This window comes from Streptomyces sp. M41 (assembly GCF_043673425.1).
GTDB lineage: Bacteria > Actinomycetota > Actinomycetes > Streptomycetales > Streptomycetaceae > Streptomyces.
In genome coordinates, this window is the sequence record NZ_JBIMKE010000003.1 from 225,794 (window position 1) to 451,619 (window position 225,826).

207 protein-coding genes, 2 pseudogenes and 1 riboswitch (2 of these 210 cut by a window edge) are annotated in these 225,826 nt (G+C 71.0%); of the genes and pseudogenes, 145 read left to right on the forward strand and 64 right to left on the reverse strand.

Annotation, left to right across the window (positions count from 1 at the left end; genetic code table 11):
* The 37 genes from ACHBTE_RS05445 to truA form a co-directional block, all read left to right on the forward strand.
* Positions 1–1,041: the 3' portion of a PQQ-dependent sugar dehydrogenase gene (locus ACHBTE_RS05445; RefSeq protein ID WP_394722229.1), read on the forward strand. Its footprint begins 78 nt before the window's first position; 1,041 of the gene's 1,119 nt are visible here — the last part of the coding sequence; its start codon lies beyond the left edge, outside the window; the stop codon is at positions 1,039–1,041.
* Positions 1,042–1,098: 57 nt separating this feature from the next.
* Positions 1,099–1,239: a pyrroloquinoline quinone precursor peptide PqqA gene (gene pqqA, locus ACHBTE_RS05450; protein WP_394722230.1), complete on the forward strand. Its 141-nt coding sequence runs from the start codon at positions 1,099–1,101 to the stop codon at positions 1,237–1,239.
* An 8-nt stretch (positions 1,240–1,247) separates the two neighbouring features.
* Complete coding sequence (pqqB, locus tag ACHBTE_RS05455; protein ID WP_394722231.1) at positions 1,248–2,165, forward strand: pyrroloquinoline quinone biosynthesis protein PqqB; 918 nt, start codon at positions 1,248–1,250, stop codon at positions 2,163–2,165.
* Positions 2,162–2,914 (forward strand): pyrroloquinoline-quinone synthase PqqC, encoded by a 753-nt coding sequence (pqqC, locus tag ACHBTE_RS05460; protein ID WP_394722233.1) that lies wholly within the window; start codon positions 2,162–2,164, stop codon positions 2,912–2,914. Before pqqB ends, pqqC begins: the two co-directional genes overlap by 4 nt.
* Positions 2,911–3,186: a pyrroloquinoline quinone biosynthesis peptide chaperone PqqD gene (gene pqqD, locus ACHBTE_RS05465; RefSeq protein ID WP_394722234.1), complete on the forward strand. Its 276-nt coding sequence runs from the start codon at positions 2,911–2,913 to the stop codon at positions 3,184–3,186. Before pqqC ends, pqqD begins: the two co-directional genes overlap by 4 nt.
* Positions 3,183–4,325 (forward strand): pyrroloquinoline quinone biosynthesis protein PqqE, encoded by a 1,143-nt coding sequence (gene pqqE, locus ACHBTE_RS05470; RefSeq protein ID WP_394722235.1) that lies wholly within the window; start codon positions 3,183–3,185, stop codon positions 4,323–4,325. Before pqqD ends, pqqE begins: the two co-directional genes overlap by 4 nt.
* Positions 4,326–4,729: 404 nt before the next feature.
* Complete coding sequence (rpsJ, locus tag ACHBTE_RS05475) at positions 4,730–5,038, forward strand: 30S ribosomal protein S10 (RefSeq protein ID WP_003948644.1); 309 nt, start codon at positions 4,730–4,732, stop codon at positions 5,036–5,038.
* Positions 5,039–5,055: 17 nt separating this feature from the next.
* Positions 5,056–5,700 carry a 50S ribosomal protein L3 gene (rplC, locus tag ACHBTE_RS05480; protein ID WP_394722236.1) on the forward strand — a complete coding sequence of 215 codons (645 nt, stop codon included), beginning with the start codon at positions 5,056–5,058 and terminating at the stop codon, positions 5,698–5,700.
* An 8-nt stretch (positions 5,701–5,708) separates the two neighbouring features.
* Positions 5,709–6,365 (forward strand): 50S ribosomal protein L4, encoded by a 657-nt coding sequence (gene rplD, locus ACHBTE_RS05485; RefSeq protein WP_394722237.1) that lies wholly within the window; start codon positions 5,709–5,711, stop codon positions 6,363–6,365.
* A complete protein-coding gene (gene rplW / locus ACHBTE_RS05490) occupies positions 6,365–6,784 on the forward strand; it encodes a 50S ribosomal protein L23 (protein ID WP_394722238.1) in 420 nt (139 codons plus the stop codon). The genes rplD and rplW overlap by 1 nt, the downstream gene beginning before the upstream one ends.
* 40 nt (positions 6,785–6,824) lie before the next feature.
* A complete protein-coding gene (gene rplB / locus ACHBTE_RS05495) occupies positions 6,825–7,661 on the forward strand; it encodes a 50S ribosomal protein L2 (RefSeq protein WP_030046376.1) in 837 nt (278 codons plus the stop codon).
* 12 nt (positions 7,662–7,673) lie between these two features.
* Positions 7,674–7,955: a 30S ribosomal protein S19 gene (gene rpsS, locus ACHBTE_RS05500; RefSeq protein ID WP_019753092.1), complete on the forward strand. Its 282-nt coding sequence runs from the start codon at positions 7,674–7,676 to the stop codon at positions 7,953–7,955.
* A 44-nt stretch (positions 7,956–7,999) separates the two neighbouring features.
* Positions 8,000–8,347, forward strand: a complete 348-nt coding sequence (rplV, locus tag ACHBTE_RS05505; RefSeq protein ID WP_053759515.1) for a 50S ribosomal protein L22 — start codon at positions 8,000–8,002, stop codon at positions 8,345–8,347.
* On the forward strand, positions 8,347–9,168 hold the full coding sequence (gene rpsC, locus ACHBTE_RS05510) for a 30S ribosomal protein S3 (protein ID WP_031477835.1): 822 nt from the start codon (positions 8,347–8,349) through the stop codon (positions 9,166–9,168). The genes rplV and rpsC overlap by 1 nt, the downstream gene beginning before the upstream one ends.
* 5 nt (positions 9,169–9,173) lie before the next feature.
* On the forward strand, positions 9,174–9,593 hold the full coding sequence (gene rplP, locus ACHBTE_RS05515; RefSeq protein WP_009190136.1) for a 50S ribosomal protein L16: 420 nt from the start codon (positions 9,174–9,176) through the stop codon (positions 9,591–9,593).
* Positions 9,593–9,817, forward strand: coding sequence for a 50S ribosomal protein L29 (gene rpmC / locus ACHBTE_RS05520; protein ID WP_007494763.1), 225 nt, complete (start codon positions 9,593–9,595; stop codon positions 9,815–9,817). Before rplP ends, rpmC begins: the two co-directional genes overlap by 1 nt.
* Positions 9,817–10,101 carry a 30S ribosomal protein S17 gene (gene rpsQ, locus ACHBTE_RS05525; RefSeq protein WP_018543912.1) on the forward strand — a complete coding sequence of 95 codons (285 nt, stop codon included), beginning with the start codon at positions 9,817–9,819 and terminating at the stop codon, positions 10,099–10,101. The genes rpmC and rpsQ overlap by 1 nt, the downstream gene beginning before the upstream one ends.
* A 107-nt stretch (positions 10,102–10,208) precedes the next feature.
* Positions 10,209–10,577, forward strand: a complete 369-nt coding sequence (gene rplN / locus ACHBTE_RS05530) for a 50S ribosomal protein L14 (RefSeq protein WP_003998823.1) — start codon at positions 10,209–10,211, stop codon at positions 10,575–10,577.
* Between the two features lie 2 nt (positions 10,578–10,579).
* Positions 10,580–10,903, forward strand: a complete 324-nt coding sequence (gene rplX / locus ACHBTE_RS05535) for a 50S ribosomal protein L24 (RefSeq protein WP_053674523.1) — start codon at positions 10,580–10,582, stop codon at positions 10,901–10,903.
* Positions 10,903–11,460, forward strand: coding sequence for a 50S ribosomal protein L5 (gene rplE, locus ACHBTE_RS05540; RefSeq protein ID WP_016434630.1), 558 nt, complete (start codon positions 10,903–10,905; stop codon positions 11,458–11,460). The genes rplX and rplE overlap by 1 nt, the downstream gene beginning before the upstream one ends.
* A 5-nt stretch (positions 11,461–11,465) precedes the next feature.
* Entirely contained in the window at positions 11,466–11,651 is a 186-nt protein-coding gene (locus ACHBTE_RS05545) for a type Z 30S ribosomal protein S14 (RefSeq protein WP_003948630.1), read from the forward strand.
* A 211-nt stretch (positions 11,652–11,862) separates the two neighbouring features.
* A complete protein-coding gene (rpsH, locus tag ACHBTE_RS05550) occupies positions 11,863–12,261 on the forward strand; it encodes a 30S ribosomal protein S8 (protein WP_015658459.1) in 399 nt (132 codons plus the stop codon).
* 24 nt (positions 12,262–12,285) lie between these two features.
* Positions 12,286–12,825, forward strand: coding sequence for a 50S ribosomal protein L6 (gene rplF / locus ACHBTE_RS05555; RefSeq protein WP_394722240.1), 540 nt, complete (start codon positions 12,286–12,288; stop codon positions 12,823–12,825).
* A 3-nt stretch (positions 12,826–12,828) separates the two neighbouring features.
* Entirely contained in the window at positions 12,829–13,212 is a 384-nt protein-coding gene (rplR, locus tag ACHBTE_RS05560; protein WP_134040835.1) for a 50S ribosomal protein L18, read from the forward strand.
* A gap of 36 nt (positions 13,213–13,248) precedes the next feature.
* Positions 13,249–13,854, forward strand: coding sequence for a 30S ribosomal protein S5 (gene rpsE / locus ACHBTE_RS05565; RefSeq protein WP_019753099.1), 606 nt, complete (start codon positions 13,249–13,251; stop codon positions 13,852–13,854).
* 3 nt (positions 13,855–13,857) lie between these two features.
* On the forward strand, positions 13,858–14,040 hold the full coding sequence (gene rpmD, locus ACHBTE_RS05570) for a 50S ribosomal protein L30 (protein WP_003974250.1): 183 nt from the start codon (positions 13,858–13,860) through the stop codon (positions 14,038–14,040).
* 2 nt (positions 14,041–14,042) lie between these two features.
* A complete protein-coding gene (gene rplO, locus ACHBTE_RS05575; protein ID WP_019753100.1) occupies positions 14,043–14,498 on the forward strand; it encodes a 50S ribosomal protein L15 in 456 nt (151 codons plus the stop codon).
* A gap of 245 nt (positions 14,499–14,743) precedes the next feature.
* Entirely contained in the window at positions 14,744–16,057 is a 1,314-nt protein-coding gene (secY, locus tag ACHBTE_RS05580; protein WP_394722241.1) for a preprotein translocase subunit SecY, read from the forward strand.
* Positions 16,057–16,719, forward strand: a complete 663-nt coding sequence (locus tag ACHBTE_RS05585) for an adenylate kinase (protein WP_394722242.1) — start codon at positions 16,057–16,059, stop codon at positions 16,717–16,719. The genes secY and ACHBTE_RS05585 overlap by 1 nt, the downstream gene beginning before the upstream one ends.
* A 215-nt stretch (positions 16,720–16,934) precedes the next feature.
* Positions 16,935–17,771: a type I methionyl aminopeptidase gene (gene map / locus ACHBTE_RS05590; protein WP_394722243.1), complete on the forward strand. Its 837-nt coding sequence runs from the start codon at positions 16,935–16,937 to the stop codon at positions 17,769–17,771.
* A 247-nt stretch (positions 17,772–18,018) separates the two neighbouring features.
* Positions 18,019–18,240 (forward strand): translation initiation factor IF-1, encoded by a 222-nt coding sequence (gene infA / locus ACHBTE_RS05595; RefSeq protein WP_003948620.1) that lies wholly within the window; start codon positions 18,019–18,021, stop codon positions 18,238–18,240.
* Positions 18,241–18,299: 59 nt separating this feature from the next.
* A complete protein-coding gene (rpmJ, locus tag ACHBTE_RS05600; protein WP_003998809.1) occupies positions 18,300–18,413 on the forward strand; it encodes a 50S ribosomal protein L36 in 114 nt (37 codons plus the stop codon).
* A gap of 195 nt (positions 18,414–18,608) precedes the next feature.
* Positions 18,609–18,989, forward strand: a complete 381-nt coding sequence (gene rpsM / locus ACHBTE_RS05605; protein ID WP_019753104.1) for a 30S ribosomal protein S13 — start codon at positions 18,609–18,611, stop codon at positions 18,987–18,989.
* A 65-nt stretch (positions 18,990–19,054) separates the two neighbouring features.
* Positions 19,055–19,459 carry a 30S ribosomal protein S11 gene (gene rpsK / locus ACHBTE_RS05610; RefSeq protein WP_003956432.1) on the forward strand — a complete coding sequence of 135 codons (405 nt, stop codon included), beginning with the start codon at positions 19,055–19,057 and terminating at the stop codon, positions 19,457–19,459.
* 146 nt (positions 19,460–19,605) lie between these two features.
* Complete coding sequence (locus ACHBTE_RS05615) at positions 19,606–20,628, forward strand: DNA-directed RNA polymerase subunit alpha (protein WP_003966937.1); 1,023 nt, start codon at positions 19,606–19,608, stop codon at positions 20,626–20,628.
* A gap of 177 nt (positions 20,629–20,805) precedes the next feature.
* Positions 20,806–21,297: a 50S ribosomal protein L17 gene (rplQ, locus tag ACHBTE_RS05620; RefSeq protein WP_394722244.1), complete on the forward strand. Its 492-nt coding sequence runs from the start codon at positions 20,806–20,808 to the stop codon at positions 21,295–21,297.
* A gap of 141 nt (positions 21,298–21,438) precedes the next feature.
* Positions 21,439–22,299 (forward strand): tRNA pseudouridine(38-40) synthase TruA, encoded by an 861-nt coding sequence (truA, locus tag ACHBTE_RS05625; protein WP_394722245.1) that lies wholly within the window; start codon positions 21,439–21,441, stop codon positions 22,297–22,299.
* 3 nt (positions 22,300–22,302) lie between these two features.
* Here the strand turns inward: truA and ACHBTE_RS05630 are convergent, their stop codons facing one another.
* Positions 22,303–23,181, reverse strand: a complete 879-nt coding sequence (locus ACHBTE_RS05630) for a hypothetical protein (RefSeq protein ID WP_394722247.1) — start codon at positions 23,179–23,181, stop codon at positions 22,303–22,305.
* 125 nt (positions 23,182–23,306) lie between these two features.
* Between ACHBTE_RS05630 and ACHBTE_RS05635 the strand changes: the two genes are divergently transcribed.
* The 5 genes from ACHBTE_RS05635 to ACHBTE_RS05655 all read left to right on the forward strand — a co-directional run bounded on the left by ACHBTE_RS05635 (position 23,307) and on the right by ACHBTE_RS05655 (position 30,533).
* Entirely contained in the window at positions 23,307–24,485 is a 1,179-nt protein-coding gene (locus ACHBTE_RS05635) for a CapA family protein (RefSeq protein ID WP_394722248.1), read from the forward strand.
* Between the two features lie 211 nt (positions 24,486–24,696).
* Positions 24,697–26,997, forward strand: coding sequence for a HAMP domain-containing protein (locus tag ACHBTE_RS05640; RefSeq protein ID WP_394722479.1), 2,301 nt, complete (start codon positions 24,697–24,699; stop codon positions 26,995–26,997).
* Positions 26,998–27,003: 6 nt separating this feature from the next.
* Positions 27,004–28,857 carry a poly-gamma-glutamate synthase PgsB gene (gene pgsB / locus ACHBTE_RS05645; protein WP_394722249.1) on the forward strand — a complete coding sequence of 618 codons (1,854 nt, stop codon included), beginning with the start codon at positions 27,004–27,006 and terminating at the stop codon, positions 28,855–28,857.
* 99 nt (positions 28,858–28,956) lie between these two features.
* Positions 28,957–29,439 (forward strand): poly-gamma-glutamate biosynthesis protein PgsC/CapC, encoded by a 483-nt coding sequence (locus ACHBTE_RS05650; RefSeq protein WP_030950648.1) that lies wholly within the window; start codon positions 28,957–28,959, stop codon positions 29,437–29,439.
* Between the two features lie 17 nt (positions 29,440–29,456).
* Positions 29,457–30,533: a C40 family peptidase gene (locus tag ACHBTE_RS05655; RefSeq protein ID WP_394722250.1), complete on the forward strand. Its 1,077-nt coding sequence runs from the start codon at positions 29,457–29,459 to the stop codon at positions 30,531–30,533.
* Between the two features lie 230 nt (positions 30,534–30,763).
* Here ACHBTE_RS05655 and ACHBTE_RS05660 read toward each other — a convergent pair whose 3' ends face one another.
* A complete protein-coding gene (locus ACHBTE_RS05660) occupies positions 30,764–31,651 on the reverse strand; it encodes a hypothetical protein (RefSeq protein ID WP_394722251.1) in 888 nt (295 codons plus the stop codon).
* 73 nt (positions 31,652–31,724) lie between these two features.
* Here ACHBTE_RS05660 and ACHBTE_RS05665 point away from each other — a divergent pair, with 73 nt between their 5' ends.
* The 4 genes from ACHBTE_RS05665 to glmM all read left to right on the forward strand — a co-directional run bounded on the left by ACHBTE_RS05665 (position 31,725) and on the right by glmM (position 35,809).
* Positions 31,725–32,948 carry a glycosyltransferase family 87 protein gene (locus ACHBTE_RS05665; protein WP_394722252.1) on the forward strand — a complete coding sequence of 408 codons (1,224 nt, stop codon included), beginning with the start codon at positions 31,725–31,727 and terminating at the stop codon, positions 32,946–32,948.
* Positions 32,949–33,223: 275 nt separating this feature from the next.
* On the forward strand, positions 33,224–33,667 hold the full coding sequence (gene rplM / locus ACHBTE_RS05670) for a 50S ribosomal protein L13 (RefSeq protein ID WP_356583574.1): 444 nt from the start codon (positions 33,224–33,226) through the stop codon (positions 33,665–33,667).
* Between the two features lie 42 nt (positions 33,668–33,709).
* Entirely contained in the window at positions 33,710–34,222 is a 513-nt protein-coding gene (rpsI, locus tag ACHBTE_RS05675; RefSeq protein WP_020276276.1) for a 30S ribosomal protein S9, read from the forward strand.
* Positions 34,223–34,450: 228 nt separating this feature from the next.
* The gene (gene glmM, locus ACHBTE_RS05680; protein WP_394722253.1) at positions 34,451–35,809 is read left to right on the forward strand and encodes a phosphoglucosamine mutase; all 1,359 of its coding nucleotides are present in this window, start codon (positions 34,451–34,453) and stop codon (positions 35,807–35,809) included.
* Positions 35,810–35,901: 92 nt separating this feature from the next.
* Here glmM and ACHBTE_RS05685 read toward each other — a convergent pair whose 3' ends face one another.
* Together ACHBTE_RS05685 and coaA are read right to left on the reverse strand one after the other, a co-directional pair.
* A complete protein-coding gene (locus tag ACHBTE_RS05685) occupies positions 35,902–36,855 on the reverse strand; it encodes a DUF389 domain-containing protein (protein WP_394722254.1) in 954 nt (317 codons plus the stop codon).
* A 31-nt stretch (positions 36,856–36,886) separates the two neighbouring features.
* A complete protein-coding gene (gene coaA, locus ACHBTE_RS05690; protein WP_394722255.1) occupies positions 36,887–37,855 on the reverse strand; it encodes a type I pantothenate kinase in 969 nt (322 codons plus the stop codon).
* 184 nt (positions 37,856–38,039) lie between these two features.
* On the opposite strand from coaA, the gene ACHBTE_RS05695 reads away from it, so the two are divergent.
* The 3 genes from ACHBTE_RS05695 to glmS all read left to right on the forward strand — a co-directional run bounded on the left by ACHBTE_RS05695 (position 38,040) and on the right by glmS (position 41,921).
* The gene (locus ACHBTE_RS05695; RefSeq protein WP_394722257.1) at positions 38,040–39,059 is read left to right on the forward strand and encodes an ATP-binding cassette domain-containing protein; all 1,020 of its coding nucleotides are present in this window, start codon (positions 38,040–38,042) and stop codon (positions 39,057–39,059) included.
* A complete protein-coding gene (locus ACHBTE_RS05700) occupies positions 39,056–39,871 on the forward strand; it encodes an ABC transporter permease (RefSeq protein ID WP_394722258.1) in 816 nt (271 codons plus the stop codon). The genes ACHBTE_RS05695 and ACHBTE_RS05700 overlap by 4 nt, the downstream gene beginning before the upstream one ends.
* Before the next feature lie 202 nt (positions 39,872–40,073).
* A complete protein-coding gene (glmS, locus tag ACHBTE_RS05705; protein ID WP_394722260.1) occupies positions 40,074–41,921 on the forward strand; it encodes a glutamine--fructose-6-phosphate transaminase (isomerizing) in 1,848 nt (615 codons plus the stop codon).
* Between the two features lie 111 nt (positions 41,922–42,032).
* Here glmS and ACHBTE_RS05710 read toward each other — a convergent pair whose 3' ends face one another.
* The 3 genes from ACHBTE_RS05710 to ACHBTE_RS05720 form a co-directional block, all read right to left on the reverse strand.
* Entirely contained in the window at positions 42,033–42,791 is a 759-nt protein-coding gene (locus ACHBTE_RS05710; RefSeq protein ID WP_394722261.1) for a DUF6193 family natural product biosynthesis protein, read from the reverse strand.
* A 63-nt stretch (positions 42,792–42,854) separates the two neighbouring features.
* Positions 42,855–44,288, reverse strand: a complete 1,434-nt coding sequence (locus tag ACHBTE_RS05715) for an NAD(P)H-hydrate dehydratase (RefSeq protein WP_394722263.1) — start codon at positions 44,286–44,288, stop codon at positions 42,855–42,857.
* A gap of 80 nt (positions 44,289–44,368) precedes the next feature.
* Positions 44,369–44,740 (reverse strand): holo-ACP synthase, encoded by a 372-nt coding sequence (locus ACHBTE_RS05720; protein WP_394722265.1) that lies wholly within the window; start codon positions 44,738–44,740, stop codon positions 44,369–44,371.
* A 158-nt stretch (positions 44,741–44,898) separates the two neighbouring features.
* Here ACHBTE_RS05720 and ACHBTE_RS05725 point away from each other — a divergent pair, with 158 nt between their 5' ends.
* The 5 genes from ACHBTE_RS05725 (at position 44,899) to ACHBTE_RS05745 (ending at position 49,305) form a co-directional block, all read left to right on the forward strand.
* On the forward strand, positions 44,899–45,786 hold the full coding sequence (locus tag ACHBTE_RS05725; protein ID WP_394722266.1) for a L,D-transpeptidase family protein: 888 nt from the start codon (positions 44,899–44,901) through the stop codon (positions 45,784–45,786).
* 70 nt (positions 45,787–45,856) lie between these two features.
* A complete protein-coding gene (gene alr, locus ACHBTE_RS05730; RefSeq protein WP_394722268.1) occupies positions 45,857–47,023 on the forward strand; it encodes an alanine racemase in 1,167 nt (388 codons plus the stop codon).
* A 186-nt stretch (positions 47,024–47,209) separates the two neighbouring features.
* Positions 47,210–48,451, forward strand: a complete 1,242-nt coding sequence (locus ACHBTE_RS05735; RefSeq protein ID WP_394722269.1) for an alpha/beta fold hydrolase — start codon at positions 47,210–47,212, stop codon at positions 48,449–48,451.
* On the forward strand, positions 48,417–48,929 hold the full coding sequence (gene tsaE, locus ACHBTE_RS05740) for a tRNA (adenosine(37)-N6)-threonylcarbamoyltransferase complex ATPase subunit type 1 TsaE (RefSeq protein WP_394722270.1): 513 nt from the start codon (positions 48,417–48,419) through the stop codon (positions 48,927–48,929). Before ACHBTE_RS05735 ends, tsaE begins: the two co-directional genes overlap by 35 nt.
* Positions 48,930–49,098: 169 nt before the next feature.
* Positions 49,099–49,305: a hypothetical protein gene (locus ACHBTE_RS05745; protein ID WP_394722271.1), complete on the forward strand. Its 207-nt coding sequence runs from the start codon at positions 49,099–49,101 to the stop codon at positions 49,303–49,305.
* Positions 49,306–49,322: 17 nt separating this feature from the next.
* Here the strand turns inward: ACHBTE_RS05745 and ACHBTE_RS05750 are convergent, their stop codons facing one another.
* The gene (locus ACHBTE_RS05750; RefSeq protein WP_394722273.1) at positions 49,323–49,877 is read right to left on the reverse strand and encodes a hypothetical protein; all 555 of its coding nucleotides are present in this window, start codon (positions 49,875–49,877) and stop codon (positions 49,323–49,325) included.
* 113 nt (positions 49,878–49,990) lie between these two features.
* On the opposite strand from ACHBTE_RS05750, the gene tsaB reads away from it, so the two are divergent.
* From tsaB to ACHBTE_RS05780, 6 genes are all read left to right on the forward strand, one after another.
* Positions 49,991–50,647 carry a tRNA (adenosine(37)-N6)-threonylcarbamoyltransferase complex dimerization subunit type 1 TsaB gene (gene tsaB / locus ACHBTE_RS05755; RefSeq protein WP_394722274.1) on the forward strand — a complete coding sequence of 219 codons (657 nt, stop codon included), beginning with the start codon at positions 49,991–49,993 and terminating at the stop codon, positions 50,645–50,647.
* A gap of 68 nt (positions 50,648–50,715) precedes the next feature.
* Positions 50,716–51,204, forward strand: coding sequence for a ribosomal protein S18-alanine N-acetyltransferase (gene rimI / locus ACHBTE_RS05760; protein WP_394722480.1), 489 nt, complete (start codon positions 50,716–50,718; stop codon positions 51,202–51,204).
* Positions 51,197–52,351 carry a tRNA (adenosine(37)-N6)-threonylcarbamoyltransferase complex transferase subunit TsaD gene (gene tsaD / locus ACHBTE_RS05765; protein ID WP_394722275.1) on the forward strand — a complete coding sequence of 385 codons (1,155 nt, stop codon included), beginning with the start codon at positions 51,197–51,199 and terminating at the stop codon, positions 52,349–52,351. The genes rimI and tsaD overlap by 8 nt, the downstream gene beginning before the upstream one ends.
* Complete coding sequence (locus ACHBTE_RS05770; RefSeq protein WP_394722276.1) at positions 52,348–52,611, forward strand: hypothetical protein; 264 nt, start codon at positions 52,348–52,350, stop codon at positions 52,609–52,611. The genes tsaD and ACHBTE_RS05770 overlap by 4 nt, the downstream gene beginning before the upstream one ends.
* 552 nt (positions 52,612–53,163) lie before the next feature.
* Entirely contained in the window at positions 53,164–53,517 is a 354-nt protein-coding gene (locus ACHBTE_RS05775) for a YciI family protein (RefSeq protein WP_394722277.1), read from the forward strand.
* A gap of 303 nt (positions 53,518–53,820) precedes the next feature.
* Complete coding sequence (locus ACHBTE_RS05780; RefSeq protein ID WP_394722278.1) at positions 53,821–55,035, forward strand: RNA polymerase sigma factor; 1,215 nt, start codon at positions 53,821–53,823, stop codon at positions 55,033–55,035.
* Between the two features lie 199 nt (positions 55,036–55,234).
* Here the strand turns inward: ACHBTE_RS05780 and ACHBTE_RS05785 are convergent, their stop codons facing one another.
* Entirely contained in the window at positions 55,235–56,404 is a 1,170-nt protein-coding gene (locus tag ACHBTE_RS05785; protein ID WP_394722280.1) for a methyltransferase domain-containing protein, read from the reverse strand.
* A 90-nt stretch (positions 56,405–56,494) separates the two neighbouring features.
* On the opposite strand from ACHBTE_RS05785, the gene ACHBTE_RS05790 reads away from it, so the two are divergent.
* The 4 genes from ACHBTE_RS05790 to groL all read left to right on the forward strand — a co-directional run bounded on the left by ACHBTE_RS05790 (position 56,495) and on the right by groL (position 60,728).
* Complete coding sequence (locus ACHBTE_RS05790) at positions 56,495–57,565, forward strand: polysaccharide deacetylase family protein (RefSeq protein ID WP_394722281.1); 1,071 nt, start codon at positions 56,495–56,497, stop codon at positions 57,563–57,565.
* Positions 57,562–58,416, forward strand: a complete 855-nt coding sequence (locus ACHBTE_RS05795) for a polysaccharide deacetylase family protein (protein ID WP_394722282.1) — start codon at positions 57,562–57,564, stop codon at positions 58,414–58,416. The genes ACHBTE_RS05790 and ACHBTE_RS05795 overlap by 4 nt, the downstream gene beginning before the upstream one ends.
* A 254-nt stretch (positions 58,417–58,670) precedes the next feature.
* Entirely contained in the window at positions 58,671–58,979 is a 309-nt protein-coding gene (gene groES / locus ACHBTE_RS05800; RefSeq protein WP_013001368.1) for a co-chaperone GroES, read from the forward strand.
* Between the two features lie 123 nt (positions 58,980–59,102).
* Positions 59,103–60,728 (forward strand): chaperonin GroEL, encoded by a 1,626-nt coding sequence (groL, locus tag ACHBTE_RS05805; protein ID WP_394722283.1) that lies wholly within the window; start codon positions 59,103–59,105, stop codon positions 60,726–60,728.
* A gap of 87 nt (positions 60,729–60,815) precedes the next feature.
* On the opposite strand, the gene ACHBTE_RS05810 is transcribed toward groL, so the two are convergent.
* The 4 genes from ACHBTE_RS05810 to ACHBTE_RS05825 form a co-directional block, all read right to left on the reverse strand.
* Positions 60,816–61,508 (reverse strand): ester cyclase, encoded by a 693-nt coding sequence (locus tag ACHBTE_RS05810; protein ID WP_394722284.1) that lies wholly within the window; start codon positions 61,506–61,508, stop codon positions 60,816–60,818.
* A 585-nt stretch (positions 61,509–62,093) separates the two neighbouring features.
* Positions 62,094–62,867 carry an SDR family NAD(P)-dependent oxidoreductase gene (locus ACHBTE_RS05815; RefSeq protein ID WP_394722285.1) on the reverse strand — a complete coding sequence of 258 codons (774 nt, stop codon included), beginning with the start codon at positions 62,865–62,867 and terminating at the stop codon, positions 62,094–62,096.
* A gap of 49 nt (positions 62,868–62,916) precedes the next feature.
* A complete protein-coding gene (locus ACHBTE_RS05820) occupies positions 62,917–64,470 on the reverse strand; it encodes a multicopper oxidase family protein (RefSeq protein ID WP_394722286.1) in 1,554 nt (517 codons plus the stop codon).
* 229 nt (positions 64,471–64,699) lie between these two features.
* The gene (locus tag ACHBTE_RS05825) at positions 64,700–65,368 is read right to left on the reverse strand and encodes an MOSC domain-containing protein (protein ID WP_394722288.1); all 669 of its coding nucleotides are present in this window, start codon (positions 65,366–65,368) and stop codon (positions 64,700–64,702) included.
* 80 nt (positions 65,369–65,448) lie between these two features.
* On the opposite strand from ACHBTE_RS05825, the gene ACHBTE_RS05830 reads away from it, so the two are divergent.
* Positions 65,449–66,351 (forward strand): LysR family transcriptional regulator, encoded by a 903-nt coding sequence (locus ACHBTE_RS05830; RefSeq protein ID WP_394722289.1) that lies wholly within the window; start codon positions 65,449–65,451, stop codon positions 66,349–66,351.
* 60 nt (positions 66,352–66,411) lie between these two features.
* Here the strand turns inward: ACHBTE_RS05830 and ACHBTE_RS05835 are convergent, their stop codons facing one another.
* On the reverse strand, positions 66,412–66,741 hold the full coding sequence (locus ACHBTE_RS05835; protein ID WP_394722290.1) for a WhiB family transcriptional regulator: 330 nt from the start codon (positions 66,739–66,741) through the stop codon (positions 66,412–66,414).
* 381 nt (positions 66,742–67,122) lie between these two features.
* Here ACHBTE_RS05835 and ACHBTE_RS05840 point away from each other — a divergent pair, with 381 nt between their 5' ends.
* The 4 genes from ACHBTE_RS05840 (at position 67,123) to ACHBTE_RS05855 (ending at position 71,616) form a co-directional block, all read left to right on the forward strand.
* On the forward strand, positions 67,123–67,734 hold the full coding sequence (locus ACHBTE_RS05840; protein ID WP_003948568.1) for a response regulator transcription factor: 612 nt from the start codon (positions 67,123–67,125) through the stop codon (positions 67,732–67,734).
* A gap of 306 nt (positions 67,735–68,040) precedes the next feature.
* Positions 68,041–68,628: a sigma-70 family RNA polymerase sigma factor gene (locus ACHBTE_RS05845; RefSeq protein ID WP_030946246.1), complete on the forward strand. Its 588-nt coding sequence runs from the start codon at positions 68,041–68,043 to the stop codon at positions 68,626–68,628.
* 257 nt (positions 68,629–68,885) lie between these two features.
* The gene (gene guaB, locus ACHBTE_RS05850) at positions 68,886–70,388 is read left to right on the forward strand and encodes an IMP dehydrogenase (RefSeq protein WP_394722291.1); all 1,503 of its coding nucleotides are present in this window, start codon (positions 68,886–68,888) and stop codon (positions 70,386–70,388) included.
* A 103-nt stretch (positions 70,389–70,491) separates the two neighbouring features.
* Entirely contained in the window at positions 70,492–71,616 is a 1,125-nt protein-coding gene (locus tag ACHBTE_RS05855) for a GuaB3 family IMP dehydrogenase-related protein (RefSeq protein ID WP_394722292.1), read from the forward strand.
* 539 nt (positions 71,617–72,155) lie between these two features.
* On the opposite strand, the gene ACHBTE_RS05860 is transcribed toward ACHBTE_RS05855, so the two are convergent.
* Positions 72,156–73,364 carry a nucleotide sugar dehydrogenase gene (locus ACHBTE_RS05860; RefSeq protein ID WP_394722293.1) on the reverse strand — a complete coding sequence of 403 codons (1,209 nt, stop codon included), beginning with the start codon at positions 73,362–73,364 and terminating at the stop codon, positions 72,156–72,158.
* Between the two features lie 262 nt (positions 73,365–73,626).
* Here ACHBTE_RS05860 and ACHBTE_RS05865 point away from each other — a divergent pair, with 262 nt between their 5' ends.
* On the forward strand, positions 73,627–75,333 hold the full coding sequence (locus ACHBTE_RS05865; RefSeq protein ID WP_394722294.1) for a glycerol-3-phosphate dehydrogenase/oxidase: 1,707 nt from the start codon (positions 73,627–73,629) through the stop codon (positions 75,331–75,333).
* A gap of 102 nt (positions 75,334–75,435) precedes the next feature.
* Here ACHBTE_RS05865 and ACHBTE_RS05870 read toward each other — a convergent pair whose 3' ends face one another.
* On the reverse strand, positions 75,436–76,518 hold the full coding sequence (locus ACHBTE_RS05870) for a serine hydrolase domain-containing protein (protein ID WP_394722295.1): 1,083 nt from the start codon (positions 76,516–76,518) through the stop codon (positions 75,436–75,438).
* Positions 76,519–76,712: 194 nt separating this feature from the next.
* Between ACHBTE_RS05870 and ACHBTE_RS05875 the strand changes: the two genes are divergently transcribed.
* From ACHBTE_RS05875 to ACHBTE_RS05910, 8 genes are all read left to right on the forward strand, one after another.
* Positions 76,713–78,905: a protein kinase gene (locus ACHBTE_RS05875; RefSeq protein WP_394722296.1), complete on the forward strand. Its 2,193-nt coding sequence runs from the start codon at positions 76,713–76,715 to the stop codon at positions 78,903–78,905.
* A gap of 185 nt (positions 78,906–79,090) precedes the next feature.
* On the forward strand, positions 79,091–81,736 hold the full coding sequence (locus tag ACHBTE_RS05880) for a protein kinase (protein ID WP_394722297.1): 2,646 nt from the start codon (positions 79,091–79,093) through the stop codon (positions 81,734–81,736).
* Positions 81,737–82,097: 361 nt separating this feature from the next.
* On the forward strand, positions 82,098–83,900 hold the full coding sequence (locus tag ACHBTE_RS05885) for a serine/threonine-protein kinase (protein WP_394722481.1): 1,803 nt from the start codon (positions 82,098–82,100) through the stop codon (positions 83,898–83,900).
* Positions 83,901–84,062: 162 nt separating this feature from the next.
* A complete protein-coding gene (locus tag ACHBTE_RS05890; RefSeq protein WP_394722298.1) occupies positions 84,063–85,352 on the forward strand; it encodes a protein kinase in 1,290 nt (429 codons plus the stop codon).
* Between the two features lie 92 nt (positions 85,353–85,444).
* Positions 85,445–87,175: a serine/threonine-protein kinase gene (locus tag ACHBTE_RS05895; RefSeq protein WP_394722300.1), complete on the forward strand. Its 1,731-nt coding sequence runs from the start codon at positions 85,445–85,447 to the stop codon at positions 87,173–87,175.
* Between the two features lie 38 nt (positions 87,176–87,213).
* Entirely contained in the window at positions 87,214–89,037 is a 1,824-nt protein-coding gene (locus ACHBTE_RS05900; protein ID WP_394722302.1) for a serine/threonine-protein kinase, read from the forward strand.
* Positions 89,038–89,179: 142 nt separating this feature from the next.
* Positions 89,180–90,793 (forward strand): succinic semialdehyde dehydrogenase, encoded by a 1,614-nt coding sequence (locus tag ACHBTE_RS05905; RefSeq protein ID WP_394722304.1) that lies wholly within the window; start codon positions 89,180–89,182, stop codon positions 90,791–90,793.
* A gap of 49 nt (positions 90,794–90,842) precedes the next feature.
* The gene (locus tag ACHBTE_RS05910; protein WP_394722305.1) at positions 90,843–92,651 is read left to right on the forward strand and encodes a GMC oxidoreductase; all 1,809 of its coding nucleotides are present in this window, start codon (positions 90,843–90,845) and stop codon (positions 92,649–92,651) included.
* A 110-nt stretch (positions 92,652–92,761) separates the two neighbouring features.
* Here ACHBTE_RS05910 and ACHBTE_RS05915 read toward each other — a convergent pair whose 3' ends face one another.
* Together ACHBTE_RS05915 and ACHBTE_RS05920 are read right to left on the reverse strand one after the other, a co-directional pair.
* Positions 92,762–93,832 carry an LPXTG cell wall anchor domain-containing protein gene (locus ACHBTE_RS05915; protein ID WP_394722306.1) on the reverse strand — a complete coding sequence of 357 codons (1,071 nt, stop codon included), beginning with the start codon at positions 93,830–93,832 and terminating at the stop codon, positions 92,762–92,764.
* Between the two features lie 803 nt (positions 93,833–94,635).
* Positions 94,636–94,926: pseudogene (locus ACHBTE_RS05920) on the reverse strand (chorismate mutase); the annotation flags it as partial.
* Positions 94,927–95,248: 322 nt separating this feature from the next.
* Between ACHBTE_RS05920 and guaA the strand changes: the two are divergent.
* Entirely contained in the window at positions 95,249–96,832 is a 1,584-nt protein-coding gene (guaA, locus tag ACHBTE_RS05925; protein ID WP_394722307.1) for a glutamine-hydrolyzing GMP synthase, read from the forward strand.
* Between the two features lie 9 nt (positions 96,833–96,841).
* Here the strand turns inward: guaA and ACHBTE_RS05930 are convergent, their stop codons facing one another.
* A complete protein-coding gene (locus tag ACHBTE_RS05930) occupies positions 96,842–97,315 on the reverse strand; it encodes a pyridoxamine 5'-phosphate oxidase family protein (RefSeq protein WP_394722309.1) in 474 nt (157 codons plus the stop codon).
* A gap of 174 nt (positions 97,316–97,489) precedes the next feature.
* Here ACHBTE_RS05930 and ACHBTE_RS05935 point away from each other — a divergent pair, with 174 nt between their 5' ends.
* Entirely contained in the window at positions 97,490–98,296 is an 807-nt protein-coding gene (locus ACHBTE_RS05935) for a class II aldolase/adducin family protein (RefSeq protein ID WP_394722310.1), read from the forward strand.
* A gap of 15 nt (positions 98,297–98,311) precedes the next feature.
* Here ACHBTE_RS05935 and ACHBTE_RS05940 read toward each other — a convergent pair whose 3' ends face one another.
* Positions 98,312–99,196, reverse strand: coding sequence for a DUF4429 domain-containing protein (locus ACHBTE_RS05940; RefSeq protein ID WP_394722311.1), 885 nt, complete (start codon positions 99,194–99,196; stop codon positions 98,312–98,314).
* Between the two features lie 359 nt (positions 99,197–99,555).
* Here ACHBTE_RS05940 and ACHBTE_RS05945 point away from each other — a divergent pair, with 359 nt between their 5' ends.
* Positions 99,556–100,836 carry a hypothetical protein gene (locus ACHBTE_RS05945; protein WP_394722313.1) on the forward strand — a complete coding sequence of 427 codons (1,281 nt, stop codon included), beginning with the start codon at positions 99,556–99,558 and terminating at the stop codon, positions 100,834–100,836.
* A 207-nt stretch (positions 100,837–101,043) separates the two neighbouring features.
* Positions 101,044–101,574 carry a DoxX family protein gene (locus ACHBTE_RS05950; RefSeq protein WP_394722314.1) on the forward strand — a complete coding sequence of 177 codons (531 nt, stop codon included), beginning with the start codon at positions 101,044–101,046 and terminating at the stop codon, positions 101,572–101,574.
* A gap of 47 nt (positions 101,575–101,621) precedes the next feature.
* Here ACHBTE_RS05950 and ACHBTE_RS05955 read toward each other — a convergent pair whose 3' ends face one another.
* Both ACHBTE_RS05955 and ACHBTE_RS05960 read right to left on the reverse strand, forming a co-directional pair.
* Entirely contained in the window at positions 101,622–101,867 is a 246-nt protein-coding gene (locus ACHBTE_RS05955) for a hypothetical protein (protein ID WP_394722315.1), read from the reverse strand.
* Positions 101,854–103,287 carry a PspC domain-containing protein gene (locus ACHBTE_RS05960; RefSeq protein WP_394722316.1) on the reverse strand — a complete coding sequence of 478 codons (1,434 nt, stop codon included), beginning with the start codon at positions 103,285–103,287 and terminating at the stop codon, positions 101,854–101,856. The genes ACHBTE_RS05955 and ACHBTE_RS05960 overlap by 14 nt, the downstream gene beginning before the upstream one ends.
* A 142-nt stretch (positions 103,288–103,429) precedes the next feature.
* Here ACHBTE_RS05960 and ACHBTE_RS05965 point away from each other — a divergent pair, with 142 nt between their 5' ends.
* The gene (locus tag ACHBTE_RS05965) at positions 103,430–104,755 is read left to right on the forward strand and encodes a PspC domain-containing protein (protein ID WP_394722317.1); all 1,326 of its coding nucleotides are present in this window, start codon (positions 103,430–103,432) and stop codon (positions 104,753–104,755) included.
* Positions 104,752–105,471 (forward strand): LuxR C-terminal-related transcriptional regulator, encoded by a 720-nt coding sequence (locus tag ACHBTE_RS05970; RefSeq protein WP_394722319.1) that lies wholly within the window; start codon positions 104,752–104,754, stop codon positions 105,469–105,471. The genes ACHBTE_RS05965 and ACHBTE_RS05970 overlap by 4 nt, the downstream gene beginning before the upstream one ends.
* A 25-nt stretch (positions 105,472–105,496) precedes the next feature.
* Here ACHBTE_RS05970 and ACHBTE_RS05975 read toward each other — a convergent pair whose 3' ends face one another.
* Positions 105,497–106,561, reverse strand: coding sequence for an NlpC/P60 family protein (locus ACHBTE_RS05975; protein ID WP_394722320.1), 1,065 nt, complete (start codon positions 106,559–106,561; stop codon positions 105,497–105,499).
* A gap of 612 nt (positions 106,562–107,173) precedes the next feature.
* Here ACHBTE_RS05975 and ACHBTE_RS05980 point away from each other — a divergent pair.
* Positions 107,174–107,527: a hypothetical protein gene (locus ACHBTE_RS05980; protein WP_394722321.1), complete on the forward strand. Its 354-nt coding sequence runs from the start codon at positions 107,174–107,176 to the stop codon at positions 107,525–107,527.
* Here the strand turns inward: ACHBTE_RS05980 and ACHBTE_RS05985 are convergent.
* Together ACHBTE_RS05985 and ACHBTE_RS05990 are read right to left on the reverse strand one after the other, a co-directional pair.
* A complete protein-coding gene (locus ACHBTE_RS05985; RefSeq protein ID WP_394722322.1) occupies positions 107,505–108,497 on the reverse strand; it encodes a tellurite resistance/C4-dicarboxylate transporter family protein in 993 nt (330 codons plus the stop codon). The two genes, ACHBTE_RS05980 and ACHBTE_RS05985, sit on opposite strands and share 23 nt — an antisense overlap.
* 417 nt (positions 108,498–108,914) lie before the next feature.
* A complete protein-coding gene (locus ACHBTE_RS05990) occupies positions 108,915–110,063 on the reverse strand; it encodes an NlpC/P60 family protein (protein WP_394722324.1) in 1,149 nt (382 codons plus the stop codon).
* Between the two features lie 7 nt (positions 110,064–110,070).
* Positions 110,071–110,240: riboswitch (cyclic di-AMP (ydaO/yuaA leader) on the reverse strand.
* Positions 110,241–110,585: 345 nt separating this feature from the next.
* Here ACHBTE_RS05990 and pcrA point away from each other — a divergent pair.
* Positions 110,586–113,072, forward strand: a complete 2,487-nt coding sequence (gene pcrA, locus ACHBTE_RS05995) for a DNA helicase PcrA (protein ID WP_394722325.1) — start codon at positions 110,586–110,588, stop codon at positions 113,070–113,072.
* 186 nt (positions 113,073–113,258) lie between these two features.
* On the opposite strand, the gene ACHBTE_RS06000 is transcribed toward pcrA, so the two are convergent.
* The 3 genes from ACHBTE_RS06000 to ACHBTE_RS06010 form a co-directional block, all read right to left on the reverse strand.
* A complete protein-coding gene (locus tag ACHBTE_RS06000) occupies positions 113,259–114,755 on the reverse strand; it encodes a M23 family metallopeptidase (protein ID WP_394722326.1) in 1,497 nt (498 codons plus the stop codon).
* Positions 114,756–115,282: 527 nt separating this feature from the next.
* Entirely contained in the window at positions 115,283–116,143 is an 861-nt protein-coding gene (locus ACHBTE_RS06005; RefSeq protein WP_394722327.1) for an esterase/lipase family protein, read from the reverse strand.
* 219 nt (positions 116,144–116,362) lie between these two features.
* Positions 116,363–116,617, reverse strand: a complete 255-nt coding sequence (locus ACHBTE_RS06010; RefSeq protein ID WP_394722328.1) for a hypothetical protein — start codon at positions 116,615–116,617, stop codon at positions 116,363–116,365.
* 173 nt (positions 116,618–116,790) lie between these two features.
* Between ACHBTE_RS06010 and ACHBTE_RS06015 the strand changes: the two genes are divergently transcribed.
* On the forward strand, positions 116,791–117,213 hold the full coding sequence (locus ACHBTE_RS06015) for a cobalamin B12-binding domain-containing protein (protein WP_394722482.1): 423 nt from the start codon (positions 116,791–116,793) through the stop codon (positions 117,211–117,213).
* Between the two features lie 293 nt (positions 117,214–117,506).
* Here the strand turns inward: ACHBTE_RS06015 and ACHBTE_RS06020 are convergent, their stop codons facing one another.
* Positions 117,507–119,144, reverse strand: coding sequence for a DUF5691 domain-containing protein (locus ACHBTE_RS06020; protein ID WP_394722329.1), 1,638 nt, complete (start codon positions 119,142–119,144; stop codon positions 117,507–117,509).
* 334 nt (positions 119,145–119,478) lie between these two features.
* Complete coding sequence (locus tag ACHBTE_RS06025; RefSeq protein WP_394722331.1) at positions 119,479–120,834, reverse strand: SWIM zinc finger family protein; 1,356 nt, start codon at positions 120,832–120,834, stop codon at positions 119,479–119,481.
* A gap of 166 nt (positions 120,835–121,000) precedes the next feature.
* Between ACHBTE_RS06025 and ACHBTE_RS06030 the strand changes: the two genes are divergently transcribed.
* From ACHBTE_RS06030 to sucD, 8 genes are all read left to right on the forward strand, one after another.
* Complete coding sequence (locus tag ACHBTE_RS06030; protein WP_394722332.1) at positions 121,001–122,131, forward strand: AAA family ATPase; 1,131 nt, start codon at positions 121,001–121,003, stop codon at positions 122,129–122,131.
* A 388-nt stretch (positions 122,132–122,519) separates the two neighbouring features.
* Positions 122,520–125,078 (forward strand): DUF5682 family protein, encoded by a 2,559-nt coding sequence (locus tag ACHBTE_RS06035; protein ID WP_394722483.1) that lies wholly within the window; start codon positions 122,520–122,522, stop codon positions 125,076–125,078.
* Complete coding sequence (locus ACHBTE_RS06040) at positions 125,075–125,284, forward strand: hypothetical protein (protein ID WP_394722333.1); 210 nt, start codon at positions 125,075–125,077, stop codon at positions 125,282–125,284. Before ACHBTE_RS06035 ends, ACHBTE_RS06040 begins: the two co-directional genes overlap by 4 nt.
* Positions 125,281–126,444 carry a VWA domain-containing protein gene (locus ACHBTE_RS06045; RefSeq protein ID WP_394722334.1) on the forward strand — a complete coding sequence of 388 codons (1,164 nt, stop codon included), beginning with the start codon at positions 125,281–125,283 and terminating at the stop codon, positions 126,442–126,444. The genes ACHBTE_RS06040 and ACHBTE_RS06045 overlap by 4 nt, the downstream gene beginning before the upstream one ends.
* 350 nt (positions 126,445–126,794) lie before the next feature.
* Positions 126,795–127,832: a hypothetical protein gene (locus ACHBTE_RS06050; RefSeq protein ID WP_394722335.1), complete on the forward strand. Its 1,038-nt coding sequence runs from the start codon at positions 126,795–126,797 to the stop codon at positions 127,830–127,832.
* A 182-nt stretch (positions 127,833–128,014) separates the two neighbouring features.
* Positions 128,015–130,297, forward strand: coding sequence for a hypothetical protein (locus tag ACHBTE_RS06055; protein ID WP_394722336.1), 2,283 nt, complete (start codon positions 128,015–128,017; stop codon positions 130,295–130,297).
* Between the two features lie 565 nt (positions 130,298–130,862).
* A complete protein-coding gene (gene sucC / locus ACHBTE_RS06060) occupies positions 130,863–132,044 on the forward strand; it encodes an ADP-forming succinate--CoA ligase subunit beta (protein WP_394722338.1) in 1,182 nt (393 codons plus the stop codon).
* A gap of 27 nt (positions 132,045–132,071) precedes the next feature.
* Entirely contained in the window at positions 132,072–132,956 is an 885-nt protein-coding gene (gene sucD / locus ACHBTE_RS06065; protein WP_394722341.1) for a succinate--CoA ligase subunit alpha, read from the forward strand.
* 123 nt (positions 132,957–133,079) lie between these two features.
* On the opposite strand, the gene ACHBTE_RS06070 is transcribed toward sucD, so the two are convergent.
* Positions 133,080–134,300: a helix-turn-helix domain-containing protein gene (locus tag ACHBTE_RS06070; RefSeq protein WP_394722342.1), complete on the reverse strand. Its 1,221-nt coding sequence runs from the start codon at positions 134,298–134,300 to the stop codon at positions 133,080–133,082.
* A 96-nt stretch (positions 134,301–134,396) separates the two neighbouring features.
* Here ACHBTE_RS06070 and ACHBTE_RS06075 point away from each other — a divergent pair, with 96 nt between their 5' ends.
* Entirely contained in the window at positions 134,397–137,174 is a 2,778-nt protein-coding gene (locus ACHBTE_RS06075; RefSeq protein ID WP_394722343.1) for a DUF6350 family protein, read from the forward strand.
* Positions 137,175–137,283: 109 nt separating this feature from the next.
* Here the strand turns inward: ACHBTE_RS06075 and ACHBTE_RS06080 are convergent, their stop codons facing one another.
* Complete coding sequence (locus tag ACHBTE_RS06080) at positions 137,284–138,075, reverse strand: hypothetical protein (protein ID WP_394722345.1); 792 nt, start codon at positions 138,073–138,075, stop codon at positions 137,284–137,286.
* A gap of 352 nt (positions 138,076–138,427) precedes the next feature.
* Here ACHBTE_RS06080 and purN point away from each other — a divergent pair, with 352 nt between their 5' ends.
* Both purN and purH read left to right on the forward strand, forming a co-directional pair.
* Entirely contained in the window at positions 138,428–139,066 is a 639-nt protein-coding gene (gene purN / locus ACHBTE_RS06085; protein WP_394722347.1) for a phosphoribosylglycinamide formyltransferase, read from the forward strand.
* Complete coding sequence (gene purH, locus ACHBTE_RS06090) at positions 139,063–140,634, forward strand: bifunctional phosphoribosylaminoimidazolecarboxamide formyltransferase/IMP cyclohydrolase (protein WP_394722349.1); 1,572 nt, start codon at positions 139,063–139,065, stop codon at positions 140,632–140,634. The genes purN and purH overlap by 4 nt, the downstream gene beginning before the upstream one ends.
* Positions 140,635–140,865: 231 nt before the next feature.
* Here the strand turns inward: purH and ACHBTE_RS06095 are convergent, their stop codons facing one another.
* From ACHBTE_RS06095 to ACHBTE_RS06110, 4 genes are all read right to left on the reverse strand, one after another.
* Positions 140,866–141,252, reverse strand: coding sequence for a hypothetical protein (locus ACHBTE_RS06095; protein WP_394722351.1), 387 nt, complete (start codon positions 141,250–141,252; stop codon positions 140,866–140,868).
* A 93-nt stretch (positions 141,253–141,345) separates the two neighbouring features.
* Positions 141,346–142,989: a protein kinase gene (locus tag ACHBTE_RS06100; protein ID WP_394722352.1), complete on the reverse strand. Its 1,644-nt coding sequence runs from the start codon at positions 142,987–142,989 to the stop codon at positions 141,346–141,348.
* Positions 142,986–143,747: an FHA domain-containing protein gene (locus tag ACHBTE_RS06105; protein WP_394722353.1), complete on the reverse strand. Its 762-nt coding sequence runs from the start codon at positions 143,745–143,747 to the stop codon at positions 142,986–142,988. Before ACHBTE_RS06105 ends, ACHBTE_RS06100 begins: the two co-directional genes overlap by 4 nt.
* 152 nt (positions 143,748–143,899) lie before the next feature.
* Entirely contained in the window at positions 143,900–144,526 is a 627-nt protein-coding gene (locus ACHBTE_RS06110) for a hypothetical protein (RefSeq protein ID WP_394722354.1), read from the reverse strand.
* A gap of 272 nt (positions 144,527–144,798) precedes the next feature.
* On the opposite strand from ACHBTE_RS06110, the gene ACHBTE_RS06115 reads away from it, so the two are divergent.
* The 6 genes from ACHBTE_RS06115 (at position 144,799) to ACHBTE_RS06140 (ending at position 151,325) form a co-directional block, all read left to right on the forward strand.
* Positions 144,799–145,653, forward strand: coding sequence for a bifunctional methylenetetrahydrofolate dehydrogenase/methenyltetrahydrofolate cyclohydrolase (locus ACHBTE_RS06115; RefSeq protein WP_394722355.1), 855 nt, complete (start codon positions 144,799–144,801; stop codon positions 145,651–145,653).
* Positions 145,643–146,119 (forward strand): DUF3017 domain-containing protein, encoded by a 477-nt coding sequence (locus tag ACHBTE_RS06120; RefSeq protein ID WP_394722356.1) that lies wholly within the window; start codon positions 145,643–145,645, stop codon positions 146,117–146,119. Before ACHBTE_RS06115 ends, ACHBTE_RS06120 begins: the two co-directional genes overlap by 11 nt.
* A gap of 214 nt (positions 146,120–146,333) precedes the next feature.
* Positions 146,334–146,924, forward strand: a complete 591-nt coding sequence (locus tag ACHBTE_RS06125; protein ID WP_394722357.1) for a helix-turn-helix domain-containing protein — start codon at positions 146,334–146,336, stop codon at positions 146,922–146,924.
* Positions 146,925–147,358: 434 nt separating this feature from the next.
* Positions 147,359–148,717 carry a DUF2690 domain-containing protein gene (locus ACHBTE_RS06130; RefSeq protein ID WP_394722358.1) on the forward strand — a complete coding sequence of 453 codons (1,359 nt, stop codon included), beginning with the start codon at positions 147,359–147,361 and terminating at the stop codon, positions 148,715–148,717.
* Between the two features lie 449 nt (positions 148,718–149,166).
* Positions 149,167–150,156, forward strand: coding sequence for a malate dehydrogenase (locus ACHBTE_RS06135; RefSeq protein WP_394722359.1), 990 nt, complete (start codon positions 149,167–149,169; stop codon positions 150,154–150,156).
* Between the two features lie 158 nt (positions 150,157–150,314).
* On the forward strand, positions 150,315–151,325 hold the full coding sequence (locus tag ACHBTE_RS06140) for a hypothetical protein (RefSeq protein WP_394722360.1): 1,011 nt from the start codon (positions 150,315–150,317) through the stop codon (positions 151,323–151,325).
* A gap of 58 nt (positions 151,326–151,383) precedes the next feature.
* On the opposite strand, the gene ACHBTE_RS06145 is transcribed toward ACHBTE_RS06140, so the two are convergent.
* Entirely contained in the window at positions 151,384–152,286 is a 903-nt protein-coding gene (locus ACHBTE_RS06145; protein WP_394722361.1) for a GNAT family N-acetyltransferase, read from the reverse strand.
* A gap of 209 nt (positions 152,287–152,495) precedes the next feature.
* Here ACHBTE_RS06145 and ACHBTE_RS06150 point away from each other — a divergent pair, with 209 nt between their 5' ends.
* From ACHBTE_RS06150 to ACHBTE_RS06170, 5 genes are all read left to right on the forward strand, one after another.
* The gene (locus tag ACHBTE_RS06150; RefSeq protein ID WP_394722363.1) at positions 152,496–154,022 is read left to right on the forward strand and encodes an aldehyde dehydrogenase family protein; all 1,527 of its coding nucleotides are present in this window, start codon (positions 152,496–152,498) and stop codon (positions 154,020–154,022) included.
* Positions 154,023–154,086: 64 nt separating this feature from the next.
* The gene (locus ACHBTE_RS06155; protein WP_394722364.1) at positions 154,087–155,616 is read left to right on the forward strand and encodes a GMC family oxidoreductase; all 1,530 of its coding nucleotides are present in this window, start codon (positions 154,087–154,089) and stop codon (positions 155,614–155,616) included.
* Between the two features lie 17 nt (positions 155,617–155,633).
* Positions 155,634–156,767, forward strand: coding sequence for a glycine betaine/L-proline ABC transporter ATP-binding protein (locus ACHBTE_RS06160; RefSeq protein WP_394722484.1), 1,134 nt, complete (start codon positions 155,634–155,636; stop codon positions 156,765–156,767).
* Positions 156,767–158,716: an ABC transporter permease gene (locus ACHBTE_RS06165; protein WP_394722366.1), complete on the forward strand. Its 1,950-nt coding sequence runs from the start codon at positions 156,767–156,769 to the stop codon at positions 158,714–158,716. The genes ACHBTE_RS06160 and ACHBTE_RS06165 overlap by 1 nt, the downstream gene beginning before the upstream one ends.
* Position 158,717: 1 nt before the next feature.
* Positions 158,718–159,689, forward strand: a complete 972-nt coding sequence (locus ACHBTE_RS06170) for an ABC transporter substrate-binding protein (RefSeq protein ID WP_394722368.1) — start codon at positions 158,718–158,720, stop codon at positions 159,687–159,689.
* A gap of 33 nt (positions 159,690–159,722) precedes the next feature.
* Here ACHBTE_RS06170 and ACHBTE_RS06175 read toward each other — a convergent pair whose 3' ends face one another.
* From ACHBTE_RS06175 to ACHBTE_RS06185, 3 genes are read right to left on the reverse strand one after another with little or no spacing between them, the layout of a single operon-like run.
* Positions 159,723–160,475, reverse strand: coding sequence for an isocitrate lyase/phosphoenolpyruvate mutase family protein (locus ACHBTE_RS06175; protein ID WP_394722485.1), 753 nt, complete (start codon positions 160,473–160,475; stop codon positions 159,723–159,725).
* A gap of 8 nt (positions 160,476–160,483) precedes the next feature.
* Positions 160,484–160,957, reverse strand: a complete 474-nt coding sequence (locus tag ACHBTE_RS06180; RefSeq protein ID WP_394722370.1) for a carboxymuconolactone decarboxylase family protein — start codon at positions 160,955–160,957, stop codon at positions 160,484–160,486.
* On the reverse strand, positions 160,954–161,523 hold the full coding sequence (locus ACHBTE_RS06185) for a carboxymuconolactone decarboxylase family protein (RefSeq protein ID WP_394722372.1): 570 nt from the start codon (positions 161,521–161,523) through the stop codon (positions 160,954–160,956). The genes ACHBTE_RS06180 and ACHBTE_RS06185 overlap by 4 nt, the downstream gene beginning before the upstream one ends.
* 47 nt (positions 161,524–161,570) lie before the next feature.
* Between ACHBTE_RS06185 and ACHBTE_RS06190 the strand changes: the two are divergent.
* Positions 161,571–163,094: pseudogene (locus ACHBTE_RS06190) on the forward strand (PLP-dependent aminotransferase family protein).
* A gap of 46 nt (positions 163,095–163,140) precedes the next feature.
* Here ACHBTE_RS06190 and ACHBTE_RS06195 read toward each other — a convergent pair.
* Positions 163,141–163,992 carry a hypothetical protein gene (locus ACHBTE_RS06195; protein ID WP_394722487.1) on the reverse strand — a complete coding sequence of 284 codons (852 nt, stop codon included), beginning with the start codon at positions 163,990–163,992 and terminating at the stop codon, positions 163,141–163,143.
* 252 nt (positions 163,993–164,244) lie between these two features.
* On the opposite strand from ACHBTE_RS06195, the gene ACHBTE_RS06200 reads away from it, so the two are divergent.
* Together ACHBTE_RS06200 and ACHBTE_RS06205 are read left to right on the forward strand one after the other, a co-directional pair.
* On the forward strand, positions 164,245–164,592 hold the full coding sequence (locus ACHBTE_RS06200) for a hypothetical protein (RefSeq protein WP_394722374.1): 348 nt from the start codon (positions 164,245–164,247) through the stop codon (positions 164,590–164,592).
* 12 nt (positions 164,593–164,604) lie between these two features.
* Positions 164,605–165,789: a glutathionylspermidine synthase family protein gene (locus tag ACHBTE_RS06205; RefSeq protein WP_394722377.1), complete on the forward strand. Its 1,185-nt coding sequence runs from the start codon at positions 164,605–164,607 to the stop codon at positions 165,787–165,789.
* Between the two features lie 64 nt (positions 165,790–165,853).
* On the opposite strand, the gene rocD is transcribed toward ACHBTE_RS06205, so the two are convergent.
* Positions 165,854–167,068, reverse strand: coding sequence for an ornithine--oxo-acid transaminase (gene rocD, locus ACHBTE_RS06210; protein ID WP_394722378.1), 1,215 nt, complete (start codon positions 167,066–167,068; stop codon positions 165,854–165,856).
* 296 nt (positions 167,069–167,364) lie between these two features.
* Here rocD and ACHBTE_RS06215 point away from each other — a divergent pair, with 296 nt between their 5' ends.
* The 3 genes from ACHBTE_RS06215 (at position 167,365) to ACHBTE_RS06225 (ending at position 170,779) form a co-directional block, all read left to right on the forward strand.
* Entirely contained in the window at positions 167,365–168,813 is a 1,449-nt protein-coding gene (locus ACHBTE_RS06215; protein WP_394722381.1) for a glycine hydroxymethyltransferase, read from the forward strand.
* 157 nt (positions 168,814–168,970) lie between these two features.
* A complete protein-coding gene (trpS, locus tag ACHBTE_RS06220; protein ID WP_394722384.1) occupies positions 168,971–169,981 on the forward strand; it encodes a tryptophan--tRNA ligase in 1,011 nt (336 codons plus the stop codon).
* Between the two features lie 219 nt (positions 169,982–170,200).
* On the forward strand, positions 170,201–170,779 hold the full coding sequence (locus ACHBTE_RS06225) for a 2'-5' RNA ligase family protein (RefSeq protein WP_394722385.1): 579 nt from the start codon (positions 170,201–170,203) through the stop codon (positions 170,777–170,779).
* Between the two features lie 139 nt (positions 170,780–170,918).
* Here ACHBTE_RS06225 and ACHBTE_RS06230 read toward each other — a convergent pair whose 3' ends face one another.
* Both ACHBTE_RS06230 and ACHBTE_RS06235 read right to left on the reverse strand, forming a co-directional pair.
* Positions 170,919–171,674 (reverse strand): decaprenylphospho-beta-D-erythro-pentofuranosid-2-ulose 2-reductase, encoded by a 756-nt coding sequence (locus ACHBTE_RS06230; protein WP_394722387.1) that lies wholly within the window; start codon positions 171,672–171,674, stop codon positions 170,919–170,921.
* A gap of 23 nt (positions 171,675–171,697) precedes the next feature.
* Entirely contained in the window at positions 171,698–173,053 is a 1,356-nt protein-coding gene (locus ACHBTE_RS06235) for an FAD-binding protein (protein ID WP_394722388.1), read from the reverse strand.
* Between the two features lie 133 nt (positions 173,054–173,186).
* Between ACHBTE_RS06235 and ACHBTE_RS06240 the strand changes: the two genes are divergently transcribed.
* The 4 genes from ACHBTE_RS06240 to ACHBTE_RS06255 are packed head-to-tail and all read left to right on the forward strand — an operon-like array spanning position 173,187 to position 176,248.
* Complete coding sequence (locus tag ACHBTE_RS06240) at positions 173,187–173,723, forward strand: phosphatase PAP2 family protein (RefSeq protein WP_394722389.1); 537 nt, start codon at positions 173,187–173,189, stop codon at positions 173,721–173,723.
* The gene (locus tag ACHBTE_RS06245; RefSeq protein WP_394722390.1) at positions 173,716–174,705 is read left to right on the forward strand and encodes a decaprenyl-phosphate phosphoribosyltransferase; all 990 of its coding nucleotides are present in this window, start codon (positions 173,716–173,718) and stop codon (positions 174,703–174,705) included. Before ACHBTE_RS06240 ends, ACHBTE_RS06245 begins: the two co-directional genes overlap by 8 nt.
* Before the next feature lie 44 nt (positions 174,706–174,749).
* Positions 174,750–175,187, forward strand: a complete 438-nt coding sequence (locus tag ACHBTE_RS06250) for a GtrA family protein (RefSeq protein ID WP_394722392.1) — start codon at positions 174,750–174,752, stop codon at positions 175,185–175,187.
* A complete protein-coding gene (locus ACHBTE_RS06255) occupies positions 175,175–176,248 on the forward strand; it encodes a YhjD/YihY/BrkB family envelope integrity protein (protein WP_394722393.1) in 1,074 nt (357 codons plus the stop codon). The genes ACHBTE_RS06250 and ACHBTE_RS06255 overlap by 13 nt, the downstream gene beginning before the upstream one ends.
* Here the strand turns inward: ACHBTE_RS06255 and ACHBTE_RS06260 are convergent.
* Complete coding sequence (locus ACHBTE_RS06260) at positions 176,196–177,479, reverse strand: D-alanyl-D-alanine carboxypeptidase family protein (protein WP_394722395.1); 1,284 nt, start codon at positions 177,477–177,479, stop codon at positions 176,196–176,198. The two genes, ACHBTE_RS06255 and ACHBTE_RS06260, sit on opposite strands and share 53 nt — an antisense overlap.
* Before the next feature lie 91 nt (positions 177,480–177,570).
* Between ACHBTE_RS06260 and ACHBTE_RS06265 the strand changes: the two genes are divergently transcribed.
* Both ACHBTE_RS06265 and ACHBTE_RS06270 read left to right on the forward strand, forming a co-directional pair.
* Positions 177,571–177,810: an SCO4848 family membrane protein gene (locus ACHBTE_RS06265; RefSeq protein WP_394722396.1), complete on the forward strand. Its 240-nt coding sequence runs from the start codon at positions 177,571–177,573 to the stop codon at positions 177,808–177,810.
* Between the two features lie 57 nt (positions 177,811–177,867).
* Positions 177,868–179,397 carry a metallophosphoesterase gene (locus ACHBTE_RS06270; RefSeq protein ID WP_394722397.1) on the forward strand — a complete coding sequence of 510 codons (1,530 nt, stop codon included), beginning with the start codon at positions 177,868–177,870 and terminating at the stop codon, positions 179,395–179,397.
* Between the two features lie 48 nt (positions 179,398–179,445).
* Here the strand turns inward: ACHBTE_RS06270 and ACHBTE_RS06275 are convergent, their stop codons facing one another.
* Both ACHBTE_RS06275 and ACHBTE_RS06280 read right to left on the reverse strand, forming a co-directional pair.
* Positions 179,446–180,876 (reverse strand): ATP-binding protein, encoded by a 1,431-nt coding sequence (locus tag ACHBTE_RS06275; protein ID WP_394722398.1) that lies wholly within the window; start codon positions 180,874–180,876, stop codon positions 179,446–179,448.
* A gap of 74 nt (positions 180,877–180,950) precedes the next feature.
* A complete protein-coding gene (locus ACHBTE_RS06280) occupies positions 180,951–181,643 on the reverse strand; it encodes a response regulator transcription factor (protein WP_394722399.1) in 693 nt (230 codons plus the stop codon).
* 164 nt (positions 181,644–181,807) lie between these two features.
* On the opposite strand from ACHBTE_RS06280, the gene ACHBTE_RS06285 reads away from it, so the two are divergent.
* The gene (locus ACHBTE_RS06285) at positions 181,808–184,225 is read left to right on the forward strand and encodes an MMPL family transporter (RefSeq protein ID WP_394722488.1); all 2,418 of its coding nucleotides are present in this window, start codon (positions 181,808–181,810) and stop codon (positions 184,223–184,225) included.
* A gap of 18 nt (positions 184,226–184,243) precedes the next feature.
* Here the strand turns inward: ACHBTE_RS06285 and ACHBTE_RS06290 are convergent, their stop codons facing one another.
* The 10 genes from ACHBTE_RS06290 to ACHBTE_RS06335 form a co-directional block, all read right to left on the reverse strand.
* Complete coding sequence (locus tag ACHBTE_RS06290) at positions 184,244–185,035, reverse strand: TetR family transcriptional regulator (RefSeq protein WP_394722400.1); 792 nt, start codon at positions 185,033–185,035, stop codon at positions 184,244–184,246.
* Positions 185,036–185,072: 37 nt separating this feature from the next.
* A complete protein-coding gene (locus tag ACHBTE_RS06295; RefSeq protein ID WP_394722402.1) occupies positions 185,073–186,098 on the reverse strand; it encodes a trypsin-like serine peptidase in 1,026 nt (341 codons plus the stop codon).
* A gap of 191 nt (positions 186,099–186,289) precedes the next feature.
* On the reverse strand, positions 186,290–186,829 hold the full coding sequence (locus tag ACHBTE_RS06300; protein WP_394722403.1) for a thiol-disulfide oxidoreductase DCC family protein: 540 nt from the start codon (positions 186,827–186,829) through the stop codon (positions 186,290–186,292).
* 11 nt (positions 186,830–186,840) lie between these two features.
* On the reverse strand, positions 186,841–187,248 hold the full coding sequence (locus tag ACHBTE_RS06305) for a hypothetical protein (protein WP_394722404.1): 408 nt from the start codon (positions 187,246–187,248) through the stop codon (positions 186,841–186,843).
* 118 nt (positions 187,249–187,366) lie between these two features.
* A complete protein-coding gene (locus tag ACHBTE_RS06310; protein ID WP_394722405.1) occupies positions 187,367–187,777 on the reverse strand; it encodes a VOC family protein in 411 nt (136 codons plus the stop codon).
* Positions 187,778–187,923: 146 nt separating this feature from the next.
* Complete coding sequence (locus tag ACHBTE_RS06315; RefSeq protein ID WP_394722406.1) at positions 187,924–188,685, reverse strand: succinate dehydrogenase iron-sulfur subunit; 762 nt, start codon at positions 188,683–188,685, stop codon at positions 187,924–187,926.
* Positions 188,685–190,439 carry a succinate dehydrogenase flavoprotein subunit gene (gene sdhA / locus ACHBTE_RS06320; protein WP_394722407.1) on the reverse strand — a complete coding sequence of 585 codons (1,755 nt, stop codon included), beginning with the start codon at positions 190,437–190,439 and terminating at the stop codon, positions 188,685–188,687. The genes ACHBTE_RS06315 and sdhA overlap by 1 nt, the downstream gene beginning before the upstream one ends.
* Positions 190,440–190,458: 19 nt before the next feature.
* The gene (locus ACHBTE_RS06325) at positions 190,459–190,941 is read right to left on the reverse strand and encodes a succinate dehydrogenase hydrophobic membrane anchor subunit (protein ID WP_394722409.1); all 483 of its coding nucleotides are present in this window, start codon (positions 190,939–190,941) and stop codon (positions 190,459–190,461) included.
* A gap of 5 nt (positions 190,942–190,946) precedes the next feature.
* Positions 190,947–191,327: a succinate dehydrogenase, cytochrome b556 subunit gene (sdhC, locus tag ACHBTE_RS06330; protein WP_394722410.1), complete on the reverse strand. Its 381-nt coding sequence runs from the start codon at positions 191,325–191,327 to the stop codon at positions 190,947–190,949.
* A gap of 265 nt (positions 191,328–191,592) precedes the next feature.
* Complete coding sequence (locus tag ACHBTE_RS06335; RefSeq protein WP_394722411.1) at positions 191,593–192,132, reverse strand: 2-oxo-4-hydroxy-4-carboxy-5-ureidoimidazoline decarboxylase; 540 nt, start codon at positions 192,130–192,132, stop codon at positions 191,593–191,595.
* A 155-nt stretch (positions 192,133–192,287) separates the two neighbouring features.
* On the opposite strand from ACHBTE_RS06335, the gene ACHBTE_RS06340 reads away from it, so the two are divergent.
* From ACHBTE_RS06340 to ACHBTE_RS06350, 3 genes are all read left to right on the forward strand, one after another.
* Complete coding sequence (locus tag ACHBTE_RS06340) at positions 192,288–193,952, forward strand: glycoside hydrolase family 20 protein (protein WP_394722412.1); 1,665 nt, start codon at positions 192,288–192,290, stop codon at positions 193,950–193,952.
* 87 nt (positions 193,953–194,039) lie between these two features.
* On the forward strand, positions 194,040–194,588 hold the full coding sequence (locus ACHBTE_RS06345; RefSeq protein WP_394722413.1) for a hypothetical protein: 549 nt from the start codon (positions 194,040–194,042) through the stop codon (positions 194,586–194,588).
* A 117-nt stretch (positions 194,589–194,705) separates the two neighbouring features.
* On the forward strand, positions 194,706–195,317 hold the full coding sequence (locus ACHBTE_RS06350; RefSeq protein ID WP_394722414.1) for a hypothetical protein: 612 nt from the start codon (positions 194,706–194,708) through the stop codon (positions 195,315–195,317).
* 35 nt (positions 195,318–195,352) lie between these two features.
* Here ACHBTE_RS06350 and ACHBTE_RS06355 read toward each other — a convergent pair whose 3' ends face one another.
* Positions 195,353–195,841: a DUF1877 family protein gene (locus ACHBTE_RS06355; RefSeq protein ID WP_394722415.1), complete on the reverse strand. Its 489-nt coding sequence runs from the start codon at positions 195,839–195,841 to the stop codon at positions 195,353–195,355.
* Positions 195,842–196,013: 172 nt separating this feature from the next.
* Between ACHBTE_RS06355 and ACHBTE_RS06360 the strand changes: the two genes are divergently transcribed.
* Positions 196,014–196,409: a hypothetical protein gene (locus ACHBTE_RS06360; RefSeq protein WP_394722416.1), complete on the forward strand. Its 396-nt coding sequence runs from the start codon at positions 196,014–196,016 to the stop codon at positions 196,407–196,409.
* A 110-nt stretch (positions 196,410–196,519) separates the two neighbouring features.
* Here the strand turns inward: ACHBTE_RS06360 and ACHBTE_RS06365 are convergent, their stop codons facing one another.
* Positions 196,520–197,404: a septum formation family protein gene (locus tag ACHBTE_RS06365; RefSeq protein ID WP_394722417.1), complete on the reverse strand. Its 885-nt coding sequence runs from the start codon at positions 197,402–197,404 to the stop codon at positions 196,520–196,522.
* Between the two features lie 275 nt (positions 197,405–197,679).
* Here ACHBTE_RS06365 and ACHBTE_RS06370 point away from each other — a divergent pair, with 275 nt between their 5' ends.
* The 5 genes from ACHBTE_RS06370 to ACHBTE_RS06390 all read left to right on the forward strand — a co-directional run bounded on the left by ACHBTE_RS06370 (position 197,680) and on the right by ACHBTE_RS06390 (position 201,649).
* Positions 197,680–198,297 carry an RNA polymerase sigma factor gene (locus tag ACHBTE_RS06370; RefSeq protein WP_394722418.1) on the forward strand — a complete coding sequence of 206 codons (618 nt, stop codon included), beginning with the start codon at positions 197,680–197,682 and terminating at the stop codon, positions 198,295–198,297.
* A gap of 410 nt (positions 198,298–198,707) precedes the next feature.
* A complete protein-coding gene (locus tag ACHBTE_RS06375; protein WP_394722420.1) occupies positions 198,708–199,223 on the forward strand; it encodes a hypothetical protein in 516 nt (171 codons plus the stop codon).
* 48 nt (positions 199,224–199,271) lie between these two features.
* Complete coding sequence (locus ACHBTE_RS06380; protein ID WP_394722421.1) at positions 199,272–199,421, forward strand: hypothetical protein; 150 nt, start codon at positions 199,272–199,274, stop codon at positions 199,419–199,421.
* Between the two features lie 354 nt (positions 199,422–199,775).
* Positions 199,776–200,438: an RNA polymerase sigma factor gene (locus tag ACHBTE_RS06385; RefSeq protein WP_394722423.1), complete on the forward strand. Its 663-nt coding sequence runs from the start codon at positions 199,776–199,778 to the stop codon at positions 200,436–200,438.
* Positions 200,438–201,649: a hypothetical protein gene (locus ACHBTE_RS06390; RefSeq protein ID WP_394722424.1), complete on the forward strand. Its 1,212-nt coding sequence runs from the start codon at positions 200,438–200,440 to the stop codon at positions 201,647–201,649. Before ACHBTE_RS06385 ends, ACHBTE_RS06390 begins: the two co-directional genes overlap by 1 nt.
* Positions 201,650–201,970: 321 nt before the next feature.
* On the opposite strand, the gene ACHBTE_RS06395 is transcribed toward ACHBTE_RS06390, so the two are convergent.
* A complete protein-coding gene (locus tag ACHBTE_RS06395; RefSeq protein WP_394722425.1) occupies positions 201,971–202,843 on the reverse strand; it encodes a L,D-transpeptidase family protein in 873 nt (290 codons plus the stop codon).
* Positions 202,844–202,978: 135 nt separating this feature from the next.
* Here ACHBTE_RS06395 and ACHBTE_RS06400 point away from each other — a divergent pair, with 135 nt between their 5' ends.
* The 4 genes from ACHBTE_RS06400 (at position 202,979) to ACHBTE_RS06415 (ending at position 207,755) form a co-directional block, all read left to right on the forward strand.
* Positions 202,979–204,559 (forward strand): methylmalonyl-CoA mutase, encoded by a 1,581-nt coding sequence (locus ACHBTE_RS06400; protein WP_394722426.1) that lies wholly within the window; start codon positions 202,979–202,981, stop codon positions 204,557–204,559.
* Positions 204,560–204,640: 81 nt separating this feature from the next.
* Entirely contained in the window at positions 204,641–205,291 is a 651-nt protein-coding gene (gene leuE / locus ACHBTE_RS06405) for a leucine efflux protein LeuE (protein WP_394722489.1), read from the forward strand.
* A gap of 137 nt (positions 205,292–205,428) precedes the next feature.
* Positions 205,429–206,415, forward strand: coding sequence for a glycosyltransferase family 2 protein (locus ACHBTE_RS06410; protein ID WP_394722427.1), 987 nt, complete (start codon positions 205,429–205,431; stop codon positions 206,413–206,415).
* Positions 206,412–207,755 (forward strand): alpha-2,8-polysialyltransferase family protein, encoded by a 1,344-nt coding sequence (locus tag ACHBTE_RS06415; RefSeq protein WP_394722429.1) that lies wholly within the window; start codon positions 206,412–206,414, stop codon positions 207,753–207,755. The genes ACHBTE_RS06410 and ACHBTE_RS06415 overlap by 4 nt, the downstream gene beginning before the upstream one ends.
* 92 nt (positions 207,756–207,847) lie before the next feature.
* Here ACHBTE_RS06415 and ACHBTE_RS06420 read toward each other — a convergent pair whose 3' ends face one another.
* The 3 genes from ACHBTE_RS06420 to ACHBTE_RS06430 form a co-directional block, all read right to left on the reverse strand.
* A complete protein-coding gene (locus tag ACHBTE_RS06420; protein WP_394722430.1) occupies positions 207,848–209,065 on the reverse strand; it encodes an acyltransferase family protein in 1,218 nt (405 codons plus the stop codon).
* Between the two features lie 190 nt (positions 209,066–209,255).
* Positions 209,256–210,614, reverse strand: coding sequence for a polysialyltransferase family glycosyltransferase (locus ACHBTE_RS06425; RefSeq protein ID WP_394722431.1), 1,359 nt, complete (start codon positions 210,612–210,614; stop codon positions 209,256–209,258).
* Entirely contained in the window at positions 210,614–211,594 is a 981-nt protein-coding gene (locus ACHBTE_RS06430; RefSeq protein ID WP_394722433.1) for a glycosyltransferase family 2 protein, read from the reverse strand. The genes ACHBTE_RS06425 and ACHBTE_RS06430 overlap by 1 nt, the downstream gene beginning before the upstream one ends.
* A gap of 198 nt (positions 211,595–211,792) precedes the next feature.
* On the opposite strand from ACHBTE_RS06430, the gene ACHBTE_RS06435 reads away from it, so the two are divergent.
* The 4 genes from ACHBTE_RS06435 to ACHBTE_RS06450 all read left to right on the forward strand — a co-directional run bounded on the left by ACHBTE_RS06435 (position 211,793) and on the right by ACHBTE_RS06450 (position 216,615).
* Positions 211,793–213,133 carry a DUF6716 putative glycosyltransferase gene (locus ACHBTE_RS06435; protein ID WP_394722434.1) on the forward strand — a complete coding sequence of 447 codons (1,341 nt, stop codon included), beginning with the start codon at positions 211,793–211,795 and terminating at the stop codon, positions 213,131–213,133.
* A 41-nt stretch (positions 213,134–213,174) separates the two neighbouring features.
* Positions 213,175–214,440, forward strand: coding sequence for a cytidylyltransferase domain-containing protein (locus ACHBTE_RS06440; protein ID WP_394722436.1), 1,266 nt, complete (start codon positions 213,175–213,177; stop codon positions 214,438–214,440).
* Between the two features lie 13 nt (positions 214,441–214,453).
* Positions 214,454–215,392: an N-acetylneuraminate synthase family protein gene (locus ACHBTE_RS06445; RefSeq protein ID WP_394722437.1), complete on the forward strand. Its 939-nt coding sequence runs from the start codon at positions 214,454–214,456 to the stop codon at positions 215,390–215,392.
* A 152-nt stretch (positions 215,393–215,544) separates the two neighbouring features.
* The gene (locus ACHBTE_RS06450) at positions 215,545–216,615 is read left to right on the forward strand and encodes a hypothetical protein (RefSeq protein WP_394722438.1); all 1,071 of its coding nucleotides are present in this window, start codon (positions 215,545–215,547) and stop codon (positions 216,613–216,615) included.
* Here ACHBTE_RS06450 and ACHBTE_RS06455 read toward each other — a convergent pair.
* A complete protein-coding gene (locus ACHBTE_RS06455) occupies positions 216,602–217,285 on the reverse strand; it encodes a class I SAM-dependent DNA methyltransferase (RefSeq protein WP_394722439.1) in 684 nt (227 codons plus the stop codon). The two genes, ACHBTE_RS06450 and ACHBTE_RS06455, sit on opposite strands and share 14 nt — an antisense overlap.
* A 250-nt stretch (positions 217,286–217,535) precedes the next feature.
* Here ACHBTE_RS06455 and ACHBTE_RS06460 point away from each other — a divergent pair, with 250 nt between their 5' ends.
* The 6 genes from ACHBTE_RS06460 to ACHBTE_RS06485 form a co-directional block, all read left to right on the forward strand.
* The gene (locus ACHBTE_RS06460; protein WP_394722440.1) at positions 217,536–218,756 is read left to right on the forward strand and encodes a M20 family metallopeptidase; all 1,221 of its coding nucleotides are present in this window, start codon (positions 217,536–217,538) and stop codon (positions 218,754–218,756) included.
* A 475-nt stretch (positions 218,757–219,231) separates the two neighbouring features.
* A complete protein-coding gene (locus tag ACHBTE_RS06465; RefSeq protein ID WP_394722442.1) occupies positions 219,232–220,287 on the forward strand; it encodes a BMP family protein in 1,056 nt (351 codons plus the stop codon).
* 455 nt (positions 220,288–220,742) lie between these two features.
* Positions 220,743–221,789 carry a BMP family protein gene (locus ACHBTE_RS06470; protein WP_394722443.1) on the forward strand — a complete coding sequence of 349 codons (1,047 nt, stop codon included), beginning with the start codon at positions 220,743–220,745 and terminating at the stop codon, positions 221,787–221,789.
* A 284-nt stretch (positions 221,790–222,073) separates the two neighbouring features.
* Positions 222,074–223,660 (forward strand): ABC transporter ATP-binding protein, encoded by a 1,587-nt coding sequence (locus ACHBTE_RS06475; protein WP_394722444.1) that lies wholly within the window; start codon positions 222,074–222,076, stop codon positions 223,658–223,660.
* Complete coding sequence (locus tag ACHBTE_RS06480; protein WP_394722445.1) at positions 223,660–224,784, forward strand: ABC transporter permease; 1,125 nt, start codon at positions 223,660–223,662, stop codon at positions 224,782–224,784. The genes ACHBTE_RS06475 and ACHBTE_RS06480 overlap by 1 nt, the downstream gene beginning before the upstream one ends.
* Positions 224,781–225,826 carry the 5' portion of an ABC transporter permease gene (locus ACHBTE_RS06485; protein ID WP_394722447.1) on the forward strand. It continues 232 nt past the right edge of the window, so the window shows 1,046 of its 1,278 coding nt (coding positions 1–1,046); it begins with the start codon at positions 224,781–224,783; the stop codon falls past the right edge of the window. The genes ACHBTE_RS06480 and ACHBTE_RS06485 overlap by 4 nt, the downstream gene beginning before the upstream one ends.

Here is a 225,826-nt window from a genome sequence, read left to right on the forward strand (position 1 = left end):
GTCGCGCTGCTGGCGACGGCTCTGACCCAGCCGGTGACCGCCGCCCCGGCTGCCGCCGACGGTGGCGCACCGGCCGGCGTCAAGACGCTGTCGAAGGGCTGGCACACCCCCTGGGGCATCTCCTTCCTGCCGAACGGCAGGACCGCCCTGGTGACCGAGCGACTGTCCTACCAGGTCTACCGCCTGGACCGGGACGGCGCCAAGAAGTGGGTCGGCGAGGTGCCGTACACCGTCCCGGAACCGTACGACGAGGGCGCCGGCGGACTGCTGGGCGTCGCTGCGTCGCCGACGTGGGACGGCAGGAAGGACAAGCGGGTGTTCTTCATGCACACCACGAAGGACGAAACCCGCGTCGTCCGGATGGACTTCGACGGCAGCTCGCTCGGCGCGTACACCCCGATCCTCACGGGAATCCGACGCGGCGGCGACCACAACGGCGGCCGGATCGCCTTCGGCCCGGACGGCTACCTGTACGTCTCGACCGGCGAGGCCCTCCAGCCGAAGCTCGCGCAGGACAAGAAGTCCCTCAACGGCAAGATCCTGCGGATCACCAAGACCGGGAAGCCGGCTCCCGGCAACCCCTTCCGCAACCGCGTCTACAGCTACGGCCACCGCAATCCGCAGGGCCTGGCCTGGGACCGCAAGGGCCGGCTCTGGTCGGTGGAGATCGGGCAGCAGACGCACGACGAGCTCAACCTGATCAAGCGGGGCGCCAACTACGGCTGGCCCGACTGCGAGGGCACCTGCGCCCGCAAGGGCATGACCGACCCCAAGGCCACCTTCAGCCCGGAGAAGGGCGTCCCCGCACAGCTCGCCGTCGTGCGCAACGTCCTGTACGTGTCCTCGCTGCGCGGCCAGCGGCTGTGGCGCGTCCCGATCGACGGCACCCACGAGCGCGTCGGCACGAAGACCGCCTACTACCCCGGCACCTACGGCCGACTGCGCGCCATCGCCAAGGTCCCCGGCGCCGACGAGCTGTGGGTCGGCACCAGCGACCTGGGCTACGGCAAGGACAGAATCCTCCGCGTCCCCATCAAGTAGCCCTCGGCCGCCGGTGCCCCAAGTGTCAACTCCCCCTGACAGAAAGGACGTTCCGCCATGCACGAGACCGACGAACAGCTGAGGCCGGTCGAGCAGACCCCCTCGAAGCCGGCCGCCCACGCCACCTGGCAGGCCCCCGGCTACGAGGTCGTCGACACCGCGCTGGAGGTCACCGCCTACTCCCTCAGCTCCCGCTAGCGGTCGCCATGCTGCTGCTGGTACTCGGCACCGCCGCGGGCGGCGGCATCCCCCAGTGGAACTGCGCGTGCCCCGGCTGCTCCGGGGCACGCGCCCACCCGCACCGACGCCGCCGGCACGCCTCGCTCGCCGTACGGACGGGCGAGGGACGCTGGTACGTCGTCAACGCGACCCCCGACATCGGCGACCAGATCGAGGAGCGGCCCGAACTCCACCCCGGTCCCGGCCCCCGGCAGACCCCCGTCGCCGGCGTGGTCCTCACCGACGCCGAACTCGACCACACCCTGGGCATCGCCCGCCTGCGCGAGGCGGACGTCCTCCAGGTGACGGCGACGGAGCCGGTCCGCCGGGCGCTGCTGGAGCACCTGCGCCTCGGCGAGGTGCTGACGCCGTACACCGACCTGACCTGGCGGGAGCTGCCCGCGCACGGCGCAGAGCCGCTGGACGGCACCCCCGAGGGTCCGCACGGCACGCACGGTCTGCACATCAGCGGCATCCCGGTGTCCGGCAAGCGCCCGCGCTACGCCGCCGACGCCCCGGACGACGAGGCATGGGTGGTCGCCCTGCGCCTGTACGACCCCGCCTCCGGTGCCAGTGCCCTCTACGCCCCGGCGCTGGCCGCCTGGCCGGACCGCCTCCAGCAGGCCGCCGCCGAGGCCGACTGCGTCATCGTCGACGGCACCTTCTGGGACGACGAGGAGCCCCGCCGCACCGGTATCTCCTCCCGCACCGCCACCGGCATGGGCCACCTGCCCATCGAGGGGCCCGGCGGCACCGCCGACCGCCTCGCCGGGCTGACCGCGCGATGCCTCTACACCCACCTCAACAACACCAACCCCCTCGTCGACCCGGCGGCACCCCAGCACAAGCGGCTCGCCCGGCTGGGCCTCGAGGTGGCACAGGACGGCATGGTGATCGAGCTGTGACGACGACACTCGCCCCGCTCACGGAGCCCTGGAGCCCCGCGGAGTTCGAGGCACGACTGCGCGCGGTGGGGGAGGACCACTACCACCACCGGCACCCCTTCAACATCCGGATGCACAGCGGCGACCTCACCCCCGGGGAACTGCGCCGCTGGATCGTCAACCGCTTCCACTACCAGCGCCACATCCCCGTCAAGGACGCCCTGATCACCGCCAAGCTGGACACCGCCGCGCTGCGCCGGATGTGGCTGCGCCGCATCCAGGACCACGACGGGCTCCAGGAGGGCGAGGGCGGCATCGAGCGCTGGCTGCGCCTCGGCGAGGCGGCCGGCCTGAACCGCGAGACCCTGCTGCAGGGCACCGCCGTCCTGCCCGGCGTACGGCTGGCGGTCGACGGATACGTCAACTTCTGCCGGCTGCGCTCGCCCCTCGAAGCCGTCGCCGCCTCACTCACCGAGCTGTCCGCCCCGGACCTGATGCGCACCCGCATCGACGCCTTCGAACGCCACTACGCCTGGATCGACGCCGAGGGCCTCGCCTACTTCCGCGCCCGGGTCTCCCAAGGCCGGCGCGACAGCCGGGAGGCCCTCGACCTGGTGCTGGGCTGGGCCCGCGGCCGGGACGACCAGGAACGAGCCGTGGCCGCCCTGCGCTTCAAATGCGACGTCCTGTGGTCGCTGCTGGACGCCGTGGACCGGGCCGGACGCCGGGAGCCGGAAGTGGACCGGGCCGGCCGCCGGGAGCCGGAATGAGGCCGGCCCCGCCCGCGACCGGCTGGCGCCCCGCGCTGGCCCCCGCGATCGTGCGCCGGCGCGACCCGGTGCGCGAGGTGGACCTGCTGGTCCTGCCCGAACGCGTCGTCGTCCTGTCGGGCCGGGCCGAAGCCGTCGTCGCCCTGTGCGACGGCACCCGCAGCGTGCCCGGGATCATCGACGAGCTGATCATGCGCTTCCCCGGCGCCCCCGTCGCCACCGACGTCCCGCCGTTCCTGGAACGGCTGCGCAAGGAGGGCTGGCTGCGATGACCGCCGTGGAGGCGACGCCCCCCGCCGCCGCACCCCCCGCGCCCAACCGGCCCTGGGCCCTGCTGGCCGAACTCACCCATGCCTGCCCCCTGCACTGCGGCTACTGCTCCAACCCGCTGGAGCTGACCCGCCGCTCGCGCGAACTGACCACCGCGCAGTGGGCCGATGTGCTGCGCCAGGCGGCCCGGCTGGGCGTCGTCCACACGCATCTGTCGGGCGGTGAGCCGCTGCTGCGCCAGGACCTGGAAGAGATTGTCACCGCCGCCGAGAGCGCGGGCATCTACACCCAGCTGGTCACCAGCGGCGTCGGCCTGGACGAGGCCCGGCTCCGGGCGCTCGCCGCCGCGGGCCTGAGGAGTGTCCAGCTGTCCGTCCAGCACGCCGATCCGGACGCCTCCGACCGGATCGGTGGACGCCGGTCCTTCGCGGAGAAGGAACGCGCCGCCGAGCTCGTCCGGGCCGCCGGCCTGCCGCTCGGCCTCAATGTCGTCCTGCACCGCGAGAACCTGGACGCCGTCGACGCCCTGGTCGAGCTCGGCGTGAACTGGGGCGTGGACCGCATCGAGCTGGCCAACGCGCAGTTCTACGGCTGGGGGCTGCTCAACCGGGCCGCGCTGCTGCCCACGCGCGAGCAGCTCGCCGGTGCGCGGGACGCCGTCGAGCGGTGGCGGGACAGGCTGCCGACGGGTCCCGAGCTGGTCTGGGTGGTCCCCGACTACTTCGACGGGGTCGCCAAGCCGTGCATGGGCGGCTGGGGCGCGGTCTCCCTCACCGTCGCCCCGGACGGCACCGCCCTGCCCTGTCCGGCCGCGGCCGGCATGCCCGACCTGGACCCGCCGAACGTCCGGGACCATTCCCTGAGCTGGATCTGGGGCCGCTCCCAGGCGTTCACCCGCTACCGCGGCACCGACTGGATGGCCGAGCCCTGCCGCAGCTGCTCCCGCCGTGAGGAGGACTTCGGCGGCTGCCGCTGCCAGGCGTACGCGCTCACCGGGGACGCCGACCGGGCGGACCCCGCGTGCCGGCTGTCCCCGGACCACGGGCTGGTCCGGGCGCTGGTGGACGACGGTACGGACGCATCACCGCAAATCAGGCGGCGGGCACCCGGTCGGCGGGAGGGTGGCGCGGCCCGGGTTTGACCTGCGTCACCCTCGGGGTATTCTCTCCCGCTCGATTGGCCAGGCCCCTGCCCCATATGGCAGACTGTCCGAGTTGCTCGGTCGAGTGTTGATGCTGCGCGCCTCCCGCCGGGAGGACCGGAAGCGAGTCCCACAGTACTCGTCGCCCTAACTGCCGTAAGGCAGCGCTGGGGCGGACGTACGGGAATCTTCCGGGAAGTGTCAGCGCGGCACCGGCCAGGCACCCGGTGGGCCTCCTAGCTCCCGGCTTGCGGTTCCGGAAGGGCCGTGTTCCCACGCAGGGATGTTCGAACAAGGGACATCTATGTCAGCGGGAACGCGACACGCCCGACCGCGTGGGTCGGAGGAGAGGGCGCGGAACACCGGGTTCCAGAGCGTTAGAGAGACAGGACTACTGAGTAGCCATGGCGGGACAGAAGATCCGCATCCGGCTCAAGGCCTACGACCACGAGGTCATCGACTCCTCGGCGAAGAAGATCGTCGAGACGGTGACCCGCACTGGTGCGTCGGTCGCGGGCCCGGTGCCGCTGCCCACTGAGAAGAACGTGTACTGCGTCATCAAGTCGCCGCACAAGTACAAGGACTCGCGCGAGCACTTCGAGATGCGCACGCACAAGCGCCTGATCGACATCCTCGACCCGACCCCCAAGACCGTTGACTCTCTGATGCGACTCGACCTCCCGGCCGGTGTCGACATCGAGATCAAGCTCTGAGGCCGGTGATCTGAGAGATGGCTAAGCAGATCAAGGGCATCCTGGGCGAGAAGCTCGGCATGACGCAGGTGTGGGACGCGAACAACCGTGTTGTTCCGGTCACCGTCGTCAAGGCCGGCCCCAACGTCGTCACCCAGGTTCGTACCAACGACGTCGACGGCTACGAGTCCGTCCAGCTCGCCTTCGGCGAGATCGACCCGCGCAAGGTGAACAAGCCCCTCAAGGGCCACTTCGCGAAGGCCGACGTCACCCCCCGTCGTCACCTCGTCGAGATCCGCACCGCTGACGCCTCCGAGTACACGCTCGGCCAGGAAGTCACCGCCGAGGTCTTCGAGGCCGGCGTGAAGGTCGACGTCACCGGCAAGAGCAAGGGCAAGGGCTTCGCCGGTGTCATGAAGCGTCACAACTTCAAGGGCCTCGGCGCCGGACACGGCACCCAGCGCAAGCACCGCTCTCCCGGTTCCATCGGTGGCTGCGCCACCCCGGGCCGTGTGTTCAAGGGCCTCCGCATGGCGGGTCGTATGGGCAACGAGCGGGTCACCACCCAGAACCTGACCGTCCACGCCGTTGACGCGGAGAAGGGTCTGCTGCTCATCAAGGGCGCGGTTCCCGGTCCGAACGGCGGCCTCGTCCTGGTCCGCACCGCGGCCAAGGGGGCCTGAGGTAACCGATGAGCACTGTTGACATCCTTTCGCCGGCGGGCGACAAGGCCGGTTCCGTCGAGCTCCCCGCGGAGATCTTCGACGTAGAGAAGATCAGCGTTCCGCTGCTCCACCAGGTCGTCGTCGCGCAGCTGGCCGCTGCCCGTCAGGGCACGCACAAGACCAAGACCCGCGGTGAAGTCCGTGGTGGTGGCAAGAAGCCTTACCGCCAGAAGGGCACCGGTCGCGCCCGTCAGGGTTCGACCCGCGCGCCGCAGTTCGCCGGTGGTGGCGTCGTGCACGGTCCCGTGCCGCGTGACTACTCGCAGCGGACCCCGAAGAAGATGAAGGCCGCGGCCCTGCGCCACGCCCTCACCGACCGGGCCCGCAACAACCGCATCCACGTCGTCTCCGGCGTGATCGAGGGCGACAACCCGTCCACGAAGGCCGCCAAGAGCCTGTTCGGCAAGATCTCGGAGCGCAAGAACCTGCTCCTGGTCGTCGAGCGCGCCGACGAGGCCGCGTGGCTGTCCGCCCGCAACCTGCCCCAGGTCCACATCCTGGAGCCGGGCCAGCTGAACACGTACGACGTTCTCGTCTCGGACGACGTGGTCTTCACCCAGGCCGCGTTCGAGTCCTTCGTGTCGGGCCCGAAGGCCACTGACACCGAAGGGAGCGAGGCCTGATGGCTATCCGTCACCCCGCCATTGCCTCCAAGGCCGCGAAGAAGGCCAAGGCCGCTCGCGTCGCCAAGGCGCGTCGCCACGCCGCCGAGGGCAAGAACACCGTCGTCACTCCGGCGAGCAAGGCTTTCACGGACCTCCGTGACATCCTGATCAAGCCGGTCGTGTCCGAGAAGAGCTACGCGCTTCTCGACGAGAACAAGTACACGTTCATCGTCGCGCCGAGCTCCAACAAGACCCAGATCAAGCAGGCCGTCGAGGCGGTCTTCGAGGTCAAGGTCACCGGGGTCAACACGATCAACCGCCAGGGCAAGCGCAAGCGGACCCGCACGGGCTTCGGCCAGCGTGCCGGCACCAAGCGCGCGATCGTGACCCTCGCCGAGGGCGACCGTATCGACATCTTCGGCGGTCCGACCGCCTGAGGGCGGTCCGGATCGTCCGATATCGGACGAGGACTGAGAAATGGGAATCCGCAAGTACAAGCCGACTACGCCGGGCCGTCGTGGCTCCAGCGTCGCCGACTTCGTCGAGGTCACGCGGTCCACGCCGGAGAAGTCGTTGGTCCGCCCCCTGCACAGCAAGGGTGGCCGTAACAACTCCGGTCGTGTGACCGTCCGCCACCAGGGTGGTGGCCACAAGCGCGCCTACCGTGTGATCGACTTCCGTCGTCACGACAAGGACGGCGTGCCGGCGAAGGTCGCGCACATCGAGTACGACCCCAACCGCACCGCGCGCATCGCGCTGCTGCACTACGCCGACGGCGAGAAGCGCTACATCCTCGCCCCGCGCAACCTGCAGCAGGGTGACCGCGTGGAGAACGGTCCCGGGGCCGACATCAAGCCGGGCAACAACCTGGCGCTGCGCAACATCCCGGTCGGTACCACGATCCACGCGATCGAGCTCCGTCCCGGTGGCGGCGCCAAGTTCGCCCGCTCCGCCGGTGCCTCCGTGCAGCTGCTCGCGAAGGAGGGCCAGATGGCCCACCTGCGCATGCCCTCCGGTGAGATCCGCCTGGTCGACGTGCGCTGCCGCGCCACCGTCGGCGAGGTCGGCAACGCCGAGCAGAGCAACATCAACTGGGGTAAGGCCGGCCGTAAGCGCTGGCTGGGCGTTCGCCCGACCGTTCGCGGTGTGGCGATGAACCCGGTTGACCACCCGCACGGTGGTGGTGAGGGCAAGACCTCCGGTGGTCGCCACCCGGTCTCCCCGTGGGGTCAGAAGGAGGGTCGTACTCGTTCGCCCAAGAAGGCGTCGAACAAGTACATCGTCCGCCGCCGCAAGACGAACAAGAAGCGCTAGGAGCGGGTTTAGATGCCGCGCAGTCTCAAGAAGGGGCCCTTCGTCGACGACCACCTGATCAAGAAGGTGGAAGCCCAGAACGAAGCCGGCACCAAGAACGTCATCAAGACCTGGTCCCGTCGCTCCATGATCGTGCCGGCCATGCTCGGCCACACGCTCGCGGTGCACAACGGCAAGACCCACATCCCGGTGTTCGTCACCGAGTCGATGGTCGGCCACAAGCTCGGCGAGTTCTCGCCGACGCGCACCTTCCGGGGCCACGTCAAGGACGACCGGAAGTCGAAGCGCCGCTAGTAGCGGATCGCATTCAGACACGTAAGTAACTGAGAGGGACAACCATGGAAGCCAGGGCCCAGGCGCGGTACATCCGCGTTACGCCCATGAAGGCCCGCCGCGTGGTGGACCTTATCCGTGGCATGGATGCCACGGAGGCTCAGGCTGTTCTGCGATTCGCTCCGCAGGCAGCCTCCGTGCCCGTCGGCAAGGTGCTCGACAGCGCCATCGCCAACGCCGCGCACAACTACGACCACCCGGACGCCTCCTCGCTGTTCATCAGCGAGGCGTACGTTGACGAGGGTCCGACCCTGAAGCGGTTCCGTCCGCGTGCCCAGGGCCGTGCCTACCGGATCCGCAAGCGGACCAGCCACATCACCGTGGTCGTCAGCAGCAAGGAAGGAACCCGGTAATGGGCCAGAAGGTTAACCCGCATGGGTTCCGGCTCGGTGTCACCACGGACTTCAAGTCCCGGTGGTACGCCGACAAGCTGTACAAGGACTACGTCAAGGAAGACGTCGCCATCCGTCGGATGATGACGTCCGGCATGGAGCGCGCCGGTATCTCGAAGGTTGAGATCGAGCGCACCCGTGACCGCGTGCGGGTGGACATCCACACGGCGCGTCCGGGCATCGTCATCGGCCGCCGTGGCGCCGAGGCCGACCGCATCCGCGGTGACCTCGAGAAGCTCACGGGCAAGCAGGTCCAGCTGAACATCCTCGAGGTCAAGAACCCCGAGACCGACGCTCAGCTGGTTGCCCAGGCCGTTGCCGAGCAGCTCTCCTCCCGCGTCTCCTTCCGCCGCGCCATGCGTAAGAGCATGCAGTCGGCGATGAAGGCCGGCGCCAAGGGCATCAAGATCCAGTGCGGTGGCCGCCTCGGTGGCGCCGAGATGTCCCGCTCGGAGTTCTACCGCGAGGGCCGCGTGCCCCTGCACACGCTCCGTGCGAACGTGGACTACGGCTTCTTCGAGGCCAAGACGACCTTCGGCCGCATCGGTGTGAAGGTCTGGATCTACAAGGGCGACGTCAAGAACATCGCCGAGGTCCGCGCCGAGAACGCTGCGGCCCGTGCGGGTAACCGCCCGGCCCGTGGTGGTGCCGACCGCCCGGCCCGTGGTGGCCGTGGTGGCGAGCGGCGCGGTCGCAAGCCGCAGCAGGCTGCCGGTTCCGAGGCCCCCAAGGCCGAGGCTCCCGCGTCCGCTCCGGCTGAGAGCACCGGAACGGAGGCCTGACCGACATGCTGATCCCCCGTAGGGTCAAGCACCGCAAGCAGCACCACCCGAAGCGCAACGGTATGTCCAAGGGTGGAACGCAGGTTGCGTTCGGCGAGTACGGCATCCAGGCGCTCACCCCGGCGTATGTGACGAACCGCCAGATCGAGGCCGCTCGTATCGCCATGACGCGTCACATCAAGCGTGGTGGCAAGGTCTGGATCAACATCTACCCGGACCGTCCCCTCACCAAGAAGCCTGCCGAGACCCGCATGGGTTCCGGTAAGGGTTCTCCGGAGTGGTGGATCGCCAACGTCAAGCCCGGACGCGTGATGTTCGAGCTGTCGTACCCCAACGAGAAGATCGCCCGTGAGGCTCTGACTCGCGCCGCCCACAAGCTGCCGATGAAGTGCCGGATCGTCAAGCGCGAGGCAGGTGAAGCGTGATGTCGGCCGGTACCAAGGCGTCCGAGCTGCGCGAGCTGGGCAACGAGGAGCTTCTGGCGAAGCTCCGCGAGGCCAAGGAAGAGCTGTTCAACCTCCGCTTCCAGGCGGCGACCGGTCAGCTCGAGAACCACGGCCGTCTCAAGGCGGTCCGCAAGGACATCGCGCGGATCTACACCCTGATGCGCGAGCGTGAGCTGGGCATCGAAACGGTGGAGAACGCCTGATGAGCGAGAAGAACGTGACTGAGAACGCAGAGGCGCGCGGTTTCCGCAAGACCCGTGAGGGTCTCGTCGTCAGCGACAAGATGGACAAGACCGTCGTCGTCGCCGTCGAGGACCGTGTGAAGCACGCGCTGTACGGCAAGGTCATCCGCCGTACCAACAAGCTCAAGGCGCACGACGAGCAGAACGCCGCGGGTGTCGGCGACCGCGTCCTCCTCATGGAGACCCGGCCGCTGTCCGCGACGAAGCGCTGGCGCGTCGTCGAGATCCTCGAGAAGGCCAAGTAATTTCCTGCGGGGGTAATCCCGCAGGTCAGTTCCGCCAGGCTCGGCAGGGGTCCACCTCGTAACGGGGCGGCCCCTGCCGGGAACCGGCAGACAATCAGGAGATAGACGTGATCCAGCAGGAGTCGCGACTGCGGGTCGCCGACAACACTGGTGCGAAGGAGATCCTTTGCATCCGTGTGCTCGGTGGCTCCGGTCGCCGCTACGCGGGCATCGGTGACGTCATCGTCGCCACCGTCAAGGACGCGATCCCCGGTGGCAACGTGAAGAAGGGTGACGTCGTCAAGGCGGTCATCGTTCGCACCGTCAAGGAGCGCCGCCGTCCGGACGGCTCGTACATCCGCTTCGACGAGAACGCCGCCGTCATTCTGAAGAACGACGGCGACCCTCGCGGCACCCGTATCTTCGGCCCCGTCGGCCGTGAGCTGCGCGAGAAGAAGTTCATGAAGATCATCTCGCTCGCGCCGGAGGTGCTGTAAGCATGAAGATCAAGAAGGGCGACCTGGTCCAGGTCATCACCGGCAAGGACAAGGGCAAGCAGGGCAAGGTCATTGCCGCTTACCCGCGCGACGAGCGTGTCCTGGTCGAGGGTGTCAACCGGGTCAAGAAGCACACCAAGGCCGGTCCGACCGCTCGCGGTTCGCAGGCCGGCGGCATCGTCACGACCGAGGCGCCGATCCACGTCTCCAACGTCCAGCTGGTCGTTGAGAAGGACGGCAACAAGGTCGTCACGCGTGTCGGCTACCGCTTCGACGACGAAGGCAACAAGATCCGCGTTGCCAAGCGGACGGGTGAGGACATCTGATGGCTACCACCACCACTCCGCGTCTGAAGCAGAAGTACCGCGAGGAGATCGCGGGCAAGCTGCGTGACGAGTTCAAGTACGAGAACGTCATGCAGATCCCCGGTCTCGTCAAGATCGTGGTCAACATGGGTGTCGGCGACGCCGCCCGTGACTCGAAGCTGATCGAGGGCGCGATCCGCGACCTGACCACCATCACCGGTCAGAAGCCGGCCGTCACCAAGGCCCGCAAGTCCATCGCGCAGTTCAAGCTGCGTGAGGGCCAGCCGATCGGTGCCCACGTCACGCTTCGTGGCGACCGCATGTGGGAGTTCCTGGACCGCACCCTGTCGCTCGCGCTGCCGCGCATCCGCGACTTCCGTGGTCTGTCCCCCAAGCAGTTCGACGGCCGTGGCAACTACACCTTCGGTCTCACGGAGCAGGTCATGTTCCACGAGATCGACCAGGACAAGATCGACCGCGTCCGGGGTATGGACATCACCGTGGTCACCACGGCGACCAACGACGCTGAGGGCCGCGCGCTCCTTCGTCACCTCGGCTTCCCCTTCAAGGAGGCGTGAGCGAGATGGCGAAGAAGGCTCTGATCGCTAAGGCTGCTCGCAAGCCCAAGTTCGGTGTGCGTGGCTACACCCGCTGCCAGCGCTGCGGCCGCCCGCACTCCGTGTACCGCAAGTTCGGCCTGTGCCGCGTGTGCCTTCGTGAGATGGCTCACCGTGGCGAGCTGCCGGGCGTGACCAAGAGCTCCTGGTAATCCCCTCTTTCAGGGATTCCGGAAGCTCTCGGTAAGCATCTGGGTGGACAGGGCCCATCCCCGCATGGCTTAGGCTTGTGGGGTTGGGCGCCTGTCACGCCCGTACGACTTACTACGCCGTAGGTCCACCGCGCCGCACCCGTCCCGTCTCGGATCGGGGAGAGGGATGGCGCATCAGGAAACCCCGGCGAGAGAGGCCGAAGGCCAATTCATGACCATGACTGATCCGATCGCAGACATGCTTACGCGTCTGCGGAACGCGAACTCGGCGTACCACGACACCGTGGCGATGCCGCACTCGAAGATCAAGTCGCACATCGCGGAGATCCTCCAGCAGGAGGGCTTCATCACGGGCTGGAAGGTCGAGGACGCCGAGGTCGGCAAGAACCTCGTCCTGGAGCTGAAGTTCGGCCCCAACCGTGAGCGCTCCATCGCGGGCATCAAGCGGATCTCCAAGCCCGGTCTGCGGGTTTACGCGAAGTCCACCAACCTGCCCAAGGTTCTCGGTGGCCTCGGCGTGGCGATCATCTCCACGTCGCACGGTCTCCTGACCGACAAGCAGGCCGGCAAGAAGGGCGTAGGCGGAGAAGTTCTCGCCTACGTCTGGTAACGGAAGGGAACGGAGGAAACAGCTATGTCGCGTATTGGCAAGCTCCCCATCACGGTTCCCGCCGGCGTGGACGTCACCATCGACGGCCAGACGGTCACGGTGAAGGGTTCCAAGGGCACCCTGACCCACACCGTCGCGGCTCCGATCGAGATCGCTAAGGACGAGGACGGCGTTCTGAACGTCACCCGTCCGAACGACGAGCGTCAGAACAAGGCCCTGCACGGCCTGTCCCGCACGCTGGTGGCGAACATGATCACCGGCGTGACCCAGGGTTACGTGAAGAAGCTCGAAATCAGCGGTGTCGGTTACCGCGTTGTCGCCAAGGGCTCGAACCTGGAGTTCTCCCTCGGTTACAGCCACCCGATCCTGGTCGAGGCGCCCGAGGGCATCACCTTCAAGGTGGAGGCCCCCACGCGCTTCTCGGTCGAGGGCATCGACAAGCAGAAGGTCGGCGAGGTTGCGGCCAACATCCGCAAGCTGCGCAAGCCCGACCCGTACAAGGCCAAGGGCGTCAAGTACGAGGGCGAAGTCATCCGCCGCAAGGTCGGAAAGGCGGGTAAGTAAGCCATGGCATACGGGCAGAAGATCCTCAAGGGCGACGCCTACAAGCGCGCCGCGATCAAGCGCCGTCACATCCGGATCCGCAAGCGGATCAACGGTACGGCGGAGCGCCCCCGTCTGGTCGTGACCCGCTCCAACCGCCACATCGTGGCGCAGGTGATCGACGACCTGAAGGGCCACACCCTGGCGTCGGCGTCCACCCTGGACGCCTCCGTCCGCGGTGGCGAGGGCGACAAGTCCGCGCAGGCCAAGCAGGTCGGCGCCCTGGTCGCCGAGCGTGCCAAGGCCGCCGGTGTCGAGGCCGTCGTGTTCGACCGTGGTGGCAACCAGTACGCCGGGCGCATCGCCGCCCTGGCGGACGCCGCCCGCGAAGCCGGGCTCAAGTTCTGAGCCGCTTGTAGCTAGCGGAAAGAGAGAGGTAATCCAATGGCTGGACCCCAGCGCCGCGGAAGCGGTGCCGGTGGCGGCGAGCGGCGGGACCGGAAGGGCCGTGACGGCGGCGCTGCTGCCGCCGAGAAGACCGCGTACGTTGAGCGCGTCGTCGCGATCAACCGCGTCGCCAAGGTTGTGAAGGGTGGTCGTCGCTTCAGCTTCACCGCGCTGGTCGTGGTGGGCGACGGTGACGGCACCGTGGGTGTCGGTTACGGCAAGGCCAAGGAGGTGCCGGCCGCCATCGCCAAGGGCGTTGAGGAGGCCAAGAAGCACTTCTTCAAGGTCCCCCGTATCCAGGGCACCATCCCGCACCCCATCCAGGGTGAGAAGGCTGCCGGCGTCGTGCTGCTCAAGCCCGCGTCCCCGGGTACCGGTGTTATCGCCGGTGGTCCGGTGCGTGCCGTGCTCGAGTGCGCCGGTATTCACGACGTGCTGTCGAAGTCGCTCGGCTCCGACAACGCCATCAACATCGTGCACGCGACCGTGGAGGCCCTGAAGGGTCTGCAGCGTCCCGAGGAGATCGCGGCCCGCCGTGGTCTGCCCCTCGAGGACGTCGCCCCCGCGGCTCTTCTCCGTGCGCGTGCCGGGGCGGGTGCGTAGGTCATGGCGCAGCTCAAGATCACGCAGGTCAAGTCCTACATCGGCAGCAAGCAGAACCACCGTGACACCCTGCGCTCCCTTGGTCTCAAGGGCATCAACACGCAGGTCGTCAAGGAGGACCGCCCCGAGTTCCGCGGCATGGTGCACACCGTCCGCCACCTCGTGACGGTCGAGGAGGTCGACTGATCATGGCGGAGCAGAACCCGCTGAAGATCCACAACCTCCGTCCCGCCCCGGGCGCCAAGACCGCCAAGACCCGTGTGGGTCGTGGTGAGGCGTCCAAGGGTAAGACGGCCGGTCGTGGTACCAAGGGTACGAAGGCTCGTTACCAGGTTCCGGAGCGCTTCGAGGGTGGCCAGATGCCCCTCCACATGCGTCTTCCGAAGCTGAAGGGCTTCAAGAACCCGTTCAAGACCGAGTACCAGGTCGTGAACCTCGACAAGCTGGCGGCGCTGTACCCCGAGGGTGGCGAGGTCACCGTCGAGGGTCTGGTCGCCAAGGGTGCCGTTCGCAAGAACAGCCTCGTCAAGGTCCTCGGCCAGGGCGAGATCTCCGTGGCGCTGCAGGTGACGGTCGACGCCGTCTCCGGCTCCGCCAAGGAGAAGATCACCGCCGCCGGCGGCAGCGTCACCGAGCTCGTCTGAATCCATCAGGCGTCTCGATGACTTGAGCGATCCCGACCGGGGATACCCCACAAATGGGGTATCCCCGGTTGGTCGTTCCAAGGGCGGCGGTCTCGCCGGTAAGGTGGCCTGCACTGCCCACTTTTACTGAGTGCGTCGTGTGGGGCACTCTGAGCGGCAGTCGACCGTTAGCTAAGTCGTTCCTATTAGTCGAACCTCAAGACCGTCACCCTTGACGCAGTAGCGCGGGGGTCGCAGGAGGCACCGTGCTCACCGCGTTCGCCCGGGCGTTCAAGACGCCCGACCTGCGCAAGAAGCTGCTCTTCACGCTCGGCATCATCGTGATCTACCGGATCGGTACGCATATCCCGATCCCCGGCGTCGACTACAGGGCCGTCCAGGTCTGCATCGATCAGCAGAACACGAACCAGGGTCTGTTCGGCCTGGTCAACATGTTCAGTGGTGGCGCGCTGCTCCAGATCACGATCTTCGCGCTCGGCATCATGCCGTACATCACGGCGAGCATCATCCTTCAGCTGCTGACCGTGGTGATCCCGCGTCTGGAAGCCCTCAAGAAGGAGGGCCAGGCCGGTACGGCGAAGATCACGCAGTACACCCGCTACCTGACCGTGGCACTCGCGATCCTTCAGGGCACCGGCCTGGTGGCCACCGCCCGCAGCGGCTCGCTGTTCCCGAACTGCCAGGTGGCCGGCCAGATCGTCCCGGACCGCTCGATCTTCACCACCATCGTCATGGTCATCACCATGACGGCCGGTACCGCCACCGTCATGTGGCTCGGTGAGCTCATCACCGACCGCGGCATCGGCAACGGCATGTCGATCCTGATGTTCATCTCGATCGCCGCGACCTTCCCGTCCGCGCTGTGGGCCATCAAGAACCAGGGCTCGCTCGCCGACGGCTGGATCGAGTTCGGCACCGTCATCGCCGTCGGCCTCGTGGTGATCGCCCTGGTGGTCTTCGTCGAGCAGGCTCAGCGCCGTATCCCGGTCCAGTACGCGAAGCGGATGATCGGCCGCCGGTCCTACGGCGGTACGTCGACGTACATTCCGCTGAAGGTCAACCAGGCGGGCATCATCCCTGTGATCTTTGCCTCGTCGCTGCTCTACATTCCGGCATTGATCGCGCAGTTCGCCGGTGGAAGCTCCGAGTGGAAGACCTGGATCGAAAAGAATCTCGCCCAGCCGAGCGCCCCGACGCACATCGTCCTTTATTTCTTCCTGATCATCTTCTTCGCGTTCTTCTACGTGGCCATCTCGTTCAACCCCGAGGAAGTCGCGGACAACATGAAGAAGTATGGTGGCTTCATCCCGGGCATCCGGGCTGGCCGACCGACCGCTGAGTACCTCTCCTACGTGCTCAACCGGATCACCTGGCCGGGCTCGCTGTACTTGGGTCTGATCGCTCTCGTGCCGACGATGGCGTTGGCTGGTTTCGGGGCAGACCAAAACTTCCCGTTCGGCGGGACCAGCATCCTGATCATCGTGGGTGTGGGTCTTGAGACGGTGAAGCAGATCGAGAGCCAGCTCCAGCAGCGCAATTACGAAGGGTTCCTCCGCTGATGCGAATCGTCCTCGTCGGGCCGCCGGGTGCCGGGAAGGGAACGCAGGCCGCGTTCCTGGCCAAGAACCTGTCGATCCCGCACATCTCCACGGGCGACCTGTTCCGCGCCAACATCAGCCGGCAGACCGAACTCGGGAAGCTCGCGAAGTCCTACATGGACGCGGGCAACCTGGTGCCGGACGAGGTCACCATCGGGATGGCCAAGGACCGCATGGAGCAGCAGGACGCCGAGGGCGGCTTCCTGCTGGACGGCTTCCCGCGCAATGTGTCCCAGGCCGAGGCGCTCGACGAGATGCTCCAGTCCGAGAGCATGAAGCTGGACGCGGTGCTCGACCTCGAGGTCCCCGAGGAAGAGGTCGTCAAGCGGATCGCCGGGCGCCGGATCTGCCGCAAGGACTCCAGCCACGTCTTCCACGTCACCTACAGCCGGCCGAAGCAGGAAGGCGTCTGCGACGCCTGCGGCGGCGAGCTGTACCAGCGGGACGACGACTCGGAGGAGACGGTCCGCAAGCGGCTCGAGGTCTACCACACGCAGACCGAGCCGATCATCGACTACTACAAGGCGCAGGGACTGGTCGTGACCATCTCCGCGCTCGGCAAGGTCGAGGACGTCACGGCTCGCGCCATGGAGGCGCTTCAGCGTGACGAGGCCGCCAAGTAGCAGCGTTCGAGATTTCGCAGCGAAGCCCCCGTCGTCCACCAGGGACGACGGGGGCTTCTTCGTATTCCCGGGCACCGGGACGGCCCTGACGTGTCTGCGTCGACCTGGCACAGCCCGCCGTGCCCGAGGGGCGCCTCCACCGCTTCGGCGTACGTCTGTGCGTACGCGTATCCTGGTGTGCCGCGATACCAGTGGCCAGGAGGCGCGTTCCCATCATGGTGCAGATCAAGACCCCCGAGCAGATCGCCAAGATGCGTGAGGCGGGGTTGGTCGTCGCCGCCATTCACGCGGCCACGCGCGAGGCCGCGGTACCGGGGGCCAGCACCAAGGATCTGGACGAGGTCGCCCGCAAGGTGCTCGCCGAGCACGGGGCGAAGTCGAACTTCCTCGGTTACGGCGGATTCCCGGCGACGATCTGCACCTCCGTGAACGACGTCGTGGTGCACGGCATCCCGTCCGAGGACGTCATCCTCAAGGACGGGGACGTCATCTCCATCGACTGCGGCGCGATCATCGACGGCTGGCACGGCGACGCGGCCTACACCGCCTTCGTCGGCTCTGGTCACGCCCCGGAACTGGTCGAGCTCTCCCGGGTGACCGAGGAGTCGATGTGGGCCGGTATCGCGGCCATGAAGCAGGGCAACCGCCTCGTCGACGTCTCCAGGGCGATCGAGACGTACATCCGCCGCCAGCCCAAGCCGGGCGGCGGGCGCTACGGGATCATCGAGGACTACGGCGGCCACGGCATCGGCACCGAGATGCACATGGACCCGCACCTGCTGAACTACGTCGAGCGCAAGCGCGGCAAGGGCCCGAAGCTGGTCCCCGGCTTCTGCCTGGCGATCGAGCCGATGGTGTCCCTGGGCACCCCGAAGACCGAGGTCCTCGAGGACGACTGGACGGTCATCACCACGGACGGCACATGGTCCTCGCACTGGGAGCACTCGGTCGCGCTGACCGAGGAGGGTCCGCTGGTGCTGACGTCTCCCGACGGGGGTAAGGCGAAGCTGGCGGAGCACGGGATCGTTGCCGCGCCGGATCCGTTGGTCTGAGGACGCCTTCTGGGGAGGGTGGCTCCTGCCGGATGGGGGCTGGGGGTGCGTGGGGGTTTGTCGGGCAGTTCCTCGCGCCCCTGGGGGCGCTTAACGATCTGTCCTCCGGGGCAGGATCTCTCGATTCGTGTTTCCGGGTGCGCTGACGTAGACTGACTCGTCGGCTCTCGTGTACCCGCATGTCCGCATGCGCCCGCAAGGGACATACATGGGAGTCGATCAAGGTAGTCGATTCGAAGGGCGAAGCGTGGCCAAGAAGCAAGGTGCCATCGAGATCGAGGGCACTGTCGTCGAGTCTCTGCCGAACGCCATGTTCAAGGTCGAGCTCCAGAACGGCCACCAGGTCCTGGCACACATCAGCGGCAAGATGCGTATGCACTACATCCGCATCCTCCCTGACGACCGGGTCGTGGTGGAGCTGTCTCCGTACGACCTGACTCGTGGCCGGATCGTCTACCGGTACAAGTAGATCTTGCCCGCGCCCCGGTTCCCCCGAGGCGATGGCACTGACCCGGAGAACCTCACCCAATGAAGGTCAAGCCGAGCGTCAAGAAGATCTGCGACAAGTGCAGGGTGATCCGCCGTCACGGTCGGGTCATGGTCATCTGCGAGAACCCGCGCCACAAGCAGCGCCAGGGCTGACGCACGATCGTCCAATCCCTCTGCATCGATATCGCAGAGTCTTCGCGCGACGCGAGCTGAATATGTTCATACGCAGAACCCAGACCTTCGGGTCTGACACCCCCGGCTCGGAGGCCGGGGACCCAGTTCGTACCTGGTACGGCGGCTGGGAGTCGGTTCTGCGGAAGACCTCCGAAGATCACCAGGAGCCATTGAATGGCACGCGTTTCCGGTGTTGACATCCCGCGCGACAAGCGCGTGGAGGTCGCCCTCACCTACGTGTTCGGCATCGGCCGGACCCTTTCGCAGCAGACGCTGGCCGCCACCGGCGTCGACCCGAACACCCGCGTTCGCGACCTCTCCGAGGAGCAGCTCGTCGCGATCCGCGAGTACGTCGACAACAACATCAGGACCGAGGGTGACCTCCGTCGTGAGATCCAGGCCGACATCCGCCGCAAGGTCGAGATCGGCTGCTACCAGGGTCTGCGTCACCGTCGCGGTCTGCCCGTCCGCGGTCAGCGCACCAGCACCAACGCTCGCACCCGCAAGGGCCCGCGTCGCGCCATCGCCGGCAAGAAGAAGCCGGGCAAGAAGTAGTCCGCAGCGGACACCTGTCCACGGTCTTCGCTGTAGGACCGACCACCTCCCGTAGGAGTTAGTAGATGCCCCCCAAGGGACGTCAGGGCGCTGCCAAGAAGGTGCGCCGCAAGGAAAAGAAGAACGTCGCTCACGGCCACGCGCACATCAAGAGCACGTTCAACAACACGATCGTCTCCATCACGGACCCGTCCGGCAACGTGATCTCCTGGGCCTCCGCCGGCCACGTCGGTTTCAAGGGCTCCCGGAAGTCCACGCCGTTCGCCGCGCAGATGGCCGCCGAGTCGGCTGCCCGCCGCGCCCAGGAGCACGGCATGCGCAAGGTCGACGTGTTCGTGAAGGGCCCGGGTTCCGGTCGTGAGACCGCGATCCGTTCGCTTCAGGCCACGGGCCTCGAGGTCGGCTCCATCCAGGACGTCACCCCGACCCCGCACAACGGCTGCCGTCCGCCGAAGCGTCGTCGCGTCTGACGCACGGTTGCTTGTCGGATTCGGGCGGTACAGCTCCGTAAGGGGTTGTATCGCCCGTACCCTTGCAGTACCCGCACTTCTCACGGGTGCGGTTTCCGTCGGGCGTCAAATAGCGGGCGTCCACGAAAGAAGGATCTGATCCACACATGCTGATCGCTCAGCGTCCCTCGTTGACCGAAGAGGTCGTCGACGAGTTCCGCTCCCGGTTCGTGATCGAGCCGCTGGAGCCGGGCTTCGGTTACACCCTCGGCAACTCCCTGCGCCGGACCCTCCTCTCCTCGATCCCGGGTGCGGCGGTCACGTCCATCCGTATCGACGGTGTCCTGCACGAGTTCACCACCGTGCCGGGCGTCAAGGAGGACGTCACCGACCTGATCCTCAACATCAAGCAGCTGGTCGTGTCGTCCGAGCACGACGAGCCCGTTGTGATGTACCTGCGCAAGCAGGGTCCGGGTCTGGTCACCGCCGCCGACATCGCGCCGCCGGCCGGTGTCGAGGTGCACAACCCCGACCTCGTCCTCGCCACGCTCAACGGCAAGGGCAAGCTGGAGATGGAGCTCACGGTCGAGCGTGGCCGTGGCTATGTCTCCGCCGTGCAGAACAAGCAGGTGGGCCAGGAGATCGGCCGTATCCCAGTCGACTCCATCTACTCGCCGGTTCTCAAGGTCACGTACAAGGTCGAGGCCACGCGTGTCGAGCAGCGCACCGACTTCGACAAGCTGATCGTCGACGTCGAGACCAAGCAGGCCATGCGTCCGCGTGACGCCATGGCGTCGGCCGGTAAGACGCTGGTCGAGCTGTTCGGTCTCGCCCGTGAGCTCAACATCGACGCCGAGGGCATCGACATGGGTCCGTCCCCGACGGACGCCGCGCTCGCCGCCGATCTGGCGCTGCCGATCGAGGAGCTCGAGCTCACCGTTCGGTCGTACAACTGCCTCAAGCGTGAGGGCATCCACTCCGTGGGTGAGCTCGTGGCGCGTTCCGAGGCCGACCTGCTCGACATCCGCAACTTCGGTGCGAAGTCGATCGACGAGGTCAAGGCGAAGCTGGCGGGTATGGGCCTGGCGCTCAAGGACTCCCCGCCCGGATTCGACCCGACCGCTGCGGCGGACGCCTTCGGGGCGGACGACGACGCGGACGCCGGTTTCGTCGAGACCGAGCAGTACTAAGCGCTCCGCGGGGAGGCCGTACTGCATCTGCGGGCCGGTTGTGGCTGGTCGCGCAGTTCCCCGCGCCCCTTCCGGGGTGCCCCTTCGGGGACACCCCGGATCTCCGACAGGCGACCGCCTGCTCGGATACTGACCCCGGTACCTGATACGGCCGGGGCAGACACACAGGAGAAAGAAATGCCGAAGCCCACCAAGGGTGCCCGTCTGGGCGGCAGTGCCGCGCACGAGAAGCTCCTCCTCGCCAACCTCGCGAAGGCGCTGTTCGAGCACGGCCGGATCACCACCACCGAGGCGAAGGCCCGCCGTCTGCGGCCGTACGCCGAGCGTCTGGTGACCAAGGCGAAGAAGGGCGACCTTCACAACCGCCGTCAGGTGCTCCAGGTCATCACGGACAAGAGCGTCGTCCACACGCTCTTCACCGAGATCGGCCCGCGGTACGAGAACCGTCCGGGTGGCTACACGCGTATCACCAAGATCGGTAACCGCCGTGGCGACAACGCGCCCATGGCTGTCATCGAGCTGGTCGAGGCGCTGACGGTCGCTCAGGAGGCCACCGGCGAGGCCGAGGCCGCCACCAAGCGTGCCGCCAAGGACGCCGAGGTCGCCGAGACCAAGGTCGACACGACCAAGGCGGACGAGGCTCCCGCTGAGGAGTCGAAGGACGCGTAGGCGTTCTGCCGGGGGCTGTTCGGTTGCGGCTGCGGCCTTCGTCGTGGCTGGTCGCGCAGTTCCCCGCGCCCCTTGAGGGCGTTGCGGGCCCGTTCCTTTCGAGGAGCGGGCCCGCTTCTGTGTTCCTGAGAGGATCTCGTTGTGAGTGATGAAGCAGCACCCGGCTATGTCCGTGTCCGTCTCGATCTGTCCTATGACGGTGCCGCGTTTCACGGCTGGGCCAAGCAGGCCGGCGGTAGGCGGACCGTGCAGGGGGAGATCGAGGACGCGCTGCGGACCGTCACGCGGTCGGGGAGTACGTCGTATGAACTGACCGTGGCGGGGCGTACCGATGCCGGTGTGCATGCGCGGGGGCAGGTCGCTCATGTCGATCTGCCGGAGGCGGTCTGGCGCGAGCATCACGAGAAGCTGCTCAAGCGGCTCGCCGGGCGGCTGCCCAAGGATGTGCGGGTGTGGGCGCTCAGGGAGGCGCCCGGGGGGTTCAACGCGCGGTTCTCCGCTGTCTGGCGGCGGTATGCGTATCGGGTCACCGACAATCCCGGGGGCGTCGATCCGCTGCTGCGCAGTCATGTGCTCTGGCACGACTGGCCGCTCGACGTCGACGCGATGAACGAGGCCGCGCGCGGGCTGCTCGGGGAACACGACTTCGCCGCGTACTGCAAGAAGCGGGAGGGCGCCACCACCATCCGTACCTTGCAGGAGCTGAGCCTGGTGCGGGGGGACGACGGGATCATCACCGCGACCGTGCGTGCCGACGCCTTCTGCCACAACATGGTGCGCTCGCTCATCGGGGCCCTGCTGTTCGTGGGGGACGGGCACCGGCCCGCCGACTGGCCCGGCAAGGTGCTGGCCGCCGGTGTCAGGGACTCCGCCGTGCATGTCGTACGGCCTCATGGGCTGACCCTTGAGGAAGTCGGGTATCCGGCCGACGAGTTGCTCGCCGCGCGGAGCAAGGAGGCGCGCAACAGGCGGACGTTGCCGGGGGCGGCCGGCTGCTGCTGAGGCTCAGTCGTCCGACCAGGTGCTGAGGAGTTCGCCGAGGGCGTCGGTGGCTTCGTCGGCGTCGGGGCCGTCGCCGCGGGCGTCGGGGGCGAGTTCCACGTGCAGGAAGGTGGCGTGTTGGCGCTCCGCCGACCTGCCCTGGACGTTGGTGGTGCCCTCCAGCGGGCAGCGCGCCGACCAGCCCCGGCAGACCCGCAGCCCGTCCGCCGCCATGCGGTCGGCCAGCGCCGCCGCCTCGCCGGACGCGGTCTGTGCGGCGCCGCCGGAGACGACCGCCTCGTAGGGGCGCTCGGAATCCTCGGCGAAGCCGTGCACCTGGAGGCCGGGCACCCCGCGTTTCTGGAGCTCGACGACGATGGTGTGGAAGGCGCTGGCCTCCTGATGGGCGACGTCGGCCTCGTCGTCGCGGCCGGCGCGGCGGTGGGCGCCGGCCAGGACCAGTGCGCCCGACGGGACGTCCTCCAGCAGCTGGACGCCGAGTGACTCGGTGTCCCGGTCGGACACGGGGTGCGGCACCTGGACGTTCCAGCGCAGCGCGGAGTCCGCGTTGAGGTAGAGGCGGCCCCAGCGGGCGGCGTCGCTGTCGCGGCGGGTGGCGGCGACCTCGTCGTAGCGGCGGCCGGAGTCGGTGTCGGTGAGCCGGGTGACGCCCAGGCCCAACGGTGCGAGCAGGCGTTCCGCCTCGGCCGCGTCGCCGTCGAGGAGCTGACCGACACCGCGCGCCAGTTGCTCGCGCTCGTCGTCGCCGGGCGGGGTGTAGGAGTCGTCGGGTCCGAGGCGGGCCGTGTGGGCGAGGATGCGGCTGCGCAGGTCCACCAGTTCCCGGGCCTGCGGAACCGACTGTTCCGTACCTTCGGGTGATGTCGTGTCACAACCGGCCAAGGCGAGGATCAAAACCGTTTGAGCAAAAATGCGAGCGAACCGTGACTGTCTTGTGACGAGAGTTGACCGTTGTGTTGTGAGGCGCGTGTGAATATGTCGCGGTGACATTCCGTAAGTCTCTCCGTATGGGTCGCTCGCTGGCGGTTCTGGTGGCTTTGGGCGGCCTGGTCGCCGGCTGCACCTCCGAGCCCACCGAGGCGCAGGTGAAGCCGGGCGGCCGGTCGTTCACGGTCGCCGCAGCGGGCGATGTGCTCATCCACCCCGAACTGGTCGAACAGGCGGCCAAGGACGCCGAGAAGACCGGTGAGGGGCAGGCCGGGCTGGACTTCGGACCGCTCATGGCCGGGGTGAAGCCGGTCATCAGCGAGGCGGATCTGGCCATCTGTCACATGGAGACGCCGGTAGGGACGCCCAAGGGCCCCTTCGAGGGGTACCCGGAGTTCCTCGTACCCCCGCAGATCCTCACGACCCTCAAGGATGTGGGCTACGACACCTGCTCGACGGCCTCCAATCACACCTACGACCACGGTCTGAAGGCGGTCAGGCGCACCCTGGACGCGATGGACGAGGTGGGTCTCGGGCACACCGGGTCCGCGCGCACGCGTGAGGAAGCAGAACAGATCAACATCCGGGACGTCAACGGCGTCAAGGTGGCCCACCTGTCCTACTCCTGGGAGTCCTTCCTCAACCCCACGCCCGAGAAGGAGCGCTGGGCCTTCAACCGGCTCAGCACCGACGACATCAAGAAGGCCGAGTCGCGGGCCCGGGGCAAGGGCGCCGAGGTCGTCATCCTCTCCGTCCACTGGGGTCTGGAGCACTACAACGAGCCGAGCGTCCCGCAGCTGGCGCTGGCGGAGCGGCTCACCAAGGAGACCGGGATCGACCTGGTGATCGGGCATCACGCCCATGTGGTGCAGCCCATCCAGAAGCTCAACGGCAGATGGATCGCCTACAGCCTCGGCAACCAGGTGGCCCGCCACTCCTCGCCGACCGGCCTCACCGAGGAGGGCGCGATCGGCTGGTTCGAGTTCCGGGAGACGGCCGACGGCTGGGACGTGCGCGCCCGCTACCGGACCACGCTGGTCGACATCCCGCCGGAGCTGGAGCCCGGGAAGAAGGCGCCCGAGGGCGCGGTCGAGGACCACCGGCTCGTGGACGTGCAGCAGGCGCTCGACAACCCCGGAGACCTGTCGAAGGAGCGGCTCGCCCGCTACCAGCTGGCGGCGGACCGGACGCGGGGCTTCCTCTACAACCGGGGCGCCCCGGGCGGCGACGGTCTGGAGGAGTTCTCGCCGGGGACGTGACGAGAGCCACAGGCAGTTGTTGTGCGTCGGAGCCCAACCCCGTCGCCGGTCAACAGTCTTCTAAGAGTGACGGCGTCTCATGCCCGCGACAGCGGTGGGTTCTGCGAGCGCCTTGGTAGTGAAGAGGCGAAGGAAACCACCGGTGAGTTCAACCCAAGGTGCACCGCGTCCCGGACGGGGCGGGCGGCGGCGCATCCGCAGACGCGCGGACATGCCGCTTCTGGGCGGCATACGACCCCCGATCGCGCTGCTGTGCCTGCTGATCCTGGCCTTGGCCGGGCTCACGGCCAAGGTGCTGGGCCCCGCCGGCGAGCCGGTCGTGCCGAAGGCGGTGCTGAACTCCCAGCAGCACTTCGCACAGGACGGCGCCATCGCCCTACGCGCGTCGATCGACGAGCGGGTCACCGACCTGAACCGCACCGCGGCGGCCCTGAACGCGGGCAAGGCGACGCCCCCAGAGCGCGTGCTGTCGGACCTGAGCAGCACGTACCAGAAGTGGACCGGCACCACGGTGCTGGACCTGGAGAGCGGTGAGGTGCTCGCCGCGCGGGGTGAAACGATTCCGCTTGGCTGGCTCGACAAGGACGTCCTCACCGGGGAGCACGCCCTGACGCCCCGCATGGTGCGGCTGAAGACCGGTGACGTACGGCTGATGACCATGGCGGTCCTCGACTTCGGGGATCGGCCGCAGCAGCTGCTCATCGCCGCGGGCAGCCTCTCCGTGCCCGCGATCAACCTGGGGCCGTTCCGCTCCATGGCGGTGGTGGCCCGGGGCGGCGAGGTCCTCGCCACGGCCGGTTTCGAACAGGCCGAGGCCCTCAACTCCGACGCCGAGCGCGACGAACTCACCTTCCTGCACAAGCAGATGAGCCGGCTGTCCGAACAGGCCGCCGAGGAAACCGAGCAGGACCCGGTCAGCGCCAGGGAGCCCGGCTCGCGCGGCTATCCGGGGGTCAGCGGAACGCTGCTGGGCGACGCCTACAACGGCCGTGTCGCCACCGCCGGCTACGCCTCTCTCGCCTCCGCCGACCCCGACGACAAGAAGAGCGTCGGCGCGGGCCTCGGGCTGACGGTCGTGGCCATGCTGCCCGTGGTGCAGGAGCAGGCCGTCGGGCAGGAACGAGAGCTGTACGGGCTGGTGGCGGCCGGCGCCCTGGTCGCGTTCGGGCTGCTGGCCGCGGCCCTGCTGTGGATGTCGGTGCAGCGGCCCCTGCTGGCGCTGTTCCTGGAGGCCCGCCGGCTGGCCCGCGGTGATCTGACCCGCCCCGTCGACGTGCCCCGCTGGGGCGAGACCGCGCGTGTCGGTGCCGCGCTGGAACGGCTGCGGGGGCAGTTGTCCGGCGAGGGAGACGAGGCCCGCTCCGGGGCCGGCGGGGGGGAGCAGGCCCGCTCCGGGGCCGGCGGTGGCCGCAGGAGCCGGCTCGGGCTGCGGGCGCCGCTGGCGCTGACCGCCGTTCTGCTGCTGCTGTGGTGCGTGCCGGTCGGGCTGCTGCTCAACCGCACCGACGCCTCGGTGAGCGTGCCCAGCACCATGGTCAACGACCAGCGCGACCGCACCGACCTCGTCGCCGACCGGGTCCGCCGGGCCCTCAACGAGGCCCAGGCGGACCTCGTCTCCACCTCCCGCCTGATCGACGTGGGCGACGCCGACGCCACGACCGGCGTCCTCGACGACGCCCTGCGCAAGCACACGCGTTACGGCTCCCTGTACGTCGTCGACGACGACGGCGAGGTCGTCGCCCGCGCCGGTGCCGAGCCGAACGCCGACTGGAGCGCGGACGGCGAGACGGGCGAGCGGGACGTCCCGGCGCTCATCCGGGTCTCCGGCGAGGGCGGCAAGAAGCCGGTGATCCAGGCCGGTGCGGCCGTACCCGGTGGCAAGGACATGACCCTGGTCGGCGAGATCCGGGTGGAGTTCCTGAACTCGCTGCTCGCCCGGCCGGGCCTCGGCGAGGTCCGGGTCGTCGATGCCGAGGCCCGGACCCTCGCCGCCAGCGACGGCTTCCTCGCCTTCGAGGACCTGCCGCGCGACGCGCTCACCGACCTCGTGCGGGCGGGCAGCGTCCATGTCGGGGCCGGGCCGGTGGAGAACGGGCTGCTGATCCGCGAGGGGCGCTCGGTCACCGTCGCCGCCGCGGCGCCCTTCTCCGGTGGCGGAGTGGCCGCCGACATCGGCTGGACCGTCGTCAGCTGGCAGAACGCCAAGCACTTCGAGATCGCGCCGTACGAGCGTGAGGACCGCAGTGTGCTCGCCGGGATGCTCGGGCTCGCGCTGATCGTCGTCTGCCTGGGCTGGATCCATCTGGTCGTGGTCCGGCCGCTGCGCGCCCTCGCGAGCAGCGCCGAGAAGCTGGCCGACGGCGACCTCAAGACCGTGCTGTACCCCCGCTACCACGACGAGGTGGGGGCCGTCGTCCGCAGCCTCGAACTGGTCCGGCAGCAGTTGCAGGCCCGCAGGCAGAACCAGGCGCGCCGAAGTGCCGAACCCCGGCTCGGCGCCGGAGGAAGGTGACCGGACGTGCTCTACCTCTACTTCGTCCTGCTGATCGGCGGGGTGTGCCTGTTCGTCGCGGGCATCGTCGAGCAGCGCAGGCACTACGCCGCGCTGCACACGATCCCCTCCCGGGTGCTGGTCAACGGCATCCGCGGCAAGTCCTCCATCACCCGGCTGTGCGCGGGTGCCCTGCGCGGTGGCGACCTGGTCACGGTGGCCAAGACGACGGGCACCGCGGCGCGCTTCATCCACCCGGACGCCACGGAGGAACCGGTCTACCGCAAGTTCGGCATCGCTAACGTCGTCGAGCAGATCGGCATCGTCCGCCGGGCCGCGACCTACCGTCCCGACGCCCTCGTCATCGAGTGCATGGCGGTCATGCCGGCGCTCCAGGAGGTCAACCAGAGCAAGCTGATCCGCTCGACGATCGGTGTGCTGTGCAACGTCCGTGAGGACCACCTTGCCGAGATGGGCCCCACGCTGGACGACGTGGCGCGCTCGCTGTGCCGTTCGATGCCGGAGGACGGCATCTGTGTGACGGCCGAGAAGGAGCGCTTCCACATCCTCCAGGAGGAGGCGGACGCCCGTAACTGCAAGCTGATCTACGCCGACCCGGAGACGGTCACCGACGAGGAGCTGCGCGGCTTCAGCTGGTTCACGTTCAAGGAGAACGTGGCGATCGCGCTGGTCGTGGCCGACCTGCTCGGCGTGGAGCGCAAGGTCGCGCTCCAGGGCATGTACGACGCCCCGCCGGACCCGGGTGTGCTGTCGGTGGAGCGTTACCTCGCCCCCGACGGCAAGCGGCTCGCCTTCGCCAATGTGTTCGCGGCCAACGACCCCGAGTCGACGCTGATGAACATCAACCAGCTGCTCGACCTGGGCGCGATCCGCCGCCCCCTGAACGTCGTGATCAACTGCCGCCCCGACCGGGTGGAGCGCAACGGGCAGATGGGCGAGATCATCCCCGACCTCCAGCCGGACAACGTCTTCGTCATCGGCCACCCGGCCAAGAGCGCCATCGACGCCGTTCCCGCCGACTGGCGCGACCGCGCGGTCGACCTCGGCGGCGAGCGGCGCTCGGCGGACGAGTTCATGCCGACCCTGCTCGGCCGGATGTCCGACGGCTCCTCCCTGGTCGCCATCGGCAACATCCACGGGCAGGGCGAGGAACTCCTCGAGTACCTCGCCGAGCTCCCGGCGGACGAGAGCGGTACGGACGAGGCCGGGCACCCGCCCACCGTCGCCGACGCGCCACACCAGCCGCAGCGCCTGGACCCGTACGCCTCGTACCCGACGGCCTACGAGGAGCGGTACCAGGCCTCGCAGACCCAGGAGATCCCGGTGATCACGATCCCGGCCCCGCAGGTGGGCCGGTACGCCGAGGCGCCCGGCGCGTATGCCGGGGCCGACGGGGCGTACGCCGCGGCCGTGCCGGGAGGCCGGCACGGCGGCACGCAGTCCTACGGCGAGCCCCGGCAGCACGGCGGCGAGCCCCGGCAGTACGGCAGTGACACGCAGCAGTACGGCAGCGACATCCAGCCGTACGGCAGCGACGCCCAGCCGTACGGCAGCGACGCCCAGCCGTACGGCAGCGACGCCCAGCCGTACGGCAGTGACAGCCAGCAGTACGGCGGCGGCACTCAGCACTACGGCAGCGACGCCCAGCACTACGGCAACCAGGACCGGCAGTACCCGTACGGCGGCCAGGACCGGACGCACGCCGGTGAGGAGCCCTATGCGTCCGGTCGGCAGCAGGGGGCGGGGCAGACGCCGTACGAGGACGGGCAGTCGGAGGTCTCGCAGTGGTTCCGGGCCCCGCGTCAGCCGGTCCGGCGGCCGGTGGACGACGACCGAGGGGACACCCCGCCGCGTGTCTGACGCCCGCCGTGTGACCGACCTCCGCGAGGTGGGCGGCCCTGGCCCGACGGCCGCTGCCCGCCTCGCCCCCGAACCCGCATCCTCTGCCCGGAGACCCCGTTGACCACCGCCGCCCTGACCCCCGAGATGGCCGCCCTGGGCATCGCCATCGGCCTGTTCTTCTCGTTGCTGTGCTATCTCACGACCAACCTGTCGCCCGGCGGCATGATCACGCCCGGCTGGCTCGCGCTCACCCTCATCGAGGACCTCCAGCGCGCGGCCATGGTGGTGGGCGTGACCGCCCTGACCTACGGCGGCACCAAGATCATGCAGCGGCTGGTGATCCTGTACGGCAAGCGGCTGTTCGCCGCCGTGGTGCTGCTGGGCGTGCTGTTGCAGGCCACGGTGATGATCGTGCTCTCGCTCGAGTTCCCGCTGCTGTACGGCAACCAGACGCTCGGCTTCATCGTGCCGGGTCTGATCGCCTACCAGATGGTGCGTCAGCCCAAGGGGGCCACGCTGCTGGCCACCGGCACCGTCTCCCTGATGGCCTACATCGTCGTCGCCGCCGGCCTGCTGCTCGGCGTCATGCCGACCGTCTGAGAACCGAGGAGCAAACGATGGCAGGGAAGAAGAAGTCGCGTCCGGTCGTCTCCGGTCTGGTGCTGCTCACGCTCGTCGCGGCCTCGGGCTACCTCACGGTGGAGCTGCGGGAGAAGGAGGAGCCGGGCGTCACCGAGGTCCGCAACGTCGGTGTCCTGGAGGGGGGCCGCAGCTCCGCCGCCTCGCAGGACCCGGGCAAGGAGACCTGGTCCCGGCTGGAGAACCCGGCGCGGTCGGTGCTGCGCGGTGCGGACGGCCAGATCAAGGCCGTGTTCACGGACGGGGCGCGCACCGCGACGCTGACCGGGTCGGCAAGGACCTTCCAGGAGCCGACCTCGACCTCCTCCAAGGTGTCCACCACGGACTGGGTGCGGCTGATGCCGGAGGTCTGGGGCGCGGGCGCGGAGAAGAAGAAGTGGTTCAAGCAGTGGTACGCCGAGAACAAGGACAGCAAGAAGGACGACATCTTCGCCTTCGCCTTCCAGTACGTGGCGGGCGCCCCGCAGAAGAAGGACGCGCAGGGCAACGTCTACGCCGGTGACGCGAACTTCGGGCCGCTGAACACGTCCGGCGCCGAGGGCGGCGACCTGCGGCTGGAGCAGTCCGACTTCTACGACTACCTCGGTGTGCCGTACCCCTTCCGGGACGGTGTGGTGGGGCAGCCGGAGACCGCACGGGCCCGGTCGATCGACTGCTCCGGGTTCATCCGGATGGTGCTGGGCTATCGCGCCCGCTACCCCCTGATGTCCTCGGACGCCTCCGGTGACGGCCTGCCGCGCACGGCCAACGGGATGGCCCGCTCCAAGGAGGGGGCGGACATCCTGCCGCTCACCGGGATCACGGCGAAGGACCGGCCCTCGGCGATCGACCAGCTTCAGCCGGGGGACCTGGTCTTCTTCAAGCTGGACGCGCGTACGAAGCAGCGGCTGGACCACGTCGGCATGGTGCTCGGACATGACACGGAGGGGCATCTGATCTTCGTGTCCAGCCGTGAGGAGGTCAACGGGCCGACCATCGGGGACGTGGGCGGGGTCTCGCGGCTGGACGGGAACGGCTACTACGCGAAGACGCTGCGCAGCGCCAAGCGGCTGTGAGGGCGGCTCGGCGCCGGGCGGGGTGACGGCGCTCCGCTCGGGAGAAGGCGGGCAACCCGCACTTCGGGTTCGGGCGGTCCGACGGCCAGTACATCCTGATCCTGGACGCCGACTTCACCCCGCGCGCCGACCTGCTCCAGGAAACGGTGCCGCCGTCGATGGGAAGCGAGCGGCGGCCGACCGCCGTCGACCGCCGCTGTACGTCTGCCGCCTTACGTCGTCCCGCGTGGCTACTCGTTGGCCGCCGCGGACGCCTGGACCTGACCCCGCTTGAGGATCTGGCGGAACGTGAACTCCTCCAGGTTGTTGCCGATCTGGAAGACGGGGGTGTCCTTTTCCGTCACGTCCTTGCCGTTGAGGAACCCGGCGATGGTGAAGTAGGAGTAACGCCCCACCGAGTTGGAGGTCGTGCGGCAGATCGAGGCGGTGCAGAAATCCTTGATGCCTTTGCCGGAGAGCGACCTGATGATGTCCTTCTCGGTGTCGACCTGCGACTTCACCTTGCTCGCCTGCGCCTGGGTGTCGAAGACGGCGACACCGACCGTCACCGCGATGCCGTCCTTGACGTAGGAGACGCGCAGGAAGCGGGTGCAGTCGTTCTTCGTGAGGATCTTCGGCAGCCCGCCCTTGGTGACGGCGGAGCAGCTCTTGGTGTCGTCCGTCGCGCCCTTCTTGTAGACCGTCTCGCCCATGGTCAGCTGGGTACCGGGGAAGAGGATCTGGGCGCCGAGCGGAGCGGTGTCCTTGCGCTTGGTGGCGATGAAGTCCCGCGGGTCCAGCGGCGGCGGGGCGCTGGTCGACTCGAACGACGGTGCCGGGCCGGTGCTCTGACCAGGAAGGCCACCCGTTCCGGGCAGTCCCGAAGCCGGTTTGTCCGAAGCGGAGTTGCCGTCGTTCGCCGACACCACGGCGACGGCGACGGCGGCACCGATCGCCACGGTGGCGAGGGCGCCACCGCCGATGAACAGCAGCCGACGCCGCTTGTTGCGTGACTCGGAGGCCTCGGCGAGGGCCGCCCAGTCCGGGGTGTCGTCCGCGCCGCCGTTCCACGGCTGCTGGGAATGCGGTTTCCAGGGATCCCACTGGGACTGGGATCCCCCCTGCTGCCCGTAGCTCATGGGGCGCATCTTAGACGGGTCGTGGGTGTGCCGGTCCGCCCCAAGAGACGCACAGGCCCCTAGCGTTCAGTCGATGAGCGAGCACAAAAGCGACATCTCCGGGTGGTTGGTGCGACGGGCGACCTGGCATCTGTGGGTGGTGCTCGGGGCCGTGCTCGGGGCGCTGGTCGCGCGTACCGCGCGTGTGACCTCGGACGGAGGGATGGACAACGCCATCGTCGGGCGGGCGGCGCGGGTGTGGCTGGACGGGGGCTCGCCGTATGACGACGACCACTTCCTCTATCTGCCGAGCGCGGTGCTCGCGGCGGCTCCTCAGGCGCTGCTGCCGCGGGAGGTGCTGTGCGTCCTCGTGCCGGCCGTGGTGACCGGGTGCCTGGTGGGCGGGTGGGTGTGCGCCCTGCGGCTGCACGAAGTCCCCTTGCGCAGCCGCTTCGCGGTGCTGGGACTGATCGGGCTCGCGGTGGGTTTCGCGCCCTTCGCCCACCTTGTCCTGCTGGGCAACTGGACGGCGACGGCCGCGCTCGCTCTTCCGGCCGCCCTGCTGCTCGCCGGGCGGGGGCGCTGGGTGGCGGCGGGGGTGGTGATCGGGGCGGCGGTCGCGCTGAAGCCGCTGCTGGCTCCGCTGGGGTTGCTGTTCGCCTTCGCGGGGCGGTGGCGGGGCCTGGCGGTGCTGGTCGCGGTGGCGGTGGGGGCCTCAGCGGGGGCGGCGCTGCTGCTGCCGGATCCCGCGGGCTTCTTCACGCGGACCCTGCCGTTCCTGCTGCGGGGCGACGACGGCTTCGTCCGGCTGTACGAGGCTTCGCCGGTCGCGGTGCTGCCGCGGGCGGGGGTGCCGCAAGCGGCGGCTCAGGGCGTCGCGGTCACGGCCGCGGCGGCGGGGGTGGGGTGCGCGTACCGGCGGTGGCGGCGTGGTGGCGCGGGGGAGGGTGGGGGGCCGCTGAGGCTCGCGGAGGTCGCGGCGACGCTGATGCTCTCGGCGTTCCTCGTCTCACGGCCGTCCTACGACCACTATCTGCTGGTCGTCGTGCCCCTGGTGCTGGCCGGGGTGCCGTGTGCCGGGGCGGTGGCGCGCGGGCCGTGGTTCTGGCTGGCGCTGGTGCCGCAGCTGCCCGGTGTGACCTGGCCCTATCTGGAGAGCGTGCAACGCCGGGCGATCAAGGACGCGGTGACGCTGTGCGGTCTCGCGGTGACGCTGGCGGTGCACTGCTTCAGGGCCGTGGGCGGCTCCCCGTCCCCGCTTCACCTGCCCGTACCGTCCTCCAGGGCCGCCGCCCCCTCGCCCCCCGTGAGGGAGTGACCCCCTCCGGCCGTGCACCGTCTACGCTGGGTACGGAGCAGCGGGAGCGGCCCGAGCCGAGCCATTTTGACCCGGCCGTGGCGCCGCAGGTATCCTGCATGTTCGTTGTGTATTGGCTTGCTCATTCTCACGGGACGGGCCCTTACACCGGTCCACCGGGCCGATGACCAGCGACCCCACGTACGCGGTATGCGTCGCCGCAGTGCGGTCCAGGCTGTCGTGATCGTTTCGGTGACCTGTTCAGGACCATTCACTCGAAGCGAAGGCTACGAACCGTGCGTACGTACAGCCCCAAGCCCGGCGATGTGACGCGCCAGTGGCACGTCATTGACGCTCAGGACGTCGTCCTGGGCCGTCTCGCCAGCACCGCCGCCTCCATCCTGCGGGGCAAGCACAAGCCGATCTACGCGCCCCACGTCGACACCGGTGACTTCGTCATCATCATCAACGCCGACAAGGTGCACCTGTCCGGCAACAAGCGGACCCAGAAGATGGCGTACCGCCACTCCGGCTACCCGGGTGGTCTGCGCTCCGTCCGCTACGACGAGCTGCTGGACAAGAACCCCGAGAAGGCCATCGAGAAGGCCGTCAAGGGCATGCTCCCGAAGAACTCGCTGGGCCGTCAGATGCTCTCGAAGCTGAAGGTCTACAAGGGTGACCAGCACCCGCACGGCGCGCAGCAGCCGCAGCCGTACGAGATCACCCAGGTCGCGCAGTAAGTCCGGCCACCCCCTAAGCCTGAAGAGAATCTGAGGAGAATCGTGGCCGAGACCACTGCCGAGCAGCCGCTCGAAGAGCTTGACATCGACAGCTACACCACCGAGTCCGAGGTTCCCGTCGAGGGCGAGTACACCTCGGAGTCCATGGCGTCCCGCTTCGGTGAGCCCCAGCCGGCCGCCGGCCTGGGCCGTCGCAAGAACGCCATCGCGCGCGTTCGCATCGTGCCGGGCACCGGCAAGTGGAAGATCAACGGGCGTACGCTCGAGGACTACTTCCCGAACAAGGTGCACCAGCAGGAGGTCAACGAGCCGTTCAAGGTTCTTGAGCTCGAAGGTCGCTACGACGTCGTCGCCCGCATCGCCGGTGGCGGTGTCTCCGGTCAGGCCGGTGCGCTCCGTCTCGGTGTCGCCCGCGCCCTGAACGAGGCCGACGTCGACAACAACCGCGGCCCGCTGAAGAAGGCCGGCTTCCTCAAGCGCGACGACCGTGCGGTCGAGCGCAAGAAGGCCGGTCTGAAGAAGGCCCGCAAGGCCCCGCAGTACAGCAAGCGCTAAGCGCAAGCTGCCTCTGCTCGTACTCCGGTACTCCGAACGCCCCGGCGGCACGCCACAGTGCCACCGGGGCGTTCGTTTTATCACCGGCCTCGGGCGTATAACGGCACAAGACGTTCAAAGGCTTGTGTGATCCGACGCCCAGGCATGGAATGCCGGGAAGCGGGAGCCTCCGGCCGCAGACCGCGGGCCGGCTCCGCTTCCGGATCTGAAGTTTCCTCAGGAGGACAAGTGGGACGACTCTTCGGCACGGACGGCGTGCGCGGCGTCGCCAACGCGGATCTGACCGCCGAGATGGCGCTCGGGCTGTCCGTGGCGGCGGCGCACGTACTGGCCGAGGCGGGCACCTTCGAGGGCCACCGGGCCACCGCGGTGGTCGGACGGGACCCGCGTGCGTCCGGGGAGTTCCTGGAGGCCGCCGTGGTCGCGGGCCTCGCCAGCGCGGGTGTCGATGTGCTGCGGGTCGGCGTGCTGCCGACGCCCGCCGTGGCCCACCTGACCGGCTCGCTCGGCGCCGACCTCGGTGTGATGCTCTCCGCGAGCCACAACGCCATGCCCGACAACGGCATCAAGTTCTTCGCCCGGGGCGGCCACAAGCTCGCCGACGAGCTGGAGGACCGGATCGAGGCCGTCTACGACGAGCACCGGCACGGCGAGCCGTGGCAGCGCCCCACCGGCGCCGCCGTCGGGCGGGTGCGGTCCTACGACGAAGGGTTCGACGAGTACGTCGCCCACCTCCTCGGCGTACTGCCCAACCGCCTGGACGGGCTGAAGGTCGTCCTCGACGAGGCGCACGGCGCCGCTGCGGGCGTCTCGCCGAAGGCGTTCGAGCAGGCCGGGGCCGAGGTCGTCACCATCGGTGCCGAGCCGGACGGGCTCAACATCAACGACGGCTGCGGCTCGACCCACCTGGAGCTGCTGAAGGCCGCCGTACGCGAGCACGGCGCCGATCTCGGCATCGCGCACGACGGCGACGCCGACCGTTGCCTCGCCGTGGACCACACCGGTGAGGAGGTCGACGGCGACCAGATCCTGGCGGTGCTCGCGCTCGCCATGCGGGAGCGCTCCGCGCTGCGTGCCGACACCGTCGTGGCGACCGTGATGTCCAACCTCGGCTTCAAGCTGGCGCTGGAGCGCGAGGGGCTGACGCTGGTGCAGACCGCCGTCGGGGATCGGTATGTGCTGGAGGAGATGAAGGAGCACGACTACGCCCTCGGTGGCGAGCAGTCCGGGCATGTCATCATCCTCGACCACGCCACCACCGGTGACGGCACGCTGACCGGGCTGCTGCTGGCGGCCCGGGTCGCCGAGACCGGGCGTACGCTGCGGGACCTCGCCGCGGTGATGGAGCGGCTGCCCCAGGTGCTGATCAATGTGCCGGACGTGGACCGGTCCCGGGCCGGGGAGTCGGCCGAGCTGGCCGCCGCCGTCGCCGAGGCCGAGCGGGAACTCGGTTCCACGGGGCGGGTGTTGCTCCGGCCGTCGGGCACCGAGCCGCTGGTGCGGGTGATGGTCGAGGCCGCGGACATCGAGCAGGCCCGTTCGGTGGCGGGGCGGCTGGCCGACGCGGTGAAGTCCGCGCTGGGGTAGTCGATCCCGCCCGGGGGCGGGGGCTTCGTCCTTGCCGGCCGGCCGCTGTGTGCGGTGGCTCGCGCGGATCCCCACGCCCCTCGGGCGCTTGCCTACAGGGCGCTTGCCTGCGAGGCGCTTCGGCGTTGGCGCTGCTTGGCCCAGAGCCACTTCTGGAGCAGGAGCGTGAGCGTCCCGGCCAGGATGATGCCCAGCAGGTTCAGCAGGAGCTGTTCGGTGGAGCCCCAGGCCTGGTTGTACTTGTCGTAGCTGAAGGCCACCGCCGCGTTCGCGGCGGCCGGAACCGTGGTCACCGAGATGGCGACGCCCACCAGCGCGCCCGACTTGGCCGAGGTCAGCGACAAGGTGCCCGCGCAGCCGGCGAGTACGGCCACGACGAACGAGAACCAGTCGGGGCGGTAGATGAAGTTCGTGTTGGGGCGCTCGGCACTCAGCTGATCGGCGCTGAACAGGTTCACGGAGTCCATGAAATAGCTGAAGCCCACCGTGGCCACCATGGCCACCGCGAAGCCGACCAGCAGTGCGATGAGCGAGCGCAGCGCCAGGCGCGGGGCCCGCTGGACGATCGCCGTGTTGAGGCCGGCCAGGGGGCCGAATTCCGGGCCGACCGCCATGGCGCCCACGATCAGGATCGCGTTGTCCAGCACGACGCCGCAGGCCGCGATCATCGTGGCCAGCGTGATGAAGGCGAGGTAGGTGGCTGAGAGGGTCGACTCCTCGTGCGTGGCGTCCGCGAGGTGCTCCCACAGCACCGCGTCCGCGCCCGCGCCCGGCGCGTCGTCCTTGGCCTGCTCGGCCCGTTCGGACAGCGACAGGTCGATGTTCTCGACCGAGATGGAACCGGTTTCTTCCAGTTCCAACTTCTTCAGCGCGCCGATGAGTTCGTCGCCCGCCTCGCGGGCCACATCGCACATGACGACGTCCCCGGAAGGATTGCGGGCTGCACCCGGCACCACGACCAGGTGCGTGGTGCCGACCGTGTTCTCGATCAGGCGGATCACGTCATCGGTCCTGGCCGCGGGTGTGATCAGGCGCAGATGCAGCATGACGCCTTTCTAACAGGCCCGCCTCGCCGCGTCACAGCTTGCGCAGGCTCAGCCGTTGCACCTTGTGGTCCGGGCCCTTGCGTACGACGAGGGTGGCCCGGCCGCGGGTGGGGGCGATGTTCTCGACCAGGTTCGGTTTGTTGATCGTGCGCCACATCGTGCGGGCGTAGTCGAGAGCCTCCTCCTCGGAGACCTGGGTGTACTTGCGGAAGTACGAGGAGGGGTTCTGGAAGGCCGTTTCGCGCAGCCGCTTGAAGCGGTTGAGGTACCAGCGCTCGATGTCCTCGGTGCGGGCGTCGACGTACACGCTGAAGTCGAAGTAGTCGGCGAGACCGACCCGGGTGCGGCCGTCCTTGCCGGGCAGGGCGGGCTGGAGGACGTTCAGGCCCTCGACGATGAGGATGTCGGGGCGCCGGACCGTGAGCTTCTGGCCGGGGACGATGTCGTAGATCAGATGGGAGTAGACGGGGGCCGTGACCTCGTTCTTGCCCGCCTTGATGTCGGCGACGAAACGGGTCAGCGCGCGGCGGTCGTAGGACTCGGGGAAACCCTTGCGCGACATCAGGCCGCGGGTCTCCAGCTCCTCGGTGGGCAGCAGGAAACCGTCCGTGGTGACCAGCTCGACACGCGGGTGCTCGGGCCAGCGGGAGAGCAGGGCCTGGAGGAGACGGGCGACCGTGGACTTGCCCACCGCGACCGAGCCGGCGACGCCTATGACGAAGGGGGTGCCGGACTGGGAGCCCTGTTCGCCGAGGAAGGTGTTCAGCGCTCCTCTGAGGCCGTCGGTGGCGCCGACGTAGAGGTTCAGCAGGCGGGAGAGCGGGAGGTAGATGTCCCGCACCTCGTCGAGGTCGATGACGTCGCCGAGGCCGCGCAGCTTCTCGACCTCCTCCGCGCTGAGCGGCAGCGGGGTCTTGTCGCGCAGCGCGCTCCACTCCGAGCGGGTGAGGTCGACGTAGGGAGTCGCCTCCGGCCTGGGCCGGTGGGCGCTCCGGGGCATCGAGGAGACCGGAGAGATCACAGTCCATTGTTACGGGAGTACGAACGGACGGCGGCGTGGGATCCGTCACGCAGGGTCGATAGCGGGAGAAATCCGGGCAAGAAGCGGAATGTCAGTGGCGTGCGTCACAGTTGTCGGAGAGGTGGGCCCAGGCCGGGGTCCACCGACCCCGAGGCGGTGACCCATGACGTATGCGATCGAGGCGGAAGGCCTGGTCAAGCGGTTCAAGGAGACCCAGGCGCTGGCCGGGGTCGATCTGGGCGCCCGCAAAGGCTCGGTCCTCGGACTGCTGGGCCCCAATGGCGCGGGGAAGACGACCGCGGTCCGGATCTTCGCGACGTTGCTCGAGCCGGACGCGGGCAGCGCCCGGGTGGCCGGGCACGACGTGGTCCGGGAAGCCGGGATCGTCCGGTCCATGGTCGGGCTGACCGGGCAGTACGCCGCGGTGGACGAGAACCTCACCGGCACGGAGAACCTGCTGCTCATCGGCCGGCTGCTCGGTCTGCCGCGCAGGGAGGCGAAGGCGCGCGCGGCGGAGCTGCTGGAGCGCTTTCAGCTGACCGACGCTGCCGGGCGGGCCGCGAAGACCTTCTCCGGGGGCATGCGCAGGCGCCTGGACCTGGCGGCCAGCCTGGTGGGCCGCCCCAGCATCCTCTTCCTCGACGAACCGACCACCGGACTGGACCCGCACAGCCGCGGTGAGCTGTGGGACCTGCTGCGCGGCCTGGTCGCGGACGGCGCGACCGCCTTGCTGACCACGCAGTATCTGAACGAGGCCGATGTGCTCGCCGACGACATCGTGGTGATCGACAAGGGCCGGGTGATCGCCGAGGGCACCCCGGACCAGCTGAAGTCGCAGGTCGGCGGGCAGGTGCTGGAGCTGCGGCCGTTGGCGGCGCAGGACCTCGCGCGCGTGCACGCGGTCGTCGCCGGAGCGGCCGGGGCGGCGGGGGCACAGGCCCAGATCGAGGGCGAGACGATCACCGCCCCGGTGAAGGACCCCGAGCTGATGCCGGCCGTGGTGCGCGCGCTCGACCGTGAGGGGATAGCGGTGGGGGAGCTCGCCCTGCGCCGCTCGTCCCTCGACGAGGTCTTCCTCGCCCTGACCGGTCACCGCGCCGAGCCGGGCGAGCCCGAGGGCGACGGGGGAGCGGCCGTCCGGGACGACGACGGCGAGTTCCGGAAGGCGGTGATGCGGCCATGACGGCGACGGCCACGACCATCACGGCCTCGGTCACCAAGTCGGGCCGGGTACGACCCCTGGACGGACTCCGCCAGACCTTCACGATGGCTTGGCGCAGCCTGGTCGCGGTCAAGCACAACCCGCTGGAACTGGTCGACTACAGCATTACGCCGATCATGTTCGTGTTCCTGTTCACCTATGTGCTGGGCGGGCAGATGGCCGGATCCCCCGAGGCGTATCTGAAGTACGCGTTGCCCGGGATCATCGTGCAGAACACCCTGTTCATGACGATGTACACGGCGATGGCGCTCAACACCGACCTCACCAAGGGCGTCTTCGACCGTCTGCGCAGCCTGCCGATCGCCCGCTCCGCCCCGCTCATCGGCCGGATCACCGCGGACCTGGCCAAGCATCTGTGGGCCCTGCTGCTGATGATCGGCCTCGGCCTGCTGCTCGGCTTCCGGGTCACCGGGGGGCTGGACGGGTTCCTGCTCGGCACCCTGCTGGTGATCGTGTTCGCGGCGGCCGTGTCATGGGCCGCGGTGCTGATCGGGATGCTCGCGGGCGACGCCGAGAAGGTCCAGGCGTTCGCCTTCACCCTCATCTTCCCGATCACCTTCACCAGCAGCGCCTTCGTCATGGTCGACACCATGCCGGGCTGGCTCCAGGCCTGGAGCGACGTCAATCCGGTCACCCACCTGTCCGACGCCTTCCGCGGCCTGCTGCTGGGCGGGCCGGTGGCGGAGCCGGTGCTGTGGTCGCTGGTGTGGGCGGCGGGGATCGCGGTGGTGTTCTATCCGATGGCTATGCGGGCTTATCGGAAGAAGACGTGATCGCTCAAGAACGTGCCGTTGGGAATGAGGATTTCCGAGGCGAGCCGATCCGCCGGCTCAATGAGCAGCGGCACGGATGCGGACGGCGTCATTCTCCGCCTTGGCCGGCTGCTCGTCGGGGCGTTCGTGCCCCGGTGGGAATTTCCGATTTCGGGCACGCTCTGGCCGTTTCCGGTGGGGGTTCGGCCGTAGGCTGCCGCGCATGTGCGGAATCGTGGGATACGTGGGGTCGCAGTCGGCGCTCGAGATCGTGATGGCCGGGCTGAAGCGGCTGGAGTACCGGGGGTACGACTCGGCAGGGGTCGCCGTGCCGGCGGACGGGGGGCTGGCGGCTGCCAAGAGGGCCGGGAAGCTCGTCAATCTGGAGAAGGAGCTGACGGAGCGTCCGCTGCCGACGGGGACGACGGGCATCGGGCATACCCGGTGGGCCACCCACGGAGGGCCCACGGACGCCAACGCGCATCCGCATCTCGACAACGCGGGGCGGGTCGCCGTCGTGCACAACGGGATCATCGAGAACTTCGCCGCGCTGCGGGCCGAGTTGGCGGAGCGAGGGCACGAGCTGGCCTCCGAGACCGACACCGAGGTGGTCGCGCATCTGCTCGCCGAGGAGTTCTCGGTGACCGCCGACCTCGCGGAGGCCATGCGGCTGGTGTGCCGCCGGCTGGAGGGGGCGTTCACGCTGGTCGCTGTGCATGGCGACGACCCCGACGTGGTGGTCGGCGCACGGCGCAACTCGCCGCTCGTGGTGGGCGTCGGAGAGGGCGAGGCCTTCCTCGCCTCGGACGTCGCCGCGTTCATCGCCCATACGCGCTCCGCGATCGAGCTGGGCCAGGACCAGGTCGTGGAGCTGCGGCGGGACGGCGTCACCGTCACCGGGTTCGACGGGCAGCCGGCGCAGGTGCGTTCGTACCACGTCGACTGGGACGCCTCGGCCGCGGAGAAGGGCGGCTACGACTACTTCATGCTCAAGGAGATCGCCGAGCAGCCCAAGGCGGTCGCCGACACCCTGCTGGGGCGTATCGACGCGTCCGGTTCGCTGACCCTGGACGAGGTGCGCATCCCCGCGGCGGTGCTGCGGGAGATCGACAAGATCGTCGTCGTGGCCTGCGGTACGGCCTTCCACGCCGGGCTGATCGCCAAGTACGCCATCGAGCACTGGACCCGGATCCCGTGCGAGGTGGAGCTGGCGAGCGAGTTCCGCTACCGGGATCCGATCCTGGACCAGCAGACCCTGGTCATCGCCATCTCGCAGTCCGGCGAGACCATGGACACCCTCATGGCGCTGCGGCACGCCCGCGAGCAGGGCTCCAAGGTGCTGGCGATCTGCAACACCAACGGGTCGACGATCCCGCGCGAGTCGGACGCGGTGCTGTACACGCACGCCGGTCCGGAGGTCGCGGTCGCCTCGACGAAGGCGTTCCTCACCCAGCTGGTCGCCTGCTACCTGGTGGCGCTGTACCTGGGGCAGACGCGGGGCACCAAGTGGGGCGACGAGATCCGGGCCGTGATCCGGGACCTGTCGCAGATCTCCGGCGCGGTCGAGCGCGTCCTGGAGACCATGGAGCCGGTACGGGCGCTGGCGCGCAGCCTGGCCGGGAAGAACACGGTCCTCTTCCTCGGCCGGCACGTCGGATACCCCGTGGCGCTGGAAGGCGCGCTGAAGCTGAAGGAACTCGCCTACATGCACGCCGAGGGCTTCGCGGCGGGCGAGCTGAAGCACGGCCCCATCGCCCTGATCGAGGACGACCTGCCGGTGGTCGTGGTCGTGCCGTCACCGCGGGGCCGTTCGGTCCTGCACGACAAGATCGTGTCCAACATCCAGGAGATCCGTGCTCGCGGCGCACGCACCATCGTGATCGCGGAGGAGGGCGACGAGGCGGTGGTCCCGTACGCCGACCATCTGATCCGCATCCCCGTGACCCCGACACTGCTCCAGCCGCTGGTGGCGACCGTGCCGCTCCAGGTCTTCGCCTGCGAGCTGGCCACCGCCCGCGGCAACGAGGTGGACCAGCCGCGCAACCTGGCGAAGTCGGTGACGGTGGAGTAGGCCCGCTCAGGCGTGAAGAGGCAGCCGCGACGAAGAGCGGCCGTACGAAGTGAAGGGCAGCCGTGACGAAGGGCGGCCGTGAGAAGGCGGCACAGGGCCGCGGCCGGAGGGTCAGCCGCGGCCTCCGTCGCCCACGAACGCGCCGGACGTGACAGGGCCGAGGCCGTCGGGCAGATGACGTACGGCCGCCGTCACCGCCTCCCGGGCCGTGGTGGCACGGGCGAGCACCCCGGCGCCGGTGAACCCCGTGCTGACCGTGTAGTCGTCGGTGTCACGGGCGATCAGACACGGCCCGGTGATGGTCAGGCGCGGGCGGGTGGTCGACGAGAAACGCAGCGTCCAGTGGCTGGTGAACGGGTACAGGCGTCGAAGGGTCGGCTCGGCGTAGGCCGCCTCGATCAGCGCGTGATACTCGGGCCGGTCCCTCTCGCCCGCCTCCAGACGCAGGTGCTGCCACTCGGATTCGGCCAGGCGCACCGGGTCGCCGTCGGGCACCTCGAAGCGGCCCGTCGGACGCACGAAGGGCGCGGCCCGGCTGATGTCGGCGAGCGGCAGCCCGGCCTGCCACGTCTGTGCGACCCTCGCGAGCTGAGTCAGATCGTCCGTGACCCCCTCGATGAGGGCCAAGCCCTGGAGGGACTCCTCACCACGGATCGACCACCGCCGTTCGTGCGCGTAGGCGCTGACGATCAGTGCGTTGCGATACGGCAGTTCGCTGTCGACGACGGTGCTCTGCAAGGGACTTGAGCCGGCGTCCGTGACTGCGACGAAGAGGCCGGCTTCGTCCGCCGCGGCCCGGATCGCCGCCCCGAGGCTGCCTCGTGCCGCGACGTCGGGAAAGGGAACGGCTGGGTCAGGGTGCTCGGTCATGACTGCTGATTGTGCCGATGGCCTTCGAACAGTGCGAACTGCCCGTCATCGTTGCCCATTTCCTCACCCCCGCACATCCCGCCAAGCCTCCGGAATCCCCTCCGCCACGTCGTGCGCCCCCAGCGGCGCCCCGTCCGCCGCGAACCTCGCCGAGAGGCCGTGGAGATACGCCCCCACGCTGCCCGCGTCCAGTGCCGTGAGCCCTGCCGCCAGCAGTGATCCCGCCAGCCCCGACAGCACGTCCCCGCTCCCGGCCGTGGCCAGCCAGGACGTCCCCGTCGGGTTCACCCGGACCGGGCCGTCACCCCCGGCGCCGGCCACCAGCGTCGTCGACCCCTTCAGCAGCACCGTCGCCGCATACCGCGCCGCGAGCTCCCGTACCGAGGCCAGCCGGGCCCCCTCGACCTCCTCGCGCCAGACGCCGAGCAGCGCCGCCGCCTCCCCGGCGTGCGGGGTCATCAGGGTCGGCGCCGAACGCCTCCGTACCGCCTCCGCGTCCGCCAGCCGCAGCCCGTCCGCGTCGATCAGCACCGGTACGTCCGTCGCCAGCACCTCCGCCACCGTCGCCGCGTCGTCCCCGGCGCCCGGGCCGACCACCCAGGCCTGGACGCGCCCGGCCTTCTTCGGTCCCCCGTCCGACACCAGCGTCTCGGGGAACCGGGCGATCACCGCGTCCCCGGCCGGACCGACGTACCGTACGGCTCCGGCGCCGCCCCGCAGCGCCCCCGCGACCGCGAGCACCGCGGCGCCCGGGTAGCGGGCCGAGCCCGCCGCGATGCCCACGACACCGCGCCGGTACTTGTCCGTCTCCGCCGCCGGAGCCGGCAACAACCGGGCCACGTCCGCGTGTTGCAGCGCCTCCAGCTCGGCCGGGGACGTCAGGTCCAGCCCGATGTCCACCAGCCGCACCACCCCGGCGTACTCCCGTGCCGGGTCGATCAGCAGCCCCGGCTTGTGCGTGCCGAAGGTGACGGTGAGGTCGGCCCGCAGTGCCGTGCCGCGCACCTCGCCCGTGTCCGCGTCCACGCCGCTCGGCAGGTCCACGGCGACCACGGCGGCCCGGGACCGCTCGGCCGCGGCGGCCAGCGGTGCCGCCTGCGGACGCAGCCCGCCCTTGCCGCCGATGCCGACGATGCCGTCCACGACGAGGTCCGCGCGCTCGATCAGGTCCTCGGCCGTCTCGGTGCCGACCGCCCGTCCGCCCGCCCGCCGCAGCGCCGCGAGGCCGCCGGAGTGGGCGCGCTCCGGCGCCGTCAGCACCGCGGTGACGCCCGCTCCGCGCCGGGCCAGCCGGGCCCCGGCGTACAGGGCGTCGCCGCCGTTGTCGCCGCTGCCGACCAGCAGGACGACCCGGCTGCCGTACACCCGGCCCAGCAGATCCGCGCAGGCGGCGGCGAGTCCGGCCGCCGCCCGCTGCATCAGCGCCCCGTCCGGAAGCCGTGCCATCAGCTCCCGTTCGGCCGCCCTTACCGTCTCCACGCCGTACGCAGTCCGCATGCGACCGAGTCTCCCGTACCGGGCGAAGCACGTCGCATCCATTCCGGCCGGAGTCTTGGGGAAGGGGGACCGGCTGAGGCTCAGCCCTCCGCCACCACCACCGCCGAGGCCACCCCGGCGTCATGGCTCAGCGAGACATGCCAGGAACGCACGCCCAGTTCGGCCGCCCGGGCCGCCACCGTCCCCGTCACCCGCAACAGAGGCCGGCCGCTGTCCTCGACGCACACCTCGGCGTCAGTCCACAGCAGACCGGGGGGCGCGCCCAGCGCCTTGGCGAGGGCCTCCTTCGCCGCGAAGCGGGCCGCGAGCGAGGCCATGCCCCGGCGTTCACCACTCGGCAGCAGCAACTCGCTCTCCAGGAAGAGCCGTTGGGCCAGCCCGGGGGTGCGCTTGAGCGCCGCCTCGAACCTGTCGATCTCCGCCACGTCGATTCCGACCCCGATGATGCTCATGCCGAGCACCCTAGAGTCGGCGCGCCGCTCTCCGGGACGGGCCTCGCGGTCGTGGAATCGGCGCCGCCGCCTGAAACACCCGTGCCACACTCCTCGTTAGGGTGACCCGCCAGCGCGGCACCTCCCGCACGGCCCCGCCCTCGCGCTTGTCTGAGCGCATGATCAGCGGACGTATCGCAGGCCGGAGCATCGCCGTTGTGCTCGCCACGGCCTCCCTGCTGCCCGTGGGCAGCGCTTCGGCCGACCCGGTGCCCCCGGTCTCCGGATCGCATGCCGAACTCGTACCGGGCGTGCCTTTGAACCCCCTCCAGCTCGTGCGGCTCGACACGCCCGACCAGGCGCTGCCGCCGAAGGTGTACAAGCCGAGCCCCGAGGAGGACGCGGTCGAGCCGCGGGAGGCGCCGGACGGGACGTACGACCTCGTGGAGTACGTCACCCCCATGGACGCCCTCGAGAAGCCGAAGTGCAGCGAGGAGACCGGCCCCCATCAGCGCCAGGTCGAGCGGTGGCTGAAGCGGCCGGTGGACGGGGAGCAGTCCGAGGCCGACTGCCGGGCCATCCGCTCCTTCCAGACCAAGCACAGGATCAAGCCCGCCATGGGCTTCGCCGGTCCGGTGACCTGGGCCACCATGCGGCTGGAGGGCGCCCGCAAGAACCCCAACGCCGCCAGGCGGTGCCCGGTGCGGTCGTACACCGTCGCCTGTGTCGACCTCGACCGGCAGATGGCGTGGGTGCAGCGGGGGAAGCGAGTCGTGTACGGGCCCGTGCACATCCGCAGCGGACGCAAGGGGTACGGCACCCGGGCCGGCTGGCACCGGGTCTACTGGCGGCACAAGAACCATGTCTCCTCGCTCTACAAGAGCCCCATGCCGTACTCCCAGTTCTTCAGCGGCGGCCAGGCCTTCCACGGTGTCTACGGCAGCCTGTTCACCGAGGTCGGCTCCATGGGCTGCGTCAATCTGCGGCTGGACGACGCCCGCAGGCTGTGGCGCGTGCTGAAGAAGAACGACCGGGTGTACGTGTGGGGGCACCGGACGGAGAAGTAGGCACCCGGGAGCGGTGTCGGGGGTCCGGCTCGGCGGCGCCGCCGGACCCCTCTGAGACACTGGGGGCGCCATGACACAAACAGCAGCTCTGCGGACCGCGCCCCTGCGTGCCCGCGCCGAGATCGACCTGGCCGCCCTGCGGGCCAACGTGCGGACCCTGCGCGCCCTCGCGCCGGGCGCGGCTCTGATGGCCGTCGTGAAGTCCGACGCGTACGGCCACGGGGCGGTGCCGTGTGCCCGCGCGGCCGTCGAGGCGGGCGCCGGCTGGCTCGGCACCGCCACGCCGCAGGAGGCGCTCGTGCTGCGGGCCGCCGGGGTGGACGGCGTACGGATCATGTGCTGGCTGTGGACGCCGGGCGGCCCCTGGCGGGAGGCCATCGAGGCCGATCTGGACGTCTCCGTGAGCGGGATGTGGGCGCTGCGGGAGGTCACCGAGGCCGCCCGGCAGGCCGGCCGCCCCGCTCGGGTGCAGCTCAAGGCCGACACCGGGCTCGGACGCAACGGCTGCCAGCCGGGTGACGACTGGGCCGAACTGGTGCGCGAGGCCCTGCGGGCCGAGGCCGACGGGCTGATCCGGATCACCGGGCTCTGGTCGCACTTCGCCTGCGCCGACGAGCCCGGGCATCCCTCCATCGCCGCCCAGCTCTCCCTGTTCCAGGAGATGGTCGCGCACGCCGAAGGGCAGGGCGCGCGGCCCGAGGTACGGCACATCGCCAACTCGCCGGCCACGCTCACCGTCCCCGACAGCCACTTCGACCTGGTGCGCACCGGCATCGCGACCTACGGCATCTCGCCCAGCCCCGAGCTCGGCAGCCCCGCCGACTTCGGGCTGCGGCCCGTGATGACGCTGTCGGCGTCCCTCGCCCTGGTGAAGCACGTGCCGGGGGGCCATGGCGTCAGTTACGGGCATCACTACGTCACCCCGGGCGAGACCACCCTCGGCCTGGTCCCCCTCGGCTACGCCGACGGCATCCCCCGGCACGCCTCCGGCGCCGGTCCGGTCCTGGTCGGCGGCAAGTGGCGGACGGTCGCGGGGCGGATCGCGATGGACCAGTTCGTCGTCGACCTGGGCGGCGACGAGCCCGCCGCGGGCGCCGAGGCGCTGCTGTTCGGGCCCGGCGACCGCGGTGAGCCCACCGCCGAGGACTGGGCGCAGGCGGCAGGCACCATCGCGTACGAGATCGTCACCCGGATCGGAACGCGCGTTCCCCGCGTCTATGTGAACGAGTCCCTGTAGATGCGGCTGGACCGGTAGGTGCCGACATGGTGGGTGCGTGCGGCCACGTGATTGCTACCAGTGAGTACATTCATGTGAACGAGGAACGAGAGAGGTAACCCGTAGCGGGACCCCGCTACGAGCACCGGCACCGTCCACCACCGACGTCACACCGGCACCACCCGACTCAGCGAAGAGGAGCGGTACGTGAGCGAGAGCAGCGCGGAGGCCGTCGCGGCCGTCGCCTCCGCCACGGGGGTGGCCGCGAACTGGCGCAGGGCGACCGGGTTCGCCGGTGCGGCGATAGGCGTGATCGCGGCGGGCGCGGCGGCCGGCGTCGCCATAGAGCGGATGACCGTGGGACGGGGCATGCGGCAGAAGGCCCGCCTCGCCCTGGACTGGGCGGGACCCTACGGCTCGCTGCGCGGCCAGCCCGGCAAGGCGTACGCCGACGACGGCACCGAGCTGTACTACGAGGTCGACGACCTCGACCCGGAGGCCGCGCCCACCCTCACCCCGCGGCGCCGCCGCCTCTTCGGGCGCAAGGCTCCGGCCCCCGTCACCGTCGTCTTCAGCCACGGCTACTGCCTCCACCAGGACTCCTGGCACTTCCAGCGCGCCGCGCTGCGGGGCGTCGTACGCACCGTGCACTGGGACCAGCGCAGCCACGGCAGGTCCGGGCGGGGCGTCGCCCAGACGGAAGCCGGCACGCACGTCGACATCGAGCAGCTCGGACGCGACCTGAAGGCCGTGATCGACGCCGCCGCGCCCGAGGGGCCGCTCGTGCTGGTCGGGCACTCCATGGGCGGGATGACGGTCATGGCCCTGGCCGACCAGTATCCGGAGCTGATCCGTGACCGGGTCGTCGCCACCGCTTTCGTCGGTACTTCCTCCGGGCGGCTCGGCGAGGTCAACTTCGGGCTGCCCGTCGCGGGGGTGAACGCGGTCCGGCGCGTTCTGCCGGGCGTCCTCAAGGTGCTGGGGCAGCGGGCCGAGCTGGTGGAGAAGGGGCGCCGGGCCACGGCCGACCTCTTCGCCGGGATCATCAAGCGGTACTCCTTCTCGTCCCGGGACGTGGACCCGGCCGTCGCCCGGTTCGCCGAGCGGATGATCGAGGGGACGCCGATCGACGTGGTCGCCGAGTTCTACCCGGCCTTCAGTGACCACGACAAGACCGAGGCGCTCGCCCTCTTCACCGACATGCCGGTGCTGGTCCTGGCCGGGGTGGGCGACCTCGTCACGCCCAGCGAGCACAGCGAGGCGATCGCCGATCTGCTGCCGGAGGCCGAGCTGGTCCTGGTGCCGGACGCCGGGCATCTGGTGATGCTGGAGCACCCGGAAGCGGTCACCGACCGTCTCGCCGACCTGCTCACCCGGGCGGGTGCCGTGCCGGCAGGAGCTACCGTAAGTGGCTATGGAAGCACCAGCAGCACCGCACAACGCGGGTGACCTCGAGCTGACCGTCACATCTCCCGACCAGATGCGGGAACTGGGCCGCCGCCTGGCCAAGCTGCTGCGCGCGGGCGACCTCCTGATGCTCAGCGGGGAGCTCGGCGCGGGCAAGACGACGCTGACCCGGGGCCTCGGCGAGGGCATGGGGGTCAGGGGAGCGGTGACGTCCCCGACCTTCGTGATCGCCCGGGTGCACCCCTCGCTCGCCGACGGGCCGCCGCTCGTCCATGTCGACGCCTACCGGCTGTCCGGCGGCCTGGACGAGATGGAGGACCTCGACCTCGACGTCTCGCTGCCGGAGTCGGTGATCGTCGTGGAGTGGGGCGAGGGCAAGGTCGAGGAACTGACCGACGAACGTCTCCAGGTCGTCATCCACCGCGCCGTCGGCGACACCACCGACGAGGTACGGCATGTGACGGTGACCGGGCTCGGGGCACGCTGGGCGACGGTGGACCTGAGCGTGCTGTCCGCCTGAGCCGCGGAACGGGCCGGACGTCGGACCAGCCGCGGAACGCGGGCCGGATGAACATTCCGACAAGACGTCGGCAAGATATTGCGTTCGCGGTCTTGTGCGTGGTCACATGGTACCCAGTCCGTAGTTAGGTGTACCTAACTACATCCGCCCCCGGCCCCAGGAGGCGTCCATGCCGGCACCGCAGAACAGGACCCACCACGAGGTGCCGCCGCGGTCGTACGCGCCGGTGGCCGGGGTATCCATGCGCGATCTGCTGGCGGCCGGCGCCGCCGCCGACGCGATCTCCACCCCGCCACGCCTCCCCGACCCGGGGACGGCCGGCGCACCCGCAGGCATCGAGCACGGGCAGCGGCACGGGCACCGCGAGGCCGCTTAGGGGAGCGCCGGGACCCCTCAGGGGATCACCGCGACGGTCCGGCCGATCGTCGCGAAGTCCCACATCGCGGCGCCGTCCTCGCGTGACTCGCGGATGCCGCCCGTCTTCAGCGCCGGGTCGGGCGCGGGCGTCGAGCCGTCCACGGCCGCGCTGAAGCCGATGGTGATGTTCTCCACCGTGGTGAAGCGGACGACGTGCTCGACGGGGGCCCCGTCGGAGCCGGTGACCGTGTTGGAGCGGGACGTGACCAGGTAGACGCCCGGCGCCGGGTCGACCGATCCGGGGGTGACCCGGAACGTGCGCTTGACCTGATCCCCCTCGCCGACCAGCCACACCCGGTCGTCCTCCACGGAGTACACCACCCGTACACCCGTTCCCGATCCGGCGGGCAGCGCGGCCGGATCCTTGCGGTCACGGGGCGCCTTGGAGGTACTCACCTCGGGTGAGCCGACCGTACGCGGCTTGCCGAGCTCACCCGGCACGGTGGCGGAGGCCTGGTAGGCGAGGAAACCGACGGTCGCGAGGGCCGCCGCGGTGAGCGCTGCCACGAATGAGGAGCTGCTGCCTGCCACCGTCGCCCACCTCGGCCTTCGCCTCGTACGTCGTGATCCAGCCGACCGTAGCAGCCGTCAAGGGCCCGGCCGGGGCGGCGCTTCCCGGGGCGTGGGCGCCGTAGGCTGTTTGCGTGCTCTTGCTCGCTCTGGATACCGCCACCCCCGCCGTCACCGTCGCCCTGCACGACGGCACGGACGTCATCGCCTCCTCCAGCCAGGTGGACGCCCGCCGGCACGGAGAGCTGTTGCTGCCGTCCGTCGACCGCGTCCTCGCCCAGGCCGCTGTGAAGCTCGACGCCGTCACCGGCATCGTCGTGGGCATCGGCCCCGGCCCCTACACCGGGCTGCGCGTCGGCCTGATGACGGCCGACACCTTCGGCCTCGCCCTCGGCGTCCCCGTGCACGGCGTGTGCACGCTCGACGGCCTCGCGTACGCCGCCGACATCGAACAGGGCCCGTTCGTCGTCGCGACCGACGCCCGCCGCAAGGAGGTCTACTGGGCGCGGTACGCCGATTCCCGAACCCGCCTGACCGACCCGGCCGTCGACCGCCCCGCGGACATCGCCGAGCAGGTCGCCGGGCTGCCCGCCGTCGGCGCGGGCGCGCTGCTGTACCCCGACACCTTCCCCAGCGCCCACGAGCCCGAGCATGTGTCGGCGGCGGCCCTCGCGGCGCTGGCCGCCGAGCGGCTGGCGGCGGGCGAGGAGCTTCCCGCGCCCCGGCCGCTTTATCTGCGCCGGCCCGACGCCCAGGTCCCCAAGAACTACAAGGTGGTCACCCCCAAGTGACAGGACAGCCGACCGGACCGGGGACGGGACCTCAGACCGGGCCGCCCGTGCCCCATGTGCTGCGCGAGATGCGCTGGTGGGACATCGACTCGGTGCTGGAGCTGGAGAAGGACCTCTTCCCCGAGGACGCCTGGTCCCGGGGCATGTTCTGGTCCGAGCTGGCGCATGCGCGCGGGCCCGGGGCGACCCGGCGCTATCTCGTCGCCGAGGACGGCGGGCGGCTCGTGGGATACGCGGGGCTCGCCTCCTCCGGCGACCTCGCCGACGTCCAGACCATCGCCGTGGCCCGCGACCACCAGGGCACCGGTCTCGGCAGCCGGCTGCTCACCGAACTGCTGCGGGCCGCGACCGCCTTCGAGTGCGCCCAAGTGATGCTGGAGTGCCGGGTGGACAACGTCCGGGCGCAGAAGCTCTACGAGCGCTTCGGCTTCGAGGCCATCGGCTTCAGGCGCGGCTACTACCAGCCGGGGAACGTGGACGCCCTGGTGATGCGACTGACCGACCCTTCCACCTCCGTACCCGGAACACCCGTACAAGGAACCGAGATCAATGGCTGACTCACGCGACGAGCCGCTCGTACTCGGCATCGAGACCTCCTGCGACGAGACCGGCGTCGGCATCGTCCGCGGTACCACCCTGCTCGCCGACGCCATCGCCTCCAGCGTCGACGAGCACGCCCGCTTCGGCGGTGTCGTGCCGGAGGTCGCCTCCCGGGCGCACCTGGAGGCGATGGTCCCGACCATCGACCGGGCGCTGAAGGAGGCGGGTGTCTCCGCCCGCGACCTGGACGGCATCGCGGTGACCGCGGGGCCGGGTCTCGCGGGGGCGCTGCTGGTCGGTGTCTCGGCGGCGAAGGCGTACGCCTACGCGCTGGGCAAGCCGCTCTACGGCGTCAACCACCTCGCCTCCCACATCTGCGTGGACCAGCTGGAGCACGGCGCGCTGCCGGAGCCGACGATGGCCCTGCTGGTGTCCGGCGGTCACAGCTCGCTGCTGCTGTCGACGGACATCACCTCCGACGTCCGGCCGATGGGCGCGACCATCGACGACGCGGCGGGCGAGGCATTCGACAAGATCGCCCGCGTGCTGAACCTGGGCTTCCCCGGCGGCCCGGTCATCGACCGGTACGCGCGCGAGGGCGACCCGGAGGCGATCGCGTTCCCGCGCGGTCTGACGGGGCCGCGCGATCCGGCGTACGACTTCTCCTTCTCCGGTCTCAAGACGGCGGTCGCCCGCTGGATCGAGGCCAAGCGGGCGGCGGGCGAGGAGGTCCCGGTGCGCGATGTCTCGGCCTCCTTCCAGGAGGCGGTCGTGGACGTGCTGACCCGTAAGGCCGTGCGTGCCTGCAAGGACGAGGGCGTCGACCATCTGATGATCGGCGGCGGTGTGGCCGCCAACTCCCGGCTGCGGGCCCTCGCCCAGGAGCGCTGCGAGGCGGCCGGGATCCGGCTGCGGGTGCCCCGGCCCAAGCTGTGCACGGACAACGGGGCGATGGTGGCCGCGCTGGGCGCGGAGATGGTGGCGCGCAACCGGCCCGCGTCCAGCTGGGACCTGTCGGCGGACTCCTCGCTGCCGGTGACGGACCCTCATGTGCCGGGGGACTTCGGGGACGAGGGCCTGGGCCACGGTTCCGGTCACGGGCACGGCCACCATCACGGTCACGACCATGTGCACGAGGTCAGCAAGGAGAACCTCTACTCGTGACGGTCGCGCTGATGTGGGAGGCACGGGCGGTGCCCGGGCGAGGGGAGGACCTGCTCGCCTGGGCCCGGGCGCAGGAGCCGGCCGGACAGCCCCTGCGCCGGGAAGTCCTCCGGGCGCCGCAGGACCGGGTGCTCGTCATCACCTGGTGGGACGCGCCGTACGACGCCGACCTCCCCGAACTGCCGGAGCCGGACGGGGAGCTGATCACCCGGGCGGTGCACCGGTGGCGGTTCGAGTCGGTCGACGTACGGCCGGCCTGAGCGCGGCGGCGTTCTCCGGCGCCCGGGTCACACCGGCGCCGCCAGCGGTGCCGACGTGCCGTCCATAGGCGCGGGCGCCATGGGGGGCGGGCTCGCGGCCACCGGCACGCACCTGGTCGAGCTGTGGCACTGCAGGGATCCGCGCGATCACCGGACCGTCCCGCGTGATGTGCAGCCGCGCCCGCCTCGACGGCTTCCGTGCCGCCCTGAAGACCGCCGGACCGCCGGGGCCGCGGGATGCCGGAGGTCCGAAGCGTGGGCGGCTTCGACGATCTGCCGGTGCGCGCTGGGGCAGGCCGCCGCTGACGACCGTACGGCGGCCGGGAGCGGCACCCACAGCGCCGCGAAGGTGATCGGTTGTCGTGTCGAACTCCAGGCGACAGCCGCGACGCGGCCCGGCCCCGCCGTGTCGCCGACGCGGTGACGGGTCGCTGTGCCGAGCGGAGAAGGTCTTCGAAGAAAATCCGGGAAGCGTGTCGATCCGGGGACCTCCCGTTCGACGCAGGGGTGATAGGCCGGGACGGACCCGGTCGCCGATCCTGAGGAGTCACCATGCCGCGCTATCTCTCCCTGATCCGTGTCGACGAGTCGGACGCCGCCAAGGGCCCCAGCCCCGAGTTGATGCAGCGGATGGGCGAGCTGATCGAGGAGATGACCAAGGCCGGCGTCCTGCTCGACACCGCCGGGCTCGCCCCCACCGCCCAGGGCACGCGGGTGCAGTGGTCGGGCGGGCAGCTGTCCGTGACCGACGGGCCGTTCACCGAGGCCAAGGAGGTCGTCGGCGGATACGCGATCTCGCAGTGCAAGGACAAGGCCGAGGCGATCGAGTGGACCAAGCGGTTCCTGAAGATCCACGAGGAGCACTGGACCGTGACCTGCGAGGTGCGGGAGATCATGGAGGGCTGAGCCCCTGCCCGCGCTGCCGGGCGTTCCCGGAGATCGCCGGCTACCCGGCCGGAGCTTCCTTGGCTGTGCGCCCGTACGGGTGTCTGATGGTGGGCTGTGGAACCGCAGCAGCCCCAGCCCACCGCAGCGTCCTCCGAGACCCCTGCGCGCCCCGCGAACCCTGTGACCGAGGCGAGTCGTGCGGGCGATGCGCCCGGCGCGACCGACACGGCCTCCGTGACTGCCGGGGCCGGCGCGGCTGCCGCGACCGCCGAGGGCGGCTCGACAGCATCGGCAGCAGCGACCGTCGAGACCGTCTTTCGCATGGAATCCCCGCGCATCATCGCCGCCGTTGCCCGCACGGTCCGCGACGTCGCTATCGCCGAGGAACTCGCGCAGGACGCGCTGGTCGCCGCGCTGGAGCAGTGGCCCCGCGACGGCGTCCCCGACAACCCCGGGGCCTGGCTGATGGCCACGGCCAGACATCGCGCCGTGGACCTGATCCGGCGCCGCGAGAACTACGCCCGCAAGCTCCAGGAGATCGGCCGCGACCTGGAGACGACGGCACCGCCCGAGGAGCCGTCCGCCCTCCGCGATCCCGACGACATCGACGACGACCTGCTCCGCCTGGTCTTCACCGCCTGCCACCCGATCCTGTCACCCGAGGCCCGCATCGCCCTCACCCTGCGCCTCCTCGGCGGCCTGACGACCCCGGAGATCGCCCGGGCGTTCCTGGTCCCGGAACCGACCGTCGCCCAGCGCATCGTCCGCGCGAAGCGCACGCTCGCCACGAAGAACGTCGCCTTCGAGGTGCCGTACGGCCCCGACCGCGAGGCCCGCCTGGGCTCGGTCCTCGACGTCATCTACCTGATCTTCAACGAGGGTTACGCCGCCACGGCCGGCGACGACTGGCTGCGCCCCGGTCTGTGCGAGGACGCGCTGCGCCTGGCCCGGGTGCTGTCGGCCCTCATGCCGAAGGAGCCGGAGGTGCACGGTCTGACCGCCCTGCTGGAGTTCCAGGCGTCCCGGGCGGCGGCCCGCACCGGCCCGTCCGGCGAACCGGTCCTCCTCGAGGACCAGGACCGCCGCCGCTGGAACCGCATGCTCATCGCGCGCGGCATCAAGGCACTCGGCCGCGCGGACGCCACGGCCACGGGCGCGCCGGGCCCCTACGCCCTCCAGGCGGCCATCGCGGCCTGCCACGCCCACGCCTACACCTACGAGGACACGGACTGGCGGACCATCGCCACCCTGTACGGACTGCTGTCCGTCCGATCCCCGTCCCCCGTGGTCGAGTTGAACCGCGCGGTCGCCGTGTCGATGACCGACGGGCCGCGGGCCGCGCTGGACATCGTCGACGCGATCGCCGCCGAACCCGCGCTGCGGGACTACCACTTGCTGCCGAGCGTGCGCGGCGACCTGCTCGCCCGCCTCGGCCGTACGGAACAGGCGCGGGCGGAGTTCGCGAGGGCGGCGGAGCTGACGCGGAACGAGCGGGAGCGGGAGATGCTGCGGCGCCGGGCGACGGAGACCCGGTGATTCGGGTGGCAGGGTGGCAGGGTGGCTCGGGTGGCTCAGGTGGCGCGGGTGAGACTCGTGGCTCCCGCCGGCCGCGGGTCCGGGTCGGGTGACCCCGGTGGCTCGGGTGACTCGGGTGACTCGGGTGACTCGGTGGCGCGGGTGAGACTCAGGCGGGTCCGGGTCGGGTGACCCCGGTGGTTTGAGTGACGCGGACGGCTCAGGCGGGTCGGCCCACCAGCATCGTCGGTGCCCCCGCCACCCTGGTCAGGAACACGGTCGCCGAGCCCGGCCCCTGCGGCTTGACCTTCTTGCGCAGCTCCTCCGGCTCGACGGCCGACCCCCGCTTCTTCACGGTCAGCGTCCCTACCTCACGCTCACGCAGCAGCGCTTTCAACTTCTTCACGTTGAAGGGCAGTTGATCGGTGATCTCGTACGCCGTCGCATACGGCGTCGGGCGCAGCTCGTCCGCCGTGACGTACGCGATGGTCGGATCGACGAGCCCGCCGTCCAGCCGCTCGGCGACCTCGGCGACCAGGTGCGACCGGATGACGGCGCCGTCGGGCTCGTAGAGATACCGCCCGACCGGCCGGACCGCCGGGTCGGGCAGCCCCCGGGAGAGCAGCGAGCGCGGCCCCGGCAACAGCGTGGCCCGCACGGTACCGGGGTCCGTCCCGAACCACAGCACCGCCTCCTTCACGTCCCCGCCGTCCGAGATCCACTCGGCCTCGGCCTCGTCGGGCACGGCCTCGTGCGGAATGCCCGGCGCGATCTTCAGCGCCGCCCGTGGAGCCTTCCGCGCCGCCTCCACGGCCCAGGACAGCGGCGGTGAGTACGCCTCCGGATCGAACACCCGGCCGCGTCCGCCTCGCCGGGCCGGGTCGACGAACACGGCGTCGTAGCCGCGCGTGTCCACCGCGGTGACATCCGCCTCGCGCACCTCGACCAGATCGGCCAGACCGAGGCTCGCCACGTTCGCCCGCGCCACCGCCGCGGTCACCGGGTCCCGGTCCACCGCCAGCACCCGGATCCCGGCCCGCGCCAGCGCGAGGGCGTCGCCCCCGATCCCGCAGCACAGGTCGGCGACCGAGCCGATCCCCAGCTCCTTCATCCGCCCGGCCCGGTACGCCGCCACGCTCGCCCGCGTCGACTGCTCGACCCCGTTGGGCGTGAAGTACATCCGCCCCGCGTCCGCCGGCCCGAACTTCGCCACCGCCCGCTGCCGCAGCCGCGCCTGTCCGAGCGCGGCCGACACCAGCTCGGCGGGGTGCTCGCGGCGCAGCCTGGTGGCGACGGCGAGTTCGTCGGCCGGGTCGGTGTCCCGCACGGCGTCGAGGAGGGCGGTGCCCTCGGGGGTGAGCAGGGAGGAGAAGGAGGCGAGGTCGTTCACCGGGTCATTGTCGGCCACATGGTTGACGGATCGCCTCCCGCGGCGGTGTCGTCCGGGGATCGGGGTGGGGGCCTGCGAAGATCCCGCTCCATGCGAGTAGTAGTACAAAATGACAAAAGTCGCTCCAATGGGGCGCAGGCTGCTCGTCGTCGTCGGGCGGCGGCGCGGCGCTCGCGACTCCGCGGCGGGCTCGCGGCCCTCGCCGTCGCCGCCATCGCCTCGGGTTGTGCGCCAGCCGGGGGAGCGGGGACCGGGGGAGCCGCGCCGGTGATGGCGTCGCCGGGGGCGGGTTCCGAGTCGCTGCGTCCCGTCGGCGGCCCCACCCCGAGCCGGGAGTTCCGCAAGACGCCACCCTCCGCCGACGATCCGGGTCCGCACACCGGGCGTCCCCACGCCGAGGGTGCCCGGCCCAAGAAGTTCCCGTCCGCCCAGGCCGCCCATGCCGCGCGGGTCGCCGCCGCGCGACGCTGGCGGCTGGCGAGGGTCCCGCTGACGCCCCCGCCGCCCCCTGCCGGAAAGCCGAAGATCACCACCCGCGAGGGCTTCGAGGTGGCCGGACACGACAAGCTCGGCCTCCCGCCGGTCTTCACCACCGTTCCGACCAGGCAGAAGGTCGTCTTTCTCACCATCGACGACGGCGCCGAGAAGGACCCGGCGTTCCTGCGGATGATGAGCGATCTCCAGGTGCCGTACACCGCGTTCCTCAGCAACTACCTGATCAAGGAGAACTACGGCTACTTCAAGCGGATGCAGGACGCCGGCGTGGTCCTGAACAACCACACCCTGAACCACCCCTACCTCCCGGCCCTGTCCTACCTCCGCCAGAAGCGGGAGATCTGCGGCATGCAGGCGGTGATCGAACGGCGCTACGGCAAGCGCCCGGTGCTCTTCCGGCCGCCCTTCGGCAACTACGACCGCAACACCCTGCGCGCCGCGAAGTCCTGCGGGCTCGAGTACGTCCCCCTGTGGAACGAGGAGGTCTTCGTGGACCGCTGGGACTACCGCGAGTGGGACCGGAAGATCCGCCCGGGCGACATCGTCCTCACGCATTTCCGGGGCCGGGACGACTGGAAGGGCACAATGCCCGACATGATCCGCCGATTCCTGAACAAGGTGACGGCTGAGGGATACGCGGTGGCCCGACTCGAGGACTACCTGTGAGGTCCAGGTCCGTGCGGGCCCTGACGGCGGCTGTGGCGGTGGCTGTGGCCGTGGCTGTGGCGGCCGTCCTGCTCGCCGGGTGCGACCGGCCGGCCGCGACCGTCGGACCCGGCGGCGGAGTGCCGGGGCGCGAGGCGGCGCAGGAGGCGCGCTCGGCGAAGGGGCCGACGCCCACGGCGCAACCGTACCGCCGCTGGGGCCTCACCGCTCCGCTCCCCGCGCCGCCGTCCCCACCCGCGCGGCGGCACCTGCCCGCCGGGGACGGTCCGCTGCCGGTCGTGGACCGCGTCCCCACCCGCGACAAGGTCGTCTTCCTCACCTACGACGACGGCGCCGAGAAGGACCCCCGCTTCGTCGACCTGGTCCGTGAACTACGGCTGCCGGTCAGCATGTTCCTCACCGACAGCGTGGTCGGCCCCGGCTACGGTCACTTCGCACGCCTGCGCTCGGTGGGCGCGTCGATGCAGAACCACACCCTCGACCACGCCGCCCTGCGCGGTCTGCCCTACGCCGGCCAGCGCGCCGAGATCTGCGGCCAGCAGAACAAGCTCCGTGCCCGCTTCGGCATCCGCCCGCACCTCTTCCGCCCGCCCTACGGCACGTACGACACCGTCACACTCCGCGCGGCGGCCGACTGTGGAGTGCGCGCCGTGGTGCTGTGGCGAGCGGCGATGGAGGGCGACGGCGAACTCACCTACGCACAGGGCCCGCGCCGCCTGCGCCCAGGCGACATCGTCTCCGTCCCCTCGGGCGAACCGACCGGCATGACCCTGCGCGACCGCACCACCCGACTGCTGCGCGAGATCCAGAGACGAGGGCTGACGGTGGGCCGCCTGGAGGACTACGTCTGACGGGACCCGCGTACGGCAGCCCCCGGACCGAGCCACATGGGACCGGTGGTGGGGCCGAATGCGGCGCCGCGCCGTGGGGAATTAGCAGTCCGCTTGACCGAGTGCTAATCGCGGTCATAGTCTCGGGTCTGGCACTCCCCACTGGAGAGTGCCAACTACGCGACGGGCAGGTCCGGCACCCGCGACGACGGATCCACCTGGTCGCCACCTCAGACAGTTAACCCCGTGAGATCTCCGAAGGGGGAGGTCGGATCGTGACGACCACCAGCTCCAAGGTTGCCATCAAGCCGCTCGAGGACCGCATTGTGGTCCAGCCGCTCGACGCCGAGCAGACCACCGCCTCTGGCCTGGTCATCCCGGACACCGCGAAGGAGAAGCCCCAGGAGGGCGTCATCCTCGCTGTGGGCCCGGGCCGCTTCGAGAACGGCGAGCGCCTTCCGCTCGACGTGAAGGTCGGCGACATCGTGCTGTACAGCAAGTACGGCGGCACCGAGGTGAAGTACAACGGCGAGGAGTACCTCGTCCTCTCGTCCCGCGACGTGCTCGCGGTCATCGAGAAGTAAGACCACCTCGAGCATTTTGCTTCCAGCTGCGCCCCTGGCCCCCGCGACCACATAAGAAGCCGGGCGCCCGGGGCGCAGTGTTTTTTTCGAGAACCCACAGATTTCGAGAGGGCTCCCGCTGTCATGGCGAAGATCCTGAAGTTCGACGAGGACGCCCGTCGCGCCCTCGAGCGCGGCGTCAACAAGCTGGCCGACACGGTCAAGGTGACGATCGGCCCCAAGGGCCGCAACGTCGTCATCGACAAGAAGTTCGGCGCGCCCACCATCACCAACGACGGTGTCACCATCGCCCGCGAGGTCGAGGTCGAGGACCCGTACGAGAACCTCGGCGCCCAGCTGGTGAAGGAGGTGGCGACCAAGACCAACGACATCGCGGGTGACGGTACGACCACCGCCACCGTGCTCGCCCAGGCGCTCGTGCGCGAGGGCCTGAAGAACGTCGCCGCCGGTGCCTCCCCGGCCCTGCTGAAGAAGGGCATCGACGCGGCCGTCGCCGCCGTCTCCGAGGACCTGCTCGCGACCGCGCGCCCGATCGACGAGAAGTCCGACATCGCCGCCGTGGCCGCGCTGTCCGCCCAGGACCAGCAGGTCGGCGAGCTCATCGCCGAGGCGATGGACAAGGTCGGCAAGGACGGTGTCATCACCGTCGAGGAGTCCAACACCTTCGGTCTGGAGCTGGACTTCACCGAGGGCATGGCCTTCGACAAGGGCTACCTGTCGCCGTACTTCGTGACGGACCAGGAGCGCATGGAGGCCGTCCTGGAGGACCCCTACATCCTCATCAACCAGGGCAAGATCTCCTCCATCCAGGACCTGCTGCCGCTGCTGGAGAAGGTCATCCAGGCCGGCTCCTCCAAGCCGCTGCTGATCATCGCCGAGGACGTCGAGGGCGAGGCCCTGTCGACCCTGGTCGTCAACAAGATCCGCGGCACCTTCAACGCGGTCGCGGTCAAGGCCCCCGGCTTCGGTGACCGTCGCAAGGCGATGCTCCAGGACATGGCGGTCCTCACCGGCGCCACGGTCATCTCCGAGGAGGTCGGCCTCAAGCTCGACCAGGCCGGCCTGGACGTGCTGGGCTCCGCCCGCCGCATCACGGTCACCAAGGACGACACGACCATCGTCGACGGCGCCGGCAAGTCCGACGACGTCCAGGGCCGTGTCGCCCAGATCAAGGCCGAGATCGAGAACACCGACTCCGACTGGGACCGCGAGAAGCTCCAGGAGCGCCTCGCGAAGCTGGCCGGCGGCGTGTGCGTGATCAAGGTCGGCGCCGCCACCGAGGTGGAGCTGAAGGAGAAGAAGCACCGTCTGGAGGACGCCATCTCCGCGACCCGCGCCGCGGTCGAGGAGGGCATCGTCTCCGGTGGTGGCTCCGCGCTGGTCCACGCCGTCAAGGTCCTCGAGGGCAACCTCGACAAGACCGGCGACGAGGCCACGGGTGTCGCGGTCGTCCGCCGCGCCGCCGTCGAGCCGCTGCGCTGGATCGCCGAGAACGCCGGTCTCGAGGGCTACGTCATCGTCTCCAAGGTGGCCGAGCTCGAGAAGGGCAACGGCTACAACGCCGCCACCGGTGAGTACGGCGACCTGGTGAAGGCCGGCGTCATCGACCCGGTCAAGGTCACCCGCTCCGCCCTGGAGAACGCCGCCTCCATCGCCTCCCTGCTTCTCACGACCGAGACCCTGGTCGTCGAGAAGAAGGAAGAGGAGGAGCCGGCTGCCGCGGGCCATGGCCACGGCCACGCCCACTGAGCCAGGCCACCGCGCCCAGCAGCTCGTAGCGAGAAGGCCCCGCTTCCGCACTCAGGTGCGAAAGCGGGGCCTTCCCCTTCGCGGGCGTCATTCACCGAGTACCCCGAGTTGCTCCAACAGCCCCGCCCGGTCGTAGAGCCAGTGGCTCTCGCAGATCCGGCCCTCCCGGAACCGCTGCCAGGTCATGCCCCGCATGGTCACCTCCTGCCCGGTCGCCGGAATCCCCAGATACTCCCCCTTGTGCCGGGCGACCCACGTCCAGCGGGTGCACACCTGGTCGTCCTGGGCCAGCTGGTCGTCGATCCGGAAGGTGAAGTCGAAGGCGGCACGCCAGTCGGCGTACTGCTCGCGCACCCCCGCCACGCCCCGCACGGGCCGCGGATACGAGGGATCGTCGTCCACGTAGTCGTCGGTGAGATGCTCGCCGATCCGCTCCGGCGCCATCCTGCCCATCGCCTCGAAGAAGGCCCGCGCGGCCAGCACGTTCAGCTGCTCGTCGCGTACCACGTCCAGATCGGTGAACGTGGGCCTCTCGTCACAGAGCGCCACCATCTCCTCGAAGATCCGGCCCGTCTCGGGCAGGTCCGAGTTGCGCATGGCCTCCTCGTACGACGGAAACTCCACGATCTCGATGAAGTGCGCGGAGTCCGACCGGTCCTTCCCGATGATGTCGTGCGTCGCCGTCCGCTTTCCCCTGGTCTGCTCGACCCACCTGTCCATCAGCCGGTTCATCTCGTCGAAGCGACTGGTCCTGCAGTCGATGAGCTGCACGAAGGTCATGTCGTCATCGCCTCCCGGGTGCGTGGGCGCGGCTGGACAGCACCATTCTCGCCACTGGGACGGCCCGTCGCCTGTTTGCCGGTGCGGTCTCGTGAGGCCATGCGCTCACGGCGGGGGACCACTCCGTCCAGGCGGCGGCGACACCGACGTGTCCGCCACCGGGAACGACGAGCGGATCGTGCTATCGCCGGCGGCGCGCTCGTCGTACCGGGAGCATGTGCGTCGTATCGCGTCGCCGCCGGAGCAGCCCCGGACGATGGGGGTCGGCGCCGACGACCCGCGTACGCCTGGTGACGGGCGGCGGCATGGGCGACCCGGCCCCCGCGTGCGCCTGCTCATGGGCGGTGGCGCGGCGGGCAAGACGGCGCTGCGGGCCTCGCCCCACCATCCATCCCCGGCTCGGCGGGCGTCCGCATCGCCGCCGCCACCTCCGCTCCCGCCAGGCCGACGACTGACCGCCGCCCTGAACGGCGGAGGCTGGGCGCACACACTGCCGCCCTGCTCAGAAACGCGCCCGACACGGCCCCGCTCGTCGGGCCGAGGCCCACGTGCTGAGGAAAGCCTGCCGACGCGCCCTCGACGCGCCTACTGCGGCCCGTACTTCCGCCCCGTCCGCGAGGTGATCCCCCCGAGCACCGCACGCGGCATCACCTTCACCACCCCCATCAACGCCTTGTACCGGGGGTCCGGGATCGACAACGACTTTCCCTTCGCCAGATCCCCGAGCGCCGCCGCCACCAGCTTGTCCGCGTCCAGCCACATCCACCCCGGGATGTTGTCCGTCCCCATCCCGGCCCGCGCATGGAACTCGGTCCGCACGAACCCCGGACACAGCGCCATCAACCGCACCCCGCTCCCGGCCAGGTCCCGCGCCGCCCCCTGCGTGAACTGCACGACCCACGCCTTGGACGCGCCGTACGTCCCGCGCGGCACGAACGCGGCGACCGACGCGACGTTGACCACGCCCCCGCGCCCCCGCTCCCGCATCGCCTCCGTCGCCGCCGACGTCAGACGCAGTACCGCCTCGCAGTGCACCTTGAGCATCGTCAGCTCGTCGGCCATGGGGACCTCGAGGTAGCGGCCCTTGTTGCCGAAGCCGGCGTTGTTGATCAGCAGGTCGACGGGGTTCTTGCGGTCGCCCAGGCGGGCGGTGACGGTCTCGATGCCCTTGTCCTCCGCCAGGTCGGCCGTCAGCACCTCCGCCTCGATGCCGTGCCGGTCGTGCAACTCGGTCGCCTGCTCCCGCAGCCGCTTGGTGTCCCGGGCCACCAGGACCAGGTCATGCCCGTCAGCCGCCAGCCGCCGCGCGAACGCGGCGCCGATGCCCGCGGTCGATCCCGTAATCAATGCCGTTGTCATGGCGCAAGATTAGTGACCCGGACTGAGAGCTTCCGCTCCCTCTCGGCCGTCAGCCGCGCAGGTGGTCCAAGTGAGCGCCGTGCTCGCGGCCCGAGTGAGCCGACGGCGGTGCCTTGGTCCGCTGCCCTTTCCCCATCCCCCTTTCCACCACCACGAACTGACCCATCATCCCTTCGTCCTCGTGATACAGCAGATGACAGTGGTACATGTACGGCGTGTGGGGATCGGCCGGTCCGGTGAAGCGCAGCGCCAGCCTCATGGTCGTCCCGTTCGGCAGGAACACCGTGTCCTTCGGCCCGCGCAAGGCCGGCGGCGGTGCCTCGCCGTTCACCTCCAGCACACGGAACTGCACGTCGTGCACATGGAAGTTGTGCGGCATGCCGTTGCTGTTGCGGACCGTCCACACCTCCGTCGTCCCGCGCGTGACCGTCTCGTCGACGCGCCCCATGTCCATCGCCCGCCCGTTGATCCCCGACCGCTTCAGATCGAAGTGTCTTCCCCGCACCGCGTCGCCGCCGTCGGGTGTCTCCAACTCGCCCAGCTCGGCGGGTATGCGGGGCGAGGGCCGCAGCTCATCGGCCGCCCTCAGCTCCAGGACGTCGAAGGAGTCGTCGCCCCCACCGAACCGCCGCTGCCAGGCGTCCCCGTAGTTGTCCTGCGGGAAGCTGCGCAGCATCACACGCTCACCCGCCCGTATCCGTACGGCGATCTCGGCGCGCTCTCCCGGCGACAGCTGCACCCGGTCCATGGACTCGGGCCGTTCCAGCAGTCCTCCGTCCGTCGCCAGCAGCGAGAAGGCACGGTCGTCCGGGAAGCCGAAGGAGTAGGTCCGGGCCGTCGACGCGTTGAGCAGCCGCAGACGTATGAGCTCGTCGCCGACCTCCCGGTACGGACGCAGCGTGCCGTTGACCATGGTCCGGTCGCCCAGGAAACCGACGTTCTGCATGATTCTGCGGCCGTCGTCGAGCTCCGCGCCGTCGAAGCGCACGTCCTGCACGATGACGGGCAGGTCGTCGATGCCGTACCGCTTCGGCAGGGCGAGCTGCTTGGACTTCTCGTCGTCCAGGATGAACATGCCGGCCAGCCCCCGCCGCACATGTCGTTCCGTCGCGCCGTGCGGATGCGGGTGGTACCAGAGCGTCGCGGCCGGCTGGTCCACGGTCCAGTGGGGAGTCCAGGTGTCGCCGGGCGCGATCATCTGGTGGGGGCCGCCGTCCATCCGTGCGGGCAGATGCATGCCGTGCCAGTGCACGCCGGACGCTTCCTTGATGCCGTTCGTTATCCGCACGCGTACCTTCTCGCCACGGGCTGCGCGGAGCGTCGGGCCGAGATAGGAGCCGTTGAAGCCCCAGGTCGGGGTCTTCGTCCCGTCCTTGAACTCCGTCTCACCCGCGCGCATGCGCAGATCGAAGACGCGGGTGCCGTCCTTGTCCACGGACGACTGGGCCAGGGGCGGTATCACCAGTGCGTTGTCGAACCGTTCCTTGCCGACCGTGCTGACGTCGGCGCCGGTCCACAGCCAGGTGAGCAGACCACCGACCGCCGCCACGAGGACCGTGACGACGCAACCGAGAACGATGAGGACGCGCCTGAAGCGAGACATGCTTCGAGCGTCCTTGATCGGCACCCGCCGGACATCCGGGTCGTCCCCCGCCCCACCCCGAGCCAACCCCCGCCGCACTTACGGGGTTTACCCCTAGGAGCCGTGCGGCGCCTGCGCCTCCGGTAGCCGATCGGCCCCCGACCGACCACGGGCCGCACCCTTGACGATCTCGCCGAGCGCCGCCGACACCGGACGCCCCGTCAGCCCCGTGCCACAAGCTCCCGCACCGTCAGCTCCCGTACTTCTCCACATACTTACGAGCCGTCTCCATCCACTCCGGATGCAGCGCCTCACCCGCCTCCAGCAACCGCGGCAGCAGCTTCCGCTCCACCGTGACCGCCCGGAACTGAAGGGCGACGGTCACTTCGTGATCCGGGCGATGGACGACCTCTATCGCGTCCCCCGCCCGGATCTCCCCGGGCTCGATCACCCGCAGGTACGCACCCGGCGCCCCCTTCGCCGTGAACCGCTTCACCCACTGCTTCTCGCCCACGTGCCCCTGGAAGGTGGCACAGGGGATCCGCCCGGATGTGACCTCCAGCACCACCTCGGGTCCGACCCGCCACCGCTCGCCGATCAGCGCACCGGAGACATCCAGGCCCTCCGTCGTGAGGTTCTCGCCGAAGTGGCCGTTGGCCAGCGGCCGACCGAGCTCGCGCTCCCAGTCGTCGAGGTCCTCCCGCGCCACCGCGTACACGGCCTGGTCGTCGCCGCCGTGATAGCGGGTGCTGCACACATCGTCCCCGGCCACCCCGCTCGCCCCGATCCCCTTGGGCCCGGGAGCCGCCACCCGCACCGGCCCCTCGGCCGGCCGTTTGTCGATCCCGGTCATGCCCTCCGGGTGGTCCGTGTACGGAACGAACGTCCGGCGGCCCAGGTTCACAGACAGAAGCTTCATGGCCGCACGGTAGGCGACCGCTAGTCAAAGCGTCCACGCGATATTCGGCACGTCGCCCAAGGGTCGCTTATGCTCGGCATGTGATCGAGGCCCGTCATCTCCGTGTGCTGCGTGCCGTCGCCGCCACCGGTTCCTTCTCCGCGGCGGGGCGCGAACTGGGCTGCACCCAACCCGCCGTCAGCCAGCAGATGAAGGCTCTGGAGACGTCCGTGGGCACGCCCCTGCTGGTCCGCAGCGGGCGCGAGATGCGGCTGACCCAGGCCGGCGAGGCGCTGGTGCGGCATGCCGCCGGGATCCTGGCGGGGCTCACCGCGGCCGAGGAGGAGGTCGCCGCCATCGCCGGGCTGCGAGCCGGACGCGTCCGCCTCGTCTCCTTCCCCAGCGGCAGCTCCACCCTCGTCCCGACCGCCCTCGCCGCCCTGCGCGCCGCGCACCCCGGCACCCGGGTCTCCCTGGAGGAGGCCGAGCCGCCGCGGTCCGTCGAGATGCTGCGCGAGGGCGACTGCGACCTCTCCCTCGCCTTCCGGTACGAGGGGGCCACGGGCGCACCGGAAGGAGAGTGGGACGACCTCGTCGTACGCCCGCTGCTCAACGATCGCCTCGTCGCCCTCGTGCCCGAGCGGCACCGGCTCGCACGCACGCGTGCCGTCGCCATCGAGGACCTCGCGGCCGAGTCGTGGATCGCCGGATGTCCTCGCTGCCGCGGTCAGTTGGTCGAGGTGTGCGAGGGCGCCGGTTTCACGCCCCGTATCGACTTCGCCACCGACGACTACCCGGCGGTCGTCGGCCTGGTCGGCGCCGGCCTGGGCGTGGCCGTCCTGCCTCAGCTCGCGGTCGAGTCCGTACGTCCGCGGGGGGCGCGCATGGTGACGCTGGAGCCGGCGGTGCGGCGGGAGATCGTCGGCCTCACGCTGCCCGACCTGGCACAGGTGCCGGCGGTGGCGGCCACGCTCGATCAGCTGGCGCGCGCCGCGACGCGCTAGAGAGCCCACGGCGAAAACGAAGGGCACGCGTGCGCGTGCCCTCCTCGCAGAAACGTTCCTTCAGCTGTTCGAGGCGCTCTCCCCGCTGGTCGTCGAAGCCGACACCAGCCGGTTGCGCGCCCGCCCCATGAGCTCCTCACGCTCGTCCTCGGTCAAGCCGCCCCAGACGCCGTACGGTTCGCGCACCGCCAGCGCGTGCGCCGCGCACTGCGCGCGTACCGGGCACCTCATGCAGACCTCCTTGGCCGAGTTCTCACGAGCGCTCCGAGCCGCACCGCGCTCGCCCTCCGGATGAAAGAAGAGCGAGCTGTCCACCCCGCGACAGGCAGCCAGCAGCTGCCAGTCCCACAGGTCCGCGTTCGGTCCGGGAAGGCGGGAGAAATCTGCCATTGCGTGACCCCTTGTAGCCGTTCTGGGCGGATACGGTGTCCACGACCGTACATCTACGATCTAAGGAGATGAAAATATGACTCATTGCGAATCTAGCTCCAAACGCCAACAAACGGGAAGAAAAAGGGCTGAATGGGGCATGGGATGTGATGAAACGTTGTGGGTACGCCGTGCATGTCTGCCCCGTGTCCACCCCCTCACGTAGAGTGCCGAAGTTGGCACACGGCCCCGTAACTCTTTCGAGTGACCGTCGTTGAGAGGGCGGAGGCGGTTGAAAGAACAAGCGCTCGGGCAGGTGTCCGAGACGGTCGACCGCACAGGTGACGATTTCGTACCAGCCTGGAGGCTCAAGGTGACGTGCATCAGCTGCGGAGGGCGGCCATGACATCCGTCCTCGTCTGCGACGACTCCCCGCTTGCCCGAGAGGCGCTCCGCCGCGCGGTCGCGACCGTGCCCGGCGTCGAGCGCGTGACGACGGCGGCCAACGGCGAGGAAGTCCTCCGCCGCTGGGGCGCCGACCGCTCGGACCTGATCCTGATGGACGTACGCATGCCCGGTCTGGGCGGCGTCGAGACCGTGCGGCGGCTGCTGTCCGCCGACCCCGGTGCGCGCATCATCATGCTCACCGTCGCCGAGGACCTGGACGGCGTGGCCCTCGCGGTCGCCGCCGGTGCCCGCGGCTATCTGCACAAGGACGCCTCGCGCGCGGAACTGCGCGCCACGGTGACGCAGGCCCTGGCCGACCCGACCTGGCGGCTGGCCCCGCGTCGACTGCGCTCCGCGGAGATGGGCGCCGCGCCCACGCTCACCGCGCGTGAGATCCAGGTGCTCGAGGGGATGAGCCACGGTCGTTCCAACGCGGAGATCGGGCGTGAGCTGTTCCTGTCCGAGGACACCGTGAAGACGCATGCCCGCCGGTTGTTCAAGAAGCTGGGTGCTTCGGACCGGGCGCATGCCGTGGCTCTCGGCTTCCGGTGGGGTCTGGTTCGATAACCGCCGCACCGAGGGTGCCGCATCGTGTCGTATGGCGGCTGCGGGTGCTTCGTGGCTGGTCGCGCAGTTCCCCGCGCCCCTGAAGGGGCGCGGGAGCCAGGTCGGCCAATCAGCTGTGGTTGGTGCCCGCTGCTCGTTTCGCGGCGGATGCCGCATCCTTGAGATGTGGAGTCTCTCGGGGACGAGTCGGTCGAGCGGAAGGGGAGGGCGCAGGGGATGAGTTCCGGCGCACCTGCTCATAACGCTTCGGTGCACAACATCGGGCGCGATGCCATGGACGGTAAGGCCGCAAGGCACCATGGACCGATGCGCGACGACGAGGCGGCCAAAGCCGCAGGGGCGATCGGTGCACTCGTCCATCGCGCCGTGGACGGGGACGAGCAGGCCACGCACGATCTGCTCGCGCATGTCCACCCGCTGGCGCTGCGCTATTGCCGCACCCGGCTGTCCCGCCTCCCGGGTGACGCCCGCCACTTCGTCGAGGACCTCGCCCAGGAGGTCTGCGTCGCCGTCCTGCTCGCGCTGCCGCGCTACAAGGACACCGGCCGTCCCTTCGAGGCGTTCGTCTTCGCCATCGCCGCGCACAAGGTCGCGGACCTCCAGCGGGCGGCGATGCGGCACCCGGGTTCCACGGCCGTCCCCTCGGACGAGATGCCCGAGCGCCCGGACGACTCACTGGGCCCGGAGGAGCGCGCGCTGCTGAGCAGCGACGCCGAATGGGCCAAGAAGCTGCTGGCCAACCTGCCCGAGAACCAGCGGGAGCTGCTGCTGCTGAGGATCGCGGTGGGGTTGACCGCGGAAGAGACGGGCCAGATGTTGGGAATGTCACCCGGCGCGGTGCGGGTGGCCCAGCACAGGGCGCTCAGTCGGCTGCGCGCCCTGGCCGAACAGTAGAAAGCGATCTTCCCGCCGCGCCGGTGACCGGCCGCCAGGCCGTAGCCGCAGAGGCCGTACAGGCCGTACACCGGCGGTGCCGAGCCCCTCGCGGATCCGCCGTGGCTCCTCACGCGCCGACCTCATCTGAACAGGCGGGCCGACGGTTCCGTACGAACATACGAAGCCCACAGAGGCCCAGAACCGTGGAATGAGACAGCCATGCTTCCCGTTAGCATGGACATCCGCACCGATCAAGGCCATTTGGGGAAGGTGTCATGACTGCCAACGTCGACGGAGTGCCCGAGAAATTCGCGACACTCGGGCTGACCTACGACGACGTGCTGCTGCTGCCGGGCGCATCCGAGGTGCTCCCCAACGCGGTCGACACCTCGTCCCGCATCTCCCGCAACGTCCGGGTGAACATCCCCCTGCTCTCGGCCGCGATGGACAAGGTCACCGAGTCCCGCATGGCGATCGCCATGGCCCGTCAGGGCGGCGTCGGTGTGCTCCACCGCAACCTCTCCGTCGAGGACCAGGTCAACCAGGTCGACCTGGTCAAGCGCTCCGAGTCCGGCATGGTCACCGACCCGATCACGGTGAACCCGGACGCCACGCTCGCCGAGGCCGACGCGCTGTGCGCCAAGTTCCGCATCAGCGGTGTCCCGGTCACCGACGGAGCCGGCAAACTGCTCGGCATCGTCACCAACCGCGACATGGCCTTCGAGAGCGACCGCTCCCGTCGGGTGCGTGAGGTCATGACCCCGATGCCGCTGGTCACCGGGCACGTGGGGATCTCCGGTGTGGAGGCCATGGAGCTGCTGCGCCGCCACAAGATCGAGAAGCTTCCCCTGGTCGACGACGGGGGCATCCTCAAGGGCCTCATCACCGTCAAGGACTTCGTCAAGGCCGAGCAGTACCCCAACGCGGCCAAGGACGCGGAGGGCCGTCTGATCGTCGGCGCCGCCGTGGGCGCCAGCCCCGAGGCCCTGGAGCGGGCCCAGGCGCTCGCCGAGGCCGGTGTGGACTTCCTGGTCGTCGACACCTCGCACGGCCACAACAGCAACGCGCTCAGCTGGATGTCGAAGATCAAGTCCAGCGTCGGCGTCGATGTGATCGGCGGCAACGTCGCCACCCGCGACGGCGCCCAAGCGCTGATCGACGCCGGCGTGGACGGCATCAAGGTGGGCGTCGGCCCCGGCTCCATCTGCACCACCCGCGTAGTCGCCGGCATCGGTGTCCCGCAGGTCACGGCCATCTACGAGGCGTCCCTCGCGGCCCGCGCCGCAGGCGTCCCGCTGATCGGCGACGGCGGCCTCCAGTACTCCGGCGACATCGGCAAGGCCCTCGCCGCCGGCGCCGACACCGTGATGCTGGGCAGCCTCCTCGCGGGCTGTGAGGAGTCCCCGGGCGAGCTCCAGTTCATCAACGGCAAGCAGTTCAAGTCGTACCGCGGCATGGGATCGCTGGGTGCCATGCAGTCCCGCGGCCAGGGCCGGTCGTACTCGAAGGACCGCTACTTCCAGGCCGAGGTCGCCGCCGACGACAAGCTCGTGCCCGAGGGCATCGAGGGCCAGGTGCCCTACCGCGGCCCGCTCGCCAACGTGCTGCACCAGCTCGTCGGCGGTCTGCGCCAGACCATGGGCTACGTGGGGGCCGCCACCATCGAGGAGATGGAGTCCAAGGGCCGCTTCGTCCGCATCACGTCGGCCGGTCTCAAGGAGAGCCACCCGCACGACATCCAGATGACGGTCGAGGCGCCGAACTACAGCCGTAAGTAGTCGCCAGGTCCCGAGGGCGGCCCCGGAACCTCCGGGGCCGCCCTCGTCGTGCCCGTCGGCGATACTGGAAGACGCTGAAACGCATCAGGGAAAGGCCACAGACGTGACTGAGATCGAGATCGGGCGCGGCAAGCGCGGCCGCCGGGCGTACGCCTTCGACGACATCGCCGTCGTCCCGAGCCGTCGTACGCGGGACCCGAAGGAGGTCTCGATCGCCTGGCAGATCGACGCCTACCGCTTCGAGCTGCCCTTCCTGGCCGCCCCCATGGACTCGGTCGTCTCCCCGGCCACCGCGATCCGTATCGGCGAGCTCGGCGGCCTCGGCGTGCTGAACCTCGAGGGGCTGTGGACGCGCTACGAGGACCCGCAGCCGCTGCTGGACGAGATCGTCGGCCTGGACGCCGAGAGGGCGACCCGTCGCCTCCAGGAGATCTACGCCGCTCCCATCAAGGAGGAGCTGATCGGGCAGCGCATCAAGGAGGTGCGCGACTCGGGCGTGGTCACCGCGGCAGCGCTCTCCCCGCAGCGCACGGCCCAGTTCTCCAAGGCGGTCGTCGACGCGGGCGTGGACATCTTCGTCATCCGCGGCACGACGGTCTCCGCGGAGCACGTCTCGTCCTCGCACGAGCCGCTGAACCTGAAGCAGTTCATCTACGAACTCGACGTCCCGGTGATCGTCGGCGGCTGCGCCACCTACACCGCGGCGCTGCACCTGATGCGCACCGGCGCGGCGGGCGTCCTGGTCGGCTTCGGCGGCGGTGCCGCGCACACCACCCGCAACGTGCTGGGCATCCGCGTCCCGATGGCCACGGCGGTCGCGGACGTGGCGGCGGCCCGCCGTGACTACATGGACGAGTCCGGCGGCCGGTACGTCCACGTGATCGCGGACGGCGGCGTCGGCTGGTCCGGTGACCTCCCCAAGGCCATCGCCTGCGGCGCCGACGCCGTGATGATGGGCTCCCCGCTCGCGCGCGCCACCGACGCGCCGGGCCAGGGCAACCACTGGGGCATGGAGGCCGTGAACGAGGAACTGCCGCGCGGCATGAAGGTGAACCTCGGCACGGTCGGCACGGTCGAGGAGGTCCTCACCGGCCCCTCGCACACCCCCGACGGCTCCATGAACTTCTTCGGCGCCCTGCGCCGGGCCATGGCCACCACCGGCTACAGCGAGCTCAAGGAGTTCCAGCGGGTCGAGGTGACGGTGGCGGACTCGCAGCACATGCGGTAGTCCGTACGGCGTGATGGGGGCCGGTCGCCTGTGAGGCGGCCGGCTCCTTTCGCGTGCCGTGGGCGCCCCGCGGGGCGTGTGGCGTGGCGCGGGGGCGCGCGGTTGCACTCGGGCCGGATACGGCCTGGTCAGCCCGGCCGAGAGCGATGACGTCCGTGTCGGCGCCCCGGGTTGCTGGAGCGCCCCCTTCCAAGGACCTGGTCCGGACCCCGCCCTCGGGGCCCGGCCCGATTCCGACGGACCGTCCACCGGGCTGCTGGGCGGTGCGTGGAAGGGGGCGCCGATGGGTCGCCACCGCAAGCCCACCCGCTGGGACCGGATCCGTCTGTGGATGGAGAAGTGCCGCAGGAGGTGGGTCTTGCGTCTTTTCGGATGGTGAGCGGCCGCCCCCACAGCAACTAGGGGCGGACACTCCGTGATCCATCCAGGAGCCTGCCGCAGTAGCCGCTGCGGTGGGCTCCATCTGTCTCCGTAAGGTACCGGCGCCGTGCCCCGCATGCCACCAGCCCCGGGTGCCCTCCGCGCTCACGCGCCCCTCTTCACAACCTGTGCGCCGCCCCCGTGGGCGCGGCTCCCCGCGTGTCCAGCAACAGCTGGGCCTTCACCGACAGCCCTTGCAGGTCGTACGTCCGGTGCTGCTGGAGCAGGATGGTCAGGTCGGCGTCCGCCACCGCCTCGTACAGCGCGTCCGCGCGCGGTACCGGCCGGTCCAGGACACTCCAGGACGGGACATAGGGGTCGTGGTAGCTGATGGAGGCGCCCAGCTGAAGGAGGCGGACCGCGACCTCCTCGGCGGGCGTGGACTGAAGGTCGGCGAGGTCGGGCTTGTAGGTGACGCCGAGGAGGAGGACGCGGGCGCCGCGGGCGGACTTGCCGTGCTCGTTGAGGAGGGTGGCGGCGCGCTGGATGACGTAGCGGGGCATCTGGCCGTTGACCTGCTGGGCCAGTTCGACCATGCGCAGGGTGCGGCCGGCGGACCCGGTGAGGTCCTGCGGCGCGGCATGACCGCCGACGCCGGGGCCCGGACGGAAGGCGTGGAAGCCGAACGGCTTGGTCTCCGCGCAGCGGATGACGTCCCACAGGTCGACGCCCAAGTCGTGGCACAGGACGGCCATTTCGTTGACGAGGGCGACGTTGACGTGCCGGAAGTTGATCTCCAGGACCTGCACGGTCTCCGCCTCGCGCAGGCCACGCGCGCGTACCACCTTGTCGGTGAGCCGGCCGTAGAACGCGGCGGCCGACTCGGTGCATGCGGGCGTGAGGCCCCCGATCACCTTGGGGGTGTTGGTGGGCGTGAAGTCGCGGTTGCCGGGGTCGACGCGGCTGGGGGAGTAGGCCAGGTGGAAGTCGCGCCCGGCGCGCAGCCCGGAGCCCTCTTCGAGGATTGGGAGCAGGACGTTCTCGGTGGTGCCGGGCGGGACCGGGGACTCCAGGATGACGGTGGTGTGCGGGCGCAGCTGTGCGGCCAGGGCGCGGGCAGCCGCTTCGACCTGGCCGAGGTCGAGCCCGCCGTCGGCGCCGCGCGGGGTGGGCGGGCAGATGACGGCGGTGCGGACCCGGCCGAGCTCGGCGGGGCTGGTGGCGTGCCGGAAGCCCCCCGAGAGCATCCGGCGCAGCTCGGCTGGGCTGAGGGAGCCGGCGTCGGGCCCGGTCCGGTAACCGAGCGTGGCGATGCCGGCGGCGACTGCGGCCTTGGCCAGCGGCAGGCCGTACGGGCCCAGTCCGATGACGGCGAGATCTGCGGGCATGGCGTGGGCCGTCCTTCCCAGTAACCGAAGCGGAGCAGGTGCGCAAGCCCTGTGGACAGAACGAGGGAGCGCAATGTCAGACTAGGAGTAAATATGACCGATTTGCGGGATTGGATGATCGCGTTTCCCGGAGTGTTGTCCACAGGCTGGGGGCGAGTAGTGGCTGAAGTCGGGCAACCCGGTCAGAATTTTGGGCAGGGGTGGTAGCAACCGGGCTTCGCCCGACGGGTGCGGCCTACGCGACCGATGAGCGGGAGGCAGCGTGAGGACAGCGACACTGGGGCCGGCGGAGCGCGCCGAATCACTCGCCGCCATGGCCGAGCGCGAGCTGGACCTACTGGTCGTGGGCGCCGGCGTCGTGGGCGCCGGTACCGCCCTCGACGCGGTGACCCGCGGACTGTCCACCGGCCTGGTCGAGGCCCGTGACTGGGCGTCGGGCACGTCCAGCAGGTCCAGCAAGCTGATCCACGGCGGACTGCGCTATCTGGAGATGCTCGACTTCGCGCTCGTCCGGGAGGCATTGAAGGAGCGCGGTCTGCTGCTGGAGCGGCTCGCCCCGCACCTGGTCAAGCCGGTGCCGTTCCTGTACCCGTTGCAGCACAAGGGCTGGGAGCGTCTGTACGCCGGCTCGGGAGTCGCGCTCTACGACGCCATGTCGATGGCCCGAGGCCATGGCCGCGGCCTGCCCATGCACCGGCACCTGAGCCGCGGTCACGCCCTACGCGTGGCCCCCGCCCTGAAGAAGGACGCACTGGTCGGCGCCCTTCAGTACTACGACGCGCAGATGGACGACGCCCGCTATGTGGCCACCCTCGTGCGGACGGCGGCGGCCTACGGCGCGCAGGTGGCCAACCGCGCGCGCGTGACCGGTTTCCTGCGCGAGGGCGAGCGTGTCGTCGGCGCCCGGGTGCAGGACGTCGAGGGGGGCGGGGAGTACGAGATCCGCGCGAAGCAGATCGTCAACGCGACCGGGGTGTGGACCGACGACACCCAGTCCATGGTGGGAGAGCGCGGACAGTTCCATGTACGCGCTTCCAAGGGCATCCACCTCGTCGTGCCCAAGGACCGCATCCACTCCTCGACCGGGCTCATCCTGCGCACCGAGAAGTCCGTGCTGTTCGTCATCCCCTGGGGCCGGCACTGGATCGTCGGCACCACGGACACCGACTGGGACCTCGACAAGGCCCACCCGGCAGCGTCCAGCGCGGACATCGACTACCTGCTGGAACATGTGAACTCGGTGCTCGCGGTGCCACTGACCCGGGACGACGTCGAGGGCGTCTACGCGGGCCTTCGGCCGCTGCTCGCCGGGGAGTCGGACGCCACCAGCAAGCTGTCGCGCGAGCACACCGTGGCGCACCCCGTACCCGGTCTCGTCGTCGTCGCCGGAGGCAAGTACACGACGTACCGGGTCATGGCCAAGGACGCGGTGGACGCGGCGGTGCACGGGCTCGACATGCGCGTCGCCGAGTGCGTGACGGAAGACGTCCCGCTCCTGGGCGCCGAGGGCTACCGGGCACTGTGGAACGCGCGAGCGCGCATCGCCGCCCGGACGGGCCTTCATGTGGTGCGCGTGGAGCATCTGTTGAACCGGTACGGGGCGCTGGCCGAGGAGGTGCTGGAGCTCATCGCCGCCGATCCCGCCCTGGGCGAACCCTTGCAGTCCGCCGACGACTATCTGCGCGCCGAGATCGTCTACGCCGCCTCGCACGAGGGGGCAAGGCACCTGGACGACGTGCTGACCCGGCGAACACGCATCTCCATCGAGACGTTCGACCGCGGCACGCGGTGCGCACGCGACGCGGCCGAGCTGATGGCGCCGGTGCTGGGCTGGGACAAGGACCACATCGAGCGCGAGGTCGAGCACTACCGGAAGCGGGTGGAGGCCGAACGGGAGTCGCAGCGACAGCCGGACGACCTGACGGCGGACGCGGCGCGCTTGGGAGCGCCGGACATCGTGCCGTTGTGACCTCCGTTGTCCTCCCCGGCCACGCCGCCTGGCAGAACGTCACTCAGAGCGTCACCCGAACGAGTGGCGGATGACGGGATCGCACCTCCCGCCTCGACCGTTCTACAAGGAGCGAGGGCAGAACTCGGCAGCGAGCAACCGGGGTTCGAGGCCGAGGTCTGCGATCGCCGTCGTGTTCACCCGGAAAGTGAGGACGCGACGTCCGCCGACGGTGGCCGCGGAGCGCACGTAGCTGCCGGCGATGCGCCCGTTGTGCCCCCATACGACGGTGCCGCAGGGCAACTTCGAGGGGAAGAGTCCCATGCCGTACGAGCCATGCGCGGCACGGGTGTCGAGCATCTCGCGCAGCCGGTGCGGGGGCAGCAGCCGGCCGCCGAGCAGCGCGGCGTAGAAGCGGTCGAGGTCGGCGAGCGTGGTCACCAGCTCGCCGGCCGCGCCGGCCACCCGTGGGTCGAGTTCGGTGACATCGGTCCCGTCGGAGGTGTAGGCGCGGCCGTGCGGTGCGGGAAGCGAGGTGCGTGAGCCAGGGAAGGAGGTGCCGGTCAGACCCAGCGGAGCAATGATGCGGCGTTCGGCTTCGGCGGCGTAGGAGCGGCCGGTGACCCGCTCGATGACGAGGCCGAGCAGGACGTAGTTGGTGTTCGAGTAGACATGGCTGCCATGGGCGGCAGGAGGGTGGGTGAGCGCGATGCGAACGGCCTGAAGCGGTGTCACAGGGACGATGCCCCGGGTCCGGGCGGTGAAGTCGTACAGGCCGCTGGTGTGGGTCAGCAGGGAACGAAGGGTCAGCGCGCGCCCGTCGTTGCCCGCCCCGCGCACCAGACCCGGCAGGTGCTGCTCCACGGTGTCGGACAGGGACAGTCGTCGCTCGGTGGCCAGTTGCAGCACGACCGTCGCGATGAAGGTCTTGGTGATGCTGCCGGCGCGGAAGTGGTCGGCACCGGAGACGCCCTCGCCGGCTTGGGCGTATCGGGTGCCGGTCTCGTCGCGGGCCAGCAGCGCCGCGGCCGGGGCCTTGCCCCGGGTGACGAGCAGCGGCAGCAGCGCACCCGTCGCCCGTACCGGAGGTGCCGGTGACGCGGCCGGTGCCAGAGAGAGGAGCGAGGCGGAGACCAGAGCGAGGAGGGCCAGGCACACAGGAACGCCCACCAGTGCCCTGAACAGCGGCGTGGCCGGTTGTGCCATGCGGGTTCCTTCCCTTGTCGCGGCCCATCATGCCGGGTAGCGGAATCTGTGATTCAGCGGGGCTTGGGCGTGTCGCGGCCGGGAGGCCGCTCCCGTGCGGTGGTGTGGTGGGGCGACGGGCACCCGGGGCGTCGGGCACTTGTCGGGTGAGAGACAATGGAGGCTCTGTCAGGGCGGGTTGTATGAGGGGACGCATGTCGGAGGCGGAGCGGGCGGGGACATCCCGTCAGGACACTCGTCAGGACGACCGCGAGCGTCTCCTCGCGGATCGGTACCGGCTGGGCGCCGTGCTCGGCCGAGGCGGCATGGGCACGGTGTGGCGGGCCGAGGACGAGACCCTCGGGCGGACGGTCGCCGTCAAGGAGCTGCGGTTCCCGTCGAACATCGACGAGGAGGAGAAGCGGCGGCTGATCACGCGCACCTTGCGTGAGGCCAAGGCGATCGCACGGATCCGCAACAACAGCGCGGTGACGGTCTTCGACGTCGTCGAGGAGGACGACCGGCCGTGGATCGTGATGGAGCTCGTCGAGGGCAAGTCGCTCGCCGAGGTCATCCGGGAGGACGGCCTGCTGGAGCCCAAGCGGGCGGCCGAGGTCGGTCTGGCCATCCTCGACGTGCTGCGGTCCGCGCACCGAGAGGGCATCCTGCACCGTGATGTGAAGCCGTCGAACGTCCTGCTGGAGTCCGACACCGACCGGGTCGTGCTCACCGACTTCGGCATCGCCCAGGTCGAGGGCGACCCGTCCATCACCTCGACCGGCATGCTCGTCGGCGCGCCCTCCTACATCTCCCCGGAGCGGGCCCGCGGCCACAAGCCGGGCCCCGCGGCCGACCTCTGGTCGCTGGGCGGGCTGTTGTACGCGTCGGTGGAGGGTGTGCCGCCGTACGACAAGGGCTCCGCGATCGCCACGCTCACGGCGGTGATGACCGAGCCGTTGGAGGAGCCGAAGAACGCGGGGCCGTTGAGGGACGTCATCTACGGCCTGCTGACCAAGGACCCGGCCAAGCGGCTCGACGACGCCGGGGCGCGGGTGCTGCTCAACGATGTCATTCACGCGCCCGAGCCGAAGGACGAGCCGGACCTCGGTCTGGACGCGACGACGGTCGTGCCGTTGCCGCCGCAGCCCGACAGGGGCGGAGACAAGGGGCGTTCGGGTTCCGGCGCCGGGTCCGGGGCCGGGAGCAAGCGGGGCGAGGAGGCTGCCGAGCGGTTGCGTGGCGCGCTGCGTTCCGTGCGCAAGGCCGCGGTGAGCGCGGGGGCGGCCGGGACCGCGGGGCGCACCAAGTCCGGGGGTGACACGGCCCTTTCGGGGGCCGAGGCGCCAGGCCGTGACGGGGCGGGCGGTGCGTCGACCGGTACTTCGACCAGTGGGGCGACCGGTGGGGTGTCCGCCAAGGGGGGCGGGAGCGAGGCGTCGGCTGTGGCCGGGGGCTCGGGTCGGCCTTCCGGCGCCGGCTCCGAATCGGCCGGGGGCTCTGCTGCCGATGCCGTTGCTGCTCGTGCCGGGGCGAATGCCGGTGAGCCGGAGGGCAAGGCGGGCAACGGCGCGAGTGCCGCGAGCAGTTCCGGGTGGCCCGTGGTGCCGCCGCCGGATCTGCCGGCTCGTCCCGTGCCGAGGGCGCCTCTCACGGATGTGGTGTCGAAGCGGACGCTGGCGATCATCGCGGTGGTCGTGGTGCTCGCCGTGATCGGCGTCGTGCTGGCCCTCGCGTTGGGGGGCGGCGCAGGGTCGAAGGCGTCGTCGAAGGGCGATGGGGGCAAGGCTGCCACCGGCGCGAGCGCGAGTGCCGAGACCAAGAAGGACAAGAAGGGCGGCGCCCGTACGGACGAGGCGGGGTCCGGGTCCGGCAAGGGCGGGGCGGACACCGGTTCCGGGGAGACCGAGCGGGACCAGAGTGCCGGGGCCGACGCGACCGGCGGCAGTGGTGCCGGTGCCGGATCCGAGGGCGACAGCGGCGATACGGCGACCCACAAGGGGAGCCAGGGGTACTCGATCGGGTTGCCCGACGGGTGGAAGTTCCAGTCCACGGGGTCGGCGGGGGACCGGTTCACCGGGCCCGAGGGGCAGAAGCTGCTCATCGCCTGGACGACCACGCCGAAGGGCGACCCGGTGGCGGACTGGAAGGACCAGGAGCAGTACATGCGTCGATCGCAGTACAAGCCGATCCGCATAGAGGCGGTGGACTACCGAGGCTGGAACACGGCGGACTGGGAGTTCACCTATGTCGAGGGCGGGACGAAGTACCGGACGATCGACCGTGGGTTCGTCGTGCACGACGATCTCGGATACGCGCTGATGTACACGGCGAAGGATGCCGAGTGGGACAGCGATCTGCGCAAGAGCACGTGGAAGACGCTGAGGGACACCTTCGAGCCGAAGTCGTGAAGTGAGCGGCTTCCAGGTCGGGGGCGTGAGGGCCGGCTTCGAGCCGTGAGATACGGCAACCGCTCTTTGCAGGTTGCCTCCGGCACGTATCGTGAGTGCTTGCGGACCGTACGCATCCACACGTGCGTCCGGAACGGGACGCAAGGCGAGCGGAATTGACCATCCGGGCGGCCGGGGGAGGCAACGTGGAGGACTACGCGGGCCGAGTGCTCGCCGACCGCTACCGCCTGCCGCTGCCGCCCTCCGACGAGTACGAACTCACCGAGACCCGGGCCTTCGACACCTACAGCGGTCAGGAAGTACTGGTCCGCCAGGTGCCGTTGCCGGAGGTCGTCGAAGCGGAGGTGCTCGACGCCGAGGGGTTGCCGGACGGATTCACCGCGCGGGACGTGCGGGGCGTGGGGGGCGGCCGGGACCATGGGGCGGGGCGACGGGCCCCGGCTCGTCCGAGTGAGCGCCGGTCCGGCGATCCGGCGGTGCGGCGGGCGGTCGAGGCGGCGCAGGCCGCGGCGCGCATTCCCGACCATCCCCGGCTGGACCAGGTCTTCGACGTGTTCGCCGACGGCGGTTCGCTGTGGATAGTGAGCGAATTGGTGGCCGCGCGTCCGCTGGCCGCACTGCTCGCCGAGAAGCCGCTGACGCCGTATCGGGCGGCGGAGGTCGCCTCCGATGTCCTCATGGCGTTGCGGGTGCTGCACGCCCATGGCTGGGTCCACCGGAACATCACCGCGCGCACGGTGCTGGTCTGCGACGACGGCCGCGTGATGCTGACGGGGCTCGCGGTCGGGGCGGCCGAGGAGGCGCTGTGCGGGTATGACCCGGTGCCGGCCGAGGACGGTGAGGGGGCCGGTGAAGCCGGGACGTTCGGGGGCGGCCCGACCGCGGGCGGGCCCGGCGCCGAGGGCACCGACCCCGAGGCCGCCCGGCGTGCCGCCATCGAGGCGCGTGCCGCGGGCGGGCTGCCGGGACCCGGGGGCGAGCCGGGCGGCGGGGGAGGGGCACCCCGCCCCGCACCGCGCGGCGCTCTGGAAACCGGCGGGGACGTCAGGGCCGCGCGTGCCGGAGCGATCGCCGCGTATCGGGCGGGGGCGCGTGCGGCGGCCCGGGTGCAGGAGGCCCAGCAGAGCGGGCGGGCGACGTTGCCCGGGGCCCGTTCGGCGCCCGAGGACGGCCCCGCGGCTCTGGCCAATGGTGCGGCGCAGCAGCCGTATCCCTCCGGCGGCGGCACCACCACCTCGCCCCCCGGCCGGATAGCCGACCCGTACGGCGTGCAGGCCACGGCCTGGCATGGCGCCGGGCCCCGGAGCGGGGTCGGCGGCGCGCCGACGGACGAGAACCAGGACCATGCGGGCCTGCCCCGGACCGGGCCACGCCAACCGCCGTCCGGCCTGGGCGCACCACGGCCTGACGCGGACAGTGCCGCCACCGTCAACGCCCCCCACCCGCCGACCCGCTGGAACGACCTCGTGACCGGGTCCGGGCCCGGGTCCGGAGTCGGAACCGGAGCCGAGGTCGGTGGCGGCGTCGGCGCCGGAGCCCGAGTCGGTGCTTCCGCTCACCGTGGTCCCACCACCGCGCTCGCCGCGGAGCGGGCCCGGCAGGCCCGGATGGCCGTGGTGGGGCCCGTGACCGAGCGGTGGGCGCCGGAGCAGGCCGGTCCGGTGCATGAGAACTGGCAGTTGGCCGCGCCGATCGGGCCGGCGACCGACCTGTGGGCCCTGGGGGCGTTGCTGTTCCGGGCCGTGCAGGGGCATGCGCCGTATCCGGAGGACTCGACGGCCGAGCTGGTGCAGATGGTGTGTGCCGAGCCGCCCGCCTTCGCCGAGGAGTGCGGGCCGCTGAGGCCGGTCGTGGAGTCGTTGCTGCGTCAGGACCCCACCGAGCGGCTCGACTTCGAGGAACTGCGCGGCTGGCTGCGCTCCCTCGTGCGGTCGGCACCCGAGCCGGAAGCCGGTGCGCATGTCGTCGCCGCCCCGCCGGTCGACCCCAACCGGCTGCCGATCGTGCGGCGTCGCGGCGAGTTGGTGCGACGGCGCCGGGCCGGGCTGCCCGCGCATCACGGGCGGCACAAGCGGGCCAAGCGGGAAGCGGCACCATCGCCCCGCAGGCTCGGACGTACGTTGCTGGTGCTCGTGCTGCTCGGCATGGCCGCCGCAATCGCCTACGCCATGCTGTTCATGCCGAAGGCGGACCAGAGCGACGGCGCCACGGCCGACGCCGATCGCACCGGCGCCGCTGGTCAGGCCGAGCAGGCGACGCCAGAGCAGACCGCCGACGCCAGCAGCGAACCGCGGCCCGACCAGACGTCTCCGGGGTCGGGCAACAGCCCCTCGGAGGAGGCAGGTTCGGACGAGACGCAGACCACCGGACCCGACCTCCCCGACGGCTTCACCCTGCGCGATGACGCGGCCGGATTCCAGGTGGCCGTGGCCAACGGCTGGGACCGCACCGGGAAGAACGGCCGTGGGCAGGTCGTGTACTCGCACGGCGACTTCGACCTCATCGTCGTACCGGGACGGGACACCGCGGACGAGTACGGCAGCGATCCCATGGTCTACCAGCGGGAGCACGAGCGTGAACTACAGCCCTACCGGGACTCCAGCTGGGCCTCCTCCGGCGGGCTGAAGACCATCAAGGTCGGTCAGCGGTCCATGGCCGAGGGGCAGTTCACCTGGACCGACGACCAGGGGCGCGAGCTGTTCGTACGCAATGTCGCGATGCTGATCGAGGGGCGGTACCACGTGGTGCAGCTGCGTGGGCCGGAGGCGGAGCGGGACGAGGTGACGCGGTTGTTCGAACAGGCGTCGGCGACTTACCAGTTCACCGACTAATTGAATTCCGTGCAATTCACCGGCTGAACCAATTCCGTGTCATTCCACGGCTGGACACCGGCAGAAACGGGCAGAGACCGGCAGAACCACCTGCAGAACCACCTGCAGAACACCGGTCCCCGGATTCACCGCTGAGCCGATTTCGGTTCGTATTGCGGGCGCACTCGCGGAACAACCGGGTCTTCGGCTGATTGCAGGTCACCGAACGGTTTCCCTTACGGACGCTGCGTGATGGTTGCTTCGCGGCAGAGAAAGCGACAACCATCACAGTGCGGTCTCCTTGGCACCCCCGTGGTTCCGGTGACGTCGGCCGGTCCCTAATCTGACTCTGTCAAGAACATTGCGGGGCGACGTGAATCAGATGCAGGGCCAGCTCGTTTCGGGGCGCTATCGCCTCGCCGACGCGATCGGCAGCGGCGGTATGGGCCGCGTATGGCGTGCGCATGACGAGGTGCTGCACCGAGCAGTGGCGATCAAGGAGTTGACCGCCGCGCTCTATGTCTCGGAGAGCGAGCTGGAGCGGTTGCTCGCGCGTACCCGCGCCGAGGCGCGCGCCGCCGCGCGCATCAATCACTCCGCCGTCGTCACCGTGCACGACGTGCTGGAGCACGATGGCCGGCCGTGGATCGTGATGGAGCTGGTCGAGGGGAACTCGCTGGCCGACACGGTCAAGGAGCGCGGACGCGTCGAACCGACCGAGGCCGCACGCATCGGCCTTTGGGTGCTGCGGGCCCTGCGCGCCGCGCACTCCGCCGGAGTTCTGCACCGCGACGTCAAGCCCGGCAACGTCCTGCTCTCCGAGGACGACGGCCGCGTCCTGCTCACCGACTTCGGCATCGCCCAGATCGAGGGCGACACCACCATCACCCGCACCGGAGAGGTGGTCGGCTCGGTCGACTACCTCGCCCCCGAGCGGGTCCGGGGCCATGACCCGGGCCCCGCCTCCGACTTGTGGGCGCTCGGCGCGACCCTCTACACCGCCGTGGAGGGCCGCTCGCCCTTCCGCCGTACCTCGCCGCTGGGCACCATGCAGGCCGTGGTCGAGGAGGAGGCCGCCGAGCTTCAGCACTCCGGCCCGCTCGCACCCGTGATCACCGCGCTGCTCCGCAAGGATCCGGCCACCCGGCCCGACGCGGCCGAGGCCGAGCAGATGCTGGCCGAGGCGGCGGAGGGCCGGCGACCGAACGAGGCGCAGGCGTACGTGCCGACACAGCACAACCGGTACGAGCCGGAGGCGCGCACGGGGCCGGAGCACACCGGGCCGGCCGCGCGCACCGGGCCCACCGCGCGCACCGGCTCCGAGACGGTGGTGACCGGCACGCCGTATCACCCGCGGACCGGGCCGACGGCCATCGGCTTCTCTTACGACACCCCCGGCAGGGGCACCGGCAACGGCACCGGCAGCAGCGCAGGCGCCGACACAGGCGTGGGCGCGGGCGCAGGGACGCGCACAGACACAGGCGCCGACATCGGCACCGGCACCGGCGCCATGCCGACCCCGTCGCGCAAGCGGCGGCGGCTGCGCACGGTCGCCCTGGTCGTCGCCTTCGCCGCCATCGTGGGCGGGGGCACGGCGGTGGTGTTGCAGAAGTGGGGGCCTGGAAGCGGTGGTTCCGCCGGCTCCGCGTCCGCCTCGACGGCGCCTTCGCCGACCGACACGGCCAAGGACGACCAGGACGGGCTCGGTGCACCGGCCTCCTGGAAGAAGGTCGAGGACCCCGAGGGCTTCAGCCTGTACCTCCCCGAGGGCTGGAAGCGGGTGCCCCTGGACGATGACGACAGCGATGGCCTCGTACAGATCGACTACTCGCCCGACGGCGGCCGGCACCTGCTTCGCATAGCCGTGGACAGCGCGCCGGACTTCGACGACTCGTACGCGCATCAGGAGGATCTCGACCAGCAGTTGGGTGAGCGCCTGGTGGACTACGAGCGGGTGCGGCTGGAGCGGAACCTCTACCGTGACCGGCCGGGTGCCCGGCTGGAGTACAGGTGGACCGCGCTGGCGAAGGACTCGGACGCCCCCGGGCCGTATCGGGCCGTCGACCAGATGTACATGTCCAGGAACGGTGTCGAGTACGCGATCTACATGGCCGCCCCCGCTGCCGACTGGCCCAGCACCCGCAAGCAGTTCGAACTCGTGTTGCAGGGCTGGCGGGAGCGGTAGCGGCGCGTGGGGTACGCGGGCAGCACGCGGGCAGCACGCGGGCAGCACGCGGTGCGGGACGGGGTGCGGGGCGCGCCAGGCCGACCGAGGCCGTGCCGGCCGCTGAGTCGGCGGTGACCGGAACTCGATGGCTCGCCAAATCCCTGGGGCATCATGGTGCGCATGGCGACCCATGGGGACCAGGGGGACGACTTCCGGATCATCGCGGGCCGTTACCGTCTGGAGGTCCGCGTCGGTCGCGGCGGCATGGGCGTCGTATGGCAGGCGACCGACCAGCTGCTCGGACGCCGGGTGGCCGTCAAGGAACTCCCCATCGACGAGACGCTCTCCGCGTCCGAAGCCCGGCGGCAGCGCGAACTCACCTTGCGTGAAGCCCAGGCGGTGGCGCAGCTGAGCCACCCGAACATCGTCGTCGTCCATGATGTCGTCGAGGACGACGAACGCCCCTGCATCGTGATGGAGTTGGTCGACGGCGACTCCCTCGCCGACCGGCTCGCGGCGCACGGGCCGGTCGACGCGCACGAGGCCGCCCGTATCGGCGCCGATCTGCTGGGCGCGCTGCGCACGGCCCACGCCGCCGGAGTGCTGCACCGCGACATCACCCCGGCCAACGTGCTCATCGAGAACGGCACCGACCGTGTCGTCCTCACCGACTTCGGCATCGCCCGCTTGCCCGGCACGAGCACGCTCACCGAGTCCGGTTCCTTCGTCGGCTCGCCCGAATACACCGCGCCCGAGCGGATGTCGGGGGCGAGGACCGGCCCCGCCTCCGATCTGTGGTCGGTGGGGGCCCTGCTGTGTGCGGCCCTGAGCGGTGAATCGCCGTTCCGGCGCGACTCGTTGAGCGGCATCGTGCTCGCCGTGGTCTCCGCCGAGATACGTCCGCCCGCGCAGGCGGAGCCGATCCTGCCCGTCGTGCAGGGGCTGTTGGAGCGCGATCCGGGCCGGCGGCTGGACGCGGCGGGCGCGGAGCACATGCTGCGCACCTTCCTCGAGACGGGGTCCACGGTCCTGGTGAAACGGTTCGGCAGTGCGGAGCACCGCTACTCCACACGCACCAAGCTGGCCATGGCGGTGCTGGTCGCCGCGATGGCAGTGGCGGGGATCTCGGCGGCGGCACTGCTGGTCAACGGGGGCGGCGACGGAGGCGTGGTGCCGACGGGCTCGGCACCGGAGAACTCCGGCGAGCCTACGGGACCGGGTGCTTCCACGTCCCCGGGTGCTTCCACGGCCTCGGGCACTCCTGCGCCCTCGGGCACTCCTACGGCCTCAGGTGCTGCCACGGCCTCGGGCACTCCCACGGCCTCAGGTGCTGCCACGCCCTCGGCCACCTCCACAGCCTCAGGTGCTGCCACGCCCTCGGCTACTTCCACGGCCCCGCCACCCGGCGTCACTACGGAAGCGGCCCCTCAACCCGCTCCTCCCGCCCCCATGTCCGCCAACCCCGGATAAAGGGGAGATAAGTGACGAGGTGAGTCACGGCTCTGTGACCGGAAAGCATTCCCGCTGGATGCCGAACCGCTTGCCGCGATAAGGATGGAGCCATGAGCAGCAACGGGGGACACCCTTACCGGCCCGACGAGCCGACGAGTTTTGAACTGCAACCTCCGCAGCCGAACCCGCACGCGCCCGTGCCGCATCCGGACAACCCGTACGCGGTGCCCACCGGGGCCGTACCCCCGCAGGTCGCGCCCGCCGCGGCGCCGGCCTCGCCGCCCGCTCACCCCTCTGCACCGCCGGTCACGCCCCCTGGCCGGCAGCCCGCCCCCTCCGCCCAGCCCACCGAACCGGCTCCCGGCACCGGACGGGTGATCGCCGGCCGCTACCGGCTGCTCGCCAAACTCGGCCACGGCGGCATGGGCACGGTCTGGCGTGCCAAGGACGAGACGGTGGACCGGGAGGTCGCCGTCAAGGAGCCTCGCGTACCGGACCACCTTCCCGAACGCGAACGCGCCAATGCCTACGAGCGGATGCGCCGCGAGGCACGCGCCGCGGCCAGGCTCGATCACCCGGCGGTCGTGAACGTGCACGATGTCGCCGTTGTGGACGACCGTCCATGGATCGTGATGGAGCTGGTGCAGGGCCGTTCGCTGGGCGACCTGCTCCAGGAAGGCACGCTCGACGCCCGCGAGGCGGCGAAAATCGGCCTGGAGGTGCTCGGCGCCCTGGAGGCCGCGCACGCCGCCGGCATCCTGCACCGCGACGTCAAGCCGGACAACGTCCTCCTCGGCCGGCACGACCGCGTCGTCCTCACCGACTTCGGCATCGCCCAGATCGAGGGCGAGACCAACCTCACCGACACGGGCGGCTTCGTCGGCTCGCCCGAGTACATCGCGCCCGAGCGGGTGCTGGGCCAGCGGCCCGGCCCGGCGAGCGACCTGTGGTCCCTCGGCGTCGTCCTCTACGCGGCGTCGGAGGGCGTCTCGCCGTTCCGGCGCAGCAACACCCCCGCGACCCTCCAGTCCGTCCTCAACGCCATGCCGGCGCCCCCCGCCTCCGCGCAGGGCCCGCTCGCCGAGGCCATCAACGGCCTCCTCCAGAAGGACCCGGCGCGCCGCCCGAACGCCGCGCAGACCCGTGCGCTGCTGGAACAGGCGGCCACCCCGCCGACGCCGGTCACCACGCAGGTCGTCCGGATCCCCGACGTCGTCAGGGGCGGCGTCCGGCTGGGCCGCAAGGCGCTGCTCGGGCTCGGTGCGGCGGTCGTCGCGGCGGCGGTGGCGGCGTATCTGGTGATCGCCGACCCGTTCGCGGGGCCGCTGCCGGACACCTGGGACACCCACCACGAGAAGGCGCTCGGCGCGACGCTGGCGGTGCCCAAGGGCTACAAGCAGAGCCTGCCCGAGGGCACGGACGACGGCCACTGGGTCACGTACACCGACGCGAGCGGTGCCATCGTGATCACCCTGTCGCTCGAAAAGAAGGCCGAGGACTCCGGCAACGAGATCGCCGGGTCCGCGGCGGCCGAGATGTACGACGACGACGGCGACTTCAAGCAGAACGGCATGTACGAGGTCCGCATGCCGGCGAACCCGAAGACGCAGCCCGAGCAGACGACCTACCAGGGCAAGAAGTCCGCAGAGAACACGATCGTCTACACCACCGACGACACCGAGAACCCCCGCCCCCGCGAGATGCGGATCTTCTACTACAAGTCCTCGGCGGGCGACATGTACAAGCTCACCGTCGGCTACCCGGGCGCGGGTGACTTCAGGGACCGGGGGCGCGAGGTGGCGCGTACCGCCATCGCGAACGTGGGCATCGACAAACTCTGAACTGGCCAACGTCCGGCCTCGCAAGGTAGTCATGGGGCATGAGCAACGACGGCGGCGGCACCGGCTCCAACTCCCGGGTGATCGGCGGGCGTTACCGGCTGATCGAGCGCATCGGCTCCGGCGGGATGGGCACGGTCTGGCGGGCGTTCGACGAACTCGTGGAGCGTGAGGTCGCCGTCAAGCAGCCCCGGCTGCCCGGCGACCCGGAGGAGGCGGCCCATCAGCGGGCCGCCCACCGGCTCTACCGCGAGGCCCGCGCCGCTTCCCGCGTCGACCATCCGGCCGCCGTCTCCATCCACGACGTCGTCGCCGAGGACGGACTGCCCTGGATCGTCATGGAGTTGGTCCGTGGCGAGTCCCTGCACGAGGTCCTCCGGCGCGGGCCGGTCGACGCGCCCGAGGCCGCCCGTATCGGGCTCGCCGTCCTCGGCGCCCTGCGCGCCGCGCACGCCGTCGGCATCGTGCACCGCGACGTCAAGCCCGCCAACGTCCTGCTCGGCCCCCATCGCCGTGTCGTCCTCACCGACTTCGGCATCGCCCATGTCCAGGGCGAGGAGTCCCTCACGGCCAGCGGCGAGTTCGTGGGCTCGCTGGAGTTCATCGCCCCCGAGCGGATGTCCGGCAGCGGCGCCGGCCCTGCCTCCGACCTGTGGTCGCTGGGCGTGCTCCTTTACGCCGCCGTGGAGGGCTGGTCCCCGTTTCGCCGTACGACGCTGGAGTCCACGCTCGCCGCGATCCTCGCCGCCGACCCGCCGCAGCCGAAACAGGCGGGGGCGCTGGGGCCGTTGCTCGTGCGGCTGCTGGCGAAGGAGCCCGAGGAGCGGCCCGGCGCGGAGGAGGCCGAGGCACATCTGGTGGCGGTGGCCGAGGGCCGGGCGGTGCCGGGTCCGTCCGGCGAGCCGGCGGCTGCGCAGCCGCAGGACGTCTCGGGGCTGCGGGAGTTCAGGGAGGACGCGGGGACGCTACGGCTCCAGGGCGCGGTGGCGTCCGAAGGGCCGGGCGGACATGGTTCGCCCGGGTCGCCGGCCGGGGCGTCGGCGGAGCCGATACCGGGGCGGACTCCTGGGCCTGGCTCCGAGGGCACTTCCGAGCCCGTCCCCGCGGGGACCCCCGCGCAGGACTACCCAGCGACGTCCCCCGAAACGCTCGCCACGCCGCCCGCCGCCACCTCCTCCTCTTCCACCGCCTCGTCCTCCGCCACCCCCGCCACCCCCACCACCACCGCCCCCCGCCCCCGCCCCCTCCTGCGCCCGATCCCCGTCGCTGTCCTGGGCGTCCTGCTCGTCGGCGGCACCTGGTTCGCCACCTCCTCCTTCCTCGTCGGCGGGGGCGACGGCCCGAGGAAGGCGCCGTCCGCCCACAGCGCGCCCACGAAGAGCCCGGAGCGCACCTCCACCCCCTCTCCCGCCCCCGGCGCCTGGACCGAGCACCGGGAGAAGGAGATGGCCGCCACCCTCTCCCTCCCCGCCGAGTACAAGGAGGCCGCCCGGGAAGGCGGCGCCACCGACCAGCCGCGGCTCGTCGTCTACGACATCGGCCTCGTCCAGGTACGCCTCACCCAGTGGGACGAGGCACCCCGCCCGCTGCTCGACCAGGCGCAGGCGGCGCACGACACCTGGGACAGCTACAACCACGACGCGAGCACCCAGTCCACCCGCACCACCTTCAAGGGCTACGACGCCGTCCTCTCCGACACGACGTACGACAAGGAGGTGTCGCCGACCCGCGTGATGCAGCTCTTCGTCGTCACCGGAGACGACCGCATGTACGAACTGCGCGTAGATATGCCCAAGGGCACACCCACGGAGAAGAAGGGCACCGCGGTCTTCAAGGGCGCCCGTGACCGACTCGAGATCGGATGATCCGGTATCGCCCCGCGAATGTAGCGGCAACGCCCTGATCAGCGGGTTTGTTGCCAGTGGACACTGGCAGCATGTGAGCACTCGGTGAATCCCCATTACCGACGGGTACACAAAGCCCTCGTCGCGGCATACCCTGCGCCTCATGACGGACGCGCAGGCCCCGGCCAAGACCGGCACCAACCCCCTCGCCCCCGCCCCGGCGGGCGCCCGTACCGCTGCCGACGTGGTCACCCCCGAGCTGGTGGCCCAGCTCACCAAGGGCGTGGTCGGCTCCGGCCGTACCGCCAACCACACCCCGTTCACCGGCGAGAAGCTGGCCGACCTGCCCGAGTCCACGCCCGAGGACGTGCAGAAGGCATTCGAGGCGGCCCGCGCGGCCCAGGCGGTCTGGGCGCAGGTCCCCGTACGGCAGCGTGCCGCCGTCCTGCTCCGCTTCCACGACCTGGTTCTGGAACGCCAGGCCGAGGTCCTCGACCTCATCCAGCTGGAGACCGGCAAGGCCCGGCTGCACGCCCACGAGGAGGTGCAGGCCGTAGCCGTCGCGGCCCGCCACTACGGCCGTAAGGCCCACGCCTACCTCAAGCCGAAGCGGCACACGGGCGCCATCCCCGCCCTCACGCGCGTCACCGAACTGCGCCACCCGCGAGGCGTCGTCGGCCAGATCGCCCCCTGGAACTACCCCCTGGAGCTGTCCGTCGGCGACGCGCTCCCGGCGTTCGTCGCGGGCAACGCCGTAGTCATGAAGCCGGACACCGAGACCTGCCTGACCGCCCTGTGGGCCCGTGACCTGCTCATCGAGGCCGGTCTGCCCGCCGATGTCTTCCAGGTCGTCCTCGGCGAGGGCCCCGTCATCGGCCCCGAGGTCGTCAAGCGCGCCGACTACGTCTCCTTCACCGGCTCCACCCGCACCGGCCGCGAGGTCGCACAGGGCGCCGCCGCCCGCCTGGTCGGCGTCTCCCTCGAACTCGGCGGCAAGAACGCCATGCTGGTACTCGAGGACGCCGACGTGGAGAAGGCCGCCGCCGGCGCCGTCCGCGCCTGCTTCTCCTCCGCCGGGCAACTGTGCATCTCCATCGAGCGGCTGTACGTCCACGAGTCGATCGCGGACACCTTCGTGGAGCGCTTCGCCGCCCGCACCAAGGCGATGCGCCTCGGCAAGTCCCTCGCCTACGGCGCCGACATGGGCTCCCTCGTCGGCGAGCGCCAGCTGGAGACGGTCACTCGCCACGTGGAGGAGGCCGTCGCCAAGGGCGCCAAGCTCGTCGCCGGCGGCACCGCCCGTCCCGACATCGGCCCGTACTTCTTCGAGCCGACGATCCTCGACGGCGTCGAGGCGCCGATGGCCGTCTGCTCCGAGGAGACCTTCGGCCCGGTCGTCTCCATCTACCGTTTCAAGACCGAGGACGAGGCGATCACGCACGCCAACTCCACGCCGTACGGCCTGAACTCCTCCGTCTGGACGAAGGACGGCAGCCGCGGTCGCGCGGTCGCCGCCCGTCTGCGCACCGGCACGGTGAACGTCAACGAGGGCTACGCCCCCGCCTACGGCAGCGTCCAATCGCCCATGGGCGGCATGAAGGACTCCGGCCTCGGCCGCCGCCATGGCTCCGAGGGCATCCTCAAGTACACCGAGGCCCAGACGGTCGCCCAGCAGCGGCTGCTGCCGATGGCGCCCTCGCTGGGCATGGACGACGAGAAGTACGCCCAGTTCATGAGCCGGAGCCTGCGGGTGATGAAGGCGTTCCGTTTCCGCTAGGGCCCCGTTTCCGAGGCCGCCGCACCACCGCTTTCAACGAGGAGAGCACGTGTCACAGGAGAACTCTGCCCACCGACAGGACGACGGCTCCGAGTACGACTATGACGTCATCGTCGTCGGGTCGGGGTTCGGCGGATCCGTAACGGCGCTCCGCCTGACCGAGAAGGGCTACCGCGTAGGCGTACTGGAAGCGGGCCGCCGCTGGAGCCGCGCGTCCCTCCCGAAGAACTCCTGGGACCTGAAGAACTACCTCTGGGCCCCCAAGCTCGGCATGTACGGCATCCAGCGCATCCACCTGCTGGGCAACGTCATGGTGCTGGCGGGAGCGGGCGTCGGCGGCGGCTCCCTCAACTACGCCAACACCCTCTACGTACCGCCGAAGCCCTTCTTCGAGGACCCGCAGTGGCGTGACATCACCGACTGGCACGAGGAGTTGAAGCCGTACTACGACCAGGCCCAGCGCATGCTCGGCGTCCGGCTCAACCCGACGATGACCCCGTCCGACGTCCACCTGAAGGCAGCCGCCGAGAAGATGGGCGTCGGCGACACCTTCCACATGGCGCCGGTCGGCGTGTTCTTCGGCGACGGCAAGGACGCCGAGGGAACGGCGAAGGCCAGGCCGGGCGAGGAGGTGGCGGACCCCTACTTCGGCGGGGCGGGCCCGTCGCGCAAGGCATGCTCCGAGTGCGGCGAATGCATGACGGGCTGCCGGCACGGTGCGAAGAACACGCTGAACGAGAACTACCTCTACCTGGCCGAGAAGGCCGGCGCGGTCGTCCACCCCATGACCACGGTCGCCTCCGTCACCGGCGACTCGCAGGGCGGGTACGCGGTGGCGACACTGCCGACCGACCGCAAGAAGAAGGGCGAGGCCCGGCTGTTCAGGGCGCGCCGGGTGGTGCTGGCCGCGGGCACGTACGGCACCCAGACCCTGCTGCACCGGATGAAGGCCGGCGGGCAGCTGCCGTACATCTCGGCGAAGCTGGGCGAGCTGACCCGTACGAACTCCGAGGCCCTGGTCGGCGCGCAGACCGACAACCGGCGCTACCGCAAGGCCACGGGCGAGGCGAAGGTCGACTTCACGCGCGGCGTCGCCATCACGTCGTCGATCCACCCCGACGAGAACACCCACATCGAGCCGGTCCGCTACGGCCGGGGCTCCAACTCCATGGGCGGCCTGTCGATCCTCCAGGTCCCGTACGCGGGCGGCCGGTCGCGCGCCGGCGCCTGGCTGGCGAACGCGGCCCGCCACCCCCTGCTCCTGCTGCGCTCACTGTCCAACCGCCGCTGGTCGGAGCGGACGATCATCGGCCTGGTGATGCAGTCGCTGGACAACTCCCTGACGACGTATCTGAAGCAGGACGGCGTCGGAAAGGGCCTGCTGACGGCACGCCAGGGCCATGGCTCTGCGAACCCCAAGCAGATCAAGGCGGCTTCGGAGGGCGCGTCGGCGATCGCCGAGTCGATCAACGGCTTCGCCGGCTCCAACGTCGGCGAGCTGATGGGCACCCCGCTCACCGCCCACTTCCTCGGCGGCTGCCCCATCGGCTCCTCCCCCGATACCGGCGTCATCGACCCGTACCACCGCCTGTACGGTCACCCCGGCATCTCGGTCGTCGACGGGTCGGCGGTCTCGGCCAACCTCGGCGTGAACCCCTCCCTGACGATCACCGCACAGGCCGAGCGGGCGATGTCGTACTGGCCCAACAAGGGCGAGGCGGACCCGCGTCCGGACCAGGCGGCGGCGTACGAACGCCTCAAGCCGGTCGAGCCGAAGAACCCGGCGGTCCCGGCGGAGGCGTTCGGCGCGCTGCGGCTGCCTTTCCTGGGGATACCGGCGGTGCCGCCGAAGAAGTGACGCCGGCCGGGTGCGCCCGGCCGCCCCCGGACAGAGAGACAGAGAGAAGGACCTGCACCCCCCTCCGAGCGCAGGTCCTTCTCCGTCTTGCGTAGAGCTTTTGGCGAGGCTTACGCCTCCGCACCCACCTTGCGGCGCTTCATGGCGAACACGACACCGGCACCGGCGACGATGGCGATACCGCCGATGGTCCCGAGGACCGGGAGGTTCGAGTCGGAACCGGTGTGGGCGAGCTCGCCGTCGACGTCGACCTCGTTGACGTCGGAGATCGGCTTGCTGCCACCGGTCTGCGGCTCGGCGTCACCCGGGTTACCCGGGTCGGAGCCCGCGGCGAGGATGTCGAAGTAGTAGACCCAGCCGTTCGGGTCGTCGGCCATCCAGCAGCCGTCCCCGTCCGAGTACTGCGCGAAGCCACCGGTGATGCCGATGGCGTCGGGCACCTTGCCGCTGACGCTCAGCCGCAGCTGGAACGAGGTCGACTCACCGGCGCCGAGCGAGAACGCGGTGAACGTCGCGCCTTCCCCGGCGGCGTCGGCGAGCGTCTGCCAGGAACCCGCGTCCTTGTTGAAGACCTGGACCGTGATCCGGCCGGAGTAGTCCTGCTCGTCCCAGCCGAACGCGGCGACGCCGATGAGCGGCTTGATGTTCTTGATGTCCTGGTCGCCGGAGTTGGAGACGTTGAACGAGAAGTTGGTCCAGCCGCTGCCGGCGACGATCGTCTCGGGCAGGCCCGACAGACCGCTGCGCAGCTCATCGCTGAGGCCGACCGCCTCGTTCTCGGCGTCCTCGCAGAAGTCGACCTCCTCGGGGGCGCTCTCGCTCGCGCTCGGCGACGGCGAGGCGGCGGGGCTGCTCTCCTCCTCGCCCGGGGTCGTCTCGTCGTCGGTCGGCGTGGTCTCGTCGTCCTCGGGCGCGGTCTCGTCGTCGCCCGGGGTGTCGTCACCCGGGGTGTCGTCACCCGGGGTGGTCTCCTCGTCGGTGGGAGCGGTGGTCTCGTCCTCGACCGGGGCGGTGGTCTCGTCCTCGGCCGGGGCCGTCGTCTCGTCGGCGGCCGGCGAGCTCTCCGCCGTCGTCGGCGCGGTGCTCTCGTCCGTGGCGAACGCCGACGGCGCCGACAGCAGCGCGATCGGAGCTATGACAGCCGTCGTGGCTGCGGCAGCCAGTGCACGGCGAAGCTTCATGAAGACCTCGGAAAGTCCGGAGTGCTGCGACGTCCGCAACACGCGTAGGGAGGCCTCCGCGTGTGGGGCGCGGGTGTGGCCCTTGGTTCGCAGGGTTTGATCAGTGACAGCTGTGAATGGTTGTGCATTCACTAACGGATTACTTATGTGGGCTGCATCACATGGATGCCGCTCCTGGCTCCGGACTCCGCCGGCGCGGCGGTGCTGAGAAGTCCCTCGATCGGCCGTAGCTCGATCGGCCGTAGCTCGGCCGGCGCATCCCGCTTCGGCGCGGCCCGCTCACCCCGCGCATGAGAAGGGCCCCGCAGGCGCAGGTGCCGCGGGGCCCTTCTTTCGTCAGCACCGACGTCAGGGCAGCGTCGGTGCCTGGGAAGCGGCGCCGGGGGATTGCGCCGCTGGTCTGTGAGCTTCCGGGTCCCGGCAATGCGGGGGTCCAGGGCGGGACTTGACTGGCGGGACTCGGTGCTTTCTACGCATCGTGCTGGACGGACGCGGCCACCGCAACCGCTTGACCCCGCCTTGTACACCTTCTCGCGCTACGTACGTCTTGTCATGGTTTTGCCGGTCGGCCCCGGGCGTCCCCGGAGCCGACCTTCTCTTGAGTGACCGGGCTGCTGTCCCCTGCCGTCCGGTCACTTGCCTGGAGCGAGGTCCCACGGCGCACGGCATGATCCGTGACGCCTCATCGCTCCAGAGAGCCACGCGTGGTTCTTTCGGGCCCGCCCCTGGCTGGCACGGACACCGGTACCAACGAAGCGGGCCGGGCGGCGTCACGCTCCGTACGGGTGAGAGGAGGCCCGAACTCAGATGCGACCGCGGCACAGTTCGAGCAGCGTCATGGCGAGCGCCGTGCCGGGCTTGCCCAGGGCCTCGCTGTAGTGGCTGAGGACCTCCATCTCGCGGGAGAGGTTCACCCGACGGCCGCCGGAGTTGATTCGGGCCTCCTGGATGACGGCCGACACCGCCATGCGTTCCTGGATCAGCCCGATGATCCGGTCGTCCAGGGCGTCGATGCGTTCACGGGCACCCGTGATCACGTCCGCGGCCTCGGTGGTACGGGCGCCGGTCACGTCGATGGCGGTCATTGCGGAGCTCCTCGTGGATGGGGGAGGTGCCCCGGAGCGACAGGACCCGGAAGAACGACAGGCGCCCCGGGCCTTGTCGGCCCGGGGCGCCTGGGAAGTCGCTTGTCAGTAGCTCAAGCGGCACGACCATGGCAGCCGGCGGGCCGGGTGCCATAGGTAAAGACGAAGGTCGAGTGCGTGAGCATGCGCCCAGTATGCCGGGGCGGCGAACCGGGTCCAAGCCGGTTCGCATGATGAGACGGGGCTCTCCTCCCGCGACGGGAGGCCCCTCCCGGTCACCCCGGTAGAATTGGCCAGCACAGAGACCCCGCCCCACCGCCGGAAGGCTCCCGTGTCACCAGCGACTCCCGCTGCCGCCCCCGCCCCCGACACCGTCCTGGTCGTCGACTTCGGTGCGCAGTACGCCCAGCTCATCGCCCGTCGCGTCCGCGAGGCCCGGGTCTACAGCGAGATCGTGCCGAGCACCATGCCGGTCGACGAGATGCTCGCCAAGAACCCGGCGGCGATCATCCTCTCCGGCGGCCCCTCGTCCGTGTACGAGGAGGGCGCCCCCCGCCTCGACCGCGCGCTGTTCGAGGCCGGCGTCCCCGTCTTCGGCATGTGCTACGGCTTCCAGCTGATGGCACAGGTCCTCGGCGGCACCGTCGACAACACCGGCGCCCGCGAGTACGGCCGTACCGATCTGCACGTGTCGAAGACCTCCTCCACCCTCTTCGAAGGCACCCCGGCCGAGCAGCATGTGTGGATGTCGCACGGCGACGCCTGCTCCGCCGCCCCCGAGGGCTTCTCCGTGACGGCCTCCACCGACGTCGTCCCGGTCGCCGCCTTCGAGAACGACGAGAAGAAGCTGTACGGCGTCCAGTACCACCCCGAGGTCATGCACTCCACGCACGGCCAGCAGGTGCTGGAGCACTTCCTGTACCGGGGCGCGGGCCTGAAGCCCGACTGGACCACCGGCAACGTCATCGAGGAGCAGGTCGCGGCCATCCGCGAGCAGGTCGGCGACAAGCGCGCCATCTGCGGTCTGTCCGGCGGTGTGGACTCCGCCGTGGCCGCCGCGCTGGTCCAGAAGGCCATCGGAGCCCAGCTGACCTGCGTGTACGTCGATCACGGCCTGATGCGCAAGGGCGAGACCGAGCAGGTCGAGAAGGACTTCGTGGCCGCGACCGGCGTACAGCTGAAGGTCGTGGACGCCGAGGAGCGGTTCCTCAAGGCGCTCGCCGGGGTCTCCGACCCCGAGGAGAAGCGGAAGATCATCGGCCGTGAGTTCATCCGGGTCTTCGAGCAGGCCCAGGCGGAGATCATTGCGGACGAGGGCCCGGCGGTGGAGTTCCTCGTCCAGGGCACCCTCTACCCGGACGTCGTCGAGTCCGGCGGCGGCACCGGCACCGCCAACATCAAGTCCCACCACAACGTCGGCGGCCTCCCCGAGGACCTCGAGTTCAAGCTGATCGAACCGCTGCGCAAGCTGTTCAAGGACGAGGTCCGGATGGTCGGCCAGGAGCTCGGCCTGCCCGAGGAGATCGTCCAGCGCCAGCCGTTCCCGGGCCCCGGCCTCGGCATCCGCATCGTCGGCGAGGTGACCAAGGAGCGTCTCGACCTCCTGCGCGAGGCCGACGCCATCGCCCGCGAGGAGCTCACGGCCGCCGGCCTCGACCGCGAGATCTGGCAGTGCCCGGTGGTCCTGCTCGCGGACGTCCGCAGCGTCGGCGTCCAGGGCGACGGCCGGACCTACGGCCACCCGATCGTCCTGCGGCCCGTCTCCTCCGAGGACGCGATGACCGCCGACTGGTCACGACTGCCGTACGACGTCCTGTCGCGGATCTCCACCCGGATCACCAACGAGGTGCGGGACGTCAACCGCGTCGTCCTCGACGTGACCAGCAAGCCGCCGGGCACCATCGAGTGGGAGTAGTCCCGCCCGTCAGGTCCGCTTGAGCGTGCGCACCGGCGCTCCGGGCTGCCAGACCTGGACGACCAGGTAGGTGTCGTCCTCGACGTAGGTCCGCACGACCTCCGTCAGCTCGGTGCGAAAGAGGTGGAACGGCTCCGGCGGTTCCACCTCTTTCGTGTACGCCTTCTTCGTCTCCAAGTCCTCGACCTCGACCGCCCGCCCGCTGATCCGGACGTCCCCGCCGCCCATCGTGGTGCCCTCGCCGGGGTTCGCCTGGAGCGCGAAGCGGGGGTCTCGGCGCAGGTCGAGTGCCTTGAGGGAGTTCGGCATCATGCCGAGCCACAGCTCGCCGTCGAGGAAGCGCACCTCCAGACCGGTGGTGCGCGGGGAGCCGTCCTTGCGGAGGGTGGCGAGAATGTGGTGGGTGAAGCCGCCGAAGCGGTCCTCGACGGTGCGGGCGAGGTCGGGTTCCGCCTCGGCGAAGGTTGCCCAGTTCGCTGTCATACGGTGAGTGTCGCGCCGATACCCGACATCTGCTGTCGGGTATGCGGCCATGCGGGCGCCGAGTGGTCCACGGTCGGCGTCTTCGCGCCGCATCTTTACAGAACTGCTCTGTTCTCCTGCGCTGACCGCCGGTAACTTCCGCCCCGTAAGCAAGCCAGTGCTGGAGGACGACGCATGCACGGGACGCCCCTGGGCTCCACTCCGCCCTCGCCCCTGCCCACCGACCGGCTCCAGTTCGCCATGCCGCCGATGCACGAGTCGCTCGAGGACGAACGCCGGCACCGCAAGGAACGGCTCGCCGGCGCGCTGCGGATCTTCGGGCGGCTCGGCTTCGAGGACGGCGTCTCGGGGCACATCACCGCCCGGGATCCCGAGTTCAGCGACTGCTTCTGGGTGAACCCCTTCGGGATGCCGTTCCGGCATGTCACCGTGAGCGACCTGGTGCTGGCCAACTCCGACGGCCAGGTGATCGACGGCCGCTACCACGTGAACCAGGCGGCGTTCACCGTGCACTCCCAGGTCCACGCCGCCCGCCCCGACGTCGTCGCCGTAGCCCACTGCCACTCGGTGCACGGGCGGGCGCTGGCGGCGCTGGCCGAGCTGCTCGACCCGATCACACAGGAGAGCTACGCCTTCTACGAGGACCACGCGCTCTACGACGCCTACTCGGGCGTGGCCGTCGACGCCCAGGAGGGCCGCCGGATCGCGAGCGCCCTCGGCTCGCACAAAGCGCTCGTGCTGCGCAACCACGGCCTACTGACCGTCGGCGACTCGGTGGACGCCGCCGCCTGGTGGTTCCTGTCGATGGAACGGTCCTGCCAGGTCCAGCTGAGCGCCAGGGCCGCGGGTCGCCCGGTGCTCATCGAGCATCGGCAGGCGGTGGCCACCCGGGAGCAGCTGGGCGGTGACCTGGTGGCCTGGATCAACTACCAGCCGCTGTGGCAGGACGTCAGCCGGAGCGAACCGGATCTGCTGAGCTGAGCGGGGTCACCGACGTCAGAAACCGCGTAGTACCACCGCCTTCGTCATCGCGAACTCCTCGTCCGTGAGGACCCCGTCGCGATGCAGTTCGCCCAACTCCCGCAGTCTGCGCAGGAGTACGTCGTGGTGGTCGGCCGGGGGCGGCACGGTTGCCGCGAGCCGGGGGCGGTCGGCGCCGTTCACGGCGGGGCGGCTGGACGGGTGCGGCAGACGGGCGGTGACTGCCGTGGCGACCAGGGCCGTGAGCAGATCACGACGGGCGCTGCCCCACAGGTCCAGGGCGTACGGGTCCTTTTCCGCGGGCAGTTCGGAGAACACCGTCTCGCGGGTCACGAAGCGCAGGAAGCCGTCCTCGTAGGACGTGTTGGGCAGCCACTCGACCTGGACGAGGTCGCCGATACCGATGATGCGCGGGCCGGTCGCCCGTTTGATCCGGTCGGAGGTCTCGGACCAGTCGATCCGAATCCGCGTGCCGTCGAACGAGACGGTGCCGTCGGAGGAGCGGACGGAGACGGGGACCGGCGGGCCCGGGAGCAGATAGGTCTTGGTCGGCTCCGTGGGGATCTGGTCCAGCAGCAGTGCCTGGCGGATCTCCTCGGCGACATACTCGGCGACCCCCGCACGGTCGGTGTCCACCGCCAGCCGGTACGGATTCGCCGCGTCCGGGAGCCGGCCGCCGGTCGCCTGGAGCAGCGGGTCGGCGCCCTCGCGCAGACGCATGCGCAGCCGCCCGCGCCTGCGTTCGGTTTCGAAGACGATGCTCGCGACCGCCTCGAGGGGGACGGCGATCTCCCCGTAGGTCTGCCGGAACAGTGGCACGGAGCGGTGGAGTCCCGGCGTGATCCGGACCGTCGTGCCGTCGAAGGCCCAGGTCCCGTCGCGCTGGATGATCTCGGCCATGGGGAAATTCTCGCAGCCGGGTCAACACGGTGGATTCCTCATCACTCGCCCCTCCCGGGCCCGCCGACCGGGAGGCGGGTGCGATACGGCACAATCCCCTCTCGTCGCAGGGGAGTTGTGGGCCGCCTGTGCGGTGACCGAAATCCTGGGTGGCCGATATCTGAGATGGGGCTGCCGGGCGCGGGGCCGGCGGGCTATAAGGCCTTGAGGCCATTGGGGCTCCGGGGCTTCGGGAGTCCGGGTAGTTGGGTCGCCGAGGCTCGGATCAGTGGGTTCTGGTCAGTCGGTTCTGGTCAGTGGGTTTGGTCAGCGGATCGTGGTCGGTGGGTCGTGAGGCATCGGGAAGGCGGGCGTCGGGCGTGGCGGTGCAGGAGGCTGGGCGGGGCAGCGCGGTGACGGGCGCGCACGGGGGCGGCTGCACCTGTGGGGACTGTCCGCACGGGGCGCGTGCGGGGCATCGGCGGGCTGTCGCCGCATTCCTGCAGAAACGGGACGAATTCGCGGCCGGACAGGGACTTCCGGCCGCCGTCGCCCACTCGGCCTCCGCCTCCCGGCAGTGGGTCTCCGAGGAGTTGACGCAGTCGGCGGAACTGGTCGCCGACCGCGGACGGGCCGAGGGCGCGGCATGGCTGGCACGGCTGTGGTGGCGTACGGCGACCGTGGTCTGGATCCTGGTCGTGGCGCTGCTGCTGGTGCAGGCGTTCACGGCGATCGGGGCCGGGTGGACGGCGGCCCGTACGGCCGGGCTGCTGGCGGCGCTGGTGACGGCCGGTGCGTTGACCGCGGCGTCGTGGTTCCACCGGGCGCGCGGTGGCGTGCTGGCACCGGTCATCGGTGAGGACAACCGGCTCTCCACATCGCGCGCGGTGGCCGGGGCCTGGGTGCTGTTCGTGGTGTACGCCGTACTCGTGCTGGTGGGCCGGCTGGCGGCGGCGTCCGGGCACGAGGAGCGCGACGCGCTGATCGCCGGGCTCGAACTGGGGCGGGCCGCCGGCGTGGTGACCGTACTCGCGGTGGTGTGCGGGATCGCCGTGCTGGTGCGGCGGGTGGTCGGGGTGCGGGTGCTCGGGCAGCGGTTGCAGAAGGTACGGGCGGACCGCCCTCGCGCGGCGGATCTGCTGACGGACGACTCGGGCCGGGGGACGTTCGCGGACATCCAGTACGTCGTGATCGGCGGGGTCGCCTTGCTGTTCGCGGCGGTGCGGTTGGGGCGGCGACCGGATCAGCTGCCCGACCTGCCGTGGGGACTGGCGGTGGTGGTACTTGTCTCGGCGGCGACATATCTGGCCGGGAAGTACGCGGAGGGCGGCCGGCCGGTGATCCTCTCGGTGGTGCGGGCGCGCGAGGCGGGGGATCTGGACGCGCCGATCCGAACCGGGGAGGACATCGAGATCCGGGGAGCCGGATTCGTGCCGCCCGGGGCGCAGGGGGCGGACCGGTTGTCGCGGCTGGTGGTGCGGATCGGGGCGGTGCATGTGCATGTGCCGCTGGTGCCGGTGGCCGGAGGGTTCAGCAACCCGACGGATGCGGTACTGAAGGTGCCGGTGCCGGCGGATGTGGAGTCGGGGCGGATGGAGGTGCGGGTGGTCACCGCGGCGGGCGTGGAGACGAACGGGTACGCGATCGATGTGACCGAGTGACAGTCCCTCCGCCCGCACGGCCGGAGAGGCACGTCCTGCCGCCGGCGACCGGCTCGCTGGTTGCGGAGATCCGGCGCTCGCACGGGGGTTCTCCTCCGCTTGGGCCGGTTGGACAATACAACTCTCAACTGTTGAGCGGCGCAGCCACTGCGTACGTATCGTTTTTCGAGGGGTCACGGCACGGCGGGCGAGAGGCGGCTACGGGCGATGACTCACGGTATGCACACGGACACGCACATCCCGCATCCCGGTCCCGGCCGGGGCTGGCGGGACACCGCCTCCCGATACGCCCTGCTTCCGCTGCGCATCTTTCTCGGCGTCACCTTCATCTACGCCGGCCTGGACAAACTCACCGACAGCGCCTTCATGAAGGACGCCGGTTCGGGCTCGATCGGCGACATGATGCGTGCCGTCCGGGACTCCGCGGCCATTCCGGCGCTGGTGGACATGTCGCTGGAGAACCCTGTCGCCTTCGGCTATGCCATCGCCTTCGGCGAGCTCGCCGTCGGTATCGGCACCCTCATCGGGCTGTTCGCCCGTTTGGCGGCGCTGGGCGGTGCGCTCATCTCGCTCAGTCTGTGGCTGACCGTGAGCTGGGCCTCCGATCCTTACTACTACGGCAATGACCTGGCTTATCTGATGGCTTGGCTGCCTCTGGTGCTGGCGGGCGCCCCCATGTTGTCCGTCGACGCCGCACTCCACTACCGGCGACGGCAGCGGGCGGGGGACTACCGCTAGCTCCAGCCGGTGGGGCTACGGGTGCCGGGCGTGAGCGCGCTCCCCGGTCAGCGGGGTTCGTGCGGGTGGTGCGAGGCCGGTGGTGGCGTGCGGGCCGGAGTGCGATGTCTGCGCATGCCCCGGGCCACCGTGCCGATCGCGCCTGCCAGGCACAGGCCACCGACGACCAGCGGGATCACCACGAACCACGGCGTATGCCAGGCGTCGGCCGCGTCGCCGATGAACAGGGCGCCGGTGGCGGTCAGCGCGGCGCCGGCCATCAGCCTTCCGGGCTGGAACTCATGACGCAGCACGGCTCACCTCCGCCTGTCCGACGCCGACGCTGAGATCGAGGTCCAGCGTGCCCGCCTCCTTGGTGCCCGCGGGCGGTGTCAGCGTCAGCTCCTTGTGCTTGCCCGGTGCCACGTCCACGTCCCGCTCGTCGTCGCCCGGCAACTGGATGTCCCCCACTCCCACGTCGATGCTCAGCTTCACGGTCACATCCTTGGGGACGATCACCTTCAGTCGGCCCACGCCCACATCGGCGCGCGTGGTCACCGTCCCGTCCCCGGTGAACCGCACCTCGGTCAGGTCCAGGGTGCCTACGCCCGTGCCGAGGTCGTACTGCTGCCGTACGTCCGCCACGGCCGCCGGCTGCCAGGTCCGCTCGATCCAGCGGGTGCCGATGTCCTTGGGCAGCGCCGCCGAGGCGGCCAGGAGGCCCGCGGTGATGACGGCCAGGAATATGGAGCCCGCTCCTGTGCGGCCCAGGAACGCGCTCACGGCTATGCCCAGGCCGATGACGAGCAGCGCGCAGGCCAGGCCGGTCTGAAGACTGGTGCCCAGGGCGTCGTCCTCCCAGGTCGCGCCGGTGCCGAGGGCGCCCGCCAGCAGGGCCAGCAGGAACACCCAGCCGCCTATCCATCGCGGGCCACGTGGCTTCGGCGGCGGGGGCCGGCGGGCTCGCAGGTCCTCGCGGCTGCTCCAGGTGGCGCCCTGGCCGATGTTGACCGCCGCAGCGATGTCGCGGTCGCGGGAGTCGCGAGGCCCCCACAGATAGCCCGTGCCGCCCTCGTGCGTGCCGTCCTTGACGATCGGGTCACGCCACCAGGAGGGGTAGGCGGCAGGCACCGGCGGTGCCTGGGCCTCCGGTGGGGCGTCGGCGACGGCCTGGGCGGCGAGCGGGTCCGGGTCGGGGGCACCGCGGTGCCGTGACCAGTACCCGGCGCCCGCGAGGAGGACGGAGAGGACCACGCCGAAGGCCAGCACCCCGCCGTTGCTCAGCAAGGTCAGGAACACGCCGCAGCCGATCAGCGCGAACAGCACCGCCGTCAGCGCCTGGCCGTCCACGCGGCCGGTCAGCAGCTTGCGCACCTCGTTCTCGTCCTCGTCGTCGTAGGGGACGAAGAGCCAGGCGAAGCCGTAGAACAGGAGGCCGAGGCCACCGGTCGCGGAGAGCACGGCGAGGGTGATCCGGAAGATCACCGGGTCCATGTCGCACTGCCGGCCGAGCCCGGCGCACACACCGGCCAGCATCTTGTGCCGCCGGTCGCGCCGGAAGCTGTGGGGCGGGCCGAGTACGCCCGCTTCGGCGGGCGCTTCCGTCTCCGCGCCCGGGTGTGCGCGCGGTTCCTCACCCGCGGCGCTCGCGGGTGCCGGGCCGGACGCGGGGCCCGCGGTGGGCACGCCGTCCGGCTCGGGCACGGAGCCCGCGGCGGGCTGGTGATCAGTCATGTGTCCATGGTGACGGGCGGGTCGGCGTGAGGGGAGTCGGAATGACCCTGGTCGGACCCTGATATCCGCCCTGAGGCCGGTGCGGGGAAACGTTCGAGAGGGTGTGCGCCGAAGATCAGGGGAGTCTAGGGGGTCGACCCTGATGCCTCGGTGGGCCGGTCGTGTGAACATCGATGGCATGCCGGAAGCCGCAGCAGCGCCACTCGCCGCACCGCGGCCGCCGCGCAAGCTCTACCGCAGCAGTGACGGACGCTGGCTCGGGGGCGTGGCGCGGGGGCTCGCCGGGCATCTCGGCCTGCCCGTCATCTGGGTGCGCCTGGTGTTCGTCGGCCTGTTCATGGCGGACGGCCTCGGTGCACTGCTGTATGCCGCGTTCTGGTTCTTCGTACCGCTCGGCGTCGGCGGTGTCGACGCGCAGCGGCCGTCCCCCTTCGCCACCGAGACCGCGGCCGACGGCCGTCGCAGACTCGTCGCCCGCAAGCCGGACAAGGGGCAGATCGTCGCGCTGCTCCTCATGGTCGTCGTGGCGATGGTCTTCGTCGGAAGCGTGGACCTGGGCAACGGCGCCAGGGCCTACCTCCTGCCCGCCGTCCTCGTCGGCGCCGGCGTCGCCCTGGTCTGGCGCCAGGCGGACAACGCCCGCCGGGCCCGCTGGATGGAGGTCGGCCGGCGCCGCCGCACCCTCACCCTGCTGCGCGCCGCGGCCGGCGTCGTCCTCGTCACCGCCGGCGTCTCCGGCATCTTCGTCCTCCAGGGCTCCGCCGCCCACCTCGGCTCCGTCCTCCAGGCGGCCCTGGCGGTCCTCGTCGGGATAACGCTCCTCGCGGGTCCCTACCTCGTGCGGATGACCCAGGACCTGTCCGAGGAGCGCCTGATGCGCATCCGGGCCCAGGAGCGCGCCGAGGTCGCCGCCCACGTCCACGACTCGGTGCTGCACACCCTGACCCTGATACAGCGCAACGCGGAGAACGCGAACGAGGTCCGCCGCCTCGCCCGAGCCCAGGAGCGCGACCTGCGCACCTGGCTCTACAAACCCGAGGGCACCGGCAAGGACGAGGCCGACGAGCCCGCCAACCTCGCCGACGCGGTCCGGCGCAACGCCGCCGAGATCGAGGACAAGCACGGCGTCCCCATAGAGGTCGTGGTGGTCGGCGACTGCCCGCTCGACGAGAAGACCGGCGCACAGATGCAGGCCGCGCGCGAGGCGATGGTGAACGCCGCGAAGTACGGTGGCGAGGGCGGCGCCGTTCAGGTCTACGCCGAGGTGGAGGGGAAGACCGTCTTCGTCTCCGTCCGGGACCGCGGTCCGGGCTTCGACCTCGACTCGATACCCGCCGACCGCATGGGCGTCAGAGAATCGATCATCGGCCGCATGGAGCGCCACGGCGGTACGGCCCGGCTGCGGGCGGTACCGGGCGGCGGCACGGAGGTCGAGCTGGAGATGGAGAGGGCGGAGAACACGTCATGAGCGAGCCGACCGAGGCGAACGAGCCCGTGGAGCCGACCGGCGGGAGCGCGGGTGAGCGGCATGTGCGTGTGGTCCTCGTCGACGACCACCGCATGTTCCGCACCGGAGTCCAGGCCGAGATCGGCCGCACCGAGCAGACCGGCGTCGAGGTCGTCGGGGAGGCCGACGACGTCGACCAGGCGGTCACGGTCATCACCGCCACCAGGCCCGAGGTCGTCCTCCTCGACGTGCATCTGCCCGGTGGCGGCGGGGTCGAAGTCCTGCGCCGCTGCGCCCCGTTGATGGCGGACGCCGAGCAGCCCGTCCGCTTCCTCGCGCTGTCCGTCTCGGACGCGGCGGAGGATGTGATCGGGGTGATCCGGGGCGGCGCCAGGGGATATGTGACGAAGACGATCACCGGCACCGACCTGGTCGACTCCATCTTCCGGGTCCAGGACGGCGACGCGGTGTTCTCGCCCCGCCTCGCCGGATTCGTGCTGGACGCCTTCGCGTCGACGGACGCGCCGCCGGTCGACGAGGATCTCGACCGGCTGACCCAGCGCGAGCGGGAGGTTCTGCGGCTGATCGCGCGGGGGTATGCGTACAAGGAGATCGCCAAGCAGCTCTTCATCTCCGTCAAGACGGTCGAGTCCCATGTCTCGGCGGTCCTGAGGAAGCTCCAGCTGTCCAACCGGCACGAGCTGACGCGGTGGGCGACGGCGCGCCGTCTCGTCTGATCCTGGCGTCGGCCGCCGCGCTCGCTCACGCCACCCGCGTGGCCCCCGCGAACGGCATCTCGTCGAGTGGTGCCACCCGGACCGGCGCCGAGGGGTTCGGGGCGTGGATCATCCGGCCGTTGCCGATGTACAGGCCGACGTGGCTGATACCGGAGTAGAAGAACACCAGGTCGCCCGGGAGCAGTTCGGAGCGGGAGACGCGGCGGCCGGCGTCGATCTGGGCGTAGGTCGTCCGCGGCAGGGAGAGGCCCGCCGAGCGGTAGGCGGCCTGGGTGAGGCCGGAGCAGTCGAAGGCGTCCGGGCCGGTCGCGCCCCAGACATAGGGGCTGCCGAGCTTGGAGTAGGCGTACGAGACGGCGGACGCGGCACGGGAGTTGGGGGCCTGTGCGGCGGCGGAGCCGGAAGGCGTGAGGGTGTCCCGGGGGCCGGTCGAGGAGCGGGCGGCACGGTCCGTGCCGTCGGCACCCAGCTGGGCGCGCTCCTCGGCGGTGAGTCGGGCGAGCAGGTCACGGGCCGCGTCCAGCTTGCCCGTGATGGTGTTCTTGTGCCGGCGCAGTTCGGACTGGCGGGACTTGAGGGAGTCCAGTTCGACGCGGGCGGCCCCGCGCAGTTGCTCGATCTCGCGTAGCTGTTTGCGGACGCCGGCCGCGGAGGTCGCCTGACGGTTGCCGGCCCGTTCGGCGAACTCGGCACCGTCCAGATAGCGGTCGGGGTCGTCGGAGAGCGCGAGCTGGAGGGCCGGGTCGAGGCCGCCGTCGCGGTACTGGGCCGCGGCCATCGAACCCAGTGCGTCCCGCGCCGCGTTGAGCTTCCCCGTCTTCCGTGCGGCCTCGTCCTGGAGCGTCCTGATCCGTCGCCGCGCCGTGTCCGCCTGCTCCTTCGCGCCGTTGTACTTCTCGGTGGCGACCTCCGCCTCCTGGTACAGCTTGTCCACCTTCGCCTTGACCTGCGCCGGCGTCAGCTGCGGCTCGGCGTGTCCGGTGCCGTCGAAGCCCGTCGCCGTCGCCGCGCCCGCGAGGGCGATCGTCCATGCCGTGCGGGCCGTAGTGCCGCCGGCCGAGCGTCGGCGGGGCTTTCGGTGCGCTGCCACGTGGACTGCACGTCCTTTCGTACGACCGCCTCGTCCCGTACGTCCGCCGGGCGGTGGACGCATGACGCCCCGGGGGAAGCGGCGGACCTACGGGCGCGTGGGGATGCGGGCACAGGGCCGCCCGGGGGCGGGTTACGCGTCCGGCGACGGCCCACACAGGGGGAGCGGGTCGCCGCCGGACTTTCTCGGCGGTGGTGTCCGACTGCCGCCCCTGGCCCGGGCGGCGGTGGGGAGCCGGTCACCTGGTGGAGGACGCTAAACCTCACTGTGACGGGTCGGTAACGCGTTGTGCGGAAGTGCGCTGAGCGGATCGGGGGTGACCGTAAGTGAGCGTGATTCCGAGGCGGAGGTGGCGGGTTCGCGCTGCGGGCTGACCGATGTGGGGCTTTCGGGGGTGGGCGGGGGCCGTGGGGTGCTATGGGGCGCATATATGCATGAACGGGCGCCGGGTGCGGGGAGGTGTCCGCGGTCCGGGGTAACCCTGGGTGACGGACTGGGGGACCTGGGCGGCGGGAGTGGGGCGGGCCTGGGTGACGGGGAGTGAGGCGGGCCTGGGGGACGGGAGTGGGGCGGTGTCGGGTGGTTGTCGCGCGCTGATTAGGCTCCGGCAGCATGGACGTACTCATCCATCTCTTCGTCGGCCTGCACATCGTCGGTATCGCCGCGCTGCTCGGTGGTTTCCTCACCCAGATGAAGGCGATGGGCCAGGGCGCCGCCCGGTTCGTCCCCGCGATGCTGCACGGGGCGCTGACCATGCTGGTCACCGGGGTGATCCTCGTCGGCCTCAATCAGGCGGACGATCAGTCCGTCGACAACATCAAGATCGGTGTGAAGCTGGCGCTGCTGATCGTGATCCTCGGGCTCGTCTATGTGAAGCGGGACGAGGAGAAGGTCGACAAGAGCCTGTTCGGGCTGGTGGGGCTGCTGACCGTGGCGAACGTCTTCATCGCCGTCCTGTGGACGTGACCTCGGCGTAGGACCGCACCGCGCCCACGGCGACCGCCAGCCAGGCCGACACGGCGATCCACATCAGTACCTCTCCCGGGGCCTCGAGCCACGGGACGTCGACGGCGGCGGCCACGGAGAGGGTCGCCGCCGCGGTCATGCCCATGGGGAACGCGGTCGCCCAGCGGCGTACGTCGTAGTGCGGCCTCGGCCAGGCGATCTCGGCGGCGAGCAGGATCACGTACCAGGCCAGGTCGAGGATCAGCAGGGCGACGGTCACCGTGTGCAGGACACCGCTGTCGTCGTCGTTCCACAGGTACAGACGGGCGCTGTCGGCGGCGATCAGCTTCGAACCGGCGAGCGCCGAGATGGCGAGGGCGCCGCCGGCCACCCAGTGATCGCCGGCGCCCCGGGCGATCTGCCATGGCTCGAAGCGGGTCAGCGCCACGGCATAGAGCAGCAGGCCGAGCCAGAACAGCACGAGGGCCGCGTGCGCGAGCCATGCCGTGTTGCCGGTGGCGGCGAGCGTCGCGGCCAGCACGGCCAGGCCCTCCGTGGCCACACAGCCGAGGAACACGGCGCCCGGCATACCGCGGTGCCAGTGCCGTACGACGGCGATGAGCAGGCCGGGCCAGAGCACGGCCGCCAGGGCCAGGAGGGCCTCGGCGAGGGTCTGCCAGCCGAGGGTGCTGAAGCGGGTGCCCAGTACGGCCGTTGCGGCGATGGCGGTGAGCGCGGCCGGGGTGGCCGCCTCCTGCATCCACCTCTGGCGGTCCCAGAGGAGGCGGGCGGCGAAGTCACCGGCCAGTGCGATCCAGGCTGCGCTTGCCAGGGCGAGGGTGATGCGGGACAGGGTCTCGTAGCCCGTGAGGTGCAGGGCCACCGAGACGATGCCGGTGGCCATGACCGCGGCGCCGGCTGTGGGGGGACGGTGCGACCACCAGGTGTGGAAGGGGGATGTGGGGGCGGTCGGGGTGGTGGTGGCGGGCATGGGGCGATGCTAGGGAGCGGGGTGGGGGTTGGGGGTGGGGCGCGCTCGGGGGTGGGGAAATTGGGCTGGGGTGGGGGTGGGGGTGGGGGTGGAGGTGAGGGCGGGGGGCGTGGGTTTGGGTTGCGGTTGCCCGTGCGGCTGCGGTTGTGGTGTTGGTGGGTATCTGTGCCGGGTGCCGGGTGCCGGGTGCCGGGTGCCGGGTGCCGGGTGTGGTGGGTGCTGTGCCTGCGGCGGCCCGTGGCTCTTCGGTGGGGGTGCGCGTAGCGCCTGCGGGTGAGTTGTGGGGCGGGGCCGTGCCGGGGGTGTCCATCCTCGGACCGGCGGTCGAGCGGCGATCAGAGGTTCTGTTTCTTGACGCCGGCACTGTGGGCGGACACCCCCCGGCACGTCTCCTTGCCGCCGTACGCCGCTGCGCCCTCAGGCCGGGCGGACCACGCTGTGGATCGACGACTCGCCGTCGTAGTAGACCGACTCCTCGCGGACGTACGTGCCCGGCTTGGGGGCGTGGATCATCATGCCGTTGCCGATGTAGATGCCCACGTGGGTGACGTCGTCGTAGAAGAAGACCAGGTCGCCGGGCTGGGCGTTGGCGATGGAGACGGTGGTGCCGGCGTTGACCTGGTCGTAGGTGACGCGGGGGATGTCCACGCCGGCGGCCTTCCAGGCGGCCTGGGTGAGGCCGGAGCAGTCGTAGGAGTCGGGGCCGGTGGCGCCCCAGACGTACGGCTTGCCTATCTGGGCGCGGGCGAAGGCGAGTGTCTTCTCGGCCTTGGTGGCGTACGAGGAGTCCGAGGCGCTGGAGTCGGACGACGACTCGCTGCTTTCCTGCTGGGCGGCCTCCTGGCGCTGACGTTCGGCCTCCGCCTGCTGCCGGGCCAGTTCCTCGGCCTTGCGCGCCGCCTCCTGCTGCTTGCGCTTCTCGATCGCGGCGAGGTGGGCCTTTTCCTGCGCCGTCAGCTTGGAGAGGAGTTCGCGGGCGTCGGACAGTTTCTTCTGGACCGTCGTCTTGGCCGTCTGGAGGTCGTTCTGCGACTCGGTGAGCGTTTCGAGGCTTTTGGTGGCCTCCTGGCGCTTCTTCATCGTCGCGGACTGCTGGGTGAAGTATTCGTCGACCGACTCCTCCTGACGGTCGGTCATACGACCCATCAGTTGGGACTGGTCGAAGTAGTCCTGCGGTGTGTCCGCGAGGAGGAAGGTCGCGGTGTCGGGGGCCACGGTTCCCGTGCGGTACTGGGCGGCGGCGTTGCGGCCCAGTTCCTCGCGCGCCTCGTTGAGCTTCTGGGTGCGCTTGGCGACGGCGTCCAGGAGGGTGTCGACGTTCTTGCGCTGCTTGGCGGTCCTGTCCTTGGCCGCGTTGTACTTCTCGGTCGCCGACTCCGCCTGGCGGTAGAGGTCGTCGACCTTCTTCTCGACCTCTTCGAGGCTCGGCTTGTCGTCCGTCGACGGGCTCGCGTTCGCCGACTGGGACAGCAGGGCTACGGAGGTGAGGGCCGCCGTGGCGAGGGCGGGGGTCCGTATGCCTGCTACGCGCGAACCAGCGGGGCGCGACTTGCGGTGCGACGCCAAGGGAGGCGACTCCTTCCACGTTCCGCCTACCGAGTTAGCTGTCGGGTTCGGGCGGGTGGTTCGGAAGGGTTGCCCTACGGCCGTTCCCGGGGAAGGGAAGTCGGGCCGATTCACCCCAAGTTCGGTGGGTCCCCGGCTCCGGTCGCTGTGGCGGACCGGACTCGGCGGAGGCCGTGCGGCCCGGCGTCGTTCGCCGGTGGGGGTCGTACGGCCTGTCCGGCACGGTAGCCAACTCGTGTGGCGCCTGTGAAGGTTGATGTTCGATATGCCCGATACATTTTCGTGACCTTCGGTCAGGGTGACGCAGATCATGGTTATTGGGGGTGGAGTTGCCAGCTTTTGTCCTGCTGTGAGGTGATCGGCGGAATGGGGTGGGCTGGTGTAACGGATCGTGATCGGGCGGTGCTGGAGGGTGGGGGGTGGGGCTCTTGGCTGATTGGGGAAGATCATCCGGATCTCGGAGGGGCGATGTTCTCGGGGTGGCGGCGGGCTGTCAGTGGGGCGCCCTAGACTCGGAGAGCGATGAGCAGCCTCTTTGACGACAGCTTCCTGGCGGACCTCAAGGCCCCTCGGGCCCACGAGGAAGAACACCCGCCACCGCCCGAGGACGATCACGCTCCGGAGTCGGTTCCGGACGATCTGTTCGGCGGGAAGTTCGACGTGCCGCCGGACCGGGACGACTACTACCGCGACGGCGCCCCGCGTCCCGCGCTCGACGCCGCCGCGCTGCTGGAGGGGCTCAACGAGAACCAGCGTGCGGCCGTCGTCCACTCCGGCACCCCGCTGCTCATCGTGGCCGGAGCGGGGTCGGGCAAGACGCGTGTGCTCACGCATCGCATCGCGCATCTGCTGGCCGAGCGGAAGGTGCATCCGGGGCAGATCCTGGCGATCACCTTCACGAACAAGGCCGCGGGCGAGATGAAGGAGCGGGTCGAGCAGCTGGTCGGCCCGCGCGCGAACGCGATGTGGGTGATGACCTTCCACAGTGCGTGCGTACGCATCCTGCGCAGGGAGAGCAAGAAGCTCGGGTTCACGTCATCGTTCTCGATCTACGACGCCGCCGACAGCAAGCGGCTGATGGCGCTCGTCTGCCGTGATCTGGACCTCGACCCGAAGCGGTTCCCGCCCAAGTCCTTCAGCGCCAAGATCAGCAACCTGAAGAACGAGCTGATCGACGAGGAGGACTTCGCCGCCCAGGCGACGGACGGCTTCGAGAAGACGCTCGCTCAGGCGTACGCCCTGTACCAGTCACGGCTGCGCGAGGCGAACGCCCTGGACTTCGACGACCTGATCATGACGACGGTCAATCTGCTGCGCGCCTTCCCGGACGTGGCCGAGCACTACCGCCGCCGGTTCCGGCATGTCCTCGTCGACGAGTACCAGGACACCAACCACGCCCAGTACGCGCTGGTGCGCGAGCTCGTCGGCACGCGTGAGCACCCCGTCGACGTGCCGCCCAGCGATTACGACGTCCCGCCCGCCGAGCTGTGCGTGGTGGGCGACGCCGACCAGTCGATCTACGCCTTCCGCGGCGCGACCATTCGCAACATCCTCCAGTTCGAGGAGGACTACCCGGACGCGACGACGATCCTGCTCGAGCAGAACTACCGGTCGACGCAGACGATCCTCACCGTCGCCAACGCGGTCATCGAGCGCAACGAGTCCCGCCGCCCCAAGAACCTGTGGACCAACGCGGGCGCGGGCGCCCGTATCACCGGCTATGTCGCGGACACCGAGCACGACGAGGCGCAGTTCGTCGCCGACGAGATAGACCGACTCACGGACGCGGGTGACGCGAAGGCGGGCGATGTGGCCGTCTTCTACCGGACGAACGCCCAGTCCCGAGTCTTCGAGGAAGTCTTCATCCGCGTCGGCCTGCCGTACAAGGTCGTCGGCGGGGTTCGGTTCTACGAGCGCAAGGAGGTCCGGGACGTCCTCGCGTACCTGCGGGTGCTGGCCAACCCCGAGGACACCGTGCCGCTGCGCCGGATCCTGAACGTACCCAAGCGAGGCATCGGTGATCGCGCCGAGGCGATGATCGACGCCCTCGCGCAACGGGAGAAGATCAGCTTCCCGCAGGCGCTGCGCCGCGTGGACGAGGCGTACGGCATGGCCGCGCGGTCGACCAACGCCGTCAAGCGGTTCAACACGCTGATGGAGGAGCTCCGTACGATCGTCGAGTCCGGCGCGGGACCGGCGACCGTGCTGGAAGCGGTCCTCGAACGGACCGGCTATCTCGCCGAGTTGCAGGCGTCCACGGATCCTCAGGACGAGACCCGGATCGAGAACCTTCAGGAACTAGCCGCCGTCGCCCTGGAGTTCGAGCAGGAGACGGGCGAGGGCGAGGCCTCCGGCGGGCTCGCGGACTTTCTGGAGCGGGTCGCGCTCGTCGCCGACTCCGACCAGATCCCCGACGAGGAGGAGGACGGCTCCGGCGTCATCACCCTCATGACCCTGCACACCGCCAAGGGCCTGGAGTTCCCGGTCGTCTTCCTCACCGGCATGGAGGACGGCGTCTTCCCCCATATGCGCGCCCTCGGACAGACCAAGGAGCTGGAGGAGGAGCGGCGGCTCGCGTACGTCGGCATCACGCGCGCGCGTGAGCGGCTGTATCTGACGCGGTCGTCGATGCGCAGTGCGTGGGGGCAGCCTTCGTACAACCCGCCCTCCCGCTTCCTGGAGGAGATCCCGGCGGCGCATGTGGACTGGAAGCGGACGGGGGCGACCGCGCCCGTGTCGTCCGGTCCGGCGGCCGGCGTGGCCGCCTCGCTGTCCTCGTCGCGCTCGCGCTCCTCGGCGTCGGGCGCGTCGGGCTTCGCCACTCGGCGGACCTCCGAGAAGCCGGTGGTCCAACTGGCGGTCGGCGACCGGGTCACCCACGACCAGTTCGGCCTGGGCACCGTGACGGCGGTCAAGGGGACGGGCGCGAACGCCGAGGCGACGATCGACTTCGGCGACACCAAGCCGAAGCGGTTGCTGCTGCGGTATGCGCCGGTGGAGAAGCTCTAGCCGGTTGCCGGTTGCCGGTTGCCGGTTGCCGGTTGCCGGTGCCCGTAGCCCGGTTATGTGTGCGCCTCCGCTGAGGGGTGGGGGCGCATGAGGAAGTCGATGGGGCGAACGGGGAATGGGGTACGCGCGGGGCGGTCGCGTATGGCAGGGAGTTGTACGACGTAACGGCCGCCGGGTCTTACGGGTTTACGACGGGTCGATCCCGTGGCTGCGCAGCCAGGACAGGGGGTCTATGGCCTCGCCACCTCCGGGGCGGACCTCGAAGTGCAGGTGCGGGCCGGTGGAGTTGCCGGAGTTGCCGGAGTACGCGATGGAGTCGCCGGCCTTGACCGTCGTACCCGAGGCGACGCGGTAGCTGGAGAGGTGGCAGTACCACGTCTCCGTGCCGTCCTTCGCGGTCACGATCATCATGTTGCCGTAGGCGCTGTTCCACTGGGTGCGGACGGTGCCGTCGGTCGCGGCCATGACTGTCGTGCCGTAGGAAACGGGGAAGTCGATGCCGGTGTGCAGGGACATCCAGTTGATGCCGGACTGGCCGTAGTACGCGCTGAGCCCGTGCTGCGCGACCGGAAGGGCGAACTTCGGACGCAGCCGCTCTTTACGGGCCGCCTCCTCGGCGGCCTTCCGCTTCTCGGCCGCCTGCTGGGCCTTGAGGTCGATGCGCTCCTGCGTACGGCTGGCCCGGTCGGCGAAGTCGTCGGCGCCGGCGGCGAGGGTCTCCAGCTGGGCGTCCAGCTTGTTGTTCGCGGTGGACGGCTTCACGGCCTCGCCGTCCGCAGCGGTCGCCGTCGTCTCAGGATCGTCGGTCAGGGTGCCTACCGAGGCGGCGGCGATGCCCGCGACGCCCATCACACACACCGACGGAACAGCGATCGTCAGCAGCGCGGAGCGCTTGGGGGGCGTACGGCGGCGGGAGCGCGCCCCGCTGCGGGAGGCGGCGCGGGGGGAGGGGGCGCGGGGGGAGGGGGCCGGGGCCGTCTCCTCCTGCTCGTCGAGGAGGGGGGTCACTTCGGGCAGTTGACCGGTGGCGGTCAGCTCGCTGTCGTCCCCGTCGGGGTCCTCGTAGCCGGTTTGGGCGGCGTGCTCGACCTGCTCGAAGTGGGCCGTGGCCTGCTGATCGAAGGATTCTGCTGACTGCTCGTACTCGTCGGCCGGCTGCGCGGTGGGGGTGGCGCCGCCGTCGGAGTTCCACTGGGTCGCGTCGTACGTCCCGGTCTCGAAGGTCTGCGTGCCCCATTCCCAGTGCTGGGTCTGGTCGGCCGGGGTGCCGGACTGGTCCGGCTGGGTCCAGGCGCTCGCATCCCACTGCCCGGAGGTGTCGTGACCGGTGGCCTGCTGCGGGACGAACGACAGCTGCTGATGGCCGGTTGTCCACGCCGTGGCGTCGTACGCGCCGGTGTCGTAGGCGGCGTGGTGCTGCGCCGCGTAGGCGTCGTAGTTCAGGGTGTGCTGGCTGCCCGTGGACCACTGTGTGGCGTCGTACCCGCCCGTGTTCTCGCCGGGAAGGCTGCCGAACAGGGGGTCCGCGTCGAAGGACGGGGTGGCGTGGCCGTGGCCTGTGGTGTCGAAATGAGTGGCGTCGTAGGCACCGTACGTGGTGGAGTCACCGTAATGGGCGTCCTGTGCGCCGTACGGCGCGTAGTGCGCCGAGGCGGCATCGGAAGCCGGAGTCGGGGAGGTCATGATCCCCGACGGGTGACGATCGTTCACCAACTTCTCTCTCGCCTCGACAACAGGGGCTGCCAGAGCAGTGCGGCGACTGTACCCGGCGGTATGCGGGCACGACAATCTTCGGCAGGTTTCGCGCGCGAAGGAAACGGGCATTCGGCCGTGTTTTGGCGGACTGCGGGCGCGAGTTTGGCCTTGTGTTCGAAGGCTGTTCGACGTCGCTCGGCTGTTCCGGGGGTGTGCGGCGAGGTGGTGTGCCCGGTGGGGGCGCGAGCCGTATGCGTATTCCGTGGGCGGGGCGTGGGTGGCGCATGGGCAGGGCGTGGGTGCGGCGTGGTGGCTCTGGGTGGTTCGTGGGGCGCGGGTGGAGGCCGCCGACGGTGGGTGGGCCTCGCCTTCTGGGGTGGGTGGTCCCTGTCGTGAGTCCTGCCTGCCGGCGCTCGTCGGTGGCCTCAGACCGGCGCCGGATCCGGCGCCGGGCCGGTGGGCCGGGGCCAGTGTGCCGGGGCCTGTCGTCGGGGCTCGTGGTCGGGCAGTAGCCGTTACGCCACGGTCAGGCCGTCGGCCTTCCTGGCTGCTTCCGCCTGCGGCCCCGCGGTGTCGAGTGCCTGCCGTATGCCGGTCGCCACGGCGGGGTGCACCGGCAGGGCGAGGTGGCCGATGCCGCTCACCCGGACGTTGTGCGCCAGCAGGTCCGGGTGGTCGATGCAGGCCGTTTCCAGCGGAACCATCAGGTGGTCGAGGTCGCTCCAGAAGCTCACGAAGTGCGTACGGCAACCGGGTGCCGGGCCGGCCAGTTCTTCCAGGACCGCTGAACCCGGGCGCATCTGACGCACGATCGGATGCGCGTTGGCCAGCGGGACGACCCGGGTGCCGGAGTGCGGAGTGCCGAGCGTGACGAGTGTGCGGACCCTGAGGTCGCCGCCCAAACACTGCACGTAATAGCGCGCTATCAGCCCGCCGAGGCTGTGTCCGACCATGTCCACCTGGTGGCTGCCGGTGCGCTCGCAGATCTCCTCTATGTGGCGGCCGAGCAGCTCGGCGGCGGCGCGGATGTCACAGGTCAGCGGTGAGTAGTTGAGCGACGCGACCTGGTGCCTGCCGTGCTGGGCGAGACTGCGGCGCAGCAGGACGAAGACCGAGCGGTTGTCGATGAAGCCATGCAGCAGGACGACGGGGGTTTTGGTCTCCGTCGGCAGTTGCGCGGTGTCGTGTGGGGGGAGCGCGGGGGCGGCCCGGCGCTCCTGCGCGATACCGGACGGATACAGGAGCAGATGTCCGGCGAGGATCGCGATCTCCAGGGCGGTCGCCTTCAGCAGGGCCAGGGAGAGGCCGGCCAGTCTGCTCGGGAGCAGGCGCCGACAGAGCGGAAGAAAGGGAAGTGCTGCCCCGGTGACCTTCATGGCCGACCTCCTTGTGGCACGCAGGAGGACGGCTCCGGCCCCCGTGTGCCCTCGTTTAAGTCGCGGCGGAGGTGGTCGGCGGGGGGTGTGGAGGGGCGCGTGGGGGCAAGCGAGGCGCGTGGCGTGCGCCGGCCCGGGTGGCCGTGGTGCGTCGATCGCCTGACGAGGCTCCCTGTCGGTGTCGGCGACGAGGCTCCCCGCTGTCGTGCCTTACCTGCCCTACGTGCCCTGCCTGCCACCGTCGATGCGCAGCACCGCCACGTCGCGCGGCTTGTGGCGCGGTGGTGCGGCGACCTCGTTGCGGCTCCCGTTGCGCATGGTCCCGCTGCGGCGCGTGTGCCGCAGACTGTTGCGGCCCGTGTGCCGCAATGATGTGGAACGGTGCGCGGCGAACGTGTCCCACCGTGTGATTTCCCCCTCGGTCTGCACCGCGAAACTGCCGGTTGCGGGATGCTGGAGATAACGTTCGTTCACTTCCCGGGCAGTGAGGCTCGGGGCGTCCGTGCCGGGATGGTCCGTCCGGCGCCGTGAGCGGCGGACAATGCGATACGTGCACCATGTATGGCATGTGCGCCAAGTGCGGCATAACTCATATATGAGCGGTACTTGTCGGTACGGATGTATGTAGTCGCTTCATGGAGGCAGTGATGGGTGTGGCAGCCGGTCCGATCCGCGTGGTGGTGGCCAAGCCGGGGCTCGACGGCCACGATCGAGGAGCCAAGGTCATCGCGCGGGCGTTGCGCGATGCCGGCATGGAGGTCATCTACACCGGGCTTCACCAGACGCCCGAGCAGATCGTCGACACCGCCATTCAGGAGGACGCCGACGCCATCGGCCTCTCCATCCTCTCCGGTGCCCACAACACGCTCTTCGCCGCGGTGATCGACCTCCTCAAGGAGCGCGACGCGGAGGACATCCAGGTCTTCGGTGGCGGAATCATTCCTGAAGCGGATATTCCGCCGCTGAAGGAGAAGGGCGTCGCGGAGATCTTCACCCCGGGGGCCACGACACAGGCGATCGTGGACTGGGTGCGGGCGAATGTCCGGCAGCCTGCTGCCTCCGGCGGTTGAGCCGACTTCGGTGTGTGCGGTGCGGTGCACTGCGGTGCACAGCGGCCGTGGGGTGGCGTGGCGTGGTCCGGCGGGGGCGGCGGCTGTTCCCCGGCCTGCGGCTCCGTTCACACCCGCGCCGGGCTGAAGCGGCGCTACTTGCCGCGGCCCTGAGCGGCACCGCACGCCTCGGCCCTGACGAGGGACTGCGCGCCGAGCCCCTGACGGGGCACTGCGCACCTCGGCCCTGAGGGGCACTGCGCACCTCGGCCCTGACGCGGCACTGCTCGCCTGGGCCCTGAACAGGCCGGACCTCAAGCGTCGGGCGGACCGGGTGGCATCAGCTCGTCGATCATGGCTGCCCGCAACCGTAGCGTCGTGACCAGGCGCTGGAACGCCTCCGCCCAGTACCCGCCGGCTCCCGGTGACGCGTCCTCCAATTCGTCCGGTATCGCCAGCAGAGCGTCGAGCCGGTTTGCCTCCACCGGGTCGAGACAGCGCTCGGCCAGCCCCATCACTCCGCTGAAACTCCATGGATAACTCCCCGCGTCCCGCGCGATGTTGAGCGCGTCCACGACCGCCCGCCCGAGCGGCGGAGCCCACGGCACCGCACACACCCCGAGCAGCTGAAACGCCTCGGACAGGCCATGCGTCGCTATGAACCCGGCGACCCACTCGGCCCGCTCGGCGGAGCCCAAGGTCCCGAGCAGTTTCGCGCGCTCGGCCAGCGAGACCGCGCCCGGACCGCCGGCCTCCGGTGCCGACGGCGACCCGAGCAGCGCCCTCGCCCACTCGCCGTCCCGCTGTCGGACCGCCGCACGGCACCATGCCGCGTGCAGCTCGCCCTGCCAGTCGTCCGCCACGGGGAGCGCGACGATCTCCTGAGGTGTACGGCCGCCGAGCCGGCCCGGCCACGCCCCGAGCGGCGCCGCCTCCACCAACTGACCGAACCACCAGGACCGCTCACCCCGCCCCGGCGGCGCCTTGGACACCACGCCGTCGCGTTCCACACCCGCGTCGCACTCGTGCGGTGCCTCGACGCTGATCGTCGGCAGGTCCTGTGTGCGGTCCAGCGCCACGCACGCCCCGGCGCGCACGGCCATCCTCGCGGCGAGCGCCGAGCCGGGCAGCGCCGAGAGCAGCTCGGCCGCCGTCGCCCGGACATTGCGGCTCCGGTCTGCCAGCGCCTGCTCCAGGAACGGCTCGTCCTGCGGGCTCAACCCGGTCCGCAGCGAGTCCAGGAACATCAGCCGGTCCTCGGCCCGCTCAGTCGCCCAGGTCGTGGTGAGCAGCTCGCGTGCGGCGGCGGGCTTGCGTGCACGGATCGCGGCGAGCAGGGCGACGCGCTCGGCGAACAGGCCCTCCTGCCAAAGCTGTTGCACCTCGGCCGCATCGTCGAGGTGGGGCAGCGCCGCGCCCCCGCCGGGTGCCGCACGCAGGGCGAAGCGCCAGTCGGGGTTCAGCCGGGCCAGCCACACCGCCCGGGAGCCCGCGAACCGCAATGCCGCCGGCCGCAGATCCGTCCGTCCCCTCGCCGCGTCCAAGAGCGCGGGCAGCGCCTGAGGAGGGGGCGCGAAACCGTGGTCGTTGGCTGTGGCGAGCCACTGCGGCAGCAGCTCCATGAGGTCGGGTGCGGTGCCTCTGCGGCCACCGCCCCCCGCGCCGGGGCGGTCCGCCAGCAGCATCGCAAGCCTGCGGGCTGCCGCCGGGGGCAGCGCCGGTCGCGGGTCGTCCGGGGCCGGCTGTGGCCGCCGCGCCGCCGGCGCCGGGCGCAGACCGGCCCGCCTCCGCACCGTCTCCATGGCAGCCGCGTCCAGCAGTGCCACGGGGGCCTCGCGGCCCGGTGGGCGGTCCGGGGGCGGGCGGCGGTCCGTCCCCAGCAGTGCCGTGGTGACGAGGTCCTCCCAGGCGGGCGGTGCCGACGACGCGGCGGGAGCGGTAGGGCTGGTCATCGGTTCATTCCTCTCTGTCGATCTGGCATCTGGCATCTGGCGATCTGTCGATCTGGCGATCTGCTGAGCGTGGGGGCGGCCCGCCGCCGGGTGTGTCGATCCGCCCTCGGATGAGGGCGGTCCGCCCTGGTTGGCCCGGTCTCTCGTGCCGAGGCGGCGGCGGTCCGCCACGTCCCGACGGCCGTGGACGCGGTCGCCGGGTGCTGCGGCGGGTATCCGTCGGTGGCCGGCGATCCGGCCCCGGCCGTCGGGGGCCTGCCGCGCCGGGACGGACGTTTCGCCCGAGTGATGGGCGAGCGGCTGCCCACCCGGACTTCGCAGCGCGACGCGTCGCTCAGCACAGCTGCACCGCCTCTCCCGCGCCCTCCGGCCAGGCGGTCAGCGGCGTGAAGCCGCGGTGGCCGCACTCGCCGAACACCTTGACCGGCGCGCCACCCGACAGCGCGATCAGACGCCACAGGCCCGGGCGGGCACGGGCGGCCGGGGAGAGCGGCAACGCCGTGTCCGTGTCGGCGTCCGCCAGCTGCCAGGAGTCGCCGTCCGGGGTCGGTACGACCCGGTTCAGCGTCACCGGCACGGAGTCCAGCCAGGGATCGCCGCGCAGTGCCTCGCCGTACCGGGCCGTCGCCTCGGTCGTCGTCACACCGGGTGGTCGTATCGCCGCCGGCGCGGGCGGTGCGAACTGCTCGCCCAAGGAGGCCCGCAGCTGTCCCGCCCCCGGATACGCCGACACCTCGGCTTCCAGGGTCAGCCCCACCGGCAGAGCCAGCTCCGGGGCGCGGCCGGCGGCGCCGTAGGAGAGGAGCAGCGCGGTACGGTCCGAGTCGGCGCCGTACAGCCATATCCGGCGCGTCGTGAGCTTTGTGTCAGCCGTGTCGTACTGGGCCAGCACCAGCCAGCGGTCCCGCACGGGCTTGCCGTCCGCTGACGCGGGAAGGCCGACGCGGGAGCGGACCGTGTCCGCCAGGTCCGCGGGCAGCTCCTCGCGGCGCAGCCAGCCCTGGTCGAGGAGGTGGAGCAGGGCGCACTCCTCGAGCAGACGCACCGGCCAGCCGGGACCGGACGCCGGGATGGTCCCCAACTCCCGTACCCGCGCGGCCAGGCCGGGGGCCTGCGCGTCGACCATGCGGGCCGCCATCTCTTCCCATTGGCCGTACCCGGCCTGTTCCGCACCGGCCAGACCGGCGCGCAGCAGGTCGGCCAGGCGCTGCTCCAGCTCCGTCGCACCCGCGGTGACCCGCATGGCCCGGCGCTCCGCCCTCCGCCGAGCTGCCTCCGGGTCACCTACCCCGGAGGCGGAACCGGACGCGTCCGCAGCCCGCTTCTCCTCTGCCCGCTGCCTTCTCCCCCTTATCCACTGCTCCGCCCAGTCCGGCGGCGACCCGGGCGGTACCGCGTCCTCTACGCCCGCCCAGAGCAGCAGCAGCCCGAGCGCGTGCTTGCACGGGAACTTCCGGCTCGGGCAACTGCACTTGTACGCGGGCCCTGTCGCGTCCGCGATGTCGACGACCGTCTGATACGGCTTGCTGCCACTGCCCTTGCACAGCCCCCACACCGTCCCCTCGTCACAACTGCCCGCCTCGGACCATGGCCCGGCCCCACCGAGTTTGCTTCCCGCTTTGCGTGACGCGGGGTCAGGCGCCAGTGCCAGCACCTGGTCCGCGGTCCAGCGCACCCCCTGCTGAGTCATGCCATCGAAGGTAGATCCCCCCACTGACAATCGCCCTCGACCAAGGTCCCGCGGTCGGCCCGGCGAGGGCGTTTTCGCAGGTCGGATCGCGTTGTCAGTGGCGTGGTGCAACGTGGATGCCAGATCCGAAGCGGCTGAACCGGTCGAGCTGGAGGGGGACTTTGCCATGCCTGTGTCCGTAGATCCGACAACCGCCGCAGCAGGGGAGACGGCGGCGGCCGAGGCGTTGCGGCCGCATGCCGAGGACGCCTTTGCCGAGGAACTCGCCGCACTGGCCGCGCAGGACGACCGTCCGCGCCCGGCCCGCTGGAGGATGTCGCCCTGGGCCGTGGCCACCTATCTGCTCGGTGGCACGCTGCCGGACGGCACGGTGATCACACCGAAGTACGTGGGTCCGCGCCGCATCGTCGAGGTCGCCGTCACCACACTCGCCACCGACCGTGCCCTGCTGCTGCTCGGGGTGCCCGGCACCGCGAAGACCTGGGTCTCCGAGCATTTGGCGGCGGCCGTCAGCGGCGACTCCACACTGCTGGTGCAGGGCACGGCCGGCACACCGGAGGAAGCGATCCGGTACGGCTGGAACTACGCGCAGCTGCTCGCGCACGGCCCCAGCCGTGACGCCCTGGTGCCGAGCCCTGTCATGCGGGCCATGGCGGACGGGATGACCGCACGCGTCGAGGAGCTGACCCGTATCCCGGCCGACGTGCAGGACACGCTGATCACGATTCTGTCCGAGAAGACACTGCCCATACCGGAGTTGGGGCAGGAGGTGCAGGCGGTTCGCGGGTTCAACCTGATCGCCACGGCCAACGACCGCGACCGCGGCGTCAACGACCTCTCCAGCGCCCTGCGCCGCCGGTTCAACGCGGTCGTGCTGCCGTTGCCGGAGAGCGTCGAGGCCGAGGTGGACATCGTCTCGCGCCGCGTCGACCAGATCGGCCGCTCGCTCGACCTGCCGACGGCGCCCGACGGCATCGATGAGATCCGCCGCGTCGTGACCGTGTTCCGTGAGCTGCGCGACGGGATCACCGCCGACGGCCGCACGAAGGTGAAGACGCCGAGCGGCACGCTCTCGACCGCCGAGGCGATATCCGTCGTCACCAACGGCCTGGCACTGGCCGCTCACTTCGGTGACGGTGTGCTGCGCTCCGGGGATGTCGCCGCGGGCATCCTCGGCGCCGTGGTCCGCGACCCGGCAGCCGACCGGGTCGTCTGGCAGGAGTACCTGGAGGCGGTCGTGCGTGAACGGGACGGCTGGACGGACTTCTACCGAGCGTGCCGGGAGGTGAGCGCGTGAGCGACGACCTGGGGTGGGGCCGCCCGAGCGGCGGATCGAAGACGGGCGGCGGATCCATGGCAGGCGGTGGATCCATGGCAGGCGGTGCTTCCGGACGGCAGGGGGCGGGCCGGGCGGCGCGAGCACGGAGGCTGTCAGCGCGGAGGCTGTGAATGGGATCGGTGCGACGAGCCTGAGGGCGGGCGCAGAGGGGGAGCGCTGGGGGTGCGCGCAGAAGGGGAGCGCCGAGGCGTGAGCACGGGTGAGCGAGGGGGCGCGAGGGCGGCGGTGTGAGCACGGGCGGCGGGAGCGGGGATACACGTGGGTGCAAGGCGAGGGGGTCGATGTGACAGGCGTTGAGAGGGCGGGGAGCCAGGTGGCGGACACGGGCTCGGGCGAGGCGAGGGCAGTGCCGGCCGGGCCGGGTACGTCGATCGCACCGGCTCCCGTGTCCAGGCCGGCGGGGCCGCTGCTGCTCGGCGTACGGCACCACGGGCCTGGGTCGGCCAGGGCGGTGCGCGCCGCGCTGGACACGGTCCGGCCGCGCGCCGTACTGATCGAAGGGCCGCCCGAGGCCGATGCCCTGGTCCCGCTCGCCGAGGACGAGGCCATGCGCCCGCCGGTCGCCCTCCTCGCCCACGCCGTGGACGAGCCCGGCCGGTCGGCCTTCTGGCCACTGGCCGAGTTCTCCCCGGAGTGGGTTGCCATCCGCTGGGCCCTGGAGCACCGGGTTCCGGCCCGCTTCATCGACCTTCCGGCGACGCACACGCTGGCGTGGGGCAGGGACGAGGCGGAGCTGGGGCCCACCGACAAGCCCGGTGACAAGCCCGGTGACAAGCCCGGTGACGAGCCCGGTGATACGCCTGGTGACGAGCCCAGGGGAGCGCGGGCCGGCGAGGAGGACGTCCGGGCCGATGTCCGGGCCGATGTCCGCGTCGACCCGCTTGCCGTGCTCGCCGAGACCGCCGGGTACGACGATCCCGAGCGGTGGTGGGAGGACGTCGTGGAGCACCGGGGAGGGGGCGACGGGGATGTGCTCGCGCCGTTCGCCGGGCTCGAGGAGGCCATGGGGGCACTGCGGGAGGTGTACGGAAGCGGGGGGCACGAGCGGGATCTCGTGCGCGAGGCTTACATGCGGCTCCAAGTGCGGGCGGCGCAGCGGGAGTTCGGTGACGCGGTCGCCGTGGTGTGCGGGGCGTGGCATGCGCCTGCCTTGCGGCAGCGGAGCACCGTGGCCGCCGACAAGGCACTGCTGAAGGGGTTGCCGAAGGTCAAGGTCGAGATGACCTGGGTGCCCTGGACTCATCGCCGGTTGGGCCGGGCCAGTGGATACGGGGCGGGGATCGACTCGCCGGGGTGGTACGGGCACCTCTTCGGCGCGCCGGACCGGCCGGTCGAGCGGTGGATGACCAAGGTGGCGGGGCTGCTGCGCGACGAGGACCGGATCGTGTCCTCGGCGCATGTGATCGAGGCGGTGCGGCTGGCGGAGACGCTCGCCGCGATGCGCGGGCGGCCGTTGCCCGGGCTGAGCGAGACGACCGACGCGGTGCGGGCCGTGATGTGCGAGGGCTCGGACGTGCCGTTGGCGCTGGTGCGGGACCGGCTCGTCGTGGGGGACGTACTGGGGGAGGTGCCTCGGACGGCGCCGGCGGTGCCGTTGCAGCGGGACCTCGACCGGATCCAGCGTCGGCTGCGGATCAAACCGGAGGCGCTGGAGAGGGAGTTGGAGCTCGACCTGCGCAAGGAGAACGACGCCGGGCGCAGCAGGCTGTTGCACCGGCTGCGGCTGCTCGGCGTGGAGTGGGGCGAGGCGGTCGCGTCGCGGGGGAGCACGGGGACGTTTCGGGAGACGTGGCGGCTGCGATGGGAGCCGGAGCTGGCGGTGCGGGTCGCCGAGGCCGGGGTGTGGGGGACCACCGTGGTCGGCGCGGCGACCGCCAAGGCGGAGGCCGACGCTGTGGCCGCACAGGGCCTCGCCGACGTCACCGCTCTCGCCGAACGCTGTCTGCTGGCCGAACTGCCGGACGCGCTGCCCGCGGTGATGAGCATCCTGGCCGACCGGGCGGCCCTCGACGCCGACGTAGGCCATCTCGCCCAGGCACTGCCCGCGTTGGTCCGTTCCCTGCGGTACGGCGATGTGCGCGGCACGGACACCGGGGCGCTCGCGGAGGTCGCCGCGGGCCTCGCCGAGCGCGTCTTCGTCGGGCTGCCTCCGGCCTGCGCCGCACTGGACGCGGACGCCGCGCAGGAGATGCGGCGGCATGTGGAGGCGGTGCACACGGCGGTGGGGTTGCTTGGGGACGTGGCCGCCTCGGGAGAGGCGGGCGGCGTCTCGGGTGGCGAGGGCGCCCAGGGAGTGCGCGCGGCCCCGAACCCGTCCGTGATGGCCCTGGGCCACGGCGATCTGCGCGACCGATGGCACGGGGTGCTGCGGGTGCTGTCCGGGCGGGACACCGTGCCCGGTGTCATCAGGGGGCGGGTCGTGCGACTGCTGCTGGATGACGGGGAGTTGACGCAGGGTGAGGCGGCACGGTTGATGGGGCGCGCGTTGTCGCCAGGGACGCCGCCGGGGGATGCGGCGGCTTGGATCGAGGGGTTCGTCGGTGGGGGCGGCGGCGGAGGGATGCTGCTCGTGCACGACGAGCGGCTGCTCGGCCTGGTCGACGCGTGGCTGACCGGGGTGTCGGCGCAGGCGTTCACGGATGTGCTGCCGCTGTTACGGCGCACCTTCTCGGCCTACGAGCCGGGGGTCCGGCGGACCTTGGGCGAGCTGGTCCGGAGGGGACCGGGGGAGCGAAGAGACGGGGGGATCGGCGGTTCGGGCATACCCGGCTTCGCCGCCGAGCTCGACTTCGGGCGGGCGGACGCCGTGGTGCCGGTGGTGCGGCTGCTGCTTGGCCTGGACCGGGTGGGGGCGGGCACGGGGCACGCCCGCTATGACAACGACCTTGTGGGGGCGACGGGATGACGACTGACCTGGTGATGGAGGCGAGGGAACGGGCCGGAGCCGTGGGCGGGGTGGAGCAGTCGTACGGCTTCACCGCGCAGGGCCGGCCGACGACGAGGACCGTTTCCGTGATCCCGCTGTGGGAGCGGCAGGAGGGGCAGGAGCCGCAGGAGTGGCAGAAGCGGGGGCAGCGGTGGGAACGGGCTCGTGGCGGAGTGAGCCGATGACGACCGACGCAACGGACCCCGCTCAGGAGCGGCTGCGGCGGTGGCGGATGGTGCTGGGAGGGGAGAACGCCGACGGCACCGGGTACGCGCTCTCCGGGCGGGACGCGGCGATGGACGGGGCGTTGTCCGCTCTCTACGGCAAGAAGGACAAAGGGCAGCCGGGGAAGGACCGTTCGGCCGGGCTCGGGGCTTCGGCGCCGTCGGTGGCACGGTGGCTGGGGGACATCCGGACATACTTCCCGTCCTCCGTCGTCCAGGTCATGCAGCGGGACGCCATAGACAGGCTCGGGCTGTCCACGCTGCTGCTGGAGCCGGAGATGCTGGAGGCGGTCGAGGCGGACGTGCACCTGGTGGGCACGTTGCTGTCGCTGAACAGGGCGATGCCGGAGACCACGAAGGAGACGGCACGTGCCGTAGTGCGCAAGGTCGTCCAGGACCTGGAGAAGCGGCTCGCCACTCGCACCCGGGCCACCCTCACCGGGGCACTGGATCGTAGTGCCCGTATCAACCGGCCACGCCACCACGACATCGACTGGAACCGCACCATCGCGGCCAACCTCAAGCACTACCTCCCGGAGTACCGGACGATCGTGCCTGAGCGGCTCATCGGGTACGGGCGGGCGTCGCAGTCCGTGAAGAAGGAAGTCGTCCTCTGCATCGACCAGTCGGGGTCGATGGCGGCCTCGGTGGTGTACGCGTCGGTTTTCGGGGCCGTGTTGGCGTCCATGCGGTCCATCGACACGCGGCTCGTCGTCTTCGACACCTCCGTCGTCGACCTCACCGACCAACTCGATGATCCCGTCGACGTCCTGTTCGGCACCCAGCTCGGCGGTGGTACGGACATCAACCGGGCGCTCGCCTATTGCCAGTCGCAGATCACCCGGCCCTCGGAGACGGTGGTGGTGCTGATCAGTGACCTGTACGAGGGAGGCATACGGGACGAGATGCTCAAGCGAGTCGCCGCGATGAAGGCGTCGGGGGTGCAGTTCGTGGCGTTGCTGGCGCTGTCGGACGAGGGGGCGCCCGCGTACGACCGGGAGCACGCTGCCGCGCTCGCTGCGCTGGGCGCACCGGCGTTCGCCTGCACGCCCGATCTGTTCCCGGAGGTGATGGCGGCGGCCATCGAGAAGCGGCCCATCCCGGTCCCGGACGCCGGCTGAGGGACCGGGCGAGGGCGTCGAGGAGGGGCCAAAGAGGGGGGGTGAGGAGGGGCCAAAGCGGAGGAGTGATCAGGCGGGGCGATGAGTAGGGGTCATGAGGTGGGGTGACGAGGTGGGGAATGGCGAGTAGTTGCCGGTGATTTGTCGACCTGGTGACGACCGACTTGGTGCAGCAAAACGGACATGCGTACCCATCGGTAGCAGGGGGCTTGCGCGACCTCGGGAGGGGCGTGCAAGGATCGATGCCGCTTCAGCGGTGCGCCCCGCGCGCCGCTCGTCCGTACCGCGTCGCGCCGACTGGCTGCTCGTCACGCGTACTTCGTTCCGCCGCACGGGAGGACCACCTCGCCTTGACCTGGCCAGCCGCTCTGCCTGTTGCCGCTCTGCGCGTCGTGCGCACGGCGGCCGGGCGGCGTGCGCTTCAGGTGGCGTTGCTGGTGAGTGGTTTGTTCGCGCTCGGGTTCCTCTGCGGGGAGCGGGCGCATGCGGCGGATGGGGTGCCGGTGGGTCCCGGTGCCGACCTGGTTTCGTCATCGGCCTCGGTCTCGGCGCCCTTCGGCTCCGATGAGCTTCCTGCGACGAGGGGTGCGGTCGAGCGGACGGTGAGCGGCCTGGGCGGAACGGGCACACACAGCCCGGCCGAGCCTGGCCCTGACGCGAACGTAGAGATCCAGGAGTCTCACGGCGCCGTTCGCAACGACGGTGCTGACAGCCCCGTCGACCTGGCCGACCCGGCTCGCCGTCCCGTCACCGAGCGGGTCGTCCAGGGTGTGCCGGACCTACCTGCGCTGCCATCCTTGCCCGCGCTGTCGTCCCCGCCTCGGCTGCCGGAGTTGCCCGTGCTGCCGGCGGTGCCGGAAGCTCCGAACTGGCCGGGGATGCCGGGCGTTGAGGATCCGGCTCTGCCCGCCACTCCTGGGCTTCCTGATGTCCCACGTCTCCCCGGCACGCCGTTCTTCCCCGCTGTTCCCGGTCACACCCCGCCCGCGACCGTCACCACCACTCCGCAGCCTGGGCAGGGAGCGTCCGGCGAAAGCAGCGGGCGTGAGCGTGCCGACGAAAGCTTTGCCCGCGGCTCCGTGACCGTCACCTACGGTCCGCAGTACGTCGCCCATGCCGAGGCCGACGCGCCTCATACCTCCGCAGCCACCGACGCGCGCCGCACCGCGCCCATAGCCCACCTCCCCCTGCGGTGGGTGTCGGTTGATCAGCCCGGTGTGGTGGGCAACCGTTCGGCGGGCGACGGAGGCGGGTCGCGGCACGGGGACGCGCAGGCCGTTTCGGTCGACCAGCGGGCGCTGCTGCTGTTGGTGCCGGGTGCCGCCGCCCCCGTCGAGGCGGACGACATCCAGGACAGGCACGGGGACATACCGGTTTCCCCCGCGTAGGCCAGTAGGCAGGCGGCCCCTCGTCGCAGATCTGCGACGCGGGGCGGAAACAGCATTGCCTGTCCTTCTGTCCGGACCTCCCCGTTCCGGATGTCCCCAACCGTCCGAAGCCCCGGAGCCTTTCGCATCTCTGTTCCTCCGCTGGCCTTCGGAGCACCAAGATCTAGGGATCCGACGTATCCATGAACAAGAACATTCGCCGTTCGATCGTCATAGCCGCCGGTGTCACCGGCGCCTGGGCGCTCGGCTCCACCGCCGCCAGTGCGGACGAGCTGCCCGCCTCCGCCCTGTCCGTGCCGGACGCGACCGCCGACACGACTGACACAACCGACATCGCCGGCAGCACCACTGACGTGACCGACGCGACCGCAGCAGCGGCCGACCGCGCCGCCGCCCCCGGCCTCCTCGGTGCGGTCACCGGCACCGGCACCCGGACGAGCCTCGACGGCACCGTCTCCGACGTGACGGGCGCCGTTTCCGGCATCACCCACGGCGCCACCGGCAAGGCCACCTACCCGACGGGCACGACCGACCCGACCGGCGACACCGGCACGGCCGAGCAGGCCCGCCGCTACGTCAACGGCGACTTCGGCGTCCCGAGCTCGCCCCGCACCACAGCCGGCGAGGCGGCCAAGGTCCACAACGCGGCCCAAGCCATCCAGGGCGCCAAGACCGCTCGCGCGCACACGGCCGCGGCACAGGTCGGAGCGCAGGCCGAGGCCCGCCTCTCCGCGGGCGGCGCCGACGCCGCCTCCGAGCTCGGGCAGACCACCCGGAACGCCCCTCGCCCCTCCGACACGATCGACTACCTCTTCGGTCCGCTCGCCGCCTTCGCCCCCGAGCTGGAGCGGGCGCTCGCCGCGGCGCAGACGAAGCTCCAGGGGACGCAGACGGCGGCCCGTGCCCAGGCGCAGGGTGTCGAGGGCGTCGTACGGACCAAGGCGCAGTACGCCGTTGCCGGTGCCGGACGCACGGCAGCGGGCGTGCGGGGTGTCGCCCACTCCGGGGTCGCCGCCGCCCAGGGCACGGCCACCGCCTCGGCAACGGACGCGCAGGCCACCGCCGTCGACCGGGTCACCGCCGTGCAGGGCGCGGCCATGGGGTCCGTCTCCGCCGTGCCGAGCCACATCACCGGCACTGTCACGGGCACCGCTCGCAGCACCGTCGGCAGCCTGCCCGGCACGGTCGCGCCGGTCGTGCCGGTCGTCGAGCAGACCGCCGACGCCGTCGTCCCACCGATCGCTGGTCAGGCCGTGAACGGCGTTCTGCCCGTCGCCGGGCGTGCGGTCGAGGGTGTCGCCCCGGCCGCCGGGCACGCCGTGGCCGGGGTCCGCCCGGCCGCCGGCCACGCCGTTGCCGGGGTGAACCCGGTCGCCGCGCATGCGGTGGACCGCGTCCAGTCGGTGGCCGGCGACACCGCGGCCGGTGTGCGGCCGGTGGCCGGCCAGGCGCTGGACGGCGTCGTTCCGGTCACCCACGGCGCCGTCGTGGGGGTTGCCGGGACCGCCGGGCACACCGTCGACGCCGCGAATGCGCTGGCGTACGGCGTCGCCGCCGACGTACAGCCGGTGGCCGGGCAGGCCGTCGAGGGGACGCACTCGACGGCTGCCGGTGCGGTCCAGGGCATCAAGCCGGTGGCCCACGGCGCGGTCGACGACGTCCGGCGCCTGGCGCAGGGCACCGCGGCCGACGTCCGTCCCACCGTCTCCAGCACCGTCGCCGACACCCGTCCCGTCGTCTCCGGCACCGTCGCCGACGTGCGGCCGATCGCCGACGGCACCGTCGCCGACGTCCGCCCCGTCGCGCAGCGCGCCGCCGCCGACGTGCCCCCGTACGCCACCGGCCTGGTCGGTCACGCGGCTGCGGACGTCAGTGGGGCCGTCGTGCCGCCCGTCGTCGGTACGGCCGTCGACGGGGTCGTGCCGGTGGCCGGGCAGGCCGTCGGGGATGTGGGCGGGCTGGCGTACGGCGTCGCCGGTGACGTGCGGCCGTTCGCGGGCGGGGTCGTGGGCGAGGCCGACCCGTTCGTGCGCGGGGTGGCCGGACAGGCCGGTCCGTTCGCCGAGGGTGTCACGGAGGAGGTGCAGCCGTTCGCGTACGGCGTCACCGGCGCAGTGCGGCCCCTCGCGCACGAGGCGGTGGAGACGGTGCGGCCGGTCGCGGACCGGGCCGTGGATACGGTACGGCCGGTCGTGGACGGCGTCGGTGGCAGCGCGACCGCGCTGGCGTACGGCGTCGCCGGTGACGTCCGGCCCTTCGCCGGCGGGGTCGTCGGCCAGGTCGGCCCCTTCGCCCACGGTGTCGTGGCCCAGGCCGCGCCCTTCGCCGGGGATCTGACCGGGACCGTCCAGGACTCGGCGGTCCCGGCGGCGGGGCACGCCGGTTCCGGTGTCCGGCAGGTGGCCCACTCGATCACGCCGGACTACGTGCAGGACGTCCACCCGGGTGGCGCCCACCGCATCTGACTCCGACGGCGCCACCCGACGTCGTACGACGCCCCCCGGCGCAGCCACGTACGACTCACCAGCCGCCCGGCGAGCGTGACCACCGTGCTCCCGCTCCCGAGGCGGCCGACCGACTCCGCGAGGCAGACGGCCCCGGACGGCCGAAAGCCGTCGGACTGTCCGGCCGGAGCCCCGCGGAAGGGCCCGAGTGATCCCCATTGGGGTGGGGATCACTCGGGTCAGAGCCCTCAGGGCGGCGCGTCGGTGCCGCCGCGGGCTGTGCAAGGGACCTCACCGGGTCAACCCCAACCCGGTGAGGTCCTCACCCGTTGTGCGGCCGGAACCTCACAGTCGGCACGGAGTGCCAGAGATCTTTGCTGATCGCGGCATCATGTGACAGGTATCACCGCTCAGGTGTGACCCTCGATTTAGGGGCCTCCTTCAAGCAGCGATAACCTGCGAGACGGACATGCCGCGCGCTCGGTCACCGTGTGCGCCTCCCCTGTGACAGCGGACGTCACGTTGCCCTTCGCGGCACGCCCACGCATCCAACGAACCGCGAGATCACTGATAGGGACGGAAGCGCGTGGACCTGTTCGAGTACCAGGCGAGGGACCTCTTCGCCAAGCACGATGTACCGGTGCTGGCCGGTGAAGTCATCGACACGCCTGAGGCGGCCCGCGCAGCCACTGAGCGTCTCGGTGGCAAGTCCGTCGTCAAGGCCCAGGTGAAGGTCGGCGGCCGTGGCAAGGCCGGCGGCGTCAAGCTCGCCGCGACCGCGGACGAGGCCGTCGCCCGCGCGACGGACATCCTCGGCATGGACATCAAGGGCCACACGGTCCACAAGGTGATGATCGCCGAGACGGCCCCGGAGATCCTGGAGGAGTACTACGTCTCCTTCCTCCTCGACCGTGCCAACCGCACCTTCCTCTCCATCGCCTCCGTCGAGGGCGGCATGGAGATCGAGGAGGTGGCGGCCACCCGCCCGGAGGCCGTCGCCAAGATCGCGATCGACGCCATCGACGGCGTGGACGAGGCCAAGGCCCGCGAGATCGTCGCGGCGGCCAAGTTCCCGGCCGAGGTCGCGGACAAGGTCGCGAACGTCCTGATCAAGCTGTGGGACACCTTCATCAAGTCGGACGCCCTCCTCGTCGAGGTCAACCCGCTCGCGAAGGTCGCCTCCGGTGACGTCATCGCCCTCGACGGCAAGGTGTCGCTCGACGAGAACGCCGAGTTCCGCCACCCCGAGTACGAGGAGCTCCACGACAAGGACGCGGCCAACCCGCTCGAGGCCGCCGCCAAGGAGAAGAACCTCAACTACGTCAAGCTCGACGGTGAGGTCGGCATCATCGGCAACGGCGCGGGTCTCGTCATGAGCACCCTGGACGTCGTCGCGTACGCCGGTGAGAAGCACGGCAACGTCAAGCCGGCCAACTTCCTGGACATCGGCGGTGGCGCCTCCGCCCAGGTCATGGCCAACGGTCTGGAGATCATCCTCGGCGACCCGGACGTCAAGTCCGTCTTCGTCAACGTCTTCGGTGGCATCACCGCCTGTGACGAGGTCGCCAACGGCATCGTCCAGGCCCTGAAGCTCCTGGAGGACCGCGGCGAGGAGGTCACCAAGCCGCTCGTCGTCCGCCTCGACGGCAACAACGCCGAGCTCGGCCGGCAGATCCTCACCGACGCGAGCCACCCGCTGGTCCAGCGCGTCGACACCATGGACGGCGCGGCCGACAAGGCCGCCGAACTGGCTCACGCCGCCAAGTAAGCACTCAGGACGAGGACACAACACACCATGGCTATCTGGCTCAACAAGGACAGCAAGGTCATCGTCCAGGGCATGACGGGCGCCACCGGCATGAAGCACACCAAGCTCATGCTCGGTGACGGCACGAACGTCGTGGGCGGCGTGAACCCGCGCAAGGCGGGTCAGTCCGTGGACTTCGACGGCACCGAGGTACCCGTCTTCGGGACCGTCAAGGAGGCCATCGAGAAGACCGGCGCCAACGTCTCCGTCATCTTCGTGCCGGAGAAGTTCACCAAGGACGCCGTCGTCGAGGCCATCGACGCCGAGATCCCGCTGGCCGTCGTGATCACCGAGGGCATCGCCGTGCACGACACGGCCGCCTTCTGGGCGTACGCCGGCAAGAAGGGCAACAAGACCCGCATCATCGGCCCGAACTGCCCCGGCATCATCACCCCGGGCGGCTCGAACGTCGGCATCATCCCGGGCGACATCACCAAGCCGGGCCGTATCGGCCTGGTCTCGAAGTCCGGCACGCTGACGTACCAGATGATGTACGAGCTGCGTGACATCGGCTTCTCCACCGCCGTCGGCATCGGTGGCGACCCGATCATCGGCACCACGCACATCGACGCGCTCGCCGCGTTCGAGGCCGACGCCGACACCGACCTGATCGTCATGATCGGTGAGATCGGTGGCGACGCCGAGGAGCGGGCCGCGGACTTCATCGCGAAGAACGTGACCAAGCCGGTCGTCGGCTACGTCGCCGGCTTCACCGCGCCCGAGGGCAAGACCATGGGTCACGCGGGCGCCATCGTCTCCGGTTCGTCGGGCACCGCCCAGGCGAAGAAGGAGGCCCTGGAGGCCGCGGGCGTCAAGGTCGGCAAGACGCCGACCGAGACGGCCAAGCTGGCGCGCGAGATCCTCGGCGGCTGACCTTTCGAGGCACCCGTCCGAACGTATCGGTGGGCCCGTTCCCTGAGTGGGGACGGGCCCACCGGTCGTTTCCCTCCCCCGTCCGGGTCCCTCGCCCGCGCCCCTCTCCCGCGACGCGGCGGCTCAACCGATCTGCGGTACGAGTTTCTCCGGGCCGTGCTGCATCTCCGCGCGGAGCTTCTTGCGCAGCTTCTGCTGCTTGTGGGACAGCGGCCCCGGTGCCACCTTCGGCGGTACGCCGAGCACGGTCTCTCCCGGGGGTACCGGGGGTTCGTAGTGCGTGGGGGCCGTGCGCAGGGTCAGCGCGGTGGTGCCGATGAGCGCCACCGTGAACGCGATCGCCGCCCGGGTCCAGAACCGGGCCCGGCGTTCGCTGCCGTCGCGTACCGTCGCCGGCTTTGCCGCGCGCAGGCGCTCGGTGGCGGCCAGTTCGGCCAGCCGATGGTGGAGTTCGGCGGGGTCGGACAGGGCCGGGAGGCGTTCGGCGACGGTGGCGCGGGCATGCATGAGCCGGTTCGCGGTCGCCGGAGTGCTCGCCTCCGTCTCGGCCGCCGTCTCCGGCAGGTCGAGGCCCACGCCGTCGTAGAGCAGAAGCGTGCGGCGCTGGGGCGGCGGGAGGGTCAGAAGTACGTCCAGCAGGGCGCGGTCGGAGGCGTCGGCGGGCGGCGGTTCGGGGTGCCGGTAGCGGGGGCGGAACCGGTGCCAGGGGGAGAGGGCGCAGTCGTACGCCGTCGCCCGCACCCAGCCCGCCGGGTCCCGGTCCCGGGCCACCTCCGGCCAACGCTGCCACGCCAGTTGAAAAGCCTGCTCGACCGACTCGCGCGCGAGCTCGCGACGCCCGGTGAGCAGATAGGTCTGCCGTACGAGAGCGGGGGCGCAAAAGGCGTAGAGCGCGTCGAACGCCTGGGCGGGGGTGAGGGGGTGTTCGTGGCGGTGCTCGGGGGTGACTGCGGCCCTCTCGACCACCGCCCTCTGCCGCCCCTCATCCGCCTCCCCTTCCGCCTCCTCTTCCGCCCCCCGCTTCGCCTCCCCTTCCACCTCCTCTTCCGCCCCCCGTTTGGCCTCCCTTCTCACCTTCACCACCTCCCTCTTCACCTCCGCGTTCACGTCCGCCTCCGGCTTGCGCCGCTGACTCGCCGTCTTCTCCGCCAGGGAACCGAGCAGTTGTGCGTATGCCTGCCTTTTCCGTCCGCGCGGTGACGTACGGCCTGCTTCCCACGCGCGTACCGTCTCGCGGCTCACTCCCACCCGTGCCGCGAGCTGAGCCTGCGTCAATGCGGCGGCCTCACGCAGGCGTCGGCGTTCCTCGGGCGGAGGGAGCGGGGTTGCGGGGCTCTGCGTCACCGGGCACCCTTCCGTACGAAAAAGTACATAAACATATATTGAGCGACACATCGGAGCTTTGCCCGTTACAGCGGAAAAGCGCGTGTCGTTGGGAGCATGGCGGTCGTGATCGAGATGACCGCTCGCCGTACGTCCCTGCTCACGCGCCTGCGCCACCGCTCGCCCGGACTGGCCGCCAGTCTTCTGAGCGGCGCGGTGGCCGCGGGGCTCGGGCTCGGTGTCTTCGCCGTACTGGTGATGGTGTTGTGGGTCAGTTCGCCGTACCCGGACAGCGGGCCGGGTGGCGCGCTGCGGATCGCCGCCGTGCTGTGGCTGCTCGCGCACGGCGCCGAACTGGTCCGTCCCGACACGCTCTCCGGCGTCCCCGCCCCGGTGGGTGTCACGCCGTTGCTGCTGCTCATGCTGCCGCTGTGGCTGGTCCACCGGGCGGCGCGGGACCAGGCGGCGGACGGCGGTGACGGGGAGCCGCTGGTGTCGGGGCGTACGGCGTGGGCGGGCGTCGTGCTCGGGTACCTCGGGGTCGGGGTGGCGGCGGCGGTGTACGCCACCGGGGGCGAGTTGCAGCCGGCGTGGCTGTGGACCGGGGCGTTCGTGCCGTTGGTCGTGATGGGGGCGGCCGGGGCGGGGGTGTGGACGGCGTGCGGGAGGCCGCCCGAGGTCGTGGAGGGCGTGCTCCTCGCCCTGCCGAGGCGGGTGCGGCGACTGGTTCCCGGGGCTCGGGCGCGGATCCGGCTCGGGGCCGCCTCGCGGGCAGCGGGGGCGGGCGTGGCGGCGCTCGTCGGGGGCGGGGCCGTGCTCGTCGCCGGCTCGTTGGTGTGGCACGGGGGTGCGACGCAGGCGTCCTTCCTCAAGCTCACCGAGGGGTGGTCGGGGCGGTTGGCGGTGCTGCTGCTGTGCGTGTCGCTCGTGCCGAACGCGGCGGTGTGGGCGGCGTCGTACGCCCTGGGCCCCGGCTTCGTGCTCGGGGTCGGCCATGTGGTGGGGCCGACGTCCGCCGCCCCCGCGCCGCTGCTGCCGCCGTTTCCGCTGCTCGAGGCGGTGCCGGGGGCCGAGGTCGCGGGGCCGGTGCAGTGGGGGGTGGGCGCGGTGCCGGTGGTGGCCGGGGTGGTGGTGGGCTGGTTCGTCGCGGGGATGGCGGTGCGCGGGGGGCTTCGGTCGGCGGACGGGCCGGCGTCCGAGGGGCCCTGGACGAAGGAGGGCTCGGTGCTCGAAGGGGCTCGGGCGAAGGGGGGTTCGGCGGTCGAGGGGCCCCGGACCGTAGGCGGACGAGGGCCGGGCGGACCTCGCTCGAAGGGCGGGGGGACGTATGGCGAGCCTCGCGGGAAGGGCGGGGGAGCGGCTGACGGGACCAGGACGAAGGGTGGCCGGGCGTCCGAGGGGCCTTGGACCGAGGGTGGCCGTGGAGCTGCCAAGCCCCGCCCACACGACACGCACCCGCTCCCCGACCCCTGGTCCAGCGGACGGACCGCCGTGGTCGCCGTGCAGGCTGCCGCGTGCTGCGCGGTCTTCGTCGCCGTGCTGGCGGGCCTGTCGGGCGGGCCGCTGGGCGTCGGGGCGCTGGCGCAGTTCGGCCCGGTGTGGTGGCAGGCCGGAGGGGCGACGCTGGGGTGGGTCGTCGTGGTGGCGGTTCCGGTGGCCGTGGTGGCGCGATGGTGGCGGTCCCGGGTGGTACGTGCGCTGCGCGCGGCCCGGCCGACCGGGACACAGGAGGCTCGGATCGGCCGGCCTCGGCTGGAGGTGCCGGCGGGGACGGCGACCGGGGCCTCGGTGGAGGGCGGCTCGGGCGGGGGCCGACGCCGGTTGCGGGAACGGCTGCCGCTGATCGGCGGGTGGCTGGCGCGGGGGGCGGAGCGGGAGACGGGCTGTGCGGGGGCGCCGTCCGCCGAGTCGCGGACGAGCGGCTCGATCTACGACCAGGAGTCGTCGGCCAGTGCGTCGGCGCAGAAGCGGGCGGTGCCGTCGGAGGGCGACGCCGAGGAGGCTCGCCCCGCCGTGCCCGGCAAGGACGGGCGGCTCGCGCGGCAGGTCCAGGGCGCTTCGGTGGGGGATGCCGAGCAGGAGATCCCGTATCTGGAGTACGACCACGACACCACGTTCGAGCCACACGACTTCGCACCCACCGCCCCTCCACCCCAGCCGCCCGCTCCGTCGCAGGCCCCCTCGAACCCGCCGTCACCCTGGCGCGACGACGCCGCGCGCGAGGTCGGGTGGGCGGCGATGAAGAAGGCTACGGACCCGGCGGAAGCCCTGGGCGCGGGGGACGCGTCGAACCCGCCGGGCGCGGACGCGCCGGACGCGTCAGGGGTAGGGGGCTCCGGGGAGGCGCGCGAGAGGTTGGGGGTGTCGGACGCCTCGGGGGTCCGGGACGGCTCCGGGGTGCGGGATGCCTCGGGGGTCCGGGACGGTTCCGGGGTGCGGGATGCCTTGGCGGTGCGGGACGCGTCGGGGTCTTCGGGGGTGGAGGGAGTCGCGGGGGCGCCGGGGCTGTCGAAGACGGAGGAAGCCTCGGGGGCGCGGGAGCTCTCGAAGGCCGGGGAAGTCTCCGTGCCGGAGCTCTCGAAGGCGCCGGGTGTGTCAGGAGCGGGGGGCGGCGCCTCGCGGACTGGGGACCGCGCCGCACTACCGATGCCGCAGGCGGGGGATGTGTCGGAGGTGGGAGGTCTCTCGAAAGGCACGGATGTGACGGGGGTGCCGGATGCGTCAGTGGCAGCGGACGACACTAAGGTGCCGGACGCCTCGAAGGCCCCGGATGCCGCGGCCGTACCGGAGACCCCGGCCGAACCGGAACGCCCGGACCGGGCGGACGCACCTGCCGGCTCCGAGCCTCCCTGCGACGCAGACGCCCCGAACGCGGAAGAGGACACTGCACGGTAGTGGCCACGGCAGCCGGCCCCGCCGGGCGCCCGGCCCTGCTGAGGGCGGCGGCGCTGCCGCGGCCTCGCGGGCGAGCCGTGGCCCACCCCGGTCAGGGGTCCCCGGAACCTCAGTCGGTCGTCCCCAGAACGCCCCGCAGTTCCTTCGGCAGCAGTTCATTGCAGGCCTGCTCGGCCTCATTGGTCAGTGCGTCGTTCGTGCACGTGTAGTAGTCGCTGTAGACCATCTGCGCGGTGAAGCCGGCGGCGACCACCGCGATCGCCAGGGACGCTGTGACCAGGCCGCTGATCGCCGCTGTGGTCTGGGGGCGGCCGGTGGGGCGGGCGGACGCCGGGGTGTTCGGGTCGGGGGTGCGGGGCTTGGCGCGGAGGGCGCTGATGGCCCAGTACAGGGCCAGCGCACCCAGCAGCAGGGCCACGTACGGCCAGCTGAACAGGGCGAAGAAGAAGGCCCACATGCCGGAGAGCAGTGCGAAGCGAGCCCGGCGCTGTGCCGGGTCGGTGGGGTCCCAGCGCATGCCCGTGTTGGGGCCGCCGGTGCCGGGGCCCTCCTGGTTGCCGCGGGGGCGCTCGCCGAAGCCGTCGGGGGAGCGGCCCGGCTGGCGGTCGCTCCACTGGTTGCCCCACGGCGCATTGCCGTCCCCGTCGCCCGCGCCCTGTGAGCCGTCCTCGCCCGAGGGGCGGCGCGGCTGCCAGGGGCGGTCCGGGGTGCCCTCCGGCGGCGGGGCGAAGGGGTTGTCCTCCTGCGCCGGGCCGCCGCGGCCTCCCGCGTCGCCGTTCTGCCCGCCCGAGGGCGCGTCGGGCGGCGAGGCGGGGCGCTCCCGCAGCAGTACGCCGCTGTGCGCCGCTCCCTGCACCGAATGCGGGCGGAGCGTGAGGAGTCGCAGGCTGCGGTCCGGCATCAAGTGAGCGTCTTCCCCTTGTGGAAACGGCTGGATACGACTGCATCCGGCCGTGAACCCGGCTGCCTCAGGCAGCCGGCCCCGGCCGTATCGCGTTGAGCTGTCACCTCGTGAACGCACCGCACACCGACCGCGTTCCCGAGCCCCGCTCCCGGCAGACGGTACCTTCCGGCCACGCCCCCGTCCCATGGGGGCTGCCCGGTGTGCCGGTATCGTTGCTGACGGTCGGCTGCTTCGTAGACTTCCCCGTATCCCGGGGCGCGACGCATTCGTATGAACGTACAAGTGGTGACACCGTGGACGTGCATGCTGCCGCCCCACGAAGAACGCACCCCCGAGAAAGGGCCCCACCGTGGCCGCCAAGCCCGTGGCCGAGCGTGCCAAGCGCCTCGTCGTGCTGGTCTCCGGATCCGGCACCAACCTTCAGGCGCTCCTCGACGAGATCGCCGCCGTCGGCCCCGAGGCGTACGGCGCCGAGATCGTGGCCGTGGGCGCCGACCGCGAGAACATCGAGGGGCTCGCGCGGGCCGAGCGCGCCGGGCTGCCGACCTTCGTGCGGAAGGTCAAGGACTACGGCGGCCGGGACGAATGGGACGAGGCCCTCGCCGAGGCCGTCTCCGCCCATGAGCCCGATCTCGTCGTCTCCGCCGGGTTCATGAAGATCGTGGGCAAGGAGTTCCTCGCGCGCTTCGGCGGCCGGTTCGTCAACACCCACCCGGCCCTGCTCCCCAGTTTTCCCGGCGCCCACGGCGTCCGCGACGCCCTCGCGTACGGCGCCAAGGTCACCGGCTGCACCGTCCACTTCGTCGACGACGGCGTCGACACCGGGCCGATCATCGCTCAGGGCGTGGTCGAGATCCGGGACGAGGACGACGAGAGCGCTCTGCACGAGCGCATCAAGGAAGTCGAGCGAAGGCTGCTCGTCGAGGTCGTGGGGCGGCTCGCCCGCAACGGCTATCGCATTGAGGGACGAAAGGTAGTTATCCAGTGACCGCCACCGCCGAGAGCAACAAGCGGGCCATCCGTCGCGCGCTCGTCAGCGTCTACGACAAGACCGGTTTGGAAGACCTCGCGCGCGGGCTGCACGAGGCGGGCGTGGAGCTCGTCTCCACCGGGTCCACCGCCTCGAAGATCGCCGCGGCCGGCGTCCCCGTCACCAAGGTCGAGGAGCTCACCGGCTTCCCCGAGTGCCTGGACGGCCGGGTCAAGACGCTGCACCCGCGCGTGCACGCCGGCATCCTCGCCGACCTGCGCCTGGAGGACCACCAGCGGCAGCTGGCAGAGCTGGGTGTCGAGCCGTTCGACCTGGTCGTCGTCAACCTCTACCCGTTCCGCGAGACCGTCGCCTCCGGCGCCACCCCCGACGAGTGCGTCGAGCAGATCGACATCGGCGGCCCGTCGATGGTGCGCGCCGCCGCCAAGAACCACCCGTCGGTCGCGGTCGTCACCAGCCCGGCCCGGTACGCCGACGTCCTCGCGGCCGTCCGTGACGGCGGCTTCGACCTCACCACCCGCAAGCGGCTCGCGGCCGAGGCCTTCCAGCACACGGCGGCCTACGACGTGGCCGTCGCGAGCTGGTTCGCCTCCTCCTACGCCCCCGTCGACGAGTCGCGGTTCCCCGACTTCCTCGGCGCCACCTGGGAGCGCGAGAACACCCTGCGCTACGGCGAGAACCCGCACCAGCCGGCCGCGCTCTACGTCGACGGCACGGGCACCGGCCTGGCCAAGGCCGAGCAGCTGCACGGCAAGGAGATGTCGTACAACAACTACACGGACACGGACGCCGCCCGCCGTGCCGCGTACGACCATGCCGAGCCCTGTGTCGCGATCATCAAGCACGCCAACCCCTGCGGTATCGCGGTCGGCGCGGACGTCGCCGAGGCGCACCGCAAGGCGCACGCCTGTGACCCGATGTCGGCGTTCGGCGGCGTCATCGCCGTGAACCGCCCGGTCAGCAAGGAGATGGCGGAGCAGGTCGCCGAGATCTTCACCGAGGTCATCGTCGCGCCCGCATACGAGGACGGCGCGCTGGACGCCCTCACCAAGAAGAAGAACATCCGGGTGCTGCGCTGCCCCGAGGGCCCCGGCAACCCGGTCGAGGTCAAGCCGGTCGACGGCGGCGTCCTCCTCCAGGTCACCGACCGCCTCCAGGCCGACGGCGACGACCCGGCCAACTGGACCCTCGCGACCGGTGAGGCGCTCGGCGCCGAGGAACTGGCGGAGCTCGCCTTCGCCTGGAAGGCCTGCCGGGCCGTGAAGTCCAACGCCATCCTGCTCGCCAAGGACGGCGCCTCGGTCGGCGTCGGCATGGGGCAGGTCAACCGGGTCGACTCCGCGAAGCTGGCCGTGGAACGGGCCGGCGCCGAGCGCGCGCAGGGGTCGTACGCCGCGTCCGACGCCTTCTTCCCCTTCCCCGACGGCCTGGAGATCCTGACCGAGGCCGGCGTGAAGGCCGTGGTCCAGCCCGGCGGTTCGGTCCGCGACGAGCTGGTGGTCGAGGCGGCGCAGAAGGCCGGCGTCACGATGTACTTCACGGGGACGCGGCACTTCTTCCACTGACGGCGGCGTCCCGCGACGCGGCAGAGTGGGGCGGCGGAGTGGACCGCTGGTCCGTTCGTGGCGCGGGAGCCGTGCACGGCCACGAGGGCCGGGGAGGTACGGCCCGGCTCCCGCACGGCACGCGCCGCGGTCTCCGGCCCTCCCCCGAGGGAGCCGGAAACCGTGACGCGGCCGGTCGGTGGGCTGTCAGCAGTCTCGCTCAGCCCGTGTCAGCAGTCGCTCGGCTCCGCGTCAGCAGGTGCGCAGCCCCGGGATCGCCCCGTAGTTCACGCCCCCGGAGACCTTGTTGGCGGGGAACCAGCCCCAGCCGCCGTTGCTGACGTTGGTGTCGGCCTGGGTCCACAGCCACCAGTCGTTGCGGGCGTCGCCGACCGGCGGGTTCTCCTGACCCGGGAACTTCTTCTGGCAGACGAACCAGTTGTCGCCCGCGTTGAGGTAGCCCGCGACGGCGCCGTTGAACAGGACGTTGCCGCCCTGGTAGTTGTGGCAGTAGCGGGAGTTGTTGGGCCCACTGCCCCAGCAGCCGTTCGGTGCCGCGGAGGCGGCCGTCGGCGTCAGGGCGACGGCGCCCGTGGCGAGTACGGCCGCCGCACCCAGCGAGGCGAGCATGCGCTTCATGGTCGGTGTCCTTCCGGTCTTGCCACCCCCGTTGGTGGACATGACCAACCATGGCGCCGGCGTCCCGCGCGCGGTACCTGAGAACTCCGAGGGTCACCTCGCCCGGGGCGGGGTGTACTCCTTGAGGTACCGAGTGACACGGGCGGTGTAGTCGAGGTCCTGCGGCGAGTACTTCTTCAGGAAGTGGGCGACGCGGTCGACGTAGACGCGGTTGTCCGGGGGAACACCGCCCGCGTCGTTCACCTTCCGGTACGACGTGCGGTACGCGGCGGCGAGCAGCACCCGGCGGTCGCCGGACAGGCCGGCCTTCAGACGGGGCTCGATGAAGCAGAGGTAGCGGCTCACGGCCGGAATGGACTCGGCGGGGGAGAGCGGCGGACGAGGGGTCTCCTTCGCGGGCACGCCGTCGTCGCGGATCCACCAGCGCAGCACGGAAGGGGTCCAGCGGGCGATGCCGTACTCATTCTTGGCGGGGTCGGAGAGGTCGGGGTCGAAGTCGCTCTCGGCCTTCAGCAGCGCGGCGATCAGCGCCGGGGTCACCTCCGGCTGGACACAGTCATGGGCGGAGTCGACGATCAGACGCCGGTACGCCACCGGGATGCCCTGGTCGGTTCGCAGCTCGTCGGCACCATAGGTCGCGGGCGTCACCTTCTCGCGCCCGCCGCCGCTGCCGCCGGTGTCGGCCCAGCCGCTGATGCCGTAGCCGAGGGCGGCGGCCACGACGGTGGAGACGGCCGTGGCCAGGATCCGCGTACGGCGGGAGCGGCGGCGTGGGAGCAGCCTGCGGGGCAGCCGGGGGGAGCGGCCGGTGCCCGCCGCCGCCTCGACCCGCCGCAGCAGTTCCCCGGCGGCGATCCGGTCCGCGTGCGTCCGGGTGAGGCAGTCCCGCACGATCTCCCGCCAGACGGCCGGGAGTTCGGGCGACAGCCGTAGCTCGTCGGTGCCGCGTGCGTAGGCGGCAGCCGCGTCCCGGCGGGCCGCCGGGGTGGCGCCGGGCAGCGGGAAGGAGCCGGTCAGCAGCAGATGGGCGAGGACCCCGAAGGCCCACACGTCCGCCGAGGGCCGGATACGGCGGCCCCGCTCGCCGATCTCCGCCCAGAGCAGCTCCGGCGGTGTGTAGTCGGGCGTGGAGAAGGCGGGGGTGTAGGCGTGGGTGCCCTCCAGCTCCGCAGCCATGTTGAAGTCCGCGAGCCGGGCCGAACCGTCCCGCATCAGCAGCACATTGGCCGGTTTCAGATCCCCGTGCACCCACCCGGCCCGGTGCAGCTGCGCCAGCCCCTCGCAGATCTGCGCGAGCAGAGCGGGCCCGGCGGCGGGACGCGGCTCGGCCCGGAGCAGGGCGGCCAGCGAGCCCTCGGCCTTCTCCAGTACGAGGATGGTGGCGCCGTCGAGGGCGGGGTGGGCGGGGTCGTCGACGGTGAGGGTGGCGTACATCCGGATCAACCGCGGCTGCTTCAGCCGTCGGAGCACCTCGACCTCGCGGTCGATGAGCTCGCGCAGATGGGTCAGCTGGCGGGGGGTGCCGGTGCCGGTGGGCAGGAACTTCAACGCCACCGTCCGCGGGAGGTCCGCGCCGCGCTCCTGCGTCCGCGGGAGGTCCGCGCCGGGCTCGCCGTCGGCAGCGACGCGCCTGCCCTCGTAGACGCTCCCGAACGCCCCCGTGGCGAGGGGCTCCCGCACCTCCCACGCGCCCACCCGGTACCCCAGCGGCACCGGCACGGCGTACGGCTCGGTCACCGGACCGGCCGGCCGGACGACGCCGACGGCAGGGGCTCGCGCAGCACGACGAGGTCGTCCTCCCGCACGAGATCGAACCGGAGCGCCAGCGAGACCAGCGACTCCTTCTTGCCGTTGAGACGAGGACCCGTGTCCGCCGTCTCCGGGCCGGGCTTGAGCCGCAGCTTCACGGCGAGGTAGTCGATGTTCCACTGCACCGATGTGCGCGACGCGGCGGGCCAGTTGGGGCGGAGCCGGTCCACGACCTGGTCGACCGTGGGCAGCGCGGCATGCGGTTCGCCGCGCAGCCGGGGTTCGCACAGGGCGGCCAGCACCGCGAAGTAGCGCTTGGTGCGGTCGACGGAGAAGGCGGGGGCGGTGGTCGCGCCGTCCAGTCCGCCCGCGGAGCCCATGTAGTCGTGACGCGGCGCCCACACCTCGATCGCGAGCAGATCACCGGCCGCCGGCAGCACGATCCGCGAGAACTCGAAGGGCACCGGCGCGTCGAGGCGCCCCGGCCCGACCTTGATGTGCTCGCCCGCGCCTTCCGGGTTCTCCACGACGTAGGTCTGTTCGCGGCTGAGGTTGCTCAGTATCCAGAACGCGCCCTGCGCGGTGATCTCCCCGGCTCTGCGGGAGACCCCGTCGTGCGCGATGGTGAGGTCGTTGTCGGAGGCGGAACGCCCGAATCCGAGTCGCTCACCGGGCGCCAGCCGGAGCTGGGCGCGGTGGTTGTCGTCCTCCGAGGTCGGCGGAGGTACCACGATGATGCTGTACAAGGTGCGTCTCCCCGTGCCTGACGGCTATGCCGTCAGAGTAGGGCGACGCAGCGGGGCCGTGCCCCCCTCTAACGGGTGAGACACGGCCCCGGCTGCTGATTGGCGCGAACTCTTCGAAGCCCCGTGGACGTCCGGTGAGTTCGGTGAAGGGTTCAGTACCGCGGGCGGTTGAACCAGGCCGACGCGGCGCTGTTGACCATCGAGGCGAGGATGATGCCGGCGATGGCGAGGGAGATGAGGCCGCCGAAGGTGGTGGAGCCGCCGCCTCCGGTCACCAGGTTGTAGACGCCGCCGAGGATCATCAGTGCCGCGTAGACGATCGTCGTGATGCGGATGCCGCTGCCGCCGTTCTTGAACTTGACGCCCAGGAAGATGGACAGCGCGCCCACGGCGAGCATGAAGCCGGCCATCACGAAACCGAGGCCGGCCAGGGCGTCGGTGTCGTCGCCGCTGCCCACGCCGTTGGACACGTCCTGGACCGCGCCGACGGCGATACCGGCGATGAGGCCGAACAGGATCTGGAAACCGGCGAGGATGAAGAGCAGCACGCGCGAGGTCTTCATCAGACCCGGCATCTCCATCGCCATCGCGTTGCCGCCCGGGTAGCCCGGGTAACCGGGGTAGGCGGGCTGCTGGCTCTGCGGGTAGCCGTAGCCGGGCTGCTGCGGAGCGCCCTGGGGGTAGCCGTAGCCCGGCTGGGCAGGGGGCTGCTGCGGCGGGTAGCCGGGCTGCTGGCCCTGGGGCGGGCCGTAGGGGTTGTTCGGGTCGCCGAAGCTCATCGGGCGGTCCTTCCTCCGTTTTGATCCAGTGCGGGGACGACGTGGGCACGGCTCGGAGGAAGTTCTACGGATGCGGTTGTCCCCCCGGTACTGCCCGCGGCACTAGCGTCTCATCGTTCTTTAGACGCCTCTTACTTGTCCAGCCGCATTCCCTATGTGTTGTGCAAGTGCAACATCGCTGATCATGGGCGGATACGGGCGGAGATACCGTGGTCAAGGTCACTGCGGACCCGGATTGGAACCGGGAGGGCGTCATCCGGGAGGATGGGGCCATGACCGCCCAGATTCTCGATGGCAAGGCCACCGCAGCCGCGATCAAGTCCGACCTGACCGCCCGCGTGGCGGCGCTGAAGGAGAAGGGCGTCACGCCCGGCCTCGGCACGATCCTGGTCGGGGAGGACCCCGGCAGCCAGAAGTACGTCGCCGGCAAGCACCGCGACTGCGCCCAGGTGGGCATCGCCTCCATCCAGCGCGAGCTGCCGGCCACCGCGACCCAGGAGGAGATCGAGGCGGTGGTCCGCGAGCTGAACGAGGACCCGGCCTGCACCGGCTACATCGTCCAGCTGCCGCTGCCCAAGGGCATCGACGAGAACCGCATCCTCGAGCTGATGGACCCGGACAAGGACGCCGACGGACTGCACCCGATGAACCTCGGCCGGCTGGTCCTCAACGAGCCGGCGCCGTTGCCCTGCACCCCCAACGGCGTGCTGACCCTGCTCCGGCAGTACGGCGTGGAGACCAAGGGCGCCGAGGTCGTGGTCGTCGGCCGCGGCGTGACCATCGGCCGCCCGATGCCGCTGCTGCTGACCCGGCGCAGCGAGAACGCGACCGTGACCCAGTGCCACACGGGGACGCGTGATCTGGCCGCGCACCTGAAGCGCGCGGACATCATCGTGGCCGCCGCCGGCTCCGCCCATCTGATCCGCCCCGAGGACGTGAAGCCGGGCGCGGCCGTCCTCGACGTCGGTGTCTCGCGCAGCGCCGAGGGCAAGATCGTGGGCGACGTCCACCCCGGCGTCGCCGAGGTGGCCGGCTTCATCTCCCCCAACCCCGGTGGCGTGGGCCCGATGACCCGGGCGCAGCTGCTGGTCAACGTGGTCGAGGCGGCGGAGCGCAGTGTCGGCTGAGGGCCGCGCCGACAGCGCGGAGGAGATCGAGGTCCGGGATCCGGTCAGCGCACCGGACGCGAAGGGCAGGCCCCGGCGGACCACCCGACGCTTTCCGCTGTTCACCAGGGACACCGCCCGCCCCGAGGGCGGCGGCCGGGCCGCGCCCGGTGACGCGCCGGCGCCCGCCCGGCAGTGGCCCGTCCTGCTCGTCCTCGGCCTGGTCGCGGTCGGGCTGCTGATCACCGCGCTCGACGTCTTCCGGGTCGGCACGCTGCTGATCGGCGCCGCCCTGCTCACCGGCGCGGTGCTGCGCTGGCTGCTGCCCGGCGTCGGCATGCTCGCGGTGCGCTCGCGCTTCACGGACATCGTGACGTACGGCGCGCTGGGCCTGGTGATCGTGCTGCTGGCGCTGATGGCACAGCCGGACCCGCTGCTGAAGATCCCGTTCCTGAAGGACGCGCTGCACTTCACCGTCGAGAACTGACGCACTCGGCCACGGCCGACGGCGGCCCGTCCTCACCCCCGAGGAAGGACGGGCCGCCGTCGGTGTTTCCAGCCTCGGGCACGGCGAAGGAGCTGTTCAACGCCTGTCAGTGCGCTGTGGCACGGAAGTGACCGTTCCGGTACGTCCGGGGCCGTCGGGAACCAAGGCGCCGCTGCGGATCGTCACCCGATCGGGCCTGGTTCGGAGGTGAGCGATGGGTGCCTGGCAGCCGCTGCCCGACGATCTGCCGCCGGAGGTGCGGCACTTCGTGGAGCAGTTGCGGCAGCTCAAGGACCGTACGGCCCTGAGCCTGGTCGCGCTGGGCGCGCGCACCGCGTACAGCAAGTCCTCCTGGCAGCGCTACCTCAACGCCACCCAGCCACCGCCCCGCGAGGCGGTCGCCGCGCTGTGCCGGGTGGCGGGGATCGAGAGGGACGAGGCGGAACGCTTCGGCGTCCGGTGGGAACTGGCCGTGCGGGCCTGGCCGAAGCCAGCGACGGCACCGGCGAGACCCGAGCGCGGACGGGGGGCGGGGCAGGATCGGGGCGAGGAGTCCGCCCAGGGGGAGATCCCCGGGGAGTCCGGCGCGGGCGGGGTGAGCGGGGTGAGCGGGGTGAGCCGGACACGCGGGACGTGCGGGGACGTCGAGGAGCTCGAGGAGTATGAGGACGAACCCACGCTTCCGTGGTGGGACGTGCCGCCGCAGGAGCCGCAGCCCCCTTCACGGCGGCTGTTGGTCGTCACGCTCGCGCTCGTCGTGGCCCTGGCGCTCACCGGGGTGATCGGGGCTCTTGCGCTGGGCTGAGGCCCGTGGGGACGCCGCGGCCGACTTGCCCCTTTGCGGCACCTGTGGCGCGAGTGATCGTTTGTGTGCCTTCCATGTGTCGATGTGTTGACAAGTTCGCGGATTTGCAAGGAAGCCGTTCGAGAAGCGGGCTAGCGTGGTCGATCGGGACTGCTCGGGGGTCCCACGTGTCCGCAAGAGCTGTCTGCAAGGGCTTACTGCCAGGGTTGTGTCGGCCGGCAAGGGGAGCCGGTGGAACACTGGACGCAGTTGGCAGGGCGTGCAACGGTGCATGCCCACTGTCCCAATGCTCCCGTGCGCCCCCACCCCGGGAACTGAGATCCTTGCCGGGCGCATCCCTGTGGGTAGCCAGAACGAGGACTCGGCAGAGGGCACCACGCGCGAGGGAAACGCGAGAAACACCAGCACGAACCGGGGGGAAGAGGGGGGAAGCAATGCCTCGTTGGAGGGCCTTGCCGGATGAACTGGATCCGCAGGTCAGGGAGTTCGCGAGCCAGCTGCGGCGGCTCGTGGACCGCAGCGGTCTGAGCATCGCGGCGGTCGCCGACCGCACGGGATACAGCAAGACGTCCTGGGAGCGGTATCTGAACGGGCGGCTCCTCGCGCCCAAGGGCGCGATCGTGGCGCTCGCCGAGGTCACGGGGACGAACCCGGTTCACCTGACGACGATGTGGGAGCTGGCCGAGCGGGCCTGGAGCCGTTCGGAGATGCGCCACGACATGACCATGGAGGCGATCCGGATCTCTCAGGCCCGCGCGGCACTGAGCGAGTTCGGGGCACCGCCGGCGAACGCCAAGGGGAGCGCGAAGGCGGGCAAGTCCGCCCGCAGAGGCGGCAGCGCGACGGCGACGCCCGGCGTGGCGGGCCCGGCGGGTGTGGCACCCACCGTGCCGCCGTCAGTGCCGGCCCAGCCGACGGCGCCGGAGGTGCGGGACTCGTCGGTCCGCGACTCGCCGGTCCGCGACTCGCCGGTACGGGACTCCTCGGCCCGTGACTCCTCCGTCCGGGACGATTCCGTCCCGGACTCCGCGGCCCGGGGGTCCTCCGGGGCCGACGTCCGTGACGGGGGTACCGCCGAGGGCAACTCGTGGGGCCTCGCCGGGTATCGGGGCCCGTCGCCGACGGGTGGTCGTCCGTCGGGAACGGCGTCGTCCGGGGCGGCGGGAGCGTCGGCGACGGCCGGCGTGTCCGGCGGTGTGCCCGGCGACTCGGGGACGTCCGCGGCGGTGTCCGGGGCGCCGAGCTCGTACGGCGAGCCTCCGCGGGGGCCGCGTCCGGCGCGCGAGGTGTCCGGTGGCGCCGGCAAGCGGAAGCTGACGATGTTCCTCGCGGGCGTCGTCGGTGTGCTGGTCGTGATCGCGGCGGTGTTCTACTTCACCGGCCCCGGCAGCGGAGGGAAGGGCGACGAGGCCGGCAAGTCGCCCTCGCCGTCCGTGACCACCGACCCCGATCTGCCGCCCGGCGTGAAGTGCAGCGGTGACTCCTGCACCGGCAAGGACGCGGAGAGCATGGGGTGCAGCGGCGACCTGGTGACGACCGCCAAGACCGCGACCGTCGGCACCGCCGTGGTCGAGGTGCGCTACAGCGAGACCTGCGGCGCGGCGTGGGGGCGTATCACCCAGGCCGCCCAGGGTGACGAGGTCGTGGTGACGGTCGGCAAGGCCGAGCAGTCCGGCACGATCACCGCTGCCGGCGACACGATCGCGTACACACCGATGGTGGCCGTGAAGGACGCGGGCGAGGCCAAGGCCTGCGCGACGCTGGCGGCGGGTCAGGACGGCTGCACGCAGTAGGCGCCGGTTGCTTCCATCGGGCAACCGGAGGCCGGCGGCGCCCGGGTGACCGGGCGGCCGTCGGCGTCCTCACCCCGGCCGCGAAAAGTTTTCGAGGTCGGCAGGAATGGCCGTCGGCAAAGCGGGCACGCGCAACGTACCCCCACGGGAGTCCGGCAATCGGTACCCCCACCCGGCGGCCGTTCAGGTCCACCCTCTCCCGGACCGGACGGCCGCCCCCCTTTTTTCTCGGTCCGCAGTGAGAGCCCCTTCTCCCGGTCCGTAGCGAGAGCCCCTGCCGCGAATGAGGGCCCCTTCTGTGGGGTGGGCCACACGGACCCGGACGTCCGGGATCCCGGAGGCGCGATAGCCTGACCGCTGGATCTATCTTGACGCCAAGAGATCGATCATCTGTACGTCCCCTCCCTCGGGCAGGGACGCCCACCGCCAGCTGTCATACGGAGAACGCCATGACCCGCACTCCCGTGAACGTCACCGTCACCGGCGCGGCCGGCCAGATCGGTTACGCCCTGCTCTTCCGCATCGCCTCCGGCCAGCTGCTCGGCGCGGACGTGCCGGTCAAGCTGCGGCTTCTCGAGATCACCCCGGCGCTCAAGGCCGCCGAGGGCACCGCCATGGAGCTCGACGACTGCGCGTTCCCGCTGCTCGCGGGCATCGACATCACCGACGACCCGAACGTCGCTTTCGACGGCACCAACGTCGGTCTCCTCGTCGGCGCCCGCCCCCGCACCAAGGGCATGGAGCGCGGCGACCTCCTGGAGGCCAACGGCGGCATCTTCAAGCCGCAGGGCCAGGCCATCAACGACCACGCCGCGGACGACGTCAAGATCCTGGTCGTCGGCAACCCGGCCAACACCAACGCGCTCATCGCGCAGGCCGCCGCCCCCGACGTACCGGCCGAGCGGTTCACCGCCATGACCCGCCTCGACCACAACCGCGCCCTGACCCAGCTCGCGAAGAAGACCGGCTCCACGGTCTCCGACATCAAGCGGCTCACCATCTGGGGCAACCACTCGGCCACCCAGTACCCGGACATCTTCCACGCCACCATCGCCGGCAAGAACGCCGCCGAGGTCGTGAACGACGAGAAGTGGCTGGCCGAGGACTTCATCCCGACCGTCGCCAAGCGCGGCGCGGCGATCATCGAGGCCCGTGGCGCGTCGTCCGCCGCCTCCGCCGCCAACGCCGCCATCGACCACGTCCACACCTGGGTGAACGGCACCGCCGACGGTGACTGGGTGTCGATGGGTATCCCGTCCGACGGTTCCTACGGCGTGCCGGAGGGCCTCATCTCCTCCTTCCCCGTCACCACCAGGGACGGCAAGTACGAGATCGTCCAGGGCCTGGAGATCAACGAGTTCTCCCGGGCCCGTATCGACGCCTCCGTCAAGGAGCTCGAGGAGGAGCGCGAGGCGGTCCGCTCCCTCGGCCTGATCTGAGCCCCGCTCACCAGCGCCCGCCCAGGCGCGCCGCGTTCTCGCGGTTCTGTCACGAACCTGCGCAGGCCCCGTTCCGGTTCGCACCGGAACGGGGCCTGCGGCCGTTTTCGCCGCTAGCGTCGAAAGAGGTAAGCATCGGGTGATTCGGGGGACTTGCCATGAGCGGTTGGGGCGGTCACGCGCAGGGCCACAGCTCCGGTTCCTGGTCGGAGCACGAGCCCAGCGAGGAGAGAGGCGAGGCGGCCTGGGCCGCGCAGGAGCACCCCGCGCCGGGTGAGGAGCCCGTCACCGCGCCGCCCTGGGCCTCCGCCCGGACGCAGACCTTCTCGGCGCCTTCGTACGCCCCGGCCCCGACTCCCTTGCCTCCCCCGGTCCCGGCCGCCCCGGCCGCCGCGCCTCCTCCCGCCCCGGCCCCGACTGCCGGCCCTCCTCCCGTCCCGGCCCCGGCCCCCGTGCCCGGTTCGGCCGCTGTCCCCGCCCGGGCCACGGATCCCGCCTCCGTCCGGCCCTCGCCCCGGGGCGCCCGCCGGCTGCTGCTCGTCCTCACCGCCGCCGCCGTCCTCGGTGCCGGCGTGGGTACCGGCGTCTGGTTCCTCATCCGCGACGGCGCCGCCACCGCCGCGAACGGGACCACCCCCATACCGAACGTCGTCGTCAGCACCCCGACGGCCACCACCCTCGACTCCCCGTCCCCGTCCCCGACACCCGCACCGGTCCCGGGCTATCGCCGCGCCCAGGATCCCGTCGGGTACACCCTCCACGTCCCCGAGGGCTGGACCCGCACACAGCGGCAGGGCGAGAAGGCCCCGGTGGTCTCCTACACCTCCCCGGACGGCAGCCGCAGCCTCCAGATCTTCGCGCTCGCTGAGGACACCCCGGCCGATTCCCTCGACCTCGCCGAGAACGACCCCGGCTACGGCTACTCCCAGCAGCCCGGCTACCAGGCCCTGGACCGCTCCTTTGGCGCCTCCTGGTCCGAGCTGACGTACCGCTACGACGACGAGGACAAAGGGGCGCGCCAGGTGATCGACCATCGCTTCGAGGCCGCCGACGGCACGCTCTACGCGATCCGCGCCGCCGGTCCCGACGCCCTCGCCCCCGACCAGATCCGCGGACCGCTCACCGCCGCACTGGAGTCCTTCTGCCCGGCGGGCGCGTCGTGCGGGTGAGGCGGCGGTCAGGCGCGGTCGGCCGCGGTCGGAGGCGTGGCGTGGCGCACGGCGGTGCTCAGGGGCGGCCGTCCTCGGGGCGGAGCCGCTTCTCGAACCAGTGACTGGCGTAGACGTTGTCGTCGTAGGCCGGGATCGCCGTGTAGCCGCACGCCCGGTACATCGCCTGAGCCTCCGTGAGCGCGGCGTGCGTGTCGAGGCGTACGACGGTGAAGTGCCGTGCGCCGGCCTCCTGTTCGAGGGCGTCGAGCAGTCGCCGGGCGAGGCCGAGTCGGCGGGCCTCGGGGTGCACCCAGACATGGCGGATCTCGCCCACGCCGGGTGCCAGGCGCCGTAGCGCCCCGCAGCCCACGGGGCGGCCCTCCTCGCGGGCGACGAAGAACGCGCCGGCGTCGCCGGACACCTCCTCGGGCCGTACCAGGTCGGCCTTGTCGAAGCCCTCGGGGAAGCGCTCGTCGATGTCGGCCGCGTACGCGTCCAGGCAGGCGCGGGCGTGGGGAGCGGCGCCGTCGACGAGGTCCACGGTGATGCCCGCGAGGCGCAGCAGACGCTGGGTGGTGGTCATCGCCCGGACCAGTTCGGCGCGCTGGGTCTCGCTGAGGCCCTCGATGAGCCCGGCGGCCGTCGCGCCCGCCCGCCGGTTCTGCTCCTCGACCTCCACCCGCCCGGCCGGGGTCAGCTCGATCATGCGCACCCGGCTGTCGTGCGGGTGGGCGCCGAGCCGGACCATGCCCTGGCCCTCCAGCGCCTTGGCCATCCGGCTCAGATACCCGGCGTCCAGGCCGAGCCGGCTTCTCAGCTCGCGCAGGGAGGCGCCGTCCCCGATCTCGAACAGCAGCCGGGCCTCGCCCAGCGGGCGGTCCTGGCCGAGGTAGTGGTCGTCCAGGACGCCGACGCGGCGGGTGAAGTAGCGGTTGAAGCGGCGGAAGGCCGTCACGTGCTCCGCTGAGACTGGCTCCATATTTCTTTGACTTTAGTCAAAGGTTGGGTTGGGGTCCACTATCGGACGGACCCATTCCGCCCGGTTCGTCCGCTTTCGTAGTGACGCAGCGCACTTTCGTTCGCAGTCCGCGCATGCATCCGGGGCCAGGGGGCAGGCGCACTCGGTCCCGTGCGTGGCGCATATGTGACACAGGGACTCTGAACAGGAACGGAAGGCAACACTCGATCATGGCGGAACGAACGGAACTCCAGGCGCGCGGCACCATCCACGCGGGAGGGGAATGGCGTGCGGCCGTCTCCGGAGCCACACGCGAGATCCTCGACCCCGCGGACGCGACGCCCTTCGCCGTGGTCGCGGAGGGCGACGAGAAGGACACCGATCTGGCCGTGGCGGCGGCCCACCGCGCCTTCGACGGCGGCCAGGGAGAGTGGCCCCGGACCCCCGTCGCCGAGCGCGCCGCCCTGCTGCGCCGCGTCGCCGATCTGCTCGTGCGCGACCGCGAGGAGCTCGGCCTGCTGGAGAGCCGTGACGCCGGCAAGACCGTCGAGGAGGGCCGCGTCGACATCGACTGCGTCGCGGACGCCTTCCGCTACTTCGCCGACCTCGTCGCCGGCGAGGCCCCGGGCCGGGTCGTCGACGCCGGCTCGCCCGACATCCACAGTGTCGTCGTCCATGAGCCGGTCGGCGTGTGCGCGCTGATCACCCCCTGGAACTACCCGCTGCTCCAGGCGAGTTGGAAGATCGCCCCGGCTCTCGCCGCCGGGAACACCTTCGTCGTCAAGCCCAGCGAGATCACCCCGCTGACGACGGTCGCGCTGATCGAGCTGCTCGTCGAGGCGGGGCTGCCGGCCGGGGTCGCCAACATCGTCACCGGGCCCGGCCACTCCGTCGGCGCCCGGCTCGCCGAGCACCCCGACGTCGACCTCGTCTCCTTCACCGGCGGCCTGGTCAGCGGCACCAAGGTCGCCCAGGCCGCCGCACCCACCGTCAAGAAGGTCGCGCTCGAACTCGGCGGCAAGAACCCCAACGTCGTCTTCGCCGACGCCTGCGCCACCGACGAGGACTTCGACACCGCCGTCGACCAGGCCCTCAACGCCGCCTTCATCCACAGCGGCCAGGTCTGCTCGGCCGGCGCCCGGCTCATCGTCGAGGAGTCCGTCCGGGACCGCTTCGTCACCGAACTCGCCCGCAGGGCCCAGAAGATCCGCCTCGGCCGCGGCACCGCCGACGGCGTCGAGTGCGGGCCGCTCGTCTCCGAGCAGCAGCGCGCCAAGGTCGAGGCGTACGTCGAGTCCGCCCTCAAGGAGGGCGCGGTGCTGCGCTCCGGCGGCAAGCGGCCCGAGCCGTCCGCCGAGCGTCCGCGGAACGGCTACTTCTACGAGCCGACCCTCCTCGACCACTGCCACCGCGAGATGCGCGTCGTGCGCGAGGAGGTCTTCGGCCCGGTCCTGACCGTCGAGACCTTCCGCACCGAGGACGAGGCGATCGCCCTGGCCAACGACACCGAGTACGGCCTCGCCGGCGCCGTGTGGACCACCGACGCCGGGCGCGCGCGCAGGGTGGCGGGCCGGCTGCGGCACGGCACCGTCTGGATCAACGACTTCCACCCCTACCTCCCGCAGGCGGAGTGGGGCGGCTTCGGCAAGAGCGGGGTGGGCCGCGAACTCGGCCCCGCCGGACTCGCCGAGTACCGCGAGTCCAAGCACGTCTACCAGAACCTTGCCCCGAAGCCGGTCCGCTGGTTCACCGGCTGACACCGGCTGACACACCGCCCCCGCTCGCCGCACAAGACTTCGCAAGCCCTGGAGTACCCCCCTCATGTCCGAGAACACCCCTGTCTACGACTACGTCGTCGTCGGAGGCGGCACGGCAGGCTCCGTCATCGCCTCCCGCCTCACCGAGAACCCCGACGTGACGGTCGCCGTCATCGAAGGCGGCCCCAGCGACATCGGCCGCGACGACGTCCTGACCCTGCGCCGGTGGATGGGTCTGCTCGGCGGCGAGCTGGACTACGACTACCCGACCACCGAACAGCCGCGCGGCAACTCGCACATCCGGCACAGCCGGGCCCGCGTCCTGGGCGGCTGCTCCTCCCACAACACGCTGATCGCCTTCAAGCCGCTGCCGTCCGACTGGGACGAGTGGGAGGAGGCCGGCGCCAAGGGCTGGGGCGCGGTGCCGATGGAGGCGTACTACGCCCGGCTGAAGAACAACATCGTCCCGGTCGACGAGAAGGACCGCAACGCCATCGCCCGCGACTTCGTCGACGCCGCGCAGGGCGCGCTCGGCGTCCCGCGCGTCGAGGGCTTCAACAAGCAGCCCTTCACCGAAGGCGTCGGCTTCTTCGACCTCGCCTACCACCCCGAGAACAACAAGCGGTCCTCGGCGTCGGTGGCGTATCTGCACCCCGTCATGGACGAGCGCGAGAACCTGACGATCCTGCTGGAGACCTGGGCGTACAAGCTGGAGTTCGACGGGACCCGCGCCGAGGGCGTCCATGTGCGCACCAAGGACGGCGAGGAACTGCTGATCCGCGCCCGCCGCGAGGTCGTCCTGAGCACCGGCGCCGTCGACACGCCCCGACTGCTGATGCACTCCGGTATCGGCCCCGCCCAGGACCTCACCCGGCTCGGCATCCCGGTGCTGCACGATCTGCCGGGCGTCGGCGAGAACCTGCTCGACCACCCCGAGTCGGTGATCGTCTGGGAGACCGACGGCCCGATCCCGGACAACTCCGCGATGGACTCCGACGCGGGCCTGTTCGTGCGCCGCGACCCCGAACACCAGGGCCCCGACCTGATGTTCCACTTCTACCAGATCCCGTTCACGGACAACCCGGAGCGACTGGGCTACGAGCGCCCGGAGTTCGGCGTCTCGATGACCCCGAACATCCCCAAGCCGAAGAGCCGCGGCCGGCTGTACCTGACCAGCGCCGACCCGGAGGTCAAGCCCGCGCTCGACTTCCGCTACTTCACCGACGAGGACGACTACGACGGCCGCACCCTCGTCGACGGCATCCGCATCGCCCGCGAGATCGCCAGGACCGAGCCGCTGGCGGGCTGGCTCAAGCGCGAGGTGTGCCCCGGCCCGGACGTCACCGGCGACGAGGAGCTGAGCGAGTACGCGCGCAAGGTCGCGCACACCGTGTACCACCCGGCGGGCACCTGCCGTATGGGAGCCGCCGACGATGAACTGGCCGTGGTGGACCCGCAGTTGCGGATCCGCGGCCTGGACGGAATCCGAATCGCCGACGCCTCCGTCTTCCCGACGATGACCGCAGTGAACCCGATGATCGGGGTGCTCATGGTCGGAGAGAAGGCGGCGGACCTGATGGGAGGTGAGGCGTGATGAGCACGACTCCTCAGATGACGCCTCAGAACACGACACCCGAGACCCGTAAGCCGCCGACCGGGACGCCGGTCTTCTCCGTCGAGGGCCTGTGGAAGGTCTTCGGCCCGAAGGCACACCGCGTCCCCGACGACCCGGAGCTGACCGCCCTCGCACCCGCCGAGCTGCGCGCCCGCACCGGCTGCACGGCGGCCGTCAGGGACGTCTCCTTCGACGTCCGCAAGGGCGAGGTCTTCGTCGTCATGGGCCTGTCCGGCTCCGGCAAGTCCACCCTGGTGCGCTGTCTGACCCGGCTCATCGAGCCGACCGCCGGCACCATCGCCATCGACGGCGAGGACGTGCGGGCCATGGACAAGACCCGGCTGCGCGAACTGCGCCGTCACCGCGCCGCCATGGTCTTCCAGCACTTCGGCCTGCTGCCGCACCGCACCGTCCTGGACAACGTGGCGTACGGCCTGGAGATCCAGGGCGTCGGCAAGGCCGAGCGCCGTGAGCGGGCCGCCGAGGTCGTGGCCAAGGTCGGCCTGGAGGGCATGGAGCACCGCAGGCCCGGCCAGCTGTCCGGCGGTCAGCGTCAGCGCGTGGGCCTCGCGCGGGCGCTCGCGGTGGACCCCGAAGTCCTGCTGTTCGACGAGCCGTTCAGCGCGCTCGACCCGCTGATCCGGCGGGACATGCAGGAGGAGGTCGTCCGCCTGCACCGCGAAGAGGGCCGCACGATGGTCTTCATCACCCATGACCTCAGCGAGGCGCTGAAGCTGGGCGACCGTATCGCCCTCATGCGCGACGGGCGTGTGGTCCAGCTCGGCACCCCCGAGGAGATCGTGGGCTCCCCGGCCGACGACTACGTCCGCGAGTTCGTCCGCGACGTCCCGCGCGAACAGGTCTTGACGGTCCGTAGCGCCATGCGCCCCGCCTCGGCCGACGAGGCCGGCAGCGGCCCGGCGATCGCGCCGGGCGCGACGGTGTCGGAGGCCATCGAGGCCGTGGCCCGCACCGGCTCCCCGGCTCGCGTCATGGACGGCGCCCGCTGCCTGGGCGTCGTCGACCACGAGCGGCTCCTCGAGGTCGTGGCGGGGACCGGACACGGCGATACGGCGGGCCCCGAGCCGGGCGTCGTAGCGGGGGCGGAGAAGAGCAAGGAGGTGGCTTGATGGCCACCGTCACCGCTCCCGCCCCCAGAGTCACCCTGCCCGGCGTTCTCAAACGCCCCGCCCTGCGCAAGCTGGTGCTGCTCGCCCTCGTCGCCGCGATCCTCGTCCCGCTGGCCAACGCCCGCTGGGCGAGCGGCAGCTGGCCGGCCGCGCTGACCGTCGACGTCTCCGAGCCGCTGACCGACGCCAGCACCTGGATCATCGACAACCGGGACACCCACCCGGTCTTCCTCTACTTCTTCGGGCACATCAGCAACGCGGTGGTGCTGTCCGTACGCGCCGTGTACCTCGTGCTGCTCGCCGCGGGCTGGGCCGGCGTCACCGCCGCCGCGTCCCTCATCGCCTGGCGGGTCGCCGGGTGGCGGCTCGCCGCCGGGACCGGGGTCGCGTTCCTGGCCTGCGGGCTTCTCGGCATGTGGATCCCGACCATGCAGACCCTCGCGCTCATGGTGGTGGCCGTGCTCGCCTCGGCCGTCGTGGGCGCGCTGCTGGGCCTCGCCGCCGGGCTGTCCGACCGTATGGACAAGCTCCTGCGGCCCGTGCTGGACACCATGCAGGTGCTCCCGGCCTTCGCCTACCTGCTGCCCGTCGTCCTGGTCTTCGGCATCGGCGTCCCCGCCGCCGTCCTGGCCACCGTCGTCTACGCCGCCCCGCCGATGGCCCGCCTCACCGCCCTCGGCCTGCGCGGCGCCGACAAGGAGGTGCTGGAGGCGGTCGAGTCGCTCGGCGCCACCGGCCGGCAGCGGCTGCTGACCGCCCGCATCCCGCTGGCCCGGGCCGAGCTTCTCCTCGGCCTCAACCAGACGATCATGATGGCGCTGTCCATGGCGGTCATCGCCTCCGTGATCGGTGCCGCCGGCCTCGGTGACCGCGTCTACCAGGCGCTCGCCACGGTCGACGTCGGCGCCGCCCTCGCGGCCGGCATCCCGATCGTGCTGCTCGCCGTCGTCCTGGACCGGGTGACCGGCGCCGCGGGGGCGAGCCTCGCCGACGAGCCGCACCCGAACGGCCGGGCACGCTGGCTGTACGCCCTGATCGCCGCGGTGGCCGTCGCCGTCGCCGGACGTCTCGCGGGCCGCCTCGACTGGCCCGACGCCTGGACCCTGAACATCGCCGAGCCGGTCAACCGCGCCGTCGACTGGATGACCGCGCACCTCTACTCGGGTGTTCCCGTCGTCGGCGGCACCGCCGACTGGGCGGCCCACTTCACCACCTGGGTCCTCAACCCCCTGCGCGACGGCCTCCAGTGGCTGCCCTGGTGGTCGGTCCTGCTGATCGTCGCCACCCTGGCCTGGCTGATCGGCACCTGGCGCACCGCGCTCACCGCCGTGCTCGCCATGGCCGCGATCGGCGCGCTCGGAGTGTGGAAGCCGTCGCTGGACACCCTCTCCCAGGTGCTGGCGGCCGTCGCCGTCACCCTGGTGCTGGGCTTCGCCACCGGCATCGCGGCGGCCCGCAGCGACCGCGTCGAACGGCTGCTGCGCCCCGTCCTGGACGTCTTCCAGACGATGCCGCAGTTCGTGTACCTGATCCCGGTCGTCGCGCTGTTCGGCGTGGGCCGCGCCCCCGCGGTCGCCGCCGCCGTCGTCTACGCGCTGCCCGCCGTCGTCCGCATCACCACCCAGGGACTGCGCCAGGTCGACCCGGCCGCCCTGGAATCGGCCCGCTCGCTCGGCGCGACCCCGGCGCAGCAGCTGCGCCAGGTCCAGCTCCCGCTCGCCCGGCCGGCCCTGCTGCTCGCCGTCAACCAGGGCGTGGTCCTGGTCCTCGCCGTCGTCATCATCGGCGGTCTGGTCGGCGGCGGCGCCCTCGGCTACGACGTCGTCTTCGGCCTCGCGCAGGGCGACCTCGCGACCGGTCTGGTGGCCGGCGCCGCGATCGTCTGCCTCGGCCTGATGCTCGACCGGGTGACCCAGCCGACGGAACGCCGCGCGAAGAAGGGAGCGTGACATGCGACTTCGTACCCGACGTATGCGTACGACCGCCGTCGTGGCCGGTGTGTCCTCGCTGGCCCTGCTCACCGGCTGCGGCGCCGCCGACATGACCAAGCAGGCCTCGCCCTTCGCCAACGCCCAGGGCGCCAAGACCGTGACGCTGTCCGTCCAGTCCTGGGTCGGCGCCCAGGCCAACGTGGCCGTCGCCCAGTACCTGCTGGAGCACGAGCTCGGCTACCGCGTCGACACCGTCCAGATCGACGAGGTCCCCGCCTGGGACGCGCTCAGCCAGGGCCGGGTCGACGCGCTCCTGGAGGACTGGGGGCACCCGGAGGAGGAGCAGCGGTACGTCAAGGACAAGAAGACGATCGTGGGCGGCGGCGACCTCGGCGTCACCGGGCACATCGGCTGGTTCGTCCCGACGTACTTCGCCGAGAAGCACCCGGACGTCACCGACTGGAAGAACCTCAACAAGTACGCCGACCAGCTGCGCACCGCGGAGAGCGGTGCCAAGGGCCAGCTGATGGACGGCTCGCCCTCCTACGTCACCAATGACAAGGCGCTGGTGGAGAACCTCGACCTGGACTACGAGGTGGTGTTCGCCGGGTCGGAGGCCGCGCAGATCACGCAGATCAAGCAGTTCGCCAAGGAGAAGAAGCCCTTCCTGACGTACTGGTACGAACCGCAGTGGCTGTTCAAGAAGGTCCCCATGACCGAGGTGAAGCTGCCCGCGTACAAGGAGGGCTGCGACGCGGATCCCGAGAAGGTCGCCTGCGCCTATCCGCACACCCCGCTCCAGAAGTACCTCAACGCGGACTTCGCCGAGAACGGCGGCGAGGCGGCGGCCCTGCTGAAGAAGTTCAAGTGGACGACCGAGGACCAGAACGAGGTCTCCCTGATGATCGCCGAGCAGAAGCTGTCGCCCGAGGAGGCGGCGAAGAAGTGGGTGGACAGCCACGAGTCCACCTGGAAGGCGTGGCTGTCCTGACCCGGGCGGGGCACCGCCCCGGCTCCCCGGCTCTCACCTCGCCAGGCCGGCCGCGATCTCGCGCAATGCCTCGGTGGCGCTGCGCTGGAGGCCCGGCCCGAACGTGATGCGCGTGGCCCCGAGTTCACCGAGTTCGGTGGGCGAGGGGCCACCGGTCACCGTGCCGTGCACATTGATCGGCCCCTGGATGCCGGACCGCAGCAGCGGCAGTACGTCCGTCGGGGCGCCGATCGGATACACGCAGTCGGCGCCCGCGGCGACGTACAACGCGGCCCGCTCGATGGCCTGTTCGGCGCTCTGCTTGGGGTCGGCGCCCGCGGCGGCCCGGATGAAGGTGTCGATCCGGGCGTTGACGAACACCCGGTCGGCGGCGGCGCGCCGTACCTCGGCGAGCCAGTCGGCGTGCCCCCGCGGGTCCTTGAGGACGCCGTCCTCGGAGTCCTCGAGGTTGCACCCCACGGCGCCCGTCTCCAGCAGCCGCTCCACCAATTCGTCCGGCGCGATCCCGTAGCCGCCCTCGATGTCCGCGGACACCGGGACGTCGACGGCCCGCACGATCCGCGCGACGGCCGCGAACATCTCGTCGGCCGGGCTCTGCCCGTCCTCGTGGCCGAGGCAGGCGGCGACACCCGCGCTGGGCGTGGCGAGTGCCGGGAACCCGGCCTCGACGAAGACACGGGCACTGGCGGCGTCCCACGGGCCGGGCAAGACGAGGGGGTCACCGGGCGCGGTACGCCGGTGCAGTGCGCGTAAAGCCTCGACCTTGCTCCCGGCTGCCTTGCTCACGGTCTGCGTCACGGTGAGTATCCCCCTGGTGGAATGCGCCGGCCGACCATCACACGGTTCCAGTTGTTGATGGCGACGATCAGCCCGACGAGATGGGCGAGTTGGATGTCGTCAAAGTACTCGGCGGCCCTGTCGTACACGGCATCGGGCACGAACCCTCCCCCAGACTTCGTCCGGGAGGTGCCCCCAGTCAGGACGGTCACCGCCTCGGTCAGTGCGAGCGCGGCCCGCTCCCGCTCGTCGAAGACGCCCTCCGCCTCCTCCCAGGCGGCCAGCAGGTCGAGCTGCCGCTCGTCGACGCCCTGCTCACGGGCGAGCGCGAGATGCATGTCCAGGCAGAACGCGCAGTGGTTGAGCTGCGAGGCCCGGATCACGACCAGCTCGGCGAGCGCGCCGTCCCCGAGGCCCTTCTTGGCGGTCGCGCTCAGCGCGGACATCGCCTGCCCGACGGCCCGGTCCAGCAGCCTGGTCCGGACCGTCACCCGTGCTGTCCCGGCTGGTAGTGGCCCGGCGCCATGCGGAAGGTCACCCCGAACCGGTTCCACGCGTTGATCACGGCGATCGCGGAGATCAACTGCGCCAGCTCGGCCTCCTCGAAGTGCTCGGCGGCCCTGTCGTACACGGCGTCGGGCACGAACCCTCCCCCAGACTTCGTCCGGGAGGTGCCCCCAGTCAAGACGGTCACCGCCTCGGTCAGCTCCAGCGCCGCGAGCTCCTTCTCGGTGTAGAAGTGCCGGGACTCGTCCCAGGCGCTGAGCTGGATGATCCGCTCGACGCTCTCACCCGCCGCGAGGGCGTCCTTGCTGTGCATGTCGACGCACAGGGCACAGTGGTTGAGCTGCGAGGCACGGATCTTCACCAGCTCGTACAGCTTGTGGTCGAGGCCCTTCTTGGCGGCCGTGTCGAGGCGGATCATCGCCTTGTACACGTCGGGCGCGAGCTGGGCCCAGGGGAGCCGGGCGGGTCGCTCGGGGGCGTAGGGCGAGTGGGACGCTGCGTGGGACGCCGTGCTCGTCCCCGGGTCGGTCCTGGTGTCGCTGATCGTCATGGTCTCGACCCTAGGAACGAAGCAGCCCAGGAGTATGGTCCAATTCCATGGGGAAACCTTGGGCCACTCTGGGCATCGACCTTCACTTGGAACCGGCGGGTCCGGGCCTGCGCCGGGGACTGACCGACGCCCTGCGCGACGCCGTCCGCACCGGACGCCTCGCTGCGGGCACCCGGCTGCCGTCCTCCCGCTCCCTCGCCGCCGATCTCGGCATCGCCCGCAACACGGTCGCCGAGGCCTACGCCGACCTGGTCGCCGAGGGCTGGCTCACCGCCCGCCAGGGCTCGGCGACCAAAGTGGCCGACCGCGCGGTGGCCGCACCGCCCGGCACCGCGGCCCTGCCACACGCCGCCGCCCCGCCCGGTACTCCTCCCGCACTTGGACCGGCCACCTCTCCACGCCACGCCACCACTCCGACCCGTGCCACCTCTCCACGCCACGCCGCCACCCCGACCCGTGCCGCCACCCCGTCCCCACCGCGCCGGTAGCGTCCCCGTCCCGTCTACGACCTGGTCCCCGGCACCCCCGACCTCTCCGCCTTCCCCCGCACCGAGTGGCTCAAGGCGGCCCGCCGTGCCTTCCTCGCCGCCCCGCACCAGTCCCTCGGCTACGGCGACCCGCGTGGCCACCCCGAACTGCGCACCGCCCTCGCCGGCTACCTCTCCCGGGCGCGGGGCGTACGCGCCGACCCCGAACGCGTCGTCGTGTGCGCGGGGTTCATGCACGGCCTGCACCTGCTCGGCAGAGTGCTGCGGGCGCGCGGTGCGGACACGGTCGCGGTGGAGTCGTACGGTCTCCCCCCGCACTGGAGGCAGTTGACGTCGGCAGGTCTCAGCACGGCCCCGCTGCCCTTCGACGCACTCGGCACCGACCCGGGCGCGCTGACGGGCGAGGCGGCGGTCCTGCTCACCCCCGCCCACCAGTTCCCCATGGGGGTGCCGCTGCACCGCGACCGCCGGGCGGCGGTGGTGGACTGGGCGCGCCGCACCGGCGGATGGGTCCTGGAGGACGACTACGACGGCGAGTTCCGCTACGACCGCCAGCCCGTCGGCGCGCTCCAGGGCCTGGACCCCGACCACGTCGTCTACCTGGGCACGGCCAGCAAGTCCCTCGCCCCCGGCCTGCGCCTGGGCTGGATGGTGCTGCCGCCGGCCCTGGTGGAGGAGGTGACGGCGGCGAAGGGCGGCACGGACACCTGCGGCGTCCTGGACCAGCTCACCCTCGCCGAGTTCCTCACGTCCGGCGCCTACGACCGCCATGTCCGCGCCTCCCGACTGCGCTACCGGCGCCGCCGGGACGCCCTGGTACGGGCACTGGCCGAGGAGGCCCCGCACCTCGAGGTCACCGGCATCGCGGCCGGCCTGCACGTCCTGCTGCGCCTCCCGCCCGGCACCGAACAGTCCGTCGTCCAGGCGGCCACCTGGCAGGGCCTCGCCGTGCACGGCCTGACGTTCTTCCGCCACGAGACCACCCCGACACCGCCCCCGGACGCCCTGGTCATCGGCTACGGAACACCACCGGACCACGCCTGGACGGGGGCCCTGGAGGCACTCTGCCGGGTCCTGCCGTGACACCCGGGCGGGGCCGGCGGGCGGAACCCTCGTGCGGGCACCCGCCCTACGGTGAGTCCGCCGGTGCCGACTCGGGGGTCTGCGCCGGTGCCTCCCCGAACCGTGCCAGCGCCAGCGCGCCCGCCACGGCCACCACGAATCCCAGCACGGCAAGCCACTCCAGCCCCTCCCGGGTACGGTCCCCCAGCCACACCACCCCGACCAGCGCCGGTCCGACCGTCTCCCCGATCACCATGGCCGCCGTGGCCGTCGTCACCGACCCCCGCTGCAAGGCCGAGGTCAGCGCCAGGAACGCGGCCCCACCGCCCAGCAGCAATGCGTAGGTCGCCGGATTCGCCAGCAGCTTCGGCACATCGATGGTGTCGATCAGCCGGACCGACACCTCCACCACCCCGAACCCGAACCCGGCCGCCAGCCCGAGCACCAGCCCCCGCCCGCGCTCCGGCAACCGCCCGCCCGCCAGCCCCACCCCCAGGATCACCAGCGCCACTCCGAGCATCGCGAACCTCAGCGCTTCCGGCCCCTCCCGATCGCCCTCCGTCCCGGACGCCAGCCCCAGCATCGCGAGCCCGGCGCAGACCACGGCCACCGCGCCCCACTCGAGCCCGCTGAGCCGCACATGCAGCAACCGCGCCGCGACCACCGCCGTCACCGCGAGGCTGGACGCCAGCGCCGCCGCGACGGCGTAGATGGGAAGCGACCGCAGCGCGGCGACCTGCAACACGAACCCGAGGCCGTCCAGGGCCAGTCCGGCCAGATACCGCCACTGCCGCAGCGACCGCAGCAGCACACCCGCCTCGCCGCCCCGGCCGCCCTGAGCGCTCGCGGTCCGTGCCGCCATCGCCTGGAGGACGGTGGCGGCGCCGAAGCAGACCGCCGCACCAAGGGCGCAGATCATTCCAAAGAGCACAAAGCGACTGTAGGCGGGAGGGCGGTGACCGGGGGCCTTGCGCGCCTGCGACGGGGCGATCTTTAAGCTGTCCGCCGAACGGCGGAGATCGAGAAGATCGAAATCGAACAGTTCATCGCGCACGGACTGTCATCGTGCACGGACTGTCATCGGGCACGGACTGCCATCGTGCGCGGACGGTCGTCGTGCACGGATCAGATGTGCGCATCGGCACGGAACGGATCACCGGGGGAGACAGACATGGCGGAAACACGACGCAGGCTGCGCTCGAGCACGGTCGTACTCGGCGGCATGGGTGTCATCGCGGCGGCCCTGACCTCCTGCGGCTCGGAACCCGACCGACGCTGCGTCGACCGCGACAGCTACACCTACGAGGGCTACAAGGTCGTCGCGGACAAGAACTGCACCTCCGGCTCCGGCTCGTCCAAGTCCAAGAGCGGCAGGAAGAGGTCCGCCGGCTCCGACTCGGCCTGGTACTACGACGCCGAAGTCTCCGGCGGTCGCGCCGACTACGGCACCTTCAGCCGCAGCGAGGCCGTGGACCGAGGCGGCTTCGGCTGCTCGGGCTCGGGCAGCGGCGGCGGCTGAGCGGACCGGTCGATGGAGCGCCGCACGATCGAACCCCGCCCCGGCTGGCAGCAGACCGTCGAGGAGCAGGGGCTCATCTACCCCCTCACCCGCCACCCCGACAACTCCCTGCGCCCGTACTGGGACGAGAGCGCCCACTACGTCTTCTCCCTGGCGGAGGTCGAGGCGCTGGAGGAGGTCGTCGAGGAACTGCACGGCATGTGCCTGACGGCGGCGGCCCACATCGTCGCCGAGAACCGCTTCACCGACCTCGGCATCACCGACCCGCGCGTCGTGGACGCGATCGCCGAGTCCTGGCGCCGCCGCGCCGAACTCCCCTCCCTCTACGGCCGCTTCGACCTGCGCTACGACGGCACCGGCCCGGCGAAACTGCTGGAGTACAACGCCGACACCCCCACCTCACTGGTCGAGGCCGCCTCCCCGCAGTGGTTCTGGATGGAGGAGCGCTTCCCCGGCGCCGACCAGTGGAACTCCCTCCACGAACGCCTCGTCGCCGCCTGGAAGAAGCAGTCCGCCCTGCTCCCGCCGGGCAGCCCCCTGTACTTCGCGTACTCCTCCGCCGACGAGCTCGGCGAGGACGTGATGACGGTCGCCTATCTGAAGGAGACAGCCGAGCAGGCGGGCCTGGACACCGGCTGGATCTCCATGGAGGAGATCGGCTGGGACCGCCTCTCGGGCCGCTTCGTCGACACCCGGCTCCGCTTCATCCGCAGCTGCTTCAAGCTCTACCCCTGGGAGTGGCTCACCACCGACCGCTTCGCCGGCCATGTCCTCGACACCCTCGACAACGGCGGCGGCACGGGCACGACCCTGTGGATCGAACCGGCCTGGAAGATGCTCCTGAGCAACAAGGCCCTCCTCGCCGTCCTCTGGGAGCTCTACCCGGACCACCCGAACCTCCTGCCCGCGTATCTCGACGGACCGCGGGAGCTGGCGGACACCACGGGCCATGTCGCCAAGCCCCTGCTGGGTCGGGAGGGCTCCGGAGTGACCGTGCACGAGAAGGGCGCCGAACCCGTCGTACGCGACGAGCCCTACTGCTACCAGCAGTTGGCCCCGCTGCCCGCCTTCGACGGCAACCACGTCGTCCTCGGCGCGTGGGTCGTCGAGGACGAGTCGGCGGGCCTGGGCATCCGGGAGTCGTCCGGCCTGATCACGGACGAGTACGCCCGTTTCCTGCCCCACGTGATCCTGTGACGCCGTACGCCGGACACCCGCCGTACACCGAGGACGAACGAGCCACCGGACACCCCCCGGGGCCTCACACCCCGAGCACGCTCCGCAACTGGGCCAGCCCCCAGTCCAGGTCCTCCTTGCCGATCACCAAGGGCGGCGCGATACGGATCGTCGCCCCCTGGGTGTCCTTCACCAGCACACCCCGGTCCATCAGCTTCTCCGCCACCTCCCTCCCCGAACCGACCGCCCGGGCGATGTCGACCCCCGCCCACAGCCCGCGCCCGCGCACCGCCGTGACCCGTCCCGTCCCGGCCAACAGGCCCAGCTCCCGGTGCAGATGCGCGCCGAGCTGCGCCGACCGCTCCTGGAACTCGCCCGTCCGCAGCATCGCGATCACCTCCAGCGCCACCGCACAGGCCAGCGGATTCCCCCCGAAGGTCGACCCGTGCTCCCCGGGCCGGAACACCCCGAGCACCGCCGCCGACGACACCACCGCCGACACCGGCACGACCCCGCCCCCGAGCGCCTTGCCGAGCACATACACATCCGGCACCACTCCCTCGTGCTCGCACGCGAAGGTACGACCCGTGCGCCCCAGCCCCGACTGGATCTCGTCCGCCACGAACAGCACATCGCGCTCCCGCGTCAGCTCCCGCACCGCCGGCAGATAACCGGCCGGCGGCACCAGCACCCCCGCCTCGCCCTGGACCGGCTCCAGCAGCACGGCCACCGTGTTCTCCGTCAACGCCTCCCGCATCGCGGTCAGATCCCCGTACGGCACGATCTCGAAGCCCGGCGTGTAGGGCCCGAAGTCCGCCCGGGCCTCCGAGTCGGTGGAGAAGCTGATGATCGTCGTCGTACGGCCGTGGAAGTTGTTGCCCGCGACCACGATCTTCGCCATCTCGCCCGGCACACCCTTGACCCGGTACCCCCACTTCCGGGCGGTCTTCACCGCCGTCTCCACCGCCTCCGCCCCCGTGTTCATCGGGAGCACCATCTCCATCCCGCACAGCTCGGCGAGCTGCTCGCAGAACGCCGCGAACCGGTCGTGGTGAAACGCCCGCGACGTCAGCGTCACCCGCTCCAGCTGCGCCTTCGCCGCGTCCAGGATCCGCCGGTTGCCGTGCCCGAAATTGAGCGCCGAATACCCGGCCAGCAGATCCAGATACCGCCGCCCCTCCACATCCGTCATCCAGGCCCCGTCCGCCGTCGCCACCACGACCGGCAACGGGTGATAGGTGTGCGCGCTGTGCGCGTCGACCGCGGCGATCAGGGATTCGGTGGTGTTCGACGTACTCACGGGGCTCTCCGTTTCCGCCACCACGAGGGCCCGTACTGCGGCAGTCACAAGGCTCGTGGCCACTGTCCAATTCTGGCTGCTCGAGTGCTGTGCGGCCCCTTCCTATCGTTGCTCGCATGGTGGACGCGGGACCACGCCGCCTCGGCGCGCCCGGTAGTCTGACCGACGGGCCGTGACTGGCGCGCTGGGATGGGACCGACCATCGGGGAGCGGCCCACTGGACCCCGTCGTCCAGCACCGAGTGCCGTGCGCCTGGGCCGTACCGTGAACGCTGTACACGACGTCCGGAGGTCCCCATGCCAGCCGAGCCCTTCTCCACCGAGTCCACCGCCTTCCGTGCCGCCCTCGACGTGATCCGCGCCGTCGAGCCGCGCGTGGCCGACGCCATCGGCCAGGAGGTCACCGACCAGCGCGAGATGCTCAAGCTGATCGCCTCCGAGAACTACGCCTCCCCGGCCACCCTCCTGGCGATGGGCAACTGGTTCAGCGACAAGTACGCCGAGGGCACCGTCGGCCGCCGCTTCTACGCCGGCTGCCGCAACGTCGACACCGTCGAGTCCCTCGCCGCCGAGCACGCCCGCGAGCTCTTCGGCGCCCGCCACGCCTACGTCCAGCCGCACTCCGGCATCGACGCCAACCTCGTCGCCTTCTGGGCCGTCCTCGCCGCCCGCGTCGAGGCCCCCGCCCTGGAGAAGGCCGGCGTCCGCCAGGTCAACGAGCTCACCGAGGCCGACTGGGCGGAACTGCGCCGCGCCTTCGGCAACCAGCGCATGCTCGGCATGTCCCTCGACGCCGGCGGCCACCTCACCCACGGCTTCCGCCCGAACATCTCCGGCAAGATGTTCGACCAGCGCTCCTACGGCACCGACCCCGCCACGGGCCTGATCGACTACGAGGCGCTGCGCGCCTCCGCCCGCGAGTTCAAGCCGCTGATCATCGTCGCCGGCTACTCCGCCTACCCCCGTCTGGTGAACTTCCGGATCATGCGCGAGATCGCCGACGAGGTCGGGGCGACCTTGATGGTGGACATGGCGCACTTCGCGGGCCTGGTGGCCGGCAAGGTCCTCACCGGCGACTTCGACCCGGTCCCGCACGCCCAGATCGTCACCACCACCACCCACAAGTCGCTGCGCGGCCCGCGCGGCGGCATGGTCCTGTGCGACGACTCCCTGAAGGACCAGGTCGACCGCGGCTGCCCGATGGTCCTGGGCGGCCCGCTCCCGCACGTCATGGCCGCCAAGGCCGTCGCCCTCGCCGAGGCCCGGCAGCCCGCCTTCCAGGACTACGCCCAGCGCATCGTCGACAACTCCCGCGCGCTGGCCGAGGGCCTGATGCGCCGCGGCGCGACCCTCGTCACCGGCGGCACCGACAACCACCTGAACCTGATCGACGTCGCCTCCTCCTACGGCCTCACCGGCCGCCAGGCCGAGGCCGCGCTCCTCGAGTCCGGCATCGTCACCAACCGCAACTCCATCCCGGCCGACCCCAACGGCGCCTGGTACACCTCCGGCATCCGCATCGGCACCCCCGCCCTGACCACCCGTGGCCTGGGCACCGCCGAGATGGACGAGGTCGCCGCCCTCATCGACCGCGTCCTCACCACCACCGAGCCGGGCACGACCAAGTCGGGCGCCCCCTCGAAGGCCCAGCACGTCCTGGACACCAAGATCGCCGACGAGATCTCCCGCAGGGCGACGGACCTGGTGGCAGGCTTCCCGCTGTACCCGGAGATCGACCTCGGCTGAAGCTCCCCGTCAGAGGCGTGGGGACCTGCGCGACAGACCCATCACGGTCCGCAGTTCCCCACGCACAGAGCCCCCCGAGCTCTCTGAGACAATGAAGAACATGGCCTCTGATCGCCCACCCGTCGCCCACCACCACCCTCGGGGGAATGGCTCCGCCATGCCGCGTAGTCCGCGAGTGCTCTCCGGAATCCAGCCCACAGCAGGCTCGTTCCACCTCGGCAACTACCTCGGCGCCGTCCGCCAGTGGGTTGCCCTGCAGGAGTCCCACGACGCGTTCTACATGGTCGTCGACCTGCACGCGATCACGCTCCCGCAGGACCCCGCCGACCTGCGCGCCAACACCCGGCTCGCCGCCGCCCAGCTCCTCGCGGCCGGGCTCGACCCCGAGCGCTGCACGCTGTTCGTCCAGAGCCATGTCCCCGAGCACGCCCAGCTCGCCTGGATCATGAACTGCCTCACCGGCTTCGGCGAGGCGTCCCGCATGACCCAGTTCAAGGACAAGTCCGCCAAGCAGGGCGCGGACCGGGCCTCGGTGGGCCTGTTCACGTACCCGATCCTGCAGGTCGCGGACATCCTGCTGTACCAGGCCAACGAGGTCCCGGTCGGCGAGGACCAGCGCCAGCACATCGAGCTCACCCGTGACCTCGCCGAGCGCTTCAACGGCCGTTTCGGCCCGACCTTCACGGTGCCGAAGCCGTACATCCTCAAGGAGACGGCGAAGATCTACGACCTTCAGGACCCGTCGATCAAGATGAGCAAGTCGGCGTCCACGCCGAAGGGCCTGATCAACCTGCTCGACGAGCCCAAGGCCACCGCCAAGAAGGTCAAGAGCGCCGTCACCGACACCGACACCGTCATCCGCTACGACGCCGAGAACAAGCCCGGCATCAGCAACCTGCTCACCATCTACTCGACCCTCACGGGTACGGGAATCGCGGAACTGGAGCAGAAGTACGACGGCAAGGGCTACGGTGCGCTCAAGACGGACCTCGCCGAGGTCATGGTCGAGTTCGTGACGCCCTTCCGGGAGCGCACCCAGCAGTATCTGGACGACCCGGAGACGCTGGACTCGATCCTGGCCAAGGGTGCGGAGAAGGCACGTGCCGTCGCCGCGGAGACGCTGTCCCAGGCGTACGAGAAGGTGGGCTTCCTGCCCGCCAAGCACTGACGCCCCCCACAGCACACACGGCGGCCGGCACACCGCCGTACCACCGCACAGCGCTGCACATCACTACGGTTGCGCCTGCCCGCAGCGCGGCCGTAGCCGTACAGTCGATAGCCGGGTGGCCGTTTCGGCGGCCACTCGCGCTCACCGACAGGGCACGAGCTCACAACAGGACGAGCTCCTCGTGACAGACGAGCTCACCGACAGATGACAGGAGACGACGTGGGGACCGTAACGATCGGCGTGTCGATCGCGGTCCCGGAGCCTCACGGCAGCCTGCTCCAGGAGCGGCGCGCGGGCTTCGGCGACGCCGCGGCTCACGGCATCCCGACCCATGTCACGCTGCTGCCGCCGACCGAGGTCGACTCCTCGCTGCTGCCCGCGATCGAGGCGCACCTCGTCGAGGTCGCGGCGGCCGGGCGCCCCTTTCCGATGCGGCTGTCCGGCACCGGCACCTTCCGGCCCCTGTCGCCGGTCGTCTTCGTCCAGGTCGTCGACGGCGCCGAGGCCTGCACCTGGCTCCAGAAGCAGGTCCGTGACGCCTCCGGGCCGGTGGCCCGCGAGCTTCAGTTCCCCTACCACCCGCATGTCACGGTCGCGCACGGCATCGACGACGCGTCGATGGACCGCGCCTTCGAGGAGCTCGCCGACTACGAGGCGCAGTGGCCCTGCACCGGTTTCGCCCTGTACGAACAGGGCGCCGACGGGGTGTGGCGCAAGCTGAGGGACTACGCCTTCGGCAGCGCGGTGGTTCCGCCGCAGGCGGGGTCGGTGGAGCGCGGGTCCATCCCGACGAGTTAGCTCCGCCGGTTCGCACGCGATGGGGGGTGCGGCGAGGGTTGGTCTTCGTGCGGGTGGGTTCTGGCTGGGTGCGCGGTTCCTCGCGCCCCGGGGCGTTGGTGAGTCCGGCGTCGGTACGGCGGGCTCCGTGGCGGCTGACCTATAGCGGCAGGCGGCGGAACAGGCCGCGCGGGGCGTGGCGCAGTGCTGACATCACGAATCTGAGGGCGCCGGGTACCCACACCGTCTCCGAGCGGCGGCGCAGGCCGATCTCGATCGCCGTCGCCACCGCTTCCGGCGTGGTGGCCAGCGGTGTCTCCTCCAGGCCGGCGGTCATCCTCGAGCGGACGAAGCCGGGACGTACGACCATGACGTGCACGCCGGTGCCGTGCAGGGCGTCGCCCAGGCCCTGGGCGAAGGTGTCGAGGCCGGCCTTGCTGGAGCCGTAGATGAAGTTGGCGCGGCGGGCCCGCTCACCGGCGACGGAGGAGAGCACGACGAGCGAGCCGTGGCCCTGGGACTGGAGGGCGCCGGCGCTGACCAGGCTCGCCGACACGGCGCCCGTGTAGTTGGTCTGGGCGACGCGCACCGCGTTCAGCGGCTCGCGCTCGTCACGTGCCTGGTCGCCGAGGACGCCGAAGGCGAGCAGCACCATGTCGACGTCGCCCTCGGCGAAGACCTTGCCGAGCACTGCCTCGTGCGACTCGGGGTCGAGCGCGTCGAAGGCCACGGTGTGCACGTCGGCCCCGAGGGCGCGCAGCTGTGCCGCGGACCGCTCCAGCGCCTCCGACGGGCGGCCCGCCAGCCAGACCGTGCGGGTGCGGCGCGCGATCAGGCGGCGTGCGGTGGCCAGCGCGATCTCGGACGTACCGCCGAGGACGAGCAGGGACTGGGGGAGGCCGAAGGCGTCCTTCACGACAGCTCCTAGGGTTTGTGGCGCTACACGCCGAGGCGGCGGGCCAGGTCGGACATGAACACCCCGCGCGGGTCGAGCTCCGCGCGCAGCGCGCGGAAGTCGTCCAGGCGCGGGTACATCGCGGTCAGCAGCTCCGGCCGTAGCCGGGAGTCCTTGGCGAGGTAGACGCGCCCGCCGGCCGCGGCCACCTGTTCGTCCAGCTCGTCGAGGAGGGCGGCGAGACCGGGCAGCGACGCCGGGATGTCCAGGGCCAGCGTCCAGCCGGGCACCGGGAACGAGAGCCAGCCCGGGTCGGCGTCCCCGAAGCGCTTGAGGACGGCCAGGAACGACGGGCAGCGGTGCTCGCAGATGCGCCGCACGATCCGGCGCAGGGCCTCCTCGTGGCCGTACCCGACGACGAACTGGTACTGGACGAAGCCGCCCCGGCCGTAGATCCGGTTCCAGTGGGGCACGCCGTCGAGGGGGTGGAAGAACGTGGAGAGCGTCTGCAGTTCGCCGGTACGCGCGCGTGGCGCCCTGCGGTACCAGAGCTCGTTGAACCAGCCCACGGTACGGCGGCTCAGCAGACCTTCCGGCAGGAAGGCGGGCGCGGCCGGCAGCCGGGCGGGACGGAAGGCGAGCGGGTCCCTGCGCGCGCGCGTGCCGTGGCGCAGCGCCTCCAGGGGCGCGTGGTCGCCGCGGGTGAGCACGGCGCGTCCGGTCGCCGCGCCGCGCGCCAGCAGGTCGATCCAGGCGACCGAGTAGCGGTAGTGGTCGTCGGCGGCGACCAGGCGGGCCATCAGGTCGTCGAGGTCCCGGGCCCGCTCGGTGTCGACCGACATCAGGGAGGTCTCGACCGGCTGGAGCTGGACCGTGGCGGTGAGGATCACCCCGGTCAGACCCATGCCTCCGGCGGTGGCGTCGAACAGGGGGCTGCCGCGGCGGACCATGCGGACCTCGCCGTCGGCGGTGAGCAGCTCCAACGACAGGACGTGCCGGGAGAAGGAGCCCGAGACGTGATGGTTCTTGCCGTGGATGTCGGCGCCGATCGCGCCGCCGACCGTGACATGGCGGGTGCCGGGGGTCACCGGCACGAACCAGCCGAGCGGAAGCAGCACTTCCAACAGCCGGTGCAAGGAGACGCCCGCGTCGCACAGCACGGTGCCGCCGGTCACGTCGATGGCGTGGATGCGGTTCAGGCCCGTCATGTCGAGCACGGCGCCGCCCGCGTTCTGTGCCGCGTCGCCGTACGCCCGCCCCAGGCCCCTCGCGATGCCGCCGCGGGCCCCGCAGTCCCGGACGGCCGCCGCGGCCTCTTCATACGTCCGTGGACGGATCAGGCGCGCGGTCGTGGGGGCGGTGCGGCCCCATCCCGTGACGGAGACGGTGTCGGCAAGCATGTCGGCGACCGTAGTGCCCATGGCGGAGCGACCAGTCCTGAAACATACCCACTCTCCCCGAAATGGGTGATTAATGGGATGTCGCTCAATATTGCCGTAATTCTGGCGTTGTCGGCGTGAACAGTGAGTCCACATGGATCACCTCGACGACATGGACCACCGAAGCCTTCGGGGCGCGGACAGGCGAATCCTTTCAGCACTCCATGCGCGCGGCCGTGACCCACGCGTCGCCACCACCGCGCGGACCCTCTCGTGGGTGGGGGAGCACGGGGCGCTGTGGCTCGCGGCGGGTCTCGCGGGGGCCGCCGTGGACGGGGGCAGACGAAACGCCTGGCTGCGGGGCACGGCACTCACCGCGGGGGCGCACCTCGTCAGCATGGGCGTGAAGAGGGTGGTGCGCCGCCCGCGCCCGGCGCATGTCGAGCCCCTCGTGCGCACCGCCGGCCGGCACTCCTTCCCCAGCTCCCACGCCACCTCCGCCGCGGCAGCCGCCGTCGCCTTCGGAGCGCTCGGCGCGTACGCGATCCCGCCGCTCGCCGCCGCGATGTGTCTGTCCCGGCTGGTCGTCGGCGTGCACTACCCCTCCGACGTGGCGGCGGGCGCGGCGCTCGGGGCGCTGACGGCATGCGCGGGGGCGAGCTGGATGAGGAGGGGGAGCCACCATGACTGAGACGGCCTCCTACGCCGCTACCGCGCGGATTCGAAAAGCGGCGCTCCACGGGCAGCGCACGCCCGCGCGCCGCGCCGCACCACCGCCCCGCAAAGCCGGCATCGGCGCCCTCCTGAAAGGGCTCCTCAGAACGGCCCGTCCCAAGCAGTGGGTCAAGAACGTCCTGGTCGTCGCCGCCCCGGCCGCCGCCGGCCGGCTCTTCTCGGTCCACGCCCTGACCCAACTCACCCTGGTCTTCGTCCTCTTCACCGCGTGCGCCGCCGCCGTCTACCTGATCAACGACGCCCGCGACGCCGAGGCGGACCGCGCCCACCCGACCAAACGGCGCCGGCCGGTCGCCGCCGGACAGGTCCCCGTACCCGTCGCCTACGCCGTCGGCGGCGCCCTCGCCGTCCTCGCGCCCGCCGCCGCGGCCTGGCTGACCTCTCCCACGGTGGCGGCCCTCCTCGCGGCCTACCTCGGCATGCAACTGGCGTACTGCGTCAGCCTCAAGCATGTCCTGGTCGTCGACCTCGCCGTCGTCACGACCGGGTTCCTGATGCGCGCGATGGTCGGCGGTCTCGCCCTCGGCATCCCGCTCTCGCGCTGGTTCCTGATCACGACCGGGTTCGGGGCGCTGTTCATGGTGTCGGCCAAGCGCTACTCCGAAGCGGTGCAGATGGCCGGCAAGGCGGGCGCCACGCGCGCGTTGCTCACCGAGTACACCACCGGATACCTGCGCTTCGTCTGGCAGTTGGCGGCCGGTGTCGCCGTCCTCGGGTACTGCCTGTGGGCCCTGGAGGAGGGCGGACCGCACACGGGCATGCTGCCCTGGCGCCAGCTGTCCGTGGTCGCGTTCATCCTCGCGATCCTGCGCTACGCCGTCTTCGCCGACCGCGGCACGGCGGGTGAACCCGAGGAGGTCGTTCTGCGGGACCGCGCACTCGCTGTCATCGGGGTGGTGTGGGTGGCGATGTACGGGCTGGCGGTGGCCCATTGGTAGGCACGCGCGCGTGGGGCGACCGACGCGGGTCCCCTCTCCGGCTCGTGCCCGCCCGCTGGGGAGTCCGCCGCCGCGAACTCCTCGGCTTCGCCACCGTCGGCCTCCTCGCCTACACCGTCGACCTCGCCCTCTTCACCTGCCTCCGCGGCCCCGCGGGCCTCGACCCCCTCACCGCCAAGGCCCTCTCGTTCGTCGCCGGCTGCACCGTCGCCTACGGCGGTAACGCCCTCGGCACCTACCGGCACACCCGGCCCCGGGGCCTGCGCCCCTACGCCGTCTTCTTCGCCGTGAACGTCGCCGGAGCGGTCGTACAGCTGCTGTGTCTCACCGTCAGCCACTACGGCCTCGGCCTCACCTCGCAGCGCGCGGACACCGTCTCCGGCGCGGGAATCGGCATGGCGCTGGCTACGGTGCTGCGGTTTTGGGGCATACGGACATTGGTCTTCCGGGCGGAGGGCAGGGTCGGATCATGGACTGGCTGAAGAAACTACCCGGCGTGGGGCCGCTGTTCACGCGGCTGACGACCACGCACGTGTGGCGCTCGTACGAACGTATGGACCGGGTCAAGTGGACGCGGCTGGCCGCCGCCATGACCTTCACCAGCTTCGTGGCGCTCTTCCCGCTGCTGACCGTGTCGGCCGCGGTGGCAGCCGCGACGCTCAGCCAGGAGCAGCAGGACAAGCTGGAGGACAAGCTCACCGAGCAGGTGCCCGGCATCTCCGACCAGCTCGACATCGACGCCCTGGTCCAGAACGCCGGCACGGTCGGACTCATCGCCGGCGCCGTCCTGCTGTTCACCGGCATCAGCTGGGTCGGCTCCATGCGCGAGTGCCTGCGCGCGGTGTGGGAGCTGCCCGACGAGGAGGAGAACCCCCTGCTGCGCAAGGTCAAGGACGCGGGAGTCCTCGTGGGCCTCGGCGGCGCCGTTCTCGTGACGATCCTGGCCTCCACCGTCGCCTCCGCCACGGTCGGCTGGACCACCCGGCAGGTCGGCATCGACGAGGGCGGCTGGGGCGGGGTCCTGCTGCGGATCGCCGCGTTCTCCGTCGCCGTGCTCGCCGGCTTCCTGGTCCTGCTCTACGTGCTGACCCTGCTGCCCGGCGTCGAGCCGCCGCGCCGCCGGCTGATGGTGGCCGCGCTGACCGGCGCGATCGGGTTCGAGCTGCTCAAGCTGCTGCTGAGCGGCTATATGCAGGGCGTGGCGACCAAGAGCATGTACGGCGCGTTCGGGGTGCCGGTCGCCCTGCTGCTGTGGATCAACTTCACGTCGAAACTGGTGGTGTTCTGCGCCGCCTGGACGGCGACGCAGAGTAAGGAGGTCGAACTCGCGGACGTCGCCGAGGACTCGGACGCCCCCTCGGGAGAGCCGGGCCCTTCAGGCGAGCCTGGCCGCTCAGGAGAGCCCGGCGGTTCAGGAGAGCCCCGCGGTTCAGGAGAGCCCGGCGGTTCAGGGCGGTCCGACGATCCCGGTCCGCCCAGGAAGCCCGCCGTCAGGAACGGTTCCGACGGCGCACCAGGTCGGGCAGCGGCCACCGGCGGTTGATCAGGAACGCGCCCCCCGCGAGCAGCACCAGCACGCCACCGGTGATGCCGAGCGCGACCCCGACGCCGCTCGAACCGTTCGCGGCCGAGGCGCCCACCGCGGGCTTCGACGCCCCGTCCCCGGCGCCACCGGCCTCCCCGGCGTCGTTCGCGCCCGGCTGTGCGCTGGCCTGCGGAGAGCTCCTGGGCGGCACCAGCTCGCCCACCGGCTGCACCTTGCCGGCCGCCGCCTTGAAGCCCCAGTCGAAGAGCTTCGCGGTCTCCTTGTAGACCTCGTTGTGCTCACTCTTCTCCGGGTTCATGACCGTGACCAGCAGCACCTTGCCATTGCGCTCGGCGACGCCGGTGAAGGTGGAGCCGGCGTTCGTGGTGTTGCCGTTCTTGACGCCCGCGATGCCCTGGTAGACGGGGATGTCGCTGTCACCGGCCAGCAGCCGGTTGGTGTTCTGGATCTCGAAGGACTCGCGGACCGACTTGCCCTTCTTGTTCTTCTTCGTCTCGCCGGGGAACTTGGCGGTGACGGTGGAGCAGTACTCGCGGAAGTCCTTCTTCTGAAGCCCGGAGCGAGCGATCAGGGTGAGGTCGTACGCCGACGAGACCTGACCCGGGGCGTCGTAGCCGTCGGGCGACACCGCGTGCGTGTCGAGGGCCTGGAGCTCCTCGGCGTGCTCGTTCATCTCCTTGACGGTGTTGTCGATGCCCTTGTTCATCTTCGACAGCACGTGCACGGCGTCGTTGCCGGACCGCAGGAAGACCCCGAGCCACAGATCGTGGACGGAGTACGTCTCGCCCTCCTTTATCCCGACCATGCTGGAGCCGGAGCCGACGTCCGCCAGGTCGGACGGGACCACCTTGTGCGTCATGGTCTTCGGGAACTTCGGCAGCACCGTGTCGGCGAAGAGCATCTTCATGGTGCTCGCGGGCGCCAGCCGCCAGTGCGCGTTGTGCGCGGCGAGCACATCGCCCGTCTCGGCGTCGGCGACGACCCAGGAGCGGGCGCTCAGGTCCTTGGGCAGAACGGGGACGCCCGTCGCGAGATTCACCTGGGTGCCGGGCCGGCCCAGACGCTCCCCGCCCACGGTCGACATCTTCACCGGGGGAGTGGCCGACGGGCTCGTACTCGGTGACGGCTTGGGTGCCGCGTGGGAGACGGGCGCGGTCAGCGCGAGCGACGACAGGACTGCGGAAGCGACCAGCAGGGATCGCCTGACGGTCTTCTTGGGTGCGGGCACGACCGAGAACGTACATGCCGTTGCCATGGAAGTCCCGCTTCCGGCCCCACCCCGCACGGGGAACCGAACGCGCGATGGTGATACTGAACCTATGAAGCTCAGCCGCCCCGTCTCCTGGTTCCTGCTCGCCTTCGGGGTGTGGAGCTGGGTCATCTGGGTCACTTTCGTCAAAAACCTGATCAAGGACAGCAGCGGGCTCGCGTTCGAGGACGGTCACCCGACGGCGTACTTCTGGGTGCACCTGCTGCTCGCCGTCGTCTCCTTCGTATTGGGGACGGTCGTCGGGGTCATCGGGTTGCGTGGACTGCGCGCACTGCGCCGCACGTCATAGGAACTCGGCCGACTCCCGGGACGTTCATTCGGCACGCAAAGGAAAGGGAACGCCGGCGTGGTCATCGTCTTCGTGCTCGTCGCACTGCTGGTGCTGTCCGTCCTGGTGACGGGCAACTGGCTGCTGTGGCGCCGGCTGTTCCGCGACACCACCCGCGGTCCCGGGTTCGTGCGCCGCATGGGCGTGGTGGTGATCGCCGGGGGATGGGCGCTGACGATCGGTGCCCTGGTCGCCGAGCGCTCGGGCGCGCCCTTCTGGCTCCAGCAGGTCCTGGCCTGGCCGGGCTTCCTGTGGCTGGCGTTGTCGATGTACCTGCTGCTGGGTGTGCTGGCGGGTGAGGTCGTACGACCCCTGCTGAGACGGTGGCTCGAGCGGCGGGCGCGCCGCGTTGCCGCCCCGGGGGAGCGCGCCGAACGGGAGCCGGAGCCGGCGGGAGCGACGGCGGCTCGGCCGACCGCGACCGCCTCCGGCACAGCACCCGCGACCGCCTCCGGCACAGCTCCCGCGACCACGACCGCCGCCTCTCCCGCCAAGCCGTCCGACCCACGGACGCGCCCGGCGCTCACCCCCGACGCGTCCTCCACGCTCACGACGGACCCGCCCTCCACACGGGCCGAGCCCGCCGCCGACCAAGCCTCCGCCGCAGCCCCGGCTTCCTCTGCGCCGCCCCAGACATCCCAGACGTCCCCCTCCTCCCCTCAGACCCCCCTCGCCCCCCTCGCCCCTCCCGCCCCCACCGACCCGTCCCGCCCCCTCGCCGCCCCCACCCGCCGCCTCTTCGTCTCCCGAGTCGTCGCCGGTGCCGCCGCGACGGCCGCCCTCGGCACCGTCGGTTACGGCACCTACGGCGTGCTGCGCGGCCCGAAGGTGAAGCGGGTCACCGTCCCGCTGGCCAAGCTCCCGCGCGCGGCGCACGGCTACCGGATCGCGGTCGTCAGCGACGTCCACCTCGGCCCGGTCCTGGGCAGGGGCTTCGCCCAGAAGGTCGTCGACACGATCAACGGCACCCAGCCCGACCTCATCGCGGTGGTCGGCGACCTGGTGGACGGCAGCGTGAAGGACCTCGGCCCGGCGGCGGCACCGCTCGCCGGCCTCAGAGCCCGGCACGGGGCGTACTTCGTCACCGGCAACCACGAGTACTTCTCGGGGGCCGAGCAGTGGGTCGAGGAGGTGCGCCGACTGGGCCTGCGCCCCCTGGAGAACGCCCGCACCGAACTGCCCCACTTCGACCTGGCCGGGGTCAACGACGTCGCGGGCGAGCGCGAGGGCCAGGGCCCCGACTTCGCCAAGGCACTTGGCGACCGGGACACGGCACGCGCGTGCGTGCTCCTCGCCCACCAGCCGGTGCAGATCCACGACGCCGTCGAGCACGGTGTCGACCTCCAGCTCTCCGGCCACACCCACGGCGGCCAGCTCTGGCCCGGAAACCTCGTCGCGGACCTGGCGAACCCGACCCTGGCCGGCCTGGAGCGCTACGGCGACACCCAGCTGTACGTCAGCCGGGGCGCGGGCGCCTGGGGCCCGCCCACGCGCGTGGGAGCCGAGTCGGACATCACCGTGATCGAGCTGGCGTCCCGTCAGGCCTGAGGCGAGCCCCGGCCACCGCGGGTCGGTCACAGGCCACCATGGGGACGGTCAGGGCCGCGGCGCCGCCCCCTCGGGCAGGGTCACCGTCACCGCCAGCCCCTCACCCGGTGCGGTCCGCACCCCGACCTGCCCGCCGTGGGCCTCCACCACGCCCTGCACGATCGCCATCCCCAGCCCGCTGCCCGCACCCCCGCCGGCCCGGAAGAACCGGTCGAAGACGCGTGCCGCGTCCTCCTCGCACAGCCCCGGCCCGACGTCCTCGACGCACAGCCGTACGGCCCCGCCCGCCCGTTCCACCCCCAGCCGCACCGGCACCTCGGCGGGCGTGTGGGTGCGGACGTTGCTCAGCAGGTTGCCCAGTATCTGGCGCAGCCCCGATTCGTCGGCGTGCACGAGCAGTGCGCCCTCCGCCTCGACCGTGACAGGCCGTTCGGGCTGCTGCACCCGCAGGTCCTCGGCGGCCTCGCGCACCAGGCGGCTCAGATCGACGTCGCGGAACCGCAGTTCGGGACGCTGATCGAGACGGGCCAGGGTGAGCAGTTCGTCGACGAGGTGCCCCATCCGGTCGACCTCGCCGTTCATCCGGTCCCAGACCCGCTCCCGCTCGGCCGGTTCCGGAAGCATCCCCTTGTCGTACAGCTGGAGGTAGCCGCGTATCGCGGACAGCGGGGTGCGCAGCTCGTGCGAGGCGTCGCCGACGAAGCGGCGCAGCTGGGCCGCGCTGCGCTCGCGCGTGCGGTACGCCGACTCCACCTGGTGCAGCATGGTGTTGAGCGCGACCCGGAGCTGCTCCACCTCCAGGGTCGAGTCGCGGCTGGACGGGATCCGCCGGGTCAGATCGCCCTCGGCAATGGCTGTCGAGGTCTCCACCATGTCCTCCAGCGGGCGCATCCAGCGCAGCACGCTGATCATGGTCAGACAGGCGAGCAGCGCCAGCAGCAGGGTGCCGACGGCGAGGTCCATCCGCAGCGCCTTGCCCATGCCCTCGTGCAGACCCTCGGTGGGCACGGCGATCAGCACGGTGGTGCCGTCGGACAAGGCCGCGCCCACCATCCGGTAGCGCTCGCCCTCGACCCGTACGTCACGCGGCTCCTCCTCGGCGGCCAGGGCCACCGGGTCCTTCGCGGCGGCGGCCAGCGCGTGCTGGCGGGGAGTCGGCCGCAGCGGGCCCAGGGCCACCGGCTTCCCGGCCGGGTCGACCGCGACGTACACCATCGTCGGGCTGGGCAGCGGATCGGTGTCCTGGGTGCCGCCGTCGGTGAACTTGTCCAGCGCGATGCCGAGTTCGCTCAGCGACTCGATCTGCCGCAGCGTGAAGCCGGCGCTGTGCAGGGTGGTGCGGGCGCCCTTCAGCTCGGTGTCGACCTTGTCGAGCAGATAGAAGCGCGCGGTCATCAGGCTGACGGCGGTCGCCGCGACGATGCCCAAGGCAAGCAGCGCCACGTTCGCCACGGTCAGCTTGGCGCGCAGCGAGTGCACGCCACGTCGGCCCCGCAGCCCCCGAGGCCCCCGCGGTCCCCGACGCTCCCGCAGTTCCCGAAGCACCCGCCGCCTCATGCCAGCCCGTATCCGACGCCGCGCCGTGTGGTGATGAGCGGCGGTCCCAGGGCGTCGAGCTTGCGCCGCAGATAGCTGATGTAGGTCTCCACGACGGTCGACTCGGGCGGAGTGTGTTCGTACTGCCAGACATGGCGCAGGAGCTGCTCCTTGGGCACGATCCGGCCGCCGTTGCGCACGAGGAAACGCAGCAACGCGTACTCGGTCGGGGTCAGTTCGACCGTGCGGCCCGCCCGGCGCACCGAGTAGGTCGTCTCGTCGAGTTCCAGGTCGCCGTATCTGAGCGGAGGCCGCTGCGGCAGGACGTCGGCCATGGGCAGGGTGCGGCGCAGGACGGCCGTGATCCGGGCGATGACCACGTCGACGTCGAACGGCTTGGTGATGTAGTCGTCGCCGAAGCGGAGGGCGCCGACCATCTCGGCGGGCGCGTCACGAGCGGTGAGGAAGACGAGGGCCAAGTCCGGCCGACGCGCGCGCAGTTCACGGCCGAGGGCGCGGCCGTCGCCGTCGGGGAGCATGACGTCGAGCAGCGCCACGTCGGGCCGGGTGCGCTCGGCGAGGGCGAGCGCCTCGCGGACCGTGCCCGCGATCATGACCTCGAAGCGGTGGTAGCGCAGGGCGATGGCGAGGACGTCCGCGATGCTCTCCTCGTCCTCCACCACCAGCACGGTGCCGGTTGCCGTCGTCATGCCCCCAGTATCGGCGCGGCCACTGACAGCCGGGCCGGTTCTGTCTTTGGAGTTCCTTGAGAATCATGGCCGCCGCCTGCCACACGCGCGTGCCGCCACCAATCCTGTTGCCGAGGACCTGGGGGACCGACCGAACCGAATAAGGAGCGTTGAACGTGGCGGCATTGGCACGGTGGTGCTATCGGCACCGGCTGGTGGTCCTGTTGCTGTGGTTGGGGGCGTTGTTCGGCCTGGGCGCGGCGAGTTCGGCCGCGGGCACGAACTACGCGAACGTCTTCTCCCTTCCGGACACGGACTCCGCGACCGCGTACGACCTGATGGAGAGGGCCTTCCCGGAGCGCGCGGGCGACACCGACACGGTGGTGTGGAAGGTGGCCGACGGATCGGTACGGGACGAGGCCGTACGGTCCCGGATCGAGCCCGCGCTGGCGGAGATCGGGCGCATGAAGGGCGTCGGTGAGGTCACCGACCCCTACGCGGCCCGGGGCGGCGCGCAGATCAGCCGGGACGGGCGGATCGCCTACGCCCAGATCACCTTCACCGAGCAGGCGAACGCCGTCCCCAAGGAGCTGATCGAGGACGTCGTCGACACGGCCCGGGCCGCCGAACGCGACGGACTCCAGGTCGAGCTGGGCGGCCAGGCGATCGCCCGCACCCAGGAGCCGCCGCAGGGCACGGCGGAGGCGGTCGGCATCCTCGCCGCGGCGATCGTGCTGTTCCTCGCCTTCGGATCGCTGTTCGCGATGCTGCTGCCGATCGTCGTGGCGGTCGCCGGCGTCGGCACCGGCATGATCGCGACGATGCTGATGAGCCATGTCACCGATGTGCCCGAAGTGGCCCCGCTGCTCGGCTCGCTGATCGGCCTGGGCGTCGGCATCGACTACGCCCTGTTCATCGTCACCCGGCACCGGCGCGGCATCCTGCGCGGGACGAAGCCCGAGGAGGCGGCCGTGACCGCCCTCAACACCTCGGGCCGCGCGGTGCTGTTCGCGGGCGGCACGGTGTGCATAGCGCTCGCCGGGATGCTGGTGATGAACATGCGGTTCCTCGACGGCGTCGTCATCGCGACCTCGCTCACCGTCGTCCTCAGCGTGCTGGCCGCGATCACCCTGCTGCCGGCCCTGCTCGGCCTGCTCGGCATGCGGGTGCTCAGCCGCCGGCAGCGGCGCAGGCTCGCCGCGGCGGGACCGGAACCGGAGGAGACGAGCGGACTCGCGGCGCGCTGGTCGTCGTATGTCCAACGGCGTCCGCGCCCGATCGCGGCGATGGCCGTCGTCGTCATGGCGGTCCTCGCGATCCCCGTGCTGTCGCTGCGGCTCGGCGCCACCGACCAGGGCAACCACCAGGACTCGACCACGACCCGCCAGGCCTACGACCTGCTCGCCGAGGGCTTCGGGCCCGGCGTCAACGGCCCGCTCCAGGTCGTCGTCGACGGCGAGGCCCCGGCATCGCTGGTCGACGGCATCCGCTCCGCCGAGGGTGTCGCCCAGGTGGCCGCGATGCCGAGCGCCGACGGCGTCACGGTGATCCAGGTCGTCCCGACCACCTCGCCGCAGTCCGAGCGGACGGACCGGTTGATCGACCTGCTGCGTGACGATGTGATCCCGCGGTCCGGTGCCGAGGCCCATGTCGGAGGGGTGACGGCGGTCTTCAAGGACTTCGCGTCGGTCACCGCGGACCGCCTGCCGTACTTCGTCGCGACGATCATCGCGCTGGGCTTCCTGCTTCTGATGGTGGCGTTCCGCTCCCTGGTGGTCCCGCTCACGGCCGCGCTGATGAACCTCATCGCGGCTGCCGCGTCCTTCGGCGTCCTGGTGGCGATCTTCCAGTGGGGCTGGGGCACCGAGCTGATCGGAGTGGGCAAGGAAGGCCCGATCACGTCGTTCCTGCCGGTCATCATGCTGTCGCTGCTGTTCGGCCTCTCCATGGACTACCAGGTGTTCCTGGTGAGCCGGATGCACGAGGAATGGGTGCACACCAAGGACAACGCCCGCGCCGTGCACGTCGGTCTCGCGGAGACCAGCCGGGTCATCAACTCCGCCGCCCTGATCATGATCTGTGTGTTCAGCGCGTTCGTGCTGAGCGGCGACATGGAGGGCGCGATGGCGGGCGTCGGCCTCGCGGCGGCCGTCGCGCTGGACGCCTTCATCCTGCGTACGGCGCTGGTGCCGGCCGCGATGCACCTGCTCGGCCGGGCCAACTGGTGGCTGCCGGACTGGCTGGAGCGGCGGTTGCCGCATCTGGCCGTCGAGCCGAGCGAGGAGGCGGTGGCGCCGGCCGCCGAAGAGCAGCCGGCCGATGCGGGCCGGGCCTCCGTCGTCCACGGGTTCGTCCGGACGGCCGATGGTGCGCCGGTCGACGGTGCGGCGGTGACGCTGCTGACCAAGGGCGGCCGTCAGCTGGACCGGGTGACGTCGCTGGCCGACGGCTCGTACATCGTCTCGGTGCCGGCGCCGGGCACGTATCTGCTGGCGACGACCGCCGAGTCGTACGGGCCCCGGGCCGGGCAGGTCGTCGTGGCGGACGGGCCGCTGGGGTACGACGTGGAGCTGGCCGAGGGGGAGGTGGACGCCGTCAACTGACGGTCGCCGAAGCCGGTTTCAGGGGCGCTCGTCCTCGGCGGGCGCCCCCTTGCCACCGGACTTCCGCGGCGCCGGCCCGCCTGTCCTCTTCGCCGGGTCCGGAATGGCGTTCGTCATCCCCGGCAGGAAGTCCGTGAACAGTTCGTGCACCTCCCGCACCAGCGGTCGCAGCACCCGGAACCGGGCCAGGGAGACGCCCCGCGCGGTCAGCCGGGCGCCTCGCTCGGCGAGCCGGTAGCTGCGCTCGCGGCCCTCGGTGCGGTCGAAGACCCAGTACAGGACGAGCCCCATCTGGGAGAGCCACATCAGCTCGGGCAGCACGTCCCGCAGCTCTTCGGGCACCTTGGTCTTCGCACCCGCCAGCACCTGCCGGTGGACGCTGATGGCCTCCACGCGCGCGTGCTCCGACTCGGCGGAGAAGGGGCTGAGCGGGCTGTCGGGGTCGGCGGCGTTCTTGAAGAACTGCACCGCGAACTCGTGGTAGGGCGTCGCGATGTCCAGCCACACCTTCAACACGCCCGCGAGCCGGGCCTCCAGGTCGGTCTCCCGGGCCAGGATCCCCCGGATCGCCGCCTGGTGCTCGGCGGCGATCCGGTCGTAGAACCCTTGGATCAGGTGTTCCTTGCCCTCGAAGTAGTAGTACGCGTTGCCGACGGAGACCCCGGCCTCCCGGGCGATCGCCCGCATGGTCGTCTTGTCGTAGCCCCGTTCCTGGAACAGCCGCATGGCGGTCTCCAGGATGAGCGCACGGGTCTGCTCGGACTTGCTGGGCGTGTCGCCCTGTTCAGGGCTGTCGTTCTTCGAGGGCACGGAAAGAGAGCCTAACGAGTGGCGTTCGGGCCGACCGTCAGGAGGCCTGCGCCGTCTGGTACAGGTTCTGTGCGTCGGCCCCGAAGTACGGGCCGTACATCCGGTTCGGCAGGAAGTTGTACTTGAAGCTGTTCACCGAGGACAGCAGGCCGGTGCCCGTGGACTCGTCGAACTGCGTGAACCAGGGGCCGCCGCTGGAGCCGCCGGTCATGTTGCAGTTCATGCCGTGGTCGTTCGACAGCAGGAAGTCCCGGTTGGTGTTCCCGGAGCAGTAGATGAACTTCTCGCCGTCGTACGGGGCGGCGGCCGGGAAGCCGAACGCGTACATGCGCTTGTTGTAGCCGGTGTTGAAGGCCAGCCCCTGTCCGCCGACGGCGTCCGTGAGCTTCTTGCCGTCCAGCGGGGCCACGACCGCCGCGCCGACGTCGTAGTTGATGTCCTCGCTCGCCGTCCACTGCGGTGTGGACAGCGTCTTCGTCGCGGTCCAGCGGCCGTGCGGTGCCTGGCCGTCGTGGTAGCCGGGCACGAAGACCCAGTTGGTGTGCCAGGCGCCCTCCAGCTTCACGCAGTGGCCGGCCGTGATCACGGTGCTCTTGTTGGCGCTGGTGACGGCGTTGCCGGAACAGGAAGCCGTACGGCCCTGGTAGGTGAAGAACACCCGGCCCGCGGTGGACAGGACCGCACCACCGCCGGTCCACTGGCCGCCGCCGTTCGGGAAGGCCATCAGGCCCACGTCACCGGCGGCCTTGCCGATGGCCCCGGCCGGGGCGCTGGGCGCGACGGTGGCCGCCTTGCCCTGGCGGGGCGTGGAGCCGTCCTGCGCATGGCTCTTGACGGTGACCAGGTCGAGCGGGGTCGCCGCGCGCATCCGCTCAGCGGTCCAGAAGTCACGCGCCTGCTGCTGCGCGTCGGCCGACACCGACCTGACGGCGGTCGAGGTGTCGGGCCTCGGTGCGGCGCTCGCGGGGAGGGCGAGCGCACCGGCGGTGAGCAGCGCGGTGGCGCCGACCAGGGTGCCGAGGACGGGGCGGGGTATGCGGGTGACGCCGGGTGTGCCTCTCACGCGTACTCCTTCTGCGATGGGGGGCCCGGGCGACCTGGTGGGCCGCCCGGCTGACAGACAGTCGGTGCGAGTGCGGAGTGGAGAACCGGAGGCAGAGTGCCAACCCGGGCCGTGCTTTGGAAGGGTGCATGCCAAAATGGCTTCAGAAAGCAGCCCTTTTCAGGACGAGTTGGGCGCGTCCGGTGAGTGACTCACCGCGTGGCGCACCCCCCGCTGTCGCACCCCGGCGGGTTGTACCTCCAGCCCTGCCCCGGGTCGTACGACCATCCGTCCGCCGCCCGGTAGACCCGCCCGCCCCACTGCGCTCCGCCGCCCCACGTTCCGCGCCCTTGCGCCCCCCGCCACTTGGCCGCGGCGAGGACGGCCGCCCTGGCGAGCATGGCCCCGGACGGGGTGCTCAGGCGGTACGCGAGCGACCGTTGCCCGCGCAGGGCCCACAGGGTGACGATCCAGGCGGCGGCGCCCCGGTAGACCTGGCCGGCGTCGCCCACGACGGTGATCTCGTCGAGCGTGGCGCCGTGGTCGAGGTCGGGATGGCGGCGCCGGGCCTCCGCGGACCCGGCCGGAACCAGCTCCAGCGGAACCAACTGCGGCTGCCGTGCGAGCCAGTCGCGCAGGAAGGTGCACAGCGAGCAGCCGGCGTCGTAGAGCACGGTCAGCCGGCGGACCGGCGCGTCGGGCCCGGGGCTGATGGCGCCGGGCCCGACGCCCGCGACGGTGTCGTCCGTCATGTCGGCCATGCTCAGGCCCCGGCCGAGGGGGCCACCCAGTCCTGCGGCGCGACCGGCGGCACCTGCCGCTGCTCCAGCGCCCCGCGCCGCCGGATCTTGTTGAGCACGTAGACATTGCCCAGGTGCATCACGCCGAGCACGAGCAGCACCACGCCGAGCTTGGTCGACAGGGCCTCGAAGACGCCGCGCGTGTCGAGGACGGTGTCGTCGTCGCTCAGGTACAGGGCGACGAAACCGAGGTTGACGAGATAGAAGCCGACCACGAGGAGGTGGTTCACGGCGTCCGCGAGCTTCTCGTTCCCGCGCAGCACGTCGGCGAGGAAGATCCGCCCGTTGCGGCTGAGCGTGCGGGCCACCCAGATGGTCAGGGCGATGCTGACGACCAGGTAGATGACGTAGGAGATGACCGTGCGGTCCATAACCCCCACCCTTCTTGAACGCGTTCAAAACGCTGACGAGGAAGACTCTAGACGCGCCTTTGAACGTGTTCAACTCAATTGGGTGAGTCCTGCGTCACGGCCTGCGAGGCGGCCCGTGTCACGGTCTGCGGCTCAGCTCCGGCCGCTTGGAGTAGTCCGTGAGCCCGATGACGTTCCCCCAGGGATCGGCGATCTCGACCGTCCAGCCGGTGGCCCCGGAGAACGGGTCGTCGAGCGGTGCGATGCCGGCGTCGTACAACTCCTCCGCCGCCGCCCGCGCGTCCGGTACCTCCAGCCAGAGGCGGGGAGAGGGCCACGGGGGCTGCCGGTGTCCCAGCGCCTCCTCGTGCCGCAGCAGAATGCCCGGCGTCTCACCGCCGACCTTCAGCAGCGCGATCCCGGCCTCGTCGAGCCGGAACCCGACCGCGAACCCGGCCCGCTCGTAGAACCGGACGGCCTCACCGAGGTCCCCGACCGGCAGCAGCACGTTGTCGAACCCGAGCAGTTCGTAGGACTCGTCATCTGACATGCCGTCAGGGTAAGGCGATGATCCGCCGCAACCCGTGATTTGGCGTCCGGCGGCACGGTGAACGCCGAAGGGCCCCGCCCCCGGTGATGAACCGGAGACGGGGCCCTGTGGCCGTACGGCGGAGTCCGTGCCGTGCTGGCCGGGGCTCAGAAGCGGCGGGTGATCAGCGCCTTCTTCACCTCGGCGATCGCCTTGGTGACCTCGATACCGCGCGGGCAGGCGTCCGTGCAGTTGAAGGTCGTGCGGCAGCGCCAGACGCCGTCCTTGTCGTTGAGGATCTCCAGGCGCTGCTCGCCGGCCTCGTCACGCGAGTCGAAGATGAAACGGTGCGCGTTGACGATGGCCGCCGGGCCGAAGTACTGGCCGTCGTTCCAGAAGACCGGGCACGACGACGTGCAGGCGGCGCAGAGGATGCACTTCGTCGTGTCGTCGAAGCGCTCGCGGTCCTCGGCCGTCTGGAAACGCTCGCGCGTCGGCTCGTTCGTGTCCTTCGTGATGAGGAAGGGCATGACGTCGCGGTACGCCTGGAAGAACGGCTCCATGTCGACGACGAGGTCCTTCAGGACCGTGAGGCCCTTGATGGGCTCGACCGTGATCGGCTTCTCGGGGTTGATGTCCTTGATGAGGGTCTTGCAGGCAAGGCGGTTCTTGCCGTTGATCCTCATCGCGTCCGAGCCGCAGATGCCGTGGGCGCAGGAGCGGCGGAAGGTCAGCGTGCCGTCCAGGTCCCACTTGATCTTGTGGAGGCCGTCGAGGACGCGCTCCTTGGGGTCGATCTCCAGCTGGAAGTCTTCCCACACGGCCTCTGCGGAGACTTCCGGGTTGAAGCGGCGGACCCGGAACGTGACCGTGATGTACGGGGCGGCCGCGGACTGAGCCTCGGCCTTGTCCATAACGGGGGTTGCCATCAGTACTTACGCTCCATCGGCTGGTAGCGGGTCTGGACGACCGGCTTGTAGTCGAGACGGACGGTCTCGGAGCCGTCGTCACCCACCTCGCGGTACGCCATGGTGTGGCGCATGAAGTTGACGTCGTCGCGGTTCGGGTAGTCCTCGCGGTAGTGACCGCCGCGGGACTCCTTGCGGGCCAGCGCGGAGACCGCCATGACCTCGGCCAGGTCGAGCAGGTTGCCCAGCTCGATGGCTTCCAGCAGGTCGGTGTTGAACCGCTTGCCCTTGTCCTGGATCGCGACGTTCCTGTAGCGCTCGCGGAGCTCCGCGATCTTCTCCACGGCCGTCTTGATCGTCTGCTCCGTACGGAACACCATGACGTTGGCGTCCATGGTCTCCTGGAGCTCCTTGCGCAGGGTCGCCACCCGCTCGGTGCCGGTGGAGGTGCGCAGCCGCTCGACCTGGTCGACCACCAGCTGCGCCGGATCCTCCGGCAGCTCGACGAAGTCCGCGCGCTGGCTGTACTCCGCCGCCGCGATGCCCGCCCGGCGGCCGAACACGTTGATGTCCAGCAGCGAGTTGGTGCCGAGGCGGTTGGCGCCGTGCACCGACACACAGGCGACCTCGCCGGCCGCGTACAGGCCGGGGACGACGGTGGTGTTGTCCGCCAGGACCTCACCCGCGACGTTGGTCGGGATGCCGCCCATCGCGTAGTGGGCCGTCGGCTGGATCGGGATCGGGTCCGTGTACGGCTCGATGCCGAGGTACGTACGGGCGAACTCCGTGATGTCGGGCAGCTTGGCGTCCAGCTGCTCCGGCGGGAGGTGGGTGAGGTCCAGGTAGACGTGGTCACCCTCGGGGCCGCAGCCGCGGCCCTCACGGATCTCCGTGTAGATGGAGCGCGAGACGACGTCACGGGACGCGAGGTCCTTCATGACCGGCGCGTACTTCTCCATGAAGCGCTCGCCGTCCTTGTTGCGCAGGATGCCGCCCTCACCGCGGGCGCCCTCCGTCAGCAGGATGCCCATGCGCCAGATGCCGGTCGGGTGGAACTGGAAGAACTCCATGTCCTCCAGCGGCAGACCACGGCGGTACACCGCCGCCTGGCCGTCACCGGTCAGCGTGTGTGCGTTCGACGTCACCTTGAAGAACTTGCCGCAGCCGCCGGACGCGTAGATGACCGCCTTCGCCTGGAAGACGTGGATCTCGCCGGTGGCGAGTTCGTACGCCACCACGCCCGCCGACTTCTTGACGCCGTCGACCTCGGTGATCAGCTGGTCCAGGACGTAGAACTCGTTGAAGAACTCCACGCCCTCCTTGACGCAGTTCTGGTACAGCGTCTGGAGGATCATGTGGCCGGTGCGGTCCGCCGCGTAGCAGGACCGGCGGACCGGGGCCTCGCCGTGGTTGCGGCTGTGACCGCCGAAGCGGCGCTGGTCGATGGTGCCGTTCGGGGTGCGGTTGAACGGCAGGCCCATCTTCTCCAGGTCGAGGACGGAGTCGATGGCCTCCTTCGCCAGGATCTCGGCGGCGTCCTGGTCGACCAGGTAGTCACCGCCCTTGACCGTGTCGAAGGTGTGCCACTCCCAGTTGTCCTCCTCCACGTTGGCCAGCGCGGCGGCCATGCCGCCCTGCGCGGCGCCCGTGTGGGAGCGGGTGGGGTAGAGCTTGGTCAGCACGGCGGTGCGGCTGCGCTTCGTGGACTCGATGGCCGCGCGCATGCCCGCGCCACCGGCGCCGACGATGACGGTGTCGTACTTGTGGATCTTCATGATTCTCGCAGCCCCGTGCCTAGCGGATGTTCGGGTCGAAGGTGAAGATCACCAGCGTGCCCAGCAGGATGGTGAACACCGTGGCGGTGTAGAGCAGGCCCTTGAGCCACAGCCGGGTGTTCGCGCGCTCCGCGTAGTCGTTGATGACCGTGCGCAGGCCGTTGGCACCGTGCAGCATCGCGAGCCACAGCATCAGCAGGTCCCAGACCTGCCAGAACGGGGACGCCCAGCGGCCGGCCACGAAGGCGAAGCCGATCTTGGAGACGCCGCCGTCCAGCACGAGCTGGATCAGCAGGTGGCCGATGACCAGGACGACCAGGACGACGCCGGACAGGCGCATGAACAGCCAGGCGGCCATCTCGAAGTTGCCCCGGGTGGACTTCGGGGTCTTCTTGGTGCGCTTGCGCGGGGCCTCGATGAGCGGCGCCGGGTTGTCGACGTTGTGGACCGAGCCGCCCTCGACGGGGCCGATCCCGGACGCGGTCTTCTCAGTGATGGACATGCGCGTCAGCTCCCGAACACTTCACGAGCGGCGTGACCGAGGACGGGGTAGATCGCCCCGAGCATCAGCACGCCCCACAGGATCACGACGGACCAGAGCATGTGCTTCTGGTAGCGCGGGCCCTTGGACCAGAAATCGACGGCGATGACACGCAGGCCGTTGAGCGCGTGGAAGAGGATGGCGGCGACGAGGCCGTACTCCAGCAGCGCGACGATCGGCGTCTTGTACGTGGCTACGACCTTGTCGTAGTCCTCGGGAGAGACACGGACGAGAGCGGTGTCCAGCACGTGAACGAACAGGAAGAAGAAAATGAGGACGCCGGTGACTCGATGAGCCACCCAGGACCACATTCCTTCCCGGCCGCGGTACAGCGTTCCAGCCGGCACGGAAGTTCCTCCGGGAGCGGGGATTGGGGCCGCGCCGGCTTGTGCTGTCGGTGGGGCCCGGCCGGGTACGGTCCACCGGCCCCCAGCATCGTAGCCATGCGCCGCCGCTCGGCTGAGCGGGGGGCTGGTGGTGTGATCAAACTGGCACGCGGATGGGTGATTGGCGGCTAATGGGATGGTGAGCGCTGTTCTGCGCCGTTCGTGACGCCGTCTGTGACGTCATAGGGGCTGGTCGCGCCCGTACGGCGGCGGCAGCCGCACCTCGTCACGATCCCGCGCCGCTCAGTGCGCGTAGCAGCCGGCCCTTGGCCAGACGCCGGAGTTCCTCGGCGGTGACCACGCGTTCGTCGTCCGGATCGTTCGCCAATCGAGACCGGATCGCCTGAAGGACGTGGTCCAGAGCCTCTTCCGGCGGCAGGCCGTCCAGGCAGATGATGAATGCATGCCCGAATTTGGCCTCGTATGCGGCATTGGCGGCATTGAGTGCGGTGTGCGCGGCTCCGTAGGTGTCCTCCGGCAGTACCGGCAACGTTTCTCCTGCCAGCGCCCCCGCCAGATCCGACGGCGCCAAGTCGTAGGCGGCCTCGTCCGAGGCGGCCAGCAGGGCGTCCAGGTCCGGATAGGGGCGATGGTCCGTGAGGCGCGCGGCCCAGCGGACGCTGCGCAGACAGCTGAGGAGGGTCTGCTCGACCTCGTCGGCCGGCGCCAGGTTGAAGGACTCCAGCGCGGTGGGGGACGGTGGAGTACGGGACTGCTCGGGAAGTGGCGGTATGGCCACTCGGCCAGGAAGGTGTGTGGGCGTCACGTGGGTTTCGGCAGGGGATTTTGGAAGCGGAGTGGCGCCACGCTATCGAGTGTGGACGTGACGTGTCCGACCGATGCCCGAATTTCAGTCGAACGGGAGAGTTTCGGAACGTGTGGTGGACGCCCGATCAAGCTCACAGGCCCTAGGTTGGCGCCGTGAGCCAGCACAGGCGCCGGGCGACGGCGAAGACGGCGCTGAAGCAGACGTGGGTGCTGATCGTCGCGGTGATCGTCGTGACGGTCGGGGCCGGAGTGAGCCTCGGGCTGCTGGCGACCGGTGACGACGGAGGGTCGGCCGCGACGGAGCAGGGGTCCGCGGCCGGCACGTCCGAGGACGCCTCTGGCACCGCGCCGAAGCGGCCGGGCGCCCCCACACCTTCACCCACCCGGTCGTACCCGCTGTCGAAGGCGCCGCAGACCATCCCCGCCGTCGACTCCCACACCGCCGAGCGCGGACCCGGCTGGCGTCCCGCGCGCGGTGAGCGCGTCGTGGTCGGCGACGCCGGTCTGGCCGACGAGGGGCGGCTGCTCGCCTCGGAGCTGGGGCTGACGTACGCCGGCGAGAAGGACGACACGCGGGCCGGGGACGTACGGCTGGCGCTCGGCGGCGACAAGGGCGCGAACCCGGAGTCGTACACCATGACCGTGCGCGAGGGGCGGGTGAACATCAGCGGGGCCGGGGAGGCGGGTGTCTTCTACGGGACCCGGACGCTGAAGCAGGAGGTGCAGGGCGGCGGGTCGGCCCCGGAGGGTGTCGTGCGCGACGCGCCCGCCAAGCCGGTGCGCGGGTTCATGCTGGACATCGCCCGCAAGCACTTCACCGCGGACTGGATCGAGGACCGGGTCCGGGAGCTCGGCGATCTGAAGTTCAACCAGCTCGGGCTGCACTTCTCCGACGACCAGGGCTTCCGTATCGAATCCGAATCGCACCCGGAGATCGTGTCGCGCCAGCACCTCACCAAGGCACAGGTCAAGAAGATCGTCGACCTGGCGGCGGCCCGGCACATCACCGTCGTCCCCGAGATCGACTCGCCCGGGCACCTCGGTGCGGTCATCGCCGCGCACCCCGAGCTCCAGCTGCGCAACGTCTCCGGTGTCGCCACGCGCGGGGCGATCGACATCTCCAACCCCGAGTCCGCGAAGATCGTCGACGATCTGCTCGACGAGTACGCCGGTCTTTTCCCCGGCGACCAGTGGCATCTCGGCGCCGACGAGTACCAGGCGCTGACCGTGTCCGACCCGCAGGCGGCCTACCCGCAGCTCGCCGCCGCCGCGCGCGAGGCCTTCGGCGCCGGGGGTACCGTCGCCGATCTGACCACCGAGTGGCTCAACGACCGCGCCGCCACCGTCCGAGCCCACGACCGCACGCCGCGGGCCTGGAACGACGGGTTCTTCCGGGACACCTCCGTCCAGCCCGACAAGGACATCCAGGTGGCGTACTGGACCGGCAAGGAGATCGGCGCCCGGCTGCCGGTGGAGTATCTGCGCACCGGCCGCGACCTGATCAACTACAACGACGAGTTCCTCTATCACGTGCTCGGCGAGCCGCAGACCTTCGTCTACCCGACCGGCGAGCGGATCTACGAGCAGTGGACGCCGCGGGTCGTCCGGGGGACCACGGCGGTGCCGGCGACGTACGACGACCAGATCCTCGGCGGCTCCTTCGCGGTCTGGTGCGATCTCGCGAACTCGCAGACACAGGCCCAGGTCGCGGCCGGGATCCGGATGCCGTTGCGGGCCACCGTGCAGAAGCTGTGGGACGACAGGGAGCCGCAGTTGTCCTGGGCGCAGTTCAGGACGCTCGCGGACCGGCTCGGCTGACCCAGGATTGCCCATACGGCTGCGAACCTCCGTGCGACTGTGGTGTATTCGGCCCGAGTCGAACCGAACAGCCAGGGGGATCCGGAAATGGGATATTGGGGGTATTTCGTCGTGGGCCGGGACGAGCGGCCGCTCGCGGAGCTGGAGGCACTGTCCGGCGCCGAGGGCATGACCCTGCGCGAGCGGGCACCGGGCGGCTGGCAGGTCTGGGAGTACCCGAGCGGGGACGGCGGGATCGGCAACATGAATGCGCTGGCCCGCGAGACCGGGGCCCCCGCGCTCTTCGGATACGTCATGGACAGCGCCTCGGTGGTGGTGGAGGCGGCGGCGCCCGAGAGCGGGGCGTGGACGACCTGTCTGGCGAGGTCCGCCATGGCCGGGTACCTCGGTGCCGGCAGCGGCACGGAGCAGGGGAGCGCGGAGGGCGGGGGTGCCGGTGGCGACGAGGGGCTCACGCTCGAGGACTACTTCCTCGAACCGGACGACGCCGCCGCGCGGGCCGTCGCCTGGGCGGCCGAGGCGGGCCACCGGGTGAACGCCGAGTCGCTGATCGACGTACTCACCGCTGATGCGGACGCTCTGGCCGAAAACCTCTTCTTCCGGCTGCTTGATCGGCTCGGTGTGGTGCCGCTGTGACACTCCGGGGCAGTTGCACGCAGTAAGGGGAGATGCGGGCTCCGTTAAGGATGGCGCCCGTCAGGGTCTTGTGCGGGGACCCCGACCCTCGAGGACGACCCGCTTAGGGAGGCGTGGATGAGCCTGGTGGAACTGATCGCTCAGGCCGACGAACGCGGACTGGCCGCCAGCGCCTTGGCTTGTTTGGATCGGTGCGTGCCCCTGCTGGGCGGCGACGACGAGGTGCTGCGGCCCCTGTGGGCGAACCTCGCCGCGGGCGGCGACCCGGCCGAGTGGGGCGAACTGCTGGAGCAGGCACGCGGAAAGCTGGGCGTCGCCGAGGTCATGGACGACGAGGGCGTCGAGGACGGGGCCGCGCTCCTCGCCCGGCGGATGCTGGCCGCCGCCCCGGCGGTGCGGTCCGCCGCCGAGGCACGGATCTGGGCCGACGCCTGCTCGGTCGCCTCGCTTCAGATACACCGGCTCCTCGACCCCGCCGAGGACGACATGTCCTCCGCCGAAGCACATCCCGGGGCGCTCGACTCCGTGCGCTCGGGCGGCACGCCGGTCGTCGGCCGTACGGAGGGCATGTCGCCCCTCGTCGCCGCCGAACTGCGCCGCCAGATCAGCGTCCTGGAGCTGCTCGACGGGCATGGCGCGGGCGGAGTGCGCCGGGCGCTGGAGGTGTCGACCGAGGGGCGGCGGGTGCTGCGCGCGGTCGTGTCCCGGCGGGCCCGGGGACGGGGCTGACGCCGACCACGCGAGGCGAGGACCGTCGCACACGGTCAGGCCACCAGCCACTTGACCACCGCGTCGCCGTGGTCGGCCGACCGCGTGTAGAAGGCGGTCAGATCGCGGTGCGTCGCCGCGTAGAGGCCGCGCACCTGCGGCTCCGCGTCCGACACGCGGTACGGCCGCAGCAGCTCGGCGCGTGCGTGCCGCCACAGGTCGTTGAAGTCGGCCGCCTCGAGGTACGCGGCGACCCCGGTCACCTGGGATGCGGTGAGCAGCAGGAAGGGCGGCAGGGACGGGTCGGCGTGGAACACCGGGCGACCGCCGAGGACCACATGGGTGCGGGGGCCTTCGGGGGCGTGGTTCGGCGGGAGGCCGCTGTAGAAGAGCTCGACCTCGCCGTACTGCTTGTCGAGCACCTCCTCGCGGTGTCTGCCGATCCGTTCCCGCACGGCGTCCCAGTCGTCGTCGAACAGGCGTTGGAACCAGGTCGCGCTGTTGCGCAGGGCCGAGGGCGGCACCGCGCGGAGATGGAAGTACATGCTCATCAGTGACTGGAGCGCACGGGAGCGCCGAAGCGTCACTCCCGGGTAAACCCGGTTCCTGAGAGAGTCCTGTGACCGTCCTGGGAGCGCGGTGGGGCGGTCCTGCGCCAGTCCGGGAAAGCCTCGAAATCCGGGTGACGAAACGCACTTGGGCCGCGCTCACAGAAGTGTGACGACTCAAGCGGAGACCAGGCCCTCAGCTGCGACCAAGCCGGTGCGATGGGCGGCGGACGCCGTGGCGGTGATGCGCGAGGGAGCGCGGCTGCGGCTCGACTACTCGGCCCAGAGCCTGTGGCGGGTCGACCGGATGATCGACGGCCTGCGCCACGAAGGGACGCCCTACGCCGCCGTGGAGTCCACGCTGCGCGGGCTCGGCGCGTACGCCGGTGAGGTGATCGCCGGTCAGACCGGCGCCGAGTGGTGGGCGTCCGGCGGCGACCACTGGATCCGTACGCCCGACGGACGGCTGTGGGACCCGATCGACGAGGCCCGCCGTTGCTTCGCGGGCGACGGCTCGCTGCGGCTGCTGTGCCGGGACGCGACGGGTGGCCGGACCCTGCGGTAGGGCGCCGTCGGCGGACACGGGCCCGTCCGGACGCCGTTGCGCGAGGCGGGCCCCGCTGAGGAAGCGGGGCCGCGTCCGGGTCGGACACGGCCCCGCCGGCTCACCGGGCGTCAGCCGGCCCAGACCTCGGCCTCGTCGGCCGGGACGGTGGTGGCCAGGCCCAGCTCCTTGCGGACGGCGACCGTCTTGTGCGGGTCGATGCCGGTGAACGCGGAGTCGTAGGCGATGTAGAACGCGTCCGCGTCGGCGGCGTTCGAGGCCGTCTTCCACTGCGCGGCGGTCTTCTTCAGCTGGGTGCGCAGCTTGCCGGCCTCGGTGCCCTCGATGCCGTTCAGCCCCTCCAGGTGCGTGTCGAGGGCGGCGGCGACGGCCTTGGCCTGGGCCTTGTAACCGGGCAGGTCGGCCTCGACGTCGTCCTTCTCGGGCTGGTTCGACCACAGGGCCTCGTAGACGGCGTTCGAACCGTTCAGGTACGTCTTCTGCTCCGGCTTCAGGGACTTGGCCTCCAGCGAGCCGGTGAACGTGCCCGACTCCTTGGTGTACGTGCAGCTCACCGCGCGGTCGCCCGTCGCCCAACTCTGCGTGGTCGGCGTGTAGTAGAAGACGGCGACCCCCTTGGGCAGGGCCCAGGTGTCCGGGGCGAACTTGTTCGCCTCGGCCGGGCAGCGCTTGTCGGCGATCGCCGAGACCGCGTCCTCGCCCGGGTACGCCTTCTTCTCGAGGATCTGGAAGTCGGCCACGACCTGACCGGTGTGCGCCTCGTCGCAGGGCACGATCTCGACGAGCGTCTCCTCGCCCTCGCCCTTGGTGTTCGGGTTGTAGCAGTCCCCGACGTGCAGCGTGAACACCGAGCGCTGGCGGGCCACCTTCTTCGCGCCGTCCTTGGCGCTGTCCACGGCATCCGAGACGTCCGAGCATCCCGCCGCGCCGATCGCGAGCAGCGCGACGGCGGCGGATATGCCACGAAGTGAACGATAAGGGGCACGGATAGCCATGACGTGTACATCCTCTTATGGGAACTTTATGCGGATCGCGCCGCATCGTATGCCATCGCGTGACGGCGCGGACACGGGCCCTCTTTGCGTCACGGCGTCTCTGACTCCCGATGCGCGGCGATGGTTGTAGGCGTGCCGGCGACCGGGTCCGGGCGACACGCGCCCTGTGACACTTCCGCGAGGCCGGGCGCTGTTGACCGTGGAGGAACGTGCGCAAGGGTGGCTGCACCCCGGGGTGCGTATTCGCCACGAACCGGTACGGACGAGGACAGTTCTTGGGTCGAGGAGGGGAGCCCCGTCGGGCGCACGCCCACGACGGGGAACTGGGCGCGGCCGTCGCGCGGGCCCAGGAAGGTGACGAGGCCGCCTTCGCGGTCGCGTACCGGCTGGTGCAGCCGGGACTGCTCGGGTACCTGCGCGGTCTGGTCGGGGACGACGCCGAGGACGTGGCGTCCGACGCCTGGCTGGAGATCGCCCGGGACCTCGGCCGGTTCCAGGGTGACGCGGCCGGGTTCCGGGGCTGGAGCGCGACCATCGCCCGCCATCGCGCGCTGGACCATCTGCGCCGGCAGCGGGTACGGCCCCGCGGATCCGCGCTGGAACAGGACGTGCTGGACCTGCCCGGCCCGCACAGCACGCACGAACAGGCACTGGAGTCGATCTCCACGGAGTACGCCCTGGAGCTCGTCCGCGGACTGCCGCGGGACCAGGCCGAGGCCGTGCTGCTGAGGGTCGTCGTCGGCCTCGACGCCCCCTCGGCGGCACGCGTCCTCGGCAAGCGCCCGGGCGCGGTGCGGACGGCCGCGTACCGGGGTCTGAAGCGGCTGGCCGAGCAGCTGGGCGCCGAAGGTGTGACGGATGACGGCCCCCGGACGCTGGGGGAATCGAAATGAACAGTGAGTGTGACGGCGGCGGCCGGGGCGGCGCGGCGGCGCTTCGGTGAAACCGGTCGGGGTGCGTGCTGAGTCGAACGGGTCTTCGGCGACGTACAGGCTCTGAAGGCTCGTGAGCCCCAGCAGCCACGTGGGCCGCACAGGACGCGTGGGCTGCACAGGGCACGTGGGCTGCACAGGGCACGTGGGCGTTGCGGGTCGTGCGGGCTTCGCGGGCCGTGCTGGGCGTCGTGGGTCGTGAGGCCATCGCGGGCCGCGCGGGCTTCACCGGCAGTGGGGCGGGGCGGCGTCCGAGGGTCGCGGCGCGCCCCAGGGTCATCGAGCAGGTCGGACAGAAACGGAAAGCGGACATGGGTGAGCAGCAGAGCGGCGGTGGGTCCACCGGCCGTCGGCGTGTGCACCCTGACGGCATGACCTCCGGCCATGGCTCCGGCGACGGTTTTGGCCATGGGTCCGGCCGTGGGTCGCGCCATGGGGTCGGCCCCGCGATGGTGCTCGACGACGCCGAGTTGGAGGCGCTGCTCTCCGCCGCCGTGCTGCGCGGGCACCGCCCCGACGCCGAGGGGGAGCAGCGTGCCGTGGCCGCGTTCCGGGCCGCCCGGGCGGCGAGGGCGCGCAGGGTCCGCACCCGGCGCCGGGACGACTGGCGGTCCCGTGAGCAACGGCGCCTCGTGCGCTGGGTGAAGACGCTGCTCTCCCTGTTCGCCGCGAGCCTCGCGCTGGGCGGCGTCGCCTTCGCCGCGATCGGTTCGCCCGGCGCGCCGGACCACTCCGCCGACGGCAAGGGCAGGACCACCCCGTCGGCCGTTCCGCCCGCTCGGTCGGCCGCCGGTCACTCCGCCGCGCCGTCCCACCCGGCCGTCGGGACGCCGGCGCGTCCCTCCACCGCTCAGGACACCGAGGCCAAGTGCCGCGCCTACGACTAGGTCAAGGACCGTGGCAACGCGCTGAAGTCGAGTGCCTGGCAACGGTTCGTGGCCGCGGCGGGCGGCGCCGAAAGGGTGGCGGCGTACTGCGCCGAGCAACTCGCCGCCACGAAGACCGGGACGGGTCGGACCGTCGAGGACGGCGCCGGGAAAAGCCGGAAGAACAGCCGCGACGGCAAGGGCGACGACAAGGGCTGAGTCGGTTCGCCGGTCAGCGTCCGGGACCGTGTCCGGTACCTCGGTCGACGCGGTCGACGGCGTGACTCCTGGGCCGAGGCAACGGCCGGGGCCGCCACCCCCCACAGGAGAGGCCCCGGCCGTCGCGCGGCACGGGCCGCGCGGCGGCCCGTATCTTCTACAGCGCCATGACTGCGTTTTCTGTCACACCCAGAGCGACACATTCCCCGTTTCCCGGGTAGTTGCATGTTGTACTGACATGGACGAGCAGCGCTTTCAGGCCGTAACGTGCCTTTCGCGCCGGACGCGGAGGGTGTAAGTACCACCGCAACGACCTGCGGTCTTCATACCGCGACCATCAATTTGAGGTATCCAGTGCTGGGGGACGACGCGGAGTTGACCGCCGCGGTGCTTGCGGCACAGGACGGGGACGAGACCGCGTTCCGGACTGTGTACCGCTCCGTGCACCCGCGGCTGCTCGGGTACGTACGGACGCTGGTCGGTGATCCCGACGCCGAGGACGTGGCGTCGGAGGCGTGGCTCCAGATAGCCCGTGACCTCGAGCGCTTCAGCGGGGACGCGGACCGCTTCCGCGGCTGGGCCGCCCGGATAGCCCGCAACCGCGCGCTCGACCACATACGCATGCGGGGTCGCCGCCCCGCGATCGGCGGCGACGAGACGGAACTGACCGGGAAGGCAGCGGAGTCCGACACCGCCGGCGAGGCCATGGAGGCCCTGGCCACCGACGGCACCCTGTCCCTCATCGCCCGGCTGCCCCAGGACCAGGCCGAAGCCGTCGTCCTGCGCGTGGTCGTGGGGCTCGACGCCAAGACGGCCGCGGAGACGCTCGGCAAGCGGCCGGGCGCCGTACGGACCGCCGCGCACCGGGGTCTGAAGCGGCTCGCCGAGCTGCTCGGCGACGATCCGGAATCGACCGGGGTGCTCGACGCCCTGCCTCCCCAGCGAGAACCGCGCGGAACCGCGGTGACGTCCGCGAGTGTGACGCAGATGCGTTCGCGGACGCAGAAGGATGTGTGATGGCCGACGAGCAGTACAGGTGGCTGGACCGCGAAACGGCGGAGCGTTTGCTGCGCGGAGAGCCACTGGAAGCTGTCGACGCGGCCGATCGCGACCAGGCCGAACGGCTCGCCAAGACGCTTGAGTCGCTGACCGCCGAACCCCCGCTGAGCAGCGCGGAACTCCCCGGAGAGGCCGCCGCGTTGGCGGCGTTCCGCGCGGCGCGAGCGGACCGTGACGACGTTGCCATGCCCGTCGGTCACCGCCCCGGCTCCGGCGCCTCGCCCGACGGCGACGCAGGGCTCGTCCGGCTCGGGGTGCCCGCCCCGGCCGAGCCGCGCCCCCGCTGGGGCCGTCCCCTGCGGCTCGCCCTCGCCGCCGCGCTGGCCGTCGGCATGGTCGGCGGGGTGGCGGTCGCGGCCGGAACCGGAGCGCTGCGGACGCCGTTCGACGAGGAGGAGCCGTCGGTCCCTCCGGCCGCCACGGTCTCGGCACCGGTGCCGGAGGAACGGCCGCTCGTCTCGCCCTCGCCGGAGAACACCGCACGGGACCGGGGCACGGCCGGCGCCACCTCACCTGACCCCACCGGCTCCGGCGGCGCCCGGGATGCGGGGCCCGGTGACCCCTCCGGGGACCGCGAGTCCGCCGGCGAGGAGCAGGACGAGTCGTCCGGCGGCTGGTGGAAGGACCTCGCCTCGTCCTGCCGTGACATCCGGGAGGGCAAGCAGCTGTCCCTGGACCGCCGCCGCGACCTGGAGAGCGCGGCAGGCGGCTCCCAACGCGTGCGCAAGTACTGCAAGAAGGTCCTCAAGTTCGTCGCCGAGGGCGCCGAGGCCAAGTGGGACAAGGGCGGCCGGGACCGTGACCGGGACAAGGGCCGGGACACTGGCCGGGGCGAGGACGAGGACGAGTCCGGCGACCGTGGCGACCACGGCCACGACGGGAACCACTGGGGCGGCTCGCACGGCGACGGCAGGGGTGACGGCGACTCCGGCCGCGGCCACGGCGGCAACGGACGCGACCACGACGGACGCGACGGCAAGGGTCACGGAAGCCGCGGGCACCGCGGCAACGACCACCAAGGCAACGGCCACGGCGCGCACGGCCACCGGGGCCACGACCGCCGCACGTTCGGCGCCGCGCAGACCCCGGCGATCGTGACCGCCCTTCTGTCCGACCGCCTGGCCCCGCTCACGCCCGCGTCACCGCGCCCGGCGTACCGCACGCTCTGAGCGCCACGGCCGACCACGGCCGACCACGGCCGACCACGGCCGACCACGGCCGGCCCCGGCCGACCCCGTCCGGCCACCCCGAGCCCGCCGAGGCGGCCTGGGCGCGCAGCACCCCTGTGACCTGCACTTCTACCTGTGCTGGAATTTTCCTCGAACCGGGAGTGACACTTTCGGCCCCGGTGGCGCTGAACTGAGTGAGCCGACTGGTCATCGGCCGTCGCACAGAGCCGGGGTTCCCCCCGTACCTGCGGCTCGTGCATCGGCGCGGGCGGGACACGTTCCCCCGGTCCCGCCCGCGCCCCACACTCCGCCTTCGGTGCCTTACCAGTGGACGACGACCTTGTCGCCGGTCCTCACCTGCGCGAACATCTCCTTGATCGCACGTTCGTCCGCCACGTTGACGCAGCCGTGCGAGGCACCGGCGTAGCCCGTCGCCGCGAAGTCGGACGAGTGGTGCACCGCCTGGCCGCCGCTGAAGAACATCGCGTACGGCATCGGCGAGTCATAGAGCGTCGACACATGGTGCCGAGACTTCCAGTAGACGCGGAACACACCCTCGCGCGTCGGTGTGTACTGCGAGCCGAACCGCACCGGCACCGTCAGCAGCGTCCGCCCGTCAGCCATCCAGCGCAGCGTCCGGCTCGACTTGCTGATACACACCACCCGGCCGCTCAGGCACCGCGCGTCCGGCGCGTCGGCCGGCTGGCCGCCCATCAGATACAGGTCCCACTTGCCGGGCTCACGCGTCATCCTCAGCAGCCGCTGCCAGGTGACCTCGTCCGTCCTCCCGGTCCTGGGCAGGCCGCGCTTGCCCTGAAAGCCTCTGACCGCCCGCTCGGTCAGATCGTCGTAGGTCCCGGTCGGACCGTCGAAGAGCCAGGCGATCTGCCGCAGCCGGGCCTGGAGCTCGCGTATGTCACGGCCCTCGTCGCCCCGCTGCCAGAGCACGGCGGGAGTCGCAGGCGTCCCAGGCGTAGAGGCTCTGCCCGGTTTGTCGTCGTCGGGCGCGCCGGACTTGGGGGAAGGGCCGCCGCTCGGCAGCTCTATCCGCACAGGTGAGCGCCGCTCCTCGCCCGGGGCCTGCACGGTGCAGCCGCACAGCACCGAGAGCACGGCACCCGAGGCGAGCACGGCGGTGGCCCTCCGCACACCCGCGCCCCGCACGCCGCCCATGCCCATGCCCCTGGTACGCATCCCGACCCCCGGCGTCTCATCGCGGCCCTGGGCCGCCCTGATGTCACCTGAGATGTTCCCCGCGGGTGACCGGTCGCGAACTACGCGGCATGGTGGGAGGCAGGGAACGAGCGAGGCGACGCGGAGGCACACACCATGGCGCGCGAGTCGGAGTCCGGACTGCCCATCGAACCGGTCTACGGGCCGGACGCGCTGGCCGGCTGGGATGCGGACGAGAAGCTGGGCGAGCCGGGCGCGTACCCCTTCACCCGGGGCGTGTACCCCACGATGTACACCGGCCGCCCCTGGACGATGCGCCAGTACGCCGGATTCGGCACGGCGACGGAGTCCAACGCCCGCTACCGGCAGCTGATCGCCCACGGCACCACCGGACTGTCGGTCGCCTTCGACCTGCCCACCCAGATGGGCCACGACTCCGACGCGCCGATCGCGCACGGCGAGGTCGGCAAGGTGGGCGTGGCCGTCGACTCGGTCGACGACATGCGGGTGCTGTTCGACGGCATCCCGCTGGACAAGGTGTCGACGTCGATGACGATCAACGCGCCGGCCGCGCTGCTGCTCCTGCTGTACCAACTGGTGGCGGAGGAACAGGGGGTCGCGGCGGACCGGCTCACCGGCACGATCCAGAACGACGTGCTGAAGGAGTACATCGCGCGCGGGACGTACATCTTCCCGCCGAAGCCGTCGCTGAGGCTGATCGCCGACATCTTCCAGTACTGCAAGGCCGAGATCCCGAAGTGGAACACGATCTCGATCTCCGGCTACCACATGGCCGAGGCGGGCGCCTCGCCCGCGCAGGAGATCGCCTTCACCCTCGCCGACGGCATCGAGTACGTCCGTACGGCGGTCGCCGCGGGGATGGACGTGGACGACTTCGCGCCCCGCCTGTCCTTCTTCTTCGTCTCCCGTACGACGCTCCTGGAGGAGGTCGCCAAGTTCCGCGCCGCCCGCCGCATCTGGGCCCGGGTGATGCGGGAGGAGTTCGGCGCGCGGAACCCCAAGTCGCTGATGCTGCGCTTCCACACCCAGACGGCGGGTGTGCAACTGACCGCCCAGCAGCCGGAGGTGAACCTGGTGCGGGTCGCCGTCCAGGGCCTGGCGGCGGTCCTCGGCGGCACCCAGTCCCTGCACACCAACTCCTTCGACGAGGCGATCGCACTGCCGACGGACAAGTCGGCCCGGCTGGCCCTGCGCACCCAGCAGGTCCTCGCGTACGAGACGGATGTGACGGCGACCGTCGACCCGTTCGCGGGCTCGTACGTCATCGAGAAGATGACCGACGACGTCGAGGCGGCGGCGGTCGATCTGATGCGGAGGGTCGAGGACCTCGGTGGCGCGGTGGCGGCCATCGAGCACGGCTTCCAGAAGAACGAGATCGAGCGCAGCGCCTACCGGATCGCCCAGGAGACCGACTCCGGCGAACGGGTCGTCGTCGGCGTCAACCGCTTCCAGCTGGACGAGGAGGAGCCCTACGAGCCGCTGCGCGTGGACCCCGCCATCGAGGCCCGGCAGGCGGAACGCCTCGCGAAGCTGCGCGCCGAGCGGGACCAGGAGGCCGTGCAGGCGGCCCTGGCCGCGCTGAAGAAGGCCGGGGAGGGACAGGACAACGTCCTGTACCCGATGAAGGAGGCGCTGCGGGCCCGGGCCACCGTGGGCGAGGTGTGCAACGCGCTGCGGGAGGTGTGGGGGACCTATGTGCCGTCGGACGCGTTCTGAGCGGACCGGGCGGCGGACCGCCGCGTCCCACCCTGCGGAACACGAAGAGGAGTGCGGAAACGGCGTGTGACACTCCTGTCCATGTTCGGCGTCATCGATCTCCCCACCTATCTGGCCGGTCTGGTCCTCATCATCCTCCTGCCCGGCCCGAACTCCCTGTACGTCCTCTCCGTGGCCGCCCGCCGCGGCGTCCGTGCCGGGTACACCGCAGCGGCCGGCGTCTGGTGCGGGGACACCGTGCTGATGACGCTGTCGGCCGCCGGGGTCGCCTCGCTGCTCCAGGCGAACGCCGTGCTGTTCGGGATCGTGAAGTACGCCGGGGCCGGCTATCTGACATGGCTGGCGATCGGCATGCTGCGGGCCGCGTGGGGCATGTGGCGCACGCGGCGGGAGTCGGCCGTAGCTCAGGGTGTGGCCGCCGCGTCCGGTGAGGAGCGGCCCTTCCGCCGGGCGCTGGTCGTCAGTCTCTTCAACCCCAAGGCGATCCTGTTCTTCGTCGCCTTCTTCGTGCAGTTCGTCGACCCCGGCTACGCCTACCCGGCACTGTCCTTCGTGGTCCTCGGCGTCTTCGCCCAGATCGCCAGCTTCCTGTACCTCAGCGCACTGATCTTCAGCGGTACGAAGCTGGCCGCGGCCTTCCGCCGACGCAAGCGGCTCTCGGCGGGCGCGACCTCGGCGGCGGGCGCGCTGTTCCTCGGGTTCGCGGTGAAGCTGTCCGTCGCGAGCGCCTAGTCGCCTGGGCGGTCCGGCGACGTGATCAGGCGACCGTTACTTTTCGTTCACCTGGTGGTCGGCGGGGAGTTGATGTCCGGCGTCGAACACCTCCTACGGTCGCAGGGATCCGCCCCGGAGAGAGCCCAGGTGTACGCGTGACCAACCGCCCCCCGACACTGTCCGTGATCGTCCCCTGCTACAACATCGAGTCGTATGTTCCCGAGACCGTGACCAGCCTGGTCCACAACCAACGGGACGACTTCGAGTTCATCTTCGTCGAGGACCGGTCCACCAAGGACAAGACGTACGAAGCGCTGCTGACCCTGACGAAGCGACTGGACAACAGCCGGGTGATTCGGCACGAACGCAACGGCGGACTGGCCACGGCACGCAACACCGGGATCGACGCCTCCGAGGGCCGCTACCTCACCTTCCTCGACGGCGACGACTGGCTGGCGCCCGGCTATCTCGCGGATCTGGTGGACGCCGTCGAGCGGCTCGACGTCGACTTCGTACGCACCGACCATGTGCAGGTCACGGGCGTCGAGCGGACCGTCCAGCGGGCACCCGAGGGCCGCCGCCACACCCCGCTGGACCCGCGCACCTCGATCCTCCCCGTCGACGACACGACCATGGTCGACTACCCGTACGCCTGGGCCGGCATCTATCACCGCCGCCTCCTCGACCGTGGCATGCTGCGCTTCCACGACGGGCTGAAGACCGCCGAGGACCGCCCCTGGATCTGGGACCTGCACCGCAGGGCCGAGTCCTACGCCGTCGCCAGTCTGCGCGGCGTCTTCTACCGGCGGGGCGTGGCCAGCTCGCTGACCCAGATCGGCGATGTGCGCCAGCTCGACTTCTTCCGCTCCTTCGACCTCGTCCTCGCCGAACTCGCCGACGACCCCGAGGTGGGCAGGCTCCGCAAGAAGGCACTGCGCAACTACTGCGTCGTCATCGCCCACCAGCTGCTCGCCCGGGGCCGGTTCGAACGCAGCATCGCCGCCCGGCTGAAGCAGCTGGCCGCCGAGGCGCTGGGCAGGATGTCGGAGGACGAACTGGAAGAGGCCCTCGTCGGGATGGGCGAGGAGCGCGTGTACATGCTGCGCCGGATACGGGGCGGCATGAAGGGAGTGGCGGCATGATCCAGCTCTTCTTCTCGGCCACCCAGTACGCGGCGGCGACCGTCACCGCCGCCATCCGGGCCGGCCGGTTCGGGCCGCGCGAGGGCGTGCGCCGCATCCTCGTCATCAGCAACACCGCCGCCGTCCCCGAGGTCGGCACGCCGCTGGACCGGATGGCCGGCTTCGAGAAGCTGCGCCCCGAGTTCGACGAGGTGCGCTCCTGGAACGACTTCATCTCCCCGCACCACCCGGCCGGCTGGTCGCCGCGCGGCCAGGACACCCTGCTGTGGGAGAAGGCCGTACGCCTCGCGTGGGACCTGGGCGACGAGCCCGTCGAGATCGCCTGCGAGTCCATCCAGGCCAACCCCTCCCGCGCGGTCGCGGACATCTTCGCGGACAGCCCGATCCATGTGTACGCGGACGGCCTGATGAGCTACGGCCCCACCCGCAACCGCATCCCGCACGGCATGAGCAGCCGCATCAAGCGCGTGCTCCACCTGGATCTGGTGCCGGGCCTGGAGCCCATGCTCCTGTCCGAGTACGGCGTGCCGTCCGAGGCCGTCCCGAACGAGGCGATCGTCGACGTCCTCGCGCAGATCGGCGAGTCCGGCGCCGGCCTCCTCGCCGAGCGCCTCCCGGCCGGCACCCCGCCCACCGCCGTCCTCCTCGGCCAGTACCTCTCGGCCATCGACCTGATCACCCAGGACGAGGAGGAGCAGCTGCACATCCGTATGCTGCGCGCCGCCGCCCGGGCCGGCCACCAGGACGTGCTCTTCAAGCCGCACCCCAGCGCGCCCGCCGTCTTCAACGAATCGCTGGAGGCGGTCGCGGACGAACTCGGCGTCCGGCTCACGGTCCTGAACGAGCCCGTCCTCGCCGAGACCGTTTTCGCCTTCCTGGAGCCGAAGCTGGTGATCGGCTGCTTCTCGACCGCGCTCATGACCGCCGCCGCGTTCTACGGCATCCCGGTCGCCCGCGTCGGCACCGATCTGCTGCTCGAACGCATCACACCGTACGAGAACAGCAACCGCATCCCGCTGACCATCATCGACGCGGCCCTGCCGGACGCCGAGCGCGCCGAGCTGGGAGCGCCGCTCGAACTCACCGGCGCCGCCGCCGCGTTGGGGCCGCTGGTGCGCAGCGTCGGCTACTGCATGCAGTCCCGCAAGCACCACGCCCTGCGCGACGAGGTGACCGCCTGGCTCACCGCCAACCTGGCCCGGAACCAGGGCTACTTCAAGCGCCGCCGCCTCACCAGCCTCCGCCTCCCCGGCGGCAGCCCGGTCCGAGCGGAGGCGCTGCGCCGGCATCCGGCGGTCAGGAAGGCCGTACGACAGCTGCGGTCGACCGCGCGCAAGTAACCGCGCCACCGACAGCTATGGCCCCGTCCACCACCAGATGGTCGACGGGGCCACTGCCCGGTACGGGACGGAGCTCTACCGGCCCCGGCCCCTCAGGACCTGCCGGTCAGGGAGGGGGTGGGGCCGGTCCGCTCCACCCCACCGCCACGCCCGCCCGCACGCTCCATCCGCACCGCCGGCAGCGCCCGCTTCAGCTTCGGCCCGAACGGCTTCTCCACGAACCGGTGCATCAGCCAGGCCAGCCCCAGCAGGCTCAGCACGGACAGCACGAGCGTCGGCCATGAGCCCAGTCCGAGGCCGCGGTGCAGCACCCGGATGAAGAACCAGCCCAGGTGCTCGTGGATCAGATAGAAGGGGTACGTCAGCGCCCCCGCCACCGTCAGCCAGCGCCAGTCGGCCCAGCGCGTCCAGCCCAGGGCCACCGCGGCGACGGAGGCGAAGGCGAGCAGGACGACGGCCTGGACGACGTACGGAGAGCGGTAGAAGTCGCCCTGCTCGCCGGGGTGCCACAGGGTCATGACCGCGTACCGCTGGCCCAGCAGGAAGGACATGCCGACGATCCCCCACAGCAGCAGGTCGCTGCCGAAGCGGTGGATCAGGTACAGCGCGAGTCCGCCGATGAAGAACGGGGCGTGGTCGCGCATCACCAGCTCGTCCGTGAGCGGGCTGTCGGCGATCCGGGCGAATGCGCCGGCCAGCGTCCACAGGATGCAGAAGGTGACGACTCGGCGGTAGGTGACGCCCTTCCAGATCACGCACAGGGCGAAGAGCGCGTAGAACTTCAGCTCCACCCACAGCGTCCAGCACACGCCGAGCACCCTGGGCGCGCCGAGCGGCTGCTGCATCATCGTGAGGTTGACCAGGAGCTCGTCCGGCCGGACCGGGGCGACGACCACCGGCAGCAGCACCGCCGCTGCGGTGACCATGGCGATGGCCACCCAGTACGCCGGGTACAGCCGGGATATCCGGGAGCGGAAGAAGTCGCCCAGGCTGCGGCCCCAGCTGCTCATGCAGATCACGAAGCCGCTGATGACGAAGAAGAACTGCACTCCCAGGCTGCCGTAGGTGGACAGCTGCGACAGCGTCGGGAACATCGCTCCCGGCGACTGATCCCAGGAGTCGGCGACCTCGCCGTTCTTCCCGGTGAAGTGGTACATGCACACCATCAGCGCGGCCAGCAGCCGCAGCCCGTCCAGGGCACGCAGGCGGCTGTCCCTGCGTGGCCGGACGGGAGGCCGCTCGGCGAGGAGGTTGTTCAGTGGGGGGTTCGCCGCTGCCGACGGTGCCATGGCCTGATCGGCCGTGCTCATCCTGAGGCCCTTCTCGTGGGGGGAGGCGTCGGATCAACCGGACGCTATGTCCCTGCGACGGGTGAGGGATGAGGGGCGGCTGACGCACAGGGGGTGCGAAGGTGTCATCGGGATGAACAACCCGCACGACCAGGGCGTCGACGGGAGCGGCGGGGCCCGCCGTCTCCTTGCCGCCGCGCCTGCCTCCTCGCTATCTGCGTGCCGCCGCCTGCTTCAGCGCCCGCGCCCGCCGCGCCAGCCTCCGTACGGTCGCGTTGCGCGGGATGAAGGACAGCTGGGCGGGCACGGCCCCGGGCAGGGCCAGCGCGGTCAGGCGCTTGCGCTTGAAGTAGCGCCAGGTGTGCGGGTTCAGCCGCCGGGACAGATAGGACTCGGCGGCGCCGCGCAGCCCCGGGTAGATCCTGGGCTGCATCGCGAAGCCGACCGCCCGCACCAGCGCGGCCAGTTCGTCCACCCGCTCACGCGCCGGCATCGTCCAGCCGCCGACCGCGCGGGCGTCCGCGAGGTCCGGCAGCAGCGCGTCGACGATGGTCAGCGGCACCCGGTTGCTGTTCTGGTACGGGGTCAGCCGGGCCAGCAAGGTGTCGGTGCCGACCCGCGCGACCGGGAGGCCGTAGAGCCCCGCGGCCGTCAGCAGTGCGGTGGAGAAGCAGCCGACGACGAGTGCGGGCCGCAGCCGCTGGAAGAGCACCTCGGCCAGTACGGGGCGGTCCAGCACGGTGAGCCGGGCGCCCAGCTTCTCCGCCTCGTCCTCCAGTCGCCTCGACCAGCGGGCCGGCGCGACGGGGTGCGGTTTGAACACCAGTCTGCGATGGCCGAGTTCCACGGCGCCGCGCACCATCCGCAGGTGCAGGTCCTCCTCCTCGGCCTCGCTGAGGATGCCGAGCGCGCACAGGTACTGGCCGAGCAGCAGGGCCGGCGGTTCGTCACCGGGTACCGGCGGCACCTCGGTCTCCGGCTCGGCCAGTTCGCCGAGCACCTTCAAGAATGCTTCGGCCGGCACCAGTTCGGCCGGGACGGCGAACTCGGTGAGCAGCAGCGGGGTGAGGCCCGGGACGAGATCGAGGTGCAGCAGGCGTCCGATGCGGGTGCCGACCAGCGGATCGATCTTGTCGCGCGTGGGGCCGTAACTCATGAGGCCGTCCGCGTAGACGTCGACGGGGGCGCCGGTGAACAGCCGGCACAGCGCGAGGGCCGGGTCGACCTGGACGGACTCGACGGCGAGTCGCACCTCGTCGTCGCCGAGGTTCCACAGCAGCCGTACGTACCGCTCCCACAGGGGGATGTCGTCGGCGCGCGGCGACCAGCCGCTCGGGTGGAACGGCGAGATGGTCGCGTTCCAGGACAGCACCTCGTCGAAGCGCTCGCGCAGCCGGTCGAAGCCGGGCATCGCGTCGACGGACGGGGTGGTCTCGGGGTTGGCCGCGTTGTTCGTCACCAGCAGCAGCCGGCGGTCGGCCGGTTCGAACAGCCCCGCGTCCAGGGCGGCGGCCAGGGTCGCGGCGCCGTACAGCGTCGAGGCGCAGAAGATCTGGGTGGTGCGCGGCATCAGGCGGCCACCGTCCGGGCCCCCACCGACCTGCGGCGCACCCGCCGCAGCCGGGCCGCCCGCTGGGCGTCCATCGAGTCCATTACCTCCGCGAGCACGTCCTGCGGCATTCTTTTCAGGGCGGCGGCGCTCATCGAGCGCAATTTCCGGGCCACGGCGGGTTCGAACCTCTCGATTTGTCCGAGGTGGTGAGCCATGATGGCGCAATAAGTGCGCACTGCTTTTGGCAGCAGCTTATCGGCCTCGGCGTCACGCGCTGTTTCCTCGATTACCTGGTCGAACGCGCGAATGAAATCCAACTGCCGGACATCACCGATCTGGGTGAGTGAGGACGCCACTCCGCGCCGGTAGTGGACGCCCAGCAGTCCCACCGCGGCGAACGATTCCGCCTCCCGGTGCAGCTTCCAGATCCATGGCCGGTCCTCCGCCGTGCGCAGCCCGTGGGTGAAGTGCAGCAGCCCGCGGTCCACCAGCCGGCGGTGGTAGATGCCGGCCCAGGCGTACGCGTAGTCCACCGACGTCGACCGGTCGGCGGGCAGGATCGCCTCCCGCGGGTTCAGCACCGTCCCGCGCCGGCCGTGCGGCACCCGGTGCACACTGCGCGACCGCCCGGTGCACTGCACATGGTCGGTGCGCACGAAGTCGCAGCCCAAAGCCTCGATGGCGGCAAGCAGTTGCGGGAGGTAGCCGGGCGCCAGCCAGTCGTCGCCGTCCAGGAACGTCAGATACTCGCCGCGCGCCCGGTCGATGCCGGTGTTCCGGGCGGTGGCCAGACCACCGTTGTGCTCGTGTCCGACCAGCACCGCACCCGGCAGCTCGCGTTCCGCGCGCGCCAGGACGTCCGGTGTCCCGTCCGTCGAGCAGTCGTCGACGAGGATGAACTCGAAGTCCTCACGTGTGTTCGCCCGCAGGCTCCTCAGGGTGTCCGGTGCGTATTGCTGCACGTTGTAGAACGGCACGATGACGGAGAGCTTGACCACGCGAAGGACGTTAGGGGGCCCTCCGGCACCCGTCTTTACCCAGAGCTTGATGTCAGGTGAACGACGCGTGGCGATGCCGTGAACCAGGCTTTTTCTCATCGGTTCCGGGCCTCGATTCGCCGTTAGTCGACGTGCTGTTAACCGTTTGTTGCAGTCGGGTTGGGCAGAACCTCGAAATGCCTTCCTAACGTCTGTGACGTGCCAGCAAGTGCGACGAAGACCCGGCGAGTTGCCGTACTCGCGGATTCCGATACCCGGTGGAAATGGGGCGCGCTCACCGCGAACCGTATCGCCCCGGAGAACACCGGTGAATCGGACATCCGCCTGGACGGCTACCTCCTGCGCGGCCGGGCCACCCCCACCCCGCGTCAGCTCCAGGAGGTCGGCGTGCGGGCCGACTCCCTGCGGGAGGTGACGGCCGTCGAGTTCCTGCGCACCATGGCGCACGAGTCCTACGACGTGCTGGTCCTCGCCCTCGTCGGCGGGGGAGTGCAGGCCGTGCTGCACGGACTGAAGCAGATCTGGGAGGGGCAGCCGCAGCGCCCCGTGGTCGTCACCGGCTATGTCGGCGTCGTCTACGAGAAGCTCGCCGACGGCCTGCTGCTGCGGCACGGCGCGGACCTCGTCCTCGCCAACTCCCGCCAGGACGCCGAACGCTTCCGCGCGGTGTACGCGGGGGTCGGCGCCGACGCCACGGCGGTGACCGAGGTGGCGCTGCCGTTCCTCGGCGGCCGGCCCTACACCGGCGAACACGCCCCGTACACCGTCACCTTCGCCGCCCAGCCCTCCGTACCGGACAACCGCAAGGACCGCGCCTACCTGCTGAACCGCCTCATCCAGCACGCCCGCAAGCACCCCGAGCGCGAGGTCCTGCTCAAGCTGCGCTCCAAGCCCGGCGAACACACCACGCACATCGAGGAACTGCCGTACCAGAAACTGGTGCAGAGCCTCGATCCGCCGGCCAACTTCCGGCTGGTCTACGGCAACATGGGCGAGGTCCTCGACCGCACCGACCTGCTGGTCACCATCAGCTCCACGGCCGCGCTGGAGTCGCTGCACCGCCGGATCCCCACCGTCGTCCTCAGCGACCTCGGGGTGCGCGAGGTACTGGGCAACCACCACTTCGTGGGCTCCGGCTGCCTCGCCTCCTGGGACCAGCTCGACGACGGGCTGCGGCCGGTGCCCGACGAGGAGTGGGTCGCCCGGCAGGGCGTCTGCGCCCAGGGAGCCGCCGCGGGCGAAGGCTCGTACGCCACCGCCTTCGACCCGGCCCGTGAGCGCATCGCCGAACTGCTTCAGCGGCCCGGCGGACTGCCCGCCCTCACCCCGTACTACACGCCGGCCACCGCGCCCGGCTATCTGCCCGGCATCCTCGCCCGCCACCACCTCGGCCCCGACGGCAGCCCGCTGCCCGGCGCCCCCGCCCACGACAAGGAGCCCGGCCCGGTCCGGCAGATCGTGCGGCGGGCGGCCCGCGGCGCCTACCGGCACGGCGTGCAGCGTGTGGCGCCCGTCATCCGGCGGATGGGGGAGCTGTGAGCCGCCCGATCCCACCTCAAGGACGTCAAGGAGCAGAACCCATGTCCCACTCGGAAACGGGCCGGAGCGCCTCGGTGCGCCGGGTGCTCGCGGTGATCCCCGCGCGCGGCGGCTCCAAGGGCGTACCCGCGAAGAACCTCCTCCCGGTCGGCGGCGTTCCGCTGGTGGCCCGCGCGGTGCGCGAGTGCCTCGGCTCCCGGCTGGTGACCGACGTCGTCGTCTCCACCGACGACCAGGCCATCGCCGCCACCGCCCGCGAGGCCGGCGCCGAGGTCGTGCTGCGCCCGGCCGCCATCGCCGGCGACACCGCCACCTCCGAGGCCGCCGTCCTGCACGCCATGGACGCGCACGAGGCCCTGCACGGGGCGCCGGTGGACGTGGTGCTGCTCGTGCAGTGCACCAGCCCGTTCATCATCCGCGAGGACATCGACGGGGTGGCCGGCGCGATCGTCGACGACGGCGCGGACACCGCGGTGACCGTGGCTCCCTTCCACGGCTTCATCTGGCGGGCCGCCGAGGACGAGGCCGCCGGGGGCTCCGCCGCGGAGGCCGACGCCGCCGTCGGCGGCGGGTACGGCGTCAACCACGACAAGTCCTTCCGCCCCCGCCGCCAGGACCGCCCCCAGGACCTGCTGGAGACCGGCGCCGCCTACGCGATGGACGCCGCCGGCTTCCGCAAGCACCGGCACCGCTTCTTCGGACGCACCGAACTGGTACGGACCGAGCCGTCCCGCGTGCTGGAGATCGACGACCCGCACGACCTCGCCCGCGCCCGCGCCCTCGCACCGCTGTTCGACGCGGACCGGCCCGGCGCCCTGCCGACCGCCGAGGACATCGACGCGGTCGTACTGGACTTCGACGGCACCCAGACCGATGACCGGGTGCTGATCGATGCCGATGGAAAGGAGTTCGTCTCCGTGCACCGCGGAGACGGCCTCGGTATCGCGGCCCTCCGCAGGAGCGGCCTGAAGATGCTGATCCTGTCCACGGAGCAGAACCCGGTCGTCGCCGCCCGCGCACGGAAGCTTCGCATTCCCGTGCTGCACGGCATCGACCGGAAGGATCTCGCACTCAAGCAGTGGTGCGAGGAGCAGGGCATCGCGCCTGAGCGCGTGCTCTACGTCGGCAACGACGTCAACGACCTCCCGTGCTTCGCCCTCGTGGGCTGGCCCGTGGCGGTCGCGAGCGCCCACGACGTCGTGCGCGGCGCCGCACGCGCGGTCACCACCGTCCCCGGTGGCGACGGCGCGATCCGAGAGATCGCCAGCTGGATCCTCGGCCCCTCTCTCGACTCCCTCACCAAGTAAGGACATCTCTGCCATGAGCACCAACTCCCGCCTCCGCAGCTTCGGTTCACGCGAAGTCGGCCCGGGCCGCCCGGTCTACATCTGCGGCGAGATCGGCATCAACCACAACGGTGAGCTGGAGAACGCCTTCAAGCTCATCGACGTGGCCGCCGAGGCCGGCTGCGACGCCGTCAAGTTCCAGAAGCGCACCCCCGAGATCTGCACCCCGCGCGACCAGTGGGACATCGAGCGCGACACCCCCTGGGGCCGGATGACCTACATCGACTACCGCCACCGCGTGGAGTTCGGCGAGGACGAGTACCGCCAGATCGACGAGTACTGCAAGGAGAAGGGGATCGACTGGTTCGCCTCCCCGTGGGACACCGAGGCCGTCGCCTTCCTGGAGAAGTTCGACGTCCCCGCCCACAAGGTGGCCTCCGCCTCCCTCACGGACGACGAGCTGCTGCGCGCCCTGCGCTCCACCGGCCGCGCCGTCATCCTGTCCACCGGCATGTCGACGCCGAAGCAGATCCGGCACGCCGTCGAGGTCCTCGGCTCCGACAACATCCTGATGTGCCACGCCACCTCCACCTACCCGGCGAAGGCCGAGGAGCTCAACCTCCGCGTGATCAACACGCTGGAGACGGAGTTCCCGAACGTCCCGATCGGCTACTCCGGTCACGAGACGGGCCTGCAGACCACGCTGGCCGCGGTCGCTCTCGGCGCCGCCTTCGTCGAGCGCCACATCACCCTCGACCGCGCGATGTGGGGCTCCGACCAGGCCGCCTCCGTCGAGCCGCAGGGCCTGACGCGCCTCGTGCGCGACATCCGCACCATCGAGGCGTCCCTCGGTGACGGCGTCAAGAAGGTCTACGACTCCGAGCTCGGCCCGATGAAGAAGCTGCGCCGTGTCGCCGGCGCGGTCGCCGAGGCGGAGATCGCCGCGGCGGCGGGCGAGCCGGTCCAGGTCTGACCCGGACCGCACCGCGATCGAGCGCGCCGACGTCCGAGTGCCCCGAGCGGGGGCGCTCGGACTCGGCGCCCTTCGGCTCCCCGAACACGAGCTGAGCACGAGCTGAATACGAGCGCCGCACGAGCGCCTTACGACGGGTAGGTCGAACGTCGATGAGCCCCCGCGCCGGGAACACCGGCCCCCGCACTCTCGCCTTCGTCGAGAGCCCGGTACAGCTCCTGAACGTGCTGGAGTGGGCCCATGCCCGCGAGCACGCCGTCGGCGCGGGGCTCACCCTCGTCGTCCTCTCCCCGGTCGACCCCATGACCCGCGGCCAGCTGCGCCGGATGGCCGAGCTGGCCCGGGACGACGGGCACGAGGTCCGCTGGGAGGAGGCGCGGGGCGGTGCGGCCGCTCCCTTCCACACCATCGGCGGCCTCGCGTGCCTGCTGCGCCGCGCCGACCGCGTCGTCCTGGGCGACCCCTTCTCCCGCTACGTCCAGCTTCTGCTGACCATCACCAAGGCCCGTGACCTGGTCGTCGTGGACGACGGCACGGCGACCATGGAGTTCGTCGCCCAGCTGGCCCGCGGTGAGCGCCTGGTCCGCTGGCACCGCAAGGGCGGCCGCCCCGGGCCCCGTGACCTGGTCTTCGCGCCGGTGTCCGCCGCCGCCCGCAGGCGGCTCACGCCCAGCGGCCACCGCAGGGTCGAGATCTTCTCCTCGATGCCGATGGACGAGACCCCGGAAGGCGTGACGGTCACCGCCAACACCTTCGCCTGGACCCGTGACCGCTTCGGCCCGCCCCGCATCACCAAGGGCGCGGACCTGGTCGGCACGTCCCTGGTCGAGACCGGCGTCGTCGACGACGACCGCTACCTGGACGCCGTGCGCTCCCTGGCGAAGGCCCACGGCGCCACCCGCTACTTCGCCCACCGCCGCGAGAGCGCGGACAAGCTCCACCGGCTGGCGGCACGGACCGGCCTGGAGATCGTGCGCCCCGACCTCCCGCTGGAGCTGATCGCCCGCCGGGGCCCGATCGGCCGCACGATCCTCAGCTTCCCGTCGACCGTCGTCCACACCCTCCCGCTGGCCCTGACCGGCACGGACGTCCGCGTCGCGGTCTGTGACATCGACCCCGCCTGGCTGACCGAGAACGCCTCGCCACGGGCCCAGGGCTTCCTGTCGGGCGTCACGGGCACGGCCCGGGACGTGACCCGCCTGTCGGCCGTCAGCGCGGTGTGAGCTGGGGTTTCTCGGCGAGGAGGAACGCGCGTGGGCGCTTCTCCTCGCCCCGCGGCTCTCGCACGACCCGTGCGGACAGCCGCAGGCCCGCCTCGGTGAGGTGGGCGACGACCTGGTCCGGGGTCCGCCAGTAGCAGTCGAGAGTGATCGCCCGCCCGAAGCGCTCGGTCAGATGCAGCCGGTCCTCGGCGGCACCGGACTGGAACGCCAGCAGCACGGGGGCGCCGGGCCTGAGCACGCGGTGGAACCCGGCGAACGTCGCCGGCAGGTGATCGTCCGGGACATGGACGAGCGAGTACAGCGCGAGGATCCCGCCCAGCGTCTGCGCCGGCAGATCCAGTGCGGTCATCGAGCCGACGTGGAACCGCAGTTCGGGATGCGTACGCCGGGCCAGCGCCACCATCCGCGGCGACAGGTCGACGCCGAAGACCGGTACGCCGAGCGTGTCGAGGTGCGCGGTGACCGACCCCGGGCCGCTGCCGAGGTCGGCGACGGGCGCCGGGGCGTGCGCGCGGGCCAGCTCGGCGAAGGCGGTGACCAGGGAGCGGTCCAGGGGGTGGGCGTCGGCCGGCCAGTCGGGGAAGCGGTCCGCGCAGGCGGGGGCGATGGCGTCGTAGGAGGCCCGGGTGGACTCGAGGAAGCCGGGAATCTCGGGGTACTCGGTGGTCACGGGCGCACCCTAGTGGTGCCCGTGGACTGGTGTCCGCGAGTTCACCGGGGCCGAGCGATCCCGAAAGGTGAACAGAACCGACAGTTCTGTTCCAGGCGTGGTATGCGTAGAGAAAAGGAGTACCTACCCATCTCCATCCACGCCCATGCGTCGAGCGGCCAGATTTTCTCCCTCAAACGGGTTGAACTTTTGTTGATCGAGGGCGAGTTGGCCACCTCGGCGTCCTACCCTGTAGAGGGTGAACCAACTGATGTCCCCAGAGTCCGAGGTCGATCACACCGGGGAAGCCGCCCTTCCCGGCACCCTGCCGGAGGCGCTCCGGGCCGAACTCATCGAGTTCCGGCGCGACTTGCACATGCACCCGGAGCTCGGCCACCAGGAGTTCCGTACGACCGCAGCGATCAAGGCCCGCCTGGAGAAGGCCGGCCTCCAGCCCCGCGTGCTCGCCTCCGGAACCGGCATCATCTGTGACATCGGGGAGTGGGACGGCGAGCGCCCCATGCTCGCCCTGCGGGCCGACATCGACGCGCTGCCCATCCCGGACATGAAGACCGAGTGCCCGTACCGCTCGACCGTGCCCGACCGGGCGCACGCCTGCGGCCACGACGTCCACACCACCGTGGTGCTCGGCACCGGTCTGGTCCTCGCCGACCTCCTGCGGCGCGGGGAGCTGCCCCGCCCCGTCCGCCTGGTCTTCCAGCCCGCCGAGGAGGTGCTCCCCGGCGGCGCCGCCGACGCCGTGGCGTGCGGGGCGCTCGACGGGGTGGGCCGGATGCTCGCCGTGCACTGCGACCCCAAGGTGGACGCGGGCAAGGTCGGGCTGCGCCGGGGGCCGATCACCTCGGCCTGCGACCGCCTGGAGATCGCCCTGGACGGCCCCGGCGGCCACACGGCCCGCCCGCATCTGACGACCGACCTGGTCACCGCCGCCGCCCGGGTCGTCACCGACGTGCCCGCCCTGGTGGCCCGGCGCGCCGACGCCCGCAGCGGCCTCTCCGTGACCTGGGGCCGCATCGAGTCCGGCCACGCGCCGAACGTCATCCCGCAGCACGCCGAGCTGTCCGGGACCGTCCGCTGCCTGGACCTCGACACCTGGCGGCAGGCCCCGGACCTGGTCGTCGCCGCCATCGACGAGGTCGCCAACCTCCACCGGGCCAAGTCGGAGATCAACTACGTCCGGGGCGTCCCGCCCGTCGTCAACGACCAGGCCGCCGTCGAACTGCTGCGCGACGCCATGACCGCCCGCCGCGGCGCCGAGTCCGTCGAGAGCACCGAGCAGAGCCTGGGCGGCGAGGACTTCTCCTGGTACCTGGAGCACGTCCCCGGCGCCATGGCCCGCCTGGGCGTCCGCCACCCGGGCGACCGCATCGGGCGCGACCTGCATCAGGGCGACTTCGACGTCGACGAGTCGGCCATCACGGTGGGCGTGGAACTCTTCACGGCGGCGGCATTGCTCGACGCCGCCGAGTAGAACCGACTTCCAGGAACTTCCAGGAACAAGACACTCCGCTATGCCGCCGCCCAAGGGCAGCGGCAACCTTGCCTATGGGACCTGCACCAAGGCTGAAATGGCGAGCCGTTCTGCTTTCCGAAAGGGTGGACAGCTCGCCGTCCGCCCTCAAGATCGACGAAGAGTTTCTCCACCGCCGTCGGCCCTGCGTGGCGCCGGCCCTGGTCGTACCACTGTCCCCTTCCGCTTGCGGCTCCGGCGAAGCGGGGGGAGCCTGGCCCCATGGCGGGCCGTCCTGAGCGCCATCGCGGCGGAGGCACCCTCGGTGCAGTCGTCCCGTGCGTGCCCTTCGATCCGGTGGTTCACAAGGACGTAACCGGCCATCGGCACGAATGGATAACGGCAAGGCGAAACCCCGTTCCCAGGAGTGTCTACGCGCGTTACTGTGCGCCGAACTCAGCACCCACTGCGGGGCTTGGAGAATGGGGACTTCACGATGCGTCGGACATCCAAACTGACCCGTGTCGCGGTGGGGGTCGCGTCGATCGCGCTCGCTGCCACGGCGTGCGGGGGTACCAGCAGTGACAACGGTGGCGGCAGCGACGGCGACAGCGACAAGAAGGGCGTCGCCATCGCGTACGACATCGGCGGAAAGGGCGACCAGTCCTTCAACGACGCCGCCTTCGCGGGCCTGGAGAAGGCCAAGAAGGAGTTCGGCTACCAGACGGACGACGTCGAGCCCACCGAAGGCGAGACGGACGCCGACAAGGAGCAGCGCCTGGCCTCGCTGGCGCGGCAGGGCTACAACCCGGTGATCGGTGTCGGCTTCGCCTACGGCCCTGCGATGGAGGCCGTGGCCAAGAAGTACCCGGACACCACCTTCGGCATCGTCGACTCGGTGATCAAGGGTGACAACGTCACCTCCCTGGTCTTCGCCGAGGAGCAGGCCTCGTACCTGGCGGGCGTCGCCGCCGCCAAGGCCACCAAGACCAACACGGTCGGCTTCGTGGGCGGCGTGGACATCCCGCTGATCCACAAGTTCGAGGCCGGCTACGAGCAGGGTGTCCAGGACACCAGCGGCGGCAAGGTCAAGGTCGTCTCGCAGTACCTGACGCAGACCGCCGAAGAGGGCGGCTTCTCCAGCCCCGACAAGGGCAAGGCCGCCGCCGAGGGCCAGATCGAGAAGAAGGCCGACGTCGTCTACCAGGCCGCAGGCCTGTCCGGTCAGGGCGTCATCGAGGCCGCCGCCAAGGCCAAGGTCTGGGCGATCGGCGTCGACTCCGACCAGTACAAGCAGGGTGCGCTGGCGTCGTACAAGGACTACATCCTGACCTCCGCCCTCAAGGACGTCGGCGGCGCCGTCTACGCGCTGGCCAAGTCCGTCCAGGACGGCAAGCCGCTGACCGGCACCCAGACCTTCGACCTCGAGGTCAACGGCGTCGGCCTGTCCGAGTCCAACCCGGAGATGGCGAAGATCCCGGGCCTCACGGACGCCGTGGCGAAGGCCAAGGAAGGCATCATCGACGGCACCATCAAGGTCAAGACCGAGTAGTCGGGGACCACGGGAAGCAGGCTGGAAGCGGGCGGGCACCGAAGGGTGTCCGCCCGCTTCGCCGTTGCCGCGCCGGTGTCACCCGGTGTCACCCAGGGCCACCCTCCCTTTGCTGTCGGCAAGCCCTTGGTCAAGGCCACGCGTGGAGTTGGCCACGGCCGGATAACAAGGTGGACAGAAGGGGTTTCCTGGCAGGTCTACGCGCGTTACTCTGCGGCGAAAGCCAGCGCCGTTGCTGTGCAGCCGTTCCGAGCTTGCACCGTCCGGCGCCAGGTGACCCCGGAGAAGTGCAGGCACGCCACCACGCCGCCGACCCGCACTCTCGATGCATCGGCCAAAGGCCCTAGTAGTTCCGCTACGAGGACCTTCGTCCGGCACATCGAGAGCGCGCACCGACGACGCGGGACCGCACCCGCACTCCTCCGGACCCGCCAGTACGACAGGAGTCTCACAACATGCGCCGGATTTCCCGGATCACGGTCGCAGGCGCAGCGACCGCTTCTCTGGCCCTCGCTCTCTCCGCCTGCGGCGGCACCTCCACCGAGGCCTCGTCGGACTCGAAGGGCGACAAGGGCCTCGCCATCGCGTACGACGTCGGCGGTAAGGGCGACCAGTCCTTCAACGACGCGGCGTTCGCGGGCCTGGAGAAGGCGAAGAAGGAGTTCGGCTACCAGACGGACGACGTCGAGCCCACCGAGGGCGAGACGGACGCCGACAAGGAGCAGCGCCTGGCGTCGCTGGCCAAGCAGGGCTACAACCCCGTCATCGGTGTCGGCTACGCCTACGCCGCCGCCGTCAAGGGCGCCGCGGAGAAGTTCCCGGACACCACCTTCGGCATCGTCGACGACTCCACCGTCGAGGCCAAGAACGTCGCCGACCTGGTCTTCTCCGAGGAGGAGGCCTCGTACCTCGCCGGTGTCGCCGCCGCCAAGAGCACCAAGACGAACACCGTCGGCTTCGTGGGCGGCGTGGACATCCCGCTCATCCACAAGTTCCAGGCCGGCTTCGAGCAGGGTGTCAAGGACACCGACCCGAAGGTCAAGGTCATCTCCCAGTACCTCACGCAGACCGCGGAGGAGGGCGGCTTCTCCAGCCCCGACAAGGGCAAGTCGGCCGCCGAGGGGCAGATCGAGAAGAAGGCCGACGTCGTCTACGCCGCCGCCGGTCTCTCCGGTCAGGGCGTCATCGAGGCCGCCGCCGCCAACAAGGTGTGGGCCATCGGTGTCGACTCCGACCAGTACCAGCAGGCGGCCCTCGCCAAGTACAAGGACTCGATCCTGACCTCGGCGATGAAGGATGTCGCCAAGGCGGTCTACAACCTGGCGAAGTCGGTCGAGGACGGCAAGCCCGAGACCGGTATCGTTCGTGGCGATCTGAAGACCGGCGAAGTGGGCCTGTCGAACTCCAACCCGAAGTTCGCGGACAACGCCGAGGTCCAGGACGCCATCAAGACGGCCAAGGAGAAGATCATCAGCGGCGAGATCAAGGTCAAGTCCAGCTGATTGCAACGGGTGGTGACGCATGGGGCAGGCCGGCTACAGGTGACGGCACACGACGCCGGCAGGGCCCATGAGTCACCTCCCATACCCTGAGCAGCGGTAACCGAGGGGTTGCGTTCGCGCGACGGGGTGCGGGGAGGATTCGCTCCCCGTACCCCGTTGTCGCGGTGCGTCGGCCCCTTATCAGGCCATCGGGGCGCTACGCGCGTAGACGACCCCCGTCCCCAGGAGAGTGCGCCATCAACGCGTCCAGCAGCCCTCCGGCCGACGCGGCGGTCAACGGTCAGGTGACCGCCGTCGAGCTCGCCGGGATCACCAAGCGATTCCCGGGCGTCGTGGCCAACCACGACATCCACCTCACCGTCCGCAAGGGCACAGTCCACGCGCTGGTCGGTGAGAACGGCGCCGGCAAGTCGACGCTGATGAAGATCCTCTACGGCATGCAGAAGCCGGACGAGGGCACCATCGCGATCAACGGCGAGAAGGTCACCTTCTCCTCCCCGGCCGACGCCATCGTCCGGGGCATCGGCATGGTGCACCAGCACTTCATGCTCGCGGACAACCTCACCGTCCTCGAGAACGTCGTGCTGGGCAGCGAGAAGCTGTACGGCATCGGCGCCAAGGCCCGCCGCAAGATCAAGGAGATCTCCGAGCGCTACGGCCTCGGTGTCGAGCCCGACCGCCTCGTCGAGGAGCTCGGTGTCGCCGCCCGCCAGCGCGTGGAGATCCTCAAGGTCCTCTACCGCGGCGCCACCACCCTGATCCTCGACGAGCCGACGGCCGTCCTGGTGCCGCAGGAGGTGGACGCGCTCTTCGAGAACCTCCGCGAGCTCAAGGCCGAGGGCCTGTCGGTCATCTTCATCTCGCACAAGCTCGGCGAGGTCCTCTCCGTCGCCGACGAGATCACCGTCATCCGCCGCGGAACGACGGTCGGCACGGCCGTCCCCGCCGAGACGACCCCGCGTCAACTCGCCGAGATGATGGTCGGCAGCGAACTGCCCACCCCGGAGACCGCCGAGTCGACGGTCACCGACCGCCCGGTCATCACCGTCGACAAGCTGCGCCTCCAGGCACCGGGCGGCAAGGCCCTGCTCGACGACATCACGTTCACCATCCACGCGGGCGAGGTCCTGGGCATCGCCGGTGTGGAGGGCAACGGCCAGACCGAGCTCGTCGACGCGCTCATCGGCCTCAAGTCCGCCGACTCCGGCACGATCTCGCTGATCGACGACGAGATCACCGGCTGGAGCACCCGCAAGCGCCGCGAGCAGGGCATGGGCTACATCCCCGAGGACCGCCACCGCCACGGCCTGCTCCTGGAGGCCCCCCTCTGGGAGAACCGCATCCTCGGCCATGTCACCGAAAAGCCCCTCGCCAAGGGCGTCTGGCTGGACCCGAAGGCGGCTCAGGAGGACACCCGGCGGATCGTGACGGAGTACGACGTCCGCACGCCCGGCATCGACGTCACCGCCGCCTCCCTGTCCGGCGGCAACCAGCAGAAGCTGATCGTCGGCCGCGAGATGAGCCACAAGCCGCGCTTCCTCATCGCCGCGCACCCCACCCGTGGTGTGGACGTCGGCGCGCAGGCCGCGATCTGGGACCACATCCGCGAGGCCCGCCGCGAGGGCCTGGCCGTGCTGCTGATCTCCGCCGACCTGGACGAGCTGATCGGCCTGTCCGACACCCTCCGCGTGATCTACAACGGCAAGCTGGTCGCGGACGCCGACCCGGCCACCATCACCCCGGAGGAGCTCGGTTCGGCCATGACCGGCGCCGCCACCGGTCACCTGGAACACGACGACACCGCCGAGCCCGGCGCAGACACCCCCGAGATCCGTAAGTCTCCCGAGGCTCCGGAAGACGAGGCCCGCTGATGAAGAAGTTCGACAAGGAGCGCGTGCTCCTCGCGGTGGCCGGACCGGTCATCGCGCTCGCCGTGGCCTTCGTGCTCAGCGCGATCGTCCTGATCGCCTCCGGCAAGAGCCCGGTCGAGCCGTACGTCCTGATGTTCGAGCAGGCCTCGTTCTCCGACATCCAGGTCCTGATCATCAACCAGGCCTCGATGTACTACATCGCGGCCCTCGCGGTGGCCATCGGCTTCCGGATGAACCTGTTCAACATCGGCGTCGACGGCCAGTACCAGCTCGCCGCCATGATGGCCGCGATCGTCGGCGCCCACGCGAACCTGCCCGCGGCTCTGCAGATTCCGCTGCTGCTGCTCACCGCGGTCTGCACCGGCGCCTTCTGGTCCGGCATCGCCGGTGTCCTCAAGGTCACCCGCGGCGTCAGCGAGGTCGTCGCGACGATCATGCTCAACGCTATCGCCACATCGGTCATCGCCTACCTGTGGCTGCCGAACGTCTTCGGCGTCAAGGTCGGCAACAACAACACCACCGGCGAGATGCACGAGTCCGGCTGGGTCCCCGGCATCAGCATGGGCGACGCCGGCGAGATCTACGGCCTGGTCTTCCTCGCCGTCCTGCTCGGCATCGCCTACTGGATCGTCCTCAACCGCACCCGCTTCGGCTTCGACCTGCGCGCCTCCGGCGCCTCGGAGACCGCCGCCGCGGCAAGCGGTGTCGACCCCAAGCGCATGGTGCTCACCGCCATGCTGCTCTCCGGCGGCATCGCCGGTCTCGCGGGTCTGCCGATCCTGCTCGGCGACACCCACACCTACAGCCTGAACTTCCCCACCGGCATCGGCTTCCTCGGCATCGGCATCGCCCTGCTCGGCCGCAACAGCCCCGTCGGCATCGCCTTCGCCGCCCTGCTGTGGGCCTGGCTCGACAAGGCCTCGCCCGAGCTGGACTTCCATGACTACGACAAGGAGATCGCGGTCATCATGCAGGGCCTGATCGTGCTCTCCGTCGTCGTCTCCTACGAGGCCGTCCGCGAGTGGGGCCTGCGCCGCCAGCAGCGCCGCGTGGGCGCCGAACTGGCCGCCGGTCACGTCCTCGGCGCCGACAACAACACCACGAAGGAGGTGGCCGGCCGATGACCACACCGCAGACTTCAGCGGTCGACGTCAACCAGCCCACGCTTCAGCCCGGGGCGCCCACCGGCCGCCGCCTGTCGTGGCCCGTGCTGCTGCTGGTCATCGCCGGAGCACTGGCGCTGACCTCGATCGTCCGCCTCATCACCGGCGCCGACGGCATCACCAACGTCAGCCAGATGTCCACCGCGCTCCAGCTCGCCGTGCCGATCGGCCTCGCCGGTCTCGGCGGTCTGTGGGCCGAGCGGGCGGGCGTCGTCAACATCGGCCTCGAGGGCATGATGATCCTCGGCACCTGGTTCGGCGCCTGGGCCGGCTTCCAGTGGGGCCCGTGGACCGGTGTCGTCGTCGGCATCATCGGCGGCTGCATCGGCGGCATCCTGCACGCCATCGCCACCGTCACCTTCCGGGTCAACCACATCGTCTCCGGTGTGGCGATCAACATCCTCGCCCTCGGCCTCACCCGCTACCTCGCGCCCCTCGCCTTCGAGGGCCACGCGGGCGGCTCCGCCAAGCAGTCCCCGGCGGTCGACTCCCTCGGCCACTTCACCGTGCCGGGCCTGTCCGACGGCCTGCGGGAACTGAACAACAACGGCTGGTTCTTCGTCTCCGACATCGCCGGCCTGCTCGGCGGTCTGGTCACCAACGTCTCCTGGCTGACCCTGATCGCGATCGCGCTGATCCCGGCCACCTGGTACATCCTGTGGCGCACCGCCTTCGGTCTGCGGCTGCGCTCCTGCGGTGAGAACCCGGTAGCGGCCGAGTCCCTCGGCGTGAACGTCTACAAGTACAAGTACATCGCCGTGATCATCTCCGGTGGTCTGGCCGGCCTCGGTGGCGTCTTCCTCTCCATCGTGGCCAACCCCTTCTACCTGGAGGGCCAGGTCAGTGGCCGCGGTTACATCGGTCTCGCGGCGATGATCTTCGGCAACTGGATGCCGGGCGGCCTCGCCCTCGGCGCCGGTCTGTTCGGCTACACCGACAGCCTCAACCTGCGCGGCGGCTCCACCAACGTCCACGCCCTGCTGCTGCTCGGCGCGCTGCTGCT

What these genes read in the sequence shown, in the direction of transcription:
- pqqA (WP_394722230.1), top strand. Translation starts at nt 1,099, where the DNA reads ATGCACGAGACCGACGAACAGCTGAGGCCGGTCGAGCAGACCCCCTCG.
- pqqB (WP_394722231.1), top strand. Translation starts at nt 1,248, where the DNA reads ATGCTGCTGCTGGTACTCGGCACCGCCGCGGGCGGCGGCATCCCCCAG.
- pqqD (WP_394722234.1), top strand. Translation starts at nt 2,911, where the DNA reads ATGAGGCCGGCCCCGCCCGCGACCGGCTGGCGCCCCGCGCTGGCCCCC.
- pqqE (WP_394722235.1), top strand. Translation starts at nt 3,183, where the DNA reads ATGACCGCCGTGGAGGCGACGCCCCCCGCCGCCGCACCCCCCGCGCCC.
- rpsJ (WP_003948644.1), top strand. Translation starts at nt 4,730, where the DNA reads ATGGCGGGACAGAAGATCCGCATCCGGCTCAAGGCCTACGACCACGAG.
- rplC (WP_394722236.1), top strand. Translation starts at nt 5,056, where the DNA reads ATGGCTAAGCAGATCAAGGGCATCCTGGGCGAGAAGCTCGGCATGACG.
- rplD (WP_394722237.1), top strand. Translation starts at nt 5,709, where the DNA reads ATGAGCACTGTTGACATCCTTTCGCCGGCGGGCGACAAGGCCGGTTCC.
- rplW (WP_394722238.1), top strand. Translation starts at nt 6,365, where the DNA reads ATGGCTATCCGTCACCCCGCCATTGCCTCCAAGGCCGCGAAGAAGGCC.
- rplB (WP_030046376.1), top strand. Translation starts at nt 6,825, where the DNA reads ATGGGAATCCGCAAGTACAAGCCGACTACGCCGGGCCGTCGTGGCTCC.
- rpsS (WP_019753092.1), top strand. Translation starts at nt 7,674, where the DNA reads ATGCCGCGCAGTCTCAAGAAGGGGCCCTTCGTCGACGACCACCTGATC.
- rplV (WP_053759515.1), top strand. Translation starts at nt 8,000, where the DNA reads ATGGAAGCCAGGGCCCAGGCGCGGTACATCCGCGTTACGCCCATGAAG.
- rpsC (WP_031477835.1), top strand. Translation starts at nt 8,347, where the DNA reads ATGGGCCAGAAGGTTAACCCGCATGGGTTCCGGCTCGGTGTCACCACG.
- rplP (WP_009190136.1), top strand. Translation starts at nt 9,174, where the DNA reads ATGCTGATCCCCCGTAGGGTCAAGCACCGCAAGCAGCACCACCCGAAG.
- rpmC (WP_007494763.1), top strand. Translation starts at nt 9,593, where the DNA reads ATGTCGGCCGGTACCAAGGCGTCCGAGCTGCGCGAGCTGGGCAACGAG.
- rpsQ (WP_018543912.1), top strand. Translation starts at nt 9,817, where the DNA reads ATGAGCGAGAAGAACGTGACTGAGAACGCAGAGGCGCGCGGTTTCCGC.
- rplX (WP_053674523.1), top strand. Translation starts at nt 10,580, where the DNA reads ATGAAGATCAAGAAGGGCGACCTGGTCCAGGTCATCACCGGCAAGGAC.
- rplE (WP_016434630.1), top strand. Translation starts at nt 10,903, where the DNA reads ATGGCTACCACCACCACTCCGCGTCTGAAGCAGAAGTACCGCGAGGAG.
- ACHBTE_RS05545 (WP_003948630.1), top strand. Translation starts at nt 11,466, where the DNA reads ATGGCGAAGAAGGCTCTGATCGCTAAGGCTGCTCGCAAGCCCAAGTTC.
- rpsH (WP_015658459.1), top strand. Translation starts at nt 11,863, where the DNA reads ATGACCATGACTGATCCGATCGCAGACATGCTTACGCGTCTGCGGAAC.
- rplF (WP_394722240.1), top strand. Translation starts at nt 12,286, where the DNA reads ATGTCGCGTATTGGCAAGCTCCCCATCACGGTTCCCGCCGGCGTGGAC.
- rplR (WP_134040835.1), top strand. Translation starts at nt 12,829, where the DNA reads ATGGCATACGGGCAGAAGATCCTCAAGGGCGACGCCTACAAGCGCGCC.
- rpsE (WP_019753099.1), top strand. Translation starts at nt 13,249, where the DNA reads ATGGCTGGACCCCAGCGCCGCGGAAGCGGTGCCGGTGGCGGCGAGCGG.
- rpmD (WP_003974250.1), top strand. Translation starts at nt 13,858, where the DNA reads ATGGCGCAGCTCAAGATCACGCAGGTCAAGTCCTACATCGGCAGCAAG.
- rplO (WP_019753100.1), top strand. Translation starts at nt 14,043, where the DNA reads ATGGCGGAGCAGAACCCGCTGAAGATCCACAACCTCCGTCCCGCCCCG.
- ACHBTE_RS05585 (WP_394722242.1), top strand. Translation starts at nt 16,057, where the DNA reads ATGCGAATCGTCCTCGTCGGGCCGCCGGGTGCCGGGAAGGGAACGCAG.
- map (WP_394722243.1), top strand. Translation starts at nt 16,935, where the DNA reads ATGGTGCAGATCAAGACCCCCGAGCAGATCGCCAAGATGCGTGAGGCG.
- rpmJ (WP_003998809.1), top strand. Translation starts at nt 18,300, where the DNA reads ATGAAGGTCAAGCCGAGCGTCAAGAAGATCTGCGACAAGTGCAGGGTG.
- rpsM (WP_019753104.1), top strand. Translation starts at nt 18,609, where the DNA reads ATGGCACGCGTTTCCGGTGTTGACATCCCGCGCGACAAGCGCGTGGAG.
- rpsK (WP_003956432.1), top strand. Translation starts at nt 19,055, where the DNA reads ATGCCCCCCAAGGGACGTCAGGGCGCTGCCAAGAAGGTGCGCCGCAAG.
- ACHBTE_RS05615 (WP_003966937.1), top strand. Translation starts at nt 19,606, where the DNA reads ATGCTGATCGCTCAGCGTCCCTCGTTGACCGAAGAGGTCGTCGACGAG.
- rplQ (WP_394722244.1), top strand. Translation starts at nt 20,806, where the DNA reads ATGCCGAAGCCCACCAAGGGTGCCCGTCTGGGCGGCAGTGCCGCGCAC.
- ACHBTE_RS05635 (WP_394722248.1), top strand. Translation starts at nt 23,307, where the DNA reads ATGGGTCGCTCGCTGGCGGTTCTGGTGGCTTTGGGCGGCCTGGTCGCC.
- ACHBTE_RS05640 (WP_394722479.1), top strand. Translation starts at nt 24,697, where the DNA reads ATGCCGCTTCTGGGCGGCATACGACCCCCGATCGCGCTGCTGTGCCTG.
- ACHBTE_RS05655 (WP_394722250.1), top strand. Translation starts at nt 29,457, where the DNA reads ATGGCAGGGAAGAAGAAGTCGCGTCCGGTCGTCTCCGGTCTGGTGCTG.
- ACHBTE_RS05660 (WP_394722251.1), bottom strand. Translation starts at nt 31,651, where the DNA reads ATGAGCTACGGGCAGCAGGGGGGATCCCAGTCCCAGTGGGATCCCTGG.
- ACHBTE_RS05665 (WP_394722252.1), top strand. Translation starts at nt 31,725, where the DNA reads ATGAGCGAGCACAAAAGCGACATCTCCGGGTGGTTGGTGCGACGGGCG.
- ACHBTE_RS05685 (WP_394722254.1), bottom strand. Translation starts at nt 36,855, where the DNA reads ATGCTGCATCTGCGCCTGATCACACCCGCGGCCAGGACCGATGACGTG.
- coaA (WP_394722255.1), bottom strand. Translation starts at nt 37,855, where the DNA reads ATGCCCCGGAGCGCCCACCGGCCCAGGCCGGAGGCGACTCCCTACGTC.
- ACHBTE_RS05695 (WP_394722257.1), top strand. Translation starts at nt 38,040, where the DNA reads ATGACGTATGCGATCGAGGCGGAAGGCCTGGTCAAGCGGTTCAAGGAG.
- ACHBTE_RS05700 (WP_394722258.1), top strand. Translation starts at nt 39,056, where the DNA reads ATGACGGCGACGGCCACGACCATCACGGCCTCGGTCACCAAGTCGGGC.
- glmS (WP_394722260.1), top strand. Translation starts at nt 40,074, where the DNA reads ATGTGCGGAATCGTGGGATACGTGGGGTCGCAGTCGGCGCTCGAGATC.
- ACHBTE_RS05710 (WP_394722261.1), bottom strand. Translation starts at nt 42,791, where the DNA reads ATGACCGAGCACCCTGACCCAGCCGTTCCCTTTCCCGACGTCGCGGCA.
- ACHBTE_RS05715 (WP_394722263.1), bottom strand. Translation starts at nt 44,288, where the DNA reads ATGCGGACTGCGTACGGCGTGGAGACGGTAAGGGCGGCCGAACGGGAG.
- ACHBTE_RS05720 (WP_394722265.1), bottom strand. Translation starts at nt 44,740, where the DNA reads ATGAGCATCATCGGGGTCGGAATCGACGTGGCGGAGATCGACAGGTTC.
- ACHBTE_RS05725 (WP_394722266.1), top strand. Translation starts at nt 44,899, where the DNA reads ATGATCAGCGGACGTATCGCAGGCCGGAGCATCGCCGTTGTGCTCGCC.
- alr (WP_394722268.1), top strand. Translation starts at nt 45,857, where the DNA reads ATGACACAAACAGCAGCTCTGCGGACCGCGCCCCTGCGTGCCCGCGCC.
- tsaE (WP_394722270.1), top strand. Translation starts at nt 48,417, where the DNA reads ATGGAAGCACCAGCAGCACCGCACAACGCGGGTGACCTCGAGCTGACC.
- ACHBTE_RS05745 (WP_394722271.1), top strand. Translation starts at nt 49,099, where the DNA reads ATGCCGGCACCGCAGAACAGGACCCACCACGAGGTGCCGCCGCGGTCG.
- rimI (WP_394722480.1), top strand. Translation starts at nt 50,716, where the DNA reads ATGCGCTGGTGGGACATCGACTCGGTGCTGGAGCTGGAGAAGGACCTC.
- tsaD (WP_394722275.1), top strand. Translation starts at nt 51,197, where the DNA reads ATGGCTGACTCACGCGACGAGCCGCTCGTACTCGGCATCGAGACCTCC.
- ACHBTE_RS05775 (WP_394722277.1), top strand. Translation starts at nt 53,164, where the DNA reads ATGCCGCGCTATCTCTCCCTGATCCGTGTCGACGAGTCGGACGCCGCC.
- ACHBTE_RS05780 (WP_394722278.1), top strand. Translation starts at nt 53,821, where the DNA reads ATGGAATCCCCGCGCATCATCGCCGCCGTTGCCCGCACGGTCCGCGAC.
- ACHBTE_RS05790 (WP_394722281.1), top strand. Translation starts at nt 56,495, where the DNA reads ATGCGAGTAGTAGTACAAAATGACAAAAGTCGCTCCAATGGGGCGCAG.
- groL (WP_394722283.1), top strand. Translation starts at nt 59,103, where the DNA reads ATGGCGAAGATCCTGAAGTTCGACGAGGACGCCCGTCGCGCCCTCGAG.
- ACHBTE_RS05810 (WP_394722284.1), bottom strand. Translation starts at nt 61,508, where the DNA reads ATGACCTTCGTGCAGCTCATCGACTGCAGGACCAGTCGCTTCGACGAG.
- ACHBTE_RS05815 (WP_394722285.1), bottom strand. Translation starts at nt 62,867, where the DNA reads ATGACAACGGCATTGATTACGGGATCGACCGCGGGCATCGGCGCCGCG.
- ACHBTE_RS05820 (WP_394722286.1), bottom strand. Translation starts at nt 64,470, where the DNA reads ATGTCTCGCTTCAGGCGCGTCCTCATCGTTCTCGGTTGCGTCGTCACG.
- ACHBTE_RS05825 (WP_394722288.1), bottom strand. Translation starts at nt 65,368, where the DNA reads ATGAAGCTTCTGTCTGTGAACCTGGGCCGCCGGACGTTCGTTCCGTAC.
- ACHBTE_RS05835 (WP_394722290.1), bottom strand. Translation starts at nt 66,741, where the DNA reads ATGGCAGATTTCTCCCGCCTTCCCGGACCGAACGCGGACCTGTGGGAC.
- ACHBTE_RS05840 (WP_003948568.1), top strand. Translation starts at nt 67,123, where the DNA reads ATGACATCCGTCCTCGTCTGCGACGACTCCCCGCTTGCCCGAGAGGCG.
- ACHBTE_RS05845 (WP_030946246.1), top strand. Translation starts at nt 68,041, where the DNA reads ATGCGCGACGACGAGGCGGCCAAAGCCGCAGGGGCGATCGGTGCACTC.
- guaB (WP_394722291.1), top strand. Translation starts at nt 68,886, where the DNA reads ATGACTGCCAACGTCGACGGAGTGCCCGAGAAATTCGCGACACTCGGG.
- ACHBTE_RS05860 (WP_394722293.1), bottom strand. Translation starts at nt 73,364, where the DNA reads ATGCCCGCAGATCTCGCCGTCATCGGACTGGGCCCGTACGGCCTGCCG.
- ACHBTE_RS05870 (WP_394722295.1), bottom strand. Translation starts at nt 76,518, where the DNA reads ATGGCACAACCGGCCACGCCGCTGTTCAGGGCACTGGTGGGCGTTCCT.
- ACHBTE_RS05875 (WP_394722296.1), top strand. Translation starts at nt 76,713, where the DNA reads ATGTCGGAGGCGGAGCGGGCGGGGACATCCCGTCAGGACACTCGTCAG.
- ACHBTE_RS05885 (WP_394722481.1), top strand. Translation starts at nt 82,098, where the DNA reads ATGCAGGGCCAGCTCGTTTCGGGGCGCTATCGCCTCGCCGACGCGATC.
- ACHBTE_RS05890 (WP_394722298.1), top strand. Translation starts at nt 84,063, where the DNA reads ATGGCGACCCATGGGGACCAGGGGGACGACTTCCGGATCATCGCGGGC.
- ACHBTE_RS05895 (WP_394722300.1), top strand. Translation starts at nt 85,445, where the DNA reads ATGAGCAGCAACGGGGGACACCCTTACCGGCCCGACGAGCCGACGAGT.
- ACHBTE_RS05900 (WP_394722302.1), top strand. Translation starts at nt 87,214, where the DNA reads ATGAGCAACGACGGCGGCGGCACCGGCTCCAACTCCCGGGTGATCGGC.
- ACHBTE_RS05905 (WP_394722304.1), top strand. Translation starts at nt 89,180, where the DNA reads ATGACGGACGCGCAGGCCCCGGCCAAGACCGGCACCAACCCCCTCGCC.
- ACHBTE_RS05915 (WP_394722306.1), bottom strand. Translation starts at nt 93,832, where the DNA reads ATGAAGCTTCGCCGTGCACTGGCTGCCGCAGCCACGACGGCTGTCATA.
- ACHBTE_RS05930 (WP_394722309.1), bottom strand. Translation starts at nt 97,315, where the DNA reads ATGACAGCGAACTGGGCAACCTTCGCCGAGGCGGAACCCGACCTCGCC.
- ACHBTE_RS05935 (WP_394722310.1), top strand. Translation starts at nt 97,490, where the DNA reads ATGCACGGGACGCCCCTGGGCTCCACTCCGCCCTCGCCCCTGCCCACC.
- ACHBTE_RS05940 (WP_394722311.1), bottom strand. Translation starts at nt 99,196, where the DNA reads ATGGCCGAGATCATCCAGCGCGACGGGACCTGGGCCTTCGACGGCACG.
- ACHBTE_RS05950 (WP_394722314.1), top strand. Translation starts at nt 101,044, where the DNA reads ATGACTCACGGTATGCACACGGACACGCACATCCCGCATCCCGGTCCC.
- ACHBTE_RS05960 (WP_394722316.1), bottom strand. Translation starts at nt 103,287, where the DNA reads ATGACTGATCACCAGCCCGCCGCGGGCTCCGTGCCCGAGCCGGACGGC.
- ACHBTE_RS05965 (WP_394722317.1), top strand. Translation starts at nt 103,430, where the DNA reads ATGCCTCGGTGGGCCGGTCGTGTGAACATCGATGGCATGCCGGAAGCC.
- ACHBTE_RS05970 (WP_394722319.1), top strand. Translation starts at nt 104,752, where the DNA reads ATGAGCGAGCCGACCGAGGCGAACGAGCCCGTGGAGCCGACCGGCGGG.
- ACHBTE_RS05980 (WP_394722321.1), top strand. Translation starts at nt 107,174, where the DNA reads ATGGACGTACTCATCCATCTCTTCGTCGGCCTGCACATCGTCGGTATC.
- ACHBTE_RS05985 (WP_394722322.1), bottom strand. Translation starts at nt 108,497, where the DNA reads ATGCCCGCCACCACCACCCCGACCGCCCCCACATCCCCCTTCCACACC.
- pcrA (WP_394722325.1), top strand. Translation starts at nt 110,586, where the DNA reads ATGAGCAGCCTCTTTGACGACAGCTTCCTGGCGGACCTCAAGGCCCCT.
- ACHBTE_RS06000 (WP_394722326.1), bottom strand. Translation starts at nt 114,755, where the DNA reads ATGACCTCCCCGACTCCGGCTTCCGATGCCGCCTCGGCGCACTACGCG.
- ACHBTE_RS06005 (WP_394722327.1), bottom strand. Translation starts at nt 116,143, where the DNA reads ATGAAGGTCACCGGGGCAGCACTTCCCTTTCTTCCGCTCTGTCGGCGC.
- ACHBTE_RS06015 (WP_394722482.1), top strand. Translation starts at nt 116,791, where the DNA reads ATGGGTGTGGCAGCCGGTCCGATCCGCGTGGTGGTGGCCAAGCCGGGG.
- ACHBTE_RS06020 (WP_394722329.1), bottom strand. Translation starts at nt 119,144, where the DNA reads ATGACCAGCCCTACCGCTCCCGCCGCGTCGTCGGCACCGCCCGCCTGG.
- ACHBTE_RS06025 (WP_394722331.1), bottom strand. Translation starts at nt 120,834, where the DNA reads ATGACTCAGCAGGGGGTGCGCTGGACCGCGGACCAGGTGCTGGCACTG.
- ACHBTE_RS06030 (WP_394722332.1), top strand. Translation starts at nt 121,001, where the DNA reads ATGCCTGTGTCCGTAGATCCGACAACCGCCGCAGCAGGGGAGACGGCG.
- ACHBTE_RS06040 (WP_394722333.1), top strand. Translation starts at nt 125,075, where the DNA reads ATGACGACTGACCTGGTGATGGAGGCGAGGGAACGGGCCGGAGCCGTG.
- ACHBTE_RS06045 (WP_394722334.1), top strand. Translation starts at nt 125,281, where the DNA reads ATGACGACCGACGCAACGGACCCCGCTCAGGAGCGGCTGCGGCGGTGG.
- ACHBTE_RS06055 (WP_394722336.1), top strand. Translation starts at nt 128,015, where the DNA reads ATGAACAAGAACATTCGCCGTTCGATCGTCATAGCCGCCGGTGTCACC.
- sucD (WP_394722341.1), top strand. Translation starts at nt 132,072, where the DNA reads ATGGCTATCTGGCTCAACAAGGACAGCAAGGTCATCGTCCAGGGCATG.
- ACHBTE_RS06075 (WP_394722343.1), top strand. Translation starts at nt 134,397, where the DNA reads ATGGCGGTCGTGATCGAGATGACCGCTCGCCGTACGTCCCTGCTCACG.
- ACHBTE_RS06080 (WP_394722345.1), bottom strand. Translation starts at nt 138,075, where the DNA reads ATGCCGGACCGCAGCCTGCGACTCCTCACGCTCCGCCCGCATTCGGTG.
- ACHBTE_RS06095 (WP_394722351.1), bottom strand. Translation starts at nt 141,252, where the DNA reads ATGAAGCGCATGCTCGCCTCGCTGGGTGCGGCGGCCGTACTCGCCACG.
- ACHBTE_RS06110 (WP_394722354.1), bottom strand. Translation starts at nt 144,526, where the DNA reads ATGAGCTTCGGCGACCCGAACAACCCCTACGGCCCGCCCCAGGGCCAG.
- ACHBTE_RS06115 (WP_394722355.1), top strand. Translation starts at nt 144,799, where the DNA reads ATGACCGCCCAGATTCTCGATGGCAAGGCCACCGCAGCCGCGATCAAG.
- ACHBTE_RS06125 (WP_394722357.1), top strand. Translation starts at nt 146,334, where the DNA reads ATGGGTGCCTGGCAGCCGCTGCCCGACGATCTGCCGCCGGAGGTGCGG.
- ACHBTE_RS06130 (WP_394722358.1), top strand. Translation starts at nt 147,359, where the DNA reads ATGCCTCGTTGGAGGGCCTTGCCGGATGAACTGGATCCGCAGGTCAGG.
- ACHBTE_RS06135 (WP_394722359.1), top strand. Translation starts at nt 149,167, where the DNA reads ATGACCCGCACTCCCGTGAACGTCACCGTCACCGGCGCGGCCGGCCAG.
- ACHBTE_RS06140 (WP_394722360.1), top strand. Translation starts at nt 150,315, where the DNA reads ATGAGCGGTTGGGGCGGTCACGCGCAGGGCCACAGCTCCGGTTCCTGG.
- ACHBTE_RS06145 (WP_394722361.1), bottom strand. Translation starts at nt 152,286, where the DNA reads ATGGAGCCAGTCTCAGCGGAGCACGTGACGGCCTTCCGCCGCTTCAAC.
- ACHBTE_RS06150 (WP_394722363.1), top strand. Translation starts at nt 152,496, where the DNA reads ATGGCGGAACGAACGGAACTCCAGGCGCGCGGCACCATCCACGCGGGA.
- ACHBTE_RS06155 (WP_394722364.1), top strand. Translation starts at nt 154,087, where the DNA reads ATGTCCGAGAACACCCCTGTCTACGACTACGTCGTCGTCGGAGGCGGC.
- ACHBTE_RS06160 (WP_394722484.1), top strand. Translation starts at nt 155,634, where the DNA reads ATGACGCCTCAGAACACGACACCCGAGACCCGTAAGCCGCCGACCGGG.
- ACHBTE_RS06165 (WP_394722366.1), top strand. Translation starts at nt 156,767, where the DNA reads ATGGCCACCGTCACCGCTCCCGCCCCCAGAGTCACCCTGCCCGGCGTT.
- ACHBTE_RS06170 (WP_394722368.1), top strand. Translation starts at nt 158,718, where the DNA reads ATGCGACTTCGTACCCGACGTATGCGTACGACCGCCGTCGTGGCCGGT.
- ACHBTE_RS06185 (WP_394722372.1), bottom strand. Translation starts at nt 161,523, where the DNA reads ATGACGATCAGCGACACCAGGACCGACCCGGGGACGAGCACGGCGTCC.
- ACHBTE_RS06195 (WP_394722487.1), bottom strand. Translation starts at nt 163,992, where the DNA reads ATGATCTGCGCCCTTGGTGCGGCGGTCTGCTTCGGCGCCGCCACCGTC.
- ACHBTE_RS06200 (WP_394722374.1), top strand. Translation starts at nt 164,245, where the DNA reads ATGGCGGAAACACGACGCAGGCTGCGCTCGAGCACGGTCGTACTCGGC.
- ACHBTE_RS06205 (WP_394722377.1), top strand. Translation starts at nt 164,605, where the DNA reads ATGGAGCGCCGCACGATCGAACCCCGCCCCGGCTGGCAGCAGACCGTC.
- ACHBTE_RS06215 (WP_394722381.1), top strand. Translation starts at nt 167,365, where the DNA reads ATGCCAGCCGAGCCCTTCTCCACCGAGTCCACCGCCTTCCGTGCCGCC.
- trpS (WP_394722384.1), top strand. Translation starts at nt 168,971, where the DNA reads ATGCCGCGTAGTCCGCGAGTGCTCTCCGGAATCCAGCCCACAGCAGGC.
- ACHBTE_RS06235 (WP_394722388.1), bottom strand. Translation starts at nt 173,053, where the DNA reads ATGCTTGCCGACACCGTCTCCGTCACGGGATGGGGCCGCACCGCCCCC.
- ACHBTE_RS06240 (WP_394722389.1), top strand. Translation starts at nt 173,187, where the DNA reads ATGGATCACCTCGACGACATGGACCACCGAAGCCTTCGGGGCGCGGAC.
- ACHBTE_RS06245 (WP_394722390.1), top strand. Translation starts at nt 173,716, where the DNA reads ATGACTGAGACGGCCTCCTACGCCGCTACCGCGCGGATTCGAAAAGCG.
- ACHBTE_RS06255 (WP_394722393.1), top strand. Translation starts at nt 175,175, where the DNA reads ATGGACTGGCTGAAGAAACTACCCGGCGTGGGGCCGCTGTTCACGCGG.
- ACHBTE_RS06265 (WP_394722396.1), top strand. Translation starts at nt 177,571, where the DNA reads ATGAAGCTCAGCCGCCCCGTCTCCTGGTTCCTGCTCGCCTTCGGGGTG.
- ACHBTE_RS06280 (WP_394722399.1), bottom strand. Translation starts at nt 181,643, where the DNA reads ATGACGACGGCAACCGGCACCGTGCTGGTGGTGGAGGACGAGGAGAGC.
- ACHBTE_RS06300 (WP_394722403.1), bottom strand. Translation starts at nt 186,829, where the DNA reads ATGACGGACGACACCGTCGCGGGCGTCGGGCCCGGCGCCATCAGCCCC.
- ACHBTE_RS06305 (WP_394722404.1), bottom strand. Translation starts at nt 187,248, where the DNA reads ATGGACCGCACGGTCATCTCCTACGTCATCTACCTGGTCGTCAGCATC.
- ACHBTE_RS06310 (WP_394722405.1), bottom strand. Translation starts at nt 187,777, where the DNA reads ATGTCAGATGACGAGTCCTACGAACTGCTCGGGTTCGACAACGTGCTG.
- ACHBTE_RS06315 (WP_394722406.1), bottom strand. Translation starts at nt 188,685, where the DNA reads ATGGCAACCCCCGTTATGGACAAGGCCGAGGCTCAGTCCGCGGCCGCC.
- sdhA (WP_394722407.1), bottom strand. Translation starts at nt 190,439, where the DNA reads ATGAAGATCCACAAGTACGACACCGTCATCGTCGGCGCCGGTGGCGCG.
- ACHBTE_RS06325 (WP_394722409.1), bottom strand. Translation starts at nt 190,941, where the DNA reads ATGTCCATCACTGAGAAGACCGCGTCCGGGATCGGCCCCGTCGAGGGC.
- ACHBTE_RS06345 (WP_394722413.1), top strand. Translation starts at nt 194,040, where the DNA reads ATGGGATATTGGGGGTATTTCGTCGTGGGCCGGGACGAGCGGCCGCTC.
- ACHBTE_RS06350 (WP_394722414.1), top strand. Translation starts at nt 194,706, where the DNA reads ATGAGCCTGGTGGAACTGATCGCTCAGGCCGACGAACGCGGACTGGCC.
- ACHBTE_RS06355 (WP_394722415.1), bottom strand. Translation starts at nt 195,841, where the DNA reads ATGTACTTCCATCTCCGCGCGGTGCCGCCCTCGGCCCTGCGCAACAGC.
- ACHBTE_RS06365 (WP_394722417.1), bottom strand. Translation starts at nt 197,404, where the DNA reads ATGGCTATCCGTGCCCCTTATCGTTCACTTCGTGGCATATCCGCCGCC.
- ACHBTE_RS06375 (WP_394722420.1), top strand. Translation starts at nt 198,708, where the DNA reads ATGACCTCCGGCCATGGCTCCGGCGACGGTTTTGGCCATGGGTCCGGC.
- ACHBTE_RS06390 (WP_394722424.1), top strand. Translation starts at nt 200,438, where the DNA reads ATGGCCGACGAGCAGTACAGGTGGCTGGACCGCGAAACGGCGGAGCGT.
- ACHBTE_RS06395 (WP_394722425.1), bottom strand. Translation starts at nt 202,843, where the DNA reads ATGCGTACCAGGGGCATGGGCATGGGCGGCGTGCGGGGCGCGGGTGTG.
- ACHBTE_RS06400 (WP_394722426.1), top strand. Translation starts at nt 202,979, where the DNA reads ATGGCGCGCGAGTCGGAGTCCGGACTGCCCATCGAACCGGTCTACGGG.
- leuE (WP_394722489.1), top strand. Translation starts at nt 204,641, where the DNA reads ATGTTCGGCGTCATCGATCTCCCCACCTATCTGGCCGGTCTGGTCCTC.
- ACHBTE_RS06415 (WP_394722429.1), top strand. Translation starts at nt 206,412, where the DNA reads ATGATCCAGCTCTTCTTCTCGGCCACCCAGTACGCGGCGGCGACCGTC.
- ACHBTE_RS06420 (WP_394722430.1), bottom strand. Translation starts at nt 209,065, where the DNA reads ATGAGCACGGCCGATCAGGCCATGGCACCGTCGGCAGCGGCGAACCCC.
- ACHBTE_RS06425 (WP_394722431.1), bottom strand. Translation starts at nt 210,614, where the DNA reads ATGCCGCGCACCACCCAGATCTTCTGCGCCTCGACGCTGTACGGCGCC.
- ACHBTE_RS06440 (WP_394722436.1), top strand. Translation starts at nt 213,175, where the DNA reads ATGTCCCACTCGGAAACGGGCCGGAGCGCCTCGGTGCGCCGGGTGCTC.
- ACHBTE_RS06445 (WP_394722437.1), top strand. Translation starts at nt 214,454, where the DNA reads ATGAGCACCAACTCCCGCCTCCGCAGCTTCGGTTCACGCGAAGTCGGC.
- ACHBTE_RS06450 (WP_394722438.1), top strand. Translation starts at nt 215,545, where the DNA reads ATGAGCCCCCGCGCCGGGAACACCGGCCCCCGCACTCTCGCCTTCGTC.
- ACHBTE_RS06460 (WP_394722440.1), top strand. Translation starts at nt 217,536, where the DNA reads ATGTCCCCAGAGTCCGAGGTCGATCACACCGGGGAAGCCGCCCTTCCC.
- ACHBTE_RS06465 (WP_394722442.1), top strand. Translation starts at nt 219,232, where the DNA reads ATGCGTCGGACATCCAAACTGACCCGTGTCGCGGTGGGGGTCGCGTCG.
- ACHBTE_RS06470 (WP_394722443.1), top strand. Translation starts at nt 220,743, where the DNA reads ATGCGCCGGATTTCCCGGATCACGGTCGCAGGCGCAGCGACCGCTTCT.
- ACHBTE_RS06480 (WP_394722445.1), top strand. Translation starts at nt 223,660, where the DNA reads ATGAAGAAGTTCGACAAGGAGCGCGTGCTCCTCGCGGTGGCCGGACCG.